The sequence below is a fragment of the Pseudomonas sp. LBUM1660 genome (assembly GCF_059695935.1).
The window spans coordinates 5,647,389-5,877,448 of the sequence record NZ_CP166795.1 but is presented as its reverse complement, the minus strand read 5'-3'; the positions used below and the strand labels follow the sequence as shown (position 1 = coordinate 5,877,448).

At 58.6% G+C, this 230,060-nt stretch carries 207 protein-coding genes, 7 tRNA genes and 3 rRNA genes (2 of these 217 cut by a window edge); 124 read left to right on the top strand and 93 right to left on the bottom strand.

Annotated elements, in window-relative coordinates; translation table 11 throughout:
- From yccS to betI, 9 genes are all read right to left on the bottom strand, one after another.
- On the bottom strand, positions 1–2,170 hold the 5' portion of the coding sequence (gene yccS, locus ACA068_RS27315) for a YccS family putative transporter (RefSeq protein ID WP_497306047.1). It extends 14 nt beyond the left edge of the window; only the first 2,170 of its 2,184 coding nucleotides appear in the window; the start codon lies at positions 2,168–2,170; its stop codon lies beyond the left edge, outside the window.
- Between the two features lie 263 nt (positions 2,171–2,433).
- Positions 2,434–3,612, bottom strand: a complete 1,179-nt coding sequence (locus tag ACA068_RS27310) for a BaiN/RdsA family NAD(P)/FAD-dependent oxidoreductase (RefSeq protein ID WP_497306045.1) — start codon at positions 3,610–3,612, stop codon at positions 2,434–2,436.
- Between the two features lie 148 nt (positions 3,613–3,760).
- Positions 3,761–5,098, bottom strand: coding sequence for an ATP-dependent RNA helicase DbpA (dbpA, locus tag ACA068_RS27305; protein WP_497310674.1), 1,338 nt, complete (start codon positions 5,096–5,098; stop codon positions 3,761–3,763).
- 105 nt (positions 5,099–5,203) lie between these two features.
- Positions 5,204–6,631: a multidrug transporter subunit MdtD gene (gene mdtD / locus ACA068_RS27300; RefSeq protein ID WP_497306044.1), complete on the bottom strand. Its 1,428-nt coding sequence runs from the start codon at positions 6,629–6,631 to the stop codon at positions 5,204–5,206.
- A 194-nt stretch (positions 6,632–6,825) separates the two neighbouring features.
- A complete protein-coding gene (locus tag ACA068_RS27295) occupies positions 6,826–8,163 on the bottom strand; it encodes a TldD/PmbA family protein (protein WP_497306042.1) in 1,338 nt (445 codons plus the stop codon).
- Positions 8,163–9,605 (bottom strand): TldD/PmbA family protein, encoded by a 1,443-nt coding sequence (locus ACA068_RS27290; protein ID WP_497306041.1) that lies wholly within the window; start codon positions 9,603–9,605, stop codon positions 8,163–8,165. Before ACA068_RS27290 ends, ACA068_RS27295 begins: the two co-directional genes overlap by 1 nt.
- A 285-nt stretch (positions 9,606–9,890) precedes the next feature.
- Positions 9,891–11,594, bottom strand: coding sequence for a choline dehydrogenase (gene betA, locus ACA068_RS27285; protein ID WP_497306040.1), 1,704 nt, complete (start codon positions 11,592–11,594; stop codon positions 9,891–9,893).
- A 180-nt stretch (positions 11,595–11,774) separates the two neighbouring features.
- Positions 11,775–13,247 carry a betaine-aldehyde dehydrogenase gene (gene betB, locus ACA068_RS27280; protein ID WP_497306038.1) on the bottom strand — a complete coding sequence of 491 codons (1,473 nt, stop codon included), beginning with the start codon at positions 13,245–13,247 and terminating at the stop codon, positions 11,775–11,777.
- 110 nt (positions 13,248–13,357) lie between these two features.
- On the bottom strand, positions 13,358–13,951 hold the full coding sequence (betI, locus tag ACA068_RS27275; protein WP_010466984.1) for a transcriptional regulator BetI: 594 nt from the start codon (positions 13,949–13,951) through the stop codon (positions 13,358–13,360).
- Positions 13,952–14,330: 379 nt separating this feature from the next.
- Between betI and ACA068_RS27270 the strand changes: the two genes are divergently transcribed.
- Positions 14,331–16,280, top strand: a complete 1,950-nt coding sequence (locus ACA068_RS27270) for a BCCT family transporter (RefSeq protein ID WP_497310673.1) — start codon at positions 14,331–14,333, stop codon at positions 16,278–16,280.
- 198 nt (positions 16,281–16,478) lie between these two features.
- Here ACA068_RS27270 and choV read toward each other — a convergent pair whose 3' ends face one another.
- The 3 genes from choV to ACA068_RS27255 all read right to left on the bottom strand — a co-directional run bounded on the left by choV (position 16,479) and on the right by ACA068_RS27255 (position 19,513).
- Entirely contained in the window at positions 16,479–17,657 is a 1,179-nt protein-coding gene (gene choV / locus ACA068_RS27265; protein WP_010466986.1) for a choline ABC transporter ATP-binding protein, read from the bottom strand.
- The gene (gene choW, locus ACA068_RS27260; RefSeq protein ID WP_497306036.1) at positions 17,654–18,499 is read right to left on the bottom strand and encodes a choline ABC transporter permease subunit; all 846 of its coding nucleotides are present in this window, start codon (positions 18,497–18,499) and stop codon (positions 17,654–17,656) included. The genes choV and choW overlap by 4 nt, the downstream gene beginning before the upstream one ends.
- 66 nt (positions 18,500–18,565) lie before the next feature.
- Positions 18,566–19,513, bottom strand: a complete 948-nt coding sequence (locus ACA068_RS27255; RefSeq protein WP_497306035.1) for a choline ABC transporter substrate-binding protein — start codon at positions 19,511–19,513, stop codon at positions 18,566–18,568.
- 435 nt (positions 19,514–19,948) lie between these two features.
- Between ACA068_RS27255 and ACA068_RS27250 the strand changes: the two genes are divergently transcribed.
- Entirely contained in the window at positions 19,949–21,325 is a 1,377-nt protein-coding gene (locus ACA068_RS27250) for an L-serine ammonia-lyase (protein ID WP_497306033.1), read from the top strand.
- A gap of 538 nt (positions 21,326–21,863) precedes the next feature.
- Positions 21,864–22,967: a choline metabolism transcriptional regulator GbdR gene (gene gbdR / locus ACA068_RS27245; protein ID WP_201198415.1), complete on the top strand. Its 1,104-nt coding sequence runs from the start codon at positions 21,864–21,866 to the stop codon at positions 22,965–22,967.
- 115 nt (positions 22,968–23,082) lie between these two features.
- On the opposite strand, the gene ACA068_RS27240 is transcribed toward gbdR, so the two are convergent.
- The 6 genes from ACA068_RS27240 to choX all read right to left on the bottom strand — a co-directional run bounded on the left by ACA068_RS27240 (position 23,083) and on the right by choX (position 28,599).
- Positions 23,083–23,346 (bottom strand): hypothetical protein, encoded by a 264-nt coding sequence (locus ACA068_RS27240; RefSeq protein ID WP_109635469.1) that lies wholly within the window; start codon positions 23,344–23,346, stop codon positions 23,083–23,085.
- A 373-nt stretch (positions 23,347–23,719) separates the two neighbouring features.
- Positions 23,720–24,883, bottom strand: a complete 1,164-nt coding sequence (locus tag ACA068_RS27235; protein ID WP_497306031.1) for a gamma-butyrobetaine dioxygenase — start codon at positions 24,881–24,883, stop codon at positions 23,720–23,722.
- A gap of 14 nt (positions 24,884–24,897) precedes the next feature.
- Positions 24,898–25,374: a thioesterase family protein gene (locus ACA068_RS27230; protein ID WP_497306029.1), complete on the bottom strand. Its 477-nt coding sequence runs from the start codon at positions 25,372–25,374 to the stop codon at positions 24,898–24,900.
- Positions 25,375–25,516: 142 nt separating this feature from the next.
- On the bottom strand, positions 25,517–26,482 hold the full coding sequence (locus ACA068_RS27225) for an L-carnitine dehydrogenase (protein WP_497306027.1): 966 nt from the start codon (positions 26,480–26,482) through the stop codon (positions 25,517–25,519).
- Between the two features lie 209 nt (positions 26,483–26,691).
- Complete coding sequence (gene cdhC / locus ACA068_RS27220) at positions 26,692–27,579, bottom strand: 3-dehydrocarnitine:acetyl-CoA trimethylamine transferase CdhC (protein ID WP_497306026.1); 888 nt, start codon at positions 27,577–27,579, stop codon at positions 26,692–26,694.
- 75 nt (positions 27,580–27,654) lie between these two features.
- Positions 27,655–28,599 carry a choline ABC transporter substrate-binding protein gene (gene choX, locus ACA068_RS27215; RefSeq protein ID WP_219097014.1) on the bottom strand — a complete coding sequence of 315 codons (945 nt, stop codon included), beginning with the start codon at positions 28,597–28,599 and terminating at the stop codon, positions 27,655–27,657.
- A gap of 209 nt (positions 28,600–28,808) precedes the next feature.
- Here choX and ACA068_RS27210 point away from each other — a divergent pair, with 209 nt between their 5' ends.
- Positions 28,809–29,768, top strand: coding sequence for a GlxA family transcriptional regulator (locus ACA068_RS27210; RefSeq protein ID WP_219097012.1), 960 nt, complete (start codon positions 28,809–28,811; stop codon positions 29,766–29,768).
- Positions 29,769–29,889: 121 nt separating this feature from the next.
- Here ACA068_RS27210 and ACA068_RS27205 read toward each other — a convergent pair whose 3' ends face one another.
- From ACA068_RS27205 to ACA068_RS27190, 4 genes are all read right to left on the bottom strand, one after another.
- Complete coding sequence (locus ACA068_RS27205) at positions 29,890–30,306, bottom strand: DUF3010 family protein (RefSeq protein WP_497306024.1); 417 nt, start codon at positions 30,304–30,306, stop codon at positions 29,890–29,892.
- 32 nt (positions 30,307–30,338) lie between these two features.
- Complete coding sequence (locus tag ACA068_RS27200; RefSeq protein ID WP_497306022.1) at positions 30,339–30,662, bottom strand: helix-turn-helix domain-containing protein; 324 nt, start codon at positions 30,660–30,662, stop codon at positions 30,339–30,341.
- The gene (locus ACA068_RS27195) at positions 30,646–30,900 is read right to left on the bottom strand and encodes a type II toxin-antitoxin system RelE family toxin (RefSeq protein ID WP_027926652.1); all 255 of its coding nucleotides are present in this window, start codon (positions 30,898–30,900) and stop codon (positions 30,646–30,648) included. The genes ACA068_RS27200 and ACA068_RS27195 overlap by 17 nt, the downstream gene beginning before the upstream one ends.
- 213 nt (positions 30,901–31,113) lie before the next feature.
- Positions 31,114–31,515, bottom strand: a complete 402-nt coding sequence (locus ACA068_RS27190; protein ID WP_497306020.1) for a lysozyme inhibitor LprI family protein — start codon at positions 31,513–31,515, stop codon at positions 31,114–31,116.
- 236 nt (positions 31,516–31,751) lie between these two features.
- Between ACA068_RS27190 and ACA068_RS27185 the strand changes: the two genes are divergently transcribed.
- The 10 genes from ACA068_RS27185 (at position 31,752) to ACA068_RS27140 (ending at position 43,748) form a co-directional block, all read left to right on the top strand.
- A complete protein-coding gene (locus ACA068_RS27185; RefSeq protein ID WP_008033250.1) occupies positions 31,752–32,729 on the top strand; it encodes a dipeptidase in 978 nt (325 codons plus the stop codon).
- A 163-nt stretch (positions 32,730–32,892) separates the two neighbouring features.
- Positions 32,893–33,423: a DUF5943 domain-containing protein gene (locus ACA068_RS27180; RefSeq protein WP_008033249.1), complete on the top strand. Its 531-nt coding sequence runs from the start codon at positions 32,893–32,895 to the stop codon at positions 33,421–33,423.
- A 15-nt stretch (positions 33,424–33,438) separates the two neighbouring features.
- Positions 33,439–35,499, top strand: coding sequence for a dimethylglycine demethylation protein DgcA (gene dgcA, locus ACA068_RS27175; protein ID WP_046045305.1), 2,061 nt, complete (start codon positions 33,439–33,441; stop codon positions 35,497–35,499).
- Positions 35,500–35,708: 209 nt separating this feature from the next.
- On the top strand, positions 35,709–37,658 hold the full coding sequence (gene dgcB, locus ACA068_RS27170; RefSeq protein ID WP_497306019.1) for a dimethylglycine demethylation protein DgcB: 1,950 nt from the start codon (positions 35,709–35,711) through the stop codon (positions 37,656–37,658).
- On the top strand, positions 37,658–38,878 hold the full coding sequence (gene etfA / locus ACA068_RS27165) for an electron transfer flavoprotein subunit alpha (protein ID WP_497306017.1): 1,221 nt from the start codon (positions 37,658–37,660) through the stop codon (positions 38,876–38,878). The genes dgcB and etfA overlap by 1 nt, the downstream gene beginning before the upstream one ends.
- Before the next feature lie 15 nt (positions 38,879–38,893).
- Positions 38,894–39,664 carry an electron transfer flavoprotein subunit beta gene (gene etfB, locus ACA068_RS27160; protein ID WP_497306015.1) on the top strand — a complete coding sequence of 257 codons (771 nt, stop codon included), beginning with the start codon at positions 38,894–38,896 and terminating at the stop codon, positions 39,662–39,664.
- A gap of 83 nt (positions 39,665–39,747) precedes the next feature.
- On the top strand, positions 39,748–40,314 hold the full coding sequence (locus tag ACA068_RS27155) for a GNAT family N-acetyltransferase (protein ID WP_497306013.1): 567 nt from the start codon (positions 39,748–39,750) through the stop codon (positions 40,312–40,314).
- Positions 40,315–40,422: 108 nt separating this feature from the next.
- Positions 40,423–41,639, top strand: a protein-coding gene (locus tag ACA068_RS27150) for an IS3 family transposase (RefSeq protein WP_497304932.1) whose coding sequence is annotated in 2 segments (ribosomal slippage) — positions 40,423–40,768 and positions 40,768–41,639 — 1,218 coding nt in all. Because the reading frame shifts where the segments join, the coding sequence is not laid out codon by codon here.
- Positions 41,640–42,815: 1,176 nt separating this feature from the next.
- On the top strand, positions 42,816–43,442 hold the full coding sequence (locus ACA068_RS27145; RefSeq protein WP_497306011.1) for a hypothetical protein: 627 nt from the start codon (positions 42,816–42,818) through the stop codon (positions 43,440–43,442).
- A 27-nt stretch (positions 43,443–43,469) separates the two neighbouring features.
- Positions 43,470–43,748 (top strand): hypothetical protein, encoded by a 279-nt coding sequence (locus tag ACA068_RS27140; RefSeq protein ID WP_403102054.1) that lies wholly within the window; start codon positions 43,470–43,472, stop codon positions 43,746–43,748.
- A 67-nt stretch (positions 43,749–43,815) separates the two neighbouring features.
- Here the strand turns inward: ACA068_RS27140 and gbca are convergent, their stop codons facing one another.
- Positions 43,816–45,111 (bottom strand): glycine betaine monooxygenase oxygenase subunit, encoded by a 1,296-nt coding sequence (gbca, locus tag ACA068_RS27135; RefSeq protein ID WP_497306010.1) that lies wholly within the window; start codon positions 45,109–45,111, stop codon positions 43,816–43,818.
- A 296-nt stretch (positions 45,112–45,407) separates the two neighbouring features.
- Here gbca and gbcB point away from each other — a divergent pair, with 296 nt between their 5' ends.
- Positions 45,408–46,508: a glycine betaine monooxygenase reductase subunit gene (gbcB, locus tag ACA068_RS27130; protein ID WP_497306009.1), complete on the top strand. Its 1,101-nt coding sequence runs from the start codon at positions 45,408–45,410 to the stop codon at positions 46,506–46,508.
- A gap of 117 nt (positions 46,509–46,625) precedes the next feature.
- Here gbcB and ACA068_RS27125 read toward each other — a convergent pair whose 3' ends face one another.
- Positions 46,626–47,450 carry an SDR family oxidoreductase gene (locus tag ACA068_RS27125; RefSeq protein WP_497306007.1) on the bottom strand — a complete coding sequence of 275 codons (825 nt, stop codon included), beginning with the start codon at positions 47,448–47,450 and terminating at the stop codon, positions 46,626–46,628.
- A gap of 251 nt (positions 47,451–47,701) precedes the next feature.
- A complete protein-coding gene (locus ACA068_RS27120) occupies positions 47,702–48,742 on the bottom strand; it encodes a threonine aldolase family protein (protein ID WP_497306006.1) in 1,041 nt (346 codons plus the stop codon).
- 133 nt (positions 48,743–48,875) lie between these two features.
- Here ACA068_RS27120 and ACA068_RS27115 point away from each other — a divergent pair, with 133 nt between their 5' ends.
- The 8 genes from ACA068_RS27115 to fdhA all read left to right on the top strand — a co-directional run bounded on the left by ACA068_RS27115 (position 48,876) and on the right by fdhA (position 59,026).
- A complete protein-coding gene (locus tag ACA068_RS27115) occupies positions 48,876–49,592 on the top strand; it encodes a TraX family protein (RefSeq protein WP_497306005.1) in 717 nt (238 codons plus the stop codon).
- A gap of 283 nt (positions 49,593–49,875) precedes the next feature.
- Entirely contained in the window at positions 49,876–51,129 is a 1,254-nt protein-coding gene (glyA, locus tag ACA068_RS27110) for a serine hydroxymethyltransferase (RefSeq protein ID WP_497306003.1), read from the top strand.
- Positions 51,130–51,152: 23 nt separating this feature from the next.
- Positions 51,153–52,403, top strand: a complete 1,251-nt coding sequence (locus ACA068_RS27105) for a sarcosine oxidase subunit beta (protein ID WP_007947735.1) — start codon at positions 51,153–51,155, stop codon at positions 52,401–52,403.
- Positions 52,404–52,417: 14 nt separating this feature from the next.
- Positions 52,418–52,747, top strand: a complete 330-nt coding sequence (locus ACA068_RS27100) for a sarcosine oxidase subunit delta (protein WP_497306002.1) — start codon at positions 52,418–52,420, stop codon at positions 52,745–52,747.
- Positions 52,744–55,761 carry a sarcosine oxidase subunit alpha gene (locus ACA068_RS27095; protein ID WP_497306000.1) on the top strand — a complete coding sequence of 1,006 codons (3,018 nt, stop codon included), beginning with the start codon at positions 52,744–52,746 and terminating at the stop codon, positions 55,759–55,761. Before ACA068_RS27100 ends, ACA068_RS27095 begins: the two co-directional genes overlap by 4 nt.
- Positions 55,762–55,905: 144 nt before the next feature.
- Positions 55,906–56,538, top strand: a complete 633-nt coding sequence (locus ACA068_RS27090; protein ID WP_497305998.1) for a sarcosine oxidase subunit gamma — start codon at positions 55,906–55,908, stop codon at positions 56,536–56,538.
- A gap of 202 nt (positions 56,539–56,740) precedes the next feature.
- Entirely contained in the window at positions 56,741–57,598 is an 858-nt protein-coding gene (purU, locus tag ACA068_RS27085; protein WP_497305996.1) for a formyltetrahydrofolate deformylase, read from the top strand.
- 228 nt (positions 57,599–57,826) lie between these two features.
- Positions 57,827–59,026 (top strand): formaldehyde dehydrogenase, glutathione-independent, encoded by a 1,200-nt coding sequence (gene fdhA, locus ACA068_RS27080; protein ID WP_007947729.1) that lies wholly within the window; start codon positions 57,827–57,829, stop codon positions 59,024–59,026.
- A gap of 65 nt (positions 59,027–59,091) precedes the next feature.
- On the opposite strand, the gene ACA068_RS27075 is transcribed toward fdhA, so the two are convergent.
- The 4 genes from ACA068_RS27075 to ACA068_RS27060 form a co-directional block, all read right to left on the bottom strand.
- Positions 59,092–59,478 (bottom strand): DUF3757 domain-containing protein, encoded by a 387-nt coding sequence (locus ACA068_RS27075; protein WP_497305994.1) that lies wholly within the window; start codon positions 59,476–59,478, stop codon positions 59,092–59,094.
- A 139-nt stretch (positions 59,479–59,617) separates the two neighbouring features.
- Positions 59,618–60,292: an anti-sigma factor gene (locus ACA068_RS27070; protein WP_497305992.1), complete on the bottom strand. Its 675-nt coding sequence runs from the start codon at positions 60,290–60,292 to the stop codon at positions 59,618–59,620.
- Positions 60,289–60,924, bottom strand: a complete 636-nt coding sequence (locus ACA068_RS27065) for an RNA polymerase sigma factor (protein ID WP_497305990.1) — start codon at positions 60,922–60,924, stop codon at positions 60,289–60,291. The genes ACA068_RS27070 and ACA068_RS27065 overlap by 4 nt, the downstream gene beginning before the upstream one ends.
- Before the next feature lie 54 nt (positions 60,925–60,978).
- Positions 60,979–61,572 (bottom strand): fasciclin domain-containing protein, encoded by a 594-nt coding sequence (locus tag ACA068_RS27060; RefSeq protein ID WP_497305988.1) that lies wholly within the window; start codon positions 61,570–61,572, stop codon positions 60,979–60,981.
- A 331-nt stretch (positions 61,573–61,903) separates the two neighbouring features.
- Between ACA068_RS27060 and ACA068_RS27055 the strand changes: the two genes are divergently transcribed.
- Positions 61,904–62,461, top strand: coding sequence for a DUF2780 domain-containing protein (locus tag ACA068_RS27055; protein WP_497305986.1), 558 nt, complete (start codon positions 61,904–61,906; stop codon positions 62,459–62,461).
- A gap of 1 nt (position 62,462) precedes the next feature.
- Here the strand turns inward: ACA068_RS27055 and yihG are convergent, their stop codons facing one another.
- Entirely contained in the window at positions 62,463–63,350 is an 888-nt protein-coding gene (gene yihG, locus ACA068_RS27050) for a 1-acylglycerol-3-phosphate O-acyltransferase, YihG family (protein WP_497305984.1), read from the bottom strand.
- 340 nt (positions 63,351–63,690) lie between these two features.
- Between yihG and rloA2 the strand changes: the two genes are divergently transcribed.
- The 4 genes from rloA2 (at position 63,691) to creD (ending at position 67,845) form a co-directional block, all read left to right on the top strand.
- Complete coding sequence (gene rloA2 / locus ACA068_RS27045; protein ID WP_497305982.1) at positions 63,691–64,197, top strand: retropepsin-like aspartic peptidase RloA2; 507 nt, start codon at positions 63,691–63,693, stop codon at positions 64,195–64,197.
- Between the two features lie 59 nt (positions 64,198–64,256).
- Complete coding sequence (gene creB, locus ACA068_RS27040) at positions 64,257–64,937, top strand: two-component system response regulator CreB (RefSeq protein WP_497305980.1); 681 nt, start codon at positions 64,257–64,259, stop codon at positions 64,935–64,937.
- On the top strand, positions 64,937–66,355 hold the full coding sequence (gene creC, locus ACA068_RS27035; protein WP_497305978.1) for a two-component system sensor histidine kinase CreC: 1,419 nt from the start codon (positions 64,937–64,939) through the stop codon (positions 66,353–66,355). The genes creB and creC overlap by 1 nt, the downstream gene beginning before the upstream one ends.
- 119 nt (positions 66,356–66,474) lie before the next feature.
- Entirely contained in the window at positions 66,475–67,845 is a 1,371-nt protein-coding gene (creD, locus tag ACA068_RS27030) for a cell envelope integrity protein CreD (protein WP_497305976.1), read from the top strand.
- A 211-nt stretch (positions 67,846–68,056) separates the two neighbouring features.
- Here creD and ACA068_RS27025 read toward each other — a convergent pair whose 3' ends face one another.
- The 8 genes from ACA068_RS27025 to ACA068_RS26990 form a co-directional block, all read right to left on the bottom strand.
- Positions 68,057–68,686: a glutathione S-transferase gene (locus ACA068_RS27025; protein WP_497305975.1), complete on the bottom strand. Its 630-nt coding sequence runs from the start codon at positions 68,684–68,686 to the stop codon at positions 68,057–68,059.
- A gap of 289 nt (positions 68,687–68,975) precedes the next feature.
- A complete protein-coding gene (locus ACA068_RS27020) occupies positions 68,976–69,155 on the bottom strand; it encodes a hypothetical protein (protein ID WP_497305973.1) in 180 nt (59 codons plus the stop codon).
- Positions 69,152–70,282 carry a PepSY-associated TM helix domain-containing protein gene (locus ACA068_RS27015; protein WP_497305971.1) on the bottom strand — a complete coding sequence of 377 codons (1,131 nt, stop codon included), beginning with the start codon at positions 70,280–70,282 and terminating at the stop codon, positions 69,152–69,154. Before ACA068_RS27015 ends, ACA068_RS27020 begins: the two co-directional genes overlap by 4 nt.
- Positions 70,283–70,353: 71 nt before the next feature.
- Positions 70,354–72,780 carry a TonB-dependent siderophore receptor gene (locus ACA068_RS27010; protein ID WP_497305969.1) on the bottom strand — a complete coding sequence of 809 codons (2,427 nt, stop codon included), beginning with the start codon at positions 72,778–72,780 and terminating at the stop codon, positions 70,354–70,356.
- Between the two features lie 248 nt (positions 72,781–73,028).
- A complete protein-coding gene (locus ACA068_RS27005; RefSeq protein WP_497305967.1) occupies positions 73,029–74,003 on the bottom strand; it encodes a FecR domain-containing protein in 975 nt (324 codons plus the stop codon).
- A complete protein-coding gene (locus ACA068_RS27000; protein WP_497305966.1) occupies positions 74,000–74,518 on the bottom strand; it encodes an RNA polymerase sigma factor in 519 nt (172 codons plus the stop codon). The genes ACA068_RS27005 and ACA068_RS27000 overlap by 4 nt, the downstream gene beginning before the upstream one ends.
- A 236-nt stretch (positions 74,519–74,754) precedes the next feature.
- Complete coding sequence (locus tag ACA068_RS26995; protein ID WP_497305964.1) at positions 74,755–75,462, bottom strand: 3'-5' exonuclease; 708 nt, start codon at positions 75,460–75,462, stop codon at positions 74,755–74,757.
- Positions 75,459–77,399, bottom strand: a complete 1,941-nt coding sequence (locus tag ACA068_RS26990) for a putative nucleotidyltransferase substrate binding domain-containing protein (protein ID WP_497310672.1) — start codon at positions 77,397–77,399, stop codon at positions 75,459–75,461. Before ACA068_RS26990 ends, ACA068_RS26995 begins: the two co-directional genes overlap by 4 nt.
- Before the next feature lie 254 nt (positions 77,400–77,653).
- Between ACA068_RS26990 and ACA068_RS26985 the strand changes: the two genes are divergently transcribed.
- Positions 77,654–78,112 carry a response regulator gene (locus ACA068_RS26985; RefSeq protein ID WP_497305962.1) on the top strand — a complete coding sequence of 153 codons (459 nt, stop codon included), beginning with the start codon at positions 77,654–77,656 and terminating at the stop codon, positions 78,110–78,112.
- 58 nt (positions 78,113–78,170) lie between these two features.
- On the opposite strand, the gene ACA068_RS26980 is transcribed toward ACA068_RS26985, so the two are convergent.
- Positions 78,171–80,348 (bottom strand): malate synthase G, encoded by a 2,178-nt coding sequence (locus ACA068_RS26980; RefSeq protein WP_497305960.1) that lies wholly within the window; start codon positions 80,346–80,348, stop codon positions 78,171–78,173.
- A gap of 538 nt (positions 80,349–80,886) precedes the next feature.
- Here ACA068_RS26980 and ACA068_RS26975 point away from each other — a divergent pair.
- Positions 80,887–81,405 (top strand): glycine cleavage system transcriptional repressor, encoded by a 519-nt coding sequence (locus tag ACA068_RS26975; RefSeq protein ID WP_094470306.1) that lies wholly within the window; start codon positions 80,887–80,889, stop codon positions 81,403–81,405.
- Between the two features lie 215 nt (positions 81,406–81,620).
- Here the strand turns inward: ACA068_RS26975 and rarD are convergent, their stop codons facing one another.
- The 5 genes from rarD to ACA068_RS26950 all read right to left on the bottom strand — a co-directional run bounded on the left by rarD (position 81,621) and on the right by ACA068_RS26950 (position 87,421).
- Positions 81,621–82,508, bottom strand: a complete 888-nt coding sequence (gene rarD / locus ACA068_RS26970; RefSeq protein ID WP_497305958.1) for an EamA family transporter RarD — start codon at positions 82,506–82,508, stop codon at positions 81,621–81,623.
- A 163-nt stretch (positions 82,509–82,671) separates the two neighbouring features.
- The gene (locus ACA068_RS26965; RefSeq protein WP_219096955.1) at positions 82,672–83,646 is read right to left on the bottom strand and encodes a serine/threonine protein kinase; all 975 of its coding nucleotides are present in this window, start codon (positions 83,644–83,646) and stop codon (positions 82,672–82,674) included.
- Between the two features lie 182 nt (positions 83,647–83,828).
- Entirely contained in the window at positions 83,829–85,730 is a 1,902-nt protein-coding gene (locus ACA068_RS26960; RefSeq protein ID WP_497305956.1) for a PhoX family protein, read from the bottom strand.
- A gap of 58 nt (positions 85,731–85,788) precedes the next feature.
- Positions 85,789–86,553, bottom strand: a complete 765-nt coding sequence (locus tag ACA068_RS26955; protein WP_497305954.1) for a TOBE domain-containing protein — start codon at positions 86,551–86,553, stop codon at positions 85,789–85,791.
- Positions 86,554–86,680: 127 nt separating this feature from the next.
- On the bottom strand, positions 86,681–87,421 hold the full coding sequence (locus ACA068_RS26950; RefSeq protein WP_497305952.1) for a ComF family protein: 741 nt from the start codon (positions 87,419–87,421) through the stop codon (positions 86,681–86,683).
- 90 nt (positions 87,422–87,511) lie between these two features.
- Here ACA068_RS26950 and bioB point away from each other — a divergent pair, with 90 nt between their 5' ends.
- The 11 genes from bioB (at position 87,512) to ACA068_RS26895 (ending at position 100,592) form a co-directional block, all read left to right on the top strand.
- Entirely contained in the window at positions 87,512–88,567 is a 1,056-nt protein-coding gene (bioB, locus tag ACA068_RS26945) for a biotin synthase BioB (protein WP_010467114.1), read from the top strand.
- Positions 88,568–88,735: 168 nt separating this feature from the next.
- The gene (gene bioF, locus ACA068_RS26940; protein WP_497305951.1) at positions 88,736–89,914 is read left to right on the top strand and encodes an 8-amino-7-oxononanoate synthase; all 1,179 of its coding nucleotides are present in this window, start codon (positions 88,736–88,738) and stop codon (positions 89,912–89,914) included.
- Positions 89,907–90,638, top strand: coding sequence for an alpha/beta fold hydrolase (locus ACA068_RS26935; RefSeq protein WP_497305950.1), 732 nt, complete (start codon positions 89,907–89,909; stop codon positions 90,636–90,638). The genes bioF and ACA068_RS26935 overlap by 8 nt, the downstream gene beginning before the upstream one ends.
- Positions 90,631–91,443: a malonyl-ACP O-methyltransferase BioC gene (gene bioC / locus ACA068_RS26930; RefSeq protein ID WP_497305949.1), complete on the top strand. Its 813-nt coding sequence runs from the start codon at positions 90,631–90,633 to the stop codon at positions 91,441–91,443. The genes ACA068_RS26935 and bioC overlap by 8 nt, the downstream gene beginning before the upstream one ends.
- Positions 91,440–92,120 carry a dethiobiotin synthase gene (gene bioD / locus ACA068_RS26925; RefSeq protein ID WP_497305948.1) on the top strand — a complete coding sequence of 227 codons (681 nt, stop codon included), beginning with the start codon at positions 91,440–91,442 and terminating at the stop codon, positions 92,118–92,120. Before bioC ends, bioD begins: the two co-directional genes overlap by 4 nt.
- A 107-nt stretch (positions 92,121–92,227) precedes the next feature.
- Complete coding sequence (locus ACA068_RS26920) at positions 92,228–92,524, top strand: pyrroloquinoline quinone biosynthesis protein PqqE (protein ID WP_497305947.1); 297 nt, start codon at positions 92,228–92,230, stop codon at positions 92,522–92,524.
- Positions 92,525–92,801: 277 nt separating this feature from the next.
- Positions 92,802–94,607, top strand: coding sequence for a phenylacyl-CoA dehydrogenase (locus ACA068_RS26915; RefSeq protein WP_497305946.1), 1,806 nt, complete (start codon positions 92,802–92,804; stop codon positions 94,605–94,607).
- A gap of 227 nt (positions 94,608–94,834) precedes the next feature.
- Positions 94,835–96,124, top strand: a complete 1,290-nt coding sequence (locus tag ACA068_RS26910) for a GGDEF domain-containing protein (protein WP_461982626.1) — start codon at positions 94,835–94,837, stop codon at positions 96,122–96,124.
- A 90-nt stretch (positions 96,125–96,214) separates the two neighbouring features.
- Positions 96,215–98,011, top strand: a complete 1,797-nt coding sequence (locus tag ACA068_RS26905) for an acyl-CoA dehydrogenase C-terminal domain-containing protein (protein WP_497305943.1) — start codon at positions 96,215–96,217, stop codon at positions 98,009–98,011.
- 269 nt (positions 98,012–98,280) lie between these two features.
- A complete protein-coding gene (locus ACA068_RS26900) occupies positions 98,281–100,059 on the top strand; it encodes an acyl-CoA dehydrogenase C-terminal domain-containing protein (protein ID WP_497305941.1) in 1,779 nt (592 codons plus the stop codon).
- A 374-nt stretch (positions 100,060–100,433) separates the two neighbouring features.
- Complete coding sequence (locus ACA068_RS26895; protein ID WP_007904205.1) at positions 100,434–100,592, top strand: YqaE/Pmp3 family membrane protein; 159 nt, start codon at positions 100,434–100,436, stop codon at positions 100,590–100,592.
- Positions 100,593–100,698: 106 nt separating this feature from the next.
- Here the strand turns inward: ACA068_RS26895 and ACA068_RS26890 are convergent, their stop codons facing one another.
- The 10 genes from ACA068_RS26890 to ACA068_RS26845 all read right to left on the bottom strand — a co-directional run bounded on the left by ACA068_RS26890 (position 100,699) and on the right by ACA068_RS26845 (position 111,658).
- Positions 100,699–102,525 (bottom strand): S9 family peptidase, encoded by a 1,827-nt coding sequence (locus ACA068_RS26890; protein ID WP_497305940.1) that lies wholly within the window; start codon positions 102,523–102,525, stop codon positions 100,699–100,701.
- Positions 102,491–103,633: a pyrroloquinoline quinone biosynthesis protein PqqE gene (gene pqqE / locus ACA068_RS26885; protein WP_497310671.1), complete on the bottom strand. Its 1,143-nt coding sequence runs from the start codon at positions 103,631–103,633 to the stop codon at positions 102,491–102,493. The genes ACA068_RS26890 and pqqE overlap by 35 nt, the downstream gene beginning before the upstream one ends.
- Positions 103,634–103,637: 4 nt before the next feature.
- A complete protein-coding gene (gene pqqD, locus ACA068_RS26880) occupies positions 103,638–103,913 on the bottom strand; it encodes a pyrroloquinoline quinone biosynthesis peptide chaperone PqqD (protein WP_428278159.1) in 276 nt (91 codons plus the stop codon).
- Positions 103,910–104,662, bottom strand: coding sequence for a pyrroloquinoline-quinone synthase PqqC (pqqC, locus tag ACA068_RS26875; RefSeq protein ID WP_497305939.1), 753 nt, complete (start codon positions 104,660–104,662; stop codon positions 103,910–103,912). Before pqqC ends, pqqD begins: the two co-directional genes overlap by 4 nt.
- A gap of 127 nt (positions 104,663–104,789) precedes the next feature.
- A complete protein-coding gene (pqqB, locus tag ACA068_RS26870) occupies positions 104,790–105,701 on the bottom strand; it encodes a pyrroloquinoline quinone biosynthesis protein PqqB (protein ID WP_497305937.1) in 912 nt (303 codons plus the stop codon).
- A gap of 79 nt (positions 105,702–105,780) precedes the next feature.
- Positions 105,781–105,855, bottom strand: coding sequence for a pyrroloquinoline quinone precursor peptide PqqA (pqqA, locus tag ACA068_RS26865; RefSeq protein ID WP_009045898.1), 75 nt, complete (start codon positions 105,853–105,855; stop codon positions 105,781–105,783).
- 155 nt (positions 105,856–106,010) lie between these two features.
- Positions 106,011–108,437: a pyrroloquinoline quinone biosynthesis protein PqqF gene (pqqF, locus tag ACA068_RS26860; protein WP_497305935.1), complete on the bottom strand. Its 2,427-nt coding sequence runs from the start codon at positions 108,435–108,437 to the stop codon at positions 106,011–106,013.
- Positions 108,438–108,485: 48 nt separating this feature from the next.
- Complete coding sequence (locus ACA068_RS26855; protein WP_497305934.1) at positions 108,486–109,280, bottom strand: carbon-nitrogen hydrolase family protein; 795 nt, start codon at positions 109,278–109,280, stop codon at positions 108,486–108,488.
- 12 nt (positions 109,281–109,292) lie between these two features.
- Positions 109,293–110,975 carry a flavin monoamine oxidase family protein gene (locus ACA068_RS26850; RefSeq protein WP_497305932.1) on the bottom strand — a complete coding sequence of 561 codons (1,683 nt, stop codon included), beginning with the start codon at positions 110,973–110,975 and terminating at the stop codon, positions 109,293–109,295.
- A 221-nt stretch (positions 110,976–111,196) separates the two neighbouring features.
- Complete coding sequence (locus ACA068_RS26845; RefSeq protein WP_109635345.1) at positions 111,197–111,658, bottom strand: Lrp/AsnC family transcriptional regulator; 462 nt, start codon at positions 111,656–111,658, stop codon at positions 111,197–111,199.
- Positions 111,659–111,824: 166 nt separating this feature from the next.
- Here ACA068_RS26845 and ACA068_RS26840 point away from each other — a divergent pair, with 166 nt between their 5' ends.
- Positions 111,825–112,478, top strand: coding sequence for a peptidase M41 (locus tag ACA068_RS26840; RefSeq protein ID WP_497305931.1), 654 nt, complete (start codon positions 111,825–111,827; stop codon positions 112,476–112,478).
- A 39-nt stretch (positions 112,479–112,517) separates the two neighbouring features.
- Here the strand turns inward: ACA068_RS26840 and ACA068_RS26835 are convergent, their stop codons facing one another.
- The 9 genes from ACA068_RS26835 to rpsU all read right to left on the bottom strand — a co-directional run bounded on the left by ACA068_RS26835 (position 112,518) and on the right by rpsU (position 124,531).
- Positions 112,518–112,958 (bottom strand): helix-turn-helix domain-containing protein, encoded by a 441-nt coding sequence (locus tag ACA068_RS26835; RefSeq protein WP_497305929.1) that lies wholly within the window; start codon positions 112,956–112,958, stop codon positions 112,518–112,520.
- A gap of 194 nt (positions 112,959–113,152) precedes the next feature.
- Entirely contained in the window at positions 113,153–113,962 is an 810-nt protein-coding gene (locus ACA068_RS26830) for a DUF3037 domain-containing protein (RefSeq protein WP_497305927.1), read from the bottom strand.
- The gene (locus ACA068_RS26825; RefSeq protein WP_154501922.1) at positions 113,959–114,702 is read right to left on the bottom strand and encodes a HipA family kinase; all 744 of its coding nucleotides are present in this window, start codon (positions 114,700–114,702) and stop codon (positions 113,959–113,961) included. The genes ACA068_RS26830 and ACA068_RS26825 overlap by 4 nt, the downstream gene beginning before the upstream one ends.
- Before the next feature lie 256 nt (positions 114,703–114,958).
- On the bottom strand, positions 114,959–115,267 hold the full coding sequence (locus tag ACA068_RS26820; protein ID WP_497305926.1) for a DUF3077 domain-containing protein: 309 nt from the start codon (positions 115,265–115,267) through the stop codon (positions 114,959–114,961).
- A gap of 707 nt (positions 115,268–115,974) precedes the next feature.
- Positions 115,975–116,051 (bottom strand) — tRNA-Ile (locus ACA068_RS26815).
- 15 nt (positions 116,052–116,066) lie between these two features.
- Positions 116,067–119,813: an EAL domain-containing protein gene (locus ACA068_RS26810; protein WP_497305924.1), complete on the bottom strand. Its 3,747-nt coding sequence runs from the start codon at positions 119,811–119,813 to the stop codon at positions 116,067–116,069.
- Positions 119,814–119,935: 122 nt separating this feature from the next.
- Positions 119,936–121,786 (bottom strand): RNA polymerase sigma factor RpoD, encoded by a 1,851-nt coding sequence (gene rpoD / locus ACA068_RS26805; protein WP_077747306.1) that lies wholly within the window; start codon positions 121,784–121,786, stop codon positions 119,936–119,938.
- A 67-nt stretch (positions 121,787–121,853) separates the two neighbouring features.
- A complete protein-coding gene (gene dnaG / locus ACA068_RS26800; protein ID WP_497305923.1) occupies positions 121,854–123,833 on the bottom strand; it encodes a DNA primase in 1,980 nt (659 codons plus the stop codon).
- 482 nt (positions 123,834–124,315) lie between these two features.
- The gene (gene rpsU, locus ACA068_RS26795) at positions 124,316–124,531 is read right to left on the bottom strand and encodes a 30S ribosomal protein S21 (RefSeq protein ID WP_002551877.1); all 216 of its coding nucleotides are present in this window, start codon (positions 124,529–124,531) and stop codon (positions 124,316–124,318) included.
- A gap of 199 nt (positions 124,532–124,730) precedes the next feature.
- Between rpsU and tsaD the strand changes: the two genes are divergently transcribed.
- Entirely contained in the window at positions 124,731–125,756 is a 1,026-nt protein-coding gene (tsaD, locus tag ACA068_RS26790; protein WP_010467153.1) for a tRNA (adenosine(37)-N6)-threonylcarbamoyltransferase complex transferase subunit TsaD, read from the top strand.
- Between the two features lie 23 nt (positions 125,757–125,779).
- Here tsaD and plsY read toward each other — a convergent pair whose 3' ends face one another.
- The gene (gene plsY, locus ACA068_RS26785) at positions 125,780–126,349 is read right to left on the bottom strand and encodes a glycerol-3-phosphate 1-O-acyltransferase PlsY (RefSeq protein WP_497305922.1); all 570 of its coding nucleotides are present in this window, start codon (positions 126,347–126,349) and stop codon (positions 125,780–125,782) included.
- A gap of 74 nt (positions 126,350–126,423) precedes the next feature.
- On the opposite strand from plsY, the gene folB reads away from it, so the two are divergent.
- On the top strand, positions 126,424–126,780 hold the full coding sequence (folB, locus tag ACA068_RS26780; RefSeq protein ID WP_497305921.1) for a dihydroneopterin aldolase: 357 nt from the start codon (positions 126,424–126,426) through the stop codon (positions 126,778–126,780).
- Complete coding sequence (gene folK / locus ACA068_RS26775; protein WP_497305920.1) at positions 126,771–127,289, top strand: 2-amino-4-hydroxy-6-hydroxymethyldihydropteridine diphosphokinase; 519 nt, start codon at positions 126,771–126,773, stop codon at positions 127,287–127,289. Before folB ends, folK begins: the two co-directional genes overlap by 10 nt.
- Before the next feature lie 107 nt (positions 127,290–127,396).
- On the opposite strand, the gene ACA068_RS26770 is transcribed toward folK, so the two are convergent.
- The 11 genes from ACA068_RS26770 to ACA068_RS26720 form a co-directional block, all read right to left on the bottom strand.
- Complete coding sequence (locus ACA068_RS26770) at positions 127,397–128,626, bottom strand: multifunctional CCA addition/repair protein (RefSeq protein ID WP_497305919.1); 1,230 nt, start codon at positions 128,624–128,626, stop codon at positions 127,397–127,399.
- Positions 128,627–128,689: 63 nt separating this feature from the next.
- Positions 128,690–130,252, bottom strand: a complete 1,563-nt coding sequence (locus tag ACA068_RS26765) for a SpoVR family protein (RefSeq protein WP_077747309.1) — start codon at positions 130,250–130,252, stop codon at positions 128,690–128,692.
- The gene (locus ACA068_RS26760; protein ID WP_010467159.1) at positions 130,249–131,520 is read right to left on the bottom strand and encodes a YeaH/YhbH family protein; all 1,272 of its coding nucleotides are present in this window, start codon (positions 131,518–131,520) and stop codon (positions 130,249–130,251) included. The genes ACA068_RS26765 and ACA068_RS26760 overlap by 4 nt, the downstream gene beginning before the upstream one ends.
- Positions 131,521–131,724: 204 nt before the next feature.
- Complete coding sequence (locus ACA068_RS26755) at positions 131,725–133,647, bottom strand: PrkA family serine protein kinase (RefSeq protein ID WP_008147199.1); 1,923 nt, start codon at positions 133,645–133,647, stop codon at positions 131,725–131,727.
- A gap of 296 nt (positions 133,648–133,943) precedes the next feature.
- Positions 133,944–134,273: a thiosulfate sulfurtransferase GlpE gene (gene glpE, locus ACA068_RS26750; protein ID WP_497305917.1), complete on the bottom strand. Its 330-nt coding sequence runs from the start codon at positions 134,271–134,273 to the stop codon at positions 133,944–133,946.
- Between the two features lie 33 nt (positions 134,274–134,306).
- Positions 134,307–135,188 (bottom strand): symmetrical bis(5'-nucleosyl)-tetraphosphatase, encoded by an 882-nt coding sequence (locus ACA068_RS26745; protein WP_497305915.1) that lies wholly within the window; start codon positions 135,186–135,188, stop codon positions 134,307–134,309.
- The gene (gene apaG, locus ACA068_RS26740; protein WP_497305913.1) at positions 135,188–135,568 is read right to left on the bottom strand and encodes a Co2+/Mg2+ efflux facilitator ApaG/CorD; all 381 of its coding nucleotides are present in this window, start codon (positions 135,566–135,568) and stop codon (positions 135,188–135,190) included. The genes ACA068_RS26745 and apaG overlap by 1 nt, the downstream gene beginning before the upstream one ends.
- A gap of 123 nt (positions 135,569–135,691) precedes the next feature.
- Positions 135,692–136,510 carry a 16S rRNA (adenine(1518)-N(6)/adenine(1519)-N(6))-dimethyltransferase RsmA gene (gene rsmA, locus ACA068_RS26735; RefSeq protein WP_497305911.1) on the bottom strand — a complete coding sequence of 273 codons (819 nt, stop codon included), beginning with the start codon at positions 136,508–136,510 and terminating at the stop codon, positions 135,692–135,694.
- Positions 136,507–137,496, bottom strand: a complete 990-nt coding sequence (gene pdxA, locus ACA068_RS26730; protein ID WP_497305909.1) for a 4-hydroxythreonine-4-phosphate dehydrogenase PdxA — start codon at positions 137,494–137,496, stop codon at positions 136,507–136,509. The genes rsmA and pdxA overlap by 4 nt, the downstream gene beginning before the upstream one ends.
- A complete protein-coding gene (gene surA / locus ACA068_RS26725) occupies positions 137,493–138,809 on the bottom strand; it encodes a peptidylprolyl isomerase SurA (RefSeq protein WP_497305907.1) in 1,317 nt (438 codons plus the stop codon). Before surA ends, pdxA begins: the two co-directional genes overlap by 4 nt.
- The gene (locus tag ACA068_RS26720) at positions 138,790–141,603 is read right to left on the bottom strand and encodes an LPS-assembly protein LptD (protein ID WP_497305905.1); all 2,814 of its coding nucleotides are present in this window, start codon (positions 141,601–141,603) and stop codon (positions 138,790–138,792) included. The genes surA and ACA068_RS26720 overlap by 20 nt, the downstream gene beginning before the upstream one ends.
- Before the next feature lie 130 nt (positions 141,604–141,733).
- Here ACA068_RS26720 and ACA068_RS26715 point away from each other — a divergent pair, with 130 nt between their 5' ends.
- The 3 genes from ACA068_RS26715 to ACA068_RS26705 are packed head-to-tail and all read left to right on the top strand — an operon-like array spanning position 141,734 to position 144,190.
- Positions 141,734–142,753, top strand: a complete 1,020-nt coding sequence (locus ACA068_RS26715; RefSeq protein WP_497305903.1) for an aminoglycoside phosphotransferase family protein — start codon at positions 141,734–141,736, stop codon at positions 142,751–142,753.
- The gene (gene murU / locus ACA068_RS26710) at positions 142,750–143,421 is read left to right on the top strand and encodes an N-acetylmuramate alpha-1-phosphate uridylyltransferase MurU (protein ID WP_497305901.1); all 672 of its coding nucleotides are present in this window, start codon (positions 142,750–142,752) and stop codon (positions 143,419–143,421) included. The genes ACA068_RS26715 and murU overlap by 4 nt, the downstream gene beginning before the upstream one ends.
- 1 nt (position 143,422) lies before the next feature.
- Positions 143,423–144,190: a TerB family tellurite resistance protein gene (locus tag ACA068_RS26705; RefSeq protein ID WP_497305899.1), complete on the top strand. Its 768-nt coding sequence runs from the start codon at positions 143,423–143,425 to the stop codon at positions 144,188–144,190.
- Positions 144,191–144,315: 125 nt separating this feature from the next.
- On the opposite strand, the gene ACA068_RS26700 is transcribed toward ACA068_RS26705, so the two are convergent.
- A complete protein-coding gene (locus tag ACA068_RS26700) occupies positions 144,316–145,308 on the bottom strand; it encodes an alpha/beta hydrolase family protein (protein ID WP_497305897.1) in 993 nt (330 codons plus the stop codon).
- 73 nt (positions 145,309–145,381) lie between these two features.
- On the opposite strand from ACA068_RS26700, the gene ACA068_RS26695 reads away from it, so the two are divergent.
- The 10 genes from ACA068_RS26695 to trpE all read left to right on the top strand — a co-directional run bounded on the left by ACA068_RS26695 (position 145,382) and on the right by trpE (position 157,864).
- The gene (locus ACA068_RS26695) at positions 145,382–147,778 is read left to right on the top strand and encodes a PAS domain-containing sensor histidine kinase (protein WP_497305895.1); all 2,397 of its coding nucleotides are present in this window, start codon (positions 145,382–145,384) and stop codon (positions 147,776–147,778) included.
- Between the two features lie 101 nt (positions 147,779–147,879).
- Positions 147,880–148,533 (top strand): response regulator, encoded by a 654-nt coding sequence (locus ACA068_RS26690; RefSeq protein WP_178082239.1) that lies wholly within the window; start codon positions 147,880–147,882, stop codon positions 148,531–148,533.
- 345 nt (positions 148,534–148,878) lie between these two features.
- Positions 148,879–150,003 carry an ABC transporter ATP-binding protein gene (locus ACA068_RS26685; protein WP_497305892.1) on the top strand — a complete coding sequence of 375 codons (1,125 nt, stop codon included), beginning with the start codon at positions 148,879–148,881 and terminating at the stop codon, positions 150,001–150,003.
- 50 nt (positions 150,004–150,053) lie between these two features.
- Positions 150,054–151,097 carry an ABC transporter substrate-binding protein gene (locus ACA068_RS26680; protein ID WP_497296324.1) on the top strand — a complete coding sequence of 348 codons (1,044 nt, stop codon included), beginning with the start codon at positions 150,054–150,056 and terminating at the stop codon, positions 151,095–151,097.
- Positions 151,098–151,290: 193 nt separating this feature from the next.
- Complete coding sequence (locus ACA068_RS26675; protein WP_497305890.1) at positions 151,291–152,538, top strand: ABC transporter permease; 1,248 nt, start codon at positions 151,291–151,293, stop codon at positions 152,536–152,538.
- A gap of 12 nt (positions 152,539–152,550) precedes the next feature.
- On the top strand, positions 152,551–153,375 hold the full coding sequence (locus ACA068_RS26670; protein ID WP_064119279.1) for an ABC transporter permease: 825 nt from the start codon (positions 152,551–152,553) through the stop codon (positions 153,373–153,375).
- 217 nt (positions 153,376–153,592) lie between these two features.
- Positions 153,593–154,741: an iron-containing alcohol dehydrogenase gene (locus ACA068_RS26665; RefSeq protein ID WP_497305888.1), complete on the top strand. Its 1,149-nt coding sequence runs from the start codon at positions 153,593–153,595 to the stop codon at positions 154,739–154,741.
- Between the two features lie 80 nt (positions 154,742–154,821).
- Complete coding sequence (rpe, locus tag ACA068_RS26660; protein WP_008035979.1) at positions 154,822–155,496, top strand: ribulose-phosphate 3-epimerase; 675 nt, start codon at positions 154,822–154,824, stop codon at positions 155,494–155,496.
- On the top strand, positions 155,493–156,311 hold the full coding sequence (locus ACA068_RS26655; RefSeq protein ID WP_497305886.1) for a phosphoglycolate phosphatase: 819 nt from the start codon (positions 155,493–155,495) through the stop codon (positions 156,309–156,311). The genes rpe and ACA068_RS26655 overlap by 4 nt, the downstream gene beginning before the upstream one ends.
- Positions 156,312–156,382: 71 nt before the next feature.
- Positions 156,383–157,864 (top strand): anthranilate synthase component I, encoded by a 1,482-nt coding sequence (gene trpE, locus ACA068_RS26650; RefSeq protein ID WP_497305884.1) that lies wholly within the window; start codon positions 156,383–156,385, stop codon positions 157,862–157,864.
- Positions 157,865–158,049: 185 nt separating this feature from the next.
- Here trpE and estP read toward each other — a convergent pair whose 3' ends face one another.
- Complete coding sequence (estP, locus tag ACA068_RS26645; protein WP_497305882.1) at positions 158,050–159,960, bottom strand: esterase EstP; 1,911 nt, start codon at positions 159,958–159,960, stop codon at positions 158,050–158,052.
- 405 nt (positions 159,961–160,365) lie between these two features.
- Here estP and ACA068_RS26640 point away from each other — a divergent pair, with 405 nt between their 5' ends.
- The 4 genes from ACA068_RS26640 to ACA068_RS26625 all read left to right on the top strand — a co-directional run bounded on the left by ACA068_RS26640 (position 160,366) and on the right by ACA068_RS26625 (position 163,709).
- Complete coding sequence (locus tag ACA068_RS26640; RefSeq protein WP_219096892.1) at positions 160,366–160,959, top strand: aminodeoxychorismate/anthranilate synthase component II; 594 nt, start codon at positions 160,366–160,368, stop codon at positions 160,957–160,959.
- A 9-nt stretch (positions 160,960–160,968) separates the two neighbouring features.
- Positions 160,969–162,018 carry an anthranilate phosphoribosyltransferase gene (trpD, locus tag ACA068_RS26635; RefSeq protein WP_497305880.1) on the top strand — a complete coding sequence of 350 codons (1,050 nt, stop codon included), beginning with the start codon at positions 160,969–160,971 and terminating at the stop codon, positions 162,016–162,018.
- A complete protein-coding gene (gene trpC, locus ACA068_RS26630; RefSeq protein WP_497305878.1) occupies positions 162,015–162,851 on the top strand; it encodes an indole-3-glycerol phosphate synthase TrpC in 837 nt (278 codons plus the stop codon). The genes trpD and trpC overlap by 4 nt, the downstream gene beginning before the upstream one ends.
- A 156-nt stretch (positions 162,852–163,007) precedes the next feature.
- Positions 163,008–163,709 (top strand): lipoate--protein ligase family protein, encoded by a 702-nt coding sequence (locus ACA068_RS26625; protein WP_497305876.1) that lies wholly within the window; start codon positions 163,008–163,010, stop codon positions 163,707–163,709.
- Between the two features lie 10 nt (positions 163,710–163,719).
- On the opposite strand, the gene crp is transcribed toward ACA068_RS26625, so the two are convergent.
- Positions 163,720–164,364, bottom strand: a complete 645-nt coding sequence (gene crp / locus ACA068_RS26620; RefSeq protein WP_008027103.1) for a cAMP-activated global transcriptional regulator CRP — start codon at positions 164,362–164,364, stop codon at positions 163,720–163,722.
- Between the two features lie 232 nt (positions 164,365–164,596).
- Here crp and ACA068_RS26615 point away from each other — a divergent pair, with 232 nt between their 5' ends.
- Together ACA068_RS26615 and speD are read left to right on the top strand one after the other, a co-directional pair.
- Positions 164,597–165,019, top strand: coding sequence for an OsmC family protein (locus tag ACA068_RS26615; RefSeq protein WP_007941657.1), 423 nt, complete (start codon positions 164,597–164,599; stop codon positions 165,017–165,019).
- 238 nt (positions 165,020–165,257) lie between these two features.
- Entirely contained in the window at positions 165,258–166,052 is a 795-nt protein-coding gene (gene speD, locus ACA068_RS26610) for an adenosylmethionine decarboxylase (protein ID WP_094470371.1), read from the top strand.
- 105 nt (positions 166,053–166,157) lie between these two features.
- Here speD and coq7 read toward each other — a convergent pair whose 3' ends face one another.
- From coq7 to hemJ, 6 genes are all read right to left on the bottom strand, one after another.
- Positions 166,158–166,805, bottom strand: coding sequence for a 2-polyprenyl-3-methyl-6-methoxy-1,4-benzoquinone monooxygenase (coq7, locus tag ACA068_RS26605; protein ID WP_010467212.1), 648 nt, complete (start codon positions 166,803–166,805; stop codon positions 166,158–166,160).
- Between the two features lie 223 nt (positions 166,806–167,028).
- On the bottom strand, positions 167,029–167,367 hold the full coding sequence (locus tag ACA068_RS26600; protein ID WP_094470373.1) for a histidine triad nucleotide-binding protein: 339 nt from the start codon (positions 167,365–167,367) through the stop codon (positions 167,029–167,031).
- An 81-nt stretch (positions 167,368–167,448) separates the two neighbouring features.
- The gene (locus ACA068_RS26595; protein ID WP_497296317.1) at positions 167,449–168,237 is read right to left on the bottom strand and encodes an SDR family NAD(P)-dependent oxidoreductase; all 789 of its coding nucleotides are present in this window, start codon (positions 168,235–168,237) and stop codon (positions 167,449–167,451) included.
- Positions 168,238–168,299: 62 nt separating this feature from the next.
- Positions 168,300–169,277, bottom strand: a complete 978-nt coding sequence (locus ACA068_RS26590) for a DUF805 domain-containing protein (protein ID WP_497305874.1) — start codon at positions 169,275–169,277, stop codon at positions 168,300–168,302.
- Positions 169,278–169,370: 93 nt separating this feature from the next.
- A complete protein-coding gene (locus tag ACA068_RS26585; protein ID WP_010467219.1) occupies positions 169,371–170,339 on the bottom strand; it encodes an NAD(P)H-dependent flavin oxidoreductase in 969 nt (322 codons plus the stop codon).
- A gap of 33 nt (positions 170,340–170,372) precedes the next feature.
- The gene (gene hemJ / locus ACA068_RS26580) at positions 170,373–170,801 is read right to left on the bottom strand and encodes a protoporphyrinogen oxidase HemJ (protein WP_497305872.1); all 429 of its coding nucleotides are present in this window, start codon (positions 170,799–170,801) and stop codon (positions 170,373–170,375) included.
- Positions 170,802–171,097: 296 nt separating this feature from the next.
- Between hemJ and argC the strand changes: the two genes are divergently transcribed.
- The gene (gene argC / locus ACA068_RS26575) at positions 171,098–172,132 is read left to right on the top strand and encodes an N-acetyl-gamma-glutamyl-phosphate reductase (RefSeq protein WP_219096886.1); all 1,035 of its coding nucleotides are present in this window, start codon (positions 171,098–171,100) and stop codon (positions 172,130–172,132) included.
- Between the two features lie 168 nt (positions 172,133–172,300).
- Positions 172,301–172,651: an iron-sulfur cluster insertion protein ErpA gene (erpA, locus tag ACA068_RS26570; RefSeq protein ID WP_007947969.1), complete on the top strand. Its 351-nt coding sequence runs from the start codon at positions 172,301–172,303 to the stop codon at positions 172,649–172,651.
- Between the two features lie 67 nt (positions 172,652–172,718).
- Here erpA and ACA068_RS26565 read toward each other — a convergent pair whose 3' ends face one another.
- A complete protein-coding gene (locus ACA068_RS26565; protein ID WP_497305870.1) occupies positions 172,719–173,810 on the bottom strand; it encodes an anhydro-N-acetylmuramic acid kinase in 1,092 nt (363 codons plus the stop codon).
- 3 nt (positions 173,811–173,813) lie between these two features.
- Positions 173,814–175,235, bottom strand: a complete 1,422-nt coding sequence (locus ACA068_RS26560; RefSeq protein WP_497305869.1) for a peptidoglycan DD-metalloendopeptidase family protein — start codon at positions 175,233–175,235, stop codon at positions 173,814–173,816.
- A gap of 212 nt (positions 175,236–175,447) precedes the next feature.
- On the opposite strand from ACA068_RS26560, the gene tyrS reads away from it, so the two are divergent.
- From tyrS to bfr, 56 genes are all read left to right on the top strand, one after another.
- On the top strand, positions 175,448–176,647 hold the full coding sequence (gene tyrS / locus ACA068_RS26555; protein ID WP_497305867.1) for a tyrosine--tRNA ligase: 1,200 nt from the start codon (positions 175,448–175,450) through the stop codon (positions 176,645–176,647).
- A 552-nt stretch (positions 176,648–177,199) separates the two neighbouring features.
- Positions 177,200–178,738: ribosomal RNA gene (locus tag ACA068_RS26550) — 16S ribosomal RNA — on the top strand.
- 161 nt (positions 178,739–178,899) lie between these two features.
- Positions 178,900–178,976 (top strand) — tRNA-Ile (locus tag ACA068_RS26545).
- A gap of 27 nt (positions 178,977–179,003) precedes the next feature.
- Positions 179,004–179,079, top strand: a tRNA-Ala gene (locus ACA068_RS26540).
- Between the two features lie 249 nt (positions 179,080–179,328).
- Positions 179,329–182,220, top strand: a 23S ribosomal RNA gene (locus ACA068_RS26535).
- Between the two features lie 173 nt (positions 182,221–182,393).
- Positions 182,394–182,509 (top strand): 5S ribosomal RNA (gene rrf / locus ACA068_RS26530).
- The 16S, 23S and 5S rRNA genes sit together here with 2 tRNA genes alongside, the layout of an rRNA operon.
- A gap of 136 nt (positions 182,510–182,645) precedes the next feature.
- Positions 182,646–183,605 (top strand): bifunctional biotin--[acetyl-CoA-carboxylase] ligase/biotin operon repressor BirA, encoded by a 960-nt coding sequence (gene birA / locus ACA068_RS26525; protein ID WP_497305865.1) that lies wholly within the window; start codon positions 182,646–182,648, stop codon positions 183,603–183,605.
- Positions 183,595–184,344 (top strand): pantothenate kinase, encoded by a 750-nt coding sequence (locus ACA068_RS26520; RefSeq protein WP_497305863.1) that lies wholly within the window; start codon positions 183,595–183,597, stop codon positions 184,342–184,344. Before birA ends, ACA068_RS26520 begins: the two co-directional genes overlap by 11 nt.
- Before the next feature lie 7 nt (positions 184,345–184,351).
- Positions 184,352–184,792 (top strand): hypothetical protein, encoded by a 441-nt coding sequence (locus ACA068_RS26515; RefSeq protein ID WP_497305861.1) that lies wholly within the window; start codon positions 184,352–184,354, stop codon positions 184,790–184,792.
- A gap of 142 nt (positions 184,793–184,934) precedes the next feature.
- Positions 184,935–185,019: transfer RNA gene (locus ACA068_RS26510), tRNA-Tyr, on the top strand.
- Positions 185,020–185,043: 24 nt separating this feature from the next.
- Positions 185,044–185,117 (top strand) — tRNA-Gly (locus ACA068_RS26505).
- A 26-nt stretch (positions 185,118–185,143) separates the two neighbouring features.
- A tRNA-Thr gene (locus ACA068_RS26500) sits at positions 185,144–185,219 on the top strand.
- A gap of 83 nt (positions 185,220–185,302) precedes the next feature.
- A complete protein-coding gene (gene tuf / locus ACA068_RS26495) occupies positions 185,303–186,496 on the top strand; it encodes an elongation factor Tu (RefSeq protein WP_007896619.1) in 1,194 nt (397 codons plus the stop codon).
- A 53-nt stretch (positions 186,497–186,549) separates the two neighbouring features.
- Positions 186,550–186,625: transfer RNA gene (locus tag ACA068_RS26490), tRNA-Trp, on the top strand.
- A gap of 45 nt (positions 186,626–186,670) precedes the next feature.
- Entirely contained in the window at positions 186,671–187,039 is a 369-nt protein-coding gene (gene secE / locus ACA068_RS26485; protein WP_008145488.1) for a preprotein translocase subunit SecE, read from the top strand.
- 9 nt (positions 187,040–187,048) lie between these two features.
- Entirely contained in the window at positions 187,049–187,582 is a 534-nt protein-coding gene (nusG, locus tag ACA068_RS26480; protein ID WP_007896622.1) for a transcription termination/antitermination protein NusG, read from the top strand.
- A 117-nt stretch (positions 187,583–187,699) separates the two neighbouring features.
- Entirely contained in the window at positions 187,700–188,131 is a 432-nt protein-coding gene (rplK, locus tag ACA068_RS26475; RefSeq protein ID WP_003210097.1) for a 50S ribosomal protein L11, read from the top strand.
- Complete coding sequence (rplA, locus tag ACA068_RS26470; protein WP_007896626.1) at positions 188,131–188,826, top strand: 50S ribosomal protein L1; 696 nt, start codon at positions 188,131–188,133, stop codon at positions 188,824–188,826. Before rplK ends, rplA begins: the two co-directional genes overlap by 1 nt.
- A gap of 198 nt (positions 188,827–189,024) precedes the next feature.
- Complete coding sequence (gene rplJ, locus ACA068_RS26465) at positions 189,025–189,525, top strand: 50S ribosomal protein L10 (protein WP_010467255.1); 501 nt, start codon at positions 189,025–189,027, stop codon at positions 189,523–189,525.
- 80 nt (positions 189,526–189,605) lie between these two features.
- Positions 189,606–189,971, top strand: a complete 366-nt coding sequence (gene rplL / locus ACA068_RS26460; protein ID WP_008145490.1) for a 50S ribosomal protein L7/L12 — start codon at positions 189,606–189,608, stop codon at positions 189,969–189,971.
- Between the two features lie 220 nt (positions 189,972–190,191).
- Entirely contained in the window at positions 190,192–194,265 is a 4,074-nt protein-coding gene (gene rpoB / locus ACA068_RS26455) for a DNA-directed RNA polymerase subunit beta (protein WP_497305859.1), read from the top strand.
- A gap of 64 nt (positions 194,266–194,329) precedes the next feature.
- The gene (gene rpoC, locus ACA068_RS26450; RefSeq protein WP_497305857.1) at positions 194,330–198,529 is read left to right on the top strand and encodes a DNA-directed RNA polymerase subunit beta'; all 4,200 of its coding nucleotides are present in this window, start codon (positions 194,330–194,332) and stop codon (positions 198,527–198,529) included.
- Positions 198,530–198,745: 216 nt separating this feature from the next.
- Positions 198,746–199,117: a 30S ribosomal protein S12 gene (rpsL, locus tag ACA068_RS26445; RefSeq protein WP_002555494.1), complete on the top strand. Its 372-nt coding sequence runs from the start codon at positions 198,746–198,748 to the stop codon at positions 199,115–199,117.
- A 118-nt stretch (positions 199,118–199,235) separates the two neighbouring features.
- Positions 199,236–199,706, top strand: a complete 471-nt coding sequence (gene rpsG / locus ACA068_RS26440; RefSeq protein ID WP_010490886.1) for a 30S ribosomal protein S7 — start codon at positions 199,236–199,238, stop codon at positions 199,704–199,706.
- A gap of 30 nt (positions 199,707–199,736) precedes the next feature.
- Entirely contained in the window at positions 199,737–201,842 is a 2,106-nt protein-coding gene (gene fusA, locus ACA068_RS26435) for an elongation factor G (protein WP_283181874.1), read from the top strand.
- Positions 201,843–201,873: 31 nt separating this feature from the next.
- Complete coding sequence (gene tuf, locus ACA068_RS26430; RefSeq protein WP_497305854.1) at positions 201,874–203,067, top strand: elongation factor Tu; 1,194 nt, start codon at positions 201,874–201,876, stop codon at positions 203,065–203,067.
- A 141-nt stretch (positions 203,068–203,208) separates the two neighbouring features.
- A complete protein-coding gene (gene rpsJ, locus ACA068_RS26425; RefSeq protein WP_003186070.1) occupies positions 203,209–203,520 on the top strand; it encodes a 30S ribosomal protein S10 in 312 nt (103 codons plus the stop codon).
- Positions 203,521–203,600: 80 nt separating this feature from the next.
- Positions 203,601–204,236 carry a 50S ribosomal protein L3 gene (gene rplC / locus ACA068_RS26420; protein ID WP_003186059.1) on the top strand — a complete coding sequence of 212 codons (636 nt, stop codon included), beginning with the start codon at positions 203,601–203,603 and terminating at the stop codon, positions 204,234–204,236.
- A gap of 12 nt (positions 204,237–204,248) precedes the next feature.
- Positions 204,249–204,851 (top strand): 50S ribosomal protein L4, encoded by a 603-nt coding sequence (gene rplD, locus ACA068_RS26415; RefSeq protein ID WP_007896707.1) that lies wholly within the window; start codon positions 204,249–204,251, stop codon positions 204,849–204,851.
- Positions 204,848–205,147, top strand: coding sequence for a 50S ribosomal protein L23 (rplW, locus tag ACA068_RS26410; protein WP_002555488.1), 300 nt, complete (start codon positions 204,848–204,850; stop codon positions 205,145–205,147). The genes rplD and rplW overlap by 4 nt, the downstream gene beginning before the upstream one ends.
- Positions 205,148–205,161: 14 nt before the next feature.
- Positions 205,162–205,986, top strand: a complete 825-nt coding sequence (rplB, locus tag ACA068_RS26405; RefSeq protein ID WP_003176423.1) for a 50S ribosomal protein L2 — start codon at positions 205,162–205,164, stop codon at positions 205,984–205,986.
- A 16-nt stretch (positions 205,987–206,002) separates the two neighbouring features.
- Positions 206,003–206,278 carry a 30S ribosomal protein S19 gene (gene rpsS, locus ACA068_RS26400; protein ID WP_002555486.1) on the top strand — a complete coding sequence of 92 codons (276 nt, stop codon included), beginning with the start codon at positions 206,003–206,005 and terminating at the stop codon, positions 206,276–206,278.
- Positions 206,279–206,291: 13 nt separating this feature from the next.
- On the top strand, positions 206,292–206,624 hold the full coding sequence (rplV, locus tag ACA068_RS26395) for a 50S ribosomal protein L22 (protein WP_003103908.1): 333 nt from the start codon (positions 206,292–206,294) through the stop codon (positions 206,622–206,624).
- A gap of 13 nt (positions 206,625–206,637) precedes the next feature.
- Positions 206,638–207,324, top strand: coding sequence for a 30S ribosomal protein S3 (gene rpsC, locus ACA068_RS26390; RefSeq protein ID WP_003176422.1), 687 nt, complete (start codon positions 206,638–206,640; stop codon positions 207,322–207,324).
- Positions 207,325–207,336: 12 nt separating this feature from the next.
- Entirely contained in the window at positions 207,337–207,750 is a 414-nt protein-coding gene (gene rplP, locus ACA068_RS26385) for a 50S ribosomal protein L16 (RefSeq protein ID WP_045057467.1), read from the top strand.
- On the top strand, positions 207,750–207,941 hold the full coding sequence (rpmC, locus tag ACA068_RS26380) for a 50S ribosomal protein L29 (RefSeq protein ID WP_008030901.1): 192 nt from the start codon (positions 207,750–207,752) through the stop codon (positions 207,939–207,941). Before rplP ends, rpmC begins: the two co-directional genes overlap by 1 nt.
- Before the next feature lie 2 nt (positions 207,942–207,943).
- Complete coding sequence (gene rpsQ, locus ACA068_RS26375; protein WP_003176419.1) at positions 207,944–208,210, top strand: 30S ribosomal protein S17; 267 nt, start codon at positions 207,944–207,946, stop codon at positions 208,208–208,210.
- Between the two features lie 23 nt (positions 208,211–208,233).
- Positions 208,234–208,602 (top strand): 50S ribosomal protein L14, encoded by a 369-nt coding sequence (rplN, locus tag ACA068_RS26370; RefSeq protein ID WP_002555479.1) that lies wholly within the window; start codon positions 208,234–208,236, stop codon positions 208,600–208,602.
- 11 nt (positions 208,603–208,613) lie between these two features.
- Complete coding sequence (gene rplX, locus ACA068_RS26365) at positions 208,614–208,928, top strand: 50S ribosomal protein L24 (protein WP_003176416.1); 315 nt, start codon at positions 208,614–208,616, stop codon at positions 208,926–208,928.
- A 22-nt stretch (positions 208,929–208,950) separates the two neighbouring features.
- Positions 208,951–209,490 carry a 50S ribosomal protein L5 gene (gene rplE, locus ACA068_RS26360; protein WP_003176415.1) on the top strand — a complete coding sequence of 180 codons (540 nt, stop codon included), beginning with the start codon at positions 208,951–208,953 and terminating at the stop codon, positions 209,488–209,490.
- A 13-nt stretch (positions 209,491–209,503) separates the two neighbouring features.
- The gene (rpsN, locus tag ACA068_RS26355; protein ID WP_003176414.1) at positions 209,504–209,809 is read left to right on the top strand and encodes a 30S ribosomal protein S14; all 306 of its coding nucleotides are present in this window, start codon (positions 209,504–209,506) and stop codon (positions 209,807–209,809) included.
- 208 nt (positions 209,810–210,017) lie between these two features.
- Complete coding sequence (rpsH, locus tag ACA068_RS26350) at positions 210,018–210,410, top strand: 30S ribosomal protein S8 (RefSeq protein ID WP_008065722.1); 393 nt, start codon at positions 210,018–210,020, stop codon at positions 210,408–210,410.
- A 12-nt stretch (positions 210,411–210,422) separates the two neighbouring features.
- Complete coding sequence (gene rplF, locus ACA068_RS26345; RefSeq protein WP_003176412.1) at positions 210,423–210,956, top strand: 50S ribosomal protein L6; 534 nt, start codon at positions 210,423–210,425, stop codon at positions 210,954–210,956.
- Between the two features lie 10 nt (positions 210,957–210,966).
- Positions 210,967–211,317 (top strand): 50S ribosomal protein L18, encoded by a 351-nt coding sequence (rplR, locus tag ACA068_RS26340; RefSeq protein ID WP_017341069.1) that lies wholly within the window; start codon positions 210,967–210,969, stop codon positions 211,315–211,317.
- 3 nt (positions 211,318–211,320) lie between these two features.
- On the top strand, positions 211,321–211,821 hold the full coding sequence (gene rpsE, locus ACA068_RS26335; protein WP_003186035.1) for a 30S ribosomal protein S5: 501 nt from the start codon (positions 211,321–211,323) through the stop codon (positions 211,819–211,821).
- 2 nt (positions 211,822–211,823) lie between these two features.
- Positions 211,824–212,000: a 50S ribosomal protein L30 gene (rpmD, locus tag ACA068_RS26330; protein ID WP_003186033.1), complete on the top strand. Its 177-nt coding sequence runs from the start codon at positions 211,824–211,826 to the stop codon at positions 211,998–212,000.
- A 3-nt stretch (positions 212,001–212,003) separates the two neighbouring features.
- Entirely contained in the window at positions 212,004–212,441 is a 438-nt protein-coding gene (gene rplO, locus ACA068_RS26325) for a 50S ribosomal protein L15 (protein ID WP_007896782.1), read from the top strand.
- Entirely contained in the window at positions 212,442–213,770 is a 1,329-nt protein-coding gene (gene secY, locus ACA068_RS26320) for a preprotein translocase subunit SecY (protein ID WP_497305851.1), read from the top strand.
- Between the two features lie 27 nt (positions 213,771–213,797).
- The gene (rpmJ, locus tag ACA068_RS26315) at positions 213,798–213,914 is read left to right on the top strand and encodes a 50S ribosomal protein L36 (RefSeq protein WP_002555468.1); all 117 of its coding nucleotides are present in this window, start codon (positions 213,798–213,800) and stop codon (positions 213,912–213,914) included.
- Positions 213,915–214,044: 130 nt separating this feature from the next.
- On the top strand, positions 214,045–214,401 hold the full coding sequence (gene rpsM / locus ACA068_RS26310; protein WP_003186020.1) for a 30S ribosomal protein S13: 357 nt from the start codon (positions 214,045–214,047) through the stop codon (positions 214,399–214,401).
- Positions 214,402–214,431: 30 nt separating this feature from the next.
- Entirely contained in the window at positions 214,432–214,821 is a 390-nt protein-coding gene (rpsK, locus tag ACA068_RS26305) for a 30S ribosomal protein S11 (RefSeq protein ID WP_002555466.1), read from the top strand.
- 18 nt (positions 214,822–214,839) lie between these two features.
- Positions 214,840–215,460, top strand: a complete 621-nt coding sequence (gene rpsD / locus ACA068_RS26300) for a 30S ribosomal protein S4 (protein WP_003210056.1) — start codon at positions 214,840–214,842, stop codon at positions 215,458–215,460.
- A gap of 22 nt (positions 215,461–215,482) precedes the next feature.
- Positions 215,483–216,484 carry a DNA-directed RNA polymerase subunit alpha gene (locus ACA068_RS26295; RefSeq protein WP_003186012.1) on the top strand — a complete coding sequence of 334 codons (1,002 nt, stop codon included), beginning with the start codon at positions 215,483–215,485 and terminating at the stop codon, positions 216,482–216,484.
- Positions 216,485–216,526: 42 nt separating this feature from the next.
- Entirely contained in the window at positions 216,527–216,913 is a 387-nt protein-coding gene (rplQ, locus tag ACA068_RS26290) for a 50S ribosomal protein L17 (RefSeq protein WP_008145500.1), read from the top strand.
- Positions 216,914–217,122: 209 nt separating this feature from the next.
- On the top strand, positions 217,123–218,577 hold the full coding sequence (locus tag ACA068_RS26285; RefSeq protein WP_497305849.1) for a catalase: 1,455 nt from the start codon (positions 217,123–217,125) through the stop codon (positions 218,575–218,577).
- Between the two features lie 149 nt (positions 218,578–218,726).
- Positions 218,727–219,191 carry a bacterioferritin gene (gene bfr, locus ACA068_RS26280; protein ID WP_008030905.1) on the top strand — a complete coding sequence of 155 codons (465 nt, stop codon included), beginning with the start codon at positions 218,727–218,729 and terminating at the stop codon, positions 219,189–219,191.
- A gap of 66 nt (positions 219,192–219,257) precedes the next feature.
- Here the strand turns inward: bfr and uvrA are convergent, their stop codons facing one another.
- The gene (gene uvrA, locus ACA068_RS26275; RefSeq protein ID WP_497305847.1) at positions 219,258–222,092 is read right to left on the bottom strand and encodes an excinuclease ABC subunit UvrA; all 2,835 of its coding nucleotides are present in this window, start codon (positions 222,090–222,092) and stop codon (positions 219,258–219,260) included.
- A 191-nt stretch (positions 222,093–222,283) separates the two neighbouring features.
- Here uvrA and ACA068_RS26270 point away from each other — a divergent pair, with 191 nt between their 5' ends.
- On the top strand, positions 222,284–223,681 hold the full coding sequence (locus tag ACA068_RS26270) for an MFS transporter (RefSeq protein ID WP_497305845.1): 1,398 nt from the start codon (positions 222,284–222,286) through the stop codon (positions 223,679–223,681).
- Between the two features lie 9 nt (positions 223,682–223,690).
- Positions 223,691–224,218 (top strand): single-stranded DNA-binding protein, encoded by a 528-nt coding sequence (locus tag ACA068_RS26265; RefSeq protein WP_049711300.1) that lies wholly within the window; start codon positions 223,691–223,693, stop codon positions 224,216–224,218.
- A gap of 69 nt (positions 224,219–224,287) precedes the next feature.
- Here ACA068_RS26265 and ACA068_RS26260 read toward each other — a convergent pair whose 3' ends face one another.
- The 6 genes from ACA068_RS26260 to ACA068_RS26235 all read right to left on the bottom strand — a co-directional run.
- Complete coding sequence (locus ACA068_RS26260; RefSeq protein ID WP_497305843.1) at positions 224,288–226,492, bottom strand: OsmC domain/YcaO domain-containing protein; 2,205 nt, start codon at positions 226,490–226,492, stop codon at positions 224,288–224,290.
- Positions 226,493–226,613: 121 nt separating this feature from the next.
- A complete protein-coding gene (locus tag ACA068_RS26255) occupies positions 226,614–227,771 on the bottom strand; it encodes a glutathionylspermidine synthase family protein (protein ID WP_497305841.1) in 1,158 nt (385 codons plus the stop codon).
- 12 nt (positions 227,772–227,783) lie between these two features.
- Entirely contained in the window at positions 227,784–228,503 is a 720-nt protein-coding gene (locus ACA068_RS26250) for a DUF1190 domain-containing protein (protein ID WP_497305839.1), read from the bottom strand.
- An 18-nt stretch (positions 228,504–228,521) separates the two neighbouring features.
- Positions 228,522–228,950, bottom strand: a complete 429-nt coding sequence (locus ACA068_RS26245; RefSeq protein ID WP_010467290.1) for a DUF350 domain-containing protein — start codon at positions 228,948–228,950, stop codon at positions 228,522–228,524.
- Between the two features lie 15 nt (positions 228,951–228,965).
- The gene (locus ACA068_RS26240) at positions 228,966–229,643 is read right to left on the bottom strand and encodes a DUF2491 family protein (protein WP_497305837.1); all 678 of its coding nucleotides are present in this window, start codon (positions 229,641–229,643) and stop codon (positions 228,966–228,968) included.
- Positions 229,630–230,060, bottom strand: partial view of an ion channel gene (locus ACA068_RS26235; RefSeq protein ID WP_109635242.1) — the final stretch only. Its footprint extends 604 nt past the window's final position; only the last 431 of its 1,035 coding nucleotides appear in the window; the start codon falls outside the window, past its right edge; its stop codon occupies positions 229,630–229,632. Before ACA068_RS26235 ends, ACA068_RS26240 begins: the two co-directional genes overlap by 14 nt.

Below are 230,060 nucleotides of genomic sequence, written 5' to 3'. Positions count from 1 at the left end.
TGTCCTTGATCAGATGCGCCGCCAATGTCCGCAACGGCCCCAACTGCCGGCAGATCAACGCCAACTGCGTCTGCACCAACCGCTGCCCTTCATCGTTCTCATCCGGCATCTGCTCCAACTCATTGGCCAGCGCCTCTTCGGCATCGCTCTGAATCGCAATCGGCTGTTTACTCGCCAACCCGTGGGCGATCTCGTCGATGCTGGTCGCCAGAGTCACGCCCGCGCCGTCGATCAAAAGCTCGCGCACATCCGGCGGTAACTGGGTTTCACGGTGCGCACCCAATCCAGACAAGTAGCTGAGCAACGTGTGCGACAGCACCAGGAAGCGAAACCCGACATCCGCTTCCTTACGGAAATGCCCCGGCTCCATGAGCATGTTGGCTAACGTCGTCGACAGTGCCGCGTCAGCGTTGTGCGCATTACGTCGGGCCAGTCGATACGCCAAGTCGTCGCTCTTGCCGGCGGCGTATTGCTGCATGATCTGGCGCAGATAAATGCTGTTGCAGGTCAGGGTATTGGCCAGCACTTTATTCAGGCGTCGGCCCTGCCAGTCCGGCAGGAACAGGAATACCGCGAGCCCGGCGACCAGGCTGCCGAGCAAGGTGTCGAACAGCCGCGGCAGGAACAGCCCGTAACCATCACCGACCTGATTGAAGCAGAACAGCACCATCAAGGTGATCGCGGCGGTCGCCAACGTGTAGCGGGTGGTGCGGTTGATAAAGAACACCACCCCGGCAGCAATTGCGAAGCACGACTGGATCAAGGGATTGGGGAACAGATCGAACAGCGCCCAAGCCACCGTCAGGCCAATTGCGGTGCCGATGATCCGTTGCCCGAGTTTGCGCCGGGTAGCGCCGTAGTTCGGTTGGCAGACAAACAGCGTGGTGAGGATGATCCAGTAACCCTGCGAGGGGTGAATCAAGTGCACCATGCCGTAGCCGATGCTCAGCGCCAGGGGCAGGCGCAGTGCATGACGGAACAGCAGCGAGGTCGGCGTCAGCTGCGTGCGCAAGCGAATCCACACATCCTTGAGGTTGCGCGGCGAGCGGTCGAGCAGGCTGCTGTCGGTGGCGTCGGCCAAGGCGTCGGGGTTGCTGGCATCGCTGAGCAAACGGTCGAGGGTGCCTAGGTTGGCGGCCAATGCCCGCAATGAACGCAGCAGACCGCGCCAGGCCGGGTTGCTCTGGATGCGCAGGTGTTCGATGGAGGCGTGCAGATCGCTCAGCGCTTCGGCGAAGCTGGCGTCATAGATGAACGGCTGGCGCATCTGGATCGATTCCGCCAACGCCCGGCAGGCTTTGCCTTGCTGGCGCAGCAGGCGCTGGCAGCGGAACAGCACGTCGCTGTGAAAGAACGCCTCGGCCAGCGCGTTGTAAGGGTAGTGCGAAGAGCTGGCGCGCTCGTGGATGTCTTGGGCGAGGAAGTACAGCTTGAGGTAGCGGCTGACTTTCGAGCCCGGCCGTCCATTGCCGACCCGGTGCAGGATGATTTCCTTGGCGGCGTTGAGCGCCGCCACCACCCGACCGTTTTGCTGCGCCAGTTCCAGTCGGCGCGCTTCCACGTCCATCTGCCGGATCGGCTCGAACAGCGATGCTTTGAGTTTCAGGTAATAACCCAATTCTCGGAACAACCGCGCCAGGCTCTGCTGCACCGGCTGGTTGGAAAACATCGCCTGCCACAGCACCGAGAGCAAGCCGTACCAGGCCGCACCGGCCACCAGCAGCACCGGTTCGTGCCAGAAGTCGGTGACCGCACCGCCGCGCTGGTCCACGCCGATCATGGTGTAGACCGACAGAATCAACGTCGCCGAGGCTATCGCGCCATAGCGCTCACCGAGGGCGCCGAGCATGGTCAGGCCGAAACTGGCGAGGGCCAGGGCGATGATGAAGATGATGGGGTAGGGGAAAAGCAATTCGACGGAGAGGGCGGCGACGCTGAAGCACACCAGCGTCACGGCCAGCGCATTGAGGCGGCCTTGCCAACTGTCGTCGGTCTCGGCCAGGGCGCTGGCGATGATCCCCAGGAACAATGGGATCAGCAGCCCCATTTCATCCTGATACCAACAGACGGCCATGCTGCCGGTCAGGGCGATGAACACCCGCACGCTGTAGCTGAATTTATCCAGCGCCCAGAGACGGCGCAGAGACTGACGAAATGAGGTCGATGACATGAAGTGCGAAGGCCTTCCGAGGCAATGCCGCTAAATTGAGCCAGTAATGACGCCGACGCAATGGCGCCGATCACATCTGACAGCAAAATCTGTTCCTTGATTGTTCTCTGTTCTCTGTTCTCTGTTCTCTGTTCTCTGTTGTCTGTTCGGACGCCTTCGCGGGCAAGCCTCGTTCCTACAGGATCGAGGTTTGCCGTAATTTTATATACGACGCATAACCTGTAGGAGCGAGGCTTGCCCGCGAAGAACGATAACGCGGTCGATCAGACGTATTGCGCGGCAGCGTATCCGGAGGCCCAGGCCCATTGGAAGTTGAAGCCGCCCAGGTGGCCGGTCACATCAAGCACTTCACCGATGAAATACAGGCCAGGGCTTTTCAGCGACTCCATGGTCTTGGACGACACTTCATGAGTGTCGACACCGCCCAAGGTCACTTCCGCAGTGCGATAGCCTTCAGTGCCGGCAGGAACCACTTTCCAGCTCGCCAGTTTTTCGGCGATGTCGGCGATTTCCGCATGGGTGTATTGCTTCATCGGTTTGGAGACGAACCAATTGTCCGCCAGCAGGTTGGCCATCTTCTTGGTGAAGATTTCACCGAGCAGGGTTTTCAACTCGCTGTTCGGGCGTTCGGCTTGCTGCTGTTGCAGCCAGCTTGGCACGTCGTGGTCCGGCATCAGGTTGATCTCGACCGTGTCGCCGGATTCCCAGAACGAGGAAATCTGCAAAATCGCCGGACCACTGAGGCCGCGGTGGGTGAACAGGATGTTCTCGCGAAAACTCTGCTCGTTGCAGCTCACCAGGCAATCCACCGAGGTGCCGGACAGCTCGGTGCACAGTTCCTTGAGCTGATCGGTAATGGTGAACGGCACGAGGCCGGCGCGGGTCGGCAGCAGGTCGTGACCGAACTGCCTGGCCACTTGATAACCGAAGCCGGTGGCGCCCAGGGTCGGGATCGACAGACCGCCCGTGGCGATCACCAGGGATTCACAGGTCAGTTGGCCGAGCGTGGTGTCCAGCAAGTAACCGCTCTCGAGCTTCTCGATGGTCTGGATCGAGGTGTCCAGGTGCAGGCTGACGCCGACCTGATCGCATTCGGTGAGCAGCATCTCAAGGATGTCGCTGGATTTGTTATCGCAGAACAGCTGGCCGAGTTTCTTCTCGTGGTATGGCACGCCGTGCTTGGCGACCATGCCGATGAAATCCCACTGGGTGTAGCGCGCCAGTGCGGATTTGCAGAAGTGTTCGTTCTGCGAGAGGAAATTGCCCGGTTCGGTGTACATGTTGGTGAAATTGCAGCGGCCACCACCCGACATCAGGATTTTCTTGCCGGCCTTGTTCGCATGGTCGAGCAACATCACCTTGCGCCCACGCCCGGCGGCGGTCAGCGCACACATCAACCCTGCGGCGCCAGCGCCAATGATCACGACTTCGGTAGAGCGCAAAACGGTGTCCTCACTCAAATCTCAGGATTTACCCCGATCCCTGTAGGAGCGAGGCTTGCCCGCGAAGAACGATAACGCGGTGAATCAGACACACCGAGTGTTCGTTCTTCGCGGGCAAGCCTCGCTCCTACAAGGGGCCGCGGCGTTCTTAGAGGATGCGAACGCGCAGCGAACGGCCTTTGATCTTGCCGTCGTTCAGGCGCTGCAAGGCTTGCTTGGCGATCCCGCGTTCAACAGCCACATACGCCTGGAAGTCGAAAATCGCGATCTTGCCGACCTGAGCGCCCGGAATACCGGCATCGCCCGTCAACGCACCCAGAATGTCGCCCGGACGCACTTTGTCTTTACGGCCCGCGCCGATGACCAGCGTGCTCATCACCGGCAGCAGCGGTGCGCCGCCCTGGGATTTGAGGTTGTCCAACTGATCCCAGCTCAACGGCGACTTCTGCAGTAGCTCGATGGCCTGGGCGCGGTGGGCTTCGGACGGCGCGACGAGGCTGATCGCGATGCCTTTCTCGCCAGCACGACCGGTACGGCCGACACGGTGAATGTGGATTTCCGAATCACGGGCCAGTTCGACGTTGATCACCATGTCCAGCGCGTCGATGTCCAGGCCGCGAGCGGCAACGTCGGTGGCGACCAGAACCGAAGTACTGCGGTTGGCGAACATCGCCAGCACCTGGTCGCGGTCACGCTGTTCCAGATCGCCGTGCAGGCCGACGGCGGAGATGCCTTTGGCGGTCAGGTGATCAACGGTTTCCTGAACTTGCTGCTTGGTGAAGCAGAAGGCGACGCAGGACGCCGGACGGTGATGCGCAAGGACTTTGACCACTGCGTCCATGCGTTCTTCCGGGGAAATCTCGTAGAAGCGCTGCTCGATCTGCGTGTCGTCGTGGAACGCTTCAGCCTTCACGATCTGCGGGTTACGCATGAATTTCGCCGCCAATTGCTTGATGCCCGTCGGGTAGGTGGCGGAGAACAGCAGGGTCTGACGGCGTTCAGGGCTCTGGGCGATGATTTCTTCGATGGAATCGTAGAAACCCATGTCGAGCATGCGGTCGGCTTCGTCAAGGATCAGGGTATTCAGGCCATGGAGAATCAGCGAACCCTTGCGCAGGTGCTGCTGAATACGACCCGGGGTGCCGACGATGATGTGCGCGCCATGCTCCAAAGAGCCGATCTGCGGGCCGAAAGCCACGCCGCCGCACAGGGTCAGGACCTTGATGTTGTCTTCGGCACGGGCCAGACGACGGATTTCCTTGGCGACCTGGTCGGCCAACTCGCGAGTCGGGCAAATGACCAGCGCCTGGCAACCGAAGAAGCGCGGATTGATCGGGTTCAGCAGGCCGACACCGAAGGCAGCGGTCTTGCCGCTGCCGGTCTTGGCCTGGGCGATCAGGTCCATTCCCTTGAGGATCACCGGCAAGCTTTGCGCCTGGATCGGCGTCATCTGGGCATAACCGAGGGAGTCGAGGTTAGCCAGCATGGCGGCGGACAGCGGCAAAGTATTAAAAGCGGTGGCGATGGTGGTCACGGGACTGGCCTGCAAAACAAAATGTCGCGCAGTGTATCAGTCCCGTGGCCATTCGCCCTAAGGCTCTATGTGCTCTTCCGGACGTTTGACGCGCCGTCCGTCTTCCTTTGAGAGCTGGGAGAAGATCGTCGCGGCCAGCATTGCCATGATTCCGACGGTCACAAAGGTCAGCTGGAACGCGCCCAAAACCGTGTCCACGCCATCATTGCCGACTTCTGCGGTGAACCCGCCGAGCAAGGCGCCGGCGCAGGCAACGCCCAGGCTCAGGGACAATTGCGCGACCACCGACAGCAGGCTGTTGCCGCTGCTGGCGCTGGCGTCGTCGAGGTCGATCAGGGTCACGGTGTTCATGGCGGTGAACTGCAAGGAGTTGATCGCCCCCAGAATCGATAGCATCACCAGCAGCAACCAGTACGGCGTTTGTTCGCTGACCAGCCCCATGCTCGCCAGCATCAGCCCCAGCGCCAAGGTGTTGCCGGTGAGCACGATGCGATAGCCCAGGCGTTCAATCAGCGGTCGCGCCACCGACTTGGCGACCATCGCCGCAGCGGCCAGCGGCAACATGCTCATCCCGGCCTGGGATGGCGAATATCCAAGCGCCACTTGCAACAGCAACGGCACGAGAAACGGCAGGGCACCACTGCCCAGTCGAGCGAAGAGGTTACCGAGGATGCCCACGGCAAACGTCCGGGTCTTGAACAGCGACGGCGCGAACAGCGGATTTTCGATGTGCCCGGCCCGCAACCAGTACGCCGCTAGACAGGCCATGCCGCCGAACAGCAGCAACATCACGCGCAAGTGCGGCAGGTGCAATTCGCCGAGACCTTCCATGGCGACGGTGATCAGCACCATCGCCGCACCAAACAGCAAAAAGCCCAGGCTGTCGAAGCGGGTGCGTTCAGTGCCGCGCAGGTCGGGGATGAATTTCCACACGGCGTAGCAACCGACAGCGCCGACCGGCAGGTTGATCAGGAAGATCCAGTGCCAGGTCAGGTATTCCACCATCCAGCCGCCCATGGTCGGCCCGATCAACGGACCGAGCAGGCCGGGAATGGTGATGAAACCCATAATCCGCACCAACTCCGAGCGTGGGTACGCCCTGAGTACCACGAGTCGCCCGACCGGCAACATCAATGCCCCGCCCAGGCCCTGAATCACCCGGGCGCCGATCAACATGCTCAGGGTGCTGGACAAGGCGCAGAGCAATGAGCCGAGGCTGAACAGCAAGATGGCACCGAAGAAGATTTTCTTGGTGCCGAAACGGTCGGCGATCCAGCCGGAGGCGGGGATCAGCAAGGCGACGGTGAGCATATAGGCAATGATCACGCCCTGCATGCGCAGCGGATCCTCGGCCAGGTCCCGGGCCATGGCGGGCAGGGCGGTGTTGAGGATGGTCCCGTCGAGGGATTGCATGAAGAACGCGATGGCGACGACCCAAGGCACCCAGCGGGCGGTGACAGCGTCGAGAGGCGGGCGGTTAGGCATGGGACCTCTTGTGGGTTGAAATTAATGCAAGGTCAAGGCTGGCACTGACCTCTGTGGCGAGGGAGCTTGCTCCCGCTCGGCTGCGAAGCAGTCGTAATCCTGAGAATGCGGTTTAACGGGTAAACCGCATGTACCGGTTTGGGGCCGCTTCGCGACCCAGCGGGAGCAAGCTCCCTCGCCACAGGGCTATGTGTTTACAGGGTCAGCGTCAGTCGTCTGATCAGCGCGCCGGGCAACAACGCCGAGGCCGTGGCCCGCTGGCTGTAGGTGCTGGCCGACAACATCAGCTCACGCTCCTCGGTCAACGCTTCCAGCTGCGATCCCAGCAAACTGTAGGCGCTGTCATCAAAGCGCATGGTGCTCACCGGCGCCTGAATCTCGCCGTTCTCGACCCAGAAGGTCGCAAACCGCGTCATGCCGGTCAGGCGTGCCGCCGGTTGGTCCGAGTAGTTCAGGTACCAGAGGTTGCTGATGTACAAGCCAGTGCCCAGTTGCTTGAGAATCTCTGCATCAGGCAGCGTACCGCCGGCCATGTTCACTGCACTCGGCATTTCGCCGCCGCTGGCGCCATTGGCGGTCAGGCCGTACTCGGCCGCACTGCGTGAACTGACCATCTGCGCGCCCGCCTTGCCTGCGACGATCAACCCAAGATCGCTGCGCGGATAACCTTCGCCGGAAAACGCCGGGCTCAACGAACCGCTGACCTTTTCATCCACCGACACCAACGGGCTGAACGCACTGTCGCCCGCGTAAAGTTTCTGCAGCGGGCTGTTTTTGCTCGCAATCGACTGCGCCGAGAAACCGCCCCAGCCCAGCATGTCCATGATTTCTCCCAAGGCTGCCGGCGCCAGATAGGCGCGGTATTGACCGGGCGCCAGGGTGTGTTGCGGTCTGCCGAGAAACGCCAACTGCTCGCGTGCCTGTGCAAAGCGCTTGGCAAACCCTTCGCTGTTCCAGTCGTGCCCGGCGTAACTGGCTTTCACCGCCTGGCCGTTTTCATGGACCAGACTGAAGTCGAAGTTGAAGCTGTTGGCCTGGTGCCAACCGAACGCACCCAAAGAACTGGCGAAACCACGGCTGATCGGGCCGGCGGCGTAGAAGCCGACCAGATCCAGCCCCTCGGCCGCCTGAGTGATTTCAGCGACCACTTGCTCGGTGTCCGGCAGCGGGTGATCTTGAACATTCTTGCTCTGCCAACCGTTGTGATTGAGCAGCAGGTAGGGATCCTGCGGAAGCAGCGGCAAGGTTTCGCGCAACTGTTGCAGACCTTCGGCCAGACGCTGAACGTCGACTTCCGCATCACCGGAAAGCGTAATGTTCAGGTCGGCATGCCGACCCTCGTTGATCAGTTTGAAACCGACACTCCCCTGCTGTACCTGACCAGCCTGACGAACCTTGGCGTGGTTGAAGCGCACGAAGGCCGAGGATTCGGCGGCGTAGCTGAGGGTGAATTGTTCCGGCTCGCGAATGGCATCGCGCAGCCAATTGACCAAGGCCTTGAACGCATCGGCCTGACTTTTTGAAGTACTCATCAGGCATCCCCCCCAAACACATCAACGTTGCTGAACACACAGGCCGGCGAGGCATGGCCGACGCGGATCACCTGGTTCGGTTCGCCCTTGCCGCAGTTTGGCGTGCCCAGGACCTTGACGGAGTTGGCATCGCCAACGGCGCTGAGGCTTTTCCAGAACTGCGCGGAAATCGCCCGGTAGTTCGGGTTCTTGACCACGCCTTTGAGTTCGCCGTTTTCGATCAGTTGGCCCCATTCACAGCCGAACTGGAATTTGTTGCGGGCATCGTCGATGGACCAGGACCGGTTGGTGCTCATCAAGATGCCGTGCTCGATGTTGCCGATCATCTGCTCCAGCGGTTGATCGCCGGCCTCGATGTTCAGGTTGGCCATGCGATCGATTGGCGGGCGGTTCCAGCTGCAGGCGCGGCTGTTGGCCACGCCATCCATGCCCGCGCGAAACTGCGACAGCGCGCCGCCCAATGGGCGCAGCAGCAAGCCTTCTTTAATCAGGAATTGTTTGCTCGCGGCAGTACCGTCGTCGTCATGGCCATAGCTGGCGAGTTGCTCGGGGATGTCCGGATCGAAGGTCACGTTGAGCAGTTTGGAGCCGTATTGCAGGCGGCCGAAGTCTTCTGCCTTGACGAAACTGGTACCGGCGTAATTGCGCTCGTCACCGAGGATGCGGTCCAGTTCCAGCGGGTGCCCGATGGACTCGTGGATCTGCAGCATCATCTGGTCCGGCATCAACAGCAGATCACGCGGGCCTTTCGGGGTGTTCGGCGCCAGCAGCAATTGCAGCGCCTGATCGGCGATTTTCGGACCGGCGCCGACCAGGCCGCAGCGGCTGATCACATCAAAACCACCCTGTTGACCGAAGTTCTCGCGGCCCAGGGTTCGGGTCTGGCTGTCGTTGCCGTCGTAGGCGGTGACTTCCAGGCTCGGGTAGACGAACCGCTGGGCCTGGCGCAGTTCGGCGCCAGCGTTGCTGAGGTAGATCTGTTCGACATTAGTGATGCCGATGCTCACTTCCCAGTTCACCAGTCGCTCATCCTTGGGCACGGCGGCGGATTCGGCGCCGAGCAGTTGGTAGCAATCGCTCAGGGACGGGAATGGCTGGTCCAGGTTCGGCGAAAAGTAGTCGGCGCGGTCGCTGGAGACGGTTTGCTCACGCAGGTCGAGCAGGGCGTGGGGCTTGAGTCGGCGGGCTTGTTGCTCGGCCTTCTCCAGTGCGGCTTGCAGACCTTGTTGCGACAGGTCGTTGGTCGCGGCGTAGGCTTCGACGCCGTTGACGCGCACGGTCAGCATCGCGCCTTCGTCACGGCTCAGGCTGGGAGGTTCAGCGACGTTCTTGCGCACCGATAGGTACTGGCCGGACTCGCGCACATAACGCAGCGAAAAGAATTCAGCGCCCGTGCGCAAGGCAGCGAAGCGCTGCTTGAGCTGGGGGTGGAAATCGAACATTCGGGAACCTCCTTGGTCTGGAGTGGCGGTGTATCGATGTTGCGAGGGGGGTGAAACGTTTGCGTGGCGCTAGATTAGGCCTGCGCGGGGGGTAGGATCAAGGGCGGAGCGATGTAGGAAGGGATTACCAAGGTGTGTCAGATGGGGATGTGTTGTTTGGTAGGGCCTCTTCGCGAGCAAGCCCGCTCCCACACTGGATCTTCAGTGAACACAAAATTCGTGCACACCCGAGATCCAATGTGGGAGCGGGCTTGCTCGCGAAGGCAGCACCGCGGTGTAACGGTCTTACTGAGCAGTAGCGCTCACTTCCCGCAGCGGCTTACCACGCACCGGCGCATCGCCGGCCACGAAGTAATCAGCCTTGCTGCGCGGCAATGGCTGGCGACCACGGATCTTGTCGGCGATTTTCTCGGCGATCATGATCGTCGGCGCGTTCAGGTTGCCGGTGGTGATGATCGGCATGATCGAGGCATCGACCACACGCAGGCTCTGCATGCCGTGCACACGACCTTCAGCGTCAACCACGGCCATTTCGTCGGTGCCCATCTTGCACGAGCAGGATGGGTGGAATGCAGTTTCGGCGTGTTCGCGGATGAACTTGTCGAGCTGCTCATCGGTTTGCACGTCGATGCCCGGGCTGATTTCGCGGCCACGGAACGCGTCCAGTGCAGGCTGTTGCATGATTTCACGGGTCAGGCGGATGCCATCGCGAAATTCCTGCCAGTCCTGCTCGGTGGCCATGTAGTTGAACAGGATGCTCGGGTACTCGCGCGGATCCTTGGACTTGGCCTGGATGCGACCGCGGCTTGGCGAACGCATGGAACCCATGTGCGCCTGGAAACCGTGCTCTTTCACACCGTTGCTGCCGTTGTAGTTAATGGCAACTGGCAGGAAGTGGTACTGGATGTTCGGCCAATCGAACTCTTCGCGGGTACGGATGAAACCGCCGGCTTCGAACTGGTTGCTGGCGCCGATGCCGGTGCCGTTGAACAGCCACTCGGCACCGATGGCCGGCTGGTTGTACCAGAGCAGCGACGGGTACAGCGAGACCGGTTGGGTGCAGGCGTATTGCAGGTACAACTCGAGGTGATCCTGCAGGTTTTCGCCGACACCTGGCAGGTCATGGACCACCGGGATGTCGAGCTTGTTCAGCAGTTCGGCCGGGCCGACGCCGGAGCGTTGCAGGATCTGCGGCGACGCGATGGCGCCGGAGCACAGCAGCACTTCCTTGCGGGCGCGGGCTTCAACGCGCTCTTCAGCGGCGCCGATCAGGTAACGCACGCCAACCGCACGCTTGCCTTCAAACAGGATCTTGTCGGTCAGGGCGTGGGTGACGATGGTCAGGGTCGAGCGCTTCTTGGCGATGTCCAGGTAACCGCGAGCGGTGCTGGCGCGACGGCCGTTCGGCGTCACGGTGCGGTCCATCGGGCCGAAGCCTTCTTGCTGGTAACCGTTCAAGTCTTCGGTGCGCGGATAGCCGGCTTGCACGCCTGCTTCAACCATCGCGTGGAACAGCGGGTTGTTGCCGGCTTTCGGCGTGGTCACGCTGACCGGACCGTCGCCACCGTGGTAGTCGTTCGGGCCGATGTCGCGGGTTTCAGCCTTGCGGAAATACGGCAGGCAGTTCAAGTAGTCCCAGTCTTCCAGGCCTGGCAGTTTGGCCCAGTTGTCGTAGTCCATCGCGTTGCCGCGGATGTAGCACATGCCGTTGATCAGCGAAGAACCACCCAGGCCCTTGCCGCGACCGCATTCCATCCGGCGACCGTCCATGTGTGGCTCTGGATCGGTTTCGTAGCCCCAGTTGTAGCGACGACCTTGCAGCGGGAACGCCAAAGCGGCCGGCATTTGCGTGCGGAAGTCTAAACGGTAGTCCGGGCCGCCGGCTTCGAGCAGCAGGACGGTGACGCCTTCGTCTTCAGTCAGACGGGTCGCCAGGGTGTTACCGGCCGAGCCGGCACCGATGATGATGTAATCGAATTCTTGGGACATTGAATGCACCCTCTTTGAAGTTGGTCAGGTCACGGCCATGGCGAGTGCTGCGCACTCGATTCGCGGGCAAGCCTCGCTCCTACAGGTTTTGCGTCGTGCAGAAAACCTGCGGCAAACCCCGATCCCGTAGGAGCGAGGCTTGCCCGCGAAGACGGCCTGGCAGGCGAAGCAGATGCCTGCTTAGAAAACCGAGGCGTAATCGCCCAGTTCGACCTGTACCGATTTGATGCGTGTGAAGTTGTTCAGCGAGCTGATGCCGTTCTCACGGCCCACGCCCGACTGCTTGTAGCCACCGACCGGCATCTTCGCGTCGGACTCGCCCCAGGCGTTGATCCAGCAGATACCGGCTTCCAGTTGATGAATCACGCGGTGAGCGCGGTTCAGGTCTTTGGTGACGACGCCAGCGGCCAGGCCGAAGTCGGTGTCGTTGGCACGACGGATCACTTCTTCTTCGGTTTCGTAGGTCAGGATCGCCATGACCGGGCCGAAGATTTCTTCGCGAACGATGGTCATCTCGTCGGTGCAGTCGGTGAACACGGTCGGTGCCACGAACGCGCCTTTGGCGAACTCGCCCTCGGTCAGACGGTTGCCGCCGCACAGCACGCGAGCTCCTTCTTCCTTACCTTTGGCGATGTAGCCGAGCACACTTTCCATGTGGGCGAAGCTGACCAGCGGGCCGAAGTTGGTGTTTTCGTCTTCCGGGTTGCCGATGCGGATGCGTGCAACGCGCTCAGCGATTTTGGCTTCGAAAGCAGCTTTCAGGTGAGTCGGTACGAACACGCGAGTGCCGTTGGTGCAGACCTGACCGGAGCTGTAGAAGTTGGCCATCATCGCGGTGTCGGCGGCGCGATCGAGGTCGGCGTCGTCGAAGATGATCAGCGGGGATTTGCCGCCCAGTTCCATGGTCACGTCTTTGAGCGACGAAGCGGAAGCGCTGGCCATGACCTTCTTGCCGGTGTCGGTGCCGCCGGTGAAGGAGATTTTTTCGATGCGTGGGTGCTCGGTCAGCCAGGTGCCGACTTCACGGCCACTGCCGGTCAGGACGTTGAACACGCCGGCTGGCAAGCCTGCTTCGGTGTAGATCTCGGCCAGTTTCAGCGTGGTCAGGGAAGTGACTTCGCTTGGCTTGAAGATCATCGCGTTACCGGCCGCAAGGGCAGGTGCGGATTTCCACAAGGCGATCTGGATCGGGTAGTTCCACGCGCCGATACCGGCGACGACGCCCAGCGGCTCGCGACGGGTGTAGACGAACGACGTGGTACGCAGCGGGATCTGCTCGCCTTCGATGGCAGGCACCAGGCCTGCGTAGTATTCCAGCACGTCAGCACCGGTGACGATGTCGACGTACTTGGTTTCGGAGAACGACTTGCCGGTGTCCAGGGTTTCCAGCGCGGCCAGCTCATCGTTGCGCTCGCGCAGGATGTCGACGGCACGGCGCAGGATGCGCGAACGCTCCATGGCAGTCATCGCGGCCCAGATTTTCTGGCCCTTTTCGGCGCTGACCACTGCGCGCTCGACGTCTTCCTTGGTCGCACGTTGTACTTTTGCGAGGACTTCACCGTTAGCCGGGTTGATGGCTTCGAAAGTGGCGTCGCTGCTGGCGTCGGAGTAACCGCCATCGATGTAAAGTTTTTGCAGTTCGAAACGGGCCATAGTGTCCTCGCAAGTGCATAAGTGGTTGGCGTAGGCCACTGGAGTGATGCCATATGGTTGTGGCAACACCGATCAGCAGCAGTTCAGGGGCTGAGCGTTTTATGTGTGCTCTAACTCACCTGCTTGGCCAATTGGAAATCCATGTATTCGTAAGCGATCCGGTGCGCCTGCTCAGTGTCGAAAGCATCTCCCGACAGCGCGCCGCGCAACCACAAACCGTCAATGAGGGCTGCCAGGCCCCGGGCGGCACTGCGCGCGTCATCGAGCGGCAATACACGGCGGAACTGGCAGCACAGGTTGGAATACAGGCGGTGATCGTTGATCCGCTGCAACCTGTGCAAAGACGGGTGGTGCATGCTGGTGGCCCAGAAGGCCAGCCAGGTTTTCATTGCCGGGCCATTGACCTGGCTGGCGTCGAAGTTGCCTTCGATGATCACCTGGAGGTGCGCCCGCGGGCTGCTGTCCTCCAGCGCCTGACGGCGCGCGGTGACGTTCTCGCTGAGGACACTCATCAGGTACTGCGCCGTGGCAGCGATCAGGCCGTTCTTGTCCTGAAAATAGTGACTGATGATGCCATTCGAGACACCGGCCAAACGGGCGATCAGCGCAATGCTGGCGTCCCCCATTCCGACCTGATCAACCGCCTGCAATGTGGCTTCGATCAACTGCTGGCGGCGGATGGGTTGCATACCGACCTTGGGCATCTTGCACATCTCCTTAGGCCTTCCGGTGGTCGTCAAACGTCCATCGGATTGAAGGCCAGTCTATTTTGTTTTGATTGAACGTTCAATCAACAAAGAATAAGATCTGCGACAAATCGTCGCTGCCTACAGGTTTTTCCTACGCGTAGTTGGCGGAAAAACGACATCCGAAATCGCTCGAAACCCACGCGCACTGGCGCTCCAGGGCTTCGGGCTTTTTTCGGGGTGTCTTTATATCACCCGTCGGTCGGCTGCCAACTAACCGATTAGTCGGGTATCGCGTTGCCTTGTGTTCTTCTCTCGCACTGCCTGGAGCATCTGTGCCATGAGTTCTGCCTCTCTTATAAAGACCCCACCCGAGAAGGTGACGGTCAACGGTTGGGTGTTCTACACCTCTACCGCGTTGATTCTGTTGTTGACCGCCATTCTGATCATCGCCCCGCAAGAGGCTGGCAGATTGCTCGGCATCGCCCAAGCCTGGTTGTCCCGCAGCTTCGGCTGGTACTACATGGTGGTGATTGCCGCCTACCTGGTATTTGTCGTGGGCCTGGCGTTTTCGTCCTACGGCAAGCTCAAGCTGGGCAGCAAGGACGACACCCCGGACTTCAGCTACGGCGCTTGGGCGGGGATGCTGTTCTCGTCGGGTATCGGCATCTCGTTGCTGTACTTCGGCGCGTCCGAGCCGCTGGACCACTACTTCAATCCGCCGGAAGGCGTGGCCGCCAGCAACATGGCCGCGCGTCAGGCTGTGCAACTGACATTCCTGCATTGGGGCCTGCATGGCTGGGCGATTTACGCCTTGGTCGGCCTGGCCGTGGCTTACTTTGCCTACCGTCATAACCAGCCACTGGCGTTGCGTTCGGCGCTGTATCCGCTGGTCGGCGAGCGTTGGGTCAAAGGTGCGGCAGGTCATGCGGTGGACGGCTTCGGCATGTTCGTGACCCTGCTGGGGCTGGTGACGAACCTGGGGATTGGTTCGCTGCAAGTGTCGTCCGGGCTGGAAAACCTGTTCGGCATGGAACACAACAACACCAACCTGCTGATCGTAATCATCGTGATGAGCACCGTGGCGACCATCGCTGCCGTGTCCGGCGTGGAAAACGGTATTCGTCGTCTGTCCAACCTGAACATCGTGCTGTTCAGCGGGCTGCTGATTTTCGTGCTGCTGTTCGGCCCGACTTTGCACTTGCTTAACGGCTTCGTGCAGAACATCGGTGACTACCTGAACGGCATCGTGCTGAAAACCTTCGACCTTTATGTGTACGAAGGCAGCACCGAGAAGACCGAACGCTGGATGGGCCTGTGGACCCTGTTCTACTGGGCCTGGTGGATTTCCTGGGCGCCATTCGTGGGCATGTTCATTGCGCGTATTTCCCGTGGTCGCACGGTGCGTGAACTGGTGGCCGGTGTGCTGCTGATTCCGCTGGGTTTCACTCTGGCGTGGTTGTCGATCTTCGGTAACTCGGCCCTGGACCTGGTGATGAACCATGGGGCGGTGGAGCTCGGGAAGACGGCGCTCGAACAGCCGTCGATGGCGATCTACCAATTGCTTGAGCATTACCCGGCATCGAAGATTGTGATCGGTGTGTCGATCTTCGTCGGTTTCGTGCTGTTCCTGACCCCGGCGGATTCCGGTGCGGTGATGATGGCCAACCTTTCGTGCAAGGGCGGCAACGTCGACGAAGACGCCCCGAACTGGCTGCGGATCTTCTGGTCGGCGGTGATCACGCTGGTGACCGTCGGCCTGCTGTTCGCCGGTAACTTCGAAGCCATGCAAACCATGGTGGTGCTGGCCGGTCTGCCGTTCTCGGTGGTGCTGGTGTTCTTCATGTTCGGCTTGCACAAGGCGATGCGCCAGGACGTGCAGATCGAACAGGAACAAGCCGAGTTGGCGGCGCGTGGCCGTCGTGGCTTCAGCGAGCGTTTGACGCAGCTGGATTTGCAGCCGAATCAGTCGATCGTTCAGCGTTTCATGGACAAGCAAGTCAGCCCGGCGCTGGAAGATGCGGCCGTGCAATTGCGTGCCCAGGGTCTGGACGTGCAAACGTTGCTGGGCAAGTCCAAGCGTTGCATGGGCGTGCGCATCGAGATGGAAGAGGGCAACCCTTTTGTCTACGAAGTGAGCCTGGATGGCTATCTGGCGGCGGCGAGCGACACGGTCTCGGCTGAAAGCGCTGACGAACCGCGTGCACGCTATTACCGCGCCGAGGTTTACCTGCACAACGGCAGCCAGGATTACGACTTGATGGGCTTCACTCAGGATCAGATCACCCGTGACGTGCTCGATCAGTTTGAAAGCCATCGGCAGCTCCTTGGCCGGGTCTATAGCTGAGTTTCGATAGGGCGCTGTGTTTCTGTCTGAAGCACCGCGTCGGCTTCATCGCCAGCAGGCTGGCTCCCACAAGAGAATGCATTCCAATGTGGGAGCCAGCCTGCTGGCGATGGGGTTTTCAACTTCAATACTGCATCACCCGATATCCCATAAACAAAAACGCCGCGATCCTCTCGCGGCGTTTTTGTGCCTGCTGCCTTAGCCCAGGTTCTTGCCGAGCAGTGCGTGATACAGCTCGCTGTCGCCCAGAATCCCGACCACCTTGTTGTTGTCGTGCAGCACCAGCTTGTTGCCGGTCTGATAACGAATCTGCAGCGCATCGCGCATGCCGATGTTCGAGTCCACCAGCGTTGGCCGACGACCCAGGCCTTCGACCGCCTGCCCTGGAATCCAGTTCTGCAGGTCCAGGCTTGCACCGTTCTGGCGGGCGCCTTTGATGGTGTTGCCTTCGGCCAGGTCCAGCCACGAATCGCCGCCCGGATCGAGGCACACCGAACCGTTGATGCGTTTGCAGTTGTCCAGGGTGCGCATCAGGCTGCGACCGCACAGCACGTTCAGCGGATTGGTGTGCGCGACGAAGGTCCGCACGTAGTCGTCCGCCGGGTTGAGCACGATCTCTTCCGGCACGCTGTACTGGATGATCCGGCCGTCTTTCATGATTGCGATACGGCTGCCCAGCTTCAGGGCTTCATCGAGGTCGTGGCTCACGAACACAATGGTTTTGCTCAGCTTGCTTTGCAGTTCCAGCAATTCGTCCTGCAGGCCTTGGCGGATCAGCGGGTCGAGCGCCGAGAACGGTTCGTCCATCAGCAGAATGTCGGCATCCATCGCCAGCGCACGGGCCAGGCCCACGCGTTGCTGCATACCGCCGGAGAGTTCGTCAGGCTTCTTGTTGCGCCACTGGGTCAGGCCTACCAGCTCAAGCTTGTCGTCCACCAGTTTGCGCCGTTCTTTCTCCGGGCGACCCTGCATTTCCAGACCGAAACTGATGTTCTCGCGCACCGTCAGCCACGGCATCAGGGCGAACTTCTGGAACACCATCGCGATGCGCTTGGTGCGCATCATTTTCAGTTCTGCAGGGGTGCAGGAAGCGATATCGATCTGCTTGCCTTCGTGCTCGACGAACAACTTGCCACGGCTCACGGTGTTGAGGCCGTTGATGCAGCGCAGCAGGCTGGATTTGCCGGAGCCGGACAGACCCATCAGCACGCAGATTTCGCCTTTTTCCACGTCCAGGCTGGCTTTTTCAACGCCGACGATCTGCCCGGTTTTTTTCAGAATCTGGTCGCGGGTCATGCCTTGGTCGAGGAGCTTGAGCGCCTCACGTGGATCTTTGGAGAAGATTACGTCGACGTCTTCGAAGCGAATAATGCTCATGCGTCACCCCCTACTTTAGCGTCGGGTTGTTTGCAGATACGGTCGAGCATGATCGCCAGCAGCACGATAGCCAACCCGGCTTCGAAACCCAGGGCTATATCGGCGGTGTTCAGTGCGTTGACCACAGGTTTGCCCAAGCCGTCGGCGCCCACCAGAGCCGCAATCACCACCATCGACAACGACAGCATGATGCACTGGGTGATACCGGCCGCGATGCTTGGCATGGCGTAAGGCAGTTCGATGCGTGCGAGTAACTGGCGGCGCGAGCAGCCGAAGGCTTTGCCGGCGTCCATCAGTTCTGCGGGAACATCGCGGATACCCAGGTAGGTCAGGCGGATAGGCGCGGCAATCGCGAACACCACCGTCGAGATCAGACCTGGGACCACACCCAGCCCGAAGAGGGTCAGGGTAGGAATGAGGTACACAAACGTCGGCACGGTCTGCATCAGATCGAGCACCGGCCGCATCAGTGTGTAGAACATCGGTTTGTGCGCCGCGATGATACCCAACGGTACGCCGATGACCACGCAGACCAGGGTCGCGAAGAGCACCTGGGCGAGGGTTTCCATGGTTTCCTGCCAGTACCCCAGATTGAGGATCAGCAGAAAGGAGGCAATGACGAAAACGGTCAGCCCCCACTTTCGTTGAATGAAGTGAGCCAGTAGCGCGATGAGGCCGATCAATGCCAGCGGGTTGAACCAGGTCAGCGCAAAAGTCACACCGTGGATCATCGTTTCCAGTGACACGGCGATGGCGTCGAAGGTGTTGGCGCCGTGTTGCGTCAACCATTCAACGAAGCCCGCTATGTACTGGCCTAGAGGTAATTTCTGATCAATCAGCATGGTAGTGAACGTCCGCATGCAAGGAAATAAACAGCCCGGACGACCGAAGTCGTCCGGCGTAAGCGATTACTGCGCGAGCTTGGCTTTCACGGCCTCCAGGCCTGGTTTACCGTCAATGGTGGTCACGCCAGCGAGCCAGGTATCGAGGACCTGTGGATTCTTTTTCAGCCAGGCCTTGGCGGCCGCGTCAGGCTTCATTTTGTCGTCCAGGACGTTGCCCATCAGTGTGCTTTCCATGTCGAGGGTAAACGCGAGGTTTTTCAGCAACTGACCGACGTTGCTGCATTCCTGCGCGTAGCCCTTGCGGGTGTTGGTGAAGATGGTCGCCTGACCGAAGTTCGGGCCGAAGAAGTCGTCGCCGCCAGTCAGGTACTTCATCTTGAAACGGGTGTTCATCGGGTGCGGTTCCCAGCCCAGGAACACCACGGCGGTGTTGCGGCGCTGGGCGCGATCGACTTGCGAGAGCATGCCTGCCTCGCTGGACTCGACCACCTTGAAGCCGGCGTCTTTCAGGCCGAAGGCGTTCTTGTCGATCATGCTCTGGATCAGGCGGTTACCGTCGTTGCCTGGTTCGATGCCATAGATCTTGCCGTCGAGTTCTTTCTTGAATTTGGCGATGTCGGCGAAATCTTTCAGACCCTTGTTATACAACTCTTCGGGCACGGCGAGTGTGTATTTTGCGTTTTCCAGGTTGGCCCGCAGGGTCTCCACGGTGCCGGCATCACGGTAAGCCTTGATGTCGTTTTCCATGGTCGGCATCCAGTTCCCCAGGAACACGTCCATGTTCTTTCCGTCGGCCAGGGACTTGTAGGTCACCGGAACGGAAATCATCGTGGTTTTGGTCTTGTAGCCCAGGGCATCGAGAACGACGCTGGTGGTGGCGGTGGTGACGGTAATGTCAGTCCAGCCGACATCGGAGAAGTTTACGGTGCTGCACTGAGCGGGTTCTGCAGCTTGAGCCAGTAACGGCAGACTCAGCATGGCGGCCAACAACAACGACGGGGAACCTTTCATGGGTGGACTCCTTGGTGTTTTTTTTGGCAGTGTTCCGACTGGACCACCGCACTTATAGGTTGCGGTTGGATGGCGTTTTGGAGACAGCTCTACCAAGGCGCCTTGCAATCGAGTCGATACGATCATGTACCAGTGAAAATCTGACGCCTACAGGGTGCGTCGTAACCAGTACAGGGATGGTCGCATCCAGTGTTGGTGAGGTCGTTTACAGCTATTTTCAGCCCTTTCTGCTCCTTTGAACCGTAAAAAAACCGTGAAAACGTAGCGCTGACGGCTCGCGGCGTTAGTGGGCATGAGTGCGTCGGTGTGAGACGTCGAACGACACGGCAAAAGCCTGATGATGCGGCCATCTCGGCGGATTGCAGCTTGAGCGTAGCAGCTCCGTCACTGGGCGCTTTTGCGTCTGGAGTTGGCACATCCAGGAGTTCGGCAGTAATGGCTATCAGTGTTTTCGACCTGTTCAAAATCGGCATCGGCCCTTCCAGTTCGCACACCGTGGGACCTATGCGGGCCGCCGCGCTGTTCGTGCGGGGTTTGCGTGAGCAGGGCCTTTTGGAACAAGTGCGGCGCGTTGAAGTTCAGCTTTATGGCTCACTATCGGCCACCGGCATCGGTCACGGCAGCGACAACGCCGTGATCATGGGCCTGATGGGCGAGTGGCCGGACGCGATCGATCCGTCGCAAATCGGCATTCGCATCGAAACCCTGCGCGAGACCCACACGCTGTTGCTCGACGGTCGCCTGTCGGTGCCGTTTATCTGGGCCCGCGACATGCGCCTGATCGACGAAAACCTGCCGTTTCACCCCAACGCCATGACCCTGGTCGCCGAAGGCGATGACGGCGAGCTGCATCGCGACACCTACTATTCCATCGGCGGTGGTTTTGTCGTGGATGAAGCACAGGCTTCCAGCGGCGTGGTCGATCTGGATCGCACCGTGTTGCCATACGATTTCTCCAGCGCTGTCGAACTGCTCAGCCTGTGCCAGAAGCACAACCTGCGCGTCGCCGAATTGATGATGGCTAACGAGAAGGTCTGGCGCAGCGAGGAAGAGATTCGCAGCGGCCTGATGAAGCTCTGGCGCGCCATGCAGGATTGCGTCGATCAGGGTCTGAAACACGAAGGCATCCTGCCCGGCGGACTGAATGTGCGCCGTCGTGCGGCCAAGTTGCATCGCAGCCTGCAAGAGCTGGGCAAACCCAACGTCATCGGCTCGACCTTGAGCGCCATGGAATGGGTCAATCTGTTCGCCCTGGCGGTCAACGAAGAGAACGCCGCCGGTGGGCGCATGGTCACGGCACCGACCAACGGAGCGGCGGGGATCATTCCGGCGGTGTTGCACTACTTTATGAAGTTCAGCGAGGCGGTGACGGACGCCAACGTGGTCGACTACTTCCTCAGTGCGGCAGCGGTCGGGATTCTGTGCAAGAAGAACGCTTCGATTTCCGGTGCCGAAGTTGGTTGCCAGGGCGAAGTCGGTTCGGCCTGCGCCATGGCGGCGGCTGGCTTGGCGGAGATCCTGGGTGCCACGCCGGAGCAGCTGTGCAACGCAGCGGAAATCGGCCTGGAACACAACCTGGGCCTGACCTGTGACCCGGTGGGCGGGCTGGTTCAAGTGCCGTGCATCGAGCGCAATGCGATTGCTGCGGTGAAAGCCATCAACGCGGCGCAGATGGCGCTGCGCGGGGATGGTCAGCACTTTATCTCGCTGGATCGGGTGATCCGCACCATGCGTGATACCGGCGCGGACATGCATGACAAATATAAAGAGACCTCGCGGGGCGGGTTAGCGGTAAGTGCCGTCGAGTGCTGAGACCGAGGTGCCTGCTTCGCGGGCAAGCCTCGCTCCTACAGAATTGAAGTCGATCACGAAGTATTTGCAGCCTCGCCCTTGTAGGAGCGAGGCTTGCCCGCGAAGGCGTCAGACCAGTCAAAACTGCGCGCTAAGTGAACACATAATCCCAAGCGCGCCACCTTTTAGCGCGTCGCTTACAGATAAGCGACTTCCCCCGGATCAGGGATCCAACCTGGCCATTACCGCCTGTCACCTGTGCTTGCGGTGACACTCTCCAACAAGTCGCCGTAGCCCTGTTCCCACAAGTGCTACCGATTTGCTCAAGCCCAACGGGGCAGAGCGCCTCCCTCAGTAAATGGCACTTATAACCCCTACTCGCGGCACGGCTTATATAGACACGCCGCGACGTCGTTTTCAGGAGTTATTGAATGACCATTCAACTTTAGGCATGGCAATTGCTCTGTCATTACAAAGCCCGTCTCCCACGCGAGAACGATGGCAATAACAAGAGCCTCCGCCTGAGGCCATCACCCGCTTTGTGTGAGGAGATACCGCGATGACGACGTTCAACTCCGGGGCTCAACCCCAGAACCGTGCGCCTCAATCCATCGGCTTTCTGCTGCTGGACAATTTCACGCTTATTTCTCTGGCCTCCGCAGTAGAACCCCTGCGCATGGCCAACCAATTGTCCGGCCGCGAGCTGTATCGCTGGACCACGCTCACCGTCGACGGCGGTCAGGTCTGGGCCAGTGATGGTCTGCAGATCACCCCCGATTGCTCCATGCACAAAGCACCCGCCCTGGACACCATCATTGTCTGCGGCGGCATCGGTATCCAGCGCACCGTTACCCGCGAACACGTGTCGTGGCTGCAAAGCCAGGCGCGTCAGTCCCGCCGTCTCGGCGCGGTCTGCACCGGCAGCTGGGCCCTGGCCTGCGCCGGCCTGCTGGACGGTTTTGATTGCAGCGTGCACTGGGAGTGCCTGGCCTCGATGCAGGAAGCGTTCCCCCGCGTAGCCATGAGCACACGCTTGTTCACCCTCGACCGTAACCGTTTCACCAGCTCCGGCGGCACCGCGCCGCTGGACATGATGCTGCACCTGATCAGCCGCGATCATGGCCGTGAACTGTCGGCCGCGATCTCGGAGATGTTCGTCTACGAGCGCATCCGCAACGAGCAGGATCACCAGCGCGTGCCGCTCAAGCACATGCTTGGCACCAACCAGCCGAAGTTGCAGGAAATCGTCGCGCTGATGGAAGCCAACCTGGAAGAGCCGATCGACCTCGACGAACTGGCGGTGTACGTCGCTGTTTCCCGTCGTCAGCTGGAGCGCCTGTTCCAGAAATACCTGCACTGCTCGCCGTCGCGCTACTACCTCAAACTGCGCCTGATCCGTGCCCGGCAGTTGCTCAAGCAAACGCCGATGTCGATCATCGAAGTGGCGTCGGTCTGCGGCTTCGTGTCCACGCCGCACTTCTCCAAGTGCTACCGCGAATACTTCGGCATTCCACCGCGTGACGAACGCGTAGGCTCCAACACCACGCAACAGGTAGCGATGATGCCGCTTCCGCAGGCACTGGTGCTTTCGCCGCTGTCCGGGCCGTTGTCGGCGCTGAGTCAGGCGCGCAATGAGTCGACGTTCGCTAGCGTAAGGCTCTAGACCGAGGCGCCTTCATTCGCGGGCAAGCCTCGCTCCTACAGGTTTTTTATCGATCGCGATGTTTCGATACGACGCCAACCCTGTAGGAGCGAGGCTTGCCCGCGAAGGCGTCCGCTTAGGCGCTACGGCTTTGCTGATACTCCGCCAACGCAGGTAGCAATTGCTTGTCGATCGCTTGGCGCACAGCGGGCAGGATGGTCGCGCTGCTGGTGTACATCTGCTTGACCATAGTCCGCAGTTCCGTTGCCCGTTCGTTGTTCAAACCTCGTACCGCGCACTCGCAGGCCTGCTCGGCGTTAGCGCCAGGGGGCACGGCAAATCCCAATGCCTTGAGCTGGCCCAACAGGTCTTCCTGGTCAATCAAATCGGCGTACATCATGACGCAATCCTTCTTCAGGGAACGGTGTCGTGATTCGATTCTCATAGGGGCAAGGGGTGGCGGCAAGGATGATTTGTCGCAATGGCCGCATTACCTATGAACAGGTCGTTTTCGGCTAACTTGCGAGAGGGGAGAGTGGGCACACTGGATTCAGCTGGCTTCACGAAGGTTTGGTCACCCTCGCGCAACGGCTCCTCAACAGTACCCTCCTCAGCTCCGATCCTGTCACGGCTTTATCGGGGTTTTTTTTGCCTGTGAATCAGGAGGGCATTAGGTGTCTGGGCTGACGCATTCGCGGGCAAGCCTCGCTCCTACAGAGTTTTGCGTGATTCCTGTAGGAGCGAGGCTTGCCCGCGAAGAACGATGACGCGGTCTAGCGTTGCAGCACCAATATGCGCGACAACAACTCATCCCGATCGACATAGCACCCTTGAAAATGCCGGGCGCCGCTGGCGGGGTCGAAGGCGTTGCGGGCGTGGAGGGTACGGCGGTTGTCGAAGCACCACAGCTCGCCGGGATTGAGCCGCGCCATCACCCTAAACCGTGCTTCACGGGTCATCGCAATAAAGCGTCGATAAGCGCGGTACAGCTTGGGCATGTCTTCGATAGATGCATCAAAAGGCCCACGCAGAAAGTTCGCCATGCGGATCTCCGACACCTGCCCCAACGCATCCAGGGCGATGATCGGCGCCAGGCAGCGGTAGTCGCTATGGCGGTCCTTGTTGCGGAACTCCACGGGGATTTCACACAGGGATTTGAACGACTCGGGATCTTCCTCGCGCAACGCTTGGGCAATGGCAAAGCCGTCGACAAAAATACTCTCGCCACCGTCCGCTTCATTGACCAGGCAATGCAGAAATTGCAGCCCCGGTTGCAACTCTCGGGTCGGCAGGTCGCTGTGTAGCGGCAGGTTGAAAGCGGTGTAGGCGTTGCTGTCGGCATCGGCCTTGGATTGCACGTTGAACAGCACGCCGAAATTGCTCTCGCGAATGAAAGAAATCCGCTGGGCAATCAGCTTCAGCGAACCGGGTTCGGTGGGCACGCCGCGCACTTGAGTCAGGCCGATATCGCGTACCGCCAGCAGCCAGTGCAGCAAGGCGTCGTTGTCGTGCATCAGCGCCTGGTAGTCGAACACCGGCAACTGCAAATCGCTGTGCCAGAGCCTGGCTTTGGGTTTGCCGGCCCGGCGTTCGGCGCGGGATTCATCGTCATAAGCGTGAGCCCGCAGCCAGCCTGGATCGAAGCGGCTGAGGTGACCGTCCTGCCATTCAACGCTAAGGCAACCTTCGGCATCTACGTTTGCCTCTGTCGGTGTCAGGTCCTCTGCGACGTCGACAATTTCCAGTACTTGCTCGCGGGTCACGGTGTAGACGCACAGCGGGCAAGGGCAGTTGTCCCGCAGCCATTGATGATGAAAGGGACTGACCCGACCGTCGGCCCACTGCACTTGAATTCGATCCGCCAGGGTTTGCACGGCGGACAACGCGCTGATCAACGGGTAGGTACGGAAGTCGGCAAAAGCGGCGGCGGTGTTCAATGGCGATCTCCTTGTTATTTTTTAGGGGGCAATGCGATCACTCGGCCAATGTAGTCGGGGGAGGGAAGGTCGGTTTGCTCGGCGACGATGGCTCGCAGCTTGCTCAGGGTGTCTTCGCTGAACGGTGCGGAGCGCGGCCCGGCGAGATCGACGTGCAGCAGCATTTGTTCGTTGCCCGCCAGTTCCTTGTCGTCGCCGACCAGATGCAGGCTGTGATAGAGGTGCAGGCGTTTGCTGTCGTGGCCGATGATTTGGGTGCGCACTTCGACATCGGCGTCGAGCTTCACTTCGTGCAGGTAGTTGAGGTGCAGTTCGAGGGTGAACAACGAGTTGCCGCTGGCTTCGCGGTTGTTGCTGTCCATGCCCAGCCGATCCATCAGCGCGTCGGTGGCGTAGCTGAAAATCAGCAGGTAGAAGGCATCGCGCAGGTGGCCGTTGTAGTCGACCCAGTCGGGGATGATTGTGGTTTGGTAGGTGGTGAGGGTGGGCATGATGAAGGATCCAGAATGTGTGGTGACTGGACTACCGCTATCGCGAGCAGGCTCGCTCCCACAGGTGACCGAGTTGTATCAGACACCTGCAATCAAATGTGGGAGCGAGCCTGCTCGCGATGGGGTCGGCCCTGTTGGCAAATTACTCGCTGAACGCCATCCCATGCTTCTCTTTGGTGGTCTTCACCGCCTCCAGCACTGCCAGCAGGCAATCATCACGATAGCGCTCCAGCGCGGAAATGCTGTGTTTGCCCAGTTGATCACTGGTCCCGTCCACTACGTCATCGATCAACTTGTCGGTCAGTTCCGGCGCCGGCAGGTACGTCCACGGCAATTGCAGCGCCGGGCCGAACTGCGCCATGAAGTGGCGCATGCCGGCATCGCCACCCGCCAGGGTGTAGGTCAGGAATGTGCCCATGAACGACCAGCGCAGCCCCGCGCCAAAGCGGATGGCATCGTCAATTTCGCCGGTGGTCGCCACACCGTCGTTCACCAGGTGCAGCGCCTCGCGCCATAGTGCTTCGAGCAAGCGGTCGGCGATAAAGCCCGGCACTTCCTTGCGCACATGCAGCGGACGCATGCCCAGGGATTCATACACTTTCATCGCCGCTTGAACGGCTTCCTGCGCGGTGTTTTTGCCCCCGACCACTTCCACCAGGGGCAGCAGATAAACCGGGTTGAACGGGTGGCCGACCACGCAGCGTTCCGGGTGGGTCGAGCTCTCGTAGAACTCGCTCGGCAACAGGCCCGAAGTGCTGGAACCGATCAAGGCATTAGGCTTGGCTGCCGCGCTGATTTTGCTGTGCAGTTCCAGTTTCAGATCGAGGCGTTCCGGTGCGCTTTCCTGAATGAAATCGGCGTCGCGAACGCATTCCTCAATGGTTGCGACAAAGCGCAACCGATCCTGTGAAGCGCCCGGTGCCAGGCCTTGTTTCTCCAGCGCACCCCAGGCATTGGCGACGCGTTTGCGCAGGGCGGCTTCGGCACCGGGTGCCGGGTCCCAGGCGACAACGTCGAGGCCGTGGGCGAGGGCGCGGGACACCCAACCGCTGCCGATGACACCGCTGCCCAGGGCTGCGAAGGTTTTGATTTCGGTGATAAAGCTCATGGCGTCGTCCTAAAAGAATTCGGTGGTCCCTGTGGGATCTGGCTTTGTGGCGAGGGGATTTATCCCCGTTCGGCTGCGCAGCAGTCGCAAAACATTGCGTGCGGTGTAGCTGACACACCGCGGTTGTAGGTTTTGGGGCCGCTTCGCGACCCAACGGGGATAAATCCCCTCGCCACACCCGCTCCCACAGAGGGAAAGAGTGAGTAGGGTCAGCCGCGCTTGGTCAGGCCCATTTTTGCCCGGCCTTCCGCCGGCGTCAGAACACGGGCGCCAAGACGGCTGAGAATTTCCGAGGCGCGCTCGACCAGTTGGCCGTTGGTCGCCAGCACACCCTTGTCCAGCCAGATGTTGTCTTCCAGACCGACCCGCACGTTGCCGCCGAGCAGCACCGCTTGTGCCGCCATCGGCATTTGCATGCGACCGATGCCGAAGCCGGCCCACACCGCGTTCGCTGGCAGGTTGTCGACCATGGCTTTCATGGTGGTGGTGTCGGCCGGCGCGCCCCACGGAATGCCCAGGCACAGCTGGAACAGTGGGTCGTCGAGCAGGCCTTCCGTGATCAACTGTTTGGCGAACCACAGGTGACCGGTGTCGAATATTTCCAGCTCGGCCTTCACGCCCAGCTCTTGAATGCGTTTGGCGCCTGCGCGCAGTTGCGCCGGGGTGGACACGTAAATGGTGTCGCCGTCGCCGAAGTTCAGGGTGCCGCAGTCGAGGGTGCAGATTTCCGGCAGCAGCGCTTCAACGTGGGCCAGTCGGGTCAGCGGGCCGACCAGGTCGGTGTTCGGGCCGAACTCCATCGGGTTCTCGCCCGCGCCGATTTCCAGGTCGCCGCCCATGCCGGCGGTGAGGTTGACGATGATGTCGACGTCGGCCTCGCGGATGCGCTCCATCACTTCGCGGTACAGCGCCACGTCACGGCTGAATTTGCCGGTTTCGGGGTTGCGAACGTGGCAGTGAACGACCGTGGCACCGGCCTTGGCGGCTTCCACGGCGGCAGCGGCGATTTGTTTCGGGGTGACCGGCACGTGTGGGCTTTTGCTGGTCGTGTCGCCAGCACCGGTGAGTGCGCAGGTGATGATGACGTCGTGGTTCATGAGGCGGGTTCCTTGCAGGCGTGATGATTCCGTTCGCAGCCCGGTCGGGCTGCGAGTCGGTAGTTCAATCGGGGTTTATTTACTGGTCAGTTTCAAATTGTCAGCGGCCGGTTTGCCATCGAAGGTGGTCACGCCTTCGAGCCAGCGTTGCTTGTCTTGCGGGTGATCTTTCAGCCATTGCTTGGCTGACTCGAAGGCGTCCTTGTGGTCCAGCAGCGGCTGCATCATCCGGCTCTCGTCTTCGGCGGTGTAGGTCAGGTTGCTCAGCAATTTGCCAATGTTCGGGCATTGCTCGGCGTATTTCGGCGCGGTGACGGTCCAGACCGTGGCCATGCCTTCGTTCGGGCCCAGGGCGTCTTCGCTGCCGGTGAGGTAAGTCATCTGCACGTTGACGTTCATCGGGTGCGGCGCCCAGCCGAAGAACACCACGGCCTCTTTGCGGCGCACGGCGCGATCCACCGCCGCGAGCATGCCGGCCTCACTGGACTCGACCAGTTGGAACTTGCCGAGGCCAAACTGGTTCTTGGCGATCATGGCCTTGATCTGGGTGTTGGCGCCCGAGCCTGGCTCGATGCCGTAGATCTTGCCGCCCAGTTCTTTTTCGAACTTGGCGATGTCGGCGAAAGTTTTCAGGCCCTTGTCGGCGAGGTAGGTCGGAACGGCGAGGGTGGCACGGGCGTCCTTGAGGCTTGGCGCTTCAAGCACCTTGACTTGGTTGGCGTCGACGAAAGGCGTGATGGTCTGGGTCATCAGCGGGTTCCAGTAGCCCAGGAACAGGTCCAGGCGCTGGTCGCGGATCCCGGCGAAGATGATTTGCTGGGACGCGCTGGTTTGTTTGGTGTTGTAGCCGAGGCCATCGAGCAGGACCTGGGTCATGGCACTGGTGGCGATCACGTCGGTCCAGTTCACGACGCCCATGCGCACGTTCTGGCATGAAGCAGGTTCGGCCGCCATGACGCTGGCGCTCAAGAAGGCGGTACCGCTGAGTGCAAGAACACAGCTGCTGATCAGTCGTTTCATGTCGGGGTTCCTCGGCAGACGTTATTGTGGGTTCCGGCATCTTTGTGCGCCGGTGATGCCAAGTTACGCAGCTTGGGCCCCGTCAAAACGCACTGCGGCGACCAGCTCTTGCACTGCAGCGACGTGACCTCTTGAATGCCTGTTGCAAGTGGCGTATCAACGTCCACACGCTTCCCGCCCTCTCGTTACCTGCCAGTCGAGTGCGCTCCATGTCCCAGGATTTCTACTTCATGTTGATGCCGGGTTTCTCGGCCATCGGTTTTATCTCGGCCATCGAGCCGCTGCGGGTCGCCAATCGCTTTCGTGGCGAGCTCTACCGCTGGCATGTGCTGAGTGCCGATGGCGGCGCGGTGTTGGCCAGCAACGGCATGTCGGTCAACGCCGACGCGGCGCTGGAGCCGTTGAAGAAAGGCGCAACCTTGTTGGTGGTCGCCGGCTTTGAACCGCTGAAGTTCGCCACGCCCGCGCTGGAACACTGGCTGCGCCGCCTGGACAACGAAGGAGTGACCCTCGGCGCCATCGACACCGGCAGCTTCGTCCTCGCCGAAGCCGGCCTGCTCGACGGCCATCGCCTGACCCTGCACTGGGAAGCCATCGACGCGTTCAAGGAATCTTATCCACAGCTCAGCGTCACCCAGGAGCTGTTCGAGATCGACCGCCGGCGTATCACCTCCGCCGGCGGCACCGCCTCCATCGACCTGATGCTCGACCTTATCGCCCAGGCCCACGGCCCGGAGCTGGCGATCCAGGTCAGCGAACAATTCGTGCTCGGCCGCATCCGCCCGCGCAAAGACCACCAGCGTATGGAAGTCGCCACGCGTTATGGCATCAGCAACAAAAAACTGGTGCACGTGATCGGCGAGATGGAGCAGCACAGCGAACCGCCGCTGAGCACGCTGGAGTTGGCGGAGTCGATCAAGGTGACACGGCGGCAACTGGAGCGATTGTTTCGGTTGCACCTGAACGATACGCCGAGCAATTTCTACCTGAGATTACGGTTGGAGAAGGCGCGGCAGCTGCTTCGGCAGACGGACATGAGTGTGCTGGAAGTGAGTATTGCGTGCGGGTTTGAATCGCCGTCGTATTTCACCCGCAGTTATCGGGCGCGGTTTGAACGGTGTCCGCGGGAAGATCGCCGACGATTGGGAGACGGGCGGGAGCTCGTCTGAACACAGAAGATCCCCTGTAGGAGCGAGCCTGCTCGCGATAGCGGTGGATCATCAACATCAACTTGGATGACGGACCGCTATCGCGAGCAGGCTCACTCCCACAGGGGAATCTTCTTGGGTGTTATTTCTTCATCAGGGCGGAACAGGCCGCCTTGTAAGCCTCATGCTGATACTTGTTCAGCGTCTCCGGCAGCGCAAAGTCAAACTTCTTGTTCTGCGCATTGATCGTCTGCGGCGACAGCAACGTCACCTCGCAACTCTCCAGCAACTGAAAAACGCCCTCGATCTTGAAGGTGGTCGGCCCACCGGCAAACTCGCCTTTTTTGCTGCGCTTCTTGATCGCGATCCGGTCGATGGAATTCTCGCGTACAAACGACGCCACCTGAGCGGCAAAGACTTTGACGTTCGCGGCTTCGTCGTCATCGTCGAGGGCGATTTTCTTGGTGGGCAGGGCTACGTGACTCAGCGTCTGACCGTCCAGGGACGCGACGGCAATGATCGCTTCGCTGCCTTTGATTTCGATGCCGCAGATTTTCATTTCGATCCCTTTCACAAATGGTTGTGTGCAGCCTACAGCTCAAGTTGATTAGCCGTGATGCCAAACGCCGCGGCAATTTTCTCGCGGGTGGCCTTGCGAGGCTTCGCTACAGTCTCTTGCTGGGCAAAAGCAGGTTGAGAAATGCCCATGCGTTTGGCCACTTCATCCTGTGTAAGGTTCAGATGTTCGCGCCAGGCGCGAATCGGCGTCGCGCCATCGACGATGCGGCTGACCACTTCATGGGGAATCAGATCGGGCTCAATCTTCTGCGCCAGATATTGCGCGTAGGGAATGACCACAAACGCAGGATTCCCCTCTGCGTCATTGATGATTTGAACGTCAGTAGGTGCGTTCATCGCGTTTTTTGACCTCTTGAATACTGACCACTTTGATTGCGCCATCCCAGTCGAACATGACTCGATAGTTACCCACTCGAAGTCGATAGGCGTAGTCATGACCGACCAGTGCTTTGACATTGCCTATATCAGGCATGTCAGTCAGCACCGTGACGGCATCACGAACCTGGATCTGGTGAACGGAATGCAATTTCAGAAGCTGCTTAACGGCCTTTCGAGTCCAGTGAATGCTGTTCATGGGAGAATATAAGTCTTTTATAAGATTTTCCAATCGTTACTTATATTTCTCTCTCGGCCAATTAACGAAGCATGTCGGGATGTTACCCAGGCAATAGGGTCTGCTGCGAGGTGTAGGGAGTGCTGTAGGTTTAGTCAGCAAGGTTTGTAGGAAACAGCATCTCTTGAGAATCGAAAGCCGGCGACGGTGCCAGCTTCCGACGGAAATTCAGGATCACTCCTGCCCAATCGACTCCAAAAACTCCGACCGCTCATCACTCATGCGCGCCACGCAATCATTTTGCGCAATGGTGAACGCCTTGCTACCACTGGTCGCCGGAAACGCTTCCACCGCGCAGTCCGCATCCCGGGTCTTCAGCCATTGCTGCTGCGCAGCCTTGAGTTTGGCGGTGATGTCGGTCAGTTGCGCCGCATTCTTGCCATAGGCCGTTTGCATGCGCTCGGTCAGGCTTTGGTAGTTGTCTTTGAGCAAGTCTTCGGCGGTGCTTCTGCTGTAGGCCGAGCATTCCAGGGTCTGAACCTCGTTTTCGACTTTGTCGCAGGGGTTGTCGTCGGACTCTTCAGCCGCGTGTACGCCGGTCGCTATCAGTGCCAAAGCCAGGAAGATCGTTCTCATTGCGACGCAGCCCCTTTTTTTCAGTGCCTATTCAGTAATGCAGCGAATTCTGGCCCAAGCAGCGGCCCTTGAACAGGAGGGCGATTACGTCGATCAACGACCCTTTGTCGCGGATTGACGCTTTCGGCAAACCCCCTGTCGTTTTTGCACCCGGCTACCCCGTCCCTCAGGCATATGCTGGCCCCAAAGCGCCGGCACACGATTCGGCGCACGAATCGCTAATAGGGGACAGCCTGATGAGCCCAGCCGAATTGCACGCCGACAGCATCGTTATCGACGGGCTGATTATTGCCAAGTGGAACCGCGAGCTGTTTGAAGACATGCGCAAGGGCGGTCTGACCGCGGCCAACTGCACCGTGTCGGTGTGGGAGGGCTTCCAGGCTACCGTCAACAACATCGCCGCCAGCCAAAAGCTGATCCGCGAAAACAGCGACCTGGTGATTCCGGTACGCACCACCGCCGATATCCGCAAGGCTAAAGAGCAGGGCAAGACCGGCATCCTCTTCGGCTTCCAGAATGCTCACGCCTTTGAAGACCAGATCGGCTATGTCGAGGTGTTCAAGCAGCTCGGCGTAGGTATCGTGCAGATGTGCTACAACACCCAGAACCTGGTGGGTACCGGTTGCTACGAGCGCGATGGCGGCCTGTCGGGTTTCGGTCGTGAAATCGTCGCCGAGATGAACCGCGTCGGCGTCATGTGCGACCTGTCCCACGTCGGCTCGAAGACTTCCGAAGAAGTCATCCTCGAATCCAAGAAGCCGGTCTGCTACTCCCATTGCCTGCCGTCGGGTCTGAAAATTCACCCGCGCAACAAATCCGATGAAGAACTGAAGTTCATCGCCGATCACGGCGGTTTCGTCGGCGTGACCATGTTCGCGCCGTTCCTGGCCAAAGGCATCGATTCGACCATCGACGATTACGCCGAAGCCATCGAATACACCATGAACATCGTCGGCGAAGACGCCATCGGTATCGGCACTGACTTCACCCAGGGCCATGGCCAGGACTTCTTCGAATACCTGACCCATGACAAGGGCTACGCCCGCCGCCTGACCAGCTTCGGCAAGATCATCAACCCGCTGGGCATCCGCACCGTCGGCGAGTTCCCGAACCTGACCGAAACCCTGCTCAAGCGCGGCCATTCCGAGCGCGTGGTCCGCAAGATCATGGGCGAGAACTGGGTCAACGTCTTGAAGGACGTCTGGGGCGAGTAAGCCCACTTTGAACAACGATCCCTTGTAGCAGCTGCCGAGGTACGAGGCTGCGTCGGGCTGCGAAGCGGCCCCCGAGGGCGGTCCTACGGACCCGCAACGCAGCCTCGTACCTCGGCAGCTGCTACGCAAAACACACAACGAATTTTTCTGGAGTTAAGTTTCCATGGCCAAGATCGCCCCGCAATTGCCAATCGAAGTCGACAGCGAAACCGGTGTCTGGACCTCCGACGCCCTGCCAATGCTGTACGTGCCGCGTCATTTCTTCGTCAACAACCACATGGGCATCGAGGAAGTGCTGGGCGCCGACGCCTACGCCGAAATCCTCTACAAGGCCGGCTACAAATCCGCCTGGCACTGGTGTGAGAAAGAAGCTGAATGCCACGGCCTGGAAGGCGTTGCGGTGTTCGAGCACTACATGAAGCGTCTGTCGCAGCGCGGCTGGGGCCTGTTCAAGATCCAGGACATCGACCTCGACAAAGGCACTGCCAGCGTCAAGCTTGAACACTCGGCGTTCGTCTACGTGTACGGCAAGGTCGGGCGCAAGGTCGACTACATGTTCACCGGTTGGTTTGCCGGTGCCATGGATCAGATTCTGCAAGCCCGCGGCAGCAAGATCCGCACCGTTGCCGAACAGGTTTACGGTGGCTCCGAAGAAGGCCACGACGACGGCCTGTTCACCGTCAAGCCGTTGTAAGTCGAGGAACCCGCCATGGCTTTCGAAGCAATGTTCCAGCCGATCCAGATCGGCAAACTGACCATCCGCAACCGCGTGCTCAGCACCGCGCACGCCGAGGTCTATGCCACCGACGGCGGCATGACCACCGACCGGTACGTCAAGTATTACGAAGAGAAAGCCAAGGGTGGGATCGGCCTGGCGATTTGCGGCGGTTCCTCCAGTGTGGCCATCGACAGCCCGCAAGGCTGGTGGAAGTCGGTCAACCTGGCCGACGACCGGATCATTCCGCACTTCCAGAACCTGGCCGATGCCATGCACAAGCATGGCGCCAAGATCATGATCCAGATTACCCACATGGGCCGACGCTCGCGTTGGGACGGCGAGCATTGGCCAACCCTGCTGTCGCCCTCGGGCATCCGTGAACCGGTACACCGTGCGACCTGCAAAACCATCGAGCCGGAAGAAATCTGGCGGGTGATCGGCAACTACGCCAGCGCTGCCGCACGGGCCAAGGCCGGTGGCCTGGATGGCGTCGAGCTGTCCGCCGTGCACCAGCACATGATCGACCAGTTCTGGAGCCCGCGCGTCAACAAACGTACCGACGAATGGGGCGGCAGCTTCGAGAACCGCATGCGTTTCGGCCTGGAAGTGATCAAGGCTGTGCGGGCTGAAGTCGGCCCGGATTTCTGCGTCGGCATCCGTCTGTGCGGTGATGAATTCCACCCGGACGGCTTGTCCCACGAGGACATGAAGCAGATCGCCAAGTACTACGACGACACCGGCATGATCGACTTCATCGGTGTCGTGGGCTCGGGTTGCGACACCCACAACACCCTGGCCAACGTTATCCCGAACATGAGTTATCCACCGGAGCCATTCCTGCATTTGGCGGCCGGTATCAAGGAAGTGGTCAAGGCCCCTGTTTTGCACGCGCAGAACATCAAGGACCCGAACCAGGCGACCCGGATTCTGGAAGGCGGCTACGTGGACATGGTCGGCATGACCCGCGCCCACATCGCCGACCCGCACCTGATCGCCAAGATCAAAATGGGTCAGGTTGACCAGATCAAACAATGCGTCGGCGCCAACTACTGCATCGACCGTCAGTACCAGGGCCTGGACGTCTTGTGCATCCAGAACGCCGCGACCTCCCGTGAATACATGGGCGTGCCGCACATCATCGAGAAATCAACCGGTGTGAAGCGCAAAGTGGTGGTGGTCGGTGCCGGTCCTGCCGGGATGGAAGCCGCTCGCGTGTCGGCCGAACGTGGCCACGACGTGACCCTGTTCGAGAAGAAAGAATTCATCGGCGGGCAGATCACGACCGCATCGAAAGCCCCGCAACGGGACCAGATCGCCGGCATCACCCGCTGGTTCCAACTTGAGCTGGCGCGTTTGAAAGTCGACCTGCGCCTGGGCGTGGCGGCGGATGCGGCAACCATTCTCGACCTGCGTCCGGACGTGGTGGTACTCGCCGTCGGCGGCCATCCGTTCCTGGAGCAGAACGAGCACTGGGGCGCGGCTGAAGGCCTGGTGGTCAGCAGCTGGGACATCCTCGATGGCAAGGTCGCGCCGGGCAAGAATGTGCTGGTCTACGACACCATTTGCGAGTTCACCGGGATGTCCACCGCGGACTTCCTCGCCGACAAGGGCAGCCAGGTTGAGATCGTCACTGACGACATCAAGCCGGGCGTAGCGATTGGCGGCACGTCGTTCCCGACGTACTACCGCAGCATGTACCCGAAAGAAGTGATCATGACCGGCGACATGATGCTGGAGAAGGTCTACCGCGAAGGCGACAAGTTGGTGGCGGTGCTGGAAAACGAATACACCGGCGCCAAAGAGGAGCGGGTGGTGGACCAGGTCGTCGTCGAAAACGGCGTGCGTCCGGACGAAGAAATCTATTACGCGCTGAAGGAAGCGTCGCGCAACAAGGGCCAGATGGACATCGAAGCCTTGTTCGCGATCAAGCCACAACCTTCGCTGAGCCAGGCGGGCGACGGCTACTTGCTGTTCCGCATCGGCGACTGCGTGGCGCAGCGCAACACCCACGCGGCGATCTACGACGCGTTGCGGTTGTGCAAGGATTTCTAACGGATAACCACCATCACCTGTGGCGAGGGAGCTTGCTCCCGCTGGGCTGCGAAGCGGCCCCAAAACCGGCAGTCGAGGTGTATCAGATATACACCGACGGCTGTTTTGGGAGCGCTTCGCACTCCAGCGGGAGCAAGCTCCCTCGCCACAAGTAGGTACGTCGCTCTTACCGGCGCGCACATGACCCCGAGGTCTTTGGGAGCTCCACCATGTTGAACACCCTTCTTCCAATCCTGTTGTTCGCTGCCCTGGGCCTTGCGGTCCTCGGCGCGTTGCGGCGGGTGGCTATGTGGCGCCGGGGCCGTGCCTCCAAGGTCGACCTGATCGGCGGCCTGTTCGCCATGCCCAAGCGTTACATGGTCGATTTGCACCACGTCGTCGCGCGGGACAAATACATCGCCAACACCCACGTGGCCACGGCTGGCGGTGCGGTGGCGTCCATTGTGCTGGCGATCCTGGTTCACGGTTTCGGCCTGCACAATCGCATTCTCGGTGTTGCTCTGTTGATTGCCTCGACGGTGATGTTCGTCGGTGCGATTTTCATGTTTCTGCGTCGTCGCAACCCTCCGGCCCGCTTGTCCAAAGGGCCATGGATGCGCCTGCCGAAAAGTCTGTTGGCGTTCTCGGCGAGCTTCTTCCTGTTGACCCTGCCGGTCGCCGGCATCCTCCCGGAAAACTTCGGAGGTTGGGTGGTGGCGGTGATCCTCGGTGTCGGCGTGCTGTGGGGCGTCACAGAATTGTTCTTCGGCATGACCTGGGGCGGGCCGATGAAGCACGCCTTCGCCGGTGCTTTGCACCTGGCCTGGCACCGTCGCGCCGAGCGCTTTGGTGGCGGCCGTTCCACCGGTTTGAAACCGCTGGACCTGAACGACCCGACTGCGCCGCTGGGCGTTGAAAAACCCAAGGATTTCACCTGGAACCAACTGCTCGGCTTCGACGCCTGCGTGCAGTGCGGTAAGTGCGAAGCCGCGTGCCCGGCGTTCGCCGCCGGCCAGCCGCTGAACCCGAAAAAGCTGATTCAAGACATGGTCGTCGGCCTTGCCGGTGGCACTGATGCCAAATTCGCCGGCAGCCCCTATCCAGGCAAAGTAATTGGCGAACACAGTGGCAACCCGCATCAACCGATCGTCAACGGTCTGGTGGACGCTGAAACCCTGTGGTCCTGCACCACCTGCCGCGCCTGCGTCGAGGAATGCCCGATGATGATCGAGCACGTCGACGCCATCGTCGACATGCGCCGCCATCTGACCCTGGAAAAAGGCGCGACCCCGAACAAGGGCGCCGAAGTCCTGGAAAACTTGATCGCCACTGACAACCCGGGCGGTTTCGCTCCGGGCGGGCGGATGAACTGGGCGGCGGATTTGAACCTCAACCTGATGAGCGAGAAGAAGTCCGTCGACGTGCTGTTCTGGGTCGGCGACGGTGCGTTCGACATGCGCAACCAGCGCACCTTGCGCGCCTTCGTCAAAGTGCTGAAAGCGGCCAAGATCGACTTCGCCGTGCTCGGCCTTGAAGAGCGTGACAGCGGTGACGTGGCTCGACGCCTGGGCGACGAAGCAACGTTCCAGTTGTTGGCCAAACGCAACATCCAGACCCTGGCCAAGTACAGCTTCAACCGCATCGTCACCTGCGATCCGCACAGCTTCCACGTGCTGAAAAACGAGTACGGCGCTTTCGACGGCAACTACCTCGTGCAGCACCACAGCACCTACATGGCGGAAATCATCGGCGCTGGCGCCCTGAATCTTGGCCAGCACAAAGGCAGCAGCGTGACGTATCACGATCCGTGCTACCTCGGCCGCTATAACGGCGAATACGAGGCGCCGCGTGAAGTGCTGCGCGCCCTTGGCATTGAAGTGAAAGAGATGCAACGCTCAGGTTTCCGCTCGCGCTGCTGTGGCGGTGGTGGCGGTGCGCCGATCACCGACATTCCGGGCAAGCAACGGATCCCCGACATGCGCATGGACGACATCCGCGAAACCGGCGCCGAACTGGTGGCCGTGGGTTGTCCACAGTGCACGGCAATGCTCGAAGGCGTGGTCGAACCGCGACCGCTGATCAAGGACATCGCCGAACTGGTGGCCGACGCGTTGCTTGAAGACGCCGCACCGAGCAAACCGGCTGCACCGGCCCAACGTGAACCTGCGGAGGCCCACTGATGAGCGACATTATCCGCCGCGACCCCCGCGCCGAATGGATTGCCCGTAACCGCCTGCACCCGCTGCACGCAGCCATGCAACCGGCGCAACACAGCTGGATGGGTCCCAACGGTGTCATCCGCAAGAATCTGCACGGCATCGGCTTTATCGGCCCCAACGGCATCAAGCGCATTGACCGCAGCGGCGCTCAGCAGGGCGGGGCGAGCAAACGTTCGGCCGCGATTGAAGTCCAGTTGCCACTGCATCAAGTGCCCGCACCTGCGTTTTACATCAGCGTGGTCCCGGACATGGTCGGCGGCCGCTTGAGCAGCCACGACCGCGACTTGCTCGGTCTGGCTCATCAACTGGCCGGCAAGGACGGCGCGGTCTTGGCCGTGGTCTTCGGCGAACACAAAGAAAACGCCTTCGCCACCGCTGGCGTCGATCGCTTGCTGGTGCTGGAAGGCGACGAATTCAACGGTTATGCACCGGAACAACGGGTCCAGGGCCTGCGGGCTGTGGATAACCAGTTCAGCCCTCGTCACTGGCTGCTTCCCGATAGCCGCAGCGGTGGCGGTGAACTTGGCCGTCGCTTTGCCGCCGCACTGGGTGAGCGCCCGGCCACGCGGGTCTGGCAGGTCAAGGATCAGGAATGCATCGGCCGCGCCGGTGCGGGTTTGCAAGACCTTGCGCGTCCGGTCGCACGCTTGATTCTGGCCGCCGTCGAGTGCGCCGAACCGGTCAGCGAAACCCGTCACGAAGCCTTGCCCGTGGAGTTATCCACAGCGGTCGCGCGCAGTCTCTCGCGCATCGAGGATTTGGGCGCGGTGGCGGTGGATCCGTCAGCCATTCCGATGGCCGAAGCCGAGTTCATCTTCTCCGGCGGCAACGGGGTCAAAGACTGGGGACTTTTCCACAGGACCGCCGAAGCGCTGGGCGCTACCGAAGGCGCGTCCCGTGTGGCAGTGGACGATGGCTTCATGGCGCGCGACCGGCAGGTCGGCGCGTCCGGCACCTGGGTTACCGCGCGGGTTTACGTGGCGGTGGGAATTTCCGGGGCGATCCAGCACCTGCAAGGCATCGGTGCCTGCGACAAGGTGGTGGCAATCAACCTCGACCCTGGCTGCGACATGATCAAACGGGCCGACCTGTCGGTGATCGGCGAGAGCGCCGAGATTCTTCAAGCCTTGATCGCGGCGGTAGAGGCTTACCGCAACGAAGCCAAGCGCGATGCGGCTTAAGGAAAGGAAAGGGTTATGAGCACGAAAATCATCAGCCTGGTGTCCATCGGCGCCCACTCGACCTCCGGCCGGCCACGTCGCGCGGAGCAGGATGCGCGGGCGGTAGAACTGGGTCTGCAACTGGCTGGGGATAACCTGCAAGTGCTGCATGCCGGCGACGTCGCCGAGCCTGCACTGCGCGCGTATCTGGGCATGGGCCTGGAACAACTGCATGTGCTCGAAAAACCGCAAGGCGCCGATGCGCTGCCAGCATTGACCGCGTATTTGCGCGACGCCGGGGCACAGGTGGTGCTGACCGGCAGTCAGGCGGAAACCGGTGAAGGCTCGGGCATGCTCCCGTTCCTGTTGGCCGAAAGCCTCGGCTGGCCGCTGGTGGTCGGGCTGGCTCAGGTGGAATCCATTGATGGCAGTTCGGCGCTGGTGCTACAAGCCTTGCCCCGTGGTCAGCGTCGTCGTTTGAAGGTACGGCTGCCGTTCCTCGCGACTGTGGATAACGCGGCGCCCAAACCTCGTCAGAGCGCATACGGCCCGGCACGGCGTGGGGTGCTGCAGGCGGATGAAGTCGAAGTGATCGACGATGATTTGTTGGCCGTCGCCACCCTGCAACCGGCCAAGCCACGGCCCAAACGCTTGAAGGTGATCAAGGCCAAGAGCGGCGCGGACCGGATGAAAGCCGCGACGGCCAAGGCCAGTGGTGGCGGAGGGCAGGTGCTTAATGGGTTGAGCGCCGAGGCGGGAGCCGAGGCGATTCTCAAGTTGCTGATAGAAGAAGGCGTGGTCCGCTAACTTAATGTCACCACTATCCCCTGTGGGGGCGATCAGGTCCGCTCCCACAGGGTGTTCGTGTCATCGACATTTATGGGGAAACAATGGCAGTAGAATTTCGTTCGGCAGTGCGCGCCGATGCGCGTGAGATTGCGCGTCTGTTTCAAATCACATCGGAGGGGGCTGCCGATTACATCTGGAGCCAACTGGCGCAGCCCGGTCAGGATTTGCTGGACGTCGGCGCCATTCGTTACGCCCGCGACGACGTGGATTTCTCCTGGCAGAACTGCCTCATTGCCGAGTCCGAGGGCAACGTCATCGGCATGATGCACAGCTACGTGATGCGTCACGATCCGTTGGCAGAGCCGACGACCGATCCGGTCCTGGCGCCTTACGCGAAGATGGAAATCCCCGACACCCTCTACATCTCCAGCTTGGCGCTGCATGAAGGCTGGCGAAACCGGGGCCTGGGCAAGCAATTCCTCGCCTACGCTTACGACCGAGCCAGCCAGCTGGGGCTCAATGGCTTGAGCCTGATCGACTACGCCGCCAACACCGGCGCTCGCCGGTTTTACGAGCGACACGGCTTCCGTATTGTCGACACCTGCCAGATCACGCCCCATCCGATGATTAGTGTCACGGGTGAGGCTTACCTGATGTACCGGCCATGAAAAATCCGTGAGGTTGAGGATGGAGTTTCCAAGCCATATGGACGAGCCCCATGAAAGACAGGACACCGTTTCCCCCTTAAGATAAGGGATAGGCAAACGGTTATGTATATGACTAATAGTAGTGATAAGGGTGGGGAGCTGCTGGGCCAGGAGCGTCGTCGCCGTTGGAGCCCAGAGCAAAAGCTGGCGATGGTTCGCGAGAGTCTGCAACCAGGACAAAGTGTTTCGGTCGTGGCCCGGCGCCATGGCGTGAATGCCAACCAACTCTTCCAATGGCGCAAGCTTTATCAGAATGGCAGCCTCTCGGCGGTCAGTGCCGGAGAGACCGTAGTGCCGGCTTCTGAATTGGCCGACGCACTCAAACAGATCCGTGAGTTACAACGGATGCTGGGCAAGAAAACCATGCAAGTCGAGATCCTTCAGGAAGCCGTGGAGATTGCTCGGTCGCGAAAATGGATTGCGCACTCACCCTTGTTGCCGGGGGACGACCTGTGAAGCTGATCAGTGAAAGTCTCGGTGTAGCGCGCTCGCAATTAACGGTTCGACTCAAGCCAGCTGCACGGCCCGCAAGGCGTCGTCCAAGAATGGACGATGCCGCTTTGGTCAAAGAGATTCAGTCTGAAGTCAGTGAGTTGCCCAGCTATGGCTACCGCCGTGTGTGGGGTTTGCTCCGTCGTCGGCGCGAACAACAAAGTCAGGCGCCAATCAACGTCAAACGGGTCTATCGCGTGATGCGCGATCATCAGTTACTGCTGGAGCGTCGAATTAAACAGCCCGGAGTGGCGCGCCGCCATGAAGGCCGCATCGCAGTGGCCACCAGCGATACCCGCTGGTGCTCTGACGGGTTTGAGTTTCGCTGTGAAGACGGCGACAAGCTGAGCGTGACCTTCGCCCTGGACTGCTGCGACCGCGAAGCCATCGGCTGGGTGGCCAGCCCGACGGGGTACAGCGGCGACGATATCCGCGATCTGATGCTGGAAGCGGTGGAAACACGCTTCGGTGAAGAACCGCCTGCCACCCCGGTGCAATGGCTGAGCGATAACGGCTCGGCCTACATCGCTGAACAGACACGCCAGTTTGCCCGACAGATCGGTTTACAGCCGGTGACGACACCGGTGCGCAGCCCGCAGAGCAACGGCATGGCCGAGAGCTTCGTTAAAACGATGAAGCGCGACTACGTCGCGCACATGCCCAAACCTGACCGGGAAACCGCCTTGCGCAACCTGACGGTTGCCTTTGAGCATTACAACGAGGAGCATCCGCACAGCGCTCTAAAATACCGTTCACCGCGGGAGTTTAGGCGTTTGGCAGCGGCATCAATTTAACGGGGTATTGGTGTCCGGTTTAGCAGGGGCCAGTCCACCATACACAAAACCCAAGGTTACCCACAATCCCTGTTAGCGCTTCTGTGGATAACATGTTCACCCCTCGCTGTACCCCATACAAATCAAGCCCTGCAACCCTTCGTACAAAAAACAACCAGGCTAACTCGCGGTTTTTTCTCACTTTTTTTAGAGGATAACTTTGCACGCGGGCCAATACTTGCCCCCAATCTCTGTTAGCGCATCTGTGGATAAGATGTTCGCTGTCCGCTACAGGCCTTGTATATCGGGCTTATCAGGTGGGTGGTTAAAAAACGATCAAATCACCGTTTTGGCGCGACAAACCCCTCGAAAACCCCGGAGAATCCCGGTTTTCAGGGGTTTTCCACAGAGTCGCTGAAGTTGCCCCCAAAGTCTGTTGGCGCTTCTGTGGATAAGGTGTTTACCATCCTCTGTAAGCCACGTAATTCGTGCCTTACGAGCACTTGGTCAAAAAACAACCAATCGCTGACGAACTCCATGCTTCTGGATAAGTCACGGATTTTCTTCACTTTCCATAGTGGGTTTTTGCTTGGCGAGCCGAGTTGCCCACATTTGCTGTGGGTTGAGGTGTGGATAAGTTGTTCGCGGAACGCTGCAAGCCAGGCTCACTCTGGGCGCCAAGGCAAGCGATTGTTTTTTGTACAGGCTACGGCTTTGAGGGGCGGGTTGGGCTTTGAGCGCTTGGCACGCTAACAAGGTTTCATCGATGTTTGATCATATATCCAATTTAAATACATTCAGGTTCCTATGGGTATATCGGTCTGTTTGACAGGTTTTACCTCTGGGACTTTAATCTCCTTCACGCGATGAAATGAACAGGGTCGTTCAACATTTTTTCTCTTCAATCCTCTTCGCAGGAGCCGTGCAATGGATTGTTTTCGCGCTCACGATTCGACAGATGTTTTCCGCCTGAATTTCTCTTCTCATTAGCGACGATTGTAATGGCGCTGTACCGCGTATTCGTCAGGACGATTACGTTCGGGTCATTGTTTATGCCTTAGGTTTATCGAGCCTGGCAGGTAGTTTAATGAGCGGACTTTAGAGTAGCGATGAGCGGCGCCGGTCAGGTTGGCCGGCCCTCGTCTACGGGGCACAACACCAGTGCATTTAACACACACACTTACAAGGAGTTCTAAAATGTCTGAAGCTGCCAAGTCAAAAGTCAAATCGGTCGCTGATGCCGCCGTTGCTCCGTCCAAAGAAGCGTATGTCGAACTGCTTAATGAAATGCGGGTTCATGCCAAAAAATCCGCCGCCGGTGAAGCGCGAGGCGTACTCATGGCCTCGCCACGCTTGCAGCAGATCCACCTTCGCAGTCTCTACGTAAACAAAAGCTCCAACGATCCGGCGGTTAAGTATCTTGAGCCCAAGGCCCGGGAAGTAGGGGATGAACAGTCTAACCAATCCCAGTCGGAGCTGACCAAGGCGACCGAGACATTCGAAAGTTCGGGCTCCACCGATACGACCCCATATCAGAACAAACTCGATGAGTTGCGCAATCGGGATAAGGATGCCGCTGCAAAACGTATCGATAAAATCTACGACGAGGCGATCGAGCAAGTGAAGAAGTTTCCCGCCAGTGGTGACGCCGTTGTCGGATTTATGGATACGTTTGGAGGTTTGTTTAATGCGGTGCTGGACAAAATTGGTAACTTCTTTATTGAAGTTGGCAAAAATATCCTGAATTGGCTTAAGAATGTATGGGAGAAGATCAGCAGCACTTTTAACTCTGTCGTCAGTTGGATCAGTGGCTGGTTTTCCTGACATCGCATTATTGAAGTGGGGTGAGCTATGAATAAACCTGTTGGTCCGCCTCCTTTTATCGATCCACTTGAGGGTGAGTGGTGTCGTGCATTTAACTTCGAAGAAAATAGAGCGCTTGAGGATAATAAGGAAAGGCTCAATGTTCTTCGTCAGCGCGATAAAAGGAGAACCGATGAAAAGATTGATGGCTTATATGATGAGCTGCAACGAAAAATCAATCCCGACTATAAACAGCCGCCCAGTGCTTCCGATATAAACAGCATCTTTTCGGTGGCGCAGAGGATTATCAAATCCTGGAACTGGTAGCGATACCGTGAGACACAAAAAAACCGCGAGGACGCTCGCGGTTTTTTTCGTCTCGGGTGCCGTGTGGTCAGCCCTGAACCGGAACCCCTTTAAGGTAAGCCGCAGGCTCAGCCCCAAGGTTGTTCAGCAACCGCTCGCTGTACCAGTCCACAAAGTTCACCACACCAAACTCATAGGTCTTGGAATAAGGGCCAGGCTGGTAGGCCGTGGAGTTGATCCCGCGCTGGTTCTCTTCGGCCAGGCGACGGTCCTGGTCGTTGGTCGCATCCCAGACCTGGCGCATACGCTCCACGTCGTAGTCCACACCTTCAACCGCGTCCTTGTGGACGATCCACTTGGTGGTGACCATGGTTTCCTGAGCGCTGATCGGCCACACCGTGAAGACAATGATGTGATCGCCCATGCAGTGGTTCCACGAGTGCGGCAGGTGCAGGATGCGCATCGAGCCCAGGTCCGGGTTCTTGATGCGGCCCATGAGTTTGGCGCAGCCCTGTTTGCCGTCCAGGGTCATCGACACGGTGCCCTTGAGCAGCGGCATGCGCACGATGCGGTTACGCAGGCCGAAGCTGGCGTGGGCGTAAGGAATCTTCTCGGCTTCCCAGGCCGCGGCGGAGGCGGCGACGTGGTCCTTGAAGGCCTGGTCGGCACGCGGGTCGGTGACGTCGTCCCATTCCAGCAGGGTTTTCAGCAGTTCCGGGTGCGACGCGTTGCAGTGGTAGCACTCGCGGTTGTTTTCCAGCACCAGTTTCCAGTTGGCCTTTTCCATCAAGGTGGTGGTAATCGCCACCTTGGTGTTCTCCATGTCATACGGTTCCATGTAATGGTTCAGCGTCGACAGGAAGTCATCAATCGCTGGCGGGTTCTCCGACAGGCTGATGAAGATGTAACCGCCGGCGGTCTTCACGTTCACCGGTTTGAGGCCGTACTGCTTCATGTCGAAGTCGGCGCCCATTTCGGTGCCGGCGAACAGCAGGCGACCGTCCAGTTCGTAAGTCCACTGGTGGTAATGGCAGACCAGTTTGGCGACCTTGCCTTTTTCACTGGTGCACAGACGCGAACCACGGTGCCGGCAGACGTTGTGGAACGCATGGATCACGCCTTCGGCGCCGCGAATCACGATGATCGGGTTCTTGCCGACTTGCAGGGTCAGGTAGTTGCCCTTGGTCGGGATTTCGCAGGCCATGCCGGCGATCAACCACTCTTTCTGGAAGATTTCCTGCATGTCGATTTCAAACAGCCGCTCGTCAGAGTAAAACGGCTGCGGCAGCGAGAAAGTGCGCTCGCGCTCTTGCAGCATCTGCGCGGTGGCCTTGCGTGCGGGTTCCAGCGGATCGCCCAGGCTGATTTTTGCGGTGACGTCCATCGATTTGATCCTCAAGGCCATTCTGTGTGGCCGGCGAAAAGTGGCTAATCAGGTTTGCTACGCAAGGTGTAAAGCAAGGTGTAAAGATTGTGTCTTGGTATGGGGCGAGTGTGGGGCCGCTGTTGGCCGGAACCTTATCCATGAGCGACATGGCCCACTCTGTTCCCGACGCGTAACCCCCGGTAGTTGGGGGCTGGTCGCGATAAGTATGTGAATGTCGCAGATAGGTAAATGGGTGGTCCGCGCGTTACGCAGAATCGTCAACATAAGGCCGACCATCGGCGGTGGAGAACAGCATGTCCAACAGCTTCCTGAATCCGGTAACCACCCAGACCTGGGCCAACGGTCGACACATCGTCCGTTGCGTCAAAGTCATCCAGGAAACCTGGGATGTGCGCACCTTCTGCTTTATGGCCGACCAGCCGATTCTGTTCTTCTTTAAACCGGGGCAGTTCGTCACCCTGGAGCTGGAAATCGACGGCGTGCCGATCATGCGCTCCTACACCATTTCCAGCTCGCCATCGGTGCCGTACAGCTTTTCCGTGACCATCAAGCGCGTGCCGGGCGGCAAAGTATCGAACTGGCTGCACGACACCCTGCATGAAGGTCAGGAGTTGGCCGTGCACGGTCCGGTCGGGCTGTTCAACGCCATGGACTTCACCGCGCCGAAGGTGTTGTACCTCAGTGGCGGTGTCGGTATCACGCCAGTCATGTCCATGGCGCGCTGGTACTACGACACCAACGGCAACGTCGACATGGTGTTTATCCACAGCGCCCGCTCGCCCAAGGACATCATTTACCACCGCGAGCTGGAACACATGGCGTCGCGGATCGATAACTTCAGCCTGCACCTGATCTGCGAAAAGCATGGACTGGGTGAACCGTGGGCCGGTTATCGCGGTTACCTGAACCACAAGATGCTCGAACTGATGGCCCCGGACTTCATGGAGCGCGAAGTGTTCTGCTGCGGCCCGACGCCGTACATGAACGCGGTCAAGCGCATGCTCGAAGCGGTTGGCTTCGACATGTCGCGTTATCACGAGGAATCCTTCGGCGCCACGCCACCGGAAGCCCGTGCCGATGCGGTGGAACAGGCCGAAATCGCCGCCGACGCGCCGGAAGTCGATCTGGCGGACCTGCATCAAGTCGAATTCATCTCCTCCGGCAAAAGCATTCGCGTGACCCCGGGTGAAACCGTGCATGCGGCGGCTGCCAAACTCGGCCTGCTGATTCCGAAGGCCTGCGGCATGGGCATCTGCGGCACATGCAAGGTGCTGAAGTTGGGCGGAGAGGTCGAGATGGACCACAACGGCGGGATTACCGAGGAAGACGAAGCCGAGGGCTACATCCTGTCGTGCTGCAGCGTGCCGAAGGGCGACGTGCGCATCGAATTCTAAGTAGCACCGATCCCTTGTGGGAGCGGGCTTGCTCGCGAAAGCGGTGGTTCAGTCAACATCATCGTTGAATGGCACACCGCTTTCGCGAGCAAGCCCGCTCCCACAGGGCCGGTGCTTTCAGTCGACAAACAGGTCTGGCATCAGCTTGTCGTTGGTACCGGGTTCGAAGCGGTAATGCTCGAACTCGGTCACCCCGTTCTCTCGCAGTATTTCCTCATCAATCAGCAACCGCCCGGTAACGCTGCGCCCCGTGCTGTCCAGAATCACGTGGGCGGCATCCGCCATGATCGCCGGAGTTCGTGCGTGTTTGAAGGATTCCCGCGACCCCAGCTGAAATTCGATGGCGGCGGTGGCGATCATCGTTTGTGGCCACAGCGAGTTGACGCTGATGCCGTAATTGGCAAATTCCTCGCTCATGCCCAGCGTCAACATGCTCATGCCGTACTTGGTCACGGTGTAGGGGCTGTATTGCGCGAACCACTTTGTCGCCAGGTTCAACGGCGGCGACAGGTTAAGGATGTGGCCGCTGCTCTTTTTCAGGTAAGGCAGCGCGGCCTGGCTGCAGAGCAACACGGCGCGGGTGTTGATCTGGTGCATCAGGTCGAAGCGTTTGAGCTCGATGTGTTGCACCCCGGTCAACTTGATCGCCCCGGCATTGTTGATCAGCGCATCGATAGCGCCGAAATGTTCGTTGGCCTGGGCCAAGGCTTCACGCACCGCGACCTCATCGCGAACATCCACCTGCAAAGCCAGGGCCTTGCCACCCGCGGCTTCAACTTCCTGCGCCACGCTGAAAATCGTCCCCGGCAACTTGGGATGGGGCTCGGCGCTTTTGGCGGCAATCACAATATTGGCCCCGTCCCGCGCGGCCCGCAGCGCGATCTCGCGGCCGATGCCACGGCTGGCGCCGGTGATGAACAGGGTTTTGCCTTGTAATGACATGCGTAAGCTCCTGATTGTTATTGTCTGAGCGAATCGAGTGGTTCGCAGGACAATGTAGACCAAGACGCTGTGGTGAGTGGTGAGTGAGCTTTTGTGGCGAGGGAGCTTGCTCCCGCTGGGCTGTGAAGCGGCCCCAAAACCTGAATATGCGGTCTGTCAGGCAGACCGCATTGGCTGGTTTTACGACTGCTTCGCAGCCGGACGGGAGCAAGCTCCCTCGCCACAGGAGATCGGGTTGTTGCTCGAAGGGATCAGGCGGACATGACTTCGCGGATATCCGCCGCGAGTTCGCGCACGCGCTCTTCTTCGGTGTCCCACGAGCACATGAAGCGTGCGCCGCCGTTGCCGATGAAGGTGTAGAAGCGCCAGCCCTTGGCGGTGAGTGCGGCGATGGCCGGTTCCGACAGTTGCAGGAACACGCCGTTGGCCTGCACCGGGAACATCAGTTCCACGCCGGGGATGTCGCTGACCAACTCTGCCAGCAGTTGCGCGCAATGGTTGGCGTGTTTGGCGTATTTGAGCCAGGCGTCGTTTTCCAGGATCCCGACCCATGGGGCCGAGAGGAAGCGCATTTTCGAGGCGAGTTGCCCGGCCTGTTTGCAGCGGTAGTCGAAGTCTTCGGCCAGTTTGTGGTTGAAGAACAGAATCGCTTCCCCCACCGCCATGCCGTTTTTCGTGCCGCCGAAGCACAGCACGTCGACGCCGGCCTTCCAGGTCAGGTCCGCCGGGGAGCAGCCGAGGAACGCGCAGGCGTTGGAAAAGCGCGCGCCGTCCATGTGCAGGTTCAGGCCCAGCTCTTTGCAGGTGGCGCTGATGGCGCGGATTTCTTCCGGGGTGTAGACGCTGCCGACTTCGGTGGCCTGGGTCAGGGTCACGACGCGCGGTTTCGGGTAGTGGATGTCCTGGCGCTTGAGCGCGATTTCGCGGATCGATTCCGGGGTCAGCTTGCCGTTTTCGGTGCGGGCAATCAGCAGCTTGGAACCGTTGGAGAAGAATTCCGGGGCGCCGCACTCGTCGGTTTCGACGTGGGCGGTTTCCGAGCAGATCACGCTGTGGTAACTCTGGCACAGCGACGACAGGGCCAGCGAGTTGGCCGCGGTACCGTTGAAGGCGAAAAACACTTCGCAGTCTGTTTCGAACAGTTTGCGGAAATCATCGGACGCGCGAGCGGTCCATTCATCGTCGCCGTAAGCGCGTTGGTGGCCGTGGTTGGCCTGTTCCATGGCCGCCCAGGCTTCAGGGCAGATACCGGAATAGTTGTCGCTGGCGAATTGTTGGCTCTTATCGGTCATGGCCCTGCTTTCCGTGGTCGAGACGCTTATGGTGAAGCGCCTCGTGGTCAATGATGGTGCGCACTGTACCGAAGATCATCCGGTGAGCACACGCGCTGTGTCGGACAGAAAAATACAAAGACGACGGGCAATTATGCACATGACGCAAAGGGATGGGGCACTGGATCTGCTCAAGTGGCTGGCGCTATTGAGCATGGTGTTCGATCACCTGCGATATGTCGGTTACTCCGTTGATCTGCTTTATGTGCCGGGACGACTGGCGTTTCCGTGGTTCTGCCTGGCGATGGCGGCCAACCTGTCACGCACCCGGACAGTGACGACCGACGGCCCGTGGCGATACCTGGGCTGGTTGCTGTTGTTCAGCGCCCTCAGCGAAATTCCGTATCGAATGTTCATTCCTGATCCCGACACGTTGAACGTGTTGCCTACGTTGGCGCTGGGGTTGCTGGTGGCCCGTGGCTGGCAGGATCGAAGCCTGCAATCGCGACTACTCGCGGTCGGCGCCCTGACGCTGGCGGCACTATTCGCGCAGTGGCTGATGTTTGGTTTCTTCGGCGTCCTGCTGCCGCTGGCGATGTTGCTGGTGATCAGGCGGCCCTGGTATTTCAGCCTGTTGCCGGGGCTGGTGTGCCTGGCGGCGAATCAATGGGAGGTGTTGTTTTACTCCGCGCGGATCGGTAACCGTGCATCAGTCCTCGGCATTGCCGCTTGTCTGATTGCGCCATTGGCCGGTGTGCTTTTACTGCGCCACGCCGGCCGACTCAAACCGCCGCCGATGCGTCGCTGGGCATATGCGCTCTATCCACTGCATTTCTTGATTTTGTTACTCGCCCGCCAGATCGCCACCTAACCCCTGTGGGAGCGGGCTTGCTCGCGAATGCGTCAGGCCAGTCGACATCAACGGTGGCTGACACACTGCATTCGCGAGCAAGCCCGCTCCCACAGGGTTCTGTGCTGATTTGAGGAGTGTGTTGGGCATGCCATTTCAGCCCATGTCGTAAACGCACCTTTGCGTGGCGTCCGTAGGCATTTGGCCTGTCTGCGCCGGTCATACCATCGCATCAAAGGGCACTGTCGAAACACCGGTGCCTTACCGAGACGAATGGCGCATAGATGCCGCTGGGAGAGACGCGATGTTCAGCAAGCAAGACCAGATCAAGGGTTACGACGATGCACTGCTGGCGGCGATGAATGCCGAGGAGCAACGCCAGGAAGATCACATCGAGCTGATCGCGTCAGAGAACTACACCAGCAAACGCGTCATGGAAGCGCAAGGCAGTGGCCTGACCAACAAATACGCCGAAGGCTATCCGGGCAAGCGCTACTACGGTGGCTGCGAGCACGTCGATAAAGTTGAAGCACTGGCCATCGAACGCGCCAAGCAACTGTTCGGCGCCGACTACGCCAACGTGCAGCCGCACTCTGGCTCCTCGGCCAACAGCGCTGTGTATCTGGCCCTGATCCAGCCTGGCGACACCATTCTCGGCATGAGCCTGGCCCACGGTGGTCACCTGACCCACGGCGCCAAAGTGTCGTCCTCGGGCAAGCTGTACAACGCCGTGCAGTACGGGATCGACACCAAAACCGGGCTGATCGATTACGACGAAGTCGAGCGTTTGGCCGTCGAATGCAAACCCAAGATGATCGTTGCCGGGTTCTCGGCTTACTCCAAGACCCTCGACTTCCCACGTTTCCGTCAGATCGCCGACAAGGTCGGTGCGCTGCTGTTCGTCGACATGGCTCACGTTGCCGGTCTGGTCGCTGCCGGCCTGTACCCGAACCCGCTGCCGTACGCCGACGTGGTCACCACCACCACCCACAAGACCCTGCGCGGTCCACGTGGTGGCCTGATCCTGGCCAAGGCCAACGAAGAAATCGAGAAAAAGCTCAACGCCGCGGTGTTCCCGGGTGCCCAGGGCGGCCCGCTGATGCACGTCATCGCCGGTAAAGCGGTGTGCTTCAAGGAAGCGCTGGAGCCTGGTTTCAAGGCTTACCAACAACAAGTGATCGATAACGCCCAGGCCATGGCCGGCGTGTTTATCAAGCGCGGCTACGATGTAGTGTCCGGCGGCACCGATAACCACCTGTTCCTGGTCAGCCTGATCCGTCAGGGCCTCACCGGCAAAGAGGCGGATGCAGCACTCGGTCGCGCCCACATCACCGTGAACAAGAACGCCGTGCCGAACGATCCACAGTCGCCGTTCGTGACCTCCGGCCTGCGCATCGGCACCCCGGCGGTGACCACGCGCGGCTTCAAGGTGACCCAGTGCGTCACGCTGGCCGGCTGGATCTGCGACATCCTCGACAACCTCGGCGATGCCGATGTCGAGGCCAATGTTGCGCAGCAAGTGTCGGCCCTGTGCGCGGACTTCCCGGTTTATCGCTGAGCGCGGTTTTGGAGTAAATGACTATGCAACGCTACTCGGGCTTCGGCCTCTTCAAACACTCCCTCAGCCATCACGAAAACTGGCAGAAAATGTGGCGCACGCCGACCCCTAAAAAGGTCTATGACGTAGTCATCGTCGGCGGTGGCGGGCATGGTCTGGCGACCGCCTACTACCTGGCCAAAGAGCACGGCATCACCAACGTGGCCGTGGTCGAGAAAGGCTGGCTGGGCGGCGGTAACACCGCGCGCAACACCACCATCGTTCGCTCCAACTACCTGTGGGACGAGTCGGCGCACCTGTACGAACACGCGATGAAATTGTGGGAAGGCCTGTCTCAGGACCTGAACTACAACGTGATGTTCTCCCAGCGCGGCGTTTACAACCTGTGTCACACCTTGCAGGACATTCGTGATTCCGAACGTCGGGTCAGCGCCAACCGCCTCAACGGCGTGGACGGCGAACTGCTCGATGCCAAGCAAGTGGCCGACGAGATTCCGTACCTCGACTGCTCCAAGAACACGCGCTACCCGGTGATGGGCGCAACCGTCCAGCGTCGCGGCGGCGTGGCCCGTCACGATGCCGTGGCGTGGGGCTTTGCCCGTGCCGCCGACGCCCTGGGCGTGGACTTGATCCAGCAGACCGAAGTGATCGGCTTCCGCAAGGAAAACGGCGTGTGCATCGGTGTTGAAACCAACAAAGGCTTCATCGGTGCCAAACGCGTCGGTGTAGTGACCGCCGGTAACTCCGGGCACATGGCCAAACTCGCCGGTTTCCGTCTGCCGATCGAATCCCACCCGCTGCAAGCGCTGGTGTCCGAGCCGATCAAACCGATTATCGACAGCGTGATCATGTCCAACGCCGTGCACGGTTACATCAGCCAGTCCGACAAGGGCGACCTGGTGATCGGCGCCGGTATCGACGGCTACAACGGCTACGGCCAGCGTGGTTCGTACCCGGTGATCGAGCACACCATTCAGGCCATCGTCGAGATGTTCCCGGTGTTGTCCCGCGTGCGCATGAACCGGCAGTGGGGCGGCATCGTCGACACCACACCGGATGCATGCCCGATCATCTCGAAAACCCCGGTCCCGAACATGTTCTTCAACTGCGGTTGGGGCACCGGTGGCTTCAAGGCCACACCTGGCTCGGGCAACGTATTTGCCGCGAGCCTGGCCAAGGGTGAAATGCACCCATTGGCTGCACCTTTCTCCATCGACCGTTTCCACAACGGTGCGTTGATCGATGAACACGGCGCTGCTGCGGTTGCCCACTAACAGGAGAAATCCCCATGTTGCATATCTTCTGTCCTCACTGCGGCGAACTGCGCTCCGAAGAGGAATTCCACGCATCCGGCCAGGCGCACATCCCGCGCCCACTGGATCCGAACACCTGCACCGACGAGGAGTGGGGCGACTACATGTTCTTCCGCGATAACCCTCGCGGTCTGCACCACGAGCTGTGGGATCACGTCGCCGGTTGCCGTCAGTACTTCAACGCCACCCGCGACACCGTGACCTACGAGATTCTCGAGACCTACAAGATCGGCACCAAGCCACAATTCACCGACAAGACCGATAGCCCGAAAGCGGCCGCCACGGCTCTGGGAGAGAAGGTATGAGCCAGATCAATCGCCTGTCCAACGGCGGACGGATCGACCGCAACAAAGTGCTGAGCTTCACCTTCAACGGCCAGACTTACAAAGGCTTTGAAGGCGATTCGCTGGCCGCGGCCTTGCTGGCCAACGGTGTGGATATCATTGGTCGCAGCTTCAAGTATTCCCGTCCGCGCGGCATCTTTGCTGCTGGCGCTGAAGAGCCGAACGCCGTGCTGCAGATCGGCGCTACTGAAGCCACGCAAATCCCGAACGTACGCGCCACGCAACAAGCGCTATATCAAGGCCTGGTCGCCACCAGCACCAACGGCTGGCCGAGCGTGAACAACGACATGATGGGGATTCTCGGCAAGGTCGGCGGCAAGCTGATGCCGCCGGGCTTCTACTACAAAACCTTCATGTACCCGCAATCGTTCTGGATGACTTACGAGAAGTACATTCGTAAGGCCGCCGGTCTTGGCCGCTCGCCGACCGAGAACGATCCGGACACCTACGACTACATGAACCAGCACTGCGACGTACTGATCGTCGGCGGTGGCCCGGCTGGCCTGGCCGCTGCACTGGCAGCCGCTCGTAGCGGTGCTCGCGTAATCCTGGCTGATGAGCAAGAAGAGTTCGGCGGCAGCCTGCTCGACTCCCGCGAAAGCCTCGACGGCAAGCCTGCGGCCGAGTGGGTCGCCAGCGTCATCGCCGAGCTGAAAGACACCCCGGACGTGCTGCTGTTGCCGCGCGCCACGGTCAACGGTTACCACGACCATAACTTCCTGACCATTCACGAGCGCCTCACCGATCACCTCGGCGACCGCGCACCGATTGGCCAGGTCCGTCAGCGCATCCACCGGGTTCGCGCCAAACGTGTGGTGCTGGCGACTGGCGCTTGCGAGCGTCCATTGGTTTACGGCAACAACGACGTGCCGGGCAACATGCTCGCCGGCGCTGTGTCGACTTACGTGCGCCGTTACGGTGTAGCGCCGGGCAAGAAACTGGTGCTGTCGACCAACAACGATCACGCCTACCGCGTTGCTCTGGACTGGCTCGACGCCAGCCTGCAAGTCGTGGCCATTGCCGATGCCCGCAGCAATCCGCGTGGTGCGCTGGTGGAAGAAGCCCGCGCTAAAGGCATCCGCATCCTGACCGGCAGTGCCGTGATCGAAGCCCGTGGCAGCAAGCACGTTACTGCTGCTCGCATCGCTGCGATCGATGTCAAAGCCCACGCCGTGACCAGTCCTGGCGAGTGGCTCGATTGCGACCTGGTCGCGACCTCCGGCGGTTACAGCCCGGTGGTTCACCTGGCTTCGCACTTGGGCGGCAAGCCGACCTGGCGTGAAGACATTCTCGGTTTCGTACCGGGCGAAGCACCGCAGAAACGCGTGTGCGTCGGTGGCATCAACGGCGTCTATGGCCTCGGTGATTCCCTGGCCGATGGTTTTGAAGGCGGCGCTCGCGCGGCCAGCGAAGCCGGTTTCAGCGTGGTCGAAGGCACCTTGCCGAAAGCCCTGAGCCGTCTCGAAGAGCCAACCCTGGCGCTGTTCCAGGTGCCGCACGAAAAAGGCACCTCACGCGGACCGAAGCAATTCGTAGACCTGCAAAACGACGTCACTGCGGCCGCCATCGAACTGGCGACCCGCGAAGGTTTCGAGTCGGTCGAGCACGTCAAACGTTACACCGCACTGGGCTTTGGTACGGACCAGGGCAAGCTCGGCAACGTCAACGGCTTGGCCATTGCCGCCCGTTCGCTGAACGTGACCATCCCGCAGATGGGCACCACCATGTTCCGTCCGAACTACACGCCGGTGACTTTCGGCGCCGTGGCCGGCCGTCACTGTGGGCACATCTTCGAACCTGTCCGTCACACCGCGCTGCATCACTGGCACGTGAAGAACGGCGCCGAGTTTGAAGACGTCGGTCAGTGGAAGCGTCCTTGGTACTTCCCGAAAAACGGTGAAGACATTCATGCCGCCGTGAAACGCGAATGCAAAGCCGTGCGCGACAGCGTTGGCCTGCTGGACGCCTCGACCCTGGGCAAGATCGACATCCAGGGCCCGGACTCCCGTGAGTTCCTGAACCGCATCTACACCAACGCCTGGACCAAGCTCGACGTGGGCAAGGCGCGTTACGGCCTGATGTGCAAAGAAGACGGCATGGTGTTCGACGACGGCGTCACCGCTTGCCTCGCCGACAACCACTTCGTGATGACCACCACCACCGGCGGCGCTGCACGCGTGCTGCAATGGCTGGAAATCTACCACCAGACCGAATGGCCAGACCTGAAGGTGTACTTCACTTCCGTGACGGATCACTGGGCAACCATGACCCTGTCCGGGCCGAACAGCCGCAAGCTGCTCAGCCAGGTCACCGACATTGATCTGACCAACGAAGCCTTCCCGTTCATGACCTGGAAAGAAGGCCTGGTCGGCGGTGTGCCGGCGCGGGTATTCCGGATTTCGTTTACCGGTGAGCTGTCGTATGAAGTCAACGTGCAAGCCGACTACGCGATGGGTGTGCTGGAAAAAATCGTCGAGGCTGGCAAGCAATACAACCTGACGCCATATGGCACCGAAACCATGCACATCCTGCGGGCCGAGAAGGGCTTCATCATCGTCGGTCAAGACACCGACGGCTCGATGACCCCGGACGACCTGAACATGGGCTGGTGTGTCGGTCGCACCAAACCGTTCTCGTGGATCGGCCAGCGTGGCATGAACCGCGAAGACTGCGTGCGTGATCAACGCAAACAGCTGGTGGGCCTGAAGCCGATCGATCCGACCAAATGGCTGCCGGAAGGTGCGCAACTGGTGTTCAACACCAAGCAGACGATCCCGATGACGATGGTCGGTCACGTCACTTCCAGCTACCTGCACAACTCCCTGGGCTATTCGTTTGCCATGGGCGTGGTGAAGGGCGGTTTGAAGCGTATTGGTGAGCGTGTGTTCGCGCCGCTGGCTGACGGCAGCGTGATCGAGGCGGAAATCGTTTCTTCGGTGTTCTTCGATCCAAAGGGTGATCGCCAGAACATTTGATGGCCTCGAGATCTGTGGGCGGGCTACCAATCGCCAGCAGGCTAGCTCCCACAGGGGAACGCGGTTGAATGTGGGAGCTAGCCTGCTGGCGATGACGGCAGTCCAGCCACCACAGGAACCAACAGAATTCAGGAAAGGTGCTTTATGACCGTAGCCAATGTATACCAACAACGCCCAACCACCGGAGCCAAGGCCGAGTCGTCGCTGCATCATGCCGACCTCGCCAGCCTGGTGGGCAAGGGCCGCAAAAGCGCCGGCGTGATCGTGCGTGAGAAAAAACTCCTCGGCCACCTGACCATTCGTGGTGATGGCCACGATGCTGCGTTCGCCGCTGGCGTGCACAAGGCCCTCGGCATCGAACTGCCAGCTGCGCTGACCGTCGTCGTCAAAGGCGAAACCAGCCTGCAATGGATGGGGCCGGATGAATGGCTGCTGATCGTGCCAACCGGTGAAGAATTCGCCGCCGAGCAGAAACTGCGCGAAGCGCTGGGTGATCTGCACATTGCGATTACCAACGTCAGCGGCGGCCAGCAGCTCCTCGAACTGAGCGGCCCGAACGTGCGCCAGGTGCTGATGAAATCCACCAGCTACGACGTGCACCCGAACAGTTTTCCGGTGGGCAAGGCCGTCGGCACCGTGTTCGCCAAGTCGCAACTGGTGATCCGCCATACCGCTGAAGACACTTGGGAACTGCTGATCCGCCGCAGCTTCTCGGATTACTGGTGGTTGTGGTTGCAGGATGCTGCGGCTGAATACGGGCTTAGCGTCCAGGCCTGACTCAGTGGTGTGTCAAGACTGCTTTTGTGGCGAGGGGATTTATCTCCGTTCGGCTGCGAAGCAGTCGTAAAACCTGAACCCGTATTCTTTATGAAGGAATGCGGTTGCTGATTTTGGGGCCGCTTCGCGGCCCAACGGGGATAAATCCCCTCGCCACAGGGTCCTCTGTGACCACCCAATTTGCAGCAGGAGTCACCGCACTATGAGCCGCGCCCCAGACACATGGATTCTGACCGCCGACTGCCCAAGCGTCCTCGGCACCGTGGACGCGGTGACCCGCTTTCTGTTCGAGCAGGGCTGCTACGTCACCGAGCACCATTCCTTTGATGATCGGCTCTCGGGCCGTTTCTTCATTCGCGTGGAGTTCCGCCAGCCCGACGGCTTCGACGAACAAGCCTTCCGCGCTGGATTGGAAGAACGCGGCCAAGCCTTCGGCATGATCTTCGAACTGACACCGCCGAACTATCGGCCAAAAGTGGTGATCATGGTGTCCAAGGCCGATCACTGCCTCAACGATTTGCTCTACCGCCAGCGCATCGGCCAGTTGTCTATGGACGTGGCCGCCGTGGTCTCCAACCACCCGGACCTCAAGCCGTTGGCCGACTGGCACCAGATTCCGTACTACCATTTCCCGCTGGACCCGAACGACAAGCCGTCGCAAGAGCGTCAGGTTTGGCAAGTGATCGAAGAGTCCGGCGCCGAACTGGTGATCCTTGCCCGCTACATGCAAGTCCTGTCGCCCGAGCTGTGCCGCAAACTCGACGGCAAGGCGATCAACATCCATCACTCCCTGCTGCCGGGTTTCAAGGGTGCCAAGCCCTATCACCAGGCCTATAACAAGGGCGTGAAACTGGTCGGCGCCACGGCGCACTACATCAACAACGACCTGGACGAAGGCCCGATCATCGCCCAGGGCGTCGAGGCCGTGGACCATAGTCACTACCCCGAAGATCTGATCGCCAAGGGGCGGGATATCGAAGGGCTGACGTTGGCGCGGGCGGTGGGTTATCACATTGAGCGACGGGTATTTCTCAACGCCAATCGCACCGTCGTTCTCTAGATTTTTGGGGCCGCTTCGCAGCCCATTCGCGAGCAAGCCCGCTCCCACAGGGGATCTGCATGAGTAGACAGATCTCCGTCACACCGAAGATCAAATGTGGGAGCGGGCTTGCTCGCGAAGAGGCCCGAACAAACAACACAAAAGACACAGGCAATAACCCGAGCAATCAACGCGCCGCCGCACCATGGCGACGCGACCGCTACATAAAAACAACAGCGAGGTGAAAGCATGTCTGGCAATCGTGGTGTGGTGTATCTCGGCAATGGCAAAGTCGAAATACAGAAAATCGACTATCCGAAAATGCAGGACCCGCGCGGCAGGAAGATTAACCACGCCGTCATCCTGCGTGTGGTTTCCACCAACATCTGTGGTTCCGACCAGCACATGGTGCGCGGCCGTACCACCGCTCAGACCGGTCTGGTGCTGGGCCACGAAATCACCGGCGAAGTCATTGAAAAAGGCAGCGACGTCGAGAACCTGCAGATCGGCGACCTGGTGTCGGTGCCGTTCAACGTTGCTTGCGGGCGCTGCCGTTCCTGCAAGGAAATGCACACCGGTGTCTGCCTCAGCGTTAACCCGGCGCGTCCGGGCGGTGCTTACGGTTACGTCGACATGGGCGACTGGACCGGCGGCCAGGCCGAATACGCGATGGTGCCTTACGCCGACTTCAACCTGCTGAAACTGCCTGATCGCGATCGCGCGATGGAAAAAATCCGCGACCTGACCTGCCTCTCCGACATCCTGCCGACCGGTTACCACGGCGCAGTGACGGCCGGCGTTGGCCCAGGCAGCACCGTGTACATCGCCGGTGCCGGTCCTGTCGGTCTGGCCGCTGCCGCTTCCGCTCGCCTGTTGGGCGCTGCGGTGGTGATCATCGGCGACGTCAACACCGTCCGCCTGGCACACGCCAAGGCGCAGGGTTTCGAAATCGCCGATCTGTCCCTGGACACCCCGCTGCACGAGCAAATCGCTGCACTGCTGGGCGAGCCTGAAGTGGATTGCGCCGTCGACGCCGTGGGCTTCGAAGCGCGTGGTCACGGCCATGACGGCGTGAAACACGAAGCTCCGGCCACCGTGCTCAACTCGCTGATGGGCGTAGTTCGGGTTGCCGGCAAAATCGGTATCCCTGGCCTGTACGTGACTGAAGATCCGGGTGCCGTCGACGCAGCCGCGAAGATGGGCAGCCTGAGCATCCGCTTCGGTCTGGGCTGGGCCAAATCCCACAGCTTCCACACCGGCCAGACGCCCGTGATGAAGTACAACCGCCAGTTGATGCAGGCGATCATGTGGGACCGTATCCACATTGCCGACATTGTGGGTGTTGAGGTGATCAGCCTGGATGACGCGCCACGTGGTTACGGCGAGTTCGATGCGGGCGTGCCGAAGAAGTTTGTGATCGATCCGCATAAGTTGTTTAGTGCGGCGTAAGCTGGGAGCAGGACGGAAAAAGGGGCGACAGTTATGTCGCCCTTTTTTATAGCTGCCGGTTTCAACTAATTGCTCAGAGAGAATGAGCATTCACTGATGGATTTCGTACAGTTATTTGATTTGTCCCACTCTTCAGAGGTCGGCTTCCATCCGGTCACCTTGTCGAGTACCAAGGCGATATTTTTGTAGCGGCAACTCATCTGACTCACGCTGATGGGGCCGTTTTCGTTCTCGTCTTTTGTGACGTACGTGGCGCTTTCAAAGACGGTTGTATTTTTATCGATGCTTGTGAGCGTCGGATTCTCTCCTTCCCATTTCCGGCCCGATTCATCCTCTGCCGCAAAACCTTGATCTGTCTTTTTGATTTTGGAGACCTCAGGACAGATATCAGCCTGAGCGGCGCTCGAAGTACCGGCAATGGCCAAAACAATGACAATCATAGCGATCCGCATGATGTAGTCCTTTACATGAAGTGAAGTGTTCATGCTGCGCGGATGCCGTTTATGCGGCCACTGTCACTTCTGACAGTCAGTTATGCCGTTTTGAAATAAAACTTGCGGTTCCTATAGCGTTGCTGGCCGTCGTCGCTGGTCACAGCATTGCTAACGCCCCTTGATACAGAACTGGCCCGGTCGGTTGCCCCGTCGGCGAACCACCCTTCGGTTCAAGACTGACCGCCAACGCAATCGGCTTGCCGATCAGCGCCTTCTGCATATCGTTCAGCTCTACACGACCTTTGCCGTCAGCCGGAATCACACCGAGGGAAATCGGTTTGCCATCCGCCGGAATCGCCCACAACTCCAGACTGCGCCCCGGTTCAACCGCTGCCAGCGTCAGCGGCTCGACCTTCAGATAATCCTTATGCGCCTCAACCTTCAGTGCAGGCTGCGCCTCGGCCGTCAGCAGTGTGGCGCTGTAACGCGCATTGTCGCGGTTGTAGAACACGCCCAAGGTCACGGCGATCACCAGCGAGCAAACCGCCCCCGTCACCCGCAACCAGTTCCAGAACGGACGCTTCTCTGGCAGATGAAGCATTTGCGGTTCGATTCGCGCGGTGATGCCTTTCCACACCCGATCCGGCACCGGCTGCTCGGGCAGGGCTTCGGTCAAACTGACCAGGCTTTCCTGCCACTGCGCCAGTTCCGCGCGAAGCGCTGCGTCTTCCAGCAACAACTGTTCAAAACGCCGACGCGCGGCAGAAGGCATCAGGCCAATGGCGTAATCAGCGGCGAGGGCGCGGCGCAGGGTCGGGGTTTGATAGTTCATGATTCAAGACACCTGCGCAGTCGCTCCATACCGCGGCGGATCCAGGATTTCACCGAGCCCAGCGGCGCGTCCAGGTGTTCGGCGAGCTCAGAGCAGGACAGCCCCTGAAAGTAAGCCACGGTGATCGATTGGCGCTGCATGCCGTCGAGTCTTTCCAGGCATCGGTTCAACGCGTTGGCCTCACGGGCACTGCTGAGTTGATCGTGGGCCGAGGGGCTTTCATCCACCAGCGCCTGTTCTTCAAGGTCGCTTAATGGCCGGTCACGGTGTTTGCGCAACTGGTCGATGGCTTGATGACGGGTGATGTTGATCATCCAGGTCAGCGGCGCCGACAAATGCGCCTCATAGCGCGAGGCGTTGTTCCAGATGCGCACGAAGCTTTCCTGCAGCACTTCTTCAGCCAGATCCGGTCGCCCCATCAAACGCAGCGCTACGCCATGCAGCCGTGGGCCGACGCTGCGGTAAAGCGTCTCGAAAGCGCGGCGGTCGCCCAGTGAACACTGGGCCAGAAGCTGCCTGAGCTGATCGGCGTCGGCGTTGGGAATGGCAGTTCTCCAAGCAATTGAGGTGGGCTGCGTGAGGAGCCGATTGCAGGCAGAGGTTAGTTCACGCTGTGCAGTTGTTCCATTCACGGGCGGTCACCTCGGCAAACCGCCGACCCTGATGCGCAAGGTCGGCAGCATCCTTCAGGTGTTCGGCATCAGCACTTTGTCGATGACCTGAATCACGCCGTTGGATTGGTACACGTCATAGGTGGTGATGTCGGCGACGTCACCTTTTTCATCCTTGATGGTGATGTTGTGCGGGCCGTTCATCATCACCCACAGCTTGCCGCCCGCGACGGTGGTCAGTTCGGCTTTGCCGCCCCCGGCCTTGATCTTCTCGGCCAGAGTCATCATGTCAAGTTTCCCGGCGACCACGTGGTAGGTGAGGATGTGAGTCAGGGTCGCTTTGTTGGCGGGTTTGAGCAGGGTATCGACAGTGCCGGCCGGCAGCGCAGCGAAGGCCGAGTTGACCGGAGCGAACACGGTGAACGGGCCTTTGCCCTTGAGGGTATCCACCAGGCCTGCGGCTTTCACGGCGGCGACCAAGGTGGTGTGGTCGGCGGAGTTCACGGCGTTGTCGATGATGTCCTTGCTCGGCAACATGCTCTGGCCGCCGACCATGACCGAGTCGTGGCTCATGGTTGCCGCTTGCACGGTGCTCAGGGCGAATCCGCCGCCAAGAGCCAGGGTCAGCAGGCTGGCAATCAACGGCGTTTTGATCGAAGTGCGTTTCATGGTGATGATCCTTGTGGGGAGAATCGGCCAGAAATGTCTGTCCGTGCTTGATATACGCGGGTGGGGCCAGACTGGATGCAGCACGAAGGCATTCTTTTTGGACTTGGCCACAACACATGACCCTGGAGCTGCCGAAGGCTGCGATCTTTTGATCTTCAGCGTATTCAGTTCCGCCAACAATCAAGATCAAAAGATCGCAGCCTTCGGCAGCTCCTACAGAAACCGCGACAAGCTCACTGGGCTGGGAACAATCCTTAGGGTCATCAGTCCAAGGAACAGTTTTTCCGCCACCCATTGCCGGGCGGTTTTTATGGCACAAGAGGATGTCTGGATGAAGATTTCACGCGGTTTTGCACTGGCTTCGCTGATGAGTCTGGCGGCCAGCCCGGTCTTCGCCGGTTTCAGCCTGGATGATGTGACCAAAGCAGCTTCGAGCATGCAGGGCGGTAATGCAGCCACTGCCGCCGCACCTACGCAGGAAACCGCCGGGCTGCTCGGCGCGCTGACGTCGCAGTTGAACGTAAAACCCGAGCAAGCTGTCGGTGGCACTGCGGCGATGCTGGGGCTGGCAAAAAATCAGTTGAGCTCCACCGACTATTCGCAACTGGCCAAAAGCGTACCGGGTCTGGACAAACTGTCCGGCGGCGGTCAATTGGGTGCCCTCAGCGGGTTGCTCGGTTCGTCCGGTAAATCGGCCGGTCTGGAAAACGCGCTGGGCAATGTGAAGAACACCAGCGACCTGAACAGCGCGTTCGGCGCCCTGGGGATGGACGGCAGCATGGTCGGCCAGTTTGCTCCGGTACTCCTCAAATATCTCGGCGATCAGGGCGTTGGCGGTCCATTGCTGGAAAGCCTGGGCGGGATCTGGAGCGCCGGCGCCGGTAGCTGATCTAGCGATGCCCGGCGCGTAATTCGTCGATGCGTTGATCCTTCTCGATCCAGAGCTGGTTGACCCAGTTCTGGACCGTTTCACGAAACACCGGGTCGTTTTCGTAATCGCCTTGCCACAGCGCCGGGTCGAGTTCGCGGGTCTTGATATCGATGATGACCCTCGGCACGTTGCCGCTGATCAAATCCCAGAACCCCGGAATCTTCTGCTGCGGATACACCACCGTCACATCGAGCACGGCGTCCAGCTGTTCGCCCATTGCCGCCAGCACAAACGCCACGCCGCCGGCCTTGGGTTTGAGCAGGTGGGTGAACGGTGACTGCTGCTGAGTGCTTTTCACTGCGGTGTATCGGGTGCCTTCCAGGTAATTGACCACGGTCACCGGCTGACGCTTGTACAACTCGCACGCCGCTTTGGTGATGTCCAGATCCTTGCCGGCCAACTCTGGGTGCTTGGCCAGGAATGCCTTGGTGTAGCGCTTCATGAACGGGTAATCCAGGGCCCACCACGCCAGCCCCAGGAACGGCACCCAGATCAGTTCTTTCTTGAGGAAGAACTTGAAGAACGGCGTGCGGCGGTTCAGGGTCTGGATCAGGGCCGGGATATCGACCCAGGATTGGTGGTTGCTGATGACCAGATATGAGGTATCGACGCGCAGGCCTTCACCACCACGGATGTCCCACTGTGTCGGGATGCATAACTTGAAGATCAGCTTGTCGATTTCGGCCCAGGTTTCGGCGATCCACATTACCGCCCAGGAGGCGTAGTCGCGAAAACGCCCGGGCAGGATCAGTTTGAGCAGGGCAAACACCATCAGCGGCCCGAACAGGACCAGGGTGTTGAGCAATAGCAGCAGGGTAACGAAACAGCCGGTGAGCAGGCGGCGCATAAGTAACTCTTGAAAGCTTTTGGGCGCGCCATGATATGCAGCTTCGGGCGGCAGGCCAAATCGGCGGTGACGAATGTTTCACCTTTACCTCGTTATGCTTGCAGCCTGATGAGATCCCTGTGGCGAGGGAGCTTGCTCCCGTTGGGCTGCGAAGCGGCCCCAAAGGCTCCGTGAAGTGGCTTGTCAGGAACATCAGGTTGATGAATGGATTTACGACGGCTTCGCCGCCGAACGGGAGCAAGCTCCCTCGCCACAAAGGTAGGTGGTCGTCCAACTATCGTTGTTGTTTGCGGTCTAGAATTCGGCCACTGCGCCCCAATTCCCAAAGGATGCCCATTACGTGAAATCCCTCCTTGCACTGCTTTCCCTCGTGTCCCTGCCGGTCCTGGCCGCTGAGCCGACGCTGTACGGGCGTTACGAATACATTGCGCTGCCGGAAATCGGCGGCGAAGTCCTTAAAGCCAAAATGGACACCGGTGCCCTGACGGCATCGCTGTCGGCCAAGGACATCGAAACCTTCACCCGCGACGGCGACGAGTGGGTACGTTTCCGCCTCGCCACCAAAGACGCGAGCAACAAGGTCTACGAACACAAGGTCGCGCGGATCAGCAAGATCAAGACCCGCTCCGAAGAAGACGAGGATGACAAGGAAGCCATCGAGCCCACCAAGCGCCCGGTGGTTGATCTGGAACTGTGCCTGGGTAACGTCAAGCGCACCGTCGAGGTCAACCTCACCGACCGCAGCAGCTTCAACTATCCGCTGTTGATCGGTGCCAAGGCCTTGCGTGAATTCGGCGCAGCGGTGAACCCGGCGCGGCGTTTCACGGCCGACAAACCCGACTGCTGATTGACGGAACGAGAGGCTTGGGGCACCGTTCGCCCACTTAACTGCCGGGCTCGGACGCCATGCCTCATATCCTGATTGTCGAAGACGAAGCGGCGATTGCCGACACCCTGATATTCGCGTTGCAGGGCGAGGGGTTCACCACCACTTGGTTGAGCCTCGGCGCGGCGGCGCTGGAGCATCAGCGCCAGACTCCGGCTGACCTGATCATTCTCGACATTGGCCTGCCGGACATCAGCGGCTTCGAGACCTGCAAGCAACTGCGGCGTTTCAGCGACGTGCCGGTGATCTTTCTCAGCGCCCGTGATGCGGAAATCGACCGCGTCGTGGGCCTGGAAATCGGCGCCGACGACTACGTGGTCAAACCGTTCAGCCCCCGGGAAGTCGCCGCGCGGGTGCGGGCGATTCTCAAGCGCATGGCGCCGCGACCCGTGGCCGAAGCCTCATCGGCGCTGTTTCGTGTCGACAGCGAACGCGTGCAAATCAGCTATCGCAGTCAGTCCTTGAGCCTCACCCGGCACGAATTCCGTCTGCTGCAATGCCTGCTGGAACAACCCGAGCGCGTCTTCAGTCGCGAGCAATTACTCGATGCACTGGGCGTGGCCGCCGATGCCGGTTACGAGCGCAGCATCGACAGCCATATCAAAAGCGTGCGCGCCAAGTTGCGTCTGGTGAAGGCCGATGCCGAACCGATCCAGACCCATCGTGGCCTCGGTTACAGTTACAGCCCGGGGCACAGCTGATGCCGTTGGGGATCCGGATCTTCCTGGTCTACGTGCTGTTTATCGGCCTGACCGGTTACTTCGTGCTCAACACCGTGATGGAAGAAATCCGCCCCGGCGTGCGTCAGTCCACGGAAGAAACCCTGGTCGACACCGCCAACCTGATGGCCGAGATCCTGCGCGACGATTTCAAGGCCGGTACCCTCAACCAGAACCGCTGGCCTGAGCTGCTCAAGGCCTATGGCGAGCGGCAGCCGAAGGCAAGCATCTGGGGCTTGCCGAAGAACCAGGTCAACCACCGCATCTACGTTACCGACGCCAAAGGCATCGTCGTGCTGGATTCCAGTGGCACGGCGGTGGGGCAGGATTACTCGCGCTGGAACGACGTGTACCTGACGTTGCGCGGTGAATACGGCGCACGTTCCACCCGCAGCGATCCGAACGATGCGACCTCTTCGGTGATGCACGTCGGCGCGCCGATTCGCGACAACGGCCAGATCTTCGGCGTGGTCACCGTGGCCAAGCCCAACAGTTCGTTGCAGCCTTACGTTGATCGCACCGAACGTCGACTGCTCGGCTATGGAGCCGGGTTGATCGGCCTGGGCTTGCTGTTCGGCGCGCTGTTGTCGTGGTGGTTGAGCGCGGCGCTGCGGCGGTTGACGGCTTATGCGCAGGCCGTCAGCGAAGGGCGGCGCGTCGAGGTGCCGCATTATCGGGGCGGGGAGCTGGAGCAACTGGCGACGGCGGTGGAGCAGATGCGAACGCAGCTGGAAGGCAAAGCCTACGTTGAGCGCTATGTGCACACCCTGACCCATGAATTGAAAAGCCCATTGGCGGCGATTCGCGGTGCAGCGGAGTTGCTGCAAGGTGAAATGCCGTTGGCTCAGCAGCAGCGTTTCGTGAGCAACATCGACAGCGAAAGCGTGCGGATGCAGCAGTTGATTGAGCGGCTGCTGAACCTGGCCCAGGTTGAACAGCGCCAAGGGCTGGAAGAGCGGGTGGCGATACCGTTGGCGGGTTTGGTGGATGAGTTGCTCAGCGCTCAGGCCGCACGGATCGAAAGCAAGCAGTTGCGCGTGGAACAGCGGATTGCGCCGGATATGACCCTGCATGGCGAGCCGTTCCTGTTGCGTCAGGCGTTGGGGAATCTGCTGGAAAACGCTTTGGATTTCACTGCGCCTCAGGGGCTGCTGCGGTTCAGCGCCGAGCAGGTCGGTGAGCAGATCGAGTTCAGGTTGTTCAACCAGGCCGAGGCGATTCCTGACTATGCGTTGCTGCGTTTGAGCGAACGTTTCTACTCGCTGCCGCGCCCGGACAGTGGGCGCAAGAGCACCGGGTTGGGGCTTAACTTTGTGGAAGAAGTGGTTCAGTTGCATGGTGGGGCATTGAGTATCGGCAATGTCGAGGGTGGGGTGGAAGTCAGGTTGTGCCTGGCTTAGGACCGAGTTGCGGCCCATCGCGAGCAGGCCAGCCCGGTCTCCACATAATCTCCATATTCCCCCCACAAAGCCTCCACACACCCACCTCAGACTCTCCCCATCCAAACAGGGAGAGTCCCATGAACCGCAGCCTGACCCTAAAACTCGGGGCCATTGCCCTTCTGATTCTGTTATTGCTGATCCCGTTGCTGATGATCAACGGCATCATCCAGGACCGCCAGCAATTGCGCGACGGTGTGCTCGAAGACATTGCCCGCAGTTCCAGCTACAGCCAGCAACTGAGCGGGCCGCTGATGGTGGTGCCGTATCGCAAAGTGGTGCGCACCTGGAAACTCAACGAGAAAACCAACCAGCGCTACCAGGACATCGGTGAGGAACGCGGTCGTCTGTATTTCCTCCCGGAACGCTTCGAGCTCGACGGCCAGGTGCAGACCGAGCTGCGCTCCCGAGGCATTTACGAGGCGCGGCTGTTCCACGCCGACAACCGCATCAGCGGGCATTTCTCGGTCCCGGCGCAACTGGGCATCAAGGAAGACTTCGCCGATTACCAGTTCGATCAGCCGTTTCTGGCCGTCGGTATCAGCGACATTCGCGGCATCGAAAACGCCCTGAAACTCGAACTCAATGACCAGCGCCTGGACTTTGTTCCGGGGACCCAGGTGGGCTGGTTAGGCGAAGGTGTACACGTGACGTTGCCGGCGCTGGATACCAAGCAAGCCACGCAATTGACCTTCGGTTTCGACTTGCGGCTGCAAGGCACCGGTCAGTTGCAGATCCTTCCGGTGGGCAAGACCAGCAAAGTGTCGCTGAGTGCCAACTGGCCGCACCCAAGCTTCATTGGCAATTATCTGCCGGCCCAGCGTGAAGTGACTGACCAGGGTTTTACCGCCAATTGGCAGACCTCGTTTTTCTCCACCAACCTGCAGGAAGCGCTGAGCAGTTGCGTGTCCGGCGGTGGTTGCGAGGCGTACAACGGCCGCAGTTTTGGCGTGAGTTTCATCGATCCGGTGGACCAGTACCTCAAGAGCGACCGAGCGATCAAATATGCGCTGCTGTTCATCGTGCTGACCTTCGCCGGCTTCTTTCTCTTCGAAGTGCTGAAAAGCCTGGCGGTGCACCCGGTGCAATATGCATTGGTGGGCGTGGCGCTGGCGTTCTTTTACCTGTTGCTGCTGTCGCTGTCGGAGCACATCGGTTTTGCCCTGGCCTATCTGTTGTCGGCCGGCGGCTGCGTGTTGCTGATCGGGTTCTATGTCTGCCATGTGCTGCGCAGCGTGCGTCACGGCTTGAGCTTTTCGGCGGGTTTGGCGGCGTTGTATGGCTTGCTCTACGGCTTGTTGAGTGCCGAGGATTACGCGCTGTTGATGGGCTCCTTGTTGCTGTTCGGCTTGCTCGGCGTGTTCATGGTGCTGACCCGCAAGCTGGATTGGTACGGGATCGGGCAAAAGCCGGCCAAGCCGTTGGCGTTTGATCTTGGAGCGGTGGAATGAGCCGGTCGCTTGGGTTGCGTGAGGATCAGCGGGAGGGGGAGGTGTTGGTGACGCTGATTCACGGGTTGTTTCCGTTAGATCCGGTGTGGTGCATTCGCGAGCAAGCCCGCTCCCACATTGGTTTTGTATTCGTCACTGCATTTTTGCAACGACATAGATCCAGTGTGGGAGCGGGCTTGCTCGCGAAGAGGCCCTGACAGCCAGCGAAAATCTAAACCTTCGGCGTCGTCGCCACCATCGAAGGCCGCTGACTCACCTCGAAATACCAGGCCGCCAGCTGCGGGTTCGACTCGCGCCATTGCAAATCCGGATGGCGCAAGTCGAGGTAACCCAACGCACACGCCACACTGATTGCCGCCACATCAAAATGGCTGGTCAGCTCGGCAATCGCATCCTTCTCCAACAGCGCCAGCGCGCGACGAATCTTGTCGCGCTGGCCATCGAGCCATTCGTCCCACTGTTTCTCCGGGGTGCGCAGGGCCACTTCATACCGAACCATTACCGAAGCGTCCATGATCCCGTCGGCCAGGGAGGCCAGGGTCAGGCGCCGCCAGCGGGCCGAACCGTCGCGGGGGATCAGCGGGTTGCCGACGTGTTGATGGTCGAGGTAATCGAGGATCACCCGGCTGTCATGAATGACGTTGCCGTCGGCCAGGCGCAGGGCCGGGATCTTGCCCATCGGGTTGTCTTGGTTGAGCGTCTGGTCCGGGTTCACCGGCGTGAGCACGCAGTCTTGCAACGCCACGCGGTCGGTCTGACCGGTTTCGTGCAACAGCACCATGACTTTGCGAACGAAGGGCGATAACGAATTGTGGAACAGGGTCATGCTGGGGGCGGACATGGCAACGTCTCGGTGTTGGGCAGTGCTGGGCAGCATAGCGCGTTGATCCGATTGCTCAAGATGACAAACGTCAAGGATTGAAACCTGTGCGAGCGAGCCTGCTCGCGATGGGATCACCTCGGTCTGCCTGAGTGACCGCTGCGATCCCATCGCGAGCAGGCTCGCTCCCACAAAAGATCAGCAGCCCGGCAAACGCAACATCAGGGTTTCAGGATTTGCGACTGCTGCGCAGCCGGACGCAGCCTCGCAGGCTCGGCAGCTGCTACAGGAATCCTCCAATCAATTCAAATCAGCGGCGTTGCAGAACGCCGCGCAGGGCCAGGAAGGCGGGGACGCCCAGGCCGAGCCAGCTCAAGGCATCCCACACGCCATCGCCCAGCAACGCGGCGAACAACCCCGCGGCACTGAGCAGGGCAATAACGGTGGGCGTGGCGAAAACCTTCCAGAAACTCGACTGTCGCGGCCTCATGCTTGAGCCTCCGCTTGCTCGAGGGCAGGTTTCGCCGCCTTGCGCCGCACCACCCACAGATAAACCCCGCTGCCGAGCACGACGATGGTCAGCCCATCCAGGGTCGCCCAGAGGATTTTCATCGGCATGCCGCCGTAATCACCAAAGTGCAGAGGTTGCGACATGCCCATGGCGTCCATGTACCACGGTCGTTCGGCCACTGCCGTGACTTGCAGGGTACTGGCGTCGATCAACACCGGGGTCAGCAGGTGCGACGTCAGGTGGGTGCTGCCCTTCATGAACACGGCGTAATGGTGTTCGCTGGAAAACCGCGTGCCGGGGAAGGCAATGAAGTCGGGTTGCATGCCCGGCGCGACTTCCTTGGCGATGTCGAGCAAACGGGTCGCGGGCGCCAATTGCGTCAAGGGCGGCGCGTCGCGGTACGGCGCGATCATCGCGCTCAGGGCGTCGTTGCGCCAGGCGGCGATTAGCAGGTCGGCGCAGGCACTGATCACGCCGGTCACCCCGACCACCAGTGCCCAAGTCAGGGTGACCACGCCGATCAGGTTATGCAGGTCGAGCCAGCGCAGGCGGGTGGATTTGTCCTGGCGCACGGTGGCGAATTTCAAGCGGCGCATGAACGGCAGGTACAGCACCGTCCCGGAAATAATGGCCACGACAAACATCAGCCCCATGAACGCCAGCAGCAATTTGCCTGGCAGACCGGCGAACATGTCCACGTGCAGGCGCAGCATCACCATCATGAAACCGCCGTTGGCCGACGGCATTTCCAGCGCTTCGCCGGTGCGGGCGTCGAGCATGAAAGTGTGTGACGAATTGGGTTCGGTACCGGCGGTGGCCGCCATGATGGCGATCGCCGCGTTGGGCTCTTCTTCCTCAAAGCCGAAATATTGCATGACTTCGCCGGGGCGATGTTTTTCAGCCGCTTGCACCAACTGCTGCAAATTCAGCTGCGGAGTGTCCGCCGGCATCTGCTTCAACTCGGCGGCATCGCCCAGCAAGTGGTCGATCTCGTGGTGAAAGATCAACGGCAGGCCAGTCAGTGCCAGCATCAGCAGGAACACGGTGCTGATCAGGCTGGTCCAGGTGTGGATGAACGACCAGCGGCGAATAGTTTTGCTTTTCATTTGACGGCCTTCAGAAATACCCAAGCCGTACTCGAAGGACGGCTTGGGTCTTGGAGCTTCGGCTCAGGCAATTACCACTTGTAAGTTGCACTGGCGACGACGCTGCGCTGGTCACCGTAGTAGCAGTAGAAACTGTCACAGGTGGAGATGTAGTCCTTGTCCAGCAGGTTGGTGGCGTTAAGTGCCAGCGACGCGCCTTTCAGGCTGTTGTCCAGACGGCCGAGGTCGTAATGGACCGCCGCGTCGAACACGGTGTAGGCATTCGCCTTGCCCAGCCAGGTGTTGGCCTGGTCGCCGTAGGTGTTGCCGGTGTAACGAGCGCCGGCACCCATACCGAAGCCGTCCAGCACGCCGGCGTGCCAGGTGTAATCGGCCCACAGCGAAGCCTGTTGGTTAGGCATCAGTTGCAGGCGATTGCCTTTGTTGTCGCCTTTTTGCACTTCGGATTTGGCCAGGGTGTAGGCGGCAATGATTTTCAGGTTTTCGGTGACGTCGGACACCGCTTCCAGCTCCAGACCCTTGACCTTCACTTCGCCGGTCTGGCTGGTGATCGGCGTGGCGCCGACGGTGGTGGTGACCGAGACATTTTTCTGGGTCAGGTCATACACCGCCGCGCTGAGCAGGGTGTTGCTGCCCGGTGGTTGATACTTGATGCCCAATTCCCACTGCTTGCCTTCGGTCGGCTTGAACGATTCGGTGCTGGAGGCCGATGCGCCGGTGGTGGGTTGGAAGGATTCGGCGTAAGACAGGTAGGGCACAAAGCCGGAGTCAAACACATAGCTGATCGCCGCGTTGCCGCTGAAGTTCTTGTCGCGCTGGGTGTTGGTGGCGTCGCCCTTGTTGAAGAACTCGGTGCTGGTGTGGACCCAATCCTCACGTCCGCCGACGGTCAGGCGCCATTGGTCGAGGGCCATCTGGTCCTGCACGTACAGGCCGGTCTGGTAGGTCTTCTGGTTGTAGTCGTAGAACGCAGTGGAGCGCGGCGGACGAACGATTGGCTGGCCATAGATCGGGTTGTTGACGTTGGTGGTCAGTCCGTCGCCGAAAATCGAGGTGTAGTTGGTGTTGCTGCGCTGGTGGTCGAGCCCCAGCAGCAGCGTGTGACGGACATCGCCGGTGGCGAAGTCTGCCTGGAAATTGTTATCCACGGCGAACTGGCTGATGTCTTCATCGACGATGGTGCTGGTGCGCCCGACGTTGCCTTCGTCATCCACCTGGGTGAATGGATACGAGCCGACAGTGAGCCCCTGAAACGACAGATCGGTTTTGGTGTAACGCAGGTTCTGCTTGAACTGCCAGACGTCGTTCAAGCGATGTTCGAACGCATAGCCCAGCGCATAGTAGGTGCGGTCGTAGTATTCCCAGTCCGGGTCGCCGAGGTTCTTGTGATGGGAAACCTTGCCGAACGGCATGTCGATCTTGGTGCCCTGCACCGGCAGGAACTGGCTGGTGATGCCGGTATCGTCGCGGGTGAATTGCGTAAGCAGGGTGAACCGGGTGTCTTCGTCGATGTTCCAGGTCAGGCTCGGCGCGATGTTGTAGCGCTTGTTATCGACGTGGTCGATCTGCGTGCCGCTGTCGCGCACCACGCCGCTCAGGCTATAGAGGAACTGGCCTTCGTCATCGATCTTGCCGGTGTTGGCGAAGTTGATCTGACGCTGGTTATCGCTGCCGTATTGCAGCTGGATCTCGTGACTGTCTTGCGCGGTTGGACGGCGGCTGACCATGTCCAGCAAGCCACCCGGCGGGGTCTGGCCGTAGACCGACGACGCCGGGCCGCGCAGCAGGGCGAGGCGATCGAGGTTCCAGGTTTCCTGTTTCGGGTTGGCGTAGGTGCCTTTCGGCAGAGGCAGGCCGTCGAGGAACTGGGTCGGTTCAAAACCCCGGACCCGCAGCCAGTCGGCGCGGGTGTCGCTGCCGTAGCTGCTGGCGACGATGCCGGGCATGTAGCGCACGGCGTCATCGAGGTTCTGCACATTGCGATCATCCATTTGCTGGCGGGTGGCGATCGAAATCGAGCGCGGCGCTTCGACCAGCGCGGTGTCGGTCTTGGTGCCAGCGGCGGTGCGCGTGGCGACGTAGCCTTCCACCGGGCCCCAGGCGCTTTCAGTATTTTCGACGCCGATGACGGCGGTTTCCGGCAGGGCCAGCGTGCCCTCGGGAATGGCGATCAGGCTGTAGGTGCCGGCGTTGCTTTGTTCCAATTGCAGACCGGACCCGCGCAGGGCTTCACGCAGGGCGCCGGCCGCGTCGAACTGACCCTTGACCGGGGCGGAGGTCTTGCCCGCGGCCAGCGATGGGTTCAACGACAGCGCGAGGCCCGCCTGGCTGGCGATCTGGTTCAGCGTGCTGGCCAATGGCGCGGCCGGCAGGTTGTAGGCGCGAACGCTGGACGCCTGTTCAGCAGCAATCAGCGGACTGCTGGCCAGCGGGGCGCAAAGGGCAATGGCGACGGCCAGCAAGCTGGGGCGCAACAAGGTGTCTAGCGAACGGGACATACAGCGGCTCCTGAATGGAAATATTTCTCAATTGCCTAGGTGCCGAACGAGAATTCAAAAGTGATAGGGCTGGATGAAAATAATTTCGATTCAGTAAGTGAGGGGGCTGAGTCGAGATGTGTGCTGTTGTTGAGGGCCTCTTCGCGGGCAAGCCTCGCTCCTACAGGTTTTGTGTCGATCTGTGGAGCGATGACATCCTGTAGGAGCGAGGCTTGCCCGCGAAGGCGGCCGATCAGGCGCAACATCGCTCAGGGCTTGGCCTCCGTTTTTGCCGCCACCGTCACCCACCACGGCGTTTGCTGTTCGATCTGCACCGGGAGGGTCGGCAGCAGGGCGCTCAGGGCCTTGTCGGTGTCGTGCAGCGGGAAGCTGCCGGTGATCCGCAGGTCAGCCACCTCCGGCGCAACACCCAAATGCCCGCGTCGATATCGACCGAGTTCGTGCACCAGGTCTTCCAGTCGTGTGTTGTCCACCACCAGCATGCCGCGGGTCCAGGCATCGGCGCCGAGGTTCAGCGCGACGATGGGCCCCAGGCCATTGCTGCGCATCAGCACTTGCTGGCCTTCACGCAGGATCTGTTCTTCAGGGCTCGACTGCGGATGGGCCGCCACCGCGGACCGCAACACGCTCAGCCGCGTGCCGTCGTCCTCGCGCTTGACCAGGAACCGCGTGCCCAGCGCGCGCAGGCTGCCCTCGCGGGTTTCGACGATAAACGGCCGGGCATCGCCATGACCGGTTTCGACGAGTATTTCCCCTTCCTGAAGGATGATCAGTCGCTGTTTCTCATCGAAGCGAACATCCACCGCGCTGTGGGTGTTGAGGTTGAGCAGCGTGCCGTCGGTCAGACGCAGGGTGCGCTGCTCGCCGGTGGCGGTGCGCTGGTCTGCGAGCCAATAGTCGATGGGCAGATAACGATCACCGACGAACAGCGCCAGGCCGATCACTGCAACGATGCTGGCCAGGCCACTGCCAAGCGTGCGTACCCGTCGGCGGATGCTTTCGCGCGATTGCAATAACGCCGTGCGCGCAGGACCGCTGGCGACGCTGAAACGCTGGTCGAGCATGCCCAACTGGCGCCAGGCCCGAGCGTGTTCCTCGTGTGCGGCGTGCCATTTGGCGAATTCTTCACGCTCCACCGGGCTGCCGGAATCCAGGGACAATTGCCAGGCAATCGCGGCGTCGAGCACGTGGGCCGACACCGGTTTGGAACTGGCCGGGCTCATACCGGCTCACCGTACAGCGCGATGTAGCACTGACGAATGCCTTGGGCCAGGTATTGGCGAACCCGGGGCACCGACACACCCAGGCGCTCGGCGATTTGCGCATGGCCGAGGCCGTCGAGACGGTTATAGAGAAACGCCGCTCGAGCCTTGCTTGAAAGCTTGCCGAGCAGGCGGTCGATGTTTTTCAGGTCTTCGAGGATCAACTGCTGTTCTTCCACCGACGGTTGTTCGCCTTCGGGGATCAGCATCAATTCGGTGAGGTAGGCCTGTTCCAGCGCTGCGCGACGGAAATAGTCGAACAGCAGGCCCTTGGCGATCGCCACCAGAAACGCCCGCGGTTCGCGAGGCTCCTTCAGCTCGTCACGGCCCAGCAAGCGCACGAAGGTGTCCTGACTCAGGTCCTCGGCCCGTTGCGGGCAGGCCACATTGCGTCGCAGCCAAGCCAATAGCCAACCGCGATGGTCGCGATATAACGCATCAACGAGCTCACTTTGGGGGCTTTGGACTGACGACACGCAGCATCACCGATTGGGAAATGTTAACTAACGAGAATTGTTCGCGATTGTGGCAGAGGCGGGGGAGGTAAGCAATTGGCCACTGGTCAGGTGGTTTTTGATGCGGGGCTTCAGTTGGACCGCGTTATCGTTCTTCGCGGGCAAGCCTCGCTCAGGATGTCGTCGTTCCACAGATCGACACAAAACCTGTAGAAGCGAGGCTTGCCCGCGAAGGCGTCAGAACAGGCGCCACAGATTTAGAAGGACGGCGCGCGCTGCCTGCGTTTCCACTGACTCACCCGCTGCTGCAAATTCAACGGGCTATGTATCTGCTGCTGCCGAGCGCGGCTGAACAGAATCAACGCCAGCTCCGCCGTGGCCAAGGCATCCGCGCTGGCGTTGTGCCGTTCGAAAACCTCCAGCTTGAACCAGTCGATCCACTCATCCAGCCCGGCATCGCGAATGTGCGCCTGAGGACACAGCAACGGTGCGATGTCCGCCACATCCAGGAACGGATGCTGCAATTTGTAACCTAAATGATCTTTCAGCGAACGCCCAAGCATGTGTTGATCGAACGGCGCATGAAACGCCAGCACCGGGCTGTCTGCGACGAACTCCATGAATTCGACCAGGGCTTGAGCCGGATCGCTGCCAGCGGCAATCGCGCTAGGCCCCAGACCATGAATCAACACGCTGGGCCCCACCTTCATATCGGCGCATTGCAGCGTGCGTTCGAACTGCTGGCTGAAATCGATCGCCCCGTCTTCGATCACCACCGCGCCGATGGACAGCACCCGGTCCTTGTTCAGGTTCAGCCCGGTGGTTTCCAGGTCGAGCACGACCCAGCGCTGCTCGCGCAGGCTGCATTCACTCAGATCTGCCGCCGAGGGCAAGCGTTGCAGACGCTGTTGCAGTTCACCGGTCAGGCTTGGGCCTGCCGGGCGCAGCCATGAAAACAGACTCATAGCTGATACCGCAGCGCCAGGCTGCTTTGCAGGCGTTGAGCCTGGCGCAGGGATTCACGCAGGATCCGGCGGTCCAGATGATTGAGGCTGTCCGGATCGACCCGGTTGGAGTAGGGCAAGTTCTCTCGGGTCTGTAGTTGATGTTGCTGCATGCGGGTTTGCTGGATGAAGTGGTAGGCCTCTTCATACGCGGCGCCGTCCAGCCGTTCAATGACCTCTTTGGCCACCAATTCGCGAAAGCGCTCCAGGGTATTGTTGGACTCGATGCCATGGGCCAGGGCCAGCAATCGAGCGCCGTCAACGAAAGGCGTCAGTCCTTGGACCTTCAGATCCAGCGTGGCTTTCTCGCCATTCTTGCGCGCGAGCACGAACTCACGGAAACGTCCTACCGGTGGACGGTTGCGCAAGGCGTTTTCGGCCATCATCCGCTGGAACAGCCGGTTGTCATTCACTTGATCGAGAATGCCCTGACGCAGCTGCTCGCAGCCTTGCTCGTCGCCCCAGACCACGCGCAGGTCGAAATAAATGCTCGATCCCAGCAGGTTCTCCGGCGTCGCGTCGCGAATAAATGCCGCAAAACGCCGCGCCCATTCGGCCCGGGACAAACACAGTTCGGGGTTGCCGGCCATGATGTTGCCCTTGCACAGCGTGAAGCCGCAGAGCGCCAGGCTTTGGTTGATCTGCTGGGCAATGGGCAGTAATTTGCCGCGAATTTCGGCGGCATGCGCCGCGTCCCGGGCTTCGAACAGAATGCCGTTGTCCTGATCGGTGTGCAGCGTCTGTTCACGACGGCCTTCGCTGCCGAAGCACAACCAGCTGAACGGAATGCCGGGGTCACCTTTCTCGGCGAGGGTCAGTTCGATCACCCGGCACACGGTGTGATCGTTGAGCAAGGTGATGATGTGGGTGATCTGGGTCGAAGAGGCACCGTGCGCGAGCATGCGCTCGACCAGTTGACCGATCTCGCCGCGCATCGCCACCAGGTTTTCCAGTTTCTGCGCGCTGCGAATGGTCCGCGCCAGATGCACCAGGTCGACCCGTTGCAGTGAAAACAGATCCCGCTCGGACACCACGCCACACAATCGATGGTCTTTCACCAGGCAGACGTGGGCGATGTGGCGCTCGGTCATGGCGATCGCCGCATCGAAGGCGCTGTGGTCCGGCGACAGGAAAAACGGCGCCTGGGTCATGTGGCGTTCGATCGCTTCGTTGAAGTCGTCAGTGCCGTCGGCCACCACATGGCGCAGGTCGCGCAGGGTGAAAATGCCCAGCGGGGCTTTTTGCTCGTCGACAATCACGATGCTGCCGACCTGTTGCTCATGCATCAGGGTCACGGCTTCACGCAATGGCGTGGCGGGGCTGCAGGTCACCGGATGGCGCATGGCCAATTCGCCCAGGCGCGTGTTCAGCGAATATTGAGTGCCGAGGGTTTCCACGGCTTTTTGCTGGACTTGCTGATTGACCTGATCCAGCAGGCTGCTGACACCGCGCAGGGCAAAGTCGCGAAACGTGGTGGAAAGTGCGAACAGTTTGATGAACGCCAGCTTGTTCAGCTGCAGGCAAAAGGTGTCTTCGGCCGCCAGGTGTTCGGTGCGGGTCGCACGCTCACCCAGCAGCGCGGCGAGGGGGAAACACTCGCCGGTGGCGATTTCGAAGGTGGTTTCGGTGCCGTCCTTGGACGTATGCGGGCGTTCACCCACGACCCGGCCTTGTTTGACGATGTAGAAATGCTCAACCGGTCCATCGGCCGGTTTGATGATGCTCTCGCCGGGCGCATAAAAACGCAGCTGACATTGTTCAACCAGGTACGCCAGGTGGGCGTGTTCCATCTGATTGAAGGGCGGGAAGCGCTGAAGGAATTGCAAAGTGCCCTGGATGTTCTGCAACACCGCGGTCTTCCCTGCCTGTGTAAAGGCGTCCTCTTTACTCATAACCATTACCGCAGTCTTTTTTGAATTGTTGTTGTCGGATGACTCAGCCATGGTCGGCCCCTGCGCGCAGGGTGCCCATTGGACGTAAGTCTAGGTCGGGGCGTGCAGGCGTCGGAAGTTAGGAAATGTCTGACGCAACTGTGCGAAAAAACCTCTACATTTACTATAGGAAAACTTTCCGACGAAGTGCACATTGAAGGCCTGCTTAGCGATGTCTGACGGATGAGCTAGGGAATTGAAATGAAAACGTAGAGAAAGCCATGTCTGACCACGATATTTTGAGCGATGCCGAGCGCGAGGCGCTGAGTGCAATCATGCTCGAACCCGATTTGCCGCCGCAGCGTGTGCTGATCGTCGACGACGATAAAGACGCGCGGGAGCTGTTGTCGGAGATTCTCGCGTTGGACGGTATTCGTTGCATGACCGCCGCCAGTGGTGAAATCGCACTCAAGATGTTGAGCGAGAAACCCTCGATCGGCCTGGTGATTACCGATCTGCGCATGGGGCACATCGGTGGCCTGGACCTGATCCGGGAAGTTCGCGAGTCGGTAAGGGCGGCAATGCCGATCATCATTGTTTCCGGCGACGCCGACGTGCAAGACGCGATTGCCGCCATGCATTTAAGCGTGGTCGACTTCCTGCTCAAACCTGTCGATACCGGCAAGCTGTTGGCGCTGGTCAAGCATGAGTTGGGAATGGATGTGCAGGAACCGATTTGAAACAAAAAGGCCCTGATCTTTCGATCAGGGCCTTTTTTTGTCCGGCATCAGTCTTCAGTTACAGGCCATTGGCAGCCTTGAACTCGCGACGACGACGGTGCAGGACCGGCTCGGTGTAGCCGTTCGGCTGCTTCGTGCCTTCAACCACCAGTTCGACCGCCGCCTGGAAGGCGATGTTGCTGTCGAAGTTCGGTGCCAGCGGGCGATACAGCGCGTCGTTGGCGTTCTGACGGTCAACCACCGGCGCCATGCGCTTGAGGCTTTCCATCACTTGTTCTTCGGTGACGACGCCATGACGCAGCCAGTTGGCGATGTGCTGGCTGGAAATACGCAGCGTCGCACGGTCTTCCATCAGGCCGACATCGTTGATGTCCGGCACCTTCGAGCAACCCACGCCCTGGTCGATCCAGCGCACCACGTAACCGAGAATGCCCTGGGCGTTGTTGTCCAGTTCGTTCTTGATCTGCTCTGCGGTCCAGTCTGGATTGACGGCCAACGGGATGGTCAGGATGTCATCCACCGAAGCGCGCGCACGTTTGGCCAACTCGGCCTGACGGGCGAACACATCGACCTTGTGGTAATGCAGCGCATGCAGCGCAGCAGCGGTCGGCGATGGAACCCAGGCGGTGTTGGCGCCGGCCAGCGGGTGAGCGATTTTCTGTTCGAGCATCGCCGCCATCAGGTCGGGCATCGCCCACATGCCTTTACCGATCTGGGCACGACCTTGCAGGCCGGTGCTCAGGCCGATATCGACGTTCCAGTTCTCGTAGGCGCCGATCCACTTCTCGGCCTTCATGTCGGCCTTGCGCACCATCGGGCCGGCTTCCATGGAGGTGTGGATTTCATCGCCCGTGCGGTCGAGGAAACCAGTGTTGATGAACACCACACGCTCGCTGGCGGCCTTGATGCAGGCCTTGAGGTTGACCGTGGTCCGGCGCTCCTCGTCCATGATCCCGACTTTCAGCGTGTTGCGCGGCAGACCGAGCACATCTTCGATGCGACCGAACAGCTCGTTGGTGAACGCGGCTTCTTCCGGGCCGTGCATTTTCGGTTTAACGATGTAGACCGAACCGGTACGGCTGTTCTTGCGCGAGCTGTTGCCGTTGAGGCTGTGGATCGCCGCGAGGCTGGTGATCAGGCCGTCGAGGATGCCTTCCGGTACTTCGTTGCCATCCTTGTCGAGAATCGCATCGATGGTCATCAGGTGACCGACGTTGCGCACGAACAATAGCGAGCGACCATGCAGGCTCAGTTCCTGACCGTCGACACCGGTGTAGGTGCGGTCTGCGTTCATGGTGCGGGTAAAGGTCTGACCGCCCTTGGAGACTTCTTCCGACAGGTCGCCCTTCATCAGGCCGAGCCAGTTGCGGTAGATCACCACTTTGTCATCGGCATCGACAGCAGCGACGGAGTCTTCGCAGTCCATGATGGTGGTCAGCGCGGCTTCCATCAGGATGTCTTTGATACCGGCAGCGTCGGTCTGGCCGACCGGGGTGCTGGCATCGACCTGGATTTCGAAATGCAGGCCGTTGTTTTTCAGCAGGATCGCGGTCGGTGCGGCTGCATCGCCGTGGAAACCGATCAGTTGGGCGTCGTTGCGCAGGCCAGTGTTGCTGCCGCCTTTGAGGGCGACCACCAGTTTGCCGTCAACGATCTTGTAGCCGGTGGAGTCGACGTGGGAGCCGGCCGCCAATGGCGCGGCCTCGTCGAGGAAGGCGCGGGCGAAGGCAATCACTTTGTCGCCGCGAACCTTGTTGTAGCCTTTGCCTTTCTCCGCGCCGTCGGCTTCGCTGATGGCGTCGGTGCCGTAGAGCGCGTCGTACAGCGAACCCCAACGGGCGTTCGAGGCATTGAGCGCGAAACGGGCATTCATCACCGGCACCACGAGCTGTGGACCGGCCATGCGGGCGATTTCGTCATCGACGTTTTGCGTCGTTGCCTGGAAATCGGCCGCTTCTGGCAGCAGATAACCGATGTCTTGCAAGAAGGCTTTATAGGCCACCGCGTCGTGTGATTGACCGGCACGGGATTGGTGCCAGCCATCGATACGAGCCTGGAAATCATCGCGTTTGGCGAGTAGGGCTTTGTTCTTCGGCGCCAGGTCATGAATGACCTTGTCGGCACCGGCCCAGAACTTATCGGCGGTGAGGCCGGTACCGGGAATGGCTTCGTTGTTCACGAAGTCGAACAGGACTTTGGCGACCTGCAGGCCACCGACTTGAACGTGTTCAGTCATTGCTTGCCTCACTCTGCTCAGCTATTTCGCTTTTCAGCTCTTCAATTTTGACAATGAAGCCTCTGGCTATTTAAACCACAAACCCCCTCCACCAGTACATGCCATTTCGGGCGGCTGGGATGGAACCGATCAACGGCTTTGAGGCCTTGCTGATAGGGCTTTCAGGGCTGCGAGTGTGCCTGTGGCAGACATCGATCCAACGTTATGTAGTGCGCGCTGCGGCATACTACATGATGAATTGCGCTTGTGAAAATTAGACTAATTACGTCGTTCTGCGACCCCGTGACGCATTGCGGTCACGTCGGGGCACGGGATGTTCTCAAAAAACTATTAGATTGTTCCAGTTAAATATAAAAACTTGTACACGATTTGTTGTTTGCAGGTTCATCGCGGCGCTCCTTTCGCGGGAAGCCTCGCTCCTATAGGGGTTGCGTGGTTCCTTGTAGGAGCGAGGCTTGCCCGCGAAGGCGTCCGCCGAATCAACGCAGCAACAACCCTTGCCTATACTTCTTTTTCTATAACAAAAGAGGGCTGCGCCATGGACCACCTCGTACTCACTGTTTTCGCTCCGGACAAGCCAGGGCAGGTCGAGCGCATTGCCCAATGCATTGCCGAGCATGGCGGCAACTGGCTGGAGAGCCGCATGTCGCGCATGGCGGGGCAGTTCGCCGGGATTCTTCGGGTGGGCGTGCCGGCCGAGGCCTACGATGAGCTGGTCGATGCCCTGAAGGCGTTGTCCGCCCACGGCATTCGCGTGCTGATCGCCGAAAGCGGCATTGAGCAATCCTGCACCTGGAAACCGATTGCCATGGAGTTGGTGGGCAATGACCGCCCGGGGATTGTCCGTGACATCACTCGCCTGCTGAGTGAACAAGGCGTGAATCTGGAGCGTCTGGTGACCGAAGTGCGTCCGGCGCCGATGAGCAGCGAGCCGTTGTTCCACGCCGAAGCGATTCTGGCAGTACCGCTGACCTTGTCGCTGGATGTCTTGCAATCGCGCCTGGAAACCCTGGCCGACGATTTGATGGTGGAATTGGTGCTGCGCAGTGAACCCTGACAGGGTTATCCAAGTTAAACGTGCACCTGCCTGTGGATAACCTGTAGAGACAGCCCGCCAGCCCACGCGGGCCGGGCTTCTTCAAGATCTGATCAAAAAACCATCAGTTTCAACAAGTTGCGCACAAACGGCGGGGATCACGCTGTGGATAACCTTGGGAAGGATCAATGCAGGCCACGAAGGACGTGGTCTGTAGAGGTTTGTGTGTTTTTTGATCAGTTGCGGCGGCGCATAGTGATCACCGCATCGACGCTGTAAATCGCCAGGCCGGCCCATATAAAGATGAAGGCCACCAGCGTGCTGGACGACAAATGTTCGCCAAACAGCAGCACGGCTTGCAACAGCACCAGCGTCGGCGCCAGGTACTGGAGGAATCCCAGCGTCGTGTAGGGCAGATGCCGTGCGGCGGCGTTGAAACACACCAGCGGCACCAGCGTCACCGGCCCGGCCGCCACCAGCCACCAGGCTTCGGACGTGGTCCAGAACTCGGGCTGAGCGCTTGTGGCCGTCTGATTGAACAGCAGCCAGGCAATGGCAATCGGAACCAGCATCCAGGTTTCCACCACCAGGCCAGGCAGCGCCTTGACGGGCGCTTGCTTGCGGATCAAGCCGTAGAAGCCGAACGTCAGCGCCAGCACCAACGACACCCACGGCAGACTGCCGACTTGCCACACCTGCTGCGCCACACCGACCGCCGCCAGACCCACCGCGATCCACTGCATGCGCCGCAGCCGTTCGCCGAGGATCAACATCCCCAGCAGCACGTTTACCAAAGGATTGATGTAGTAACCGAGGCTGGCCTCGAGCATGCGCCCGTTGTTCACCGACCAGACGTAGGTCAGCCAGTTGGCCGCAATCAGCGTGCCGCTCAGGGCCAGGACCGCCAGGCGTTTAGGATTGTCCCGCAGCTCCTGCCACCAGCCCGGATGTTTCCAGACCATCAGCAACAAGCCGCCGAACAGCGCCGACCACAACACGCGGTGGATGATGATTTCTACGGCCGGCACCGATGCGATGGCTTTGAAGTAGATCGGGAACAGGCCCCAGATGATGTAGGCACTCAGGCCCAGGATGTACCCGCGACGCGGGTTGGCGGCTTGCATGCAGAATCCTTGCTTAGGCAGCTAACAAAGAGGGGATTGTATAGATGTGTTGTATTTTTTGTAGGAGCGAGGCTTGCCCGCGAAGAACGATAGCGCGGTATTTCAGACAGGCCGCGTTATCGTTCTTCGCGGGCAAGCCTCGCTCCTACAGGGGATGTGTTGGTCAGAAGAGCTTAAGGGGTTCTTCGTTCAGGGCAGACAGTTGCTCACGCAACGCCAACACCTGATCCCCCCAATACCGCTCACTGCCGAACCACGGAAAGCTGTGCGGAAACGCCGGGTCGTCCCAGCGGCGGGCGAGCCAGGCGCTGTAGTGCATCAGGCGCAAGGCGCGCAGCGGTTCGATCAGTGCCAGTTCCCGTGGGTCGAAGTCGTGGAATTCGTTGTAGCCGTCCATCAATTCCGACAGCTGCCCCAGACATTCCTGACGATCCCCCGCCAGCATCATCCAAATGTCCTGCACCGCCGGGCCCATGCGACAGTCGTCGAGGTCGACGATGTGGAACATCTCGTCGCGGCACATCATGTTGCCGGGGTGGCAATCGCCGTGCATGCGGATGTTCTGGTGCGGCGTGGCCTTGTAGACCTCTTCCACGCGCTTGAGCAGGTCGCGGGCGACAGACTCGTAGGCCGGCAGCAGGCTCTTGGGGACGAAATTGCCTTCGAGCAACGTGGTCAGCGAATCGTGACCGAAATTCTTCACGCCCAGCGCTTCACGGTGTTCGAACGGCTTGGTCGCACCGACGGCGTGCAGCCTGCCGAGCAACTGGCCCAGGCGATACAGCTGATCGAGATTGCCCGGCTCCGGCGCACGGCCGCCACGGCGGGGGAACAGGGTGAAACGAAACCCGGCATGTTCATGCAGGCTGGCGCCGTTGTGAATCATCGGCGCCACCACCGGCACGTCGCACTCGGCGAGCTCAAAGGTGAACTGGTGTTCTTCGAGAATCGCTTCGTTGGTCCAGCGCTGCGGGCGGTAGAACTTGGCGATCAGCGGCTCGGAGTCTTCGATGCCGACCTGATAGACGCGGTTCTCGTAACTGTTGAGCGCCAGGATGCGGGCGTCGCTGAGAAAGCCGATGCTTTCGACGGCATCGAGCACGAGGTCTGGGGTGAGGGTTGCAAACGGGTGGGCCATGCTGACTCCTGCGCGCAGCAGGCTGCCGCGTCCGGCCAAGCATGGTAGCGCAGACGGGGCTTCTTTAGTGTTAAGGCTTGAGATGAGTGGTGTTGCCATCGCTAGCAGGCTAGCTCCCACAGGGGATTTGCGGTGTGTCGCAGATCCAGTGTGGGAGCGAGCCTGCTCGCGATGGGGCCCTGTCAGGCGCCGACGATCCCGCCATCTTCACGCGTGATAGCCATCACCGAAGATCGCGGCTTGCCATTCGGCAGATGCTCAGGGAACGTCGATCCACCGTTCTCCCCCGGATGCTGGATCCCGACAAACAAGGTCTTCTGATCCGGCGAGAAGCTGATCCCCGTGACCTCGCAGCCAACCGGCCCGACCATGAACCGACGAATCTCCCCTGTCACCGGGTCGGCGCACAGCATCTGGTTGTTACCCATGCCGGTAAAATCCCCGGCGTTGCTCGAATCGCCATCGGTGAGAATCCACAACCGCCCGGCATTGTCGAAGCCCAGGCCATCGGGGCTGTTGAACATGTTCTGCGGCGTGATGTTCGACGAACCGCCCTTGGGCGTACCGGCGTGGATGCCCGGGTTGCCGGCGACCACAAACAGGTCCCAGGAAAAGCTTTTGGCACCGTGATCGTCACGGTCGGTGCGCCAGCGCAGGATCTGCCCGTAGACGTTCTTCTCCCGGGGGTTCGGCCCGCCCACCGGTTGACCGTCTTCGCCGCGTTTGGCGTTGTTGGTCAGCGTGCAATAGACCTGGCCATCCTTGGGGCTGACGACGATCCATTCCGGACGGTCCATGCGAGTGGCCTTCACCACGCTGGCTGCCAGGCGCGCGTGAATCAACACTTCGGCCTGGTCGGCAAAACCGCTGCTGGCGTCGATACCGTTTTTACCGTGGGTGAGTTCGATCCACTCGCCCTGGCCTTTCGGGTGATCGGCATTGCCGTCGCCCGCGTCGAAGCGCGCCACGTACAACGTGCCGTGGTCCAGCAGGTCGCGGTTGGCCTTGGGGTTTTTGTGGTTGATCTTGTCGCGGCTGACGAACTTGTAGATGAACTCGCCGCGTTCGTCGTCGCCCATGTACACCACGGCGTGGCCGTCATGGGTTTCAGCCAGCGCAGCGTTTTCATGTTTGAAGCGGCCCAGTGCCGTGCGCTTGACCGGCGTCGATTGCGGATCGAACGGGTCGATTTCCACGACCCAGCCGTGGCGGTTGAGTTCGTTCGGATTCTTCGCCAGGTCGAACCGCTCATCGTGTTGATGCCAGTTGATCTCTTTGCTGGCCGCCACTGCGCCGTAGCGCTTCTGCGCGGCATCGAACTTTTGTTCGGCATTGCTGCTGCCGAAGCAGTCGGTGAAGTTCTCTTCGCAGGTCAGGTAAGTGCCCCACGGCGTCTTGCCGTTGGCGCAGTTCTGGAAGGTGCCGAGGACATTCTTGCCGTGCGGATCGGCGCTGGTTTTCACCAGTGCGTGGCCGGCAGCCGGGCCGCTCAGGCTGATCGGTGCGTTGCCGTGAATGCGCCGGTTGTAGCGCGAGCCCTGGACGAATTGCCACTGGCCATTCTTGCGCTGCACTTCGATTACCGACACACCTTCGCAGGCCAGCGCCTTGCGCACCTCTTGTGCCGATTGCGGCATGCCGCCATGCGGGTAGAGGTAGCGATAGTTGGTGTATTCGTTGTTGATCGCCATCAGCGCCCGGTCTTTTTCACCGGGGAATTCGAACAGGCTCATGCCGTCGTTGTTGTCGCCGAACTGGACTTCCTGCTGCTCGGCGGTGCCATTACCGCTCAAGTCGAACGCCGGGCCGTTTTTTTGCAGAGGCTGGCCCCAACTGATCAGCACCGAAGACTTGTAGCCTGGCGGCAGGGTGATTGCGTCGCTGGTGGCGGCGGGGATGCTGTCGAAACCCAACAGTTTGCTGGAGCCTGCGCTGACACTCGCGGCCAGCACGCTGCGGCTCAGCAGGTTGCCGCCCAGGAACATGGCCGCACCGCAGAGGGCGCCGGCGCTGATGAAACCACGGCGACTGAGGCCGACCATTTTCTCGAGGTCGGTGGACTGGTTTTCTTCTAATAGGCTCACATCAGGCTCCCTGCTGGTTTTTGCAGCCACCTTAAAGAGCAATGATGAAGCTTATGTTTCAGAGCGGTGTACCGAGCAAAACGTTGGACGGCGCGAACTGCACCCGCACCGGTTTGTCAGCGGCAAGCCCCTGGCTTCTCAAGTGCAGTGGCTCGGCCAGCGCGCAGAGGATCTGGCCATTGGGCAGGCCGATGCGCACTTCGCTGGGGCCGTCTTGGGCGTCGAGTATTTCTTCGATGGTGCCATTCAGGAAGTTGTCGCCCGGTGTTGGTTGTTGATCGATGCCCAGTAACTCCAGCCAACCTGCCTTGATCAGGGCCACGACTTCGGTGCCGGTCTGCAGTTCCAGGCGCAGGGTGCTGTCGTGAGTGATCTGCGCATCGAGGGTCAAGCCTTCGGCCAGTTCAAGACGGACCCGGTCGTTGTGCCCCTGGTTGTCGATCGCCACGACCTTGCCGTGCAGTTGATTGCGGGCGCTGGTTCTGAGCATCAGCCGACCGAGCAGGTCCAGGTCGCTGGCATCTTCGGCGGCTTCCAGCACCTGGGCCTGCAAGGCTTGCAGCTTTTGATACAGGCGCAGCACTCGCTGGCCTTCGTTGGACAGTTTGGCGCCGCCGCCGCCCTTGCCGCCGACGCTGCGTTCCACCAGCGGTTTTTGCGCGAGGTTGTTCAGCTCATCGATAGCGTCCCACGCCGCCTTGTAACTTAGCCCCGCACTTTTTGCGGCGCGGGTGATCGAGCCCTGTTCGGCGATGTGCTGCAGCAACGCGATGCGCTGCGGGCGACGGACAATGTGCTGGGACAACAGCGTGGGCAAGGACATGGCTAGGTGCTTTGGGCTGTGGAGATGGGGAAGACGTTGGCGGCTGGACGCGTGGGAGTCAAGTCAGCCCATGTTCCCTGTGGGAGCTAGCAGGCTCGCTCCCACAGGTTTTGTACGTGGTTTTCAGTCAGGCTGCGTCACCGGGTTTGGGCGTGCGGGCCAGACAGTAGATGTCGACCCGCGCGGCTCCGGCATCCATCAACAGGCGAGCCAGGGCCTGGGTGGTGGCGCCGGTGGTCAGCACGTCGTCCACAATCGCCAGGTGCCGCCCTTTGACCGGCGCATCGACCACTAGGGCAAACGCATTGCGCAGGTTCTTTTTGCGAGCGTCGGCATTCAGGTCCTGTTGCGCGCTGGTGTCCTGAATCCTCAGCAGCAGTTTTTCATCGCAAGGGATGTTGAGGCTGTCACCGAGCCAGCGGGCGAGCATCGCGGCCTGGTTGAAACCCCGTTGACGCAGGCGTTTAGCCGCAAGCGGAACAGGGACCAGAGCGTCGGGCCGATTAAGGTCCTCATCGAAGCGATTTTGCAGGTATTGCGCGAGAAGTTCGCCGAGCAGGCGGCCAAACGGCCACTTGGCGCTGTGCTTGAAGCGCGTGATCAATGTGTCCACCGGAAAGCTGTAAGTCCAGGGGGCTGCGACCCGCTCGAAAGCCGGCGGCCGTTTTAAACATGAGCCACACGTCAGGCCCGACGCAGGCAAGGGCAGGGCGCAGGTCTGACAGTGATCGCCCAGCCAGGGCAGGTCGGTTTCACAGGCTATGCAGATGGGCCTGACGTCTTCGGTGGCTTCACTGCAGAGCAAGCAGTGTTGGTTATTGTTTAGCCAGATGTAAACCGGTCCTACGTATCGTGGTTGACAGCGCATCACTCTTCCTTAAATATGCCGAACATCCGTGTCGCGTCTGTGGGTATTCCCTTCCCCAGCCGCTTGCCAAGCATAAACAAGGAAACGCCCATGAGCGCCAGCACCTCTGCAACCCTGCGTCATGACTGGTCTTTGGCCGAAGTCAAAGCACTCTTCGTTCAGCCATTCAACGACCTGTTGTTCCAGGCGCAGACGGTGCACCGCGCGCATTTCGACGCCAACCGCGTCCAGGTTTCCACGCTGCTGTCGATCAAGACCGGCGCCTGCCCGGAAGATTGCAAATATTGTCCGCAGTCCGGTCACTACAACACCGGCCTGGAAAAAGAAAAACTGATGGAAGTGCAGAAGGTTCTCGAAGAGGCCGCTCGCGCCAAGGCCATCGGTTCGACACGTTTCTGCATGGGCGCGGCGTGGAAACACCCGTCGGCCAAAGACATGCCTTACGTGCTGGAAATGGTCAAGGGCGTGAAAGCCATGGGCCTGGAAACCTGCATGACCCTGGGTCGCCTGGATCAGGACCAGACCGTTGCGCTGGCCGACGCCGGCCTCGACTACTACAACCACAACCTCGATACCTCGCCGGAGTTCTACGGCAGCATCATCACCACCCGCACTTACAGCGAGCGCCTGCAAACTCTGGCTTACGTGCGCGAGTCGGGGATGAAGATCTGCTCCGGCGGCATCCTCGGCATGGGCGAATCCCTCGATGACCGCGCCAATCTGCTGATCCAGCTGGCCAACCTGCCAGAGCATCCAGAGTCGGTGCCGATCAACATGCTGGTGAAAGTCGCTGGTACGCCGCTGGAAAATGCCGAAGACATCGACCCGTTCGACTTCATCCGCATGCTCGCCGTCGCGCGCATCCTGATGCCGCAATCCCACGTGCGCCTGTCCGCCGGCCGCGAAGCGATGAACGAGCAGATGCAGGCCCTGGCGTTCTTCGCCGGTGCCAACTCGATTTTCTACGGCGAAAAACTGCTGACCACCGCCAACCCGCAGGCCGACAAGGACATGCAACTGTTCTCGCGCCTGGGGATCCTGCCGGAAGCGCGCGAAGAGCACGCGGACGAAGTGCATCAGGCTGCGATTGAACAGGCGCTGGTTGAGCAGAAGAGCAGCGAGCAGTTCTACAACGCGGCTGTTTAACGCTCCACTGATCCTTCTGAAGGAATGCAAAACCCTGTAGGAGTGAGCCTGCTCGCGATAGCATTTTAATATTCAACATAGATGTTGGATGTCATGGCCTTATCGCGAGCAAGCTCGCTCCCACAGGTTCTGCTACATCACTTCTGAATTCTGATCCACGAGGCCTGCATGTCTTTCGATCTCGCCGCACGCCTTGCTGCCCGTCGTGCCGAAAACCTTTACCGCCAGCGCCCTCTGCTCGAAAGCCCTCAAGGCCCGGAAGTAGTGGTCGACGGTCAGCCGTTGCTGGCGTTCTGCAACAACGACTACCTGGGCCTGGCCAATCACCCGCAAGTGATCGAAGCCTGGCGTGCCGGCGCTGCCCGTTGGGGCGTTGGTGGCGGGGCATCGCATTTGGTCATTGGCCACAGCGCGCCGCATCACGCGCTGGAAGAAGCCTTGGCCGATTTGACGGGGCGCCCGCGTGCGCTGCTGTTCACCACCGGCTACATGGCCAACCTCGGCGCAGTCACCGCGTTGATCGGGCAGGGCGATACGGTGCTGGAAGACCGCCTCAATCACGCGTCGTTGCTGGATGCCGGTTTATTGTCCGGCGCACGTTTCAATCGCTATCTGCACAACGACGCGGCCAGTCTGGCCAAGCGTCTGGAGAAGGCCACCGGCAATACGCTGGTGGTCACCGACGGCGTGTTCAGCATGGACGGCGATATCGCCGACTTGCCGGCGCTGGCCCGGGAAGCCAAGGCCAAAGGCGCGTGGTTGATGGTTGATGACGCGCATGGCTTCGGTCCGCTGGGCGCCAACGGCGGCGGGATCGTCGAGCATTTCGGCTTGAGTCAGGAAGACGTTCCGGTATTGGTCGGCACCCTCGGCAAGGCGTTCGGCACCGCAGGTGCTTTTGTGGCCGGCAGCGAAGAGCTGATCGAAAGCCTGATCCAGTTTGCCCGCCCCTACATTTACACCACCAGCCAACCGCCGGCCTTGGCCTGCGCAACGCTAAAAAGCGTTGAACTGCTGCGCACTGAACATTGGCGACGCGAGCATCTGAAAACGTTGATCCGCCAATTTCGCCACGGTGCCGAGCAAATCGGCCTGGAGCTGATGGACAGCTTCACGCCGATCCAGCCGATCATGATCGGCGATGCCGGGCGTGCGATGCGACTGTCGCAGATGCTGCGCGAGCGCGGGCTGATGGTCACGGCGATTCGACCGCCCACCGTGCCCGCCGGCAGCGCCCGTCTGCGCGTGACCCTGACCGCCGCCCACAGTGAAGCGCAGGTGCAGCTATTGTTGAATGGACTGGCCGATTGTTTTCAACAACTGGGACCGGAGCCAAGCCATGCGTGATCGACTGATTCTGCTGCCCGGTTGGGGTCTCGGGATTTCACCGCTGGAGCCTTTGGCGGCCGCCTTGCAGGGGTTGGATGAGCATCTGCGGGTCGAGATCGAGCCGTTGCCGGAACTGGAATCGAGCGATCTTGAGGAATGGATCGATGAGCTGGATTCGACGATCCCGCAAGACGCTTGGCTCGGTGGCTGGTCCCTTGGCGGCATGCTTGCGTCTGAGTTGGCGGCGCGTCGTGGTGACCGTTGCTGCGGCTTGCTGACCTTGGCGAGCAATCCTTCTTTTGTCGCCCATGAGCTATGGCCGAGCGCGATGCCTGGCGAAACCTTCGACGCGTTCCTGGCCGGCTGCAAGGCCGATCCGCGGATGACGCTGAAGCGCTTTTCCCTCCTCTGCGCTCAAGGGGCCGAAGACCCGCGCGGACTGTCGCGTCTGTTGCTCGGTGGTGCGCCAAATGCCTCCGCTTCGATATTGATGAGCGGACTGGAAGTGCTCGCACAACTGGATACCCGCCAGGCGTTGCAGGCGTTTCGTGGCCCGCAATTACATCTGTTCGCCGGGCTCGACGGCCTGGTCCCGGCCGAAGCGGCCGGAGACCTTCTGGCCTTGCTGCCGGATGTCGAAATCGGCCTGATTGAACAGGCCAGCCATGCGTTTCTTCTGGAAGATCCCCACGGTGTGGCGGGGGCGATCCAGGCCTTTTTGCACGAGTCCGGTGATGACTGATTTATCCCTCCCCAATCTGCCCGGCGGTTTGCCCGACAAGCGTCAGGTGGCGGCATCCTTCTCCCGCGCGGCGGCGAGTTACGACAGCGTCGCCGAATTGCAGCGCGATGTCGGCAGCCAGTTGTTGAGCCGTTTGCCCGGTGATTTTGTGCCGGGTGTCTGGCTGGATCTGGGTTGCGGTACCGGGCATTTCAGCCGGGCATTGGGCGAGCGCTTTCCTTCGGGCAACGGACTGGCAATGGACATCGCCGAGGGCATGCTCAACCACGCCCGGCCATTGGGCGGCGCCAGCCATTTCATCGCCGGGGACGCGGAGCGTTTGCCGCTGCAGGATTCGACCTGTGATCTGATCTTCTCCAGCCTGGCGGTGCAGTGGTGCGCGGATTTCGAATCGGTGCTCAGTGAGGCATATCGGGCACTGAAGCCGGGTGGGATTTTCGCGTTTGCCAGTCTTTGTGTAGGAACGCTATTTGAGTTGCGTGACAGCTGGCGTCAAGTGGATGGCATGGTGCACGTCAATCGCTTCCGCGAGTTCGGTATTTATCAACAGCTGTGCGCGGCCAGTGGCTTGAGGGTTGTCAGTCTCGGAACTCGTCCTCACGTGTTGCATTACCCGGACGTGCGCAGCCTGACGCATGAACTCAAGGCGTTGGGTGCGCACAACTTGAACCCCGGTCGGCCGGGCGGTTTGACCGGTCGGGCGCGGATCCTCGGCTTGGTCGAGGCTTATGAGCAGTTTCGTCAGGCCGAAGGATTGCCGGCGACTTATCAGGTGGTCTACGCCGTGTTGGAGAAAACCATATGAGCGCTGCTTATTTCATCACCGGCACGGACACTGATGTCGGCAAGACCACCATTGCTGCAGGTTTGTTGCATGCCGCGCGGTCGGCGGGCATGAGCACGGCAGCGGGCAAGCCGGTCGCTTCCGGCTGCGATGTGACGCCCAAGGGTTTGCGTAATTCCGATGCGCTGGCGTTGCTGGCCGAGTGCTCATTGCCGCTGACTTATGCACAGGTCAACCCGGTGGCATTCGAACCGCCGATCGCTCCGCACCTGGCCGCGCGGGAGGCGGGCGTAGCGCTGACGGTGCAGTCACTGTTGGCGCCGATGCGCGAAATTCTCGACATGCAGGCGGATTTCACCTTGATCGAAGGCGCCGGCGGCTGGCGCGTGCCGTTGGCGGATCAGGCCAATCTGTCGGATCTGGCGATGGCGCTGGATCTGCCGGTGATTCTGGTGGTCGGCGTGCGCCTGGGTTGCATCAATCATGCGCTGCTGACCGCCGAGGCGATTGCCCAGGACGGTTTGCAGCTGGCGGGGTGGGTGGCCAATATCATCGATCCGAAGACTTCGCGCCTGGAAGAGAACCTCGCGACTCTCGCTGAGCGGATCCCGGCACCTTGCCTTGGGCGAGTGCCGAAACTCAAGTTGGTGACGGCCGAAGCGGTGGCGGAACATTTGCAACTGGATCTGCTGGATTGAGGTTTTGCCTATGACAAGGCACTGTGCCATTAGTGTTTTTGTCGGGCCTTTTGCCATCAGGTCTGGTTCAATGGCCAAAGTTAATCCTTTGTAGGACGAGTTCCCCTATGGAAATCTCAGGAAACACCGCTTTTTATGCCGGTCTGAGCACTATTCAGACAGGGCAGAACCGTGTCGATCAGGCTTCCAGCCAGATTGCCAGCAGCACCATCGAGCGTTCGGTAACCAGCCAGTCTTCCGAGGTTCAGGTAGACCGCCTGCGTTCGGTAGATCGCAGTCAGCAATCGGACGTGGCCAGCAGCATGGTCGAGATGGCACAGGGCAAGTTTCAGGTTGAGGCGGGCGCCAAAGTCGCCAAGGCTTCCGATGAAATGCTTGGGACGTTGATCGATACTTTCGCTTGACCCCTCGCTGAATCCGTCCTGCCAACGCCGCGACTATTCGCGGCGTTTTTATACGTAAGTCCTTCTCCCTCAACTAATCTTTCCTACAGGGCCTGTTGCGTTGTCAACGGCGGCAGCGCGGCTGCGTGTCCGGCATTTGGCGGCGCGATGACGAACGGCAAAAGATCGGCGCTTGACAAGATTTGGGCGTAAACGTATGTTTCAAACAACTGTTTGACCGTCACAACAAATCAACACGGTCGTTCATTCCCGGTTACATCAGCAGAGGTTTATCGCTATGCCTGACTACAAGGCCCCCTTGCGTGATATTCGCTTCGTTCGTGACGAACTGCTCGGCTACGAAGCGCACTATCAGAGCCTTCCGGCTTGCGCAGACGCAACTCCAGACATGGTTAGCGCCATTCTTGAAGAAGGCGCCAAGTTTTGTGAGCAGGTGCTGGCTCCGCTGAACCGCGTGGGTGACACCGAAGGCTGCACCTGGAGCGAGTCCGGCGTTAAAACCCCGACTGGCTTCAAAGAAGCCTACAAGCAATTCGTTGAAGGCGGCTGGCCAAGCTTGGCCCACGACGTAGAACACGGCGGCCAGGGCCTGCCGGAGTCTCTGGGTCTGGCCGTCAGCGAAATGGTTGGCGAAGCCAACTGGTCGTGGGGCATGTACCCAGGCCTGTCGCACGGCGCGATGAACACCATCTCCGAGCACGGCACCCCTGAGCAGCAAGAAGCCTATTTGACCAAACTGGTTTCCGGCGAGTGGACCGGCACCATGTGCCTGACCGAACCGCACTGCGGCACCGACCTGGGCATGCTGCGCACCAAGGCCGAACCTCAGGCCGACGGTTCCTACAAAGTCTCCGGCACCAAGATCTTCATCTCGGCCGGTGAACACGACATGGCCGACAACATCGTCCACATCGTGCTGGCCCGCCTGCCGGATGCACCGGCTGGCACCAAAGGCATTTCCCTGTTCATCGTGCCGAAGTTCATGCCGAACGCTGACGGTTCGATCGGCGCACGTAACGCCGTGAGCTGTGGTTCCCTGGAACACAAAATGGGCATCCACGGCAACGCCACTTGCGTGATGAACTTCGACGCGGCCACCGGTTACCTGATCGGCCCGGCGAACAAAGGCCTGAACTGCATGTTCACCTTTATGAACACCGCTCGTCTGGGCACCGCGCTGCAAGGTCTGGCCCACGCCGAGATCGGCTTCCAGGGCGGCCTGAAATACGCTCGCGATCGTCTGCAAATGCGCTCGCTGACTGGCCCGAAAGCGCCGGAAAAAGCCGCTGACCCGATCATCGTTCACCCTGATGTACGTCGCATGCTGCTGACCATGAAAGCGTTCGCCGAAGGCAACCGCGCGATGGTTTACTTCACCGCCAAGCAAGTCGACATCGTCAAATACGGCGTAGACGAAGAAGAGAAGAAGAAAGCCGACGCACTGCTGGCCTTCATGACTCCAATCGCCAAAGCCTTCATGACTGAAGTCGGCTTCGAATCCGCCAACCACGGCGTGCAAATTTACGGCGGCCACGGCTTCATCGCCGAGTGGGGCATGGAGCAGAACGTTCGCGACAGCCGCATTTCGATGCTGTACGAAGGCACCACCGGTATCCAGGCACTCGACCTGCTGGGCCGTAAAGTGCTGATGACTCAAGGCGAGGCTCTGAAAGGCTTCACCAAGATCGTCCACAAGTTCTGCCAGACCAACGAAGGCAATGAAGCGGTCAAGGAGTTCGTCGAGCCATTGGCTGCGCTGAACAAAGAATGGGGCGATCTGACCATGAAGGTCGGTATGGCTGCCATGAAGGATCGCGAAGAAGTCGGCGCGGCGTCGGTGGACTACTTGATGTACTCCGGTTACGCCTGTCTGGCCTACTTCTGGGCTGACATGGCGCGTCTGGCTGCCGAGAAACTGGCTGCCGGCACTTCCGAAGAGGCGTTCTACACCGCCAAGCTGCAGACTGCGCGCTTCTACTTCCAGCGCATCCTGCCGCGTACCCGCACTCACGTTGCAACCATGTTGTCGGGTGCCAACAACTTGATGGACATGAAAGAAGAGAACTTCGCGCTGGGCTACTAAGCCTTAACGTAGATCTTCATGAAGCCGCTACTCCTTCGGGGGTGGCGGTTTTTTTTTGCTTTTCAAAACAATACAGCCACCCGTGACCCAAAACTGGCCGCCCTGCAGATAGCCAATATCGCAACCGCTAAAAAAACCTTGGCCAACGACTCAGTAAGTCGGCATTTCTGCCGTTACAGTAGGTGGGCACAATGCCATCTATTGTCATGACGGTCGGAGCTTTACCCTTGCCGCGTTCTTCCGCTGTACGTTTCAGCCATTTCCTACCGTCGTTACTGCTTTTACTTGCGGGGCTTGCGGCCGCCTACATCAAGGACCTCAACGTCTTTTTCACTTCGCTGTTCAACGTGCTGCCGACCCTGGTGCTGTTGCTCGGCGGTGCGTACTGCGCGGTTTACCGACGTCAGCGCGAGCTGTTTCTGATGGTGACGGTGTACATCGCCTACTTTCTGCTCGACACCCAGACCGATTATTACCGCGACAACGGCAAGGTCCGAGATGACGCAGCGGTGGTTTTCCACCTGTGTTGCCTGTTGCTGCCGCTGTTGTTCGGTGTTTTCGCCGCCTGGCAGGAACGCACTCATTTGTTTCAGGACATGGTGGCGCGCTTCGCGGTATTGCTGGCCGTCGGCAGTGTCGCGTTGGGGCTGGAGCAAAGTTATCCCCAGGCCTTGTTGATGTGGCTGTCGGAAATCCGCTGGCCAGCGCTGCATGGCGCCTGGATGAGCCTGATCCAGTTGTCCTATCCCGTGTTCATTGCCTCGTTCCTGCTGCTGAGCTGGCAATACTGGCGTAACCCGAGACCCTTGCACGCCGCACAGCTGGTCGGCTTGCTCGGGTTGTTTTGGGCGCTGCCGAAAACCTTCATCCTGCCCTTCACCTTGAACATCATGTGCAGCCAGGTGATGTTGATGATTGCCGCCGCGGTTGCCCACGAAGCCTATCAAATGGCCTTCCGCGACGAGCTTACCGGCCTGCCGGGGCGCCGCGCCTTGAACGAGCGGATGCAGCGGCTGGGGCGCAATTACGTGCTGGCCATGAGCGACGTCGATCACTTCAAGAAATTCAACGACACCCACGGTCACGATGTCGGCGACCAGGTCTTGCGACTGGTCGCCAGCAAGCTGTCGAAAATCGGTGGAGGCGGTAGGGCGTATCGCTACGGCGGTGAAGAATTTGCCCTGGTGTTCGCGGGCAAGACACTGGAAGAGTGCATGCCGCACCTGGAAGTCATCCGCGAGTCCATCGCCACGTACAACATTCAACTGCGCAACCAAGACGCCCGCCCGCAAGACGACCAACAGGGGCGTCAGCGTCGCGCGGGGCCGGGCGCTTCAAGCGTGTCGGTGACCGTGAGCATCGGCGTCGCCGAACGCGTGGAGCAGCGCACCCCCGAAAAAGTGCTCAAGTCCGCTGACGAAGCGCTCTACAGCGCCAAGGGCGCCGGGCGAAATTGTGTGGTGGCCTTCGGTCAGACTCGCCGTGGCGCGGTGCGCATGGACGCCGCTGCGGGTTGAGTGATGATGGCGCATTCAGCGTCTGGACTGTGATTGTGAGGCAGGGTGGGCAGCAGTAGGTTTGAACGATCTGCTGACGGAGAAACGACCATGCCCGAATACAAAGCTCCCCTGCGCGACATGCGCTTTCTGATCGACCACGTCTTCGACTTCCACGCCAACTACGCCGCGCTCGGCGCCACCGATGCCAGCCCGGACATGGTCAATGCGATCCTCGAAGAAGGCGCGAAGTTCTGCGAGAACGTTCTCGCACCGTTGAATCGCAGCGGCGACGAAGAAGGCTGCCATTTCGACAACGGTGTGGTGACAACGCCTACAGGCTTCAAGCAGGCTTTCGCACAGTACGTGGAAGGTGGCTGGCACGGTCTGGCAGCTGACCCGGCGTATGGCGGACAGGGTTTACCAAGTTCCCTGGGCCTGGTCATCAGTGAAATGGTCGGTTCCAGCAATACCTCGTGGGGCATGTACCCCGGCTTGACCCACGGCGCGATGTCGGCCATCCACGCCCACGGCACCGAAGATCAGAAGAACACCTACCTGAGCAAACTGACGGCTGGCCAATGGACCGGCACCATGTGCCTGACCGAGGCGCATTGCGGCACTGACCTGGGCATCATCAAAACCCGCGCCGTCCCTTCCGCCGACGGCAGCTACGCAATTTCCGGCAGCAAGATCTTCATCTCGGCCGGCGAACACGACATGAGCGACAACATCATTCATCTGGTGTTGGCGAAACTGCCAGATGCTCCGGCAGGCACCAAAGGCATTTCCCTGTTCATCGTTCCCAAATTCCTACCCGATGCCGAGGGTGAAGCCGGCGAGCGCAACGGCGTTTCCTGTGGCTCGATCGAACACAAAATGGGCATCAAGGCCTCGGCCACCTGCGTGCTGAACTTTGACGAAGCCAAGGGCTTCTTGATCGGCGAGCCGAACAAGGGCTTGAACTGCATGTTCACCATGATGAACCACGCGCGGCTCGGCACCGGCATGCAGGGGTTGTGTCTGGGTGAGGCGAGTTTCCAGGGAGCCATCAAGTACGCCAACGATCGCCTGCAAATGCGCGCGCTGACCGGTCCCAAAGCGCCGGAAAAAGCCGCTGACCCGATCATTGTTCATCCTGACGTGCGCAGGATGTTGCTGACCATGAAAGCCTTCAACGAAGGCAACCGCGCGCTGACCTATTTCACTGCGCAGCTGCTGGACGTTGCACACCTGAGTCCAGATGAAACGGCGCGTCAGGACGCCGAAGACCTGTTGGCCTTCCTGACGCCGATCTGCAAAGCCTTCATGACTGACACCGGTCTGGAAGTCACCAACCACGGCATGCAGGTGTTTGGCGGTCACGGCTTTATCCGTGAATGGGGCATGGAGCAGTTGGTTCGCGACTGCCGGATCGCGCCGATCTACGAAGGCACCAACGGCATTCAGGCGCTGGATTTGCTCGGGCGCAAAGTGCTCGGCAGCCAAGGCAAACTGCTGCGTGGCTTCACCAAAATCGTCCATAAGTTCTGTGCGGCGAACGCTGATCACCCGCAACTCGCAAGCTACGTTGTACAACTCAACGAACTGAATCAGCAGTGGGGCGAGTTGACCACCAAGGTCGGCATGGCCGCGATGAGGAATCCGGACGAAGTCGGTGCAGCGTCGGTGGATTACTTGATGTACAGCGGTTACATCATCCTCGGCTATCTGTGGCTGCGCATGGCGCTGGTGGCCCAGTCGCAACTCGACGCGGGCAGCGGTGATGCCGATTATTGCCAGGGCAAACTGGCGACCAGCGAGTTTTACTTCAAGCGATTGTTGCCGCGTACTGCCGCTCATCGGGCGGCGATAGAGGCCGGGAGTGATTGCCTGATGAAGCTACCGGCGGAGTTATTTGCGCTCTGACGATTGTTAAAAGCTTCGCGGGCAAGCCTTGCTCCTACAGGTTAAGTGTCGTTTGCACCCTATGTGCACGACAAAGGACCTGTAGGAGCAAGGCTTGCCCGTGAATGCGTTCTTGCAGGCGAGAACTGCTCAGCTGGAATACTGCTGACTAAAAATTACAAAACGGTCACGGCCTGACCCTATGTGTCGCAAAAGTTGTTGGGTTACACTCGAACCCAACGAAAACATCATTCCCACGAATCACCTGTTTAGATCTTGCGAGGTTTGCCATGGCTGACTACAAAGCGCCCCTGCGCGATATGCGCTTCGTCCTCAATGAAGTCTTCGAGGTCGCCAAACTCTGGGCGGAGCTGCCTGCGCTGGCCGAGACCGTTGATGCTGAAACCGTCGAAGCCATTCTCGAAGAAGCCGGCAAGGTCACCAGCAAAAGCATCGCGCCCCTGAGCCGTGCGGCTGACGAAGAAGGTTGCCATTGGGCGGACGGTGCCGTCACCACGCCGGCCGGTTTCCCACAGGCTTATCAGACATACGCTGAAGGCGGCTGGGTCGGTGTCGGTGGCGATCCGACCTACGGCGGCATGGGCATGCCCAAGGCCGTGTCGGCGCAAGTCGAAGAAATGGTCAACTCCGCCAGCCTGTCGTTCGGTCTGTACCCGATGCTGACCGCCGGCGCCTGCCTGTCGATCAACGCCCACGCCAGTGAAGAACTGAAAGCCGCGTACCTGCCGAACATGTACGCCGGCGTCTGGGCCGGTTCCATGTGCCTGACCGAGCCGCATGCCGGTACGGACCTGGGGATCATCCGCACCAAGGCCGAACCTCAGGCCGATGGTTCCTACAAAGTCAGCGGCACCAAGATCTTCATCACCGGCGGTGAGCACGACCTGACCGAGAACATCATCCATCTGGTGCTGGCCAAACTGCCGGACGCACCGGCGGGGCCGAAGGGCATTTCGTTGTTCCTGGTGCCGAAGTTCATGGTCAATGCCGATGGCAGCCTGGGCGCGCGTAACCCGGCGAATTGCGGTTCGATCGAACACAAGATGGGCATCCAGGCCTCCGCGACGTGCGTGATGAACTTCGATGAAGCCGTGGGTTACCTGATCGGCGAGCCGAACAAAGGCCTGGCGGCGATGTTCACCATGATGAACTACGAGCGTCTGGGCGTCGGCATCCAAGGCCTGGCCACCGGCGAGCGCTCGTACCAGAACGCCGTCGAATACGCCCGCGACCGTCTGCAAAGCCGTTCGCCGACCGGCGCGCAGAACAAGGACAAGGTCGCTGACCCGATCATCGTCCACCCGGACGTGCGTCGCATGCTGCTGACCATGAAAGCCTCGAACGAAGGCGGCCGTGCGTTCTCCACTTACGTGGCCATGCAGCTGGACACCGCCAAGTTCAGCGAAGACGCGACCACCCGCAAACGCGCGGAAGATCTGGTTGCGCTGCTGACGCCGGTTGCCAAGGCGTTCCTGACCGACCTCGGTCTGGAAACCACCGTGCACGGCCAGCAGGTTTTTGGCGGCCACGGTTACATCCGTGAGTGGGGCCAGGAACAACTGGTGCGCGACGTGCGCATCACCCAGATCTACGAAGGCACCAACGGCATTCAGGCGCTGGACCTGGTAGGGCGCAAGATCGTTGGCACGGGCGGGGCGTTCTATAACCTGTTCGCGGATGAGATCCGTCATTTCACCGCCACCGCCAGCGCTGACCTGGCGGAGTTCACCAAGCCGCTGAACGATGCCGTGACCACCCTCGACGAGCTGACTTCGTGGTTGCTGGACCGGGCGAAAAACAACCCGAACGAAATCGGCGCGGCGTCGGTCGAGTACCTGCAAGCTTTTGGTTACGTGGCTTACGCCTACATGTGGGCGCTGATGGCCAAGGCGGCCTTCGGCAAAGAGGCGCAGGACGACTTCTACGCGAGCAAGCTGGGGACGGCGCGGTTCTATTTCGCCCGTCTGTTGCCGCGTATTCACTCGTTGAGTGCGTCGGTGAAGGCGGGTAGCGAATCGCTGTTCCTGCTGGACGCTGCACAGTTCTGACGGAGTCGCGTCATGTAAGCATTCTCTTACATGACGTGCTGCTGTTCTCCCATAGGCGAAAATTGGATCCAGAGCTAATCTACTTCACATGGACGTCGCGCAGGAAGCGCAAAGCAACAACACGGACACGTAGGATTCTGCCAGGACGGCGGAGTGAAATGGATGTCAGGGAAACAGTCTGCAAAGCCCCGCTTCGGCGGGGTTTTCTTTTGCCCGCAGAAAAGTATTCAGCTCAACCCGTCGAGCGTGTTCGAGTTGTTCAAGCGTTCAGCCCGTTGTGTCTGCCAGATCTGCCGTACTTGAACCCTGACGGTCACCGCAGGTCGATTAGCTGTAGGGCTTTCACGAGCCCACTTCAAATCAGGAGCTGCCCCATGGATTTCATTCGCATCATCATTGCCATTCTGTTGCCACCACTGGGTGTGTTTCTGCAGGTCGGTTTCGCCGGCGCGTTCTGGCTGAATATTCTGCTGACGCTGTGCGGTTACATTCCGGGGATCGTGCATGCGGTGTACATCATCGCCAAGCGCTGAGTTCTGCGGCGTCAGATAGATCGCTTTCGCGGGCAAGACTCGCTCCTACGGGGATAACACGGTACCTGTAGGAGCGAGGCTTGCCCGCGAAGGGCGCGACGCGGTTTCAGCTTGCGAGTTCGATCACCCGCCGATAAAACAACCACTCCTGCTCCAGCGCATGGGCCTGGTTCCCCGCCTTGCGAAAGCCATGACGTTCGTCCGCGTAGTAATGCGCATCGACCAGAATGCCGTTGTCCTGTAGCGCCGTGACCATGTCGCGGGTCTGTTGCGGCACGACCACGGCGTCCAGTTCACCTTGAAAGAAAACCACCGGAACACTGATGTTGCTCGCATGCAGCAGCGGAGTGCGCGCGGCGTATCGTTCGGCATCCTCAATCGGATCGCCAATCAGCCAATCCAGATAATCGCCTTCGAACTTATGGGTCGCCCGGCCTAGTGCAACGGGATCGCTGACACCGTAAAGACTGGCGCCCGCGCGGAAGACGTTGTGGAAGGCCAGCGCACACAGCGTGGTGTAACCGCCGGCACTGCCACCGCGAATAAATGCCTTGTCGCTATCGATCAATCCTCGTTCAGCGAGATGAGCAACCACCGCGCAGGCATCTTCGACATCCACGTCACCCCAACTCAAATGCAGCGCCTGGCGATACGCCCGGCCATAGCCACTGCTGCCGCGGTAGTTGAGATCGGCCACGGCGAAGCCGCGTTGCGCCCAGTACTGGATACGTGGATCAAGCATCGGGTAGCAGGCCGAGGTTGGGCCGCCATGGATGAACACCACCAGCGGCGGTTTCGCCTCGCCGGTCATCGGCGGATAGAAGAAGCCGTGGGCCTCGCCCGAACCACTCGGGTAGCGCAAGGTTTGCGGGACGCTGATGTGCTCGGCGGGCAACGGTGCAATACCGCCGGCGAGGATTTTGACCTGACGGGTATCGCGCTCGATTGCGATCACCGCCGACGAACTGACCGGCGATGCCGCGATGCAGTAGATAAATTGCTCATCCAGTGCGAGATGGCGAAAGCGACTGTAATCACCGGTGAAATCTTCAGCGGTGTCACCGCAAAGCCCCAGTTTGCCAAACCCGCCTTCGGTCCAGCTGGCCAAGTAGCTGCTTTCGCTTAGCGGCAACCAGGTGCTGCCACCCAGCTGCCACGGGGCTGGCCCATGATCAGCGGCGGCACTCGGCAACGGGCTCAGGCCTTCTGCGGATTCCACCCAAGGCTGCCAGTAGCCGCCGCGATCCGTCAGGCAAAACAGGCGGCCGCCGCTATCGAAACGGGGTTGTTGCAGTGACTCCTGCACCCCGTCGCCGGCCACACAACGCGGTTGAGCAAAGCCCCCATCGTTCTTGCGCTCGGCAACCATCAAGCGAGTGGCAGTCCATGGCTGATCCGGGCGGCTCCATTCGATCCACGCCAATCGTTGCGAGTCAGGACTCAATGTCGGCGCGGCATAGAAATCGGCGCCCTCGGCCAGCAGATGACGCCTGCCGTCAGCCACGTCGATCGCGACCAGACGATGGCGGTCACGGTTCTCTTCAACCGCGAGCACCCGGCCATTGGCAAATTGCAGATCGCCGTAACGGCATTCACTTGAGGTCAGCACCTCAGGCGTCTCGCCCGCCAGCGATTGCCGATAGAGTTGCTGGTCCGCTTCGTTGACGAAAACAATCCCGTCATCCGTCAGACAAAACGCGCCACCGCCATATTCGTACACCCGACTGCGCACGCTGAAACCCGCTGGTGTCAGGCAACGGGCCTGGCCTTCGCGCCAATGCCAGACCCTGCAGGCGGAATCCTCGGGGCGGTATTCGTTCCAGAACAGGCCATGCTGGCCGACCAGCAGTTCTGCGAAGTCGATACCGGCAGCGACGGCCCGGGAGGCGCTGAAGGGTTCAGCTTTTAGCGATGAGGCGTGAGTTTCGTTCATTGCGAAAGGCCAGTTGTTCGATGGTCTGGGTCGCGTGTTCGGCTTCTTCGCGGGCCTTGAGAATCACGCCGTGATGTTGCGACTTGCTGCACACCGGGTCGGCATTGCTCGCGTCACCCGTGAGCATGAATGCCTGGCAGCGGCAGCCGCCGAAGTCTTTTTCTTTCTCGTCGCAGGAGCGGCACGGCTCGGGCATCCAGTCGTAACCGCGAAAGCGGTTGAAGCCGAACGAGTCGTACCAGATGTGCTGCATGCTGTGGTCGCGCACATTGGGAAACTGCACCGGCATCTGTCGGGCACCGTGACACGGCAGTGCGGTTCCGTCTGGCGTGACCGTAAGAAAAATGCTGCCCCAGCCGTTCATGCAGGCTTTCGGGCGTTCTTCGTAGTAGTCCGGTGTGACGAAAATCAGCTTGCACGGATGCCCTTCGGCTTCGAGCTTGGCGCGGTATTCATTGGTGATGCGCTCGGCTCGGACCAGTTGTTCCCGAGTCGGCAACAGGCCGACCCGGTTGAGCTGGGCCCAACCGTAAAACTGGCACGTCGCGAGTTCGACGAAGTCGGCCTCAAGGGCGATGCACAGTTCGATGATCCGGTCGATCTTGTCGATGTTGTGCCGATGGGTGACGAAGTTCAGCACCATCGGATAGCCGTGGGCTTTCACCGCGCGAGCCATTTCCAGCTTCTGGGCGAAGGCTTTTTTCGAACCGGCCAGCAAGTTATTCACTTGCTCGTCACTGGCCTGGAAACTGATCTGAATGTGGTCCAGGCCGGCTTTCTTGAAGTCGCTGATTTTCTGCTCGGTGAGGCCGATGCCGGACGTGATCAGGTTGGTGTAGAAACCCAACTTGCGCGCCTCGGCGATGAGTTCGGCGAGGTCCTGGCGCACCAGCGGTTCACCACCTGAAAAGCCCAGTTGTGCGGCGCCCATTTCCCGAGCTTCGCGGAACACTTTGATCCACTGTTCAGTGCTCAACTCTTTGCCTTGTTCGGCGAAGTCCAGCGGGTTGGAGCAGTACGGGCATTGCAGCGGGCAGCGATACGTCAGCTCGGCGAGCAACCACAGTGGCAGGCCGATGTCGGGTTTAGGCGGTAACTTGTCCGACACGGAATCAGGCAAGTTCGATCCAGTGCTGAGCACGGGCAACCTCCATGAATTGCTCGATGTCTTCACCGAGCTCGGGCACGCCGGGGAACTTCGCGTCCAGTTCGGCAATGATCGCCGCTACGTCACGTTCGCCGTCGATCAAACCGCCGATCAGCGCGGCGCTTTCATTGAGTTTGATCATGCCTTCCGGGTAGAGCAGGACATGGCCTTTCTGCGCCGGTTCGTACTGATAGCGGTAGCCCTGACGCCAGGTCGGGGTCTTGCTGCGATCGAAACTCATAAGGTGATTCCTTTATGCCAGACCCGCTGGTCGGTCACGCTGTGATACGGCGGGCGGTTCAATTCGTAGGCCATGCTCATGGCATCGAGCATGCTCCAAAGGATGTCCAGTTTGAACTGGAGAATTTCCAGCATGCGCGCCTGGCCTTCCCGCGTCGTGTAGTGCTGCAACGTAATCGCCAGACCGTGCTCTACATCCCGGCGTGCCTGGCCGAGGCGCGTGCGGAAATACTCGTAACCGGTCGGGTCGATCCACGGGTAATGCTGCGGCCAGCTGTCGAGGCGCGATTGGTGGATCTGCGGCGCGAACAACTCGGTCAGCGAGCTGCTGGCGGCTTCCTGCCAACTGGCCCGGCGGGCGAAGTTGACGTAGGCGTCCACGGCGAACCGCACGCCGGGCAAGACCAACTCCTGCGAGCGCAGCTGATCCGGGTCGAGGCCGACAGCTTGGCCCAGACGCAGCCAGGCTTCGATGCCGCCGTCTTCACCGGGGGCGCCGTCATGGTCCAGCAGGCGCTGAATCCACTCGCGACGGATTTCACGGTCCGGGCAGTTGGCGAGGATCGCGGCGTCTTTCAGGGGAATGTTCACCTGATAGTAGAAACGATTCGCGACCCAGCCCTGGATCTGCTCGCGGGTCGCCCGGCCTTCATACATCGCCACGTGATACGGGTGATGGATGTGGTAATAGGCGCCCTTGGCGAGCAGGGCCGCTTCGAATTCGGCGGGGGGCATTGGGGTGTCAGTCATTGCGGTTCTCCGGGTATGACCGGTGGGTTCTCTGGTGTCTGGTCCGACGCCTTCGCGGGCAAGCCTCGCTCCTACAGGGGTACGCGATCACTGTAGGAGCGAGGCTTGCCCGCGAAGAGGCCATCCGCTACAGCACAATACTCATGCCGTCATACGCCACTTCAACCTTGCGCCGAGCCAACTCGGCACGTTCCGGCGAATCCTCATCAAGAATCGGATTGGTGTTGTTGATATGGATAAGCACCTTGCGTTGCTTGGGCAGCTGTTCGAGCACTTCGAGCATGCCGCCGGGGCCGTTTTGCGCCAGATGGCCCATTTCCCGACCGGTACGCGTGCCGACGCCACGGCGCTGCATTTCGTCGTCGTCCCACATCGTGCCGTCCACCAGCAGGCAATCGCTGCCGGCCATGATGTCCAGCAGCGGCGCATCGACTTTGCCCAGGCCCGGCGCATAAAACAGCTTGCCGCCGGTGTTCAGGTCTTCGACGATCAGGCCGATGTTGTCGCCCGGGTGCGGGTCGAAACGGTGCGGCGAGTAGGGCGGTGCCGCGCTACGCAGGGGCAGCGGGGTAAAGCGCAGGCTCGGGCAGGCCGGGATGGTGAAGCTGCGGTCGAGTTCGATGCGGTTCCAGGTCAGCCCGCCATTCCAGTGCGTGAGCATGGTGAACAGCGGAAAACCGGTGCTCAGGTCTTCGTGGACCATGTCGGTGCACCAGACCTGGTGCGGGCAGCCTTCGCGCAGGCTGAGCAGGCCAGTGGTGTGGTCGATCTGGCTGTCCATCAGGATGATCGCGCTGATGCCGGTATCGCGCAGTGCGCGGCCCGGTTGCATCGGAGTGTAGCTCTGGAGTTGGGCGCGGATGTCCGGCGAAGCGTTGCACAGGATCCAGTTCACGCCGTCATCGGACAGGGCGATGGACGACTGGGTACGCGCCTTGGCGTTCAGGCTGCCGTTGCGAAAACCGGCGCAGTTCACGCAGTTGCAGTTCCACTGGGGGAAACCGCCGCCGGCGGCGGAACCTAGAATCTGGACAAACATGGGCGCTCCATCATTTCAACGCTGAAAATAAAAACGCCCCGGTAAACCGAGGCGTTGCACATCATTACAACGGCAGACCTTAGCGGCTTGCGAAGTACATGGTGACTTCAAAGCCGATACGCAGGTCGGTGTAAGCAGGTTTGGACCAGGACATGGGAGCGCTCCTTCAGGTGATGAGACAGTTAAGACCTATACATATAGTCCACCTCCAGCCGGAGATGTTCAGATAGTTAGGTGGCTATGTTACTCAAAATTACAGAGCGATTGGCCGCGAATCTTTGAGAAAGCTAATTGCAGTGTCGGTAATGATCATTTTGCCGCTTGCCAAGGCGCCGTCGAGCAAGCACTGCTGGCTAGGCAGCGCCAGCCACCTTCGGCTTGATTCAATTGTCGGGCGGCGTCTTTTAATGCTTTGCGATCGATCATCAGGATCGCTTCTGGCAAACGCTCCAGATAATCCGACGAGTGGCCCGCCAGTTTGCCCTGCCAGAGCAGTTCGGCCGCCTGAGCGTGGGGCAGTGCGGTGGGGTGGAATTGATCGGCCAAGGCCTGGCGCTGGGCAATGAAGGTCGCATCATCGACGTCTTCAATCAGTGCGGGCATTTCGTTCAAGAAGCGCTCTATGTGTTCCAACAGATCCTGAGGGGCAACGCTCGGTGATTGAACGCCGAACAGCAGCCCGGTCTGCCCATGGAACTGATGCAGGCCGCTGAACACGGCATAACCCAATTGCAGTTCAACCCGTAGGCGCTGATAGAACGGCGTCTGGCACAGGTGAGCGAGCAAGCGCCACGCGGCTTCATCTGCGATGTCCCGTGTGGCCGTCGGACAAAACAGCAACAACGCGTGTTCGCTGGAACCGGTGTCGACAGTGCTCCAAAGGTGCTGCGAGTTTATCGAGGCGGGCGGCGACGGCTGATCGTTCGCAACACCGGGCACGCGGCTCAGTGCCAAGCCCATCCCCGATTGAGTCTGCGCCGACAGGCCCGTCGCCAGACCTTGCCAGCGTGCGCTCACCCACAGCTGCTGCACGTCATCAGTCTCAGCGGTGCGTTCAAGGCAATGCTCGGGCAGTGCCTTCAGCAGTTGTCTGATCGGCATCAACGGCACGCTTGGTGGTTCTTCCTGTGGGAAACCGGCGTCGGGTGTTGTCAGCTCTTTCAGCGCATGTTCGAGGACGGTCGGCATTGGCTCCTGCAGGCCTGTCAACTTCAGCAGCCATTCATTGCCTGACGCACTGAAGGAAAAGTCGACGCCCGCCTGACGGGCATCTTCGCGTAAGGGTTGCAGGCGATTTTCCAGGCTCGATTGAAGACGAGGGTGAGGTTTCGCCAGCAGTCGCCACCGCAGATAAATCGCGCCTTCGTCAGTGTTATCCGGCAACGCCTGACTGAACTGCATCGGCGAGTTTTCGCGACGGATGCGCGAGCGGTCCTGGGCGAATGTCCGCAGGCCCCGGTGTTTGCTGGTCTGGCCGCGAATCAGCCCGGCATTGGCCAGAGGGGCTTCAGCCCGTAAGAACGGGTTAGGCGTCGGCAATTGCCATTCACCGCTGAAGTTATCCACAGCGCCGATTTTTTTCAGGATGTCTTTGAGCGCTATGACGCCTTGTTCGGATAAACCGGCTTCAAGCTGCTCGCTGTCCAGTCGCGCCCGTTGCAGGGCACCGCTGACTTGTTGCTGACGGTCGAGCAGGGCGTCGTATTCTTTGCGCAACTCGGTCCAGTTTTGGTGAGAGGCAAAAAAGCTGAGCCAATCCAAAAGCCGCTCGCGGATCGTGTTCCCCGCTTGAGCCCTGTTGAACTCGATGTGCAGCAAGGCTTGCCCGGCGAACTGGTACAACGGCGCGGCTTTCAGGCCGTCCGCCAAGCCGCGCTCGCGCAACTCAGCCAGCAGACCACCGGGTTTTGCGGCGTTCAGCCAATGGCACAGAAACGCTAATGCTTCGCGCGATGAGTCGGGCAATGCTTCGAAAGCGAACAGAAGATCGAGCCGACGCTCACCAGCCTGTTGATAACTTTTGTCGGAAGAATCCATCAGTGGTGCAGGTTCCTGTTGTGCGACCTTTTCCCCTGCGGCAACAGAATCGCCAAAGCGCTGAGCCATCGTCCTCAACTCATCAAGCGTTTGCGGGCCGGCCAGGCTCAACGTCATCTGCCCGGTCTGATAAAACTGCTGATGGAAATCCCTCAACGCTTGCTGAAACTCCGGCTGCGGCACCGGCAGGCTGTACCGGTTGCCCGCATGAAATGCCCGAAGCGGGTGAGCGGCCGACAGCCCATCGAACAGCGCGAACTGCTGTTGTGCAGTGGCATCCCGGGACCATGCGACAAATTCGGCGTGCAGCACTTCCCGTTCCCGCCGCTGATCGTCCGGATTCATACGCGGATGAGCGAGCATGTCTGACAGACGCTCCAGCCCACCGGCAAAGGCTTGCGGTGGCAGTTCGAAAAAGAAATCGGTAGTGCGTTCGCTGGTGCGCGCATTCACCTGTCCGCCGTGACCTTGCACATAGGCCATCAGTCCTTGCCCAGCAGGAAAGCGCTCCGTCCCCAGAAACAGCAAATGCTCAAGAAAATGCGCGAGGCCGGGCCATGCCAGCGGCACGTCGTGGCTGCCCGCGAAAACCCGCAACGCCGCCGCGCAGCGCTTCAAATCGGGAGCATGACGCAGTGTCACCCGCAGGCCGTTGGCCAGGGTTTCAGTGTGGGGGCGAGGGTGATTCAGCGCAGGCATGAGCACTTCCAGAACAGAGAAGCGCTAATGCTAGCGGATTACGGTGAGTCAGCGCTTGTTGAGCGCGTCGTAAAGTTCAGGGCGGCGATCGATCAAGTAGCGATTGGCGGCACGGGAATCGACCATCAACTGACGATCCAGCTCTCCGACAATCAGTGCTTCATCCAGGCCAGCCTGGGCGATGCGGCTGCCATCGGGTGCGGCAATGCTGCTCTGACCGCAGTAGTTGATCTCGCCTTCCTGCCCGCAGTAGTTGGCATACGCCACATAACACTGGTTTTCGAAGGCGCGGGAACGAACGGTGACGTCGGCGACGAAGTCGAAGGGAATCATGTTCGCCGTCGGCACCAGGATCAGCTCGGCACCGGCCAGGGCCAGGCGCCGGGCGTTTTCCGGGAACTCCAGGTCGTAGCAGATCAGAAAGCCGAGCGTCCAGCCATTGAGTTCCACCAACGGGAAATCATCCTGACCGGCGCTGAACATCGAGTGATCGAGGTCGCCGAACAGGTGAGTCTTGCGGTAGTTGCACAGGCGCTCGCCGTTGGCGTCGATCAACTGCACGGCGTTGTAAATCTGCCCGTCCTCGGTGCGCTCGGGATAGCCATACAAAATGGCGATCCCGGCGGTCTTGGCAATGCGCGCGATCTGCTGCGCCGATTCACCGTTGTGCACCTCCGCCAACACGCTGACCGCGTCGATGCCGATGTTGTAGCCGGTCAGGAACATTTCCGGCAGCACGAGCAGGTCTGCGCCCTTGGCCTCCAGTGCCAGTTGATGCAGGCGTTGCAGGTTGCCGGCGACGTTCAGGGGCAGCGGTGGACATTGGTAAAGGGCTACGCGCATTTTGGATTCCTTTTACTCGGGCAGGGCGATCGGACCGATCTCGTTGAACACATCACCTGGACCCGGGTTCTCGGCGTGAGTTTCACCACCGAAGTGTTTCATGATGCCCCAGACCGCGTTGAGCGAGGTCTGCACCGCGCCTTCGACCCACGCCGGCGTCCATGAAACGTCGTCGCCTGCGATGAATATCCCGCGTTGCTCGGCCGGCATGTCGTCCTGCATGAAGTGCGCGTACATCCGCTGGTTGTAGCGGTAGTGGCCGGGCAGGGCGCCTTTGAACGCGCCGAGGAAGTGCGGGTCGGCTTCCCACGACACGGTGATCGGATCGCCGATGATGCGCGCGGCGATGTCGACTTTCGGGTAGATCTTTTTCAATGCGTCCAGCGCCAGTTTCACGCGTTTTTCCACTGGGTGCGGGAGCATTTTCAGCGCGTCGCTCATCCACGAGTAAGACAGGCAAATCACGCCCGGCTTGTCATCACCGTTGTCGAAGAGGTAGGTGCCGCGGGTCAGGCGATCGGTGAGGGTCATGCTCATCAGGTCGCGGCCGGTTTCCGGGTCCTTGTCCTTCCAGAATGGCCGGTCGACCATCACGAAGGTTTTCGACGATTGCATGTAGCGGGTGCGGTCCAGGGCCATCCACATCTTTTGCGAGAACAGGCTTTCGTCGCATTCGATCTGGGTGGTCAACAGCCAGCTCTGGCAAGTGGTGAGCACCGCCGCGTATTCGCGGGTATCGCCATAGATGTCGGTGACCGCGAAACGACCGTCCGCCGCATGGGCAATCTTTTTCACGCCAGAGCGTGGTGCGCCCCGGTGCAACGAGCTGAGGCTGGTGCCTTCAGGCCAGTGCACGCAACGTTCCGGCACATGACGCCAGATGCCCAGCGGCACTTGTTCCACGCCACCGACCACCAGGTGTTGGTGATCGTCGCAGTTGGTCATCACCACGCGGAAGATTTCCAGCATCGAGTTCGGGAAGTCCGAGTCCCAGCCGCCGGTGCCGAAGCCGACCTGGCCGAACACTTCGCGGTGATGGAACGACAGCTTGGCGAACGCTTTGGAGGTGGCGACGAAGTCGTAGAAAGTGCGGTCATCCCACAGTGGGACAAGCGTGTTCCACAGCTCTTTGAGACGCGGCACATCGCGGTCGCGGATGGCTTGCTGGATATCGGCGAACTGCGAGCCGGCTTCCAGTGCGTCCGCCCAGGCGTCAGCCACTTCCTGGAACAGTGCAGGAAGATCCGCCAGCTTCTGTGCGTAATGGGTCTTGCCTTCCAGATCGATCACAGTGCTGCCCGAGGCGGGGGTCAGCGGGTTCGGGAAGGGCTTGGTCTCAAGGCCTAGCTTGTCGACGTAGTGGTAGAACGCGGTGGACGAAACCGGGAAACGCATCCCGCCAAGTTCGGCGATGATGCCTTCGGCGCCGTTGAACGCCTGGGAGCGCAGGCGGCCACCCATTTTCGAGGCTTCGTAGACGACGGGTTTGAGGCCCAGTTTCATCAACTCGTAAGCCGCCACCAGACCTGCGATGCCCGCGCCGACAATCGCCACTTCGGCACCATGATTGTGCGCCGGAATGCTGCCCAGGCCGGCCGGGTGTTCGATCCAGTCGTCAAAGCCGAAAGGAAAGTCCGGGCCGAAAATGGTGACTGGTTTTTTACCGTCTGCAGGATGGCGATTGTTCTTGTTCATGACTGACCTTACTGGCGACCCGACGCGGAATGCGCATCTGAGTATAGGAAAAGATGGCAGCCATTCTAGAGAGCGTAGAACACGTTAATAAGACGCAATGTGTCGTCGTTTTGCCAGTTTCTCAATCAATATGACGATATTTCACTACAAACTGACCACTGTGGGAGCGGGCTTACTCGCGAAAGGGCCCGATCAGCCAATCGAGAATTACCGGTCAACACTCAAACCGGCTGCCCCCGATCAATCTTGCTACTCAAGATGATCGAAGTCGTCGTCTTCTCCACCCCATCCACACTGCCAATCTGATCCAGCAACTGATCCAGCTGCTCCGGCGATTCCGTGCGCAACCACGCCACATAATCAAATTCACCACTCACCGCACACAACTGCTGAACCTGGGCCATGGCGCTGAGCCGCCGCAACACTTCCTTGCCCGAGCGCGGTTGCACCGTGATCCCGACGTAAGCCTGCAATCCGCCGTCCACCACCCGCTGCCCCAAACGCACGCCGTAACCGGTGATGACTTTGGCCTTTTCCAGCCGTGCCAGACGTGAAGTCACCGTGGTCCGTGCGATCCCCAATTGGCGAGCGAGCATGGCCACGCTTTCACGGGCATTGATCTGCAAGGCCGCGATCAGTTGGCGGTCGATTTCGTCAAGAACGGGCGGGCGGGTGTCAGGCAAGGGTCGTCTCCGGCAAGACAAATCAGTGAGTGGGCATGTTACAGCACGGCTGGCTCAGCGGATGTCTGTTCTGTTTTCAGAACGTCAGATGGCGCGCGGAAGACAGGATGGACACCAGCAGTCAGTCATAGTCGAATGAGAGATCGAGGGATGCGAGGTGATCAAAATGACGAAGAACATGCCTCCCGCTGTCCGGGATCACGCAGTGCAGATTGCCAATCACGAAATGGGTCACTACGTCGTTGCCCGGGCCTTGGGGTTTGAAACGGGCGGCGTGAGCCTGACCGTAACCATGGACTTGAGGCATCAAGCGGGCGCTTCCATTACCTTGGCGCGTTCCATTTCGTCGATTGAGGCAATGAAGGAACATCTGGAAGCCCGGATGATGGTCCTCTTTGCGGGCGCCATGGCGCAGTCATTGGCTTCAAAGCGTTCGCCCGGTAAACGCGTCGATAAGCCGACAGCGGCCGCCATCCTGAGGGGAGAACTTGGGGCGGAACAGGACTACGCAAAAATAAGGGAATTACGGCACTTGCTGCGCAACATTACCTTCCCCGATACGGATCCTGCTTCGCCTGATCGCATAACGGCCGAGCTGAAAGAGATTACGGATTGCCTGTGGGGCCGGACTCAAACAATCGTGGAGGCATTGGCCGATACGATTACCGGATTGGGCGAGGCGTTGGTAGACGCGATGGTTATCGTGGAGCAATGGGGCAGGGCGGCGGATACGTATGAGGGGGTGTTGACGAGGGAAGTGCTTGAGCAGATGGGGTTGGTGCAGGGGATTCCGGCGTTGAGTGCCAGGGAAGCTCCTTAAGCCCGACATCTTTGCCGGGCTTAATTGCAGCATTCAGGCTCAAGCGAATGCTTTCGTTTGATTGTGCCATTCACCTTCAAACGCCAGATTCAGTTTGTAGAGGTCATGGTCCAATTTGTTGATGGTATTGATAGGCGCCATCAGATCCGCTTTGCCAGTTTTGGCTTCAAGATAAAGGCCTCGCAAATACCGGTCGTTCACCATCGGGATTTTGTCCGCTTTCTCCCAAATCGCTACGCCCTGGCTCGTCAGACCGACGATCTCAGCTAGGCTTTCCTGAGACAGTCCAAGCTCTTTTCTCAGAAATCTAAACTCATCCCTCGTCAACACTGAAGGCTTCTCAGCAATGGCCTTGCCGATTACGTCGTGTAGGCCCTTAACATCCGTGATGGCGACAGACTCGCCATATGCAGTCTGTTTCACCACGAAGCCGTTGCAAAGCCATACGTTCGGTAGGCCGCTTTCCACGTAGTGGTGCATAAAATTCACCTTTTCTTTTTGGCCCTCGACTTTAGTTTGCTGGCAAGTCTAGGTGAACTGGGTTTGGGTAATTCAGATGCTTCTGACGGAAAAATCGCTTGGAAAACCTGAACGCCAGAAACGAAAAAGCCGCGCATTTGCGCGGCATTTCATTACCGAAAGCCTGAAAACGTAGTAATCGAACTTTAGACAAACTACTGAGCGTAGTTCTGAGCGAAAGCGGCAATTGCCTGAGTAGCTTGGAAGTCGACCAACTGCAGGCCACGTTCTTGAATGCTAGCCTTGGCAATCTCCACTGCTTTACGGTGGCGGGGCGATTCACTCTCCGCTGGAGTGGATACAGGGATTAGTACGTTTTTCAGTTGAATAATCCCTTCCTGTTCGGCGCGTACGAACTTCATCAGCCACTGGTCGCAGTGGTCGAGTATTGCGCTTGGCTCAGCCTGATCAAAAGCTAGGGGTTTGATCGCGGCCACTATCTCATTTCGGTGAACCAGAGGTAGGTGCAGTTTGGTCAGTTCACCAAGAAGGGTGTCATCGCGAAAACTACGGATCGATGCTTCCGAGAACAGGGTTCGAATTTCCCGAACCATGATGTCTTCGCGACGATCACGCCCTATGCCTTGACGGTCGATGTAGCGACTGAACAGCGTTGCAAGGGTCGCGTCAAAATTTTCGACCAGGATCGAGCGCATAGGGCTGAAGCGAATCAGTGATTCCTTCGGTTCGGTCAGGAAGCGAAAGTGGTTAACAATCTGGGACTCTTGAGCCTCTGTTGTCATGAGGCGAACGCTATCCAGTTCGTTCTGGGCTATCTCCATAGCCTTAGCGAAAAGGTTGCTGCATTCGAAGAAGTGATTGACCCGTTTCAGGTTTTTACGGGCGAGCTTGTACTCCATGCGCCCGATAGCTGGTGCCGAGAGAACGATGCCGACGTTGGCAAACTCTTCGGTTTCGGCAAAAGGCGCGAATCGCACGATGCTGTAAAGGCAGGTGTATTTCATTGCAGGACGCTCCAGAAGTCGTCCGATTGGCAAAGCATCAGGTTACTTTCAATTTCTTCGAGCAGAATGTCGAGCCCCGGTTTGCCAATGGATTCACGCCATTCATCGGGTACGTCCAAGCATAGGTCATGAAATCGCATGGCAGTGTCGTGCATCCGCTGGCTGTATTCAACTCTGTCGACCAGATCCAGTTTCCATGTTCGATTACTCGGACCAAACACATGGCTTTCCGCGAATTTTTGAGCATCCAGAGGCCATTTGAACGCCTGGTTGTGATCGATCAGCTGAAGCCGATTGTCAATTCCACACATCAGTAGGTTGGGGCGACCGCCGAAGGGACCTAATTGACGATCACCGTTACCCACCCAGTAATCAAAGATGAAAACGGCTTTTTGCAGGTCACTCGGCACCTGCTGTGCTTGTGAGTACAAAAGATCGGCAGCATCCGCGACATAGGCCAGGGCGTAGCTGTCTCCAGGCCCAAGATCGTTGCGTGCCTCTAAGTTGTAGCGCAGCAGGGCAGGGTCAATATAGATATAGCCATGCTCGGGGATCGGTAAGCCGAATTGAGCAGCTAGGCGGGCACAAAGCAGCTCGGCAATGCGCTCGTTGGGCGGTAGCTCTAACCCTTTGGCCACATAGTGCTTGTCGTTACTGGCGCGGCACAGGAAGGGACGCGTGATGCCACCTTCCAGGCGCCGGATGATCTCTACCGCTTCGATGTAGTTACCCACGGCCATTGCCGGCTTCCTTATAAATCAGCTTGCCAGACGATACTGGTCTACATCCTGCTTCACCATGCCCCGCAATCATTTTCAGGGTATTGCGAAGGCAAGGCTTCGTACGCTAAATCGAGAGTATTGGAGATGCTTATCTAAAGCCCCGATGCGAAAGCACCGGGGCTTTATGCTGCCTATCAAACGGATTTGCCAGTGTTACGCATTTCTAAAGTGGAACGCGCGGCTTGCTTTGGGGTATCCCGCATCTTACTTGGCGCTATTCCTCGGACTCCGTCGCCGTCCGAGCAGGCCGAGGTGTCAGCACCTTCACCACATCATCAATCACCGCCTTACCCATCGCCGTCAGATAGTGCGCGGCCCAGGCATGGCGGTCTGTGTCTCTTGCGTAGGCTGCGTCCTCGGCAAATGATTTGGCGAGGAACAGCAGATCGGAGGCTTGTGACAACGCATCAACGATGGGGACGCCGGCACGGACGTTAAACAACGCCTGATCCGAGCAGTAGATGAGTGGGGTGAAACCGATGGTTTTCAGGTCTGAAATTGCGGATGGATTTGTATTGTTCAAGATATAACTCCTGGGTTCGATGAGCTGCCACTTTCGTTACCACACGAAAGGGAGGCAGCTGTACGCAGGGTGGTAAACCGGGAACCTAGGAAACCGGCACGCCCGAAGGCGTCCCACGCACAGCCGCCATATCGAGATCACAGGCATAAAAAACTGCCTCTCTTCGTGATGAGTGCACTGTTGCGCTGGTTTCACCGGGTTACCACACCCGATCGCTACATTTGCAGCGACGTCCGGAGAGTATCCCGTCGAAGAGAACGCCAACAAGGCGGCAAAGTGCCCAAACGCACTCATTACGCAATTCTCGGAGTTTGCCTACAAGGTCGGCGGGCGTCATCTGATATTGCGACAATCTCAGCAAATAAAGCCTGAGCATCAGGTACGAAAAAAACGGTGCATCGCACGGCTTTCTCACTTGGCCTGCCTCATCCTGAAACCAGATGTAGATCTATTTCAGAGTGAGAGATGTGCATCATTTTCGGGAGCAAGCTCTAACAAACGCTAGTGCCAGAAACGAAAAAAGACGCCATAGGCGTCTTCTTCGATTTGGTAAAGCAGATCCGGACACCACTTGCGAACCGCCTTGCGCGGTTACGGCTTTCGCCGCTGGGAAGCGCTCAATCTCATCCGGTCAGTCGCTTCGACAACACTATTCACGTCAATCATCAAATCTAAAGAAAGCCGCGCATCAGCGCGGCTTTCTTGTTTGGTGGGCCCACACGGATTTGAACCGTGGACCAAAGGATTATGAGTCCTCTGCTCTAACCAACTGAGCTATAGGCCCTCAGTAGGTCGCGGATTATAGCGATGGTTTCTCGGCTGTGCTATCCGAAAAATCCGATACGGCTATACGAAGAAACGCCTCGGCGAATTCGTCGGGGGGCAGAGGCAGGCTGACGATGTAGCCCTGGATCTGTTCGCAGCCTTCTTCGGCGAGGAATTGTTGCTGTGCCAGGGTCTCGACGCCCTCCGCAATGACGGTGAATTGCATGCTGCGACCCAGGGCGATAATGGCGCGAACAATGGCCGCATCGTGGGGATCGTCAGGCAGGCCGCGGACGAAGGACTGGTCGATCTTGAGGATGTCCAGCGGCAGACGCTTGAGGTAGCTCAGAGACGAGTAGCCGGTTCCGAAGTCGTCGATGGCCAATTGCACACCCAGGTGTTTGAGTTGGTGCAGCACCGCCAGCGCTTCTTCAGCCTGGCTCATGATGAAGTTTTCGGTAATTTCCAGTTGCAGAAAACCGGGCGCCAGGCCGTTATCCTTGAGCAGTTGTTCGATCCGCCCGAGCAGGTTCGGCTGGCGCAGTTGAGCGCCGGCGAGGTTGACCGAGAGTGGACCGAGGCACTCATAGACCTGATTCCACTCGTACATCTGCCGGCAGGCGGTCTCCAGTACCCAGTCGCCGATCTGCAGGATCATGCCGTTTTCTTCCGCCAAGGGAATGAAGTGTTCCGGCGGCACCGCGCCGAAGGTCGGGTGATGCCAGCGAATGAGCGCTTCGGCGCCGACCAGCCGATGGTCGGCGAGGCTGATTTTCGGTTGGTAGTAGAGAAACAGCTCATTGCGCTCGATGGCGCGCCGCAATTCATGTTCCAGCGCCACGCGCTCGCTGGCCTGGGCCGTGAGGTCGCGGGTGTAGCTTTCCACCCGGTTGCGGCCCTTTGCCTTGGAGCGATACATCGCCGCATCGGCGTTCTTGACCAGCGTGGCGACGTCGCAGCCGTCCTTGGGGTACAGACTGGTGCCGATGCTGGCGCTGATGAAAAACTCGTGCTCGCCGGCCTGGAAAGGTGCGGCGAAGCAATTGAGCAGCTTGGTGGCAATGTTGTCGGCGTCGCTGGATTGTTGTAGGCCGGGCAGCAGGATGATGAATTCGTCGCCGCCGAGGCGCGCAACGGTATCGATGTCGCGCAGCTGCTCTTTGAGGCGCACGGCGATGCCTTTGAGCAGTAGGTCGCCCACCGGATGGCCAAGGCTGTCGTTGATGTGTTTGAAGCGATCCAGGTCGAGGAACAGCACCGCGCCCTGGCCACCGTTTTCCTGTTGGGTATTGAGTGCGGTGAGCAGTCGGCTCTCGAACAGCGTGCGGTTTGGCAAGCCGGTCAGCGGATCGTGGTGCGCCTGGTAGTCGAGTTTGGCCTGCGCGTGCTTGAGGCTGGAAATGTCCGCAAAGACCGCCACGAAGTGGGTGATGAATTTTTCCCGGTTGCGCACGGCGCTGATGGTCAGCCAGCTCGGGTAGAGCTCGCCATTCTTGCGTCGGTTGGAAATCTCGCCTTGCCAGTGACCTTCATCTGTCAGTTGATGCCACATCGCTGCATAGAACGCGCTGTCGTGGAGGCCCGAGGCGAGCAGGCGAGGGGTGTGGCCCAGTGCTTCGCTCTCGCTGTAGCCGGTGATCTCGGTGAACGCTCGGTTGACCGCGCTGATGTGCTGTTGGGTGTCGGTGATCAACACGCCCTCGGCGGTGCTCTCGAACACCGTGGCGGCCTGTTGCAGTTTCTCCTGCATCAGGTGCCGTTCGGTGATGTCTCGTGCGATGGTCAACATGCAGTCTTCGTCGCCGATGGGCAGTGGACGGCTTGAAACCTCGCAGAGTCGGATCTGACCGTCACTGCGGCGGATGTGGCAACTGAAGTCGCGAACGAAGCCATCCCGGTGCAGCAAGTCGAGCATCTGTTTACGTTCGTTGAGATTGACCCATATCCCCAACTCCAGGACGGAACGATCCACGGACATCGCGCTGTTGAAGCCTGTGATGCGGCTGAAACCCTCGTTGACCTCCAGCAGCAACCCGTCGCTCTGTCGGGATAGCAGCAAGCCGTCGGGTGAGGCGTGGAAGGCCTTGGCGAATTTTTCTTCGGAGGTTTGCAGTTGTTGCTGGGTTTCCTTGAGCTGACTGATATCGCGCACGACGACGACCAGGGCAGGGGTCGTATCGAGGTCGAACGGCTCGGCGGAAATCAGGCCGGTAAACACTTGGCCATTGTTGCGGCGAAAGGGCATCTCCAGATTGCGGATGCTGCCGGCCTGCAGGCGCTGCAGCAAACCCGGACCTACGCCGGGGATGCCCCAGATGTTCAGGTCGGTGGCGGTCTGGCCAATGACTTCTTCGGCCTTGAGACCAATCTGTTCTTCGAACGCTTTGTTGACTTCCAGCAGGCAGCCGTCGGACAGCCGCGCGATCACCAGGATGTCTGGGCATTGCTGAAATACAGAGGCGAATTTTTGCTCGGAGAGGCTCAACGCTTCTTCCGTGCGCTTGGCGTCGCTGATGTCAATCATCAACCCGCGCATCACCGGCTCATGCCCATGCTCGATCAGGCTGACGATATCGCGCACCCACAGGCAGCGGCCGTCGGCGGTGATAACCCGGTAATCGACGCTGTGATCGCGTCCGGCTAGCACTTCGTGGTCGCAGAATGTCTGCGCCCGGGTCAGGTCCGCAGGGTGGATGATGTTGCGCCAGAAGCCCGGAATCAGCCAATGGGACAGGGGATAGCCAAGGAGTTCTTCGGCATGCGGTGACACGTAGCTGTAGGTGAAATCACTGATCCGCGCTTCCCAGGCAATCGCGGAAAGGCTCTCCACCAGCCCGCGATAATGGTATTCGCTGCTGCGCAGCTCTTGTTCCAGGTCGACCCGACGGGCAATTTCCGAACTGAGTCGGCGGTTAATCCGGATGACGACTGCCAGCATTATCATCATAAGCAGCAGCCCGGGTAGGCCGTAAACCAGCAAATCGGACCAGAAGGTTCGATGATCCAGGACATTACCGACCCAGTGTTCCTGAATGGCGTTGATTTCACTTGAAGTCATGTCCGCCAGGACTTTGTCCAGAATCCCGACCAATATCTTGTTGTTGGGGGGCACGGCCATCGCCAATTGATAGCGATAGGGCGTTTCGCCACTGACGTACAGGCCGTCGAGCTTGAGCTGACGCAGGCTCCAGACGCTGGAGGCGAGATCGCCCACGACCGCATCCACTTCATCGGTGGCCAGCGCCTGCAAGGCCGAGCTGACATTGGGCATCGCCACCAGATTCAGGTCAGGGTGGTGCGTGCGCAACAGTTCATGGGGAGCATAGTTTTCCACAACAGCGATCTTCAGCCCGTAGAGCTCTTCGAGCTTGCGCGGCTGGGGGCCTCCGACATGGGCGAGGATGACAATCGGAAAGTCCAGGTAGGGACGAGTGAATGACAAATACGACTGGCGCTCCGGGGTCGACATGATTCCCGGCAAGACGTCCAGCTTGCCTTGCTTGGCCTGCTGCAGGACTTCGGTCCAGCTGATCGGTTCGATGGGCGTCAGTTTGACGGCCAGCCGTTGACGAATCACGTTGATGTAGTCCGCCGCGAGGCCCTGATAGCGACCCTGATCGTCACGAAATTCAAACGGCGGCCAGGACGCGTCGACACCCAGGCGCAAGTCCGGGTGAGCCGTCAGCCAGCTACGTTCTTCGTCGGTCAAAGTCAGCGCGCCAGCCGTTGCGGTCCAGGTCATCAGCGACAGCAAAAAAAGCACGGTCGGCAGTCTGGGCATAACGGTCTCGTTATGGCTCGGGGGAATGTTTCGAGTGTAGACGGGCAATTCGGCGGGGGGGAAATGCGGGGGATTTAATCTGCATAAAGCAAAACCCCCGGCCTGGGCCGGGGGTTTTGTGATCACTCGTCGAGGAAGGAGCGCAGATGCTCGCTTCTCGTCGGGTGGCGCAGCTTGCGCAGCGCCTTGGCTTCGATCTGACGAATCCGTTCACGGGTCACGTCGAACTGCTTACCAACCTCCTCAAGGGTGTGGTCGGTATTCATGTCGATACCGAAGCGCATGCGCAGAACCTTGGCTTCACGGGCAGTGAGGCCGGACAGTACTTCGCGAGTCGCTTCTTTAAGGCTCTCAACAGTGGCGACATCGATTGGCGACTGCATCGTCGAGTCTTCGATGAAGTCACCCAGGTGGGAGTCTTCGTCATCACCGATCGGGGTTTCCATGGAGATCGGCTCTTTAGCGATCTTCAATACCTTGCGGATCTTGTCCTCAGGCATTTCCATGCGTTCGCCCAGCTCTTCCGGGGTCGGTTCGCGACCCATTTCCTGCAACATCTGCCGGGAAATACGGTTGAGCTTGTTGATCGTCTCGATCATGTGCACCGGAATACGGATGGTGCGGGCCTGGTCGGCGATCGAGCGAGTGATCGCCTGACGGATCCACCAGGTGGCATAAGTCGAGAATTTGTAGCCGCGGCGATATTCGAACTTGTCTACCGCTTTCATCAACCCGATGTTGCCTTCCTGGATCAGATCGAGGAATTGCAGACCACGGTTGGTGTACTTCTTGGCGATGGAGATCACCAGACGCAAGTTTGCTTCAACCATCTCTTTCTTCGCGCGGCGGGCCTTGGCCTCACCGATCGACATGCGACGGTTGATGTCCTTGATCTCTGCGATCGTCAAACCGGTTTCGGTTTGCAGCGCGGTCAGCTTTTGCTGGCAACGAATGATGTCCGGTTGCAGGCGACCAATGGCTTCAGCGTATTTGCTTTTGCCTTTGGCCAGTGCATCGGTCCAGCTTTCGTCAACCTCGTTGCCCGGGAACTGGCGCAGGAAGTCGGCACGCGGCATGCGGGCATCACGAACGCAAAGTTGCATGATCGCGCGCTCTTGCTGACGCAGACGATCCAGGGCACTGCGAACACGCTCGACCAGGCCTTCGAATTGCTTCGGCACCAGTTTGATCGGCATGAACAGCTCAGCCAGAAGCACCAGCTCGGCGATTGCCAGCTTGTTGCCACGACCGTGCTTTTTCAGCGCCTTGCGGGTGATTTCCATCTGATCGGAGACAGCGCCAAAACGCTGTGCAGCGATGACCGGATCCGGACCGCTTTCGGCTTCTTCTTCGTCGTCGGTGCTGGCTTCAGCTTCCTCGTCGTCGGTATCGTCGTCCGCTTTCACGGCTTTCGGATCGACAGGCGGCGGCACTTCGGCTGCAGGCGGCGCAATGCCGTCGTCCGGGTCGATATAACCGCTCAGGACGTCGGACAGGCGGCCACCTTCGGTGGTGACGCGAGTGTACTCGGAGAGAATATGGTCAACCGTGCCAGGGAAGTGCGCAATTGCGCCCATCACTTCACGGATGCCCTCTTCAATACGTTTGGCGATTTCGATTTCGCCTTCACGTGTGAGGAGCTCTACCGTACCCATTTCACGCATGTACATGCGCACTGGGTCGGTGGTGCGACCAATGTCGGTCTCGACCGCTGCCAACGCTGCTGCTGCCTCTTCGGCCGCGGCTTCGTCGGTATCGGCGTCGGCCAGCATAAGGGAATCCTTATCTGGCGCAACCTCGAATACGTTGATCCCCATGTCGTTAATCATGCGGATGATGTCTTCCACCTGCTCTGGATCTGAAATATCCTCAGGCAGGTGGTCGTTGACCTCCGCGTAAGTCAGGTAGCCCTGCTCACGACCAAGTGTGATCAACTCTTTGATACGAGACTGCTGTTGCGCTTTTCCGGACATAACACCCTATCCACTGAAGGTCTTGGCGGGCAAAAAACAAGCCGAGGATTATACCTGAGCTATGACCTCACGCGCCAGTTGAGGTCGGGTCTGATACAGCCATATTGCGTTTTAATAGGTCGCGCATCTGATTTGCGATCTGATTTGCTTCCTCCGCAGTCAATCCTGGCTGCCTTGCTTTCCTTATAAGTACTTCCAGGCTATCCGTGTGTTGACTTGCCGATAACCTAGTAATGGTGTCTAAAAACTGTTGTTCAAGGTTGTCACCGTCAATCAGCCATTCCTTTTCCGCCAAAGCCTTGAGCAGACGCCCCTGTTCAGTCCCGTGCCAGCGGGCCATCAACTGAATGGAGTTTAGCTTAGGATTTTTCTGCACCGCCCCGATGAGGGCTACCAGCAGTTGCGCGTAAGTGTTGCTCTCATTCGCGAAGTGATCGGCAGTTTCTACCTTGCCCGCCAGTTCCGGGTGATGAATGAGGGTGCGCAGCGCTATCAGTGTTGGAGCTTCGACGGCGATCGGTGTGCGCGGGGCACTATGTTGATCGCGATCACCGCCCCGCTTGCCGTTTTTGTCCCAGGGTTTCTTGTCCCACTTCTTGCCGCCTGCGCCGGGTTTCTTCGGTGTCCATTCTTGCTGCGGCACATACATCTCTTGTGCTTGCGGCTGATGGTAGTCGCTGTAATCCGGCATGGCGTCGTAATCGATGCCCGGGTCGTAAGCCGGTGGCGCATCCTGAGGTGCGCTTTGCACCAGTTGGCTCACGGCTTCGCCGCTGAGCCCGGTAATCTCGGTCAGGCGCTGACGCATCAGAATGCGCAAGTTCGCGCCCGGGACCTTGTCGATCAGCGGCGCGGCAAGGGTGGCCATGTGGGCCTTGCCTTCGAGCGAGCGCGGGTCCGATTCCTCGGTCAGTTGCTGAAAGAAATAATCCGCTAATGGCTGGGCGTGCTGATTGATTCGCGCGCGGAAGGCGTCAGTACCTTCGGAGCGGACTAGCGTGTCCGGGTCTTCGCCTTCGGGCAGGAACAGAAAGCGCGCGCGCCGCCCGTCTTGCAGGCACGGCAGGGCAGCTTCCAGTGCGCGCCACGCAGCGTTGCGGCCAGCCTGGTCGCCGTCGAAGCAAAAAAGCACGTTGGGCACGACGCGAAACAGCCGCTTCAAGTGCTCTTCGCTGGTGGCAGTGCCCAGGGTCGCGACGGCATTGCGCAAGCCTTGTTGGGCGAGGGCAATGACGTCCATGTAGCCTTCGACGACGATGATTTCGTCGAGGTTGCGGTTGTTCTTGCGTGCTTCATAAAGGCCATAGAGTTCCTGGCCTTTATGGAATACCGGGGTTTCCGGTGAGTTCAGGTATTTCGGCTTGTCGTCGCCCAATACCCGGCCGCCGAAAGCAATGATGCGCCCGCGGCTGTCACGGATCGGGAACATCACGCGATCGCGAAAGCGGTCATAGCGTTTGCCGGTTTCGGCATTCTCGATCAGCAGGCCGGCGTCGACCATGGCTTTTTGTTGCAGGGTGTCGCTGCTCAAATGCTTGAACAGATTGTCCCAGCCGGGCGGCGCGAAGCCGAGGCCAAAGTCCCGGGCGATTTCGCCGGTCAGCCCGCGACCTTTTAAGTAATCCACCGCGGCTTTGCGCGATGGATGGCTTTTCAGGGCTTGACGGTAAAACTCGGCGGCCGCAGTCAGTAGCGGGTACAGCGGCGAATCAGTCGGTTGCCGCGGTTTGTGCGGACGACCGCTTTCTTCGCGGGGGATTTCCATGCCGGCGGCTTTGGCCAGTTCTTCGACCGCCTGGACGAAATCCAGGTTGTCGTGGTCCATCATGAAACCGAGGGCGTTACCGCCTGCGCCGCAGCCGAAGCAGTAATAGAACTGTTTGTCGGGGCTGACGCTGAAGGACGGGGTTTTCTCTTTATGAAAAGGGCAGCAGGCGGTGTAATTCTTGCCGGCCTTTTTCATTTGCAGGCGCGAGCTGACCACATCGACGATGTCGGTGCGGTTCAGAAGGTCGTCAATGAAGCTCTGGGGAATTAGCCCGGCCATGGCGTTCTCGTCATCTGCGCTGAAAGGGACCCAAAACGATGAGCGGCCGAACGCGGGTCGTTGTTTGAGGCGCGCAAAATGTGCGGCTCGACCGGTGTCGTCTGCGTAATCGCTGTCGGGAAGTGTATCTGCCGAAAATCCACTGACGTTAGTGCCAATCAGTATTCGACTATATGAAAGTATTTCGCTGAAATCCGCTGCGGCCAGTCGAGGGCCTCGGATAGCTCATAAGCGGGCACGCAAGAAGGTGCCTTGGGCTGATCGTCGTGAGAGGAATCAGTGGGTGTGCTCGTCAGTAGCCTTGGAAGGCTCGTCAGAAAAGACGTGCACCGCTGGCAAAAGAGCCAGGTCTGACGCTGTGAAGCAGGTTTGTCTCGGTCGCGTCTGCGGCTTTGACGGTGAAGCATCAAGCGTTTTCCGCAAATGCCATTAGCCCGGCTGAGGGCCGGGCTTGGCAGAAGCTTGCTACGAACGTCTGTGTATTAGTACAGACGAACGGCGCGGCGCTGTTCGCGCTGAACTTTCTTCGCGTGACGCTTAACAGCGGCTGCTGCTTTGCGCTTACGCTCAGAAGTAGGCTTCTCGTAGAATTCGCGGCTACGAACTTCAGCCAGTACACCGGCTTTTTCGCAGGAGCGCTTGAAACGACGCAGAGCTACGTCGAAGGGTTCGTTCTCTTTTACTTTGACGGCTGGCATCCAGAGCTACCTTCATTCATTACCGGGGTCAACATCCTCGTGGCAAAAGAGCACTTGAAGACGTCGGTTTTTAAGGGTTGCGGATGTTAACGCCTCATCGCTCGGAATGCAAAGCCTCTGATCGAAAACCGCTGGCCGGGGCATCACGTGGCGACTATTATGCGCGCCTTCGAATTCAGCCTAAACAAGGCGCAAACCCATGCTAGTACTGGGATTAGAAACCTCCTGCGACGAAACCGGTGTCGCATTATATGACAGTGAACGCGGCCTGCTGGCCGACGCACTGTTCAGCCAGATCGACCTGCACCGCGCCTACGGCGGTGTGGTGCCGGAGCTGGCCTCGCGCGACCACGTCAAACGCATGCTGCCCTTGATTCGTCAGGTGTTGGCCGAAGCTGACTGTGTGCCGACCGAGATCGACGCCATCGCCTATACCGCGGGTCCTGGCCTGGTCGGTGCCTTGCTGGTGGGCGCCTCTTGCGCTCAGGCGCTGGCCTTCGCCTGGGGTATTCCGGCGCTGGGTGTGCACCACATGGAAGGCCATTTGCTGGCGCCGATGCTGGAGCCGCAACCGCCGCAATTCCCGTTCGTCGCTTTGTTGGTGTCGGGTGGTCATACGCAGCTGGTTCAGGTCGATGGGATTGGCCATTACACGCTGTTGGGCGAGACACTCGACGATGCCGCCGGTGAAGCGTTCGACAAAACGGCGAAGATGATGGGCCTCAATTATCCGGGCGGTCCGGAAATCGCCAAGCTTGCAGAGCGGGGTGTTTCAGGGCGTTTCACCTTTCCGCGTCCCATGTGCGATCGCCCGGGCCTGGCATTCAGCTTCAGTGGCTTGAAAACCTTTGCCCTGAACACCTGGCAGCAGAGCGTCAGCGCCGGGGACGACAGCGAGCAAGCCCGTTGCGACATCTCGCTGGCGTTCCAGCAGGCCGTGGTGGAGACTTTGACCATCAAGTGCAAGCGCGCCCTGAAGCAGGCGGGCATGAAGCGTCTGGTGATCGCTGGGGGCGTCAGCGCCAACAAGGCGCTGCGCACCTCCCTGGAGAAAATGCTCGGCGACATGAAAGGCGATGTGTTTTATGCCCGTCCGGAGTTCTGCACCGACAATGGCGCGATGATTGCGTTTGCCGGTTGCCAGCGCTTGCAGGCCGGTCAGCACGAAAGCCTGGCGATCAGCGTGCAGGCGCGCTGGCCGATGGAGCAACTGTCGGCTTTGTGATGAGCGGTGCTCATGTCCGGTATTTAAAAATGCCGTTCGCGCCCGGCAAACAGGTCGCGTAGATTTCCGCGATGACGCCAGACGATCAGTCCCGTGAGTGCGCTCATGGGCAGCAGTGCCGCCGGTTCCTGCCAGGCCAGCAGCGGCAGGGTCAGCGGTGTGGCGATCAGTGCGGCGAGTGAGCTGGTGCGGGTCAGGTAGAACGTCAGCACCCAGGTGCAGGCCGCCAGCAATGCAGCGGGCGGATACAGGCCCAGGAGCATTCCGGCTGCGGTGGCGACACCCTTGCCACCGCGAAAGCGGAAGTACAGCGGGAACAGGTGGCCGATGACGGCGCAGACGCCGATCCAGGCTTGTTCTTGGAGCGAAAGACCCGCAACACCGGCGATCAGCACTGGTAGCAAGCCTTTGCAGAGGTCGCCGATCAAGGTCAGGATGGCGAGCTTCTTGCCCGCCAGACGCAGCATGTTGGTGGCGCCAGCATTGCCCGAGCCACTCATTCGCGGATCGGGGTTACCGGTCAGGCGGCTGAGCAAAATGGCGAAGGACAGAGAGCCGAGCAGGTAGGCGAGGGTCGCCAGTAACCAAAACATGCTAACTATTCCGGGCGAGGACGCCCTGATTCTAACGGCGCATTGCGCCCTTGTCGTGCAGCGGAGAAAAGTGCTTGGACAGAGTGTTTATCGAGGGCCTGGAAGTCGACACCGTGATTGGTGCCTACGACTGGGAACGAGGCATCCGACAGTGCCTGCGACTTGATCTGAGCTTCGCCTGGGACAATCGCCCGGCAGCGGCAGGCGATGACCTGACCCTGGCGCTCGACTATGCCAGCGTTTCGTCACGTATCCAGGCCTTTGCCGAACAGGCACAGTTCCAGCTGGTCGAGACCTTCGCCGAGCGTCTGGTTGAGGTGTTGATGGGCGAATTCAAGATCACCTGGATGCGCCTCAAGCTGACCAAACCAGGCGCCGTCCCGGCGGCCATCGGTGGTGTGGGCGTGGAGATCGAGCGCGGATGTCGCTGACTCAGGTGTATCTCGGGCTCGGTAGCAATATCGAGCGCGAAACCCATTTGCAGGCCGGCCTGGAAGCCCTGGCGGGATTCCTGGTGGATATACGCTGCTCGGCGGTATTCGAAAGCCAGCCTGTGGGAATCAAGAGCGGGCCGTTCTTCAATTTTGTGGTGTCGGCTTACACCAATCTGCCGCTGATGGAGCTGGACCGTCGATTGAAGTTCATCGAGGCGGACAATGGCCGTTATGCGCCGGACCGCAAGGGTTTGCCGCTGGATATCGACGTGCTGCTGTTTGGCGATCTGGTCGGCAATTTCGACGGACTGATCCTGCCGCGGGCAGAGATTCTGAAAAATGCCTTCGTGCTGTGGCCGTTGTCGCTGATTGCGCCGGACAGAGTGCATCCGGGCGTAGGCAAAAGCTTTGTGACGTTGTGGCGTGAGGCGCAGATTGATCAGGTGTTGGCGCCGGTGGCGTTTGAGTGGCGCGGTGAGCAATTGACCCCTTCGAATTTATTGTGAGGTGGATGACGCCTTCGCGGGCAAGCCTCGCTCCTACAGTTCCGGGTTATTTTCCAATTGTGTGATCGGTCCGAACTTGTAGGAGCGAGGCTTGCCCGCGAAGCTTTTCAAGTAGACGCCGTCTCTTTGTAAATCTTCAACGCCTTGAGCCGTTCGCGCTTGATTGCCTCGCCCAATTCCGGCCCCTTGAATCCCTTCTCCAGCAATGGCTGTACCGCCACGCTCCGTGCCGCAGTCGCCGCCCCGCGCAAATAATCCGCCTGTGGATAACTTCTCTGCTCCAGACCTTTTCGGCCTCGGGCGTCCATCTCGCACGCCGCAATGAAATCTTCAAACCGCTGCGGTCGACGGTAAACGTCGAAACTCTGCAGCAGCTCCAGCAAAGTCGAGGCCTTCAGCTCCAGAGCGCGGTGGCCGTGGGTGTGATATTGGCCCACCAGCAATGCCAGTTCCTGACAGTCCTTCGGTGCCTTGAAGCGTTCGTTGACCGCTTTGATCAGCTTCAGGCCCGTGTGTTCATGGGCGATGTGACGCGGCCACTCTTCCTTAGGGGTCAATCCTTTGCCCAGATCATGCAGCAGGCACGCCCAACGCACGGTCAGCGGCTGTTTGTGCTGCGCCGCTTGCTCAAGCACGCTCAGGGTGTGCACCCCCGTGTCGATTTCCGGGTGGTGGGCTACCGGTTGTGGCACGCCGAACAGGGCATCGACTTCCGGCATTAACACCTTGAGCGCGCCGCATTCGCGCAGCACCTCGACGAAGACCTGTGGCTGATCTTCCATCAACGCACGGGAAATCTCTTTCCAACTGCGTTCGGCAGTCAGCGCCTCCAGTTCGCCTGACTCGCTGAGTTGACGCATCAGCTCAAGTGTTTCAGGCGCGACGGTGAAACCCAGCCCGGCATAACGAGCAGCGAAGCGGGCAACGCGCAGAACACGGAGCGGATCTTCGGCGAACGCGGGGGAAACGTGACGAAGCACTCGAGCTTCGAGATCGCGCTGGCCGTGGTAAGGATCGGTCAGATTCTGCTGATCGTCTTCGGCCATGGCGTTGATCGTCAGGTCGCGACGGATCAGGTCTTCTTCGAGGGTGACTTCGGGGCTGGCGTGAAAGGTGAAGCCGCCGTAACCACGTCCGCTTTTGCGTTCGGTACGGGCGAGGGCGTATTCCTCACCGCTCTTGGGGTGAAGAAATACCGGGAAGTCAGCGCCCACCGGGCGATAGCCCTTGGCGAGCATTTCTTCGGTGGTGGCCCCGACCACAACCCAGTCGATATCGGTGACAGGTTTGCCCAGCAGGCGATCGCGTACCGCGCCGCCGACTTTAAAAATCCGCATAAAAAACCTCCGTTAGCTCGACAGAATAACCTTTGCGTCGTACTTCCGGAGGCAGAAACAGGATCAAAGATGAATGACGGCCAAGTCCAGCCGGCCGTAATCCCCCTCGCTGTGCTCGCTTCTGGGCGGAACATGGTGAACTTTCATGACTTGGTCGCCTTGCAACGTTTCCAGGTGAATGTCGAAGCCCCACAACCGGTGCAGGTGCTTGAGCACTTCCTCTGTGGACTCGCCCAGCGGTTTGCGGTCGTGTTGCTGGTGACGCAAGGTCAGGGAGCGGTCGCCGCGCCGGTCGATGCTGTAGATCTGAATATTGGGCTCGCGATTACCAAGGTTGTACTGTGCGGCCAGGGTTTCGCGAATGGTGCGGTAGCCGCCTTCATCGTGAATGGCCGGGACCAGCAGATCGTCCTTTTGGTCGTCATCGAGAATACTGAACAACTTCAGGTCGCGGATCACCTGCGGTGACAGGTACTGCAGGATGAAGCTTTCATCCTTGAAGCTGCTCATGGCGAACTTGATGCTCGACAGCCAGTCGGTACCGGCAATCTCAGGGAACCAGCGGTAATCCTCTTCGGTAGGGTGTTCACACATGCGGCGGATGTCCCGGTACATGGCAAAACCCAGGGTGTAGGGGTTGATGCCGTTGTAGTAGGGGCTGTCGAAGCCGGGTTGGTAGACCACGCTGGTGTGTGACGTCAGAAACTCCATCATGAAGCCGTCGGTAACGAGGCCTTCGTCATACAGATCGTTCATCAGCGTGTAGTGCCAGAACGTGGCCCAGCCTTCGTTCATGACCTGGGTCTGGCGTTGCGGATAGAAATACTGGGCGATCTTGCGCACGATCCGCACGATTTCCCGCTGCCAGGGCTCCAGCAGCGGCGCGTGTTTTTCGATGAAGTACAGGATGTTTTCCTGGGGTTCGGCGGGGAAGCGTGCGTTGTCCTTGTCGCTGTACTTGTCGGCCCCTTTTGGAATGGTGCGCCACAGATCGTTGATCTGCTTCTGCAAATGCTCTTCCCGATCCTTCTGCCGGCGGCGTTCTTCTTCAGCCGAGATCGGATAGGGGCGTTTGTAGCGATCAACCCCGTAGTTCATCAACGCATGGCAGGAATCCAGCAGGTCCTCCACCGCATCGATGCCGTGGCGTTCTTCGCACTGCATGATGTACTGCTTGGCAAAGACCAGGTAATCGATGATCGAACTGGCGTCGGTCCAGGTGCGGAACAGGTAATTGCCCTTGAAGAAGCTGTTGTGGCCGTAGCAGGCGTGAGCGACCACCAGGGCTTGCATGCAGATGGTGTTTTCTTCCATCAAATAGGCGATGCATGGGTCCGAATTGATCACAATCTCGTAGGCCAACCCCATCTGCCCACGGCTGTAGGACTTCTCGGTGCTGAGGAAGTGTTTGCCGTAGGACCAATGGTGATAACCCAGCGGCATGCCGACGGAGGCGTAGGCATCCATCATCTGCTCGGCGGTGATCACTTCGATCTGGTTGGGGTAGGTATCCAAGGCATAACGAGCCGCTAGGCGACTGATTTCTTTGTCGTAAGCCTGGATCAGCTCGAACGTCCATTCGGAGCCGGTGGAAATGGGTTGGCGCTTCTGCTCTTTGGCGGTCATGTCACTAACCTGCGCTGGAAGAGTTCACGGAAGACCGGGTAGATATCCCCGGCCGAGACCAGTTGCTGCTGGGCAAAAGTGTCAGAGAAGGCTTCGGCAATGCGTTCGTATTCGAACCACAAAGCCTGGTGTTCGCGAGGGGTAATCTCAACGTAAGTGTAGTACTGCACGAACGGCATGATCTGGTTGATCAGAATGTCGCGGCAGATCGGCGAGTCGTCGTTCCAGTTGTCGCCGTCGGACGCTTGGGCTGCGTAGATGTTCCACTCATTGCTCGGATAACGTTCGGCCATGATCTCTTGCATCAGTTTCAAGGCGCTGGAAACGATGGTGCCGCCGGTTTCCCTGGAGTAGAAGAATTCCTCCTCATCCACTTCGCGGGCGCTGGTGTGGTGGCGGATGAATACGACGTCGATCTTGTCGTAGTTACGCTTGAGAAACAGGTACAGCAGGATGAAGAAGCGCTTGGCGATGTCCTTGGTCGCCTGGGTCATGGAGCCGGACACGTCCATCAGACAGAACATCACCGCCTTGGAGCTGGGGTTCGGCTGCTTGATGAGCAGGTTGTACTTGAGGTCAAAGGTATCGAGAAAGGGAACGCGATGGATGCGCGCACTGAGTTTTTCGATTTCTGCTTCGATCTCCTGAATATCGCCGAAGTTATCCGGTTCATCCCGCTTGAGTCGCAGCAGTTCCTCTTTGGCTTCCCGTAACTTTGCCCGGCTGCTGCCAGACAGGGCGATTCGCCGGGCATGGGCCGAGCGCAGGGTTCGGATGATGTTGATTCGCGACGGGTTGCCTTCGTTGCTGATACCCGCGCGTACGGTCTTGAAAGTGTCGGTGCCGGTCAGGTTGCGTTTGACCAGGTTCGGCAGCTCGAGGTCCTCGAACATGAACTCGAGAAACTCCTCCTGGGTGATCTGGAAGACAAATTCGTCCATCCCTTCGCCCGAGTTGCCGGCCTTGCCTGGGCCCCGTCCACCGCCACCTCCTGGTGGGCGTGCGATGTGTTCGCCGCTGGTGAATTCCTTGTTTCCGGGGTGCACGACCGTCTGCTTGCCACCGCGTCCATGGTGAAGCACCGGCTCGTCGATGTCGCGGCCGGGGATGCTGATCTGTTCGCCGTGCTCCATATCGGTAATGGAACGCCGGCTAACCGCCTCTTCGACGGCTTTCTTGATGTGGTCACGGTAACGCCGCAGAAACCGCTGGCGGTTCACCGTGCTCTTGTTCTTGCCATTGAGACGTCGGTCGATCACATAGCTCATGACTGCTCCTTAGAAGCTGTCCTGAAAGGGGCGAGCGGTTATGCAGCATCGTACCGAGTGCCAAGGGATGTTCACGCTCCCCCAAGCGCTTTGGATGCTGCCTGAACCTCGCTACCGACTTTCGAACACCTTCCAGAGGCCTGTGTAACAGAAAAAGCGCACACAGGTCTCTGGCTGACGACAACCGGTCTGACCGGCAGCGGGTTACTGTGATTTTCTGACCCGCAGATACCACTCGGACAGCAGTCGTACCTGTTTGTCGGTGTAGCCCCGCTCGACCATCCGTGTGACGAAGTCGTTGTGCTTCTGCTGGTCCTCTTTGCTGGCCTTGGCATTGAAGCTGATGACTGGCAGGAGGTCCTCGGTGTTGGAGAACATTTTCTTCTCGATGACCACCCGCAGTTTTTCGTAGCTGAGCCAGGTCGGGTTTTTGCCATTGTTGTTGGCCCGGGCGCGCAAGACGAAGTTGACGATTTCGTTGCGGAAATCCTTCGGATTGCTGATGCCGGCCGGTTTTTCGATTTTCTCAAGCTCTTCGTTCAGCGCGACGCGGTTGAGGATTTCGCCGGTTTCCGGATCTCGGTATTCCTGGTCCTGAATCCAGAAGTCGGCGTACAGCACGTAGCGATCGAAGATGTTCTGGCCGTATTCGCTGTAAGACTCGAGATAGGCAGTCTGGATCTCCTTGCCGATAAATTCGATATAACGCGGTGCCAGGTACTCCTTGAGGAAGCGCAGATAGCGTTCGCGGGTCTCGGCCTGGAATTGTTCCTGTTCGATCTGTTGTTCCAGCACATAGAGCAAATGCACCGGGTTGGCGGCGATTTCGTGCGGATCAAAGTTGAAGACCTTGGACAGGATCTTGAACGCAAACCGGGTCGATAGACCGTTCATGCCTTCGTCAACGCCGGCGTTATCGCGGTATTCCTGGATCGACTTGGCTTTTGGATCCGTGTCTTTGAGGTTCTCGCCGTCATACACGCGCATCTTGGAATAGATGTTGGAGTTTTCCGGCTCCTTGAGGCGTGAGAGCACGGTGAACTGGGCGAGCATTTTCAGAGTGTCGGGTGCGCAATGGGCCTTGGCCAGTGAGCTGTTGAACAGAAGCTTGTCGTAGATCTTCACCTCGTCGCTGACCCGCAGGCAGTACGGCACTTTGACGATATAGATCCGGTCAATGAAGGCTTCGTTGTTCTTGTTGTTGCGGAAGGTGTGCCATTCCGATTCGTTGGAGTGAGCCAGCAGGATCCCGGTAAACGGAATCGCACCGAGGCCTTCGGTACTGTTGTAGTTGCCTTCCTGAGTGGCGGTCAGCAATGGGTGCAGCACCTTGATTGGCGCCTTGAACATTTCGACGAATTCCATCAGGCCCTGGTTGGCCCGGCACAGAGCGCCTGAATAGCTGTAGGCATCGGCGTCGTTCTGTGGGTATTCCTCCAGTTTGCGGATATCGACCTTGCCCACCAGCGCCGAGATGTCCTGGTTGTTTTCATCGCCCGGTTCGGTTTTGGCCACCGCGATCTGGTTGAGAATCGACGGATAGAGTTTCACCACACGGAACTGACTGATGTCGCCGCCGAATTCGGCCAGGCGCTTGGTGGCCCATGGCGACATGATGGTGTTGAGGTAGCGCCGCGGAATGCCAAAGTCTTCTTCGAGGATCGCACCATCTTCAGTGGCGTTGAACAGACCCAGCGGCGACTCGAATACCGGCGAGCCCTTGATGGCGTAGAAAGGCACTTTCTCGATCAGCTGTTTCAGCTTCTCGGCCAGGGACGATTTACCGCCACCGACGGGGCCGAGCAGATAGAGGATTTGTTTCTTCTCTTCCAGGCCCTGAGCGGCATGGCGGAAATACGACACGATCTGGTCAATGCATTCTTCCATCCCGTGGAAGTCTTCAAAGGCCGGATAGCGGCGGATCACCTTGTTGGAGAAGATTCGCGACAGCCTCGAGTTGGCCGAGGTGTCGAGAAGCTCCGGTTCACCGATGGCCAGTAACAGACGCTCGGCGGCGGAGGCGTAGGCGCTGCGGTCGCTTTTGCACAGCTCCAGATACTCTTGCAGCGAGAGTTCTTCCTGGCGTGTTGACTCGAAGCGTTGTTGGAAGTGGCTAAAGATACTCATGACGTCACCTCGCTCGATACGTGGAGCCGACGCCGGATCATTCAGTCGATGCTGGCAGCAACCGGATATGCAGTTGCTGTTTACCCCCCAGAACTCTTTCGGATCTGACTACCCCGAAAGCTACTCCCGATGATCCGCGCGCCGGTGTACCGGCTCTCCCCTGTTTTGGATGGCCTGGGCTTAAGGATAGTTGCTAATTCGGGAGGTAAAGGCGAGATACGTAATTAGTTGTGGCAGACCGTTCGTCTGCCACCGTGCGAGCCCGCGGGGGCCGGGGCTTGCACGTTACAAAAAAATTATTCGGAGGTGCCTTGCGCTGTTTCCGCAGGATAAGTCGTGCGCCACAGCTCAAAACCGCCATCCATGCTGTACACGTCGGAAAAGCCCTGGCTGATCAGGTAAGCGGCGGCACTCTGGCTGGAATTTCCGTGGTAGCAGACCACTACCGTAGGCGCATCAAGGTCGGCTGCACGGATGAAGTCCGAGATGGAAACGTTGTCCAGATGCTTCGAGCCGGCGATGTGCAGCGCGGCAAAGGTAGCAGGGTCACGGACATCGACCACCACTGCGCCTTGTTCGCGCAGGGCCTGTGCCTGTTCTGGTGGGATGCGTTTGAATTCGCTCATGGCGGGCTCCTGTGGCTCGGCTGAAAGCGCAGTCTAGCGCTGGGCGCTGGCTGACGTTTGTTCGGGAATGATGGGGGCAACTGGCGGTAGGGTGTGACCATGTTCGTCGCATTTGCACAGCAGGCGTTCACCGGTGTCGACGTTCATCAGGGTCATGGAGCCACCCCAGACACACCCGGTGTCGAGCGCGAAGACGTCTGCCTCGTCACACCGGCCTTCGAGCGCCGCCCAATGGCCGAAGATGATCTTCACGCCCTTGGTCTTGCGCTCCTTGTGCTTGAACCACGGCGCATAGCCCGGTGGCGCGGTGTCGATGCCTTCTTTGCCCTTGAGGTCGAGTTTGCCCTCGCTGGTACAAAAACGCATGCGGGTGAAATAGTTGGTGATCACGCGCAGGCGGGTCACGCCTCTGAGGTCGCTGTCCCATTTCACCGGATCGTTGCCGTACATGCCGTCAAGGTAGGCCGGGAAGCGGTTGTCGTCGCGCAGGGCTTCTTCAACTTCTGCGGCGCATTTCAAGGCTTTGCGCAGCGACCACTGTGGCGGGATGCCGGCATGGACCAGGGCAATGTTGCGCTGTTCGTCGTAGTGCACGAGCTTTTGCTGGCGTACCCATTCCAGCAGTTCCAGACAATCGGGGGCGTCGAGAATTTCGCACAGGGTATCGGATTTCTTCAGGCGTTCGATGTTCTGCCCGGCCGCCAGCAAGTGCAGGTCATGGTTGCCGAGCACGCACACCAGCGATTCGCGAATGCTATAGAGGAAGCGCAAGGTTGCCAGCGACTGCGGGCCACGGTTGACCAGATCGCCCACCAGCCACAGACGATCCTTTGCAGGGTCGAAAGCGACTTGTTCGAGCAGGCATTGCAGCGGCTCAAGGCAGCCTTGAAGGTCGCCGACGGCATACGTTGCCATCAGTGCAGGGCTCCGGGCACCGCCAGGCGGAAGGGGGCGATGACGGCGTCGAAGTGTTTACCGTCGTCGGCCACCATCTCATAAGTACCTTGCATCGTGCCGACCCTGGTGGTCATGACGGTGCCGCTGCTGTAAGTGTGGTTTTCACCGGCCTGGATTAAAGGCTGCAAGCCCACGACACCTGCACCGCGAACCTCCTCGACATGCCCGTCGCCATCGGTGATGACCCAGTGCCGTGACAGCAGCTTGGCCGGTAACTCGCCGTTGTTCTGCACGGTGATGGTGTAGGCAAAAGCAAAGCGGTCGTGTTCGGGTTGCGATTGTTCTGCCAAATAGCGGGTGACGACGCTGACGTCGACCTGATAACGAGGATCGGACATGCAAGAGGCCTTAAAATCGAAGCGGGACGCGGGGCGTAGCTGATTGAACTCAGTCTAGGCCAAGTATCGAGTAGTAAACCAGACATGGGCGCTGGTGTCCTACCCGATAACGCTCGACGCCTGTCAGTCGACGGCGGGGGATGGCAGGACTTGTTCGCTGAGCTTGTCGGCCAGGCGCACGAACGCGGCAAGGTCGAGCTGTTCAGGACGAAGGCTGCCGTCGACACCGGCAGCGGTAATTTCGTCGTTGCTCAGCAGCAGTTTGAGGGTATTGCGCAGGGTCTTGCGGCGCTGGTTGAAGGCTTCACGCACAACACGCTCCAGCAGCTTGTGATCCTTGGCCGGGTGCGGCAGCACCGTGTGAGGCACCAGGCGCACAATGGCCGAATCGACTTTCGGTGGCGGATTGAACGCGCCGGGGCCGACGTTGAACAGATGCTCAACCCGGCAATGATACTGAACCATGATCGACAGACGGCCCCAGTCACCGCCGCCAGGACCTGCCGCCATACGCTGGACCACTTCCTTTTGCAGCATGAAGTGCATGTCGCGAATCAGGCTGGCGTTATGCAGCAAGTGAAAAATCAGCGGCGTAGAGATGTTGTATGGCAGGTTGCCGACGACCCGAAGGCTGCCCGGCGCTGCGTTCAGGCTGTTGAAGTCGAACTTCAGCGCATCGCCCTGATGCAGGTTGAAGTTGCTCTTGCCGGCGAACTGCTGATTGAGGATCGGGATCAGGTCTTTGTCCAGCTCCACCACGTCCAGTTGTGCGCCGCTGCCCAGCAGTCCCTGGGTCAATGCACCCTGGCCTGGGCCGATTTCCAGCAGGCGGTCCTCAGGCTTGGCGTGGATGGAGCGCAGGATGCGGTCGATAACGCCGGCATCGTGCAGGAAGTTCTGGCCAAAACGCTTGCGCGCCCGGTGTTGGTAATGCTCGGTCATAAACGGGTCTCGGCCATCTGGTAGGCGGTTTCCAGGGCGACTTGCAGGCTGCCGGTGTCGATGTTGCCGCTGCCGGCCAGATCCAGGGCAGTGCCGTGGTCGACCGACGTGCGGATGATCGGCAAGCCCAGGGTCACGTTGACTGCCGCGCCGAAGCCTTTGTATTTCAGCACAGGCAGGCCCTGGTCGTGGTACATCGCCAGCACCGCGTCGCAGTGCTCCAGATATTTGGGGGTAAACAGAGTGTCGGCGGGCAGGGGGCCACGAAGGTCCATGCCCTCGCCGCGCAGGCGCTCTAATGTAGGTTCGATGATGTCGATTTCTTCATGGCCCAGGTGTCCGCCTTCACCGGCGTGCGGGTTTAGCCCGCAGACCAGGATACGTGGCTGGGCGATGCCGAACTTTTGTTGCAAGTCCGTGTGCAGAATGCGTGTGACCCGTTCCAGCCGCTCCGGCGTGATTGCATCGGCAATCTCCCGAAGGGGCAAGTGAGTGGTGACCAGCGCTACGCGCAAGCCGCGGGTGGCAAGCATCATCACCACTTGTGCGGTATGGGTCAGGTCAGCAAGAAACTCGGTGTGCCCGGAGAAGGCAATGCCGGATTCATTGATCACGCCCTTGTGCACAGGGGCGGTGATCATGCCGGCGAAATGTCCGTCGAGGCAGCCTTGGCCCGCACGGGTCAGGGTTTCCAGGACGAACGCCGCATTGGCCTTGTCCAGTTGCCCGGCGGTGACCGGTGCATTGAGCGGGGTATCCCAGACGTACAGGCTGTTGGCGGGTGCCGGAGCATCCGGCCAACTGTCTGGTGTTACCGGGAGCAAATCGACAACCACGCCCAGCTGCGCGGCCCGCTCAAGGAGCAGGTCGCGGCTGGTAATGGCAATCAGGGGGTGTGGCTGGGCTTGCGAGGCGAGTAGCAGGCACAGGTCGGGACCTATGCCGGCCGGTTCGCCGGGTGTCAGCGCGAAACGCTTGGGTTTCACTGCGCTGCCTGGTCTGCACCAGGGAGTTTGATCTCTACGTATGCTTCGTCACGGATCTGACGCAGCCAGGTTTGCAGCTCTTCGTCGTATTTGCGGTTACGCAGTACGGTCATCGCTTGCTGCTCACGGGCCTGGGTAGTGCTGTCGGTGGCGCGACGGCCAAGGACTTCCAGAACGTGCCAGCCATATTGGGTCTGGAAAGGCTTGGACAGCTGACCTTGCGGGGTCTTGGCCATCACTTCGCGGAACTCAGGCACCAATGCATTTGGGTCGATCCAGTTCAGGTCGCCGCCGTTGAGAGCGGAACCCGGGTCTTCCGAGAAGCTTTTCGCAAGTTCGCCGAAATCTTCACCCGCTTCGATTCGGGTATAGAGCGATTCGGCCAGTGCCTTGGTTTTTGCTTCGTCGCGAATCGGGCTAGGTTTGACCAGGATATGACGCACGTGCACTTCGTCACGCGTCTGGGTTTCACCGCCACGCTTGTCGAGGATCTTAAGGATGATGAAGCCGCCCGGCGTGCGCATAGGCTGGGTAATGTCGCCAACCGTCATGGTACTCAGCATGCGATCGAACGGAGGTGGCAATTGACCGGCTTTACGCCAGCCCATGTCGCCGCCTTCCAGTGCGGTTTCGCTGGCGGATTTGGCGATTGCCAACTGACCGAAATCAGCGCCTTGCTTGAGTTGCTGGTAAACCGCGTCCGCTTGCTTGGCCGCATTCTGAATCGCATCGGAGTTGGCGCTTTCCGGTGTAGGAATCAGGATGTTGGCCAGGCGGAATTCTTCGGACAGCTGCATTTTGCCGAGGTCAGACGCGAGGAAGTTCTTCACTTCCTGTTCAGACACCTGGATACGTTCGGCCACACGGCGCTGACGCACACGGCTAATGATCATTTCGCGGCGGATCTGTTCCCGGGCGTCCTCGTAGGAGAGGCCATCGCGAGTCAGGGCAGCACGGAATTGATCAATCGACATGTTATTGCGCTGAGCAATGGTGCCGACAGCCTGGTTCAGTTCTTCATCGGTGATACGGATACCGGAACGCTCGCCGATCTGCAGTTGCAGGTTTTCGACGATCAAGCGCTCAAGCACCTGTTGATCCAGCACGCCGGCCGGAGGCACCGCAGCACCACGTTTGGCGATGGTTTGCTGAACCTCGTGAACGCGCTGGTCCAGTTGGCTCTGCATGACCACGTCGTTGTCGACAATGGCCACCACTTTATCGATGGACTGTACCGCGGCGTTCGCCGCAGTACCCAGGAACAGCGCGCCCAGCACTAGCGGGCGCAGACAATCAGAAAGCTTGGTCTTCACGTTCACGATAACCTTGGATGCCTTTGTCGAGGAAGCTCTCTACTTTGGCGCCGGTGAGGCCGCCGAGACCTTTCAGAACGATTTGTAGGAAGATGCCATGGTCGCCTTTTTCGTTTTCCGGGGCGTTCTGACTGAATTCGTCATACGAAACCCAGTAACGGTTGATCAGGCGCAGTTTCCAGCAGCAGTTGTCGTACTCGAAACCACCGAAGGCTTCCAGGGTACGGTTGCGGTTGTAGTCATACTGCCAGCGACTGATGACGTTCCATTGCGGCACGACCGGCCAGATCACCGAGAAGTCGTGCTGTTGGATTTTGTAGTAGTCCTTCACATAGCCAGGTTGGCCAGGGGTGCCGTAGTCACCGCCGCCTACCGACCATTTACCAGTGTTCTGGTCGTAACGAACCTGGTCGTTGCGATAGCGATAGCCGGCGTTGATGACCTTGTTAGGGTTGTCTTCAGGCTGGTAGTGGAACATCGCGCTACCCGAGCGAGGGCTGCGGCTGTCCGGGTCCCAGTTATAGTCGGCCGTGGTGCGCCAATCGCGGTTCCAGCGGTACTCGTATTCCAGCGCATAAGGCGACACGTTGGAGTGCGCGTCGTCGCGGGTTTTTGCATCGATACCCGGCAACTGGACTTCGCGGTCCTTGAAGTACAAGGCCTGGCCGACGCTGATGCGTTGACGCTCGAAACCGTTGTCTTCGATCCAGCGGTTGGTCACGCCCAGGGACAACTTATTCTCGTCGCCGACGCGGTCGGTGCCGGAGAAGCGGTTGTCGCGGAACAGTGACGCGTAGTTGAAGGTGTATTCGCCAGTGTCGAACACCGGGATATCTTCCTGGTTTTCCTCAGGTACATAGAGGTAGAACAGGCGCGGTTCCAGGGTTTGGCGATAGTTCTTGCCGAACCATGTGGTATTTCGGTCGAAGTACAGTCCGCTGTCGATGCTGGCGATTGGTACGCCACGATTCTGGTTGGAGCCGAAATGTCCATTGACATTGTCAGTCCCGGCTGCAGCAGCGGCTTGATCCTGAGCCACGATCTGGCTTTTGCCAATACTGTCCAGGTCCAGCTGATACTGGGTGTACTGGTACTTGAGCGATGGCTTCAAGAAACCATACGTCCAGTTCAGAGGCAGGCTGACAGTCGGGGCCAGGTTGAGACGGTCGCCAGTAGCGCGCGCCAAACCGACAACGTTAGTATCCAGTCGTGGACTTACATTGTCATCTTCATCCGTGAAGGTGCCGTTTTTCAGGTCACGATCAAACCGCACGACTTCGGTGTTATACGAGAAATCCAGACCGCCAGGATGTTGCGGCAGCGCACCATTGAAGGTGATTTGCGGCAAACGGTCGTATGGCGTGATGGCCGAGACCGTCGCCAGCTGATAGGCCGTGGCGCTTACCGTCGCGGCATAATTATCGCCACGATAAACCACAGCCCCTTGCTGGGTTACATAGTCCTCGCTTTTCACACCAATCTGGTCAGTCTGCAGATCCTGGAAGTAATACGGATCGCTGATCTTGGTGTAATCGACTTGCGTGTAAACGCGCGAATCGAGGCCACCTTTATGCTGCCAGTTATACATGTAGCGGTTTTTCTGGTAGTCGGTCTGCTTGCTGCGATCGGTGTCTTCGTCGTTGAGGTACGCGGCGCCGAACTGACCTTCACTGGACTTGGTCAGGTAGCGGAACTCGCCTTCCATCAGCAAGCCATGCTTGCTCATGTAACGCGGATACAACGTGGCATCGTAGTTTGGCGCCAGGTTGAAGTAGTACGGTGTTACCAGCATGAAGCCGGTATCGCTGCCCGTGCCGATAGTCGGCGGCAGGAAGCCGGACTGGCGACGGTCGTCGATCGGGAAATAGATGTACGGCGTGTACAGGACAGGAATGTCCTTGACCCGCAGTGTCACGTTGGTTGCGGTACCGAAGCCGGTCGCGGGGTTCAAGGTGATGTTGTTGCCCTTGAGCTGCCAGGCGTTGCTGTTCGGTTCGCACGTGGTGTACGTACCATCCTTGAGGCGGATGATCGCGTTTTCGGCACGTTTGGCGTACAGCGCGTTACCGCGGATACGGGATTTGTGCATCACGTATTCGGCGTTATCGACCTTGGCTTCACCGGTGTCGAGCTGCACATCGGCGTGGTCGCCCACAATCAGCGCGCCGTTGTCGCGAATGCGCACGTTGCCGCTCAGTTCGCCACGGCTCTCGGCCTGGTACAGGTTCGCTTCGTCGGCTTCGACCTGCATGCTGCCCTGACGCATGACGACGTCACCGGCCAGGGTCGCGACTTGTTCATCCTGCTTATAGCGAGAGGCCTTGGCGCCGATAAAGGTCGGGGCGTCACTTTTATCCGTCTTGTCATTCATGCCAGGACGAATCGGTTCGATATAGGAACCAGAGCAGTAAGGACCGGTCTCGGCCAGTTGCGCCGCCGTGAGGTTCTCGCGCGGAACCCAGTCGAGGTGACTGTAGTCTGCACTACGCGACTTCAGGCCGCGGCCTTTGGACTCGGTAACCAGCACAGGCTTGGCGCCGATGTCTTCACTGGTGCCACTCTCGGTTGCAGGTTCGCCGGTGGCGGAAACTGCGCTGCCGTCATGGACGGGACGCGGAGGCAAAGCCGCCGCTGGCGCTTTTGGCGCACAGTCCCAGGCACCCGAAGCAGAGACTGAGCAGTCATACTGTTCCGCGGCGACCACGAAAGAAGTGGCTAGGGGTTGCAGGGCCAGCAGACTGCCGGTAACCAACAACGGAAATTTTTTACGAAACGCGGGGGATTTCAATGCCATCTTATTAGTCCGGGCTTCCTGCGTGCCATCTGCCCGCGGTGTGGGCCGCACGCCTCTCGATGGTCTGAAAAAGATGCTGGATAATAAAGCATGACCCGCTTGACGGCTAGCGCCGTCGGAGACCCTTGTAATGCCTGACCAAGATGTACGTTTGCAACACCTGAAAGTTTGGCTCGATGAGCAATTGGCAATCCTCTTTGCAGAACAAGGTTGGGGCGCCGTACCCCCGGCCACATTGACTGCGGCCAGTAGCGATGCGAGTTTTCGGCGCTATTTCCGATGGGAAGGCGAGGGCCGAAGTTTCGTCGTGATGGACGCGCCACCGCCCCAGGAAAACTGCAAACCCTTCGTGGATATCGCTTTTTTGCTGGCGAAATCCGGAATAAATGTGCCGAAAATTTATGCTGAAGATCTCGAGCGCGGTTTTCTTTTGCTCAATGACCTGGGCAACAAGACTTATCTGGACGTGATCGACAGCGAAAACGCCGACGATTTGTTCAAGGATGCCCTGCAAGCATTGCTGGCTTTTCAGCAGTTGCCGATGGTTGCGCCGTTGCCGAGTTATGACGTGGCCTTGCTGCGTCGTGAGCTGGAACTGTTCCCCGAGTGGTACGTGAAACGCGAGTTGGGCATCGAGTTCGACCCGGCGCAGCAAATGCTCTGGCAGAACGTGACTGAGCTGCTGATCGACAGCGCCCTGGCCCAGCCCAAAGTGCTGGTGCATCGCGACTACATGCCACGCAACCTGATGCTCAGCAAGCCAAACCCTGGCGTGCTGGATTTCCAGGATGCGGTCTATGGCCCGGTAACCTATGACGTGACGTGCCTGTTCAAGGATGCGTTCCTCAGTTGGCCCGAGGAGCGTGTGCGCGCCTGGCTGGAAAATTACTGGCAGCAAGCGAGTGCGCTCGGCATTCCCGTGCAGCCTGATTTCGAAGACTTCCTGCGGGCCAGCGACCTGATGGGCGTGCAGCGTCACCTGAAAGTGATCGGCATTTTCGCCCGCATCTGTCATCGCGACGGCAAGCCGCGCTACCTGGCCGATGTGCCGCGCTTCTTTGCTTATATAGACGCGGTGATCGCACGCCGTCCTGAGCTGGCCGAGCTGGATGTGTTGCTACTGAGTCTGCGTGCTGGAGGCCCTGCATGAAGGCAATGATTCTGGCGGCCGGCAAAGGCGAGCGCATGCGCCCGCTGACCCTGACCACACCCAAGCCGCTGGTTCGTGCCGGCGGCGTGCCTCTGATTGAATATCACTTGAAAGCCCTGGCAATCGCCGGGTTTACCGAGATTGTGATCAACCACGCCTGGCTCGGTCAGCAGATCGAAAGTTACTTGGGTGACGGCTCGCAATACGGTGTGCGAATTCAATACTCGCCGGAAGGTGAGCCACTGGAAACTGGCGGCGGCATCTTCCGCGCGTTGCCGTTGCTGGGCGATGACGCGTTCCTGGTGGTCAATGGTGACATCTGGACTGACTACGACTTCAGCGTGCTGCATCAACCCATCGCCGGGTTGGCGCATCTGGTACTCGCGGATAACCCGGCCCATCACCCGACCGGCGATTTCACGCTGTTCGACGGGCAGGTGCGCGATGGTCAGCCGGACACCGCCACCCTGACCTACAGCGGCATTGCGGTGCTGCATCCGCAACTGTTTGACGGTTGCTCGGCTGGCGCTTTCAAACTGGCACCGTTGCTGCGCAAGGCCATGGTCGATGGACAGGTTACCGGCGAACGCCTGAACGGACACTGGGTGGATGTAGGCACGCACGAGCGTCTGGCTGAAGTTGAAACCCTGATAGAAGCGAGACGCTGAGATGCTGTGGCCAGGGACTCTGATTGGAGCCGGAGCGGGCTTTGCCATAGCCAGCATTCCGGGGGCCATGCTCGGTGCTTTGTTGGGGCAGGCGCTGGATCGGCGCTTGCACCTGCAGAGCTGGGGGCATTTGCGTGAAAAGCTCGGCGGTCGTCCGATGCTGCGCAACGATGAACTGTTGTTCGTGCTGCTGGGGCGGTTGGCCAAGAGCGATGGACGCGTGGTGGATGGCCACATCCAGCAGGCCCGTCAGGAAATGCGTTCGTTGGAAATGACCGAGTCGGCGCAGCGTCGTGCCATTGCCGCGTTCAATCGTGGCAAGTCGGGCCGTGACCGGTTGCGGGGGTATCTGCGGCGCTTGAGTGCTCAGCCTCATGCCGCCGAAGGCGTGTTGCGCGCCTGTTGGCGCATGGTCTGGGCTGATGGGCGCGCGGGGAACAATGAACGCGAATTGCTAGCCCAGTGGGGCAAGTGGCTGGGCTGGACGCCGCAACAAGTACTGGCGCTGGCGGCCGACTACGATCAGCAAAAGCGACCGCAGGTCAGCAGCACCCTGACTTATCAGGATGCCTTGCAGCTGTTGGGGGTATCGGCGACCAGCGAGCCTGCGCAGATCAAGCGTGCCTATCGACGCCTGCTCAGTCGCCATCACCCGGACAAGATTGCCGGCAGCGGTGCGACGGCGTTGCAGGTGCGTGAGGCGACTGACAAGACTCGCGAACTGCACACGGCCTACACGTTGATTCGTGAGCGGCGGGATTTTCGTTAGCAGGAAAGATTTTTGTCGCCTGGGAGGCCGTCTTCGCGGGCAAGCCTCGCTCCTACAGATTCCGCGTCATACGACACAGAATCTGTAGGAGCGAGGCTTGCCCGCGAATGGGGCGGCGTGGTCTATCAGTCCGCCGCCTTCTGCGGATTCAACCACCCGCGCACCCGGCGCACCAGTTGCTCTTGCTCTGCCTTGGCATTACCGGGCAACGCTTTGAGCGACACCTGACTGAACGCCGAAGACTTCAATCGCTTGCTAGCCTGCATTCGTGCCAGCGCTGCGTTGCGATCCAGCGGCTTATCCAAGTAGAAGATATCTGCCGTCGGCAGCTTCAGTGTCGGCGTCAGTTCGACCAGCTCGGGTTTCGCCGCGGCAGGTGTCTGTGCCGCGACCATCACAAACTTCTCCACTTGCGACGGCTGCTTCTCGCTCAAGTAACGCGCGGCCCAGTAAGCGCCGGTGCCATGGCCCAACACCACAATGCTGCGAGCGCTTTGCTGTTCGGCATAGGCAATGGCCGCATCAATGCGAGCAAAGATGCGTTCGGCGTCGGCCTTTGATTGTTCCTCGGTGGTTTCAGCGATGGCCTTATCGGCAACTTCCGCTTCACCCCCGGCGGCTTGCTCGATGGGGGCTGCCGTGGTCGAGTCCTTGCTGCCGGTTTCCGGTGCCTTGAGCGTTGGCGGCATTTCCACGACGCGTGGCGCAATGGAATCACTTTGCAGGTCGGGCAAGGTGATACTCAGGCTGCTCCACTTCGCGTCGGGCAATTTGTTGCGCAATGGGCTGATTGCTTGCGGCCAGTCAACGGTTTCACCTGCGCCAGGGATGATAATCACCGCACCTTTGGGCTCGGCGGTGTTGGCCGGTTTCCACAGCGCAAGAAAGGTGTCGGCGCCGGCTTGCAGTTGTTGCTGTTCCTGCGCAGGGATTTTTCGCTCAAGTGCTGTCGCTTCTTCCTGACTACGCTCAAGCAGTGGCTGGCGTTCGACCGGGTTTTCTTCTGCGGGCTTTTCCGCAGCGGCAGGTGCCGGATCGGCCGCCTCGACGGAAAAGGCGCAAGGCAGGATCAGCGACAGGCACAATGCTGGCAGTGCCAGGCGGTAGACAGGGGGCATCGGATATTCCAGGCCAGAAGTTATTCCGGCAGCCTAATGGGTTGGTCAGTATTTGTCAGTGTGTGAGACTTCAATGATGCGTTTTCGCTGCCTGTGGGTTATCGGCTGTTTGTGGTTTCCCTTGATGAGTTGGGCGGCTTCCGCGCCACCGACGCACGTCGCGCCCTTGTCGCCCCAGCAGCAACAGTGGCTGGCAGCGCACGGCGAATTGCGCGTGGGGCTGGTGTTGCAGGCGCCTTACGCGCAATACGATCGCCGCTTGCAGCGCCTGTCCGGGGTTAACGTCGAGTTGATGAAATGGCTGGCCAAAGCCCTCAAGGTCGAGCTGAGCTGGCGTAATTTCCCCGACCTTGCGCAACTGGAAGCCGCCGCGCGCGAGGGTGAAATCGACATCGCCCCCGGGCTGACGCAAACGCCCGCCGGCCTGCGGTTCTGGCAATTCTCCGACCCCTACATGCGGGTGCCGCAACTGGTGGTCAGCGACCAGAAAAGTACCGGCGCGGTGGAGCTGGAAAAACTCGACAGCCAAACCCGCGTCGCTGTGCGCATGCCCAGTGCGACGGCCGACTATCTGCGCGGCAACTATCCCCATCTGAACCTGCAAGGCGTACCGATCGAGCGCCAGGCATTGCAATTGTTGCTGAGTCAGCAGGCCGGTTATGCCGTGGTCGATGAAGCGCAATTGGGGCGGCTGTCCGTCGAACCTGAGTTCGCCGGGCTGGTCGTGGTGGGTGACATCGGCTTGCCGCAATTGCTGCGAGTGGCCACGCGGCGGGACCAACCGGAACTGGCCGGCATCGTCGAAAGCGCGCTGCGGGCGATCCCGGCCAAGGACCTGGAGCAACTGCACAACCAATGGCTGCAACCCAAGTACCCTCGTCTGACCGAATCCCGGGGATTCTGGCAAAACCTCTGCCTGCTGATGGCGGTATTGATGCTGAGCAGCATGGCCATCGTGTTCTGGCAGCGCCGCCAGCAACACAGTCTGGAGCAGCGTCTATTGGCAGCACGCGAGGACATTGCCCTGCGCGAGGCCAGCGAAGAGGCGTTGCGCCTCACGCAATTTTCCATCGATCAGAGCACCGTCGGCATCCTCTGGGTCAACTGGGACAGCCACGTGCGCTACGCCAACCGCGCGGCCGAAACCATGCTCGGGTATCCGGCCGGCGGCATTATGGATAGGCCGTTGATCGACTTCGAGCCGGGCCTGCATATGGACCGTTGGCTGAACCTGTGGAAGCGTGCCCGGGCCAGCGAAGAAGGGCCGCAAAGTTTCGAAACCAACTGTGTTCGAGCGGATGGCAGCATCCTGCCGACCGATGTTTCGTTGAGCTTTCTGCGCTTTCGCGGTGGTGAATACCTGGTGGTCTACCTCAACGACGTCACCGAACGTCGGCGCGCCTTGGCGGCGTTGCAGGAAAGTGAAGCGCGGTTGCAGGGGATTGCCGCCAACGTTCCGGGATTGGTCTTTCGCCTGGAACGGGCGCCAGTCACAGGGCAGATCGACTTTGCCTACATCAGTGAAGGCAGCGAGAGCCTGTCGGGTTATTCGCCGGCGACCCTGGCCCATCGCGACAAAGGCCTGCGCAGTCTGGTGCATCCGGACGACAAAGCCAGCTATCACCAGACTCAGGACCATGCGCTGGATACGGACAGCGACTGGTCGTGGCAGGGGCGGATCCTCACTCGTTCGGGCGAGCAGCGCTGGGCCGAGATCAAGGCCATCACCCGCCGGCTCGAAGACGGCGCCTATGTCTGGGACGGGATTGTCTGGGACATCAGCGAGAGCAAGCGCATCGAACTTGAACTGGCCAGTTCCCGCGAGCAACTGCGTGAACTGTCCGCTCACCTGGAGAGCGTGCGGGAAGAGGAAAAGGCCCGCATCGCCCGGGAGGTCCACGACGAGCTTGGTCAGATGTTGACCGTGCTCAAGCTGGAAACCTCCATGTGCGAATTGGCCTACGCCCAGCTCGACCCCGGTCTGAATGAGCGCTTGAACAGCATGAAACGCCTGATTGCGCAGCTGTTCCAACTGGTACGCGATGTGGCGACCGCGTTGCGACCGCCGATTCTCGATGCCGGGATCGCGTCCGCCATCGAATGGCAGGCCCGGCGTTTCGAGGCGCGCACGCAGATTCCGTGCCTGGTGCAGGTGCCGGAGAACCTGCCGATGCTCAGTGATGCCAAGGCCATAGGGCTGTTCCGAATCCTTCAGGAAGCGCTGACCAATGTCATGCGTCATGCCCAGGCGCATACTGTCGAACTGACGTTGGCGCTGGAAGGCGACGAGTTGTGTCTGACGGTCAGCGATGATGGCGTAGGATTTATTCCCGCCACGGGCAGGGCGACTTCCTTTGGTGTGGTCGGCATGCGCGAGCGGGTGTTGATCATGGGCGGGCAGTTGTCGCTTGAGAGTGAGCCGGGAGAGGGTACGACGTTGATTGTCCGTGTGCCGGTGGATGAAGTCTGAAGCCTGCCTGTTGTCTGTAGTGACGCCTTCGCGGGCAAGCCACGCTCCCACAGGGACAATGTGAACAACACAAACCCTGTGGGAACGTGGCTTGCCCGCGAATGATCTTGAACCTGGAGAAGAACGTGATCCGTGTACTGGTAGCCGAAGACCACACCATCGTCCGTGAAGGCATCAAGCAACTGATTGGCCTGGCCAAGGACTTGCTGGTGGTGGGGGAGGCGAGCAATGGTGAGCAGTTGCTCGAAACCTTGCGGCATGTGCCCTGCGAAGTGGTGTTGCTGGACATCTCCATGCCGGGCGTCAATGGTCTGGAGGCGATCCCACGGATTCGTGCGCTGAACAATCCGCCGGCCATCCTGGTGCTGTCGATGCACGACGAGGCACAAATGGCCGCCCGGGCGTTGAAGGTCGGCGCGGCGGGTTACGCGACCAAGGACAGCGATCCGGCGCTGCTGCTGACGGCGATCCGCAAAGTCGCGGCGGGCGGTCGTTACATCGACCCGGACCTGGCGGACCGCATGGTCTTCGAAGTCGGCCTGACCGATTCGCGGCCGCTGCACTCATTGCTCTCGGAGCGTGAATTCTCGGTGTTCGAACGCCTGGCCCAGGGCGCCAACGTCAACGACATCGCCCAGCAACTGGCCCTGAGCAGCAAAACCATCAGCACCCACAAGGCGCGGCTGATGCAGAAACTCAACATCACCTCCTTGGCGGAACTGGTGAAGTACGCCATGGAACACAAACTCCTCTAAGGCCCACCGCAGTCCCAATGTGGGAGCGGGCTTGCTCGCGAAGGGGCCGTGTCAGTCGACATCAATATTGCCTGACGCACCGCTTTCGCGAGCAAGCCCGCTCCCACAGGAATCTCGTCGTCATATCCATTTGCGACATTCCTCCAACATCGCTTTTGCCCGGTTTCGCGGGTCGCAGCTTGAACCTCGCCATTGCCCCTATCCATCCCCGCCATCCTTGTAGGGCAATCCCTACCCCCAACCTTCCATCCCGCTGAGGCGATTCTCTCCTGCGCCCCGATTTGCGCGCTCCCCACCGTCCACTAGGCTTAGTCCACAGCAGTCATCAACAAAAAAGGTGTGGGTATGAGCCAGGTCGATTCAAGTGCAGGGGCCAATGACATTCTGGTCAGCTTTCGTGGAGTGCAAAAAAGCTACGACGGCGAGAACCTGATCGTCAAAGACCTCAACCTGGAGATTCGCAAAGGCGAGTTCCTCACCTTGCTCGGGCCGTCCGGCTCCGGCAAGACCACCAGCCTGATGATGCTCGCCGGTTTCGAAACACCCACCGCCGGTGAAATCCAGCTGGCCGGGCGCTCCATCAACAACGTGCCGCCGCACAAGCGCGACATCGGCATGGTGTTCCAGAACTACGCGTTGTTCCCGCACATGACCGTCGCGGAGAACCTGGCGTTCCCGCTGACCGTGCGCGGTTTGAACAAGAGCGACGTCAGCGACAAGGTCAAAAAAGTCCTGAGCATGGTCCAGCTCGACGCCTTCGCTCAACGCTATCCGGCACAACTGTCCGGCGGTCAGCAACAGCGTGTGGCCCTGGCCCGCGCCTTGGTGTTCGAACCGCAACTGGTGCTGATGGACGAACCCCTCGGCGCACTGGACAAACAACTGCGCGAACACATGCAGATGGAAATCAAACACCTGCACCAGCGCCTCGGCGTGACCGTGGTCTACGTGACTCACGACCAGGGTGAAGCCCTGACCATGTCCGACCGCGTGGCGGTGTTCCATCAGGGCGAGATCCAGCAGATCGCCGCGCCGCGCACCCTCTATGAAGAGCCAAAAAACACCTTCGTGGCCAATTTCATCGGCGAGAACAACCGCCTCAACGGCCGCTTGCACAGTCAGACCGGCGACCGTTGCATCGTCGAACTCGGTCGCGGTGAAAAGGTTGAAGCGCTGGCGGTCAACGTCGGCAAGACCGGCGAACCCGTCACGCTGTCGATTCGGCCTGAGCGCGTGAGCCTCAATGGCTCCAGCGAGTCCTGCGTCAACCGCTTCTCAGGGCGGGTGGCGGAGTTCATCTATCTGGGCGACCACGTCCGGGTTCGCCTGGAAGTCTGCGGCAAGACCGACTTCTTCGTTAAACAACCGATTGCCGAGCTCGATCCCGCGCTCGCTGTTGGGGATGTGGTACCGCTTGGCTGGCAGGTCGAACACGTTCGCGCGCTCGACCCGCTTCTAGAGGCGCATTGATCGCCCCCCTGCTTCAACAACACCAACCCTGCACGTGGAGAGAACAATAAATGTTGAGATCCCTGAAATTCACCGCTTTGGTCATGGGCATGATCGGTGCGGCACACGCGATGGCGGCGGGCCCGGACTTGACCGTGGTGTCCTTTGGCGGGGCGAACAAGGCAGCGCAGGTCAAAGCCTTCTACGCACCGTGGGAAGCGGCAGGCAACGGCAAGATCGTGGCGGGCGAATACAACGGTGAGATGGCCAAGGTCAAAGCCATGGTCGACACCAAGAGCGTGTCCTGGGACCTGGTGGAAGTTGAGTCGCCAGAACTGTCTCGCGGTTGCGACGAAGACATGTTCGAGCAACTTGATCCTGCGCTGTTCGGCAAATCCGAAGATTACGTCAAGGGCGCGATTCAGCCTTGCGGCGTAGGTTTCTTCGTGTGGTCGACCGTGTTGGCCTACAACGCCGACAAACTGGCTTCCGCACCGACCAGTTGGGTGGATTTCTGGGACACCAAGAAATTCCCGGGCAAGCGCGGCCTGCGTAAAGGCGCCAAATACACCCTGGAATTCGCACTGATGGCCGACGGCGTTGCGCCGAAAGACGTCTACAAAGTGCTGGCCGGCAAAGACGGTCAGGATCGCGCATTCAAGAAACTTGATGAGCTCAAGCCAAGCATTCAGTGGTGGGAAGCCGGCGCACAGCCGCCGCAATACCTCGCGTCCGGTGACGTGGTCATGAGCTCGGCCTACAACGGCCGGATCGCCGCCGTGCAGAAAGAAAGCAATCTGAAAGTCGTGTGGAACGGCGGTATCTACGACTTCGACGCATGGGCCATTCCAAAAGGTCTGGATAAAGCACGCGCTGAAGCGGCGAAGAAATTCATCGCGTTCTCGGTGGCGCCGCAGCAGCAGAAGACCTACTCGGAAAACATCGCTTACGGCCCAGCCAACATTCAAGCCGTACCGTTGTTGGCCAAGGATGTCCTGAAAGACATGCCGACCACCCCGGAAAACATCGCCAACCAGGTGCAGATCGACGTCAGCTTCTGGGCTGACAACGGCGAGCAACTGGAACAGCGCTTCAACTCCTGGGCTGCGAAATAAGACCACCCCGTGGGCTTATCCACTCCTGTAGGAGCGAGGCTTGCCCGCGAAGGCGTCGGTACATTCAACATCGATGTTGACTGACACACCGTCTTCGCGGGCAAGCCTCGCTCCTACAGGGGGGATGTGTAGTTATCAAGAACAGAGGTGGCTTGCCTTCCTTTGTAACGATCAAAGATTTCCGGAGTACGCCATGGCCACCGCCATTCCCCTGAACGCGGGCACTGATCCCACCTTGAAGCAGCGGCTCAAGCACGCCGAGCGGATCAACCGCTGGAAGGCCCAGGCCTTGATCGCGCCCCTGGTGCTGTTTCTGTTGCTGGTGTTCCTGGTGCCGATCGTGGCGCTGCTCTACAAAAGCGTTGGTAACCCTGAAGTGGTCGGCGGCATGCCGCGCACTGTGGCGGCCATCGCCAGTTGGGACGGCCGCGGTCTGCCCGCAGAACCGGTGTACAAAGCGGCCAGCGAAGACCTCGCTGAAGCCCGTAAGAATCAGACCCTGGGCGACCTGTCCAAGCGCTTGAACATGGAATTGGCCGGCTACCGCAGCCTGCTGACCAAAACCGCCCGCGCCTTGCCGTTCGCCACTGAACCGGCTTCTTATAAAGAAGCGCTGGAAGGCCTCGACGAACGCTGGGGCGATCCGGCCTATTGGCAGGCAGTGCGCCGCAACACCAGCAATATCACACCGTACTACTTGCTGGCGGCTGTCGATCATCGCATCGACGACCTCGGCGAAATCGCCCCAGCCACCCCCGACCAGGCGATCTACCTCGACATCTTCGCCCGCACGTTCTGGATGGGCCTGGTTATCACCTCGATCTGTCTGTTGCTGGCGTATCCCTTGGCTTACTTGCTGGCGAACCTGCCGTCACGCCAAAGCAACCTGCTGATGATTCTGGTGTTGCTGCCGTTCTGGACCTCGATCCTGGTGCGGGTGGCCGCGTGGATTGTGTTGCTGCAATCGGGCGGACTGATCAACAGCGGCCTGATGGCGCTGGGCATCATCGATAAACCGCTGGAACTGGTGTTCAACCGCACAGGCGTCTACATCTCGATGGTGCACATCCTGCTGCCATTCATGATTCTGCCGATCTACAGCGTGATGAAAGGTATTTCGCCGACCTACATGCGCGCCGCGATTTCCCTCGGCTGCCACCCGTTCGCCAGTTTCTGGCGGGTGTACTTCCCGCAGACCTATGCCGGTGTCGGCGCCGGTTGCCTGTTGGTGTTCATCCTCGCCATCGGCTACTACATCACCCCGGCCTTGCTGGGCAGCCCGAACGATCAGATGGTCAGCTACTTCGTCGCCTTCTACACCAACACCAGCATCAACTGGGGCATGGCGACTGCACTCGGTGGGCTGCTGCTGTTGGCGACCGTGGTGCTTTATCTGATTTACAGCTGGCTGGTGGGCGCCAGTCGCCTGCGCCTGAGCTAAGGGGAGAATGAAATGCTGAGTCCTTATATGTCGCCCATTGAGCGGGTGTGGTTCTACAGCTTGCGGATTCTCTGCGGCTTGATTCTGTTGTTTCTGATTCTGCCGGTGCTGGTGATCATTCCGCTGTCGTTCAATTCGGGCAGTTTCCTGGTCTATCCGCTGCAAGGCTTCTCGCTGCACTGGTACCAGGACTTCTTCGCCTCGGCGGAATGGATGCGGGCATTGAAGAACAGCATCATCGTCGCTCCGGCGGCGACGGTGCTGGCGATGATCTTCGGGACGCTGGCGGCAATCGGCCTGACTCGGGGGGATTTCCCGGGCAAGGCGCTGGTCATGGCCCTGGTGATTTCGCCGATGGTGGTGCCGGTGGTGATCATCGGTGTGGCGAGCTACTTGTTCTTTGCTCCGCTGGGCCTGGGCAATAGCTTCTTCTCGCTGATCGTGGTGCATGCGGTGTTAGGCGTGCCGTTTGTGATCATTACCGTGTCGGCGACCTTGCAGGGGTTCAACCATAACCTGGTGCGCGCCGCTGCCAGTCTGGGGGCTTCGCCCCTGACGGCGTTCCGCCGGGTGACGTTGCCGCTGATTGCGCCGGGTGTGATCTCGGGTGCGCTGTTTGCCTTCGCGACGTCGTTCGATGAAGTGGTGGTGACGCTGTTCCTCGCCGGTCCCGAACAAGCGACCTTGCCTCGGCAGATGTTCAGCGGTATCCGCGAAAACCTCAGTCCTACGATTGCTGCGGCGGCGACCTTGCTGATTGCCTTCTCGGTGATCCTGTTGCTGACCCTGGAATGGCTGCGCGGCCGCAGCGAAAAACTGCGCACCGCCCAGGTCTGACTGGCTTTTGATTTTGTAGGAGCGAAGCTTGCTCGCGAAGAGGCCATAACATTCAGCATCGATGTTGGCTGACATACCCCCTTCGCGAGCAAGCTTCGCTCCTACATTAGATTTGTATTGTTCCCATGTTGGGTCATTCATAGGCTGAATAGCAGACAAACCCCAATCCCCAGCTACTATTGTGCCCAGCTCCCCTATTCATAAGAGGCTGCGCACGATGAGTCTTTCCTCTTTCAAAATTGCTCACAAACTGATCACCGGCGCAGGTGCCATCGAGCAGCTGGCCGCCGAACTCACCCGCCTGGATGTCGACAACCCGTTGATCGTCACCGACGCGGCGCTGGTCAAGTCCGGCACGGTCGAGCTGGCACTGGCGCAGTTGGGTGATCGGACCTACGAGATCTTCGACCGTGTGCTGCCAGACCCGGAAATCGCCATCGTCGAAGACTGTATGCGGGTTTACCGCGAGGGCGGGCATGACGGTCTGATCGGCCTCGGCGGCGGCAGTGCCATCGACATCGCCAAAAGCGTCGCGGCCTACGCCGGTTACCACGGTGCGCTGGAGGATTTGTTCGGCGTCGACCAGGTGCCGCGCAAAGGTCCGCCGCTGATCGCCATCCCGACCACGGCCGGCACCGGTTCGGAGGTGACCAATGTGGCGATCCTCTCCGACAAGGTCGCGCAGCTGAAGAAGGGCATTGTCAGCGACTATCTATTGCCGGACGTGGCGCTGGTCAGTCCGCAAATGACCCTGACCTGCCCGCGCAGCGTCACTGCCGCCAGTGGCGTTGACGCGCTGGTGCATGCCATCGAATCCTACTTGTCGGTCAACGCCTCGCCGATCACCGACGCCCTGGCCATCGGCGCCATCAAGCTGATCGCCAAAGCGCTGCCCAAGGCCTACGCCAATCCGTGTAACCTGCAAGCCCGCGAAGACATGGCCACCGCCAGCCTGATGGCCGGCATGGCCTTCGGTAATGCCGGGGTCGGTGCGGTGCATGCGCTGGCGTATCCGCTGGGCGGGCGTTTCAACATTGCTCATGGCGTCAGCAACGCCTTGCTGCTGCCGTATGTCATGACCTGGAACAAAATGGCCTGCGTCGAGCGCATGCAGGATATTGCCGAGGCCATGGGGGTGAAGACTGCCCACCTGAGCGCCAATGAAGCGGCAGACAAAGCCGTGGAGGCGATGACCGCATTGTGCGCGGCGGTAGAGATTCCGCCAGGGCTGCGCAGTTTCGGTGTTCCCGAGGATGCGATCCCGGCCATGGCCGTGGAAGCCGCGGGGATCGAGCGCCTGATGCGCAACAATCCACGCAAATTGAGCGCCGTCGATATCGAGAAGATCTACCGAGCGGCGTACTGATCATCGCGGCCACGTCGCGCGCGTCAAAGCATGAGGTATACAATGCGCGCCATCGTGATTCTGCTCAAAAAAGGTGCGTCATGCAGCCCTTCGTCATTGCTCCGTCGATTCTCTCCGCCGACTTCGCCCGCCTGGGTGAAGAAGTGGACAACGTCCTGGCCGCCGGCGCCGACTTCGTGCACTTCGATGTCATGGACAACCACTACGTGCCGAACCTGACCATCGGCCCGATGGTCTGCGCCGCGCTGCGCAAGTACGGCGTGACCGCGCCGATAGACGCTCACCTGATGGTCAGCCCGGTGGACCGCATCGTCGGTGACTTCATCGAGGCCGGTGCGACCTACATCACCTTCCACCCGGAAGCCACGCAGCACGTCGACCGTTCCTTGCAACTGATCCGCGAGGGCGGCTGCAAGTCCGGCCTGGTGTTCAACCCGGCAACGCCGCTGGACGTACTCAAGTACGTGATGGACAAGGTCGACATGATTCTGCTGATGAGCGTCAACCCGGGTTTCGGTGGGCAGAAGTTCATCCCCGGTACACTCGACAAGCTGCGTGAAGCGCGTGCGCTGATCGATGCCTCCGGCCGTGACATCCGCCTGGAAATCGACGGCGGCGTCAACGTGAACAACATTCGTGAAATCGCCGCTGCTGGCGCTGACACCTTCGTCGCCGGCTCGGCGATTTTCAATGCACCTAACTACCAAGAGGTGATTGAAAAGATGCGTTCCGAACTGGCGCTGGCCCGTCCATGAGTGGTTTTGAGCAGCTGTTCCCGGGGCGTCTGCCGCGGCTGGTGATGTTCGATCTGGATGGCACGCTGGTCGATTCGGTCCCCGACCTCGCGGTGGCCGTGGATAACATGCTGCTCAAAATGGGGCGTGAGCCCGCCGGCCTCGAGTCGGTGCGTGAATGGGTCGGCAACGGCGCGCCGGTGCTGGTTCGCCGTGCGCTGGCCGGTGGCATTGACCATTCGACGGTCGACGACGGTGAAGCCGAGGGCGCACTGGAGATTTTCATGGAGGCTTACAGCGAGAGCCATGATCTGACCGTGGTCTATCCCGGCGTGCGTGACACCTTGAAATGGCTGCACAAACAGGGCGTGGCGATGGCGTTGATCACCAACAAGCCGGAGCGCTTTGTCGCGCCGCTGCTGGATCAGATGAAAATCGGCCGTTACTTCAAATGGATCATTGGCGGCGACACCTTGCCGCAGAAGAAGCCTGACCCGGCTGCGCTGTTTTTTGTGATGAAAATGGCCAACATTCCGGCCTCGCAATCGCTGTTTGTCGGCGACTCTCGTAGCGATGTGCTGGCGGCGAAAGCGGCAGGGGTCAAGTGTGTGGCCCTCAGCTACGGTTACAACCATGGCCGGCCGATTTCGGAAGAGTCGCCGGCGCTGGTGATCGACGATCTGCGCAAGCTAATTCCCGGTTGCCTGGATCCAGCCGCTGAGATAACGTTGCCCGACGTTGCTCAATCCCCTTCTGGAAATCCGATCGTGGTGGTCACTCGCAAACTCTGGATGAAAGTCATCAAGGCCCTGGCCCGCTGGCGTTGGCGCGCCTGACTTGTTCCTGGCCGGCCTGCCGGCGCGTTTGCATACCTGACTGTTAGACCCTCAAGCCACGAGGCTACCCCATGATCCGCGAAGAATTCCTGCGTTTGGCCGCTGCCGGCTACAACCGTATCCCGATGGCCTGTGAAACCCTGGCCGACTTCGACACGCCGCTGTCGATCTACCTGAAACTGGCCGACGAGCCCAACTCCTACCTGCTGGAATCGGTGCAGGGCGGGGAGAAGTGGGGTCGTTATTCGATCATCGGCCTGCCGTGCCGCACTGTGTTGCGGGTTCACGATCACCACATCAGCGTGACCCACGACGGCGTCGAGATCGAAAGCCATGAGGCGGAAGATCCACTGGCCTTCGTCGAAGAATTCAAAGCCCGCTACAACGTACCGACCATCCCGGGCCTGCCGCGCTTCAATGGCGGTCTGGTGGGTTACTTCGGTTATGACTGCGTGCGCTATGTGGAGAAGCGTCTGGGCAAGTGCCCGAACCCGGATCCGCTGGGCGTGCCAGACATTCTGCTGATGGTTTCCGACGCGGTGGTGGTGTTCGACAACCTCGCCGGCAAGATGCACGCAATCGTTCTGGCCGACCCTGCGCAGGCCGACGCCTTCGAGCAAGGCCAGGCGCGCCTGGAAGAATTGCTGGAAAAACTTCGCCAACCGATTACTCCGCGCCGTGGCTTGGATTTCAGCAAGCAACAGTCGGCTGATCCGGTGTTCCGTTCGAGCTTCACCCAGGACGATTACGAAAAAGCCGTCGATACCATCAAGGAGTACATCCTGGCCGGTGACTGCATGCAAGTCGTGCCGTCCCAGCGCATGTCGATCGACTTCAAGGCGGCGCCGATTGATCTGTACCGGGCGCTGCGTTGCTTCAACCCGACGCCTTATATGTACTTCTTCAACTTCGGCGACTTCCACGTCGTCGGCAGTTCGCCGGAAGTGCTGGTGCGGGTCGAGGACAACCTGATCACCGTGCGCCCGATTGCCGGCACTCGCCCACGCGGGGCCAACGAAGAGGCCGACCTGGCGCTGGAAAAAGACCTGCTGTCGGACGACAAGGAAATCGCCGAGCACTTGATGTTGATCGACCTCGGTCGCAACGACACGGGCCGGGTCTCGGAAATCGGTTCGGTGAAACTGACCGAGAAGATGGTCATCGAGCGTTATTCCAACGTGATGCACATCGTCTCCAACGTTACCGGCCAATTGAAGGCCGGGCTGACGGCGATGGACGCGCTGCGGGCGATTCTGCCGGCGGGCACGTTGTCGGGCGCGCCGAAGATTCGTGCGATGGAAATCATCGACGAACTGGAGCCGGTCAAGCGGGGCGTCTATGGCGGGGCGGTAGGCTACTTTGCCTGGAACGGCAACATGGACACCGCCATTGCGATCCGCACCGCGGTGATCAAGGACGGCGAGCTGCACGTGCAGGCCGGTGGCGGCATCGTCTCCGACTCTGTGCCAGCGCTGGAGTGGGAAGAAACCCTGAACAAGCGCCGTGCGATGTTCCGCGCCGTGGCCCTGGCCGAACAAACCCCGGACGCTTGAGTTCACGCAAAAAACTGTGGGAGCGGGCCTTTGTGGCGAGGGAGCTTGCTCCCGCTGGCCTGAGAAGCAGGCCCAATCGACGACTGCTTCGCAGCCGAGCGCGAGCAAGCTCGCTCGCCACAATAAGTGTTCAGCATAAAAAAACGCGGCGCCTGTGAGGGCGCCGCGTTTTTTTTGCCCGATGTTTAGAAGTCCAGCGCAACGCCTACGTTAATGCCCTGCTGGGTAAAGTCATCATCCTTGCGAATGTCATAACTCGCCCGTAAAGCCAGATCCTTGGTGAGGTTGTGGCTCACGCCCAGGTTCAAACGGTTCAGGTTGGTCTGCGGGGTGTAGCCGGCCAGGGTGTAGCGGTTGTTCGGCAGGCTGTTGAGGTTCATGGTCACATCCTGGGTATCGTCGTTGTACTCACGCTCGTGAGCCAGTTCGCCGAACACCTGGGTCTGCGAAGTGATCTGGTACTTGCCCTGGAAGCCAATGCCAAGACGTCGGGAAATGCGCGATTGGTCGTCGAATGTCAGCGCGGTGGAGTCGGCGCCGTTTTCCGAGTAACCGTCGACTTCTACTTTGGCGAAATCAGCGCTCACGAATGGCGACAGATGCCACGGGCTGCTCGCCAACGGCGCGATGTCGTACCCCACACGACCGCTGAAAGCCACCAGGTAACCGTCGGTGTCGCCTTTCTCCCCGCGTTCATTGACCCCCAGCTGGAATTTGCGTTTGAGGCTGTCGTAATCCAGATGCCCGGCGGTCACTGCCGCGTCACCCCACCAGCGATTCTGCTGGTACTGGGCGAACGCCGTACCCATGTACGTGTTCAGCTTGTAGTCCGAGTCGTTGTCGCCGGCTTCGAGCTTCTGGTTGTAGAAGCCCGCCGCCAGACCTACGCGCCATGCATCGTTGAGCCGGTAGCTGCCGCCGATGTTCAGGTTGGCGCCATTGCCGTCAGCACTGGCGCCACTGCGCTGGCTGTCGAAGTCCTGATGCTGGCCGCCACCGGCAACAATCGCCCGCCATTGACCCACGCCTTGCCAGTTTTCCCAATCGGCCAGCCATTGGTTGCGCAACTCATCCTGATGGGAACGCAAAGTACCTTGGGCCATTTGTGGCAACAGGGTTGCTTCCCATGGCGCGGCCAGCAGCGAGTAAGCGTAATCGGCAATAAGACGCTGTCCGGCTTCGGTCGGGTGCACCGAGTCGTTGTAGATCAGCTTGGTCGGGTCCGGCGTAGCGCTGTTGATGCCGTAACGGGCGTTCTCGGTGCAACTGTCGCCGCTGAAGCATGTGGCGCTCAGGTTCTGGTCGGTGGCCAGGCCGAACTGCGCCGGGTTGGCAAACGTCTCTTTGAGCAGCACCGGAATGTTCAGCGGGATGACGTTGGCATTGACATTTTGCAGTTGGCTCACCAGTTCGGTGTTGAACTGAGCACTGAGCTGAGACGTGAACGCTTGCAACGGGGTGCCGTTGAAGGCCGGGGTAAAGCCAATGTCCGGCAGCAACCAGACCATGATGTAGCGGGCACCGGCCTGTTGCAGGGTTTGCACGCTGCTGACCAGGCGATCGGCGGCGGCGCTGGCCTGGGGCAGACTGGTCACGCGACCTTGCAGGAAATCGTTGCCACCGCCCGACAGGTAATACAGCGCATTCGGGTCGGCGCGGAAGTTGTTCGACGGCAGGTAGCCTGCCCGGGTGCGATCGCCCGTGGCGGAGGTGCTGGTGATCGAATCGAGAATCTGGTCGGTACGATAACCGCCGACGGCCCAGTTGTTGCCATCGGGCTGGCCATTGCTGGCGCGTACAGCCGAGGACGATGAGGCTGTCTGATCCGCTGAGAACCCCAGTTTCCCCCCCAGGATCTGCGTGGAGTTGAGCGAGCGGACTTCACCGTTGCCATCCAGGTAAACCGGCCCCGTCCGGTTGGTAAAGCGCTCAGTCGAGCCAGCTGGCCCGCCTGTGTCGGCAAAGGTCCCGGCATCGTTGAGACTGTCGCCGAAGACGACGAAATTGGAGTAAGGATTAGGCGCGGCGATCGCCTGGGCGCAGGCCGCGGCGAGCAAGCATCCTGCGAGCGGTACAAACAACGTCTGTTTGATCATGAGCAAGTCCGTTTATTTATTGTTGTAGTGAACGAAACGACAGTACCAAAAACTTCCGGCCTTTTGCCATCGGTCGCGAACCCTTCGATTGTTTCGCGAGCAGTAGCCCCGGCCATATTGCACGCTCTGCCCAGCTAAGTTACTGTGCCGAGACGTATGAATGAGACCTTCCCCGTGTTGATCATCAGCAAACTTCTGGATCAAGTCATCAAGGCACACGCCCGCTGGCGTTGGCGCGCCTGAATTCTTTTGCCGGCCCCGCCGGACCTGTACCGCTTTGCCTTCTTTACCCGTATGACATACCGCTTTGCTGGCGCACCTGGCGACTGACAAAGCGCAGGACGCTGCGGGTAATCATTCGAAGGCTGTATTTAAAGTCAGTGGATTCAAGAGGTTACAACCGCCATGTTGCTGATGATCGATAACTACGACTCTTTTACTTACAACGTTGTGCAATACCTCGGTGAGCTCGGCTCCCAGGTCAAAGTCGTGCGCAACGATGAACTCACCATTGCCGACATCGAAGCCCTCAACCCTGAGCGCATCGTCGTGTCCCCCGGTCCTTGCACTCCGACCGAAGCCGGCATCTCGCTTGATGTGATCAAGCATTTCGCCGGCAAACTGCCAATTCTAGGCGTCTGCCTCGGCCACCAGTCCATCGGCCAGGCTTTTGGCGGTGATGTGGTCCGCGCCCGGCAAGTGATGCACGGTAAGACTAGCCCGGTATTCCACGAGGACAAGGGCGTATTCGAAGGCCTGAATCGTCCGCTGACGGTGACGCGCTATCACTCGCTGATCGTCAAGCGCGAAACCCTGCCGGATTGCCTGGAACTGACCGCCTGGACCCAGCTCGAAGACGGCTCGGTCGACGAGATCATGGGCCTGCGCCACAAGACATTGAACATCGAGGGTGTACAGTTCCATCCCGAGTCTATCCTCACCGAGCAGGGCCACGAGCTGTTCGCAAATTTCCTCAAACAAACCGGCGGCACGCGCTAAGGACTTTTCATGAATATCAAGACAGCCCTGAGCCGTATCGTCGACCACCTCGACCTCAGCACCGATGAGATGCGCGATGTGATGCGCGAAATCATGACCGGGCAATGCACGGATGCGCAGATCGGCGCGTTCATGATGGCCATGCGCATGAAGAGCGAAAGCATTGATGAGATCGTCGGTGCGGTGTCGGTCATGCGCGAGCTGGCTGACAAGGTCGAACTCAAGACCCTCGACGGTGTAGTCGATGTGGTCGGCACCGGCGGTGATGGTGCGAACATCTTCAACGTCTCGACGGCTTCCTCCTTCGTGGTGGCAGCAGCCGGTTGCACTGTGGCCAAGCACGGTAACCGTGCGGTATCGGGCAAAAGCGGCAGCGCGGACTTGCTGGAAGCGGCCGGTATCTACCTGAACCTGACCCCAGTGCAGGTGGCGCGCTGCATCGACAACGTCGGCATCGGTTTCATGTTTGCCCAGACCCATCACCGTGCCATGAAGTACGCTGCTGGCCCGCGCAAGGATCTTGGTCTGCGTACCCTGTTCAACATGCTCGGCCCGCTTACGAATCCGGCCGGCGTGAAACATCAGGTGGTGGGCGTGTTCAGTCAGGCGTTGTGCCGGCCATTGGCCGAAGTCTTGCAGCGCTTGGGTAGCAAGCACGTGCTGGTGGTGCACTCGAAGGATGGCCTGGACGAATTCAGTCTGGCGGCGCCGACTTACGTGGCAGAACTGAAGAATGACCAGATCACCGAATATTGGGTCGAGCCAGAAGACCTGGGCATGAAGAGCCAGAGCCTGCACGGCTTGGCAGTGGAAAGTCCGGCGGCGTCCCTCGAGCTGATTCGTGATGCCCTGGGCAAGCGCAAGACCGAATTCGGCCAGAAAGCCGCCGAGATGATCGTGCTCAATGCCGGTGCGGCGCTGTACGCCGCCGACCTGGCGACCAGTTTGAAAGAAGGCGTTGCCCTGGCGCACGATGCGCTGCACACCGGCCTCGCTCGGGAAAAACTTGAGGAGTTGGGTGCATTTACCGCGGTATTCAAAGTGGAGAATGAGGGATGAGTGTACCGACGGTTCTGGAAAACATTCTGGCCCGCAAAGTCCAGGAAGTTGCCGAGCGCAGCGCCCGTGTGAGTCTGGCGGAGCTGGAAAGTCTGGCCAAGGCGGCCGATGCACCCCGTGGTTTTGCCAAGGCATTGATTGCTCAGGCCAAGTTGAAACAGCCGGCCGTCATTGCTGAAATCAAGAAAGCTTCGCCGAGCAAAGGCGTGATCCGCGAGCACTTCGTTCCCGCTGACATCGCCAAAAGCTACGAGAAGGGCGGCGCGACGTGCTTGTCGGTGCTGACCGATATCGATTACTTCCAGGGCGCCGATGCTTATCTGCAACAGGCGCGGGCGGCGTGCAACCTGCCGGTGATCCGCAAGGATTTCATGATCGACCCGTACCAGATCGTCGAAGCCCGGGCCTTGGGCGCTGACTGCGTGCTGTTGATTGTCTCCGCGCTGGACGACGTGAAAATGGCCGAGCTGGCGGCCGTGGCCAAAAGCGTCGGTCTTGATGTGCTGGTGGAAGTTCACGATGGCGACGAGCTGGAGCGGGCCTTGAAAACCCTCGACACGCCGCTGGTCGGCGTGAACAACCGAAACCTGCACACCTTCGACGTCAGCCTGGAAACCACGCTCGACCTGCTGCCACGTATCCCGCGTGATCGCCTGGTGATTACTGAAAGCGGCATTCTCAACCGGGCGGATGTGGAACTGATGGAAATCAGCGACGTGTATGCGTTCCTGGTGGGCGAGGCATTCATGCGCGCGGAAAGCCCGGGCACCGAGTTGCAGCGTTTGTTCTTTCCTGAGCGTGGCGGCCCGGTCAGTGGTTTGACCCTCGACTGAGTGCAGGCAGTAAAACCGCGGTGCCCCCTTCGCGAGCAAGCCCGCTCCCACATTTAATCGGCGTTGTCTGGATGGACGCTGACTAATGTGGGAGCGGGCTTGCTCGCGAAGAGGCCCTCAAATTCCCCAAACACTTTATGCCTGGTGGAGTAGTCCATGACCCAGCCGACCAATCTGACCGTCGAAGCCGGCTTGCTCGCCGAACAGGATCTGCTGGCCCATGTGTGCACCGGCGATTCAGACTTCGGCTTGATGTTCTGGCAACCCAGTGACCGGGCTTTGGTCATGCCCCGACGCCTGAATCGTCTACCCGGCTTCGAAGATGCCTGCGAAGTCTCAGCCGCCGCCGGTTGGCCGGTGCTGTTGCGTGAGACCGGCGGTGAGCCGGTGCCGCAATCGGCATCCACCATCAATATCGCCCTTGTCTACGCACCCCCGCGTAGCGAAGGCGATCAAAACCGGATCGAAACCGCTTACCGCCGACTCTGCGACCCGATCTGTCAGTTACTGGATGAGATGGGCGGCGTTTCGTCATTGGGCGAAGTCGACGGCGCATTCTGCGATGGCCGTTTTAACGTCAATCTCGACGGCCGCAAGATGGTCGGCACCGCTCAGCGCTGGCGCCAGAGCAAGGGCGGCACGCGTCCGGTCGGGTTGGTGCACGGTGCGTTGTTGCTGGATAACGAACGTGAATCGATGGTCGCCGCAGTCAATCGCTTCAATGAAGCCTGCGGCCTTGAGCAGCGAGTGCGCGCCGAAAGCCACATTGCCCTGCATGAGAAATTTGCCGCGCCCGATGTGTTGGAACGGCTCGACACGCTTTATCGCCAGGTGCTGGCGGACATGCTCGGGGCTTGAGTTTTCGAGCTTAGCGCGTACCGAAGACCACCATGGTCTTGCCTTTGACGTCCACCAGGTTGCGTTCTTCCAGATCCTTGAGCACGCGACCGACCATCTCCCGTGAACAACCGACAATCCGCCCGATCTCCTGGCGGGTCACTTTGATCTGCATGCCGTCCGGGTGGGTCATGGCATCTGGCTGTTTACACAGTTCCAGCAGGCAGCGGGCGACGCGACCGGTTACGTCGAAGAAGGCCAGGTCGCCGACCTTGCGCGTGGTATTGCGCAGACGCTGTGCGATTTGTCCGCTGAGCACGTAAAGAATGTCTGGATCCTGCTGGGACAGTTCGCGGAATTTTGCGTAGCTGATTTCCGCCACTTCGCACTCGATCTTCGCGCGTACCCAAGCGCTACGCTCCTGCTCGAGTCCCGCTTGTTCAAACAGACCCAACTCACCGAAAAAGTCCCCGGAGTTCAGGTAGGCAATGATCATTTCACGGCCGTCATCATCCTCGATCAGGATCGTCACCGAGCCCTTGATGATGAAGAACAGCGTTTCCGAGCGATCACCGGCACAAATGATGTTGCTCTTGGCCGCATAACGACGGCGCTGGCAATGCATCAACAGCTTGTCGAGGTTTTTGATTTTTGGGGTTGGGGCAATAGCAACCATGGTTGTATCCCGAAAATGGCTTCACGGTGTGTTTGGTTTTTTTATGAGTCGCTGAGGGTTGCGGCAAAGGCTGGCCATGCGCCAGCGAATTGGCGCCAGCTTAACAGACACTTCCTGCAATATTCGAAAATTTCCTACGCTCTGGAAGGTTATGCCCTACAAATGCAGGGCACTGTCAATCCGGGGCCCTGTGCTAAGCTGGCGACCCTTTTTTAAGCAGTGGAGTCTGGCGATGAAGGCACGCATCCAATGGGCTGGCGAAGCCATGTTCCTCGGTGAATCCGGCAGTGGTCACGTCGTGGTCATGGACGGTCCGCCCGATGCAGGCGGTCGCAACCTGGGTGTCCGGCCGATGGAAATGCTCCTGCTGGGTGTCGGCGGTTGCAGCAATTTCGACGTGGTCAGCATCCTTAAAAAGTCCCGTCAGGCCGTCGAAAGCTGTGAAGCTTTCCTCGAAGCCGAGCGCGCGACCGAGGACCCGAAAGTCTTCACCAAGATCCACATGCACTTCGTGGTCAAGGGCCGTGGGTTGAAAGAAGCCCAGGTCAAACGCGCAATCGAACTGTCCGCGGAGAAGTATTGCTCGGCTTCGATCATGCTGGGCGCGGCTGGCGTGGCCATTACCCACGACTACGAAATCATCGAACTCGGTTGAATCGACATTCAACTATCATAAAAGCAGTGCAGACTCTGGCGATCCCAAGCTGACGTCTGCATAATGCGCCACTTTTTTCAGGGTAGTGGCCCGTCATCGACAGGCTGCGAACCCGAACAGACAACCAAAATCGCCATCGCGAAGAGGTGTTAACCGTCCTACGCAGCTGCGTTGTTCGCATCTGACGGGCATGCTTGATCACGCGGCCCGGGCCGCAATACATAGAGAGTTTTTAACGGTGAAAAGCAAACTCAAGCTCCACGGGTTCAATAACCTGACAAAGACCTTGAGCTTCAACATCTATGACATCTGCTACGCGGAAACCCCGCAAGACCAACAGGCTTACGTCGAGTACATCAATAAAGAGTACAACGCGAAACGCCTGACGCAGATCCTCACGGAAGTTGTCGATATCATTGGTGCCAACATCCTGAACATTGCCAGTCAGGACTACGAACCCCAGGGCGCCAGCGTCACGATTCTGATCTCTGAAGAGCCGGTAACCCCGACCGACAGCCAGATCGAAGAATCGCCGGGCCCGTTGCCCGAGATTATCCTGGCCCACCTCGACAAGAGCCACATCACGGTGCACACCTACCCGGAGATCCATCCGGACGACGGCATTGCGACATTCCGTGTGGACATTGACGTGTCGACCTGTGGCGTCATTTCACCGCTTAAAGCGCTCAACTTCCTGATTCACCAGTTCGATTCGGACATCGTGACCGTGGATTATCGCGTGCGCGGCTTCACCCGTGACGTGGAAGGCAAAAAGCACTTCATCGACCACGAGATCAACTCGATCCAGAACTACCTGTCCGAAGACACCCGCGGCGCGTATCAGATGACCGACGTGAACGTGTACCAGGAAAACCTGTTCCACACCAAAATGTTGCTGAAGAACTTCGAACTGGATGACTACCTGTTCGGCGATGCCACCAGCAACCTGTCCTCCGAGCAGCGTGCGCAGGTGACTGACCGTGTGAAACACGAAATGCTGGAAATCTTCTACGCGCGCAACGTGCCGAACTAAGATTTTCGAACACAAAAAAGGCGACTACCTCACGGCAGTCGCCTTTTTTATGGCTGGAACAACGCGCCCTTGCTCGCGATGGCGTCCTTTCCGGCAGCGTATCCGTCAGATCCGATAAGTACTCTTGGTCATTACCTTGGCCAGCAAACTCATTCCGAACTTCACCGGCGCCGGAAAACGAAACCCACCGGCATCCAGCGCACTTTCGGCATGATGTTCTTCATCAATCCGCATCTGCTCAAGAATCGCCCGGGACTTCTCGTCCTCCGCCGGCAATTGCTCAAGGTGCTCGTTCAAGTGTTTGCACACCTGATGCTCGGTGGCGGCAACAAACCCCAGACTGACCTTGTCGCTGATCAATCCGGCCACTGCGCCAATTCCGAACGACATGCCGTAGAACAGCGGGTTGAGAATGCTGGTGTGGCTGCCCAGTTGCTGGATGCGTTGCTCGCACCAGACCAGGTGATCGATTTCTTCTTCGGCAGCATGTTCCATGGCGGCCCGCACGTGCGGCAGCTTGGCGGTCAGGGCCTGACCCTGATACAGCGCCTGGGCGCAGACTTCACCGGTATGGTTGATGCGCATCAAGCCAGCAACGTGGCGGGTATCTTCGTCACTCATTTGCGCATCCGGCTGCACAATGGCCGGCGACGGACGGTATGGCTGGCCACTGAAAGGCAGTAACGTGCGCATCGCGGCATCGGCTTGCAGCAGAAGACGGTCAATCGGCGAGTAGTGACGCTGGGTAGTCATGTTGACCTCCGGGAAGAATCTCGGCGGCCAGTTTAACCCAATCGGTCGGGGAAGGTTTGCGCTGGGTCATGTGGATGTCGCCGTGATCTGTAGGCGCGAGCGATGCGGCGACCCGACTTGCCCGCGAATGCGGTTTATCTGATGACATTAATGTGACTGTCAGATCCTTTCGCGGGCAAGTCGGGCCGCCGCATCGCTCGCTCCTACAGGGAAGAGCGGTGCATCAGCCCGGCGGCCAGTGCATCTGGCGCTGACCCAGCACATGCATATGAATGTGATAGACCGTCTGCCCACCCAATTCATTGCAGTTCATGACCACGCGGAAACCTTCTTCGCAGCCCAGTTCCAGGGCCAGGCGCTGGGCGGTGAACAGAATATGCCCGGCCAAAGCCTTGTCGTCCTCGGTGAGGTCGTTGAGGGTGCGCACCGCTTTTTTCGGAATGACCAGAAAATGCACCGGTGCCTGTGGGGCGATGTCGTGGAAGGCCAGTACCTGGTCGTCCTCGTAGATGATCTTCGCCGGGATTTCCCGGTTGATGATCTTGGTGAACAGAGTATCCACAGCTGTTTTCTCCGTTGTTTTGACTGGCCTGAGTGTACTCATGGGTTATCCACGAGCCCAGCCTTTTACCTTGAGGCCTGGTCAGCGCGGGCAGTAGGCCTTGTTGACCATGCCAGCGATTGTCCGGTTGAGCCAGCGCGAGCCGAGCCGCGGCAGGAAGGCGCGCCAGCGGTTCCCTCGGCCCGGAATAATGATTGCGCGATTTTTCTCAAGGGCGCGCACGGTATACAACGCAACCTCTTCGGGACTCATGAGCATGTTGCTGTCGGCCAGCTTGCCGGTGTCCAGTTGAGCGGTACGGAAGAACCCGGTACGGGTCGGGCCGGGGCACAGCACCGAGACCTTGACCGCACATTTCTTCAGTTCGACGCGCAACCCTTCGGAAAAATGCAGAACATAGGCTTTGCTGGCGTAGTACGTGCTCATCCACGGGCCGGGTTGGAAAGCGGCCGTTGAGGCGACATTCAGAATCTGCCCGCCCCCCTGCAAGGCCATGCTGTTGCCGATGGCATGGCACAAGCGGGTAAGTGCCAGGATGTTCACTTCGATCAGATCCTGCTCGGTCATCCAGTCCTGGGCCAGGAATGGCCCGCAGGTGCCGATGCCGGCGCAGTTGATCAGCAGATCAATTTGCCGGTCACCTTCTTCCAGTTCCAGCAGGAACCCGGACAGCCGTAACGGTTCGCCCAGGTCACAGGCGCGGAACAATACTTCCACGCCAAAGCGTTGGGTCAGTTCAATGGCAATACTTTCCAGCTGATCACGTTGTCGGGCCACCAGAATCAGGCTGCGGCCGCGGCGGGCCAGTGCTTCGGCCATCGCCAGGCCGATGCCACTGGAAGCGCCAGTGATCAGAGCGTAACGGGTCATGCAGTTCTCCATCGCAACAGCCCCGCGCCGGCGACGCGTGTGTCACGGGCGGGGAGCGCTGTTCATTCTTTCGCAGAGTCTACAGGGGCCGGGGCTTCTTCGGCTTCATCGTCTGCAGAATCGGGTGCCTGCTCAGCCTCTGCGGCCGGCTCGACTTCAACTTCTTCAGTAATCACCGAGCTGCTGTCATAGCTGGTTTCGGCAGCAGTTTCATACTCTTGCTGGATCGCCGTAAGGCCTCCGGCCAGTGCGCCAACCAAGACGATGGCGATTAACACCACCCACAACGAAGACAGCACTTTGACCGCCGTGGTGTTGGGCGGAGGCGGTGCGCCGTAGCGATTGGCGATGTTGGTGCCCGGGGCGACCATGATCACGAACGGAAAGAAGCTGCCCACGAACGGGACCAGGTTCAGCAGCCAGAGCCAGCCGGACCAGCCGATGTCATGCAGACGCTGAACACTGATCTGGATGCTGACGACCGCGGCTGCGATGCACAGGATGAACGCTGCCAGGCCGCCGAGAATAAGGCCTGCGGTCGAATCGGCACTGATGATGGCGACTGCGAAAATCGCCGCTACGGAGCCGACCGCCAGCATGACCAGCGTCAGGACCATCGTCCACGCCAAATAGCGCAAACGACCGATGCGGCCTTCGACGCTGAATGGCTTGAGTATGGCGTATTCTGGCAGGGCTTCACCGACGGTAGCCCGGGGCGGGGCGTAAGGGGATGCCGGGTCGGCGAATTCGGATGGGCTGCTGACGGGCCGGTGTTCGTGAGCATCGGCCAGGTTCAGTTCTATGGACGGCTCGCTTTCGATGCGAGCATCGATACCAGTTTTCTTCAGCGCCTGAAGATAGGTTTGTGCGTCGGCGTGCGACAGGTCTTTCTTGAGTGTAACCGTCTTGCCAGTGAACAGCCGTTCGACCGCAGCGACTTCGCTTTTGTATAGCTCGGCCAGCTTCTGTTTAGCGGTGGTGGCGTCAACGTCTGGCAGCAGAGCGCCGTCGAACACGATCTTGAAACCGTTGTCGCTCATTGCGAGGCATCCTTGTCGCGAGTTTATTGAATGAGGAAATGTTACTGGCGTGAAGTGTAAGGCCAGCCGGTGTGGGCTGGCCAAACTTTCATCTCAGCGCGGCCAGCGTTTGGGCAGCTCGGCCGCCAGTTCCAGAGCCTTGCGGTACTCCGCGTCAAGTCGTGCGACCAATTGATCGACGCTCGGCAAATCATCGATTTCCCCGACACCCTGGCCCGCAGACCACACGGTTTTCCAGGCTTTGGCTTCATCGCTGATCGGCTTGAGTTTGGAGCCGAAGTCGACCTCGCCCTTGCCTTGCAGTGCTGCCATGTCGAAACCGGCAGCCTCCAGGCTTTGACGCATGAAACTCGCCGGTACGCCCGACACTGCCGGCGTATGGACGATGTCCGCGGCTCTGGACGTCAGCAGCATCTCTTTGTAGGCATCAGGCGCATGACTTTCAGTGGTGCCGATAAATCGCGTACCGAAGTAGGCCAGATCCGCGCCGAGCAATTGCGCAGCAAGGATCTCGTGGCCGTGGTTGAGGCAGCCTGCCAGCAGCAGGGTCTTGTCGAAGAACTGGCGAATCTCGGCAATCAGCGAGAACGGGCTCCAGGTCCCTGCGTGTCCACCGGCACCTGCTGCCACGGCGATCAAGCCATCCACACCGGCCTCGGCAGCTTTCTCGGCATGGCGGCGGGTCGTCACGTCATGGAACACCAGTCCGCCATAGCTGTGGACGGCATCTACCACTTCTTTCACGGCGCCGAGGCTGGTGATTACGATCGGTACTTTGTGCTCGATGCAGATCGCAAGGTCCGCTTGCAGCCGTGGGTTAGTGTTGTGAACGATGAGGTTGACCGCGTAAGGCGCCGGGTTTTCCAGTGTCGCCAACCCTGCTTCAATCTCTTCCAGCCAGGCCTTGAAGCCGCTGCTCTCGCGCTGGTTCAGCGCCGGAAAGCTGCCGACTACGCCGTTTCGGCAGCAGGCGAGCACCAATTGCGGATTGGAAATCAGGAACATCGGCGCTGCCACCACGGGCAGACGCAAACGTTGTTCGAGCAAAGCGGGCAGCGACATTGGAAGTACCCCGGTGAGTTGTGCCTATTGGAGTTAGAACGGCCGAACGACGACCAGAATTACGATAGCCAGCAATATCAGAACCGGCACTTCATTGAACCAGCGATAAAAGACATGGCTGCGGGTGTTTTCGCCACGGGCAAAACGCTTCACCTGTGCGCCGCACATGTGGTGGTAACCGATCAGGATCACCACCAGGGTCAGCTTGGCGTGAATCCACGCGCCTTGACTGAAGATGCTCGGGTTAAGCCAGATCAGCGCGATACCGAAAATCAGGGTAGCGATCATCGCCGGGCCCATGATGCCGCGGTACAGCTTGCGCTCCATGAGGCTGAAGCGTTCCTTGCTGACGCTGTCCTCGCTTTGCGCGTGATAAACGAACAGGCGCGGCAGGTAGAACAGGCCGGCAAACCAGCAGACCATGCTGACGATGTGAAGCGCTTTGAGCCACAGATAAAGCATTTTTAGTTATTCCCAGGTTCACGGTAGCCCGAATAGTAGAGAAAGTGTCCCGTCTCGGACATAACTGTTCAATTTTGACGGCGTCTTTTGCAGCCAGGCTGCGTTGCCGCTCCTCGCCATAGCGAGCTATGACTCGTCGCGGCGCCTTGTCTGGCCACAAAAGCCACTCGCCAAAAGTTGAACGTTATGCCCGAGACGGGACACATGAGCCGCCGCACGTCACCTAAGCGGTTGTCGCAGGGCCGCGCGGCCCCTATTATCGACGGCTTTCCAGTGGGTTCGTTGAGGGCAGGTTTATGGTCAAGGTCGGTATCGTCGGCGGCACGGGTTACACCGGTGTCGAACTGCTGCGTCTGTTGGCACAGCATCCGCAAGCTGAAGTGGTTGTGATCACTTCCCGATCCGAGGCCGGTCTGGCCGTGGCTGACATGTACCCGAACCTGCGAGGCCACTACGACGGCCTGGCTTTCAGCGTTCCGGACATCAAGACGCTGGGCGCCTGTGATGTGGTGTTCTTCGCCACGCCTCATGGTGTTGCCCATGCGCTGGCCGGCGAACTGCTGGCAGCCGGGACCAAGGTCATCGACCTGTCGGCGGACTTCCGTCTGCAAGACTCTGCCGAGTGGGCCAAGTGGTACGGCCAGCCGCACGGTGCACCGGAACTGCTGGAAGAGGCGGTCTACGGGTTGCCGGAAGTCAATCGCGAGCAGATCAAGGATGCTCGCTTGATCGCGGTGCCGGGTTGCTACCCAACAGCGACGCAATTGGGTTTCCTGCCTTTGCTCGAAGCCGGTCTGGCCGATACCACGCGTTTGATCGCTGATTGCAAATCCGGTGTCAGCGGTGCCGGTCGTGGCGCTTCGGTCGGTTCGCTGTACGCCGAAACGTCGGAAAGCATGAAAGCCTATTCCGTCAAAGGTCACCGTCATTTGCCGGAAATTCGCCAGGGCCTGCGTCGTGCAGCGGGCAAGGACGTCGGTCTGACTTTCGTTCCGCACCTGACGCCGATGATTCGCGGCATTCATTCGACGCTGTATGCGACCGTGGTGGATCGCTCGGTGGATCTGCAGGCGCTGTTTGAAAAGCGTTATGCCAACGAACCGTTCGTCGACGTAATGCCGGCCGGCAGCCATCCGGAAACCCGCAGCGTGCGTGGCGCCAACGTTTGCCGTATTGCCGTGCATCGTCCGCAGGACGGTGATCTGGTGGTGGTGCTGTCGGTGATCGATAACCTGGTCAAAGGTGCGTCGGGTCAGGCGGTGCAGAACCTGAACATCCTGTTTGGCCTGGATGAGCGTCTGGGCCTGTCCCACGCCGGCATGCTGCCGTAAGGCTTTATTCCTAGCAGCAAAAAGGCCCGACTGACGGGCCTTTTTGCATTTTTAGCCGGCAATCGGGTTTATTGATATACCGTAACAATAGTTGACCAATTTTCTAGGAGAAGCGGATAATGCGCGTCATCACGCATTATGGCGGCGTAACGCCGGGAGATAGTCAGCATGAGCGTCGAATCCTTCACCCCCACCGCTTTGCAATTCACCCACGGTGCCGCGCACAAGGTGAAGAGCCTGGTCGATGAAGAGGGGAATGATCGCTTGAAGCTGCGCGTATTCGTTACGGGCGGCGGTTGTTCAGGTTTTCAGTACGGCTTCACCTTCGATGAAGAAGTGGCCGATGACGACACCATCGTCGAGCGCGAAGGTGTGAGTCTGGTCGTAGACCCGATGAGCTTCCAGTACCTGGCCGGTGCCGAGGTGGATTATCAGGAAGGTCTGGAAGGTTCGCGTTTCGTGATCAAGAATCCGAACGCCAGCACCACGTGTGGTTGTGGCTCTTCGTTCTCGATCTGATCGCGCTTCACCGCAATATCAAACGCCGCATGGCTTCAGGGCTTTGCGGCGTTTTGCTGTGCGGCGTTTATGCCGGGTAGATGGCGCCGAGTACGCGCAGGCCGCGGGCGCCGGTGACGCTCGGGCGGTTGGCGGCGATGCCTTCCAGGCAGCAATGGGCCAGCCAGGCGAAGGCCATGGCTTCGACCCAGTCCGGGTCCACGCCGTAATCGGCAGTGCTGCTGACTGTCGCGTTCGGCAGCAGGCTGGCCAGACGGTTCATCAGCGTGGCGTTGTGCGCGCCGCCACCGCAGACCAGCAGTTCCTGAGTGTCTGATTGGGCATGCTGCAGTGACTCGACGATGGTCAGCGCTGTGAGTTCAAGCAGAGTGGCTTGCACGTCTTCAGCGGCGAAGGACGGTAGTTTCGAGAGGTGCTGTGTCAGCCATGGCAGGTTGAACACTTCGCGTCCGGTGCTTTTCGGGCCTTTGGTCAGGAAGAATGGATCGCTCAGCAACTCATTCAGCAAAACTGGTTCAACCTTGCCGCTGGCGGCCCATTGGCCGTCACGATCAAAATTGTCGCCGCGTTGCTGGTGAATCCAGGCATCCAGCAGAACGTTGCCCGGGCCGCAATCGAAACCGGCGACAGGTTTGCCGGGCTCGATCAGGCTGAGGTTGCTGAATCCGCCAACATTCAACACCGCACGATGACCGGCGCGTTCATCAAACAACGCTTCGTGAAAGGCGGGCACCAAAGGCGCGCCTTGCCCGCCGGCGGCCACATCACGGCTGCGGAAGTCGCTGACCACAGTGATACCGGTCAGCTCGGTGAGCAGGGCAGGGTTGCCGATCTGAACCGTGAAGCCGCGCGCCGGTTCATGACGAATGGTCTGGCCGTGGCTGCCTATCGCGCGAATGTCTTCGGGTTTCAGGTTGTGTTGGTGGAGGAGGGTGTTAATGCCCTGAGCCGCCAGTTTCACCCAGTTCTGCTGGGCGATGGCGGAGCGGGCAATCTCGTCCGGGCCGCTGGCGCACAAGCCAAGCAGCTCGGCGCGCAGGGAATCAGGCATGGGGGTGTAGTGCGTGGCGATCAGGTTGATCGCCGGGGTCAGCTCGATCAGCGCAATGTCCAGGCCATCGAGGCTGGTCCCGGACATCACACCTATGTAGAGCGTCATGATTTAGCGCTTCGAAGCCAGCATGGTGGCTTTCTCTTGGTCCATGCGCGCCATCAGCGGCTGGCTCTGCGTGAGAAAGCGTGCGCGTTCCGCTTTGGAGATAGGGTCGGCCATCGCAACTTTCTGGCCCAGTGGGTCGACATGCACGCCGTTGACCTGGAACTCGTAGTGCAAGTGCGGGCCTGTGGACAGGCCGGTCGTGCCGATATAACCGATCACCTGGCCTTGCTTGACGCTACCGCCGGTCTTGACGCCTTTGGCAAAGCCCTGCATATGGCCGTAAAGCGTGCGGTAGGTGTTGCCATGCTGGATGATCACGGTATTACCGTAGCCGCCACGGCGACCGGCGAGTAACACTTTACCGTCACCGGCCGCTTTGATCGGTGTGCCGCGGGGTGCTGCGTAATCCACACCTTTGTGGGCGCGGATCTTGTTCAGGATCGGGTGTTTGCGGCCCATGGAGAATTTCGAACTGATGCGGGCGAAGTCTACCGGCGTACGGATGAAAGCCTTGCGCATGCTGTTGCCGTCAGCGGTGTAGTAACTGCTGTTGCCTTGCTTGTTGGTGTAACGCACGGCGGTGTAGGTCTTGCCGCGGTTGGTGAAGCGTGCGGACAGGATCGGGCCGTTGCCGACAGCCTTGCCGTTGACGACTTTTTGCTCGTAGATCACATCGAACTCGTCACCCTGGCGGATATCCTGGGCGAAGTCGACGTCATAACCAAACACGCTGGCCATGTCCATGGTCAGGCTATGGGACAGGCCTGCACGCGCGGCAGATTGCGACAGCGAGCTGTTGATCACGCCATGAACGTAGGCGGAGCGCACGGTAGGCTTGGCTGTAATGCGGTTGAACGTATAACCCTTGTCATTCTTTGTCAGGGTGATGCTTTCGAGGTCGCTGACTTTGCTGTGCAGGTTGGTCAACTGGCCGTCGGGAGTCAGTTCGAATTCGAGTTTCTGGCCATGTTTGAGCTGGCTGAATTGCTTGGCTTGCTTATCGCTGGCCAGTACTTCATGCACCGAAGTGGCGGGGAGGCCGACTTTCTCAAACAGCGTGGACAGCGTGTCTCCTTTGGAAACGATCACTTCCCTGTGGTTTGGGGCCTTCTTTTCTTCGACGACCGGGGCAGGTACAGGCTCGACCTGAGCGGTTTCCTGTGGCTCTTCGGCGCTGTTTTCGATCTGCGCGAAAGGCGAGGCTGCCGGTTCATTTGTGGCTTGGACGGCTTCAGCTGCGTCTTGATCTTGTGTCAGTTGTTCAGCAGGGCTTTCCAGTTCAAGACTCAGGGTCGTCTTTTTGGCTTCTACATCACTGGACGGGAATACCAGAAGCGCCAAGCTCAGAAGAGCGGCGATTCCACTTGCTGCAAGCAGGTGGGTCTTCGGGTAAAGCGGTGGCGCTTTAGGCGATTCTTTGGTCATAGGTAATTTTTGACTTTGAAAAAGATGAATTGGAAAAGATGAATGACATGATGAAGATGAAATAACTGTATAAAATATAACCAAATCATCTCTGAAGCAAGTCCGTGGTCACTCTGCCGGCGGATTGGCGTCATTGCACCGGCCAAACTTTGTATTTGACGCGTGATCTTGTATGGTTGGTCCCCTTTGAATTCGAGCCTTGCGGGTCTGTTATGAAGTCGGTTGAAGAGCAGCTAGCGCTGATTAAACGTGGTGCGGAAGAACTGTTGGTCGAGTCCGAGCTGATCGAAAAGCTCAAGCGTGGCCAGCCGCTACGTATTAAGGCAGGCTTCGATCCGACCGCGCCGGATTTGCACCTGGGTCATACGGTGCTTATTAATAAGCTGCGTCAGTTCCAGGAGCTGGGGCATCAGGTGATCTTCCTTATAGGCGACTTCACCGGGATGATCGGTGATCCGAGCGGCAAGAGCGCGACGCGTCCTCCGCTCACTCGCGAGCAGGTTCTCGAGAATGCCGAGACCTACAAGACTCAAGTCTTCAAGATTCTCGATCCGGCCAAGACCGAGGTGGCGTTCAACTCCACCTGGATGGATCAGATGGGGCCGGCGGACTTCATTCGTCTGACTTCGCAGTACACCGTGGCTCGCATGCTTGAGCGCGATGACTTCGACAAGCGCTACACGACCAACCAGCCAATCGCTATTCACGAGTTCCTCTATCCGCTGGTTCAAGGGTATGACTCGGTCGCGCTGCGCGCGGATGTCGAATTGGGTGGTACCGATCAGAAGTTCAACCTGCTGATGGGGCGTGAGCTGCAGCGCAGTTATGGTCAAGAGGCTCAATGCATTCTGACCATGCCGCTGCTCGAAGGTCTGGATGGCGTGAAGAAGATGTCCAAGTCCTTGGGCAACTACGTCGGTATACAGGAGGCGCCGGGTGTCATGTACGGCAAGCTGGTCTCTATTCCGGATGCGCTGATGTGGCGTTACTTCGAATTGCTCAGTTTCCGTTCCATGGATGAGATCAATGTCTTTCGTGCTGATGTCGAAGCGGGTGCCAATCCGCGTGATATCAAGATCAAGCTGGCCGAAGAGATCGTCGCGCGTTTCCATGGTGAAGAGGCTGCGGCCAATGCTCACCGTGCGGCGGGCAATCGTATGAAGGATGGCGAGCTGCCGGACGATCTGCCAGAGATCGAGTTGACCGCTACTGAAGATATGCCGATCGCTGCCGTCCTTAATAAGGCGGGATTGGTCAAGAACTCGGCTGTCGCGCGAGACCTGCTGGGTTCCGGTGGTGTGCGTATAGATGGTGAGGTTGTGGATCGCACCTTTATATACGTACTGGGCGCGACCCATGTTTGCCAAGCCGGAAAGAAGGCATTTGCGCGTATTACCCTCAAATCCGAATAAAGCTGAAATTAGGTGTTGACGGCAGATTCTGGAAGTCTATAATTCGCCCCACTTCCGGCGCAGTCGAAACGGAAAACTCCTTGGTAAACAAAGAGTTACGCAGTTTTCGACAGCGAGTTGCTTCAGGTCATCGAAGCCCAGAAGGAGTTGGTCAGGCAGGGTTGTTTAGCTTGATTGACGATTCGATCTTCTCGGTCGAAAGCGGAGAAAAAGAGGTGTTGACAGCAGCGAGTAACGCTGTAGAATTCGCCTCCCGCTAACGAGAGATCGGAAGCGCAAGTGGTTGAAGTTGCAAAGGAAACTTTGAAAACTTCTGAAAATAACCGCTTGACAGCAACAGAGGCTGCTGTAGAATGCGCGCCTCGGTTGAGACGAAAGATCTTAACCAACCGCTCTTTAACAACTGAATCAAGCAATTCGTGTGGGTGCTTGTGGAGTCAGACTGATAGTCAGCAAGATTATCAGCATCACAAGTTACTCCGCGAGAAATCAAAGATGTAACCAACGATTGCTGAGCCAAGTTTAGGGTTTCTTAAAAACCCAAAGATGTTTGAACTGAAGAGTTTGATCATGGCTCAGATTGAACGCTGGCGGCAGGCCTAACACATGCAAGTCGAGCGGCAGCACGGGTACTTGTACCTGGTGGCGAGCGGCGGACGGGTGAGTAATGCCTAGGAATCTGCCTGGTAGTGGGGGATAACGCTCGGAAACGGACGCTAATACCGCATACGTCCTACGGGAGAAAGCAGGGGACCTTCGGGCCTTGCGCTATCAGATGAGCCTAGGTCGGATTAGCTAGTTGGTGAGGTAATGGCTCACCAAGGCGACGATCCGTAACTGGTCTGAGAGGATGATCAGTCACACTGGAACTGAGACACGGTCCAGACTCCTACGGGAGGCAGCAGTGGGGAATATTGGACAATGGGCGAAAGCCTGATCCAGCCATGCCGCGTGTGTGAAGAAGGTCTTCGGATTGTAAAGCACTTTAAGTTGGGAGGAAGGGCATTTACCTAATACGTAAGTGTTTTGACGTTACCGACAGAATAAGCACCGGCTAACTCTGTGCCAGCAGCCGCGGTAATACAGAGGGTGCAAGCGTTAATCGGAATTACTGGGCGTAAAGCGCGCGTAGGTGGTTTGTTAAGTTGGATGTGAAATCCCCGGGCTCAACCTGGGAACTGCATTCAAAACTGACAAGCTAGAGTATGGTAGAGGGTGGTGGAATTTCCTGTGTAGCGGTGAAATGCGTAGATATAGGAAGGAACACCAGTGGCGAAGGCGACCACCTGGACTGATACTGACACTGAGGTGCGAAAGCGTGGGGAGCAAACAGGATTAGATACCCTGGTAGTCCACGCCGTAAACGATGTCAACTAGCCGTTGGGAGCCTTGAGCTCTTAGTGGCGCAGCTAACGCATTAAGTTGACCGCCTGGGGAGTACGGCCGCAAGGTTAAAACTCAAATGAATTGACGGGGGCCCGCACAAGCGGTGGAGCATGTGGTTTAATTCGAAGCAACGCGAAGAACCTTACCAGGCCTTGACATCCAATGAACTTTCCAGAGATGGATTGGTGCCTTCGGGAACATTGAGACAGGTGCTGCATGGCTGTCGTCAGCTCGTGTCGTGAGATGTTGGGTTAAGTCCCGTAACGAGCGCAACCCTTGTCCTTAGTTACCAGCACGTAATGGTGGGCACTCTAAGGAGACTGCCGGTGACAAACCGGAGGAAGGTGGGGATGACGTCAAGTCATCATGGCCCTTACGGCCTGGGCTACACACGTGCTACAATGGTCGGTACAGAGGGTTGCCAAGCCGCGAGGTGGAGCTAATCCCAGAAAACCGATCGTAGTCCGGATCGCAGTCTGCAACTCGACTGCGTGAAGTCGGAATCGCTAGTAATCGCGAATCAGAATGTCGCGGTGAATACGTTCCCGGGCCTTGTACACACCGCCCGTCACACCATGGGAGTGGGTTGCACCAGAAGTAGCTAGTCTAACCTTCGGGAGGACGGTTACCACGGTGTGATTCATGACTGGGGTGAAGTCGTAACAAGGTAGCCGTAGGGGAACCTGCGGCTGGATCACCTCCTTAATCGACGACATCAGCTGCTCCATAAGTTCCCACACGAATTGCTTGATTCATTGAAGAAGACGATAAGAAGCAGCCCTAACAGGTTGTAGCTTAGTTGGTTGGAGCGCACCCCATGCTCAGTGGTAAAGAGCAGGGTGAGGTCGGCCTTAAAGCTCGAAATTGGGTCTGTAGCTCAGTTGGTTAGAGCGCACCCCTGATAAGGGTGAGGTCGGCAGTTCGAATCTGCCCAGACCCACCAATTTTGTGTGGGAACCTGTAGAAATACGGGGCCATAGCTCAGCTGGGAGAGCGCCTGCCTTGCACGCAGGAGGTCAACGGTTCGATCCCGTTTGGCTCCACCACTACTGCTTCTGTTTGTTGAAAGCTTAGAAATGAGCATTCCATTGTGATGATGGTGAATGTTGATTTCTAGTCTTTGGCTAGATCGTTCTTTAAAAATTTGGGTATGTGATAGAAAGATAGACTGAACGTTACTTTCACTGGTAACGGATCAGGCTAAGGTAAAATTTGTGAGTTACTCTTAACTGAGTATTATCGAATTTTCGGCGAATGTCGTCTTCACAGTATAACCAGATTGCTTGGGGTTATATGGTCAAGTGAAGAAGCGCATACGGTGGATGCCTTGGCAGTCAGAGGCGATGAAAGACGTGGTAGCCTGCGAAAAGCTTCGGGGAGTCGGCAAACAGACTTTGATCCGGAGATGTCTGAATGGGGGAACCCAGCCATCATAAGATGGTTATCTTAAGCTGAATACATAGGCTTAAGAGGCGAACCAGGGGAACTGAAACATCTAAGTACCCTGAGGAAAAGAAATCAACCGAGATTCCCTTAGTAGTGGCGAGCGAACGGGGACTAGCCCTTAAGTGGCTTTGAGATTAGCGGAACGCTCTGGAAAGTGCGGCCATAGTGGGTGATAGCCCTGTACGCGAAAATCTCTTAGTCATGAAATCGAGTAGGACGGAGCACGAGAAACTTTGTCTGAATATGGGGGGACCATCCTCCAAGGCTAAATACTACTGACTGACCGATAGTGAACTAGTACCGTGAGGGAAAGGCGAAAAGAACCCCGGAGAGGGGAGTGAAATAGATCCTGAAACCGTATGCGTACAAGCAGTGGGAGCCCACTTTGTTGGGTGACTGCGTACCTTTTGTATAATGGGTCAGCGACTTATTTTCAGTGGCGAGCTTAACCGAATAGGGGAGGCGTAGCGAAAGCGAGTCTTAATAGGGCGTCTAGTCGCTGGGAATAGACCCGAAACCGGGCGATCTATCCATGGGCAGGTTGAAGGTTGGGTAACACTAACTGGAGGACCGAACCGACTACCGTTGAAAAGTTAGCGGATGACCTGTGGATCGGAGTGAAAGGCTAATCAAGCTCGGAGATAGCTGGTTCTCCTCGAAAGCTATTTAGGTAGCGCCTCATGTATCACTGTAGGGGGTAGAGCACTGTTTCGGCTAGGGGGTCATCCCGACTTACCAAACCGATGCAAACTCCGAATACCTACAAGTGCCGAGCATGGGAGACACACGGCGGGTGCTAACGTCCGTCGTGAAAAGGGAAACAACCCAGACCGTCAGCTAAGGTCCCAAAGTTATGGTTAAGTGGGAAACGATGTGGGAAGGCTTAGACAGCTAGGAGGTTGGCTTAGAAGCAGCCACCCTTTAAAGAAAGCGTAATAGCTCACTAGTCGAGTCGGCCTGCGCGGAAGATGTAACGGGGCTCAAACCATACACCGAAGCTACGGGTATCACTTAGGTGATGCGGTAGAGGAGCGTTCTGTAAGCCTGTGAAGGTGAGTTGAGAAGCTTGCTGGAGGTATCAGAAGTGCGAATGCTGACATGAGTAACGACAATGGGTGTGAAAAACACCCACGCCGAAAGACCAAGGTTTCCTGCGCAACGTTAATCGACGCAGGGTTAGTCGGTCCCTAAGGCGAGGCTGAAAAGCGTAGTCGATGGAAAACAGGTTAATATTCCTGTACTTCTGGTTATTGCGATGGAGGGACGGAGAAGGCTAGGCCAGCTTGGCGTTGGTTGTCCAAGTTTAAGGTGGTAGGCTGGAATCTTAGGTAAATCCGGGATTCTAAGGCCGAGAGCTGATGACGAGTGTTCTTTTAGAACACGAAGTGGTTGATGCCATGCTTCCAAGAAAAGCTTCTAAGCTTCAGGTAACCAGGAACCGTACCCCAAACCGACACAGGTGGTTGGGTAGAGAATACCAAGGCGCTTGAGAGAACTCGGGTGAAGGAACTAGGCAAAATGGCACCGTAACTTCGGGAGAAGGTGCGCCGGTGAGGGTGAAGGACTTGCTCCGTAAGCTCATGCCGGTCGAAGATACCAGGCCGCTGCGACTGTTTATTAAAAACACAGCACTCTGCAAACACGAAAGTGGACGTATAGGGTGTGACGCCTGCCCGGTGCCGGAAGGTTAATTGATGGGGTTAGCTAACGCGAAGCTCTTGATCGAAGCCCCGGTAAACGGCGGCCGTAACTATAACGGTCCTAAGGTAGCGAAATTCCTTGTCGGGTAAGTTCCGACCTGCACGAATGGCGTAACGATGGCGGCGCTGTCTCCACCCGAGACTCAGTGAAATTGAAATCGCTGTGAAGATGCAGTGTATCCGCGGCTAGACGGAAAGACCCCGTGAACCTTTACTATAGCTTTGCACTGGACTTTGAATTTGCTTGTGTAGGATAGGTGGGAGGCTTTGAAGCGTGGACGCCAGTTCGCGTGGAGCCAACCTTGAAATACCACCCTGGCAACTTTGAGGTTCTAACTCAGGTCCGTTATCCGGATCGAGGACAGTGTATGGTGGGTAGTTTGACTGGGGCGGTCTCCTCCTAAAGAGTAACGGAGGAGTACGAAGGTGCGCTCAGACCGGTCGGAAATCGGTCGTAGAGTATAAAGGCAAAAGCGCGCTTGACTGCGAGACAGACACGTCGAGCAGGTACGAAAGTAGGTCTTAGTGATCCGGTGGTTCTGTATGGAAGGGCCATCGCTCAACGGATAAAAGGTACTCCGGGGATAACAGGCTGATACCGCCCAAGAGTTCATATCGACGGCGGTGTTTGGCACCTCGATGTCGGCTCATCACATCCTGGGGCTGAAGCCGGTCCCAAGGGTATGGCTGTTCGCCATTTAAAGTGGTACGCGAGCTGGGTTTAGAACGTCGTGAGACAGTTCGGTCCCTATCTGCCGTGGACGTTTGAGATTTGAGAGGGGCTGCTCCTAGTACGAGAGGACCGGAGTGGACGAACCTCTGGTGTTCCGGTTGTCACGCCAGTGGCATTGCCGGGTAGCTATGTTCGGAATAGATAACCGCTGAAAGCATCTAAGCGGGAAACTAGCCTCAAGATGAGATCTCACTGGGACCTTGAGTCCCCTGAAGGGCCGTCGAAGACTACGACGTTGATAGGTTGGGTGTGTAAGCGCTGTGAGGCGTTGAGCTAACCAATACTAATTGCCCGTGAGGCTTGACCATATAACACCCAAGCAATTTGCAAGCTTTGAGCTGAAAAGCAAAAGAGCACAAGATTGCGGTGTGTGAAGACGAAACGAACCGAAAGTTCGAAAGACTCACAAAACACCGAGATCTATCACATGCCCATTCGCTGGAGCGTAATCCGTAAGGAGAACGACCTGGCTACCGAATTTCTTGACGACCATAGAGCATTGGAACCACCTGATCCCATCCCGAACTCAGCAGTGAAACGATGCATCGCCGATGGTAGTGTGGGGTTTCCCCATGTGAGAGTAGGTCATCGTCAAGATTAAATTCCGAAACCCCTATCTGCGTATGCAGGTAGGGGTTTTGTTTTGTCCGCAGGAAAATCTGGTCCTCGGGGTTTCTATGCAACGGCTCGGGGCATGGCTATCATGCGGGCCTCATTGTGAGGCGAGACTTGCATGCTGACGTTGTTAAAGCTTCTTAAGGATGGCAAGTTCCATTCGGGTCAGGCCCTGGGCGTCGCCTTGGGCGTCAGTCGTAGTGCGGTATGGAAGCAGCTACAGCATTTAGAGGCTGAGCTTGGCTTGTCCATCCATAAGGTGCGCGGACGTGGCTATCAATTGGCTGCGCCATTGACGCTGCTTGATCCTGCCGGCATAAAAGAACAGGCGCCCTCGTGCGACTGGCCTATTCTGCTCTTCGACTCAATTGACTCCACTAACGCTGAAGCCTTGCGCGTAATAGAGCGTGGGCAGGCTGCGCCATTCTTGGTGCTCTCCGAGCGGCAGACTGCGGGTCGCGGCCGACGTGGGCGAAATTGGGCCAGTCCTTTCGCAGAAAACATCTATTACAGCCTCGTATTGCGCATCGAAGGTGGAATGCGTCAGCTCGAAGGGTTGAGTCTTGTGGTTGGGCTTGCTGTCATGCAGGCGTTGAGAGATCTCGGTATCCCGGGCGCGGGCTTGAAGTGGCCCAATGATGTTCTGGTTGGCCAGAAAAAGATCGCCGGGATATTGCTCGAGCTGGTGGGTGATCCTGCTGATGTGTGTCACGTGGTGCTGGGTGTTGGAATTAATGTGAATATGCAGGCAACCGATGAGATTGATCAGCAATGGACATCCGTGCGGTTGGAGTCGGGCAGGGTGTTTGACCGCAATCACCTTGTCGCGCAATTAGGGTTAATGCTTCAGAAATATCTGGCCCGTCATCAGGTTGATGGGTTTTCCGCTATTCAGCGGGAATGGGAGCAGAACCATCTTTGGCAAGGGCGGGCAGTCTCGTTGATTGCTGGCGTCAACCAGATTGATGGTGAGGTGTTGGGTATCGACAGTCAGGGTGCCTTGCGCTTGAAGGTAAATGGGGTGGAAAAGGTCTTTAGTGGTGGTGAGCTCAGCCTGAGGTTGCGTGATGATTCTTGAGCTCGACTGCGGAAACAGTTTTATAAAGTGGCGGGCTCTCCATGCGGATGCCAAGCAGGTGTTTGGTGAAGGCGTCGTGGATTCGGATTTCGCATTGCTGGAAAGCCTGAGTGGACTCGAAGGGCTGGCCCTCAAGCAGTGCCGGTTGGTCAGTGTCAGAACGGCCGAAGAGACTGCTGCGTTGACCTCTCTGCTGACAAAAGCGTTCTCTGTATCCGTAATTTGCGCTGCGCCGGCGCGTGAAATGGCAGGCGTTCGGAATGGGTACGAGGAGTTTGAGCGGTTGGGGCTTGATCGCTGGTTAGCGATGCTCGGTGGATTTAACCTGGCCGCAGGAGCATGCCTGGTACTCGATTTCGGTACCGCGGTGACTGCTGATTTCATTGCGGGGGATGGAGATCATCTTGGCGGGTTTATTTGCCCTGGAATGCCTCTGATGCGCAACCAGTTACGAACCCATACCCGCAAGATTCGCTATGGCGATATCGCTGCCGAGCGCGCACTTGAAAGCCTCGTACCAGGCCGCACAACGGTCGAAGCGGTTGAGCGAGGATGTTTGCTTATGTTGAGAGGCTTCGTCCTGACTCAGCTGGAAATGGCGCGTAGTTATTGGGGGGAGGATTTTGCGGTATTCCTCACGGGAGGCGATGCGGCGCTCGTCTCCGAAATCGTACCGGATGCCAGACTGGTTCCAGACCTGGTGTTTGTAGGTCTGGCGATGGCATGCCCTTTGTCTTGAGGTTCTTATGCGTTGGTTGTTCCTGCTGTTGCTGGTTCTCAATGTCTTCTATTACATCTGGCATCAACAAGAGGCCCCGCTGCGTGCGAAAGATGTAACGCCTTTGAGTTTGTATCGAGGATCGCAGCAGGATATCCGTTTGCTAAGCGAGGCAACTGATACGGGGCGTGAGAAAGGAAAGTCGGCGTCGACGGACAGTGGCTGCCTTTACTTGGGTGGTTTCACTCGTCAGGAGGTCGCCCTGGCAGCTGAGCGCCGGCTGGGTGGGATGGATATCAAAGTTCAATCGTTGCCAAAAGACTCCTCTGATCCGTCTGGCTACTGGCTCCGTGTAGCACCTGAAAGCCGGCGTTTAGTGGATGATCTTCAGCTGCTAAACCTTTCCAAAGAATTCAATGAGTTAAAACATAAAATAATGCCGTGCGAGGGGGTTGCGCCTGCGGAATAGTTTGCATAGAATGGCGCCCGCTTCGCAGTGAAGACCTTTAACGGTCAGCAGTACGAAGCGGTGTCAATGCAGCTAACCTCAGGTTTTTAATGAGAAAATGCTTGACAGAAGGTCGGCATGATATAGAATGCCGGCTCGCTTAGGAGGGGTTCCCGAGCGGCCAAAGGGATCAGACTGTAAATCTGACGTCTACGACTTCGAAGGTTCGAATCCTTCCCCCTCCACCATTTTTAGCGAGAGCTGCAAGCTCCGCGGGTATAGTTTAGTGGTAGAACCTCAGCCTTCCAAGCTGATGATGCGGGTTCGATTCCCGCTACCCGCTCCAAGTTTGCAGGTCCTGCAAGGCGTTACGCTCTTGTAGCTCAGTTGGTAGAGCACACCCTTGGTAAGGGTGAGGTCAGCGGTTCAAATCCGCTCAAGAGCTCCATATAACAAGGCAGATATGAAAATATCTGCCTTTGTTTTAATGGGTTGTATCACTGCTTAATTCTTCTGCTGGGGGTTGCTTCGATGGCTAAGGAAAAGTTCGAGCGTAATAAGCCGCACGTCAATGTAGGCACCATTGGTCACGTAGACCACGGTAAAACTACTTTGACCGCTGCGCTAACCCGTGTCTGCTCCGAGGTTTTCGGTTCGGCAAAGGTGGATTTCGACAAGATCGATAGCGCCCCAGAAGAGAAAGCGCGTGGTATCACCATTAATACTGCTCACGTTGAGTACGATTCGGCTGTGCGTCACTACGCGCATGTTGACTGTCCGGGTCACGCTGACTACGTAAAGAACATGATTACCGGTGCTGCTCAGATGGATGGTGCGATCCTGGTTTGCTCGGCCGCAGACGGTCCGATGCCGCAAACCCGCGAGCACATCCTGCTCTCTCGCCAGGTTGGGGTTCCGTACATCGTTGTCTTCCTGAACAAGGCTGACATGGTTGATGATGCTGAGCTGCTCGAGTTGGTTGAGATGGAAGTGCGCGATCTGCTGAGTACTTACGATTTCCCGGGTGATGACACTCCGATCATCATTGGTTCTGCGCTGATGGCGTTGAACGGTCAAGACGACAACGAGATGGGTACAACTGCCGTTAAGAAGTTGGTTGAGACTCTGGATAGCTACATTCCGCAGCCTGAGCGTGCGATCGACAAACCGTTCCTGATGCCGATCGAGGATGTGTTCTCGATCTCGGGTCGCGGTACTGTCGTGACTGGTCGTGTTGAGCGTGGCATCGTCCGCATTCAGGAAGAGGTTGAGATTGTTGGTCTTCGTGACACTGTCAAAACAACTTGTACTGGTGTTGAAATGTTCCGAAAGCTGCTCGACGAAGGTCGTGCTGGCGAGAATTGTGGGGTGCTGCTGCGCGGTACCAAGCGTGATGATGTTGAGCGTGGCCAGGTTTTGGTCAAGCCGGGCACCGTCAAGCCGCACACCAAGTTTACTGCTGAAGTATACGTTTTGAGCAAGGAGGAGGGTGGTCGTCATACGCCATTCTTCAAAGGCTACCGTCCACAGTTCTACTTCCGTACTACGGATGTGACCGGTAACTGCGAATTGCCAGAGGGCGTTGAAATGGTTATGCCGGGTGATAACGTTCAGATGACCGTTACCTTGATCAAAACCATTGCGATGGAAGATGGTCTTCGTTTCGCTATCCGTGAGGGCGGTCGTACCGTCGGCGCTGGTGTCGTAGCTAAAGTCATCGAGTAAGTTGTTGTAATGTCTTTTTCAGGCCGGCATAATGGTCGGCCTGATTTTGTTTTAGGTCAGTAGCTCAATTGGCAGAGCGACGGTCTCCAAAACCGTAGGTTGGGGGTTCGATTCCCTCCTGACCTGCCAGATTCACTTGGTGTGTCTGGCTTTCTTTTCACAGGATCTTCATAGATGACTCCTAAAGCTGAAGCTCAAGGCTCTCGCTTCGATCTGCTCAAGTGGCTAGTAGTAGTTGCTTTGGTGGTTGTTGGCGTTGTTGGCAATCAGTATTACTCTGCTTCGCCGATCCTGTATCGCGTACTTGCATTGCTTGCCATCGCTGCTGTAGCTGCCTTTGTAGGCCTGCAGACTGTGAAGGGCAAGTCTTTCTTTGTACTGGTTAAGGAAGCTCGCACCGAGATTCGTAAAGTCGTATGGCCAACTCGCCAAGAAACCACGCAGACCACGTTGATCGTTGTGGCTGTTGTTCTGGTTATGGCGTTGCTGTTGTGGGGGCTTGATTCCCTGCTCGGCTGGCTTGTTTCCTTGATTGTCGGCTAAGGGTGTCCCGTGGCTAAGCGTTGGTACGTTGTGCATGCTTACTCCGGTTACGAGAAGCATGTCATGCGCTCGTTGGTAGAGCGCGTAAAGCTGGCTGGCATGGAAGATGGCTTCGGCGAAATTCTGGTTCCCACTGAAGAAGTGGTTGAAATGCGTAATGGCCAGAAACGCAAAAGCGAGCGCAAGTTCTTCCCAGGTTATGTGCTGGTCCAGATGGACATGAACGAGGGTACTTGGCACTTGGTCAAGGATACTCCTCGGGTGATGGGCTTCATCGGCGGTACTGCTGATAAGCCTGCACCGATTACAGATAAAGAGGCAGAAGCGATTCTGCGTCGTGTCGCTGATGGTAGTGACAAGCCGAAGCCGAAGACGTTGTTCGAGCCAGGTGAGTCGGTACGTGTCAATGACGGTCCGTTTGCTGATTTTACCGGCACGGTCGAAGAAGTTAACTACGAAAAGAGCCGGATCCAAGTGGCGGTGCTCATTTTCGGTCGCTCTACTCCGGTAGAGCTAGAGTTCAGCCAGGTCGAAAAGGTCTAGCTGAGCAAGCATCCCAACCCCGCAGCCTTAGGCTGTGGGGTTTTGTCGTCACTGGGATAAACGCGCAAGTAACCGGGGAGCCTTTCGAGGCGTTCGAACCCGTAATTGGAGTGCCTCATGGCCAAGAAGATTACCGCTTACATCAAGCTGCAAGTGAAGGCCGCTCAGGCTAACCCAAGCCCACCTGTTGGTCCTGCTCTGGGTCAGCACGGCGTGAACATCATGGAATTCTGCAAGGCTTTCAACGCCCGTACTCAGGGTATTGAACCAGGTCTGCCGACTCCAGTGATCATCACTGTCTACAGCGACCGTAGCTTCACTTTCGAAACCAAGTCCACCCCTGCTTCGGTTCTGCTGAAGAAGGCTGCTGGTCTGACTAGCGGTTCCGCTCGTCCGAACACCGTTAAGGTTGGCACCGTGACCCGTGCTCAGCTGGAAGAAATCGCGAAAACCAAAAACGCGGATCTGACTGCAGCTGATATGGACGCAGCCGTGCGTACTATCGCCGGTTCTGCTCGTAGCATGGGCCTTAACGTGGAGGGTGTGTAATGGCTAAGTTGACCAAGCGTCAAAAGGCTATCGCCGGCAAAATCGAAGCAGGCAAGTCCTACAACTTTGTAGATGCTGCCGCTCTGCTGGCTGAGCTGTCGACTGTCAAGTTCAGCGAGTCGTTCGACGTTGCTGTAAACTTGGGCGTTGACCCGCGTAAATCTGACCAGGTTGTTCGTAGCGCTACTGTGCTGCCACACGGCACTGGTAAGACTGTTCGCGTAGCTGTGTTCACCCAGGGTCCAGCTGCTGAGGCCGCTCTGGCTGCCGGCGCTGACCGTGTAGGTATGGACGACCTGGCTGCCGAAATGAAAGGCGGCGACCTGAACTATGACGTAGTTATCGCATCCCCGGATGCCATGCGCGTTGTTGGTCAGTTGGGTCAGATCCTGGGTCCGCGCGGCCTGATGCCTAACCCTAAAGTCGGCACCGTAACGCCAGACGTAGCTACGGCGGTTAAAAACGCCAAGGCTGGTCAGGTTCGTTATCGCACCGACAAAAACGGCATCATTCACACCTCCGTTGGCAAAGTCGGCTTTGACGCCGTCAAGCTGAAGGAAAACGTTGAAGCCCTGATCGCTGATCTGAAGCGTATCAAACCAGCTTCGTCGAAAGGTATTTACGTCAAGCGCGTTACCCTGAGCACCACCATGGGTCCAGGTCTGGTCATCGACCAAGGCTCGCTCGACGCGTAAGACACAGATTGGCGCAAGCGATTGCGCCAATTGAAAGATTGGGGTCCCTGCCTTGCGGGGGCTATCCAAGACCGTAGGCGGCGCAAGTCTTAAACCTCAAGCCTACGCAGATGGTGCTCCCGGTTCCTTACCGAATCAGACACCAAAACGACATCTAGCCTCGGTTGGATGAAACGGTAACAAGCAGGAGTTTTTCCCGTGGCAATTAAACTTGAAGACAAGAAGGCCATCGTCGCTGAAGTCAACAAGGCTGCCCAAGTTGCTCTGTCCGCTGTCGTGGCTGATGCCCGTGGCGTAACAGTAGGCGCTATGACCGGACTCCGTAAAGAGGCTCGTGAAGCTGGCGTTTACGTACGTGTTGTACGTAACACCCTGCTCAAGCGCGCCGTTGCTGGCACTCAATATGACGTGCTCAACGACGTGTTCACTGGCCCGACCTTGATTGCATTCTCCAAAGAACATCCGGGCGCTGCTGCTCGTATCTTCAAAGAGTTCGCAAAAGGTCAGGATAAGTTCGAGATCAAGGCAGCTGCGTTCGAGGGCAAGTTCCTCGCGGCTAATCAGATCGACGTACTGGCAAGCCTGCCGACCCGTGACGAAGCAATTTCTCAGCTGATGAGCGTGATTCAAGGCGCAACCAGCAAATTGGCTCGTACTCTGGCGGCTCTTCGCGACCAGAAAGAAGCCGCTGCAGCCTAAGGCTGAGCGACACCTTTCAGCGTTTATTGTTTATTTCGATGGCCGCGTAGGCTGTCACCCCAATACAGGAATTTATAGTCATGTCTCTGACTAACGACCAAATCATCGAAGCAATCGGCGAAAAATCCGTTCTGGAAATCGTTGAGCTGATCAAGGCCATGGAAGAGAAGTTCGGCGTTTCTGCTGCCGCTGCTTCCGCTGGTCCAGCTGCTGTCGCTGCTGTTGTTGAAGAACAAACTGAATTCAACGTCATGCTGCTGGAAGCTGGCGAGAAGAAAGTTAACGTGATCAAGGCAGTACGTGAACTGACCGGTCTGGGCTTGAAAGAAGCCAAGGCAGTAGTTGACGGCGCTCCTGGCGTGGTTCTGGAAGCTGTTTCGAAAGACGCAGCTGACAAAGCCAAAGCCACTCTGGAAGAAGCAGGCGCTAAAGTCGAGCTGAAGTAAGCATCGACTTTGCTCCTCCAGCCCGAGCGTTAAGCGAAAGGCTGATGGCTGGTGGCTCTTGCCACCGGCCTTTTTCCGTTATTGGCAGCCGACTGGGTCGGTGCTGGTAACGAGCGGTAACCACCCGATGCGGTGGCGCAAACCATGGGGTTTGCACGATTTTCTGGCTGCTCCCGTCGGGAGGGGCCAAACAAGCAGGTGACCAAGCTGGGGAACGCTGATGGCTTACTCATATACTGAGAAAAAACGTATCCGCAAGGACTTTAGCAAGTTGCCGGACGTCATGGATGTGCCGTACCTCCTGGCCATCCAGCTGGATTCGTATCGTGAATTCTTGCAAGCGGGAGCGACTAAAGATCAGTTCCGCGACGTGGGCCTGCATGCGGCCTTCAAATCCGTGTTCCCGATCATCAGCTACTCCGGCAATGCTGCGCTGGAGTACGTCGGTTATCGCTTGGGCGAACCGGCATTTGATGTCAAAGAATGCGTATTACGCGGTGTAACTTACGCCGTACCTTTGCGGGTAAAAGTGCGCCTGATCATTTTCGACAAAGAATCGTCGAACAAAGCGATCAAGGACATTAAAGAGCAAGAAGTCTACATGGGTGAAATTCCCCTGATGACCGAGAACGGTACCTTCGTAATCAACGGTACCGAGCGTGTAATCGTTTCCCAGCTGCACCGTTCCCCGGGCGTGTTCTTCGACCACGACCGTGGCAAGACGCACAGCTCCGGTAAACTGCTGTACTCCGCGCGCATCATTCCTTACCGCGGTTCGTGGCTGGACTTCGAGTTCGACCCGAAAGACTGTGTGTTCGTGCGTATCGACCGTCGTCGCAAGCTGCCTGCATCGGTACTGCTGCGCGCGCTCGGCTATACCACTGAGGAAGTGCTTGACGCGTTCTACACCACCAACGTCTTCCACGTGCAGGGTGAAAACCTCAGCCTGGAACTGGTGCCTCAGCGCCTGCGTGGTGAAATTGCTGTCCTGGATATCCTGGATGACAAAGGCAAGGTTATTGTCGAGCAAGGTCGTCGTATTACCGCTCGCCACATCAACCAGCTGGAAAAAGCCGGGATCAAAGAGCTGCAAGTGCCTCTGGACTACGTCCTGGGTCGCACTACCGCCAAGGTCATCGTGCATCCGGCAACCGGCGAAATCCTGGCAGAGTGCAATACCGAACTGAACACCGAAATCCTGGCAAAAATCGCCAAGTCCCAGGTTGTTCGCATCGAAACTCTGTACACCAACGATATCGACTGCGGTCCGTTCGTCTCCGACACTCTGAAGATCGACTCCACCAGCAACCAATTGGAAGCGCTGGTCGAGATCTATCGCATGATGCGTCCAGGCGAGCCGCCAACCAAAGACGCTGCCGAGACTCTGTTCAACAACCTGTTCTTCAGTCCTGAGCGCTATGACCTGTCTGCGGTCGGCCGGATGAAGTTCAACCGTCGTATCGGTCGTACCGAGATCGAAGGTTCGGGCGTGTTGTGCAAAGAAGACATCGTTGCGGTGCTGAAGACTCTGGTCGACATCCGTAACGGTAAAGGCATCGTCGATGACATCGACCACCTGGGTAACCGTCGTGTTCGCTGCGTAGGCGAAATGGCCGAGAACCAGTTCCGCGTTGGCCTGGTACGTGTTGAGCGTGCGGTCAAAGAGCGTCTGTCGATGGCTGAAAGCGAAGGCCTGATGCCGCAAGACCTGATCAACGCCAAGCCAGTGGCTGCGGCGGTGAAAGAGTTCTTCGGTTCCAGCCAGCTTTCCCAGTTCATGGACCAGAACAACCCGCTGTCCGAGATTACCCACAAGCGTCGTGTTTCTGCACTCGGCCCTGGCGGTTTGACTCGTGAGCGTGCTGGCTTTGAAGTTCGTGACGTACACCCGACTCACTACGGTCGTGTATGCCCGATTGAAACGCCGGAAGGTCCGAACATCGGTCTGATCAACTCCCTGGCCGCTTATGCGCGCACCAACCAGTACGGCTTCCTCGAAAGCCCGTACCGTGTGGTGAAAGACGCTCTGGTCACCGACGAGATCGTGTTCCTGTCGGCCATCGAAGAAGCTGATCACGTGATCGCTCAGGCTTCGGCCACGATGAACGACAAGAAAATGCTGGTCGACGAGCTGGTAGCTGTTCGTCACTTGAACGAGTTCACCGTTAAGGCGCCGGAAGACGTCACCTTGATGGACGTATCGCCGAAGCAGGTAGTTTCGGTTGCTGCGTCGCTGATCCCGTTCCTCGAGCACGATGACGCCAACCGTGCGTTGATGGGTTCGAACATGCAGCGTCAAGCTGTACCAACCTTGCGTGCTGACAAGCCGCTGGTCGGTACCGGCATGGAGCGTAACGTAGCCCGTGACTCCGGCGTTTGTGTCGTGGCTCGTCGTGGCGGCGTGATCGACTCCGTTGATGCCAGCCGTATCGTGGTTCGTGTTGCTGATGATGAAGTTGAAACCGGTGAAGCTGGTGTCGACATCTACAACCTGACCAAATACACCCGCTCCAACCAGAACACCTGCATCAACCAGCGTCCGCTGGTGCGTAAAGGTGATCGGGTTCAGCGTAGCGATATCATGGCTGACGGCCCGTCCACCGACATGGGTGAGCTGGCGCTGGGTCAGAACATGCGTATCGCGTTCATGGCCTGGAACGGTTACAACTTCGAAGACTCCATCTGCCTGTCGGAACGAGTTGTTCAAGAAGACCGCTTTACCACGATCCACATTCAGGAACTGACCTGTGTGGCACGTGACACCAAGCTTGGGCCAGAGGAAATCACTGCAGACATCCCGAACGTGGGTGAGGCTGCACTGAACAAACTGGACGAAGCCGGTATCGTTTACGTAGGTGCTGAAGTAGGCGCAGGCGACATCCTGGTTGGTAAGGTCACTCCGAAAGGCGAGACACAACTGACTCCGGAAGAGAAGCTGTTGCGTGCCATCTTCGGTGAAAAAGCCAGCGACGTTAAAGACACTTCCCTGCGTGTGCCTACTGGCACCAAGGGTACCGTCATCGACGTACAGGTCTTCACCCGCGACGGCGTTGAGCGTGATGCTCGCGCACTGTCGATCGAGAAGACTCAACTCGACGAGATCCGCAAGGACCTGAACGAAGAGTTCCGTATCGTTGAAGGCGCCACTTTCGAACGTCTGCGCTCCGCTCTGGTCGGCCACAAAGCCGAAGGCGGCGCCGGGCTGAAGAAGGGGCAGGACATCACCGACGAAGTTCTCGACGGTCTTGAGCATGGTCAGTGGTTCAAACTGCGCATGGCTGAAGATGCTCTGAACGAGCAGCTCGAGAAGGCTCAGGCCTACATCGTTGATCGCCGCCGTCTGCTGGACGACAAGTTCGAAGACAAGAAGCGCAAACTGCAGCAGGGCGATGACCTGGCTCCAGGCGTGCTGAAAATCGTCAAGGTTTACCTGGCAATCCGTCGCCGCATCCAGCCGGGCGACAAGATGGCCGGTCGTCACGGTAACAAAGGTGTGGTCTCCGTGATCATGCCGGTTGAAGACATGCCGCACGATGCCAATGGCACCCCGGTCGACGTTGTCCTCAACCCGTTGGGCGTACCTTCGCGTATGAACGTTGGTCAGATCCTTGAAACCCACCTGGGCCTCGCGGCCAAAGGTCTGGGCGAGAAGATCAACCGGATGATCGAAGAGCAGCGCAAAGTCGCTGAACTTCGTAAATTCCTCGACGAGATCTACAACCAGATCGGCGGTCGTAACGAAGATCTGGATAGCTTCTCCGATCAGGAAATCCTGGATCTGGCGAAGAACCTGCGTGGCGGCGTTCCAATGGCCACTCCAGTGTTCGACGGCGCCAAGGAAAGCGAAATCAAAGCCATGCTGAAACTGGCAGACCTGCCAGAAAGCGGCCAGATGCAGCTGACCGACGGCCGTACCGGCAACAAGTTCGAGCGCCCGGTTACTGTTGGCTACATGTACATGCTGAAGCTGAACCACTTGGTAGACGACAAGATGCACGCTCGTTCTACCGGTTCGTACAGCCTGGTTACCCAGCAGCCGCTGGGTGGTAAGGCGCAGTTCGGTGGTCAGCGTTTCGGGGAGATGGAGGTCTGGGCACTGGAAGCATACGGTGCTGCTTACACTCTGCAAGAAATGCTCACAGTGAAGTCGGACGATGTGAACGGCCGTACCAAGATGTACAAAAACATCGTGGATGGCGATCACCGTATGGAGCCGGGCATGCCCGAGTCCTTCAACGTGTTGATCAAGGAAATTCGTTCCCTCGGCATCGATATCGATCTGGAAACCGAATAACACGTGACGCGAATCGAGAGCGGGGCAGGATTGCCCGCTCTCTGCTCCGCCAGGAGGAAAGGCCTTGAAAGACCTACTGAATTTGCTGAAAAACCAGGGTCAAGTCGAAGAGTTCGACGCCATCCGTATTGGATTGGCATCGCCTGAGATGATCCGTTCGTGGTCGTTCGGTGAAGTTAAAAAGCCGGAAACCATCAACTACCGTACGTTCAAACCTGAACGTGACGGCCTGTTCTGCGCCAAGATCTTTGGCCCGGTAAAGGATTACGAGTGCCTGTGCGGTAAGTACAAGCGCTTGAAGCACCGTGGTGTGATCTGCGAGAAGTGCGGCGTTGAAGTCGCGCTGGCAAAAGTTCGTCGTGAGCGCATGGCGCACATCGAACTGGCCTCGCCAGTTGCCCACATCTGGTTCCTGAAATCGCTGCCGTCGCGTATCGGCTTGCTGATGGACATGACCCTGCGTGATATCGAACGCGTTCTCTACTTCGAGAGCTATGTCGTTATCGACCCAGGCATGACCACCCTTGAAAAAGGCCAGCTGCTCAACGACGAGCAGTACTTCGAAGCGCTGGAAGAGTTCGGCGACGATTTCGATGCCCGCATGGGTGCCGAAGCTGTCCGTGAACTGCTGCACGCTATCGATCTGGAACACGAGATTGGCCGTCTGCGTGAAGAAATTCCGCAAACCAACTCCGAAACCAAAATCAAGAAGCTGTCCAAGCGTCTGAAGTTGATGGAAGCCTTCCAGGGTTCCGGTAATCTTCCAGAATGGATGGTGCTGACCGTTCTGCCGGTTCTGCCGCCAGATCTGCGTCCACTGGTCCCGCTGGATGGCGGTCGCTTCGCGACTTCCGACCTCAACGATCTGTATCGTCGAGTGATCAACCGTAACAACCGCTTGAAGCGCCTGCTTGATCTGTCCGCTCCGGACATCATCGTGCGCAACGAAAAGCGTATGTTGCAGGAAGCCGTCGATGCACTGCTCGACAACGGTCGTCGTGGCCGCGCTATCACTGGTTCTAACAAGCGTCCTCTGAAATCCCTGGCTGACATGATCAAGGGTAAACAAGGTCGTTTCCGTCAGAACTTGCTCGGTAAGCGTGTTGACTACTCCGGTCGTTCGGTAATTACCGTAGGTCCGACCCTGCGTCTGCACCAGTGCGGTCTGCCGAAGAAGATGGCTCTCGAGCTGTTCAAGCCGTTCATTTTCGGCAAGCTGGAAATGCGTGGTCTCGCTACCACCATCAAAGCCGCCAAGAAGATGGTCGAGCGCGAGCTGCCTGAGGTTTGGGATGTTCTCGCTGAAGTGATCCGTGAACACCCGGTTCTCCTCAACCGTGCACCGACCCTTCACCGTCTGGGTATCCAGGCGTTTGAACCAGTACTGATCGAAGGTAAGGCTATCCAGCTGCACCCTCTGGTCTGTGCTGCGTACAACGCCGACTTCGACGGCGACCAAATGGCCGTGCACGTACCGCTGACACTGGAAGCCCAGTTGGAAGCGCGTGCGTTGATGATGTCGACCAACAACATCCTGTCGCCAGCCAACGGTGAGCCAATCATCGTTCCTTCGCAGGACGTTGTATTGGGTCTGTACTACATGACTCGTGAAGCGATCAATGCCAAAGGCGAAGGTCGTGTGTTCGCGGATCTGCAAGAAGTTGACCGTGTGTTCCGTGCCGGCGAAGCCGCACTGCACGCTAAAGTCAAAGTGCGGATCCACGAAACCGTTAACGATCGTGATGGTGGCAGCGTCAAGAACACCCGTATCGTTGACACTACTGTCGGCCGTGCGCTGTTGTTCCAGGTTGTTCCACCTGGTCTTTCGTACGACGTCGTCAACCAGCCGATGAAGAAAAAGGCGATCTCCAAGCTGATCAACCAGTGCTACCGCGTGGTTGGTTTGAAAGAGACCGTGATCTTCGCTGACCAGTTGATGTACACCGGTTTTGCCTATTCGACCATTTCCGGCGTTTCCATCGGTGTTAACGACTTCGTTATCCCGGATGAAAAAGCCCGCATCATCAATGCTGCCACTGATGAAGTGAAAGAGATCGAAAGTCAGTACGCCTCCGGCCTGGTAACCCAGGGCGAGAAGTACAACAAAGTGATTGACCTTTGGTCCAAGGCGAACGACGAAGTTTCCAAGGCGATGATGGCGAACCTCTCGAAAGAGAAAGTCATTGACCGCCATGGCGTCGAAGTCGACCAAGAGTCCTTCAACTCGATGTACATGATGGCCGACTCGGGCGCGCGGGGTTCTGCTGCGCAGATCCGTCAGCTCGCCGGTATGCGTGGCCTGATGGCCAAGCCGGATGGTTCCATCATTGAAACGCCGATTACTGCGAACTTCCGTGAAGGTTTGAGCGTACTTCAGTACTTCATCTCTACTCACGGTGCTCGTAAAGGTTTGGCGGATACCGCGTTGAAAACTGCGAACTCCGGTTACCTGACTCGTCGTCTGGTAGATGTGGCGCAGGATCTGGTTGTGACCGAGATCGATTGCGGCACCGAGCATGGCCTGGTAATGACTCCGCACATTGAAGGCGGTGATGTTGTTGAGCCATTGGGTGAGCGCGTATTGGGTCGTGTCATTGCCCGTGACGTGTTCAAGCCAGGTACCGAAGAAATCATCGTTCCTGCCGGTACGCTGGTAGACGAGAAGTGGGTTGAGTTCATCGAGCTGAACAGTATCGATGAAGTGATCGTGCGTTCGCCGATCAGCTGCGAAACCCGCTACGGCATTTGCGCCAAGTGCTACGGCCGTGACTTGGCACGTGGTCACCAGGTGAACATCGGTGAAGCGGTCGGCGTCATCGCTGCCCAGTCCATCGGTGAGCCGGGTACCCAGCTGACCATGCGTACGTTCCACATCGGTGGTGCGGCAAGCCGGACCTCCGCGGCCGACAGCGTTCAGGTGAAGAATGGCGGTACCGTCCGTCTGCATAACCTGAAGCACGTTGAGCGAGTGGATGGTTGCCTGGTTGCTGTGTCCCGTTCCGGTGAGCTGGCGATCGCTGATGACTTCGGTCGTGAGCGCGAGCGTTACAAGCTGCCGTACGGTGCTGTGATTTCGGTTAAAGAAGGTGACAAGGTCGACGCTGGCGCAATCGTGGCCAAGTGGGATCCGCACACTCACCCAATCGTTACCGAAATGAAAGGTACCGTGACCTACGTGGGCATGGAAGAAGGCATCACGATCAAGCGTCAGACTGACGAATTGACCGGTATGACCAACATTGAAGTACTCGACGCCAAAGACCGTCCAGCTGCCGGTAAAGATATCCGTCCTGCTGTGAAGATGGTTGATGACAACGGCAAGGATCTCTTGCTGCCGGGTACCGACGTAATTGCTCAGTACTTCCTGCCTGCCAACGCCCTGGTCGGCGTGGCGGACGGTGCGAAAATCGCGATCGGTGATGTTATCGCTCGTATTCCGCAAGAGACTTCGAAAACCCGTGACATCACCGGTGGTCTGCCGCGTGTTGCCGACTTGTTCGAAGCCCGTCGTCCGAAAGAAGCCTCGATTCTGGCTGAAGTCAGCGGCACCATCGCGTTCGGTAAAGAGACCAAGGGCAAGCGCCGTCTGGTCATTACCCCGAACGATGGTAGCGATCCGTACGAAGAGCTGATTCCTAAGTGGCGTCACCTGAACGTCTTCGAAGGCGAACAGGTAAACCGCGGCGAAGTTATCTCCGACGGCCCGAGCGATCCACACGATATCCTGCGTCTGCTGGGTGTGAGTGCGCTGGCCAAGTACATCGTGAACGAGATCCAGGACGTTTATCGTCTGCAAGGCGTGAAGATCAACGACAAGCACATCGAGACCATCCTGCGTCAGATGTTGCGTAAGGTTGAAATCGCTGAGTCCGGCGATTCAACTTTCATCAAGGGCGACCAGATGGAATTGACTCACGTTCTTGTAGAGAACGAGCGTTTGGCTGGCGACGAGAAATTCGTTTCCAAGTTCACTCGCGTGCTGTTGGGTATTACCAAGGCGTCGTTGTCCACCGAATCGTTCATCTCGGCGGCTTCCTTCCAGGAAACCACTCGCGTACTGACCGAAGCGGCGGTAACCGGCAAGCGCGATTACCTGCGCGGCCTGAAAGAAAACGTGGTCGTAGGTCGTCTGATCCCGGCGGGTACCGGTCTGGCATATCACAGCGAGCGTAAGCGTCGTCGTGAAGCTGACAAGCCGTTGCGTGTAAGCGCCAGTGAAGTGGAAGCTGCACTGACCGAAGCGCTGAACTCAAGCGGTAACTGAGTTCTGCGATTAATGAGCGTGAGGCCCTGGTCGCTCCGTTCGTCGAATCGAGACAAATTGTCGAGATTGGATGAGCGGGGAGGTCGGGGCCTTTCCTTGACTGGGGACAAGATCCTCTTTAGACTCTTGTACCCCTAAATTTGGCGGGAATTCGTTCCTGCCATTTTGCTTTTCTTGCAAGACAATAGCGTCGCAAGACAACAGTGGAGCTAGTAGATGGCAACTATCAACCAGCTGGTACGTCAGCCGCGTAAGCGTATCGTCGAGAAATCCGACGTGCCTGCGCTGCAGAACTGCCCGCAACGTCGTGGCGTATGCACCCGTGTGTATACCACCACGCCGAAAAAACCTAACTCGGCACTGCGTAAAGTATGCCGTGTGCGTCTGACCAACGGTTTCGAGGTTTCCTCGTACATCGGCGGTGAAGGCCACAACCTGCAAGAGCACAGCGTGGTACTGATCCGCGGCGGTCGTGTAAAAGACTTGCCAGGTGTTCGTTATCACACCGTACGCGGTTCTTTGGATACTTCCGGCGTTAAAGGTCGTAACCAGGGTCGCTCGAAGTACGGTACCAAGAAGCCTAAGTAGTAGTGGCTTTTTGTAAAAACTGATTTTCTATTTTTCTGAGTCGATAAGAGTAAGGTCGGAGGCGTCCCGAAAGGGGACCGATTCCGAGCGAACCTGAAGACCGTTTGAGGGCTTATCCATGCCAAGAAGACGCGTAGCAGCCAAGCGCGAAGTGCTTGACGATCCAAAATACGGAAGCCAAATCCTGGCCAAGTTCATGAACCACGTTATGGAAAGCGGCAAGAAAGCCGTTGCCGAGCGTATCGTTTATGGCGCGCTGGACAAGGTTAAAGAACGCAAGAACAGCGATCCCCTGGAAATCTTCGAGAAAGCTCTCGACGCCATCGCTCCGCTGGTCGAAGTAAAGTCGCGCCGTGTAGGCGGTGCTACTTACCAGGTTCCGGTCGAAGTTCGTCCGTCCCGTCGTAACGCTCTGGCAATGCGCTGGTTGGTAGACTTCGCCCGTAAGCGCGGCGAGAAGTCTATGGCTCTGCGTTTGGCTGGCGAACTGTTGGACGCCGCTGAAGGTAAAGGTGCTGCAGTTAAGAAGCGTGAAGACGTGCACCGTATGGCTGAAGCCAACAAGGCTTTCTCGCACTACCGCTTCTAATTTTAGCGTCACTAATTTTGCGAGGGCTTTATGGCTCGTACAACACCGATTAATCGCTACCGTAACATTGGTATCGTTGCTCACGTGGATGCTGGTAAAACCACCACCACCGAGCGCGTCCTTTTTTACACTGGCAAAAGTCACAAGATGGGCGAGGTGCATGACGGCGCCGCGACCACAGACTGGATGGTTCAGGAGCAGGAGCGTGGTATTACCATTACTTCTGCTGCTATTACCGCCTTCTGGCAGGGTTCCGAGAAGCAGCACAAAGACCAATACCGCTTCAACGTCATTGACACCCCGGGCCACGTTGACTTCACCATTGAAGTTGAGCGTTCCCTGCGTGTTCTCGACGGCGCGGTCGTTGTGTTCTGCGGCACTTCGGGTGTTGAGCCTCAGTCGGAAACCGTATGGCGTCAGGCCAACAAGTACGGCGTTCCACGTCTTGTTTACGTAAACAAGATGGACCGTGCTGGTGCCAACTTCCTGCGCGTGATCGGTCAGATCAAGCAGCGTCTGGGTCATACCCCGGTGCCAATCCAGTTGGCTATCGGTTCTGAAGACAACTTCCAGGGTCAGATCGACCTGATGGCTATGGAAGCTGTTTACTGGAATGACGCTGACAAAGGCATGGTTCCAGTTCGCAAGCCAATCCCTGCTGAACTGCAGGAACTGGCTGACGAGTGGCGCGGCAATATGGTTGAAGCTGCGGCTGAAGCCAGCGAAGAGCTGATGAACAAGTACCTCGAAGGTGAAGAACTCACCAACGCGGAAATCAAGGCCGCTCTGCGTCAGCGTACTATCGCTGGTGAGATCGTTCTGGCTGTTTGCGGTTCTTCCTTCAAGAACAAGGGTGTTCCCCTGGTTCTCGACGCCGTTATCGATTACCTGCCTGCACCAGTTGATATTCCTGCCATCAAGGGTACTGACCCGGATGACGAGACTATCGATCTGGAGCGTCATGCAGATGACAGCGAGCCGTTCTCGGCTCTGGCTTTCAAAATCGCTACCGATCCATTTGTGGGTACTTTGACTTTCGTCCGCGTTTACTCGGGCGTGTTGGCCTCCGGCGACGGTGTGATCAACTCGGTCAAAGGCAAGAAAGAGCGCGTGGGTCGTATGGTGCAAATGCACGCAAACGCCCGTGAAGAAATCAAGGAAGTGCGCGCTGGCGACATCGCGGCCTTGATCGGCATGAAGGACGTCACCACTGGTGAAACTTTGTGCGACGCTGCCAAGCCAATCATCCTGGTTCGCATGGACTTCCCGGAGCCGGTTATTTCGGTTGCCGTAGAGCCTAAGACCAAGGATGACCAGGAAAAAATGGGTGTCGCTCTGGGCAAACTCGCTCAGGAAGATCCATCTTTCCGCGTCAAGACTGATGAAGAGACTGGTCAAACGATCATCTCTGGTATGGGCGAGTTGCACCTGGACATCCTGGTTGACCGGATGCGCCGTGAGTTCAACGTCGAAGCCAACATCGGTAAGCCTCAGGTTTCGTATCGTGAGCGCATCACGAAGAACTGTGAAATCGAAGGCAAATTCGTTCGCCAGTCCGGCGGTCGTGGTCAGTTCGGCCACTGCTGGATCCGTTTTGCTCCTGCTGACGAAGGTCAGGAAGGTCTGCAATTCGTGAACGAAGTAGTGGGTGGTGTTGTTCCTAAGGAATACATCCCGGCGATCCAGAAGGGTATCGAAGAGCAGATGAAGAACGGCGTTGTTGCCGGCTATCCGCTGATCGGCCTGAAGGCCACTGTGTTTGATGGTTCCTACCACGACGTCGACTCCAACGAGATGGCGTTTAAGGTGGCTGCTTCCATGGCGACCAAGCAACTGGCCCAGAAGGGCGGTGGTGAGTTGCTTGAGCCGATCATGGCTGTAGAGGTTGTTACACCTGAAGACTATATGGGTGACGTGATGGGCGACCTTAACCGTCGTCGCGGCATGATCCTGGGTATGGAAGACACGGTTTCCGGCAAAGTGATTCGTGCCGAGGTTCCGCTGGGTGAGATGTTCGGTTATGCGACCGATGTCCGTTCCATGTCCCAAGGTCGCGCAAGCTACTCTATGGAATTCAAAAAATACAATACGGCTCCGTCGCACATCGTCGAAACCGTTACCAAAAAACAAGGCTGATTCAGCCCCTTTAGGCTAGGAGTTAATTGTCGTGGCTAAAGAAAAATTTGACCGTACCCTCCCGCACGTCAACGTTGGCACCATCGGTCACGTCGACCACGGTAAAACCACGCTGACCGCTGCTCTGACTCGCGTCTGCTCCGAAGTTTTCGGTTCGGCTGTTGTTGCTTTCGATAAAATCGACAGCGCTCCAGAAGAAAAGGCTCGTGGTATCACCATCAACACCGCGCACGTTGAATACAACTCGCTGATCCGTCACTACGCTCACGTTGACTGCCCAGGTCACGCTGACTATGTGAAGAACATGATCACCGGTGCTGCTCAAATGGACGGCGCTATCCTGGTTTGCTCGGCCGCTGATGGTCCGATGCCACAAACCCGTGAGCACATCCTGCTGTCCCGTCAGGTTGGCGTTCCGTACATCGTTGTCTTCCTGAACAAGGCTGACATGGTTGACGACGCTGAGCTGCTGGAACTGGTTGAGATGGAAGTGCGCGATCTGCTGAGCACTTACGACTTCCCAGGTGACGACACTCCGATCATCATCGGTTCGGCTCTGATGGCTCTGAACGGCCAAGACGACAACGAAATGGGCACCACTGCCGTTCGTAAACTGGTTGAGACTCTGGATACCTACATTCCGGATCCGGTTCGTGTTATCGACAAGCCGTTCCTGATGCCAATCGAAGACGTATTCTCGATCTCCGGTCGCGGTACTGTTGTAACTGGCCGTATCGAGCGCGGTATCGTCAAGGTTCAGGATTCGCTGGAAATCGTTGGTCTGCGTGACACTGTTGTCACCACCTGCACCGGCGTTGAAATGTTCCGTAAGCTGCTCGACGAAGGTCGTGCTGGCGAGAACTGCGGCGTCCTGCTGCGTGGTACCAAGCGTGATGACGTTGAGCGTGGCCAGGTTCTGGTCAAGCCAGGTTCGGTTAAGCCGCACACTACCTTCGAAGCTGAAGTGTACGTGTTGAGCAAAGAAGAAGGCGGTCGCCACACTCCGTTCTTCAAAGGCTACCGTCCACAGTTCTACTTCCGGACCACTGACGTGACCGGTAACTGCGAACTGCCGGAAGGCGTTGAAATGGTAATGCCAGGCGACAACATCAAAATGGTTGTCACCCTGATCAAAACCATCGCAATGGAAGATGGTCTGCGTTTCGCTATTCGTGAAGGCGGTCGTACCGTCGGCGCTGGCGTCGTAGCCAAAATCATCGCTTAATAGGTGATGACTTGAAAAAGCCCCCGCCTAGCGGGGGCTTTTTTATTGGGTTGACACTGTAGTAGCCCGTCTATAGAATTGCGCCTCCTTTTAACGGGCGTATTGCGCTCGCTGGGAATAGCAGCCGGAGTCTGAAATCCAATGCAAAATCAGCAAATCCGTATCAGGTTGAAGGCTTTTGACCATCGCCTGATCGACCAATCCACCCAGGAAATCGTGGAAACCGCGAAACGTACTGGTGCTCAAGTGCGTGGTCCAATTCCACTGCCTACCCGTAAAGAGCGGTTCACCGTTCTGGTCTCCCCGCACGTCAACAAAGACGCGCGTGACCAGTACGAGATCCGTACTCATAAGCGCGTTCTGGACATCGTCCAGCCAACGGATAAAACCGTTGATGCGCTTATGAAGCTTGATCTTGCGGCCGGTGTGGAAGTGCAGATCAGCCTCGGCTAAGACTCGGTCTTAGTCGTGTAACGCTCTGAAATGGGCGGCCATAGCGGGTGAAAGCCCCGTACACTCATGAGGTTTACAACATGACTATTGGTGTAGTCGGTCGTAAATGCGGTATGACCCGTATTTTCACCGAAGAAGGTGTCTCCATTCCGGTCACGGTCATTGAGATCGAACCGAATCGCGTCACCCAGTTCAAAACTGAAGAGACCGATGGCTATCGTGCAGTGCAAGTCACTGTAGGCGAGCGTCGTGCTTCGCGTGTTACAGCTGCTCAAGCTGGCCACTTCGCTAAAGCGAACGTTGCCGCTGGTCGTACCGTAATGGAATTCCGCCTTGAAGAAGGCGAGTACCAGGCCGGCGATCTGATCAACGCTGAAATCTTCGCTGCTGGTCAACTGGTTGATGTAACCGGTCAGTCCAAAGGTAAAGGCTTCCAGGGTACGATCAAGCGTTGGAACTTCCGCGGGCAAGATAATACCCACGGTAACTCCGTGTCCCACCGCGTTCCAGGCTCTATCGGCCAGTGCCAGACTCCTGGTCGTGTATTCAAGGGCAAAAAAATGTCCGGTCATATGGGCGCTGAGCGCGTGACCGTGCAGTCCCTCGAAGTAGTGCGCGTGGACGCTGAACGCAATCTGTTGTTGGTCAAGGGCGCTGTTCCTGGCGCTACTGGCGGCAACTTGGTTGTACGTCCAGCAGCCAAGGCTCGCGGTTAAGGGGAAGCTGACATGCAATTAAATGTAAATGACGCTCAAGCGATCGAAGTTTCCGAACTGACATTTGGCGGCGAATTCAACGAGACGCTCGTTCACCAAGCAGTCGTGGCCTACATGGCCGGCGGCCGTCAAGGTAGCAAGCAGCAAAAGACCCGTTCCGACGTTCGTGGTGGCGGTAAGCGCCCTTGGCGTCAGAAAGGTACTGGCCGTGCTCGTGCCGGTACTATCCGTAGCCCAATCTGGCGCGGCGGCGGTACCACTTTCGCAGCTCGTCCTCAGGATCACACCCAGAAGCTGAACAAGAAGATGTATCGCGCAGCAATGCGTTCCATCCTTGCTGAGCTGGTGCGTACTGATCGTCTGGTTGTGGTTCAGGACTTCGCTGTTGATGCACCGAAGACCAAAGATCTGCTGAACAAACTGACCGGCATGGGCCTGACTGACGTCTTGATCGTGTCTGAAGTAGTTGATCAGAACCTGTACCTGGCTGCTCGTAACCTGCCACACGTTGATGTACGTGACGTGCAAGGTTCCGATCCAGTTAGTCTGATCGCATACGACAAGGTGTTGATCACCGTGTCGGCCGTGAAGAAATTCGAGGAGCTGCTGGGATGAACCAGGAACGCGTATTTAAAGTTCTGCTTGGCCCGCACGTTTCCGAGAAGGCTACGGTTCTGGCTGACAAGAAAGGCCAGTTCGTTTTCAAGGTTGCAACTGACGCAACCAAGCTGGAAATCAAGAAGGCCGTCGAAAGCCTGTTCAGCGTGAAAGTAGAGCGTGTTACTACCCTGAATGTTCTGGGTAAGAGCAAGCGCACTGCTCGCGGTTTGGGCAAGCGTAATGACTGGAAGAAGGCGGTTATCTCCCTTCAGCCAGGCCAAGATCTCGATTTCAGCAGCAGTGCTGAGTAAGGAAGGGGTGCATCATGGCAATCGTTAAATGCAAACCGACTTCCCCTGGCCGCCGTTTTGTGGTCAAGGTGGTCAACCAGGAGCTGCATAAAGGCGCTCCTCACGCACCGCTGCTCGAGAAAAAATCGAAGACTGGTGGTCGTAACAACAATGGTCGTATTACCACTCGTCACATCGGTGGTGGCCATAAGCAGCATTATCGTCTGGTCGATTTCCGTCGCAACGACAAAGATGGCATCTCTGCCACTGTCGAGCGTATTGAATACGATCCAAACCGTACTGCTCACATCGCTCTGCTGCTGTACGCAGATGGCGAGCGTCGCTACATCATCGCCCCTAAAGGCGTGAGTGCTGGCGACCAGCTGATCGCAGGTGCTCTGGCACCGATCAAGCCGGGCAACGCTCTGCAACTGCGTAACATTCCAGTTGGTAGCACCGTACACGGCATCGAATTGAAGCCAGGTAAAGGCGCGCAAATCGCTCGTTCCGCTGGTGCTTCGGCTCAGCTGATCGCTCGTGAAGGTGTCTACGTGACCCTGCGTCTGCGTTCTGGTGAGATGCGTAAAGTGCTGGCTGAATGCCGCGCGACCCTGGGTGAAGTCTCGAACTCCGAGCACAGCCTGCGTTCGCTGGGTAAAGCTGGTGCCAAACGCTGGCGTGGCGTTCGCCCAACCGTTCGTGGTGTTGCCATGAACCCGGTTGACCACCCACATGGTGGTGGTGAAGGTCGTACCTCTGGTGGTCGTCATCCGGTATCGCCATGGGGCTTCCCGACTAAGGGCGCGAAGACTCGTGGTAATAAGCGTACCGACAAAATGATCGTCCGTCGTCGCAAGTAAATAGAGGGATACGACAGTGCCACGTTCTCTGAAAAAAGGTCCTTTTATTGATCTTCACCTACTGAAGAAGATCGAAGTGGCGGCGGAAAAGAACGATCGCAAACCAGTTAAAACCTGGTCGCGCCGTTCCATGATCCTGCCACAAATGGTCGGTTTGACCATTGCAGTGCATAACGGTCGTCAACATGTCCCAGTTCTTGTGAACGAAGACATGGTCGGCCACAAACTGGGCGAGTTTGCCGGTACCCGCACATATCGTGGGCACGTGGCAGACAAGAAAGCCAAGCGTTAAGGGGTAAGGAACGATGGAAGTAGCCGCTAAGTTGTCGGGCGCTCGAATCTCCGCCCAGAAAGCCCGCTTGGTCGCCGACCAGATCCGCGGGAAGAAGGTGGGCGAAGCGCTCAACCTGTTGGCTTTCAGCAGTAAGAAAGCCGCCGAGATCATGAAGAAAGTGCTGGAGTCGGCCGTAGCCAACGCCGAGCATAACGAAGGCGCAGACGTTGATGACCTTAAAGTCAGCACCGTTTTCGTCAACGAAGGGCGTTCGCTGAAGCGAATCATGCCACGTGCCAAAGGCCGTGCTGATCGCATCGTCAAGCGGTCTTGCCATATCACTGTCAAGGTTGCTGACAAGTAACGGAGTCGAAGAGATGGGTCAGAAAGTACATCCCATTGGCATTCGCCTGGGAATCGTCAAGGAGCACACCTCCGTCTGGTACGCAGACGGTCGGACTTATGCGGACTATTTGTTCGCTGATCTGAAGGTGCGCGAGTATCTCCAAGACAAACTAAAAAGCGCGTCCGTAAGCCGTATCGATATCCATCGTCCGGCTCAGACTGCACGTATCACCATCCACACCGCTCGTCCAGGTATTGTTATCGGGAAGAAAGGTGAAGATGTTGAGAAACTGCGTCAGGACCTGACCAAGCAAATGGGTGTGCCTGTGCACATCAATATCGAAGAAATCCGCAAGCCGGAACTCGACGGTATGTTGGTTGCGCAGAGCGTAGCTCAGCAGCTGGAGCGTCGCGTAATGTTCCGTCGCGCTATGAAGCGCGCTGTACAGAACGCCATGCGCATTGGTGCCAAAGGCATCAAAATCCAAGTGAGCGGTCGTCTCGGCGGTGCTGAAATCGCACGTACTGAATGGTATCGCGAAGGTCGTGTGCCACTGCACACCCTGCGTGCCGACATCGACTATGCCAACTACGAAGCTCACACCACTTATGGTGTGATCGGTGTAAAGGTTTGGATCTTCAAAGGCGAAGTAATTGGTGGTCGCCAAGAAGAACTGAAACCACAAGCACCAGCGCCTCGTAAAAAAGCTGCTAAGTAAGGGGTACGCCAAATGTTGCAACCAAAGCGTACGAAGTTCCGCAAGCAGATGACTGGCCACAACCGTGGCTTGGCTCAGCGCGGTAGCAAAGTCAGCTTCGGCGAATATGCGCTGAAGTCTGTAGCTCGTGGTCGTCTCACCGCTCGTCAGATCGAGTCAGCGCGTCGTGCACTGACCCGTCACGTTAAACGTGGCGGCAAGATCTGGATCCGTGTATTCCCGGACAAGCCTATTTCCAAAAAGCCACTCGAAGTTCGGATGGGTAAAGGTAAGGGTAGTGTGGAGTACTGGGTTGCCCAGATTCAGCCAGGCAAAGTCCTGTATGAAATCGAGGGTGTAACTGAAGAGCTGGCGCGTGAGGCTTTTGCCCTGGCTGCTGCAAAGCTGCCGCTCGCCACCGCCTTTGTTAAACGGACGGTGATGTGATGAAAGCGAATGAACTTCGTGAAAAAGACGCGCCGCAGCTTAACGAGCAACTGCTCGGCCTGCTGCGCGACCAGTTCAATCTGCGCATGCAGAAAGCAACTGGCCAGTTGGGGCAGTCTCACCTGCTCCGGCAAGTTAAGCGTGACATCGCTCGCGTGAAGACTGTGCTCAAACAGCAGGCAGGTAAGTAATCATGGCTGAAGCCGAAAAAACCGTCCGTACGCTGACTGGCCGTGTTGTCAGCGACAAAATGGACAAGACCATCACCGTTCTGATCGAGCGTCGCGTTAAGCACCCGATCTACGGTAAATACGTTAAGCGTTCGACTAAGCTGCACGCGCACGACGAAACCAATCAGTGCCACATCGGCGACAAAGTCACTATTCGTGAAACTCGTCCTTTGGCCAAGACCAAGTCTTGGGCGCTGGTTGATGTTCTCGAACGCGCTGTGGAAGTCTAAGGACTAGGGGTCGGAGAAATTATATGATTCAGACTCAATCCATGCTCGATGTGGCCGATAACAGCGGCGCACGCCGCGTTATGTGCATCAAGGTGCTGGGTGGCTCCCATCGTCGTTACGCTGGTATCGGTGACATCATCAAAGTTACCGTGAAGGAAGCAATTCCTCGCGGTAAAGTGAAAAAAGGCCAAGTGATGACTGCTGTTGTAGTCCGCACTCGTCACGGCGTACGTCGTGCTGATGGCTCCATTATCCGCTTTGATGGCAACGCTGCTGTTCTTCTGAACAACAAGCAAGAGCCGATCGGCACCCGTATCTTTGGGCCAGTGACCCGTGAACTTCGTACTGAGAAGTTCATGAAGATCGTCTCGCTCGCCCCAGAAGTGCTGTAAGGAGATCCGACATGCAAAAGATTCGTCGTGACGACGAGATCATCGTGATCGCCGGCAAAGACAAAGGTAAGCGCGGTAAGGTGCTTAAGGTTCTCGCTAATAACCGTCTGGTTATTGGTGGTCTGAACCTGGTTAAGCGTCATACCAAGCCTAACCCGATGTCGGGCGTACAAGGCGGTATCGTCGAAAAAGAAGCTCCGCTGGACGCTTCTAACGTCGCCATTTTCAACGGCGAAACCAACAAGGCTGACCGCGTTGGTTTCAAAGTAGAAGACGGCAAGAAAATTCGTGTCTTCAAGTCGACCCAAAAAGCGGTTGATGCTTGAACACTGCTAGGTAGATGAGACCATGGCACGACTAAAAGAGATTTACTGGAAAGAAATCGCACCGAAGCTTAAGGAAGAACTTAAGCTTTCGAACGTGATGGAAGTTCCACGCGTTACGAAAATCACCCTGAACATGGGTCTGGGCGAAGCAGTCGGTGACAAAAAAGTCATCGAGCACGCTGTTGCCGATCTGGAAAAGATCACCGGTCAGAAAGTTGTTGTGACTTACGCTCGGAAATCCATCGCGGGCTTTAAAGTCCGTGAAGGTTGGCCGATCGGCGTCAAAGTGACCCTGCGCCGTGAGCGTATGTATGAATTCCTGGATCGTCTGCTGTCGATCTCCCTGCCTCGGGTTCGCGACTTCCGCGGCCTGAATGCCAAGTCCTTCGATGGTCGTGGTAACTACAGCATGGGCGTTAAAGAGCAGATCATCTTCCCGGAAATCGACTACGACAAGATCGATGCTCTCCGCGGTCTGGACATTACCCTGACCACCACTGCCAAGAACGATGATGAAGGTCGCGCCCTGTTGCGTGCTTTCAAATTCCCGTTCCGCAACTGATTGGAGTAGGAAAATGGCCAAGATGAGCATGAAAAACCGCGAGCTGAAACGTCAGCTCACGGTTGCCAAGTACGCCAAAAAGCGTGCAGCACTGAAAGCTATCATCGTTGATCTGAACGCAAGTCCAGAAGCGCGTTGGGAAGCTACAGTAGCTCTGCAAAAGCAGCCACGTGACGCAAGCGCTTCGCGCATGCGTAACCGCTGCCGCCTGACCGGTCGTCCACACGGTGTTTACCGCAAGTTCGGCCTCGGTCGTAACAAACTGCGTGAAGCTGCAATGCGTGGTGACGTACCTGGTCTGGTTAAAGCCAGCTGGTAAGCACTATCAAAGTCTCGGTGTCCAGGAGCGCAAGTTCCTGACCATCGGTGACCTTGAACATGAATCAAGCCCCTTTTGGGGCTTGATTCATTTGTGGGGTGTGTCTAGAATACCCGGCTCGCCTGAGCCCGTGCTTTTTTCGCATGGAGTTTCTCGGCGAAGGTAGTAGCCGCAAGGCTTATTTTTTTGTATTAGGAGCGTCTAGCCCATGAGTATGCAGGACCCGTTAGCGGACATGCTAACTCGAATCCGTAATGCCCAGATGGCTGAAAAGTCCGTCGTAAGCATGCCTTCTTCCACGTTGAAGGTGGCTGTAGCTAAAGTCCTGAAGGACGAAGGTTACATCGCGGGTTATCAGATCAGCAGCGAAACAAAACCACTGCTGTCTATCGAGCTGAAATATTTCGAAGGCCGTCCGGTCATCGAAGAAGTGAAGCGCGTTAGCCGTCCAGGCCTGCGTCAGTACAAGTCCGTCGATGATCTGCCAAAAGTTCGTGGCGGTCTCGGTGTGTCTATCGTCTCCACCAACAAAGGTGTGATGACGGATCGTGCTGCGCGCGCTGCCGGTGTCGGCGGCGAAGTTCTTTGCACTGTGTTCTAAGGGGGGATAAGCATGTCACGCGTCGCTAAGAACCCCGTTAAGCTGCCAGCCGGTGTCGAAGTCAAATTCGCAGGCCAACAGCTTTCGGTGAAGGGTGCCAAGGGCACTCTCGAACTGAACATCCATTCGTCCGTTGAGATCGTTGAAGAAGCTGGTGAGCTGCGTTTCGCTGCTCGCAATGGCGATCAACAAACTCGCGCAATGGCTGGTACCACTCGTGCGTTGGTAAACAACATGGTCCAAGGCGTAAGCCAAGGCTTCGAGCGCAAGCTCCAGCTGGTCGGTGTTGGTTACAAAGCGCAAGCAAAAGGCACAGTGCTGAATCTGGCTCTTGGCTTCTCGCACCCAGTGGATTATGAACTGCCGGAAGGCATCACCGCTGAGACTCCTAGCCAGACCGATATCCTGATCAAGGGCATCGATAAGCAGCTGGTAGGTCAAGTGGCCGCCGAGATCCGCGACTTCCGTCCACCAGAGCCGTACAAAGGCAAAGGTGTGCGCTACGCGGACGAAGTCGTCCGTCGTAAAGAAGCCAAGAAGAAGTAGGGCATAGCAAATGACCGACAAAAAAGTTACTCGACTGCGTCGCGCTCGCAAAGCACGCCTGAAAATGCACGAACTCGAAGTCGTGCGTCTCTGCGTGTTCCGCTCGTCGCAGCACATCTACGCCCAGGTCATTTCGGCCGACGGCGCCAAAGTTCTGGCATCCGCCTCGACTTTGGATAAAGAACTGCGTGATGGTGCCACTGGCAACATCGACGCGGCCACTAAGGTTGGCCAGCTGGTCGCTACGCGTGCTAAGGCCGCTGGCGTCTCGCAAGTGGCTTTCGACCGCTCTGGCTTCAAGTACCACGGCCGCGTTAAAGCGCTGGCTGATGCTGCTCGTGAAGCTGGGCTGGAGTTCTAAGTTATGTCAAATAACGACCAAAAGCGCGACGAAGGCTACATCGAGAAGCTGGTTCAAGTTAACCGCGTAGCCAAAACCGTTAAAGGCGGCCGTATCTTCACTTTCACCGCGTTGACCGTGGTTGGTGATGGTAAAGGGCGCGTTGGCTTCGGCCGTGGCAAGTCGCGTGAAGTGCCTGCTGCGATCCAGAAGGCAATGGAAGCTGCTCGCCGCAACATGATCCAAGTTGACCTGAACGGCACCACTCTGCAGTACGCAATGAAGTCCGCTCACGGCGCTTCGAAGGTGTACATGCAGCCTGCTTCTGAAGGTACCGGTATCATCGCTGGCGGCGCTATGCGTGCTGTCCTCGAGGTTGCTGGCGTTCAGAACGTTCTGGCCAAGTGCTACGGCTCGACTAACCCGGTAAACGTGGTTCACGCCACTTTCAAAGGTTTGAAAGCTATGCAATCTCCTGAATCCATTGCCGCCAAGCGTGGCAAAAGCGTCAAGGAGATCTTCTGATCATGGCTACCGTTAAAGTAACGCTGATCAAAAGCATGACCGGCCGCATCCCTAACCACAAACTGTGCGTTAAGGGTCTGGGTCTGCGTCGCATCGGTCACACTGTAGAAGTACTTGATACTCCCGAGAATCGCGGGATGATCAACAAGGCTTACTACATGCTGCGTGTCGAGGGTTAATCGATGAAACTCAATGATCTGAGTCCAGCGCCGGGTTCCCGTCGCGAAAAGCATCGTCCGGGCCGTGGTATCGGTAGTGGTTTGGGCAAGACCGGTGGCCGTGGCCACAAAGGTCAGTCCTCCCGCTCCGGTGGCACCATTGCTCCAGGCTTTGAAGGCGGTCAACAGCCGCTGCATCGTCGCCTGCCGAAGTTCGGTTTCGTTTCCCTGAAAGCCATGGACCGCGCAGAAGTGCGTCTGTCCGAGCTGGCTAAAGTGGAAGGCGACATCGTCACCGTGCAGTCCCTGAAAGATGCCAACGTGATCAACGTCAACGTTCAGCGTGTGAAAATCATGCTGTCCGGCGAAGTGACTCGCGCTGTTACCATCGGAAAGGGAATCGGCGCCACCAAAGGTGCGCGTGCGGCTATCGAAGCAGCTGGCGGCAAGTTCGAGGAATAAATGGCTAAGCAAGGTGCTCTCTCTGCGCTCGGCAAAGGCGGTATGTCTGAACTCTGGGCTCGTCTGCGTTTTCTGTTCCTGGCGATTATCGTCTACCGAATAGGCGCACACATCCCGGTTCCAGGTATCAACCCGGACCGACTCGCGGACCTGTTTCGACAGAATGAGGGGACCATTCTTAGCTTGTTCAACATGTTTTCCGGCGGCGCGCTGGAACGGATGAGCATCTTTGCACTGGGGATCATGCCGTACATCTCGGCATCGATCATCATGCAACTGATGACCGCCGTTAGCCCGCAGCTGGAGCAGTTGAAGAAGGAAGGTGAAGCTGGGCGTCGCAAGATTGCCCAGTACACCCGCTACGGCACTGTCGTCCTCGCTCTCGTTCAGGCAATTGGCATGTCCATTGGTCTGGCAGGGCAGGGCGTTTCGTTCACTGGTGACTTTGGCTTCCATTTCGTCGCGGTATCCACTTTTGTGGCTGGTGCGATGTTCATGATGTGGCTGGGTGAGCAGATTACTGAGCGTGGTGTTGGCAACGGTATCTCGATGTTGATTTTCGCAGGTATCGTCGCCGGTCTTCCGAGGGCGATCGGGCAGTCTTTCGAGTCTGCGCGTCAGGGTGATATCAATATTTTTGCCTTGGTTGCCATCGGTTTGTTGGCAGTAGCGATTATCGGTTTCGTGGTGTTCATTGAGCGTGGTCAGCGTCGTATTGCTGTTCATTACGCCAAGCGTCAGCAGGGCCGCAAGGTCTTCGCTGCGCAGACCAGCCACTTGCCGTTGAAAGTGAACATGGCTGGTGTTATTCCAGCCATTTTCGCGAGCAGCATTTTGCTGTTCCCGGCTTCGTTGGGGGCCTGGTTTGGTCAGTCTGAAGGTATGGGCTGGCTGCAGGACATCTCGCAGTCGATCGCTCCTGGTCAGCCGTTGAATATTCTGCTGTTTAGTGCAGGGATTATTTTCTTCTGCTTCTTCTATACGGCGTTGATGTTCAATCCGAAAGACGTAGCGGAAAACCTGAAGAAGTCCGGTGCCTTTATTCCGGGTATCCGTCCAGGTGAGCAGTCTGCGCGCTATATTGATGGCGTTCTGACTCGTTTGACCTTGTTCGGTGCTCTATATATGACGGCCGTGTGTCTGTTGCCCCAGTTCCTGGTGGTTGCAGCAAACGTACCGTTCTACCTTGGCGGGACCTCGTTGCTGATCGTCGTCGTGGTTGTGATGGACTTCATGTCCCAAGTACAATCGCACCTCGTTTCGCACCAGTACGAATCCCTGATGAAAAAAGCCAACCTGAAGGGTTACGGCAGCGGCATGTTGCGCTGAGTACCCATAAGGTTCGAGGAGTTGGTGATGAAAGTTCGTGCATCGGTGAAAAAGCTGTGCCGTAACTGCAAGATTATTCGCCGCGAAGGTGTTGTTCGAGTAATTTGCAGCGCGGAACCGCGTCACAAACAGCGCCAAGGCTGAGTGTGATTGTGCTTCAAGCCCGGTAGCTAGTGCGCTACCGGGTTGATTATTTGTTATTACAGCGATATTATCTCGCGCCCTATTTCTTGGCTTCCGGGGCGTAGGTAGCTGTCAATTGGAGTCCCACTGAATGGCCCGTATTGCAGGCGTTAACATTCCAGATAACAAGCATACTGTTATCTCGCTGACCTACATCTATGGTGTTGGTCGCACTACTGCACAGAAGATCTGTGCAGTGACTGGGGTAAACCCAGCCGCAAAGATCAAGGATCTGAGCGACGAGCAGATTGAACAGCTGCGTGGCGAAGTGGCGAAGTTCACCACTGAAGGTGACCTGCGTCGCGAAATCAACATGAAAATCAAGCGTTTGATGGACCTCGGTTGCTATCGCGGTCTGCGTCATCGTCGTGGTCTTCCAGTGCGCGGTCAGCGTACCAAGACTAACGCGCGTACCCGTAAAGGTCCGCGTAAGCCGATCCGCAAGTAATCGCCCCAGCGAATCGACAGGAAATTAATCATGGCTAAACCTGCTGCTCGTCCTCGTAAAAAAGTTAAAAAGACAGTGGTTGATGGCATTGCCCACATCCATGCTTCTTTTAACAACACAATCGTGACCATCACCGACCGTCAAGGCAACGCTCTTTCCTGGGCTACCTCCGGTGGTTCGGGTTTCCGCGGTTCCCGCAAGTCCACCCCGTTTGCTGCTCAAGTAGCTGCTGAACGTGCTGGTCAAGCTGCGCTGGAATACGGTCTGAAAAACCTCGACGTTAACGTCAAAGGTCCAGGCCCAGGTCGTGAATCTGCAGTCCGCGCTTTGAACGGCTGTGGCTACAAGATCGCCAGCATCACCGACGTGACGCCAATCCCGCACAACGGGTGCCGTCCGCCGAAGAAGCGCCGCGTGTAATCCAGGAGATTGTAAAGAATGGCTCGTTACATTGGTCCAAAATGCAAACTCGCTCGTCGCGAAGGCACCGATCTCTTTCTGAAGAGCGGCGTGCGCGCGATCGAATCGAAGTGCAACATCGAAGCAGCACCTGGTATCCACGGCCAACGCCGCGGTCGCCAGTCCGATTACGGCACCCAACTGCGTGAAAAGCAGAAGGTCCGTCGTATCTACGGCGTTCTCGAGCGTCAATTCAGCGGCTACTACAAAGAAGCTGCTGGCAAGAAAGGTGCAACCGGTGAAAACCTGCTGCAACTGCTCGAATGCCGTCTGGACAACGTTGTATACCGTATGGGTTTTGGCTCTACTCGTGCCGAATCCCGTCAGCTGGTATCGCACAAATCCGTCAGCGTTAACGGTCAGACCGTAAACGTACCGTCCTACCAGGTTCGTGCTGGTGACGTGGTCGCGATTCGCGAGAAAGCAAAGAACCAACTTCGCATTGTCCAAGCTCTCGATCTGTGTGCCCAACGTGGCCGCGTAGAATGGGTAGAAGTAGACACTGAGAAGAAGTCGGGCGTTTTCAAGAACGTTCCTGCTCGCAGTGATCTGTCCGCCGACATCAACGAAAGCCTGATTGTCGAGCTCTACTCCAAGTAAGGGCTAGAAAATAGGTGCATCCATGCAGATTTCGGTAAATGAGTTCCTGACACCCCGCCATATTGATGTGCAGGTTGTCAGTCCAACCCGCGCCAAGATCACTCTCGAGCCTCTCGAGCGTGGTTTCGGCCACACCCTGGGCAACGCGCTGCGACGCATCCTGTTGTCCTCAATGCCCGGCTGTGCAGTAGTCGAGGCCGAGATTGACGGTGTGCTCCATGAGTACAGCGCCATCGAAGGCGTACAGGAAGACGTAATTGAAATCCTGTTAAACCTTAAAGGTCTGGCTATCAAGCTGCACGGTCGTGACGAAGTTACGCTGACCTTGTCGAAGAAGGGTTCGGGGGTGGTTACCGCTGCCGATATTCAGCTGGATCATGATGTCGAGATCGTTAACCCCGATCACGTAATCGCTAACCTGGCGTCTAACGGCGCCCTGAACATGAAGCTCACCGTAGCTCGTGGTCGTGGTTATGAACCGGCAGACTCGCGTCAGAGCGATGAAGACGAAAGCCGCAGCATCGGTCGCTTGCAGCTTGACTCTTCGTTCAGCCCGGTTCGCCGTATCGCATACGTGGTCGAAAACGCCCGTGTCGAGCAGCGTACTAACCTGGACAAGCTGGTTATTGATCTGGAAACCAACGGTACCCTGGATCCTGAAGAGGCTATCCGCCGCGCTGCAACCATTCTGCAACAGCAGTTGGCTGCGTTCGTCGACCTCAAAGGTGACAGTGAACCAGTGGTTGTCGAGCAGGAAGACGAGATCGATCCGATCCTGCTTCGCCCGGTTGACGATCTGGAACTGACTGTACGTTCGGCTAACTGCCTTAAGGCGGAAAACATCTACTACATCGGTGACCTGATTCAGCGTACCGAAGTAGAGCTGTTGAAGACTCCGAACCTTGGCAAGAAATCCTTGACTGAAATCAAGGACGTTCTGGCCTCCCGCGGTCTGTCCCTCGGCATGCGCCTCGACAACTGGCCGCCTGCAAGTCTTAAGAAGGACGACAAGGCGACTGCCTGATCGTCGTAATCACCGAACGTTGTGTTTGGTAAGGAATGAACCATGCGTCATCGTAAAAGTGGTCGTCACCTGAGCCGCACCAGCTCGCACCGCAAGGCCATGTTTCAAAACATGGCGGTGTCGCTGTTCGAGCACGAGCTGATCAAAACTACACTGCCAAAAGCTAAAGAACTGCGTCGCGTTGCTGAGCCGCTGATCACTTTGGCCAAGACAGACAGCCTGGCTAACCGCCGTCTGGCTTTCGACCGTACTCGTTCGAAAGCTATCGTTGGTAAGCTCTTCAACGACCTGGGCAAGCGTTACGCTACCCGTGAGGGTGGCTACCTGCGCATCCTCAAGTGCGGTTTCCGCACTGGCGACAACGCGCCTATGGCGTATGTCGAGTTGGTTGATCGTCCTGCCGGTGGTGAAGCTGTATCCGCTGAGTAAGACGTCAGTCTGAAACGAAGAACCGGGCCTAGTGCCCGGTTTTTTGTGCGCGCTCGAAAAGCATGGTCATCAACGCATAACCAGAAAGGTAATTAGTAATTTTCTATCGATAGCTGCAACTTAATGAATTTGTAGCTGTGACGTTCGTGATCAATACTCCCCGTCAGCCGATTAGCCGGCAGTTAAAGACTGACAGAGGAAGAGATCGCATGAGTCAAAATAAAACGCTGACCACCGCCAGTGGCGCTCCTGTCGCCGACAATCAGAATTCCCGTTCCGCCGGCCCTCGTGGCCCCCTGCTGCTCGACGACTTCCACCTGATCGAGAAGCTTGCCCACTTCAATCGTGAGAACATCCCTGAGCGCCGTGTACACGCCAAGGGCTCGGGTGCTTACGGCACGTTTACCGTGACTCGCGACATCACCCAGTACACCAGTGCCAAACTGTTTGAATCGGTCGGTAAGCAAACCCCGACGTTTCTGCGCTTTTCCACGGTTGGCGGCGAACGCGGTTCGGCCGATACCGAGCGCGATCCACGTGGCTTTGCCCTGAAGTTCTACACCGAAGAAGGTAACTGGGACATCGTCGGCAACAACACGCCAGTGTTCTTCATCCGTGATCCGTTGAAATTCCCGGACTTTATCCACACCCAAAAGCGTCTGCCGCAAAGCAATCTGAAAAGCGCGCAGATGATGTGGGACTTCTGGTCGCACTCGCCTGAGGCGCTGCACCAGGTCACTATTCTGTTCTCCGACCGCGGCATTCCTGACGGCTATCGTCACATGCACGGCTTTGGTAGCCACACCTACAGCTTGATCAACGCCGATGGCGAGCGGAGCTGGGTGAAGTGGCATTACAAGACCCAGCAAGGGATCAAAAACCTGGCGCCGGCAGAAGCGGCACGTTTGGCCGGTACCGATCCAGATTACGCGCAGCGTGACCTGTTCGGGGCGATTGAGCGCGGTGACTTCCCGAAATGGCGTGTATGCGTCCAGATCATGACCGAGGCCCAGGCCGCGGCGCACTATGAGAACCCATTCGACGTGACCAAAACCTGGTCGCAGAAAGAGTTTCCTCTGATCGAAGTCGGCGAACTGGAGCTCAACCGTAATCCGCAGAACTATTTTGCCGAAGTCGAGCAAGCGGCATTCGGCCCGAGCAATATGGTCCCAGGAGTTGGTCTGTCGCCAGATCGAATGCTCCAGGGCCGCGTGTTCGCTTACGCTGACGCGCACCGCTACCGCATTGGCACCAACCATCAGCAACTGCCGGTGAACGCGCCTCGCAGTCCGGTGAATAGCTATCAGCGAGATGGTTCGATGGCGTTCGGCAGCAATGGCGGTGCAGCACCTAACTATGAGCCGAACAGCTACGTCGATTCGCCGAAACAAGCGCCTCGCTACGCTGAGCCACCCCTGGCATTAAGCGGTGCCGCTGATCGTTATGATCATCGCGAAGACACCGACTACTACAGCCATGCCGGTGCGCTGTTCCGACTCATGAGTGACGAGCAGAAAGCGCTGCTGGTCAACAACATTGCTGGGGCGATGGGTGGTGTTTCAAGTGATGTGGTTGATCGCCAGTTACAGCATTTCTTCAAGGCTGACCCAGCGTATGGAGAAGCAATCGCAAAGGCACTCAGCGTACAGCTTAACGAAGTCTAAACGAGAAGCAGAACCGCCCTCATTTGGGCGGTTTTTGCGTTATTTGAACCATTTTTCTCAGAATATCTTCGCTTTTATCGCGCAGGCAGAGTGACCAAACAGTCTGCTTGGTTCAAACTACAGACTTTCAAGCAGGGAGATGTAGGGCGATGCAAGGCCACCCAGACGTAATCGATTACCTCAACACGTTGCTGACCGGCGAACTGGCCGCGCGTGATCAATATTTCGTTCATTCGCGGATGTATGAGGACTGGGGTTTCACCAAGCTCTACGAACGAATCAATCATGAGATGGAAGAAGAAGCCGGGCACGCTGATGCCCTGATGCGCCGTATCCTGATGTTGGAAGGCACACCGCGCATGCGTCCGGACGATCTCGACGTCGGCACCACGGTGCCTGACATGCTCGCCGCCGACCTGCGCCTGGAATACAAAGTCCGCGCCGCACTCTGCAAGGGCATTGAGCTCTGCGAGCAGCACAAAGACTACGTCAGCCGCGAGATGCTGCGTATTCAGCTGAACGACACCGAAGAAGATCATACCTACTGGCTCGAAAAGCAGTTGGGTCTGATCAAGTTGATCGGTCTTGAGAACTACCTGCAATCCCACACCTGATTGCTACCGATACAAAAAAGCCCCTGTCACTGATGAAGTGACAGGGGCTTTTTCGTGGGCCCCGAATCAGGCCTTGTCGCGAGCCAACAGCGGCTTGAGGTAGAAGCCGGTGTGAGACTGCTTCATTTCAGACACTTCTTCCGGTGTACCGACAGCAATGATCTGCCCTCCCTTGGAACCGCCTTCCGGCCCCAGGTCCACCAGCCAGTCGGCGGTCTTGATCACGTCCAGGTTGTGCTCGATCACCACCACGGTATTGCCGTGGTCGCGCAGTCGATGCAGCACGTCGAGCAGTTGCTGAATATCCGCGAAGTGCAGGCCGGTGGTTGGTTCATCGAGGATGTACAGCGTCTTGCCGGTATCGCGCTTGGACAGCTCGCGGGACAGTTTCACCCGCTGGGCTTCACCCCCGGACAACGTCGTCGCCGATTGTCCCAGCTTGATGTAGGACAGACCGACGTCCATCAACGTCTGAAGCTTGCGCGCCAGAGCCGGAACAGCGTCGAAGAACACCCGCGCTTCCTCGATAGTCATCTCGAGGGTTTCGTGGATGTTCTTGCCCTTGTACTTGATCTCTAGGGTCTCGCGGTTATAGCGCTTGCTCTTGCAAACGTCGCACGGAACATAGATGTCCGGCAGGAAGTGCATTTCCACCTTGATCAGACCATCGCCCTGACACGCTTCGCAGCGTCCACCCTTCACGTTGAAGGAGAAACGGCCCGGGCCATAACCGCGGGAGCGGGACTCGGGAACACCGGCGAACAGTTCGCGAATCGGCGTGAACAGACCGGTGTAAGTCGCGGGGTTGGAGCGCGGCGTACGGCCGATCGGACTCTGGTCGATATCGACGACTTTATCCAGATGCTCGAGGCCCTTAATGCTGTCGTGAGCGGCAGCCTCAAGCGTCGTTGCACCGTTGAGTGCCGTAGCGCTCAAGGGAAACAGCGTGTTGTTGATCAGCGTGGACTTGCCTGAACCGGACACACCGGTCACACACGTCAACAGACCAATCGGAATGTCCAGGTCGACATTGCGCAAGTTGTTGCCGCGAGCGCCCTTGAGCGACAGCGATAACTTCTTGTTACGCGGTGTACGTTTGGCTGGAACCGCGATCTTTACCCGGCCCGACAGGTACTTGCCGGTCAACGAATCAGGATGCGCCATCACTTCGGCCGGCGTACCTTCGGCGACGATATGCCCACCGTGGACCCCCGCACCCGGCCCGATATCCACCACGTAATCGGCCAGGCGAATAGCATCTTCGTCATGCTCGACCACGATCACCGTGTTGCCGATGTCGCGCAGGTGCTTGAGTGTGCCGAGCAACCGATCGTTATCACGTTGATGCAGACCGATCGACGGTTCATCGAGGATGTACAGAACCCCCACCAGGCCGGCGCCAATCTGACTGGCCAGGCGAATCCGCTGGGCTTCACCGCCGGACAACGTGTCGGCACTGCGGTCCAGCGAAAGATAGTCGAGACCCACGTTGACCAGGAACTGCAGGCGTTCGCGGATTTCCTTGAGGATTTTGTCGGCAATTTCGCCGCGACGGCCTGTGAGCTTCAGCACGCCGAAATACTCACACGCATCGCCAATCGGCAGATTGGTCACCGCCGGCAGCGTCTTCTCGCCCACCCAGACGTGCCGCGCCTCACGACGCAAGCGCGTGCCACGGCAATCCGGGCAAGCCTGGGTGCTGAGGAACTTGGCCAGCTCTTCACGCACAGAAGCCGACTCGGTTTCGCGGTAGCGACGTTCCAGGTTCGGCACGATGCCTTCGAACGGGTGCGAGCGTTTGACGATATCGCCGCGGTCGTTCAGGTATTTGAAGTCGACGTTCTGCGAACCGCTGCCGTGCAGGATGAACTTCTGCTGATCGGCCGACAGGTCGTTGAACGGCACTTCCAGGCTGAACTTGTAGTGCGAAGCCAGCGAACCGAGCATCTGGAAGTAATAGACGTTGCGCCTGTCCCAGCCGCGAATCGCGCCCTCGGCCAGCGTCAGCTCGCCGTTCACCAGGCGCTTGATGTCAAAGAACTGCTTGACCCCCAGGCCATCGCAAGTCGGGCAAGCGCCAGCCGGGTTGTTGAATGAGAACAGCTTGGGTTCCAGCTCGCTGATGGCATGACCGCAGATCGGGCAGGCGAAGCGTGCGGAGAAGATGATCTCTTCGCCGGGCTCGTCGTCCATCGGCGCGACCAGGGCGATGCCGTCTGCCAGCTTCAGCGCGGTCTCGAACGACTCGGCCAGGCGCTGTTGCAGATCGGCGCGGACCTTGAAGCGGTCGACTATTACATCAATCGAATGCTTCTTTTGCTTATCCAGCTTCGGCAGCTCATCCAGTTCGCAGATCCTGCCGTTGACCCGGGCCCGGACAAAACCCTGGGCGCGCAGTTCTTCGAAGACCGACAGGTGTTCGCCTTTGCGCTCGCGAATCACCGGGGCAAGCAGCATCAGCTTGCTGCCCTCCGGTTGGGCGAGGACCAGGTCGACCATCTGGCTGACGGTTTGCGCTTCCAGCGGAATGTCGTGATCTGGGCAGCGCGGAATACCCACGCGGGCGTAAAGCAGGCGCAGGTAGTCGTAGATTTCGGTGATGGTGCCGACCGTCGAGCGCGGGTTGTGCGAGGTCGACTTCTGCTCGATGGAAATGGCTGGCGACAAACCTTCGATGGTGTCGACATCAGGTTTTTCCATCATCGACAAAAACTGCCGGGCATAGGCCGACAGCGATTCGACGTAGCGGCGCTGGCCTTCGGCATACAGCGTGTCAAACGCCAGGGACGATTTGCCGGATCCGGACAGGCCGGTGATGACGATCAGCTTGTCCCGTGGCAGGGTCAGGTCGATGTTCTTCAGGTTGTGGGTTCGGGCCCCACGAATCAGGATCTTGTCCAAAGTGGCCTCGCTTGGCGGGCGTCGAAAACGTAGGAGTATACGGCCAAATACTGGATGGATGCACACTATCAAACGAGCGGAGTTGTGTCTTACATGAAGAGTCTGTCAGCGGAGCGCGTCAAAGCGTCGCGATATACCCCGTCAATCGATGGGACTGGTAGAATCGCCGCCGGTTCACATGAGGTTTTTCCATGCACGATCCCCACAGCGAACGCATGAGTGGCAGTGAGACCCGCGCAGCAAGCGGTCTGGCCCTGGTGTTCGCCTTCCGTATGCTTGGCATGTTCATGGTGTTGCCGGTACTGGCGACCTATGGGATGGATCTGGCAGGAGCGACCCCGGCCCTCATCGGGCTTGCGATCGGCGCTTACGGCCTGACCCAAGCGATTTTCCAGATTCCTTTCGGCTTCATTTCCGACCGCATCGGTCGTCGTCCGGTGATTTACCTCGGGCTGATCATCTTCGCCCTCGGTAGCGTGCTGGCGGCCAATGCCGACTCGATCTGGGGCGTTATCGCCGGACGCATCCTGCAAGGCGCCGGGGCGATTTCCGCCGCGGTGATGGCGCTGCTGTCAGACCTGACCCGGGAACAGCATCGGACCAAAGCCATGGCCATGATCGGCATGACGATTGGTCTGTCGTTCGCTGTCGCGATGGTTGTAGGGCCGTTACTGACCCGTGCTTTCGGCTTGTCCGGGTTGTTCCTCGCTACGGGCGGCATGGCGCTGTTCGGCATCGTGATCGTGATGTTCATGGTCCCGCGCTCCACCGGCCCGTTGCAGCACCGTGAGTCCGGCGTCGCGCGTCAGGCGCTGATCCCGACGCTCAAGCATCCGGACCTGCTGCGCCTGGATCTGGGCATTTTTGTGTTGCACGCGATGTTGATGTCGAGCTTCGTTGCATTGCCTCTGGCCCTGGTCGAAAAAGCCGGGCTGCCTAAAGAGCAGCACTGGTGGGTCTACCTTACCGCGCTGCTGATCTCCTTCTTCGCCATGATCCCGTTCATTATCTATGGCGAGAAGAAACGCAAAATGAAACGAGTTTTATTGGGCGCGGTGCTGACGCTGATGCTCACTGAGCTATTCTTCTGGCAGTTCGGCGACAGCCTGCGGGCTCTGGTGATCGGGACGGTGGTGTTCTTTACCGCGTTCAACTTACTGGAAGCTTCGTTGCCATCGCTGATCAGCAAGGTTTCACCGGCGGGCGGCAAGGGCACTGCGATGGGGGTATATTCCACCAGCCAGTTCCTCGGTTCGGCGCTGGGCGGGATCCTCGGCGGCTGGATGTTCCAGCATGGCGGTCTGTCGGTTGTATTCCTCGGATGCGCCGGCCTGGCTGCACTTTGGCTGGCCTTTGCTGTTACCATGCGCGAACCTCCCTACGTGACGAGTCTGCGCTTGCCGTTGTCGCCCGAGGCGATCCGCGAAGCGGGTCTGGTTGAGCGCCTGAAGGCCGTCGTAGGGGTAACAGATGCGGTAATCGTTGCTGAGGAAGCGGCGATTTACATCAAATTGGACACAGAACTATTGGATCGCACCACCCTTGAGCGCCTGGTGAACAACCCGGCCGGGGCTGCGTGCGTAGCCTAGGAGAACGTTATGGCCCGTGGGGTTAACAAAGTCATATTGGTCGGCACTTGCGGCCAGGATCCCGAAGTTCGCTACTTGCCTAACGGTAACGCCGTGACCAACCTGAGTCTGGCGACCAGCGAACAGTGGACCGACAAGCAAACCGGTCAGAAGGTCGAGAAGACTGAATGGCACCGTGTGTCGATGTTCGGCAAGGTGGCCGAAATTGCCGGTGAATATCTGCGTAAAGGTTCGCAGGTCTACATCGAAGGCAAGCTGCAGACCCGCGAGTGGGAAAAAGACGGTATCAAGCGTTACACCACTGAAATCGTGGTCGACATGCAAGGCACCATGCAGTTGCTGGGCGGCCGTCCACAGCAGGGCGAGCAACAAGGCGGGGGCAATAACTATCAGCAGTCCGCCCCGGCTCCACGCCAGCAGGCTCCGCGTCCGCAGCAGTCGGCACCGCAGCAGTCGCGTCAGGCTCCGCCTCCACAGCAGGCCGCTCCACAGCCGGCTCCGGATTTCGACAGCTTTGATGACGATATCCCGTTCTGATCCGCAGTTTTTCAGAACCGTAGACACAAAAAAGCGAAGCCATATGGCTTCGCTTTTTTGTGGGCGCTGTTAATTGGCCAACGTGGTCACATTGGCCCGTGCCGAGTGCAGCTTCTTGTAGCTTTCGATCAGCCGCAGGTGCCGGTCGAGCCCCTCCAGTTTCATGCTGGTCGGCGTCAAGCCATGGAAGCGCACGCTGCCATCCACCGAGCCGATCACGGCATCCATCCGTTCGTTGCCAAACATCCGGCGGAAATTGGCCTCGTAGTCTTCCAGCTCCAGGTCTTCGTCCAGCTTCATCTCCAGCACAGCGTTGACGGCTTGGTAGAACAAGCCACGTTCAACCGTGTTGTCGTTGTACTGCAGGAACATCTCCACCGCCTCTTTCGCCTCTTCAAATTGTTGCAAGGCGAGATAGATCAGCAGCTTCAACTCCAGGATCGTCAGCTGACCCCAGGCCGTATTGTCGTCAAATTCGATGCCGATCAAGGAGGTGATGTCGGTGTAGTCGTCCAGTTCACTTTCCACCAGACGCTCAGCCAGCGCTTGCAATTCTTCGTCGTCCAGGCGATGCAGGTTCAGGATATCGGCGCGGAAGAACAGCGCTTTGTTGGTGTTATCCCAGATCAGGTCGTCCACGGGATAGATTTCCGAGTAGTCCGGCACCAGGATACGGCACGCCGTCGCGCCGATATGCTTGTAGACCGCCATGTACACTTCTTTGCCCATGCCTTCGAGAATGCCGAACAAGGTCGCGGCTTCCTCGGCATTCGAGTTTTCACCCTGGCCGGAGAAGTCCCACTCCACGAATTCGTAATCGGACTTGGAGCTGAAGAAGCGCCACGACACCACGCCGCTGGAGTCGATGAAGTGCTCGACGAAGTTATTCGGCTCGGTCACCGCATGACCTTCAAACGTCGGCTGTGGCAAGTCGTTGAGGCCTTCGAAGCTGCGGCCCTGGAGCAGTTCGGTCAGGCTGCGTTCCAGCGCCACCTCCAGGCTCGGGTGCGCGCCGAACGAGGCGAACACACCGCCGGTGCGCGGGTTCATCAACGTGACGCACATCACCGGGAATTCACCCCCCAGGGATGCATCCTTCACCAACACAGGGAACCCTTGCTCTTCCAGCGCCTGAATACCGGCCAGGATCCCGGGGTACTTCGCCAGCACGTTGGCCGGCACGTCCGGCAGTGCAAATTCACCTTCGATGATTTCGCGTTTTACCGCACGCTCGAAGATCTCCGACAGGCACTGCACCTGGGCTTCGGCCAGCGTGTTGCCGGCACTCATGCCGTTGCTCAGGAACAGGTTTTCAATCAGGTTGGACGGGAAATAAACCACCTCGCCGTCCGACTGGCGCACGTATGGCAGCGAGCAGATGCCGCGCTCTTCATTGCCCGAGTTGGTATCGATCAGATGGGATCCGCGCAACTCGCCGTCGCGGTTGTAAATCTTCAGGCAGTGCGCGTCGAGGATTTCGGCCGGCAGTTCATCTTTACGGCCAGGCTTGAACCAGCGTTCGTCCGGGTAATGCACAAACGGCGCGTTGGCGATCTCTTCGCCCCAGAACTGGTCGTTGTAGAAGAAGTTGCAGTTGAGTCGCTCGATAAACTCGCCCAACGCCGACGCCAGCGCGCCTTCCTTGGTTGCGCCCTTGCCGTTGGTAAAACACATCGGCGAGTGTGCATCGCGGATATGCAGCGACCACACGTTGGGCACGATATTGCGCCACGAGGCGATTTCAATCTTCATGCCCAGGTCCGCCAGAATGGCCGACATATTGGCGATGGTCTGCTCCAGCGGCAGATCCTTGCCCGCAATATAAGTGCTCGCCTCTGAACTGGAAGCGGGCATCAACAGCGCCTGGGCATCGGCGTCGAGGTTTTCCACCTCTTCGATCACAAACTCAGGCCCTGCTTGCACGACTTTTTTCACGGTGCAACGGTCGATGGAACGCAGGATGCCCTGGCGGTCCTTGTCGGAGATGTCCGCCGGCAACTCGACCTGGATCTTGAAGATCTGGTTGTAGCGGTTTTCCGGGTCAACAATGTTGTTCTGCGACAGGCGGATGTTTTCGGTGGGAATACTGCGAGTGTCGCAGTACAACTTCACGAAATATGCCGCACACAACGCCGACGACGCCAGGAAGTAATCGAACGGACCCGGTGCCGAGCCATCGCCCTTGTAGCGGATAGGTTGATCGGCCACCACCGTGAAGTCGTCGAACTTGGCTTCAAGTCGAAGGTTGTCGAGAAAGTTGACCTTGATTTCCATGGGGGATTACCAGAATAACGGCTAGACGATTTGGCGGCCATTATCCGGCATTTCAGCCATAAGTCTTGCGGGCGTCTGTCGATATGTCCACACCGGGCCTTTTTAGTGGGCGATGGAGGGGTCAGTCGAGTATCAGATGCGGCAAGAACCGGCTCGAATCCTTGGTGATCAAGCTGTTGTCCTCACGCACGCCGATCCCCGCCGCTTGATCTCCGACCACCCAGGAGCCAATCAAAGTAAAGCTGTCACCAAACTGCGGCAGCGGCGCGAATTCCTGAAGGATAAACGGCGCATCGGTGTAGGGCCCGTCCTCTTTCACGATCAGACCGTCAGCGGTTTGCAACTCGATGTTTGCGCCTTCCCGCGAGAAGAACGGCTTGCGCACCCAGCCTTTCGGCACGGCTTTGCCCGGTTCGGTATCGAGGTGGGCCGCGAGCAGGTTCGGGTGACCTTTGTTGAACTCCCACAACAGCGGCAGGATGCCTTTGTTGGAAATGATGGATTTCCAGGCCGGTTCGAAAAACTGCGTATCACTCTGGGCAATCGCTGCACCAAAGGGTTCGTGGAAGATGAACTCCCAGGCGTGCAGCTTGAACAGGTGGGGAATCCAGCGGTCCTCAAGGTCGACGAAACGTCCATCACTGGTCAGGCCGATGTCTTCGATATCGATGTGGCGTGATTCGATGCCGACCTTTTCCGCCACCAGTCGCAGGTAGTCTGTGGTGCCCTTGTCTTCGACCGAGTCTTTCATCGAGGCGAAGTAGAAGGGCTGTTTGAGCTGCAATTGAGCGAAGGCCTGATGCAGTTTGGTGTCGATGCTGTTGAACTGGTCGGCGTGCTTGGGCAGCAAGCCGCGTTCGATGCATTGCTCCAGCCAACCCCACTGAAACGCCGCGGCCTCATACAGGCTGGTCGGCGTGTCGTAGTTGAGTTCCAGCAACTTGGCGGGCCCGGTGCCGTTGTAGGAGAAGTCCATGCGCCCGTACAGGTGCGGGTGGCCTTCGAGCCATGACGTGCGAATCATGTCGAAGAAAGGCGCGGGGATGCTCAGGCGTTCCAGCAGCTCCTCGCTCTGAACCACACGGGCCACCAGGTCCATGCACATCTCATGAATCTCGGTGGTCGGGTCTTCGAGATCGTTCTCGATCTGCTTGAGCGAGAACTGGTAATACGCGCTCTCGTCCCAGTAGGGCTCGTTGTCGATGGTGTGGAACAGAAAGCCAAGATTCTCGGCGGTCTGTTTCCAGTCAGCACGCTCTGCGCAATGGATCTTCTTCATGGCCCGGTTTCCTTAACTGCTCGACCCGCCGCCGCCCCAGCCGCTGCGTGCGCTGGCCTTACTGCCGAAGCCGCCACGGGAAGTGGACGAGGCCGCGGAGATCGGCTTGCTGGTAGAGGAACGGACCGAGTCGGCGTAATTGCTGCTGCCGTACCTCGCCTGATTGGACTTGGTAAACGTCGAGCCCTTTGAAATCCGCTGGTTGAGCGTTGATGAACCGTAATTTCCGCGATCATCGCGATAACGGTAAACCGGCTCGGAGTAGTAGCTGTTGCGGTTGCTGCTCAACATGTTGCCGATCAGCAGGCCGGTCAGCAGGCTGCTGGTGGAAAAGCCCGAGCCTCCACTGTTCGCCGCTTCCGAGGCGGGTAGTTGCGCCTTGGCCGCGTCCACCTGGGATTGCGTCACTTGGCCATCGGCGGTCAGTTCGAACCCGCCCAGCTTGGGGATGAACTTGCCGGTGGAGTCCTGCTGGCACCAGTCGGCGACAAAGTCGGCATCGCAATCGGCCTGGTTGTCGTACACCGGCGCTATGCGGCGGTGCTCGGTCATGGCTGTCATGTAGGCGTCTGAGCAGACATCCACCGGAAGCTTTTCATCGGCGCACTGCTGAACGGACTGGAAGTTGTACTTCTTCTGCACCGCGTAGGTTTTTTCCGTCGGCCCGCAGCCTGATATCGCCATGGCGACCGACGCTGCCAGCGAAAGCTGAACGTACTTGCTTCGTTTCATCGGGATCTCCGGGCGCAATCAGTTCTGGGAAGGGGTCATGCACGCGGCGTTCAACATGCCGACGCTGATGGCCACGGCTGCCACGTAGATGCCGGCCGCGATTTCACCTTTCTTGATGCGCTCGGAGGTGCCTTTGAGCACCAGGCTGGTCACCAGGAACGCCAGCAATTGTACGAGGGCAGCGATCACCGCCCAGACGACGAAGTCGAGGATGCTGATCGAGTAGGCAATCACATTGCTGGCCGGAATGGCGAAACCGATGATGGCGCCGCCCAAGGCAATTGCAGCCGCCACGTTGCCGGAACGGATCAGTTCGAATTCCTTGTGCGGGGTGATGCGGGTGTAGATGAACTGGAACAGCGCGAACAGAACGGCAGCGCCGAGGATGTAAGAAACAAAGCCGAACACGGCGGCTTTGTTCAACGAGATGGAGAGTGCTTCTAGCATGGACTTCTTCCTTTTTCAGAGCGTGTTCAGGTCGGTTGTGTACAGCGAGATGCCAAGCGAGGTGCTCAAACTGATGGTGCCTTCGGCGTCTTCTTCAACGGAAAACAGGAGGAATTCCCGGCGATCGGTCAGGCCGGTTTCGCGGGCGTACAGCATCGAACGGTGCTCGATACCGTAGGACTCGTCCGGATTTTTCAGCTGTTCGCTCAGCGCCACCAATTCTGTCTGGCCATCCTCGGTGCCCCATTCGCGGGTGTATTCGACGCCGTTATGGGAGTAGGTCGGCAGGCCGATCAGGCTCTGCGGACCGGCCAGTCGGCGCAGCTCCGCTTCACTGCTGATGGTGATGTAACTGAGGTAATTGAACAGGATCACCGACTCGACCTGCCCGGCGATCTCGCCGGTGGTGTGCACCTGCAGCCAGTAGTCTTCGTCGTTCATGTAATAGCGCGACAGCCAGGTCGACTGCCCGAGATCGACGGTGCCGCTGCTCCAGATCTGCTGGGAGCCCGGAATCGTCACCGTGGTATTTCCGTCGAGCAGCAATTTCAGGGTGGTGTCGAACATCACGCCCTTGCCCAATCCCAGGCCCAATGGGCCAGTGGCCGGAGGCGGGGTTTCGCTGGCGGTCCATTTCGATTCTGTCGTCGCGTTCGGGGCCTCAAGCCCCATCAACTGTTTAAACCATCCCATTGGAGATTTCCTTGAGGCGAGTGGAGGCGATGTAGAAGAGTTCGCCGCCCTCAACGCGGGTGGCGCCGGGCGGGTTGATCGACGGTTGTCGGGCGCCCTTGGCGCGATAGCCGATGAGCGTGGCGTTGTGATGTTCTTTCATCCGTGTGTACAGATCGCCAAACGTCGCTTCAAAGGCCTCGGGCAGTTTCATCAGGTATTGAGTGGCGCCTTGACCCACGCACAGCAGTTCGTTGATGACCACTGACGAGCCCGGATCCTGAGAGGCGCGCACCAGCATCTCGATGGCCATGCTTGAGGTGCATTCCAGGCTGGGTGCGTAGGCGCTGGCGAGCGCTGCGACTTCACTGTCATTGAAGTGGGCGACCACATGCCCGACAGGCTTCAGTTGATTGACCGCCAGCACGGTGGCCAGGG

What these genes read in the sequence shown, in the direction of transcription:
- dbpA (WP_497310674.1), bottom strand. Translation starts at nt 5,098, where the DNA reads ATGCTGGCTAACCTCGACTCCCTCGGTTATGCCCAGATGACGCCGATC.
- mdtD (WP_497306044.1), bottom strand. Translation starts at nt 6,631, where the DNA reads ATGCCTAACCGCCCGCCTCTCGACGCTGTCACCGCCCGCTGGGTGCCT.
- ACA068_RS27295 (WP_497306042.1), bottom strand. Translation starts at nt 8,163, where the DNA reads ATGAGTACTTCAAAAAGTCAGGCCGATGCGTTCAAGGCCTTGGTCAAT.
- ACA068_RS27290 (WP_497306041.1), bottom strand. Translation starts at nt 9,605, where the DNA reads ATGTTCGATTTCCACCCCCAGCTCAAGCAGCGCTTCGCTGCCTTGCGC.
- betA (WP_497306040.1), bottom strand. Translation starts at nt 11,594, where the DNA reads ATGTCCCAAGAATTCGATTACATCATCATCGGTGCCGGCTCGGCCGGT.
- betB (WP_497306038.1), bottom strand. Translation starts at nt 13,247, where the DNA reads ATGGCCCGTTTCGAACTGCAAAAACTTTACATCGATGGCGGTTACTCC.
- betI (WP_010466984.1), bottom strand. Translation starts at nt 13,951, where the DNA reads ATGCCCAAGGTCGGTATGCAACCCATCCGCCGCCAGCAGTTGATCGAA.
- choV (WP_010466986.1), bottom strand. Translation starts at nt 17,657, where the DNA reads ATGAGCATTATTCGCTTCGAAGACGTCGACGTAATCTTCTCCAAAGAT.
- choW (WP_497306036.1), bottom strand. Translation starts at nt 18,499, where the DNA reads ATGCTGATTGATCAGAAATTACCTCTAGGCCAGTACATAGCGGGCTTC.
- ACA068_RS27255 (WP_497306035.1), bottom strand. Translation starts at nt 19,513, where the DNA reads ATGAAAGGTTCCCCGTCGTTGTTGTTGGCCGCCATGCTGAGTCTGCCG.
- ACA068_RS27250 (WP_497306033.1), top strand. Translation starts at nt 19,949, where the DNA reads ATGGCTATCAGTGTTTTCGACCTGTTCAAAATCGGCATCGGCCCTTCC.
- gbdR (WP_201198415.1), top strand. Translation starts at nt 21,864, where the DNA reads ATGACGACGTTCAACTCCGGGGCTCAACCCCAGAACCGTGCGCCTCAA.
- ACA068_RS27240 (WP_109635469.1), bottom strand. Translation starts at nt 23,346, where the DNA reads ATGATGTACGCCGATTTGATTGACCAGGAAGACCTGTTGGGCCAGCTC.
- ACA068_RS27230 (WP_497306029.1), bottom strand. Translation starts at nt 25,374, where the DNA reads ATGCCCACCCTCACCACCTACCAAACCACAATCATCCCCGACTGGGTC.
- ACA068_RS27225 (WP_497306027.1), bottom strand. Translation starts at nt 26,482, where the DNA reads ATGAGCTTTATCACCGAAATCAAAACCTTCGCAGCCCTGGGCAGCGGT.
- cdhC (WP_497306026.1), bottom strand. Translation starts at nt 27,579, where the DNA reads ATGAACCACGACGTCATCATCACCTGCGCACTCACCGGTGCTGGCGAC.
- choX (WP_219097014.1), bottom strand. Translation starts at nt 28,599, where the DNA reads ATGAAACGACTGATCAGCAGCTGTGTTCTTGCACTCAGCGGTACCGCC.
- ACA068_RS27210 (WP_219097012.1), top strand. Translation starts at nt 28,809, where the DNA reads ATGTCCCAGGATTTCTACTTCATGTTGATGCCGGGTTTCTCGGCCATC.
- ACA068_RS27205 (WP_497306024.1), bottom strand. Translation starts at nt 30,306, where the DNA reads ATGAAAATCTGCGGCATCGAAATCAAAGGCAGCGAAGCGATCATTGCC.
- ACA068_RS27200 (WP_497306022.1), bottom strand. Translation starts at nt 30,662, where the DNA reads ATGAACGCACCTACTGACGTTCAAATCATCAATGACGCAGAGGGGAAT.
- ACA068_RS27195 (WP_027926652.1), bottom strand. Translation starts at nt 30,900, where the DNA reads ATGAACAGCATTCACTGGACTCGAAAGGCCGTTAAGCAGCTTCTGAAA.
- ACA068_RS27190 (WP_497306020.1), bottom strand. Translation starts at nt 31,515, where the DNA reads ATGAGAACGATCTTCCTGGCTTTGGCACTGATAGCGACCGGCGTACAC.
- ACA068_RS27185 (WP_008033250.1), top strand. Translation starts at nt 31,752, where the DNA reads ATGAGCCCAGCCGAATTGCACGCCGACAGCATCGTTATCGACGGGCTG.
- ACA068_RS27180 (WP_008033249.1), top strand. Translation starts at nt 32,893, where the DNA reads ATGGCCAAGATCGCCCCGCAATTGCCAATCGAAGTCGACAGCGAAACC.
- dgcA (WP_046045305.1), top strand. Translation starts at nt 33,439, where the DNA reads ATGGCTTTCGAAGCAATGTTCCAGCCGATCCAGATCGGCAAACTGACC.
- dgcB (WP_497306019.1), top strand. Translation starts at nt 35,709, where the DNA reads ATGTTGAACACCCTTCTTCCAATCCTGTTGTTCGCTGCCCTGGGCCTT.
- etfA (WP_497306017.1), top strand. Translation starts at nt 37,658, where the DNA reads ATGAGCGACATTATCCGCCGCGACCCCCGCGCCGAATGGATTGCCCGT.
- etfB (WP_497306015.1), top strand. Translation starts at nt 38,894, where the DNA reads ATGAGCACGAAAATCATCAGCCTGGTGTCCATCGGCGCCCACTCGACC.
- ACA068_RS27155 (WP_497306013.1), top strand. Translation starts at nt 39,748, where the DNA reads ATGGCAGTAGAATTTCGTTCGGCAGTGCGCGCCGATGCGCGTGAGATT.
- ACA068_RS27145 (WP_497306011.1), top strand. Translation starts at nt 42,816, where the DNA reads ATGTCTGAAGCTGCCAAGTCAAAAGTCAAATCGGTCGCTGATGCCGCC.
- ACA068_RS27140 (WP_403102054.1), top strand. Translation starts at nt 43,470, where the DNA reads ATGAATAAACCTGTTGGTCCGCCTCCTTTTATCGATCCACTTGAGGGT.
- gbca (WP_497306010.1), bottom strand. Translation starts at nt 45,111, where the DNA reads ATGGACGTCACCGCAAAAATCAGCCTGGGCGATCCGCTGGAACCCGCA.
- gbcB (WP_497306009.1), top strand. Translation starts at nt 45,408, where the DNA reads ATGTCCAACAGCTTCCTGAATCCGGTAACCACCCAGACCTGGGCCAAC.
- ACA068_RS27125 (WP_497306007.1), bottom strand. Translation starts at nt 47,450, where the DNA reads ATGTCATTACAAGGCAAAACCCTGTTCATCACCGGCGCCAGCCGTGGC.
- ACA068_RS27120 (WP_497306006.1), bottom strand. Translation starts at nt 48,742, where the DNA reads ATGACCGATAAGAGCCAACAATTCGCCAGCGACAACTATTCCGGTATC.
- ACA068_RS27115 (WP_497306005.1), top strand. Translation starts at nt 48,876, where the DNA reads ATGCACATGACGCAAAGGGATGGGGCACTGGATCTGCTCAAGTGGCTG.
- glyA (WP_497306003.1), top strand. Translation starts at nt 49,876, where the DNA reads ATGTTCAGCAAGCAAGACCAGATCAAGGGTTACGACGATGCACTGCTG.
- ACA068_RS27105 (WP_007947735.1), top strand. Translation starts at nt 51,153, where the DNA reads ATGCAACGCTACTCGGGCTTCGGCCTCTTCAAACACTCCCTCAGCCAT.
- ACA068_RS27100 (WP_497306002.1), top strand. Translation starts at nt 52,418, where the DNA reads ATGTTGCATATCTTCTGTCCTCACTGCGGCGAACTGCGCTCCGAAGAG.
- ACA068_RS27095 (WP_497306000.1), top strand. Translation starts at nt 52,744, where the DNA reads ATGAGCCAGATCAATCGCCTGTCCAACGGCGGACGGATCGACCGCAAC.
- ACA068_RS27090 (WP_497305998.1), top strand. Translation starts at nt 55,906, where the DNA reads ATGACCGTAGCCAATGTATACCAACAACGCCCAACCACCGGAGCCAAG.
- purU (WP_497305996.1), top strand. Translation starts at nt 56,741, where the DNA reads ATGAGCCGCGCCCCAGACACATGGATTCTGACCGCCGACTGCCCAAGC.
- fdhA (WP_007947729.1), top strand. Translation starts at nt 57,827, where the DNA reads ATGTCTGGCAATCGTGGTGTGGTGTATCTCGGCAATGGCAAAGTCGAA.
- ACA068_RS27075 (WP_497305994.1), bottom strand. Translation starts at nt 59,478, where the DNA reads ATGCGGATCGCTATGATTGTCATTGTTTTGGCCATTGCCGGTACTTCG.
- ACA068_RS27070 (WP_497305992.1), bottom strand. Translation starts at nt 60,292, where the DNA reads ATGAACTATCAAACCCCGACCCTGCGCCGCGCCCTCGCCGCTGATTAC.
- ACA068_RS27060 (WP_497305988.1), bottom strand. Translation starts at nt 61,572, where the DNA reads ATGAAACGCACTTCGATCAAAACGCCGTTGATTGCCAGCCTGCTGACC.
- ACA068_RS27055 (WP_497305986.1), top strand. Translation starts at nt 61,904, where the DNA reads ATGAAGATTTCACGCGGTTTTGCACTGGCTTCGCTGATGAGTCTGGCG.
- yihG (WP_497305984.1), bottom strand. Translation starts at nt 63,350, where the DNA reads ATGCGCCGCCTGCTCACCGGCTGTTTCGTTACCCTGCTGCTATTGCTC.
- creB (WP_497305980.1), top strand. Translation starts at nt 64,257, where the DNA reads ATGCCTCATATCCTGATTGTCGAAGACGAAGCGGCGATTGCCGACACC.
- creC (WP_497305978.1), top strand. Translation starts at nt 64,937, where the DNA reads ATGCCGTTGGGGATCCGGATCTTCCTGGTCTACGTGCTGTTTATCGGC.
- creD (WP_497305976.1), top strand. Translation starts at nt 66,475, where the DNA reads ATGAACCGCAGCCTGACCCTAAAACTCGGGGCCATTGCCCTTCTGATT.
- ACA068_RS27025 (WP_497305975.1), bottom strand. Translation starts at nt 68,686, where the DNA reads ATGTCCGCCCCCAGCATGACCCTGTTCCACAATTCGTTATCGCCCTTC.
- ACA068_RS27020 (WP_497305973.1), bottom strand. Translation starts at nt 69,155, where the DNA reads ATGAGGCCGCGACAGTCGAGTTTCTGGAAGGTTTTCGCCACGCCCACC.
- ACA068_RS27015 (WP_497305971.1), bottom strand. Translation starts at nt 70,282, where the DNA reads ATGAAAAGCAAAACTATTCGCCGCTGGTCGTTCATCCACACCTGGACC.
- ACA068_RS27010 (WP_497305969.1), bottom strand. Translation starts at nt 72,780, where the DNA reads ATGTCCCGTTCGCTAGACACCTTGTTGCGCCCCAGCTTGCTGGCCGTC.
- ACA068_RS27005 (WP_497305967.1), bottom strand. Translation starts at nt 74,003, where the DNA reads ATGAGCCCGGCCAGTTCCAAACCGGTGTCGGCCCACGTGCTCGACGCC.
- ACA068_RS26995 (WP_497305964.1), bottom strand. Translation starts at nt 75,462, where the DNA reads ATGAGTCTGTTTTCATGGCTGCGCCCGGCAGGCCCAAGCCTGACCGGT.
- ACA068_RS26990 (WP_497310672.1), bottom strand. Translation starts at nt 77,399, where the DNA reads ATGGTTATGAGTAAAGAGGACGCCTTTACACAGGCAGGGAAGACCGCG.
- ACA068_RS26985 (WP_497305962.1), top strand. Translation starts at nt 77,654, where the DNA reads ATGTCTGACCACGATATTTTGAGCGATGCCGAGCGCGAGGCGCTGAGT.
- ACA068_RS26980 (WP_497305960.1), bottom strand. Translation starts at nt 80,348, where the DNA reads ATGACTGAACACGTTCAAGTCGGTGGCCTGCAGGTCGCCAAAGTCCTG.
- ACA068_RS26975 (WP_094470306.1), top strand. Translation starts at nt 80,887, where the DNA reads ATGGACCACCTCGTACTCACTGTTTTCGCTCCGGACAAGCCAGGGCAG.
- rarD (WP_497305958.1), bottom strand. Translation starts at nt 82,508, where the DNA reads ATGCAAGCCGCCAACCCGCGTCGCGGGTACATCCTGGGCCTGAGTGCC.
- ACA068_RS26965 (WP_219096955.1), bottom strand. Translation starts at nt 83,646, where the DNA reads ATGGCCCACCCGTTTGCAACCCTCACCCCAGACCTCGTGCTCGATGCC.
- ACA068_RS26955 (WP_497305954.1), bottom strand. Translation starts at nt 86,553, where the DNA reads ATGTCCTTGCCCACGCTGTTGTCCCAGCACATTGTCCGTCGCCCGCAG.
- ACA068_RS26950 (WP_497305952.1), bottom strand. Translation starts at nt 87,421, where the DNA reads ATGCGCTGTCAACCACGATACGTAGGACCGGTTTACATCTGGCTAAAC.
- bioB (WP_010467114.1), top strand. Translation starts at nt 87,512, where the DNA reads ATGAGCGCCAGCACCTCTGCAACCCTGCGTCATGACTGGTCTTTGGCC.
- bioF (WP_497305951.1), top strand. Translation starts at nt 88,736, where the DNA reads ATGTCTTTCGATCTCGCCGCACGCCTTGCTGCCCGTCGTGCCGAAAAC.
- ACA068_RS26935 (WP_497305950.1), top strand. Translation starts at nt 89,907, where the DNA reads ATGCGTGATCGACTGATTCTGCTGCCCGGTTGGGGTCTCGGGATTTCA.
- bioC (WP_497305949.1), top strand. Translation starts at nt 90,631, where the DNA reads ATGACTGATTTATCCCTCCCCAATCTGCCCGGCGGTTTGCCCGACAAG.
- bioD (WP_497305948.1), top strand. Translation starts at nt 91,440, where the DNA reads ATGAGCGCTGCTTATTTCATCACCGGCACGGACACTGATGTCGGCAAG.
- ACA068_RS26920 (WP_497305947.1), top strand. Translation starts at nt 92,228, where the DNA reads ATGGAAATCTCAGGAAACACCGCTTTTTATGCCGGTCTGAGCACTATT.
- ACA068_RS26915 (WP_497305946.1), top strand. Translation starts at nt 92,802, where the DNA reads ATGCCTGACTACAAGGCCCCCTTGCGTGATATTCGCTTCGTTCGTGAC.
- ACA068_RS26905 (WP_497305943.1), top strand. Translation starts at nt 96,215, where the DNA reads ATGCCCGAATACAAAGCTCCCCTGCGCGACATGCGCTTTCTGATCGAC.
- ACA068_RS26900 (WP_497305941.1), top strand. Translation starts at nt 98,281, where the DNA reads ATGGCTGACTACAAAGCGCCCCTGCGCGATATGCGCTTCGTCCTCAAT.
- ACA068_RS26895 (WP_007904205.1), top strand. Translation starts at nt 100,434, where the DNA reads ATGGATTTCATTCGCATCATCATTGCCATTCTGTTGCCACCACTGGGT.
- ACA068_RS26890 (WP_497305940.1), bottom strand. Translation starts at nt 102,525, where the DNA reads ATGAACGAAACTCACGCCTCATCGCTAAAAGCTGAACCCTTCAGCGCC.
- pqqD (WP_428278159.1), bottom strand. Translation starts at nt 103,913, where the DNA reads ATGAGTTTCGATCGCAGCAAGACCCCGACCTGGCGTCAGGGCTACCGC.
- pqqC (WP_497305939.1), bottom strand. Translation starts at nt 104,662, where the DNA reads ATGACTGACACCCCAATGCCCCCCGCCGAATTCGAAGCGGCCCTGCTC.
- pqqB (WP_497305937.1), bottom strand. Translation starts at nt 105,701, where the DNA reads ATGTTTGTCCAGATTCTAGGTTCCGCCGCCGGCGGCGGTTTCCCCCAG.
- pqqF (WP_497305935.1), bottom strand. Translation starts at nt 108,437, where the DNA reads ATGCCTGCGCTGAATCACCCTCGCCCCCACACTGAAACCCTGGCCAAC.
- ACA068_RS26855 (WP_497305934.1), bottom strand. Translation starts at nt 109,280, where the DNA reads ATGCGCGTAGCCCTTTACCAATGTCCACCGCTGCCCCTGAACGTCGCC.
- ACA068_RS26850 (WP_497305932.1), bottom strand. Translation starts at nt 110,975, where the DNA reads ATGAACAAGAACAATCGCCATCCTGCAGACGGTAAAAAACCAGTCACC.
- ACA068_RS26840 (WP_497305931.1), top strand. Translation starts at nt 111,825, where the DNA reads ATGACGAAGAACATGCCTCCCGCTGTCCGGGATCACGCAGTGCAGATT.
- ACA068_RS26835 (WP_497305929.1), bottom strand. Translation starts at nt 112,958, where the DNA reads ATGCACCACTACGTGGAAAGCGGCCTACCGAACGTATGGCTTTGCAAC.
- ACA068_RS26830 (WP_497305927.1), bottom strand. Translation starts at nt 113,962, where the DNA reads ATGAAATACACCTGCCTTTACAGCATCGTGCGATTCGCGCCTTTTGCC.
- ACA068_RS26825 (WP_154501922.1), bottom strand. Translation starts at nt 114,702, where the DNA reads ATGGCCGTGGGTAACTACATCGAAGCGGTAGAGATCATCCGGCGCCTG.
- ACA068_RS26810 (WP_497305924.1), bottom strand. Translation starts at nt 119,813, where the DNA reads ATGCCCAGACTGCCGACCGTGCTTTTTTTGCTGTCGCTGATGACCTGG.
- rpoD (WP_077747306.1), bottom strand. Translation starts at nt 121,786, where the DNA reads ATGTCCGGAAAAGCGCAACAGCAGTCTCGTATCAAAGAGTTGATCACA.
- dnaG (WP_497305923.1), bottom strand. Translation starts at nt 123,833, where the DNA reads ATGGCCGGGCTAATTCCCCAGAGCTTCATTGACGACCTTCTGAACCGC.
- rpsU (WP_002551877.1), bottom strand. Translation starts at nt 124,531, where the DNA reads ATGCCAGCCGTCAAAGTAAAAGAGAACGAACCCTTCGACGTAGCTCTG.
- tsaD (WP_010467153.1), top strand. Translation starts at nt 124,731, where the DNA reads ATGCTAGTACTGGGATTAGAAACCTCCTGCGACGAAACCGGTGTCGCA.
- plsY (WP_497305922.1), bottom strand. Translation starts at nt 126,349, where the DNA reads ATGTTTTGGTTACTGGCGACCCTCGCCTACCTGCTCGGCTCTCTGTCC.
- folK (WP_497305920.1), top strand. Translation starts at nt 126,771, where the DNA reads ATGTCGCTGACTCAGGTGTATCTCGGGCTCGGTAGCAATATCGAGCGC.
- ACA068_RS26770 (WP_497305919.1), bottom strand. Translation starts at nt 128,626, where the DNA reads ATGCGGATTTTTAAAGTCGGCGGCGCGGTACGCGATCGCCTGCTGGGC.
- ACA068_RS26765 (WP_077747309.1), bottom strand. Translation starts at nt 130,252, where the DNA reads ATGACCGCCAAAGAGCAGAAGCGCCAACCCATTTCCACCGGCTCCGAA.
- ACA068_RS26760 (WP_010467159.1), bottom strand. Translation starts at nt 131,520, where the DNA reads ATGAGCTATGTGATCGACCGACGTCTCAATGGCAAGAACAAGAGCACG.
- ACA068_RS26755 (WP_008147199.1), bottom strand. Translation starts at nt 133,647, where the DNA reads ATGAGTATCTTTAGCCACTTCCAACAACGCTTCGAGTCAACACGCCAG.
- glpE (WP_497305917.1), bottom strand. Translation starts at nt 134,273, where the DNA reads ATGAGCGAATTCAAACGCATCCCACCAGAACAGGCACAGGCCCTGCGC.
- ACA068_RS26745 (WP_497305915.1), bottom strand. Translation starts at nt 135,188, where the DNA reads ATGGCAACGTATGCCGTCGGCGACCTTCAAGGCTGCCTTGAGCCGCTG.
- apaG (WP_497305913.1), bottom strand. Translation starts at nt 135,568, where the DNA reads ATGTCCGATCCTCGTTATCAGGTCGACGTCAGCGTCGTCACCCGCTAT.
- rsmA (WP_497305911.1), bottom strand. Translation starts at nt 136,510, where the DNA reads ATGACCGAGCATTACCAACACCGGGCGCGCAAGCGTTTTGGCCAGAAC.
- ACA068_RS26720 (WP_497305905.1), bottom strand. Translation starts at nt 141,603, where the DNA reads ATGGCATTGAAATCCCCCGCGTTTCGTAAAAAATTTCCGTTGTTGGTT.
- ACA068_RS26715 (WP_497305903.1), top strand. Translation starts at nt 141,734, where the DNA reads ATGCCTGACCAAGATGTACGTTTGCAACACCTGAAAGTTTGGCTCGAT.
- murU (WP_497305901.1), top strand. Translation starts at nt 142,750, where the DNA reads ATGAAGGCAATGATTCTGGCGGCCGGCAAAGGCGAGCGCATGCGCCCG.
- ACA068_RS26705 (WP_497305899.1), top strand. Translation starts at nt 143,423, where the DNA reads ATGCTGTGGCCAGGGACTCTGATTGGAGCCGGAGCGGGCTTTGCCATA.
- ACA068_RS26700 (WP_497305897.1), bottom strand. Translation starts at nt 145,308, where the DNA reads ATGCCCCCTGTCTACCGCCTGGCACTGCCAGCATTGTGCCTGTCGCTG.
- ACA068_RS26695 (WP_497305895.1), top strand. Translation starts at nt 145,382, where the DNA reads ATGATGCGTTTTCGCTGCCTGTGGGTTATCGGCTGTTTGTGGTTTCCC.
- ACA068_RS26690 (WP_178082239.1), top strand. Translation starts at nt 147,880, where the DNA reads ATGATCTTGAACCTGGAGAAGAACGTGATCCGTGTACTGGTAGCCGAA.
- ACA068_RS26685 (WP_497305892.1), top strand. Translation starts at nt 148,879, where the DNA reads ATGAGCCAGGTCGATTCAAGTGCAGGGGCCAATGACATTCTGGTCAGC.
- ACA068_RS26680 (WP_497296324.1), top strand. Translation starts at nt 150,054, where the DNA reads ATGTTGAGATCCCTGAAATTCACCGCTTTGGTCATGGGCATGATCGGT.
- ACA068_RS26675 (WP_497305890.1), top strand. Translation starts at nt 151,291, where the DNA reads ATGGCCACCGCCATTCCCCTGAACGCGGGCACTGATCCCACCTTGAAG.
- ACA068_RS26670 (WP_064119279.1), top strand. Translation starts at nt 152,551, where the DNA reads ATGCTGAGTCCTTATATGTCGCCCATTGAGCGGGTGTGGTTCTACAGC.
- ACA068_RS26665 (WP_497305888.1), top strand. Translation starts at nt 153,593, where the DNA reads ATGAGTCTTTCCTCTTTCAAAATTGCTCACAAACTGATCACCGGCGCA.
- rpe (WP_008035979.1), top strand. Translation starts at nt 154,822, where the DNA reads ATGCAGCCCTTCGTCATTGCTCCGTCGATTCTCTCCGCCGACTTCGCC.
- ACA068_RS26655 (WP_497305886.1), top strand. Translation starts at nt 155,493, where the DNA reads ATGAGTGGTTTTGAGCAGCTGTTCCCGGGGCGTCTGCCGCGGCTGGTG.
- trpE (WP_497305884.1), top strand. Translation starts at nt 156,383, where the DNA reads ATGATCCGCGAAGAATTCCTGCGTTTGGCCGCTGCCGGCTACAACCGT.
- estP (WP_497305882.1), bottom strand. Translation starts at nt 159,960, where the DNA reads ATGATCAAACAGACGTTGTTTGTACCGCTCGCAGGATGCTTGCTCGCC.
- ACA068_RS26640 (WP_219096892.1), top strand. Translation starts at nt 160,366, where the DNA reads ATGTTGCTGATGATCGATAACTACGACTCTTTTACTTACAACGTTGTG.
- trpD (WP_497305880.1), top strand. Translation starts at nt 160,969, where the DNA reads ATGAATATCAAGACAGCCCTGAGCCGTATCGTCGACCACCTCGACCTC.
- trpC (WP_497305878.1), top strand. Translation starts at nt 162,015, where the DNA reads ATGAGTGTACCGACGGTTCTGGAAAACATTCTGGCCCGCAAAGTCCAG.
- ACA068_RS26625 (WP_497305876.1), top strand. Translation starts at nt 163,008, where the DNA reads ATGACCCAGCCGACCAATCTGACCGTCGAAGCCGGCTTGCTCGCCGAA.
- crp (WP_008027103.1), bottom strand. Translation starts at nt 164,364, where the DNA reads ATGGTTGCTATTGCCCCAACCCCAAAAATCAAAAACCTCGACAAGCTG.
- ACA068_RS26615 (WP_007941657.1), top strand. Translation starts at nt 164,597, where the DNA reads ATGAAGGCACGCATCCAATGGGCTGGCGAAGCCATGTTCCTCGGTGAA.
- coq7 (WP_010467212.1), bottom strand. Translation starts at nt 166,805, where the DNA reads ATGACTACCCAGCGTCACTACTCGCCGATTGACCGTCTTCTGCTGCAA.
- ACA068_RS26595 (WP_497296317.1), bottom strand. Translation starts at nt 168,237, where the DNA reads ATGACCCGTTACGCTCTGATCACTGGCGCTTCCAGTGGCATCGGCCTG.
- ACA068_RS26590 (WP_497305874.1), bottom strand. Translation starts at nt 169,277, where the DNA reads ATGAGCGACAACGGTTTCAAGATCGTGTTCGACGGCGCTCTGCTGCCA.
- ACA068_RS26585 (WP_010467219.1), bottom strand. Translation starts at nt 170,339, where the DNA reads ATGTCGCTGCCCGCTTTGCTCGAACAACGTTTGCGTCTGCCCGTGGTG.
- hemJ (WP_497305872.1), bottom strand. Translation starts at nt 170,801, where the DNA reads ATGCTTTATCTGTGGCTCAAAGCGCTTCACATCGTCAGCATGGTCTGC.
- argC (WP_219096886.1), top strand. Translation starts at nt 171,098, where the DNA reads ATGGTCAAGGTCGGTATCGTCGGCGGCACGGGTTACACCGGTGTCGAA.
- erpA (WP_007947969.1), top strand. Translation starts at nt 172,301, where the DNA reads ATGAGCGTCGAATCCTTCACCCCCACCGCTTTGCAATTCACCCACGGT.
- ACA068_RS26565 (WP_497305870.1), bottom strand. Translation starts at nt 173,810, where the DNA reads ATGACGCTCTACATAGGTGTGATGTCCGGGACCAGCCTCGATGGCCTG.
- ACA068_RS26560 (WP_497305869.1), bottom strand. Translation starts at nt 175,235, where the DNA reads ATGACCAAAGAATCGCCTAAAGCGCCACCGCTTTACCCGAAGACCCAC.
- tyrS (WP_497305867.1), top strand. Translation starts at nt 175,448, where the DNA reads ATGAAGTCGGTTGAAGAGCAGCTAGCGCTGATTAAACGTGGTGCGGAA.
- birA (WP_497305865.1), top strand. Translation starts at nt 182,646, where the DNA reads ATGCTGACGTTGTTAAAGCTTCTTAAGGATGGCAAGTTCCATTCGGGT.
- ACA068_RS26520 (WP_497305863.1), top strand. Translation starts at nt 183,595, where the DNA reads ATGATTCTTGAGCTCGACTGCGGAAACAGTTTTATAAAGTGGCGGGCT.
- ACA068_RS26515 (WP_497305861.1), top strand. Translation starts at nt 184,352, where the DNA reads ATGCGTTGGTTGTTCCTGCTGTTGCTGGTTCTCAATGTCTTCTATTAC.
- tuf (WP_007896619.1), top strand. Translation starts at nt 185,303, where the DNA reads ATGGCTAAGGAAAAGTTCGAGCGTAATAAGCCGCACGTCAATGTAGGC.
- secE (WP_008145488.1), top strand. Translation starts at nt 186,671, where the DNA reads ATGACTCCTAAAGCTGAAGCTCAAGGCTCTCGCTTCGATCTGCTCAAG.
- rplK (WP_003210097.1), top strand. Translation starts at nt 187,700, where the DNA reads ATGGCCAAGAAGATTACCGCTTACATCAAGCTGCAAGTGAAGGCCGCT.
- rplA (WP_007896626.1), top strand. Translation starts at nt 188,131, where the DNA reads ATGGCTAAGTTGACCAAGCGTCAAAAGGCTATCGCCGGCAAAATCGAA.
- rplL (WP_008145490.1), top strand. Translation starts at nt 189,606, where the DNA reads ATGTCTCTGACTAACGACCAAATCATCGAAGCAATCGGCGAAAAATCC.
- rpoB (WP_497305859.1), top strand. Translation starts at nt 190,192, where the DNA reads ATGGCTTACTCATATACTGAGAAAAAACGTATCCGCAAGGACTTTAGC.
- rpsL (WP_002555494.1), top strand. Translation starts at nt 198,746, where the DNA reads ATGGCAACTATCAACCAGCTGGTACGTCAGCCGCGTAAGCGTATCGTC.
- rpsG (WP_010490886.1), top strand. Translation starts at nt 199,236, where the DNA reads ATGCCAAGAAGACGCGTAGCAGCCAAGCGCGAAGTGCTTGACGATCCA.
- fusA (WP_283181874.1), top strand. Translation starts at nt 199,737, where the DNA reads ATGGCTCGTACAACACCGATTAATCGCTACCGTAACATTGGTATCGTT.
- rpsJ (WP_003186070.1), top strand. Translation starts at nt 203,209, where the DNA reads ATGCAAAATCAGCAAATCCGTATCAGGTTGAAGGCTTTTGACCATCGC.
- rplC (WP_003186059.1), top strand. Translation starts at nt 203,601, where the DNA reads ATGACTATTGGTGTAGTCGGTCGTAAATGCGGTATGACCCGTATTTTC.
- rplD (WP_007896707.1), top strand. Translation starts at nt 204,249, where the DNA reads ATGCAATTAAATGTAAATGACGCTCAAGCGATCGAAGTTTCCGAACTG.
- rplW (WP_002555488.1), top strand. Translation starts at nt 204,848, where the DNA reads ATGAACCAGGAACGCGTATTTAAAGTTCTGCTTGGCCCGCACGTTTCC.
- rplB (WP_003176423.1), top strand. Translation starts at nt 205,162, where the DNA reads ATGGCAATCGTTAAATGCAAACCGACTTCCCCTGGCCGCCGTTTTGTG.
- rplV (WP_003103908.1), top strand. Translation starts at nt 206,292, where the DNA reads ATGGAAGTAGCCGCTAAGTTGTCGGGCGCTCGAATCTCCGCCCAGAAA.
- rpsC (WP_003176422.1), top strand. Translation starts at nt 206,638, where the DNA reads ATGGGTCAGAAAGTACATCCCATTGGCATTCGCCTGGGAATCGTCAAG.
- rplP (WP_045057467.1), top strand. Translation starts at nt 207,337, where the DNA reads ATGTTGCAACCAAAGCGTACGAAGTTCCGCAAGCAGATGACTGGCCAC.
- rpmC (WP_008030901.1), top strand. Translation starts at nt 207,750, where the DNA reads ATGAAAGCGAATGAACTTCGTGAAAAAGACGCGCCGCAGCTTAACGAG.
- rpsQ (WP_003176419.1), top strand. Translation starts at nt 207,944, where the DNA reads ATGGCTGAAGCCGAAAAAACCGTCCGTACGCTGACTGGCCGTGTTGTC.
- rplN (WP_002555479.1), top strand. Translation starts at nt 208,234, where the DNA reads ATGATTCAGACTCAATCCATGCTCGATGTGGCCGATAACAGCGGCGCA.
- rplX (WP_003176416.1), top strand. Translation starts at nt 208,614, where the DNA reads ATGCAAAAGATTCGTCGTGACGACGAGATCATCGTGATCGCCGGCAAA.
- rplE (WP_003176415.1), top strand. Translation starts at nt 208,951, where the DNA reads ATGGCACGACTAAAAGAGATTTACTGGAAAGAAATCGCACCGAAGCTT.
- rpsN (WP_003176414.1), top strand. Translation starts at nt 209,504, where the DNA reads ATGGCCAAGATGAGCATGAAAAACCGCGAGCTGAAACGTCAGCTCACG.
- rpsH (WP_008065722.1), top strand. Translation starts at nt 210,018, where the DNA reads ATGAGTATGCAGGACCCGTTAGCGGACATGCTAACTCGAATCCGTAAT.
- rplF (WP_003176412.1), top strand. Translation starts at nt 210,423, where the DNA reads ATGTCACGCGTCGCTAAGAACCCCGTTAAGCTGCCAGCCGGTGTCGAA.
- rplR (WP_017341069.1), top strand. Translation starts at nt 210,967, where the DNA reads ATGACCGACAAAAAAGTTACTCGACTGCGTCGCGCTCGCAAAGCACGC.
- rpsE (WP_003186035.1), top strand. Translation starts at nt 211,321, where the DNA reads ATGTCAAATAACGACCAAAAGCGCGACGAAGGCTACATCGAGAAGCTG.
- rpmD (WP_003186033.1), top strand. Translation starts at nt 211,824, where the DNA reads ATGGCTACCGTTAAAGTAACGCTGATCAAAAGCATGACCGGCCGCATC.
- rplO (WP_007896782.1), top strand. Translation starts at nt 212,004, where the DNA reads ATGAAACTCAATGATCTGAGTCCAGCGCCGGGTTCCCGTCGCGAAAAG.
- secY (WP_497305851.1), top strand. Translation starts at nt 212,442, where the DNA reads ATGGCTAAGCAAGGTGCTCTCTCTGCGCTCGGCAAAGGCGGTATGTCT.
- rpmJ (WP_002555468.1), top strand. Translation starts at nt 213,798, where the DNA reads ATGAAAGTTCGTGCATCGGTGAAAAAGCTGTGCCGTAACTGCAAGATT.
- rpsM (WP_003186020.1), top strand. Translation starts at nt 214,045, where the DNA reads ATGGCCCGTATTGCAGGCGTTAACATTCCAGATAACAAGCATACTGTT.
- rpsK (WP_002555466.1), top strand. Translation starts at nt 214,432, where the DNA reads ATGGCTAAACCTGCTGCTCGTCCTCGTAAAAAAGTTAAAAAGACAGTG.
- rpsD (WP_003210056.1), top strand. Translation starts at nt 214,840, where the DNA reads ATGGCTCGTTACATTGGTCCAAAATGCAAACTCGCTCGTCGCGAAGGC.
- ACA068_RS26295 (WP_003186012.1), top strand. Translation starts at nt 215,483, where the DNA reads ATGCAGATTTCGGTAAATGAGTTCCTGACACCCCGCCATATTGATGTG.
- rplQ (WP_008145500.1), top strand. Translation starts at nt 216,527, where the DNA reads ATGCGTCATCGTAAAAGTGGTCGTCACCTGAGCCGCACCAGCTCGCAC.
- ACA068_RS26285 (WP_497305849.1), top strand. Translation starts at nt 217,123, where the DNA reads ATGAGTCAAAATAAAACGCTGACCACCGCCAGTGGCGCTCCTGTCGCC.
- bfr (WP_008030905.1), top strand. Translation starts at nt 218,727, where the DNA reads ATGCAAGGCCACCCAGACGTAATCGATTACCTCAACACGTTGCTGACC.
- ACA068_RS26270 (WP_497305845.1), top strand. Translation starts at nt 222,284, where the DNA reads ATGCACGATCCCCACAGCGAACGCATGAGTGGCAGTGAGACCCGCGCA.
- ACA068_RS26265 (WP_049711300.1), top strand. Translation starts at nt 223,691, where the DNA reads ATGGCCCGTGGGGTTAACAAAGTCATATTGGTCGGCACTTGCGGCCAG.
- ACA068_RS26260 (WP_497305843.1), bottom strand. Translation starts at nt 226,492, where the DNA reads ATGGAAATCAAGGTCAACTTTCTCGACAACCTTCGACTTGAAGCCAAG.
- ACA068_RS26255 (WP_497305841.1), bottom strand. Translation starts at nt 227,771, where the DNA reads ATGAAGAAGATCCATTGCGCAGAGCGTGCTGACTGGAAACAGACCGCC.
- ACA068_RS26250 (WP_497305839.1), bottom strand. Translation starts at nt 228,503, where the DNA reads ATGAAACGAAGCAAGTACGTTCAGCTTTCGCTGGCAGCGTCGGTCGCC.
- ACA068_RS26245 (WP_010467290.1), bottom strand. Translation starts at nt 228,950, where the DNA reads ATGCTAGAAGCACTCTCCATCTCGTTGAACAAAGCCGCCGTGTTCGGC.
- ACA068_RS26240 (WP_497305837.1), bottom strand. Translation starts at nt 229,643, where the DNA reads ATGGGATGGTTTAAACAGTTGATGGGGCTTGAGGCCCCGAACGCGACG.